Source organism: Spirillospora sp. NPDC048911 (genome assembly GCF_043198015.1).
GTDB lineage: Bacteria > Actinomycetota > Actinomycetes > Streptosporangiales > Streptosporangiaceae > Spirillospora.
Genome location: NZ_JBICUD010000004.1, coordinates 560,842 through 775,676, shown reverse-complemented (window position 1 = coordinate 775,676; position 214,835 = coordinate 560,842). Strand labels below are relative to the sequence as shown.

At 70.1% G+C, this 214,835-nt stretch carries 271 protein-coding genes, 2 tRNA genes, 2 pseudogenes and 3 riboswitches (1 of these 278 running past the window's edge); of the genes and pseudogenes, 179 read left to right on the top strand and 96 right to left on the bottom strand.

What is annotated here, in order from left to right; genetic code table 11:
• The 4 genes from ACGFNU_RS22260 to glpK form a co-directional block, all read left to right on the top strand.
• Positions 1-650 carry the 3' portion of a cyclase family protein gene (locus tag ACGFNU_RS22260; protein WP_392596305.1) on the top strand. 124 nt of this gene lie to the left of the window's left edge, so the window shows 650 of its 774 coding nt (coding positions 125-774); the start codon falls outside the window, past its left edge; the stop codon is at positions 648-650.
• Positions 647-2,326, top strand: coding sequence for a thiamine pyrophosphate-binding protein (locus ACGFNU_RS22255; RefSeq protein ID WP_392596303.1), 1,680 nt, complete (start codon positions 647-649; stop codon positions 2,324-2,326). The genes ACGFNU_RS22260 and ACGFNU_RS22255 overlap by 4 nt, the downstream gene beginning before the upstream one ends.
• A gap of 124 nt (positions 2,327-2,450) precedes the next feature.
• The gene (locus tag ACGFNU_RS22250; RefSeq protein WP_392596301.1) at positions 2,451-3,278 is read left to right on the top strand and encodes an MIP/aquaporin family protein; all 828 of its coding nucleotides are present in this window, start codon (positions 2,451-2,453) and stop codon (positions 3,276-3,278) included.
• 57 nt (positions 3,279-3,335) lie between these two features.
• Positions 3,336-4,853 (top strand): glycerol kinase GlpK, encoded by a 1,518-nt coding sequence (glpK, locus tag ACGFNU_RS22245; protein WP_392596300.1) that lies wholly within the window; start codon positions 3,336-3,338, stop codon positions 4,851-4,853.
• 72 nt (positions 4,854-4,925) lie between these two features.
• On the opposite strand, the gene ACGFNU_RS22240 is transcribed toward glpK, so the two are convergent.
• Genes ACGFNU_RS22240 through ACGFNU_RS22190 form a run of 11 tightly spaced genes read right to left on the bottom strand, consistent with a single transcriptional unit; the run spans position 4,926 to position 16,318 of the window.
• Entirely contained in the window at positions 4,926-5,339 is a 414-nt protein-coding gene (locus ACGFNU_RS22240; RefSeq protein WP_392596298.1) for a ChaB family protein, read from the bottom strand.
• A gap of 44 nt (positions 5,340-5,383) precedes the next feature.
• The gene (locus tag ACGFNU_RS22235; RefSeq protein WP_392596296.1) at positions 5,384-6,340 is read right to left on the bottom strand and encodes a UDP-glucuronic acid decarboxylase family protein; all 957 of its coding nucleotides are present in this window, start codon (positions 6,338-6,340) and stop codon (positions 5,384-5,386) included.
• Complete coding sequence (locus ACGFNU_RS22230; RefSeq protein ID WP_392596294.1) at positions 6,337-7,320, bottom strand: glycosyltransferase family 9 protein; 984 nt, start codon at positions 7,318-7,320, stop codon at positions 6,337-6,339. Before ACGFNU_RS22230 ends, ACGFNU_RS22235 begins: the two co-directional genes overlap by 4 nt.
• Positions 7,311-7,988: an SDR family oxidoreductase gene (locus ACGFNU_RS22225; RefSeq protein ID WP_392596292.1), complete on the bottom strand. Its 678-nt coding sequence runs from the start codon at positions 7,986-7,988 to the stop codon at positions 7,311-7,313. The genes ACGFNU_RS22230 and ACGFNU_RS22225 overlap by 10 nt, the downstream gene beginning before the upstream one ends.
• Positions 7,985-9,385 carry a D-glycero-beta-D-manno-heptose 1-phosphate adenylyltransferase gene (gene rfaE2 / locus ACGFNU_RS22220; RefSeq protein WP_392596290.1) on the bottom strand — a complete coding sequence of 467 codons (1,401 nt, stop codon included), beginning with the start codon at positions 9,383-9,385 and terminating at the stop codon, positions 7,985-7,987. The genes ACGFNU_RS22225 and rfaE2 overlap by 4 nt, the downstream gene beginning before the upstream one ends.
• A complete protein-coding gene (locus ACGFNU_RS22215) occupies positions 9,382-9,930 on the bottom strand; it encodes an SIS domain-containing protein (RefSeq protein ID WP_392596510.1) in 549 nt (182 codons plus the stop codon). Before ACGFNU_RS22215 ends, rfaE2 begins: the two co-directional genes overlap by 4 nt.
• 32 nt (positions 9,931-9,962) lie before the next feature.
• Positions 9,963-11,177 (bottom strand): glycosyltransferase, encoded by a 1,215-nt coding sequence (locus ACGFNU_RS22210; RefSeq protein WP_392596288.1) that lies wholly within the window; start codon positions 11,175-11,177, stop codon positions 9,963-9,965.
• Complete coding sequence (locus tag ACGFNU_RS22205) at positions 11,174-12,169, bottom strand: glycosyltransferase (protein WP_392596286.1); 996 nt, start codon at positions 12,167-12,169, stop codon at positions 11,174-11,176. The genes ACGFNU_RS22210 and ACGFNU_RS22205 overlap by 4 nt, the downstream gene beginning before the upstream one ends.
• Complete coding sequence (locus ACGFNU_RS22200) at positions 12,166-13,167, bottom strand: glycosyltransferase family 9 protein (RefSeq protein ID WP_392596284.1); 1,002 nt, start codon at positions 13,165-13,167, stop codon at positions 12,166-12,168. The genes ACGFNU_RS22205 and ACGFNU_RS22200 overlap by 4 nt, the downstream gene beginning before the upstream one ends.
• Entirely contained in the window at positions 13,155-14,660 is a 1,506-nt protein-coding gene (locus tag ACGFNU_RS22195) for an HAD-IIIA family hydrolase (RefSeq protein ID WP_392596282.1), read from the bottom strand. The genes ACGFNU_RS22200 and ACGFNU_RS22195 overlap by 13 nt, the downstream gene beginning before the upstream one ends.
• Positions 14,657-16,318, bottom strand: coding sequence for a carbamoyltransferase (locus ACGFNU_RS22190; protein ID WP_392596280.1), 1,662 nt, complete (start codon positions 16,316-16,318; stop codon positions 14,657-14,659). Before ACGFNU_RS22190 ends, ACGFNU_RS22195 begins: the two co-directional genes overlap by 4 nt.
• Positions 16,319-16,663: 345 nt before the next feature.
• On the opposite strand from ACGFNU_RS22190, the gene ACGFNU_RS22185 reads away from it, so the two are divergent.
• The 4 genes from ACGFNU_RS22185 to ACGFNU_RS22170 all read left to right on the top strand — a co-directional run bounded on the left by ACGFNU_RS22185 (position 16,664) and on the right by ACGFNU_RS22170 (position 20,354).
• Positions 16,664-17,551 carry a glycosyltransferase family 2 protein gene (locus tag ACGFNU_RS22185; RefSeq protein ID WP_392596278.1) on the top strand — a complete coding sequence of 296 codons (888 nt, stop codon included), beginning with the start codon at positions 16,664-16,666 and terminating at the stop codon, positions 17,549-17,551.
• A gap of 37 nt (positions 17,552-17,588) precedes the next feature.
• The gene (locus tag ACGFNU_RS22180; RefSeq protein ID WP_392596277.1) at positions 17,589-18,416 is read left to right on the top strand and encodes a glycosyltransferase family 2 protein; all 828 of its coding nucleotides are present in this window, start codon (positions 17,589-17,591) and stop codon (positions 18,414-18,416) included.
• A 116-nt stretch (positions 18,417-18,532) separates the two neighbouring features.
• A complete protein-coding gene (locus ACGFNU_RS22175; RefSeq protein ID WP_392596275.1) occupies positions 18,533-19,138 on the top strand; it encodes a flavodoxin family protein in 606 nt (201 codons plus the stop codon).
• 34 nt (positions 19,139-19,172) lie between these two features.
• Positions 19,173-20,354, top strand: coding sequence for a zinc-dependent alcohol dehydrogenase (locus ACGFNU_RS22170; RefSeq protein ID WP_392596273.1), 1,182 nt, complete (start codon positions 19,173-19,175; stop codon positions 20,352-20,354).
• Here ACGFNU_RS22170 and ACGFNU_RS22165 read toward each other — a convergent pair.
• A complete protein-coding gene (locus ACGFNU_RS22165) occupies positions 20,344-21,765 on the bottom strand; it encodes an MFS transporter (RefSeq protein ID WP_392596271.1) in 1,422 nt (473 codons plus the stop codon). The genes ACGFNU_RS22170 and ACGFNU_RS22165 overlap by 11 nt on opposite strands.
• 107 nt (positions 21,766-21,872) lie before the next feature.
• On the opposite strand from ACGFNU_RS22165, the gene ACGFNU_RS22160 reads away from it, so the two are divergent.
• Positions 21,873-22,754, top strand: a complete 882-nt coding sequence (locus ACGFNU_RS22160; protein WP_392596269.1) for a helix-turn-helix transcriptional regulator — start codon at positions 21,873-21,875, stop codon at positions 22,752-22,754.
• On the opposite strand, the gene ACGFNU_RS22155 is transcribed toward ACGFNU_RS22160, so the two are convergent.
• From ACGFNU_RS22155 to ACGFNU_RS22145, 3 genes are all read right to left on the bottom strand, one after another.
• Positions 22,748-23,557: an SAM-dependent methyltransferase gene (locus ACGFNU_RS22155; protein ID WP_392596508.1), complete on the bottom strand. Its 810-nt coding sequence runs from the start codon at positions 23,555-23,557 to the stop codon at positions 22,748-22,750. The two genes, ACGFNU_RS22160 and ACGFNU_RS22155, sit on opposite strands and share 7 nt — an antisense overlap.
• A gap of 5 nt (positions 23,558-23,562) precedes the next feature.
• Positions 23,563-24,825, bottom strand: a complete 1,263-nt coding sequence (locus ACGFNU_RS22150) for a cytochrome P450 (RefSeq protein ID WP_392596267.1) — start codon at positions 24,823-24,825, stop codon at positions 23,563-23,565.
• A 108-nt stretch (positions 24,826-24,933) separates the two neighbouring features.
• Entirely contained in the window at positions 24,934-25,419 is a 486-nt protein-coding gene (locus ACGFNU_RS22145; RefSeq protein ID WP_392596265.1) for a nuclear transport factor 2 family protein, read from the bottom strand.
• 221 nt (positions 25,420-25,640) lie between these two features.
• Here ACGFNU_RS22145 and ACGFNU_RS22140 point away from each other — a divergent pair, with 221 nt between their 5' ends.
• Both ACGFNU_RS22140 and ACGFNU_RS22135 read left to right on the top strand, forming a co-directional pair.
• Positions 25,641-25,967, top strand: coding sequence for a hypothetical protein (locus ACGFNU_RS22140; RefSeq protein WP_392596263.1), 327 nt, complete (start codon positions 25,641-25,643; stop codon positions 25,965-25,967).
• Positions 25,968-25,977: 10 nt separating this feature from the next.
• Positions 25,978-27,393 carry a HEAT repeat domain-containing protein gene (locus ACGFNU_RS22135; RefSeq protein ID WP_392596261.1) on the top strand — a complete coding sequence of 472 codons (1,416 nt, stop codon included), beginning with the start codon at positions 25,978-25,980 and terminating at the stop codon, positions 27,391-27,393.
• Positions 27,394-27,401: 8 nt separating this feature from the next.
• Here the strand turns inward: ACGFNU_RS22135 and ACGFNU_RS22130 are convergent, their stop codons facing one another.
• Entirely contained in the window at positions 27,402-27,821 is a 420-nt protein-coding gene (locus ACGFNU_RS22130) for a hypothetical protein (RefSeq protein ID WP_392596260.1), read from the bottom strand.
• A 166-nt stretch (positions 27,822-27,987) separates the two neighbouring features.
• On the opposite strand from ACGFNU_RS22130, the gene paaZ reads away from it, so the two are divergent.
• The 8 genes from paaZ (at position 27,988) to ACGFNU_RS22090 (ending at position 37,219) form a co-directional block, all read left to right on the top strand.
• Positions 27,988-30,021 carry a phenylacetic acid degradation bifunctional protein PaaZ gene (paaZ, locus tag ACGFNU_RS22125; protein WP_392596258.1) on the top strand — a complete coding sequence of 678 codons (2,034 nt, stop codon included), beginning with the start codon at positions 27,988-27,990 and terminating at the stop codon, positions 30,019-30,021.
• A 58-nt stretch (positions 30,022-30,079) separates the two neighbouring features.
• Positions 30,080-30,691: a helix-turn-helix domain-containing protein gene (locus ACGFNU_RS22120; RefSeq protein ID WP_392596257.1), complete on the top strand. Its 612-nt coding sequence runs from the start codon at positions 30,080-30,082 to the stop codon at positions 30,689-30,691.
• A gap of 82 nt (positions 30,692-30,773) precedes the next feature.
• Entirely contained in the window at positions 30,774-31,940 is a 1,167-nt protein-coding gene (locus tag ACGFNU_RS22115) for an NAD(P)/FAD-dependent oxidoreductase (RefSeq protein WP_392596255.1), read from the top strand.
• Positions 31,937-32,254 carry a (2Fe-2S)-binding protein gene (locus ACGFNU_RS22110; protein WP_392596253.1) on the top strand — a complete coding sequence of 106 codons (318 nt, stop codon included), beginning with the start codon at positions 31,937-31,939 and terminating at the stop codon, positions 32,252-32,254. Before ACGFNU_RS22115 ends, ACGFNU_RS22110 begins: the two co-directional genes overlap by 4 nt.
• A complete protein-coding gene (locus tag ACGFNU_RS22105) occupies positions 32,254-33,789 on the top strand; it encodes an NAD(P)/FAD-dependent oxidoreductase (RefSeq protein WP_392596252.1) in 1,536 nt (511 codons plus the stop codon). The genes ACGFNU_RS22110 and ACGFNU_RS22105 overlap by 1 nt, the downstream gene beginning before the upstream one ends.
• Positions 33,786-34,715 carry a dihydrodipicolinate synthase family protein gene (locus tag ACGFNU_RS22100; RefSeq protein ID WP_392596250.1) on the top strand — a complete coding sequence of 310 codons (930 nt, stop codon included), beginning with the start codon at positions 33,786-33,788 and terminating at the stop codon, positions 34,713-34,715. The genes ACGFNU_RS22105 and ACGFNU_RS22100 overlap by 4 nt, the downstream gene beginning before the upstream one ends.
• A complete protein-coding gene (locus tag ACGFNU_RS22095; protein ID WP_392596248.1) occupies positions 34,715-35,716 on the top strand; it encodes a proline racemase family protein in 1,002 nt (333 codons plus the stop codon). The genes ACGFNU_RS22100 and ACGFNU_RS22095 overlap by 1 nt, the downstream gene beginning before the upstream one ends.
• Before the next feature lie 105 nt (positions 35,717-35,821).
• Entirely contained in the window at positions 35,822-37,219 is a 1,398-nt protein-coding gene (locus ACGFNU_RS22090) for an aldehyde dehydrogenase (NADP(+)) (RefSeq protein ID WP_392596246.1), read from the top strand.
• 39 nt (positions 37,220-37,258) lie between these two features.
• Here the strand turns inward: ACGFNU_RS22090 and ACGFNU_RS22085 are convergent, their stop codons facing one another.
• Positions 37,259-37,708, bottom strand: a complete 450-nt coding sequence (locus tag ACGFNU_RS22085; RefSeq protein WP_392596245.1) for a hypothetical protein — start codon at positions 37,706-37,708, stop codon at positions 37,259-37,261.
• Positions 37,709-37,889: 181 nt separating this feature from the next.
• On the opposite strand from ACGFNU_RS22085, the gene ACGFNU_RS22080 reads away from it, so the two are divergent.
• Together ACGFNU_RS22080 and pgi are read left to right on the top strand one after the other, a co-directional pair.
• Positions 37,890-38,816 (top strand): CHRD domain-containing protein, encoded by a 927-nt coding sequence (locus ACGFNU_RS22080; RefSeq protein WP_392596243.1) that lies wholly within the window; start codon positions 37,890-37,892, stop codon positions 38,814-38,816.
• Between the two features lie 162 nt (positions 38,817-38,978).
• Complete coding sequence (gene pgi / locus ACGFNU_RS22075; RefSeq protein ID WP_392596241.1) at positions 38,979-40,622, top strand: glucose-6-phosphate isomerase; 1,644 nt, start codon at positions 38,979-38,981, stop codon at positions 40,620-40,622.
• 118 nt (positions 40,623-40,740) lie between these two features.
• Here the strand turns inward: pgi and ACGFNU_RS22070 are convergent, their stop codons facing one another.
• The 4 genes from ACGFNU_RS22070 to ACGFNU_RS22055 all read right to left on the bottom strand — a co-directional run bounded on the left by ACGFNU_RS22070 (position 40,741) and on the right by ACGFNU_RS22055 (position 43,544).
• Positions 40,741-40,986, bottom strand: a complete 246-nt coding sequence (locus ACGFNU_RS22070; protein WP_392596240.1) for an EF-hand domain-containing protein — start codon at positions 40,984-40,986, stop codon at positions 40,741-40,743.
• A 99-nt stretch (positions 40,987-41,085) separates the two neighbouring features.
• A complete protein-coding gene (locus ACGFNU_RS22065; protein ID WP_392596238.1) occupies positions 41,086-42,534 on the bottom strand; it encodes a PTS ascorbate transporter subunit IIC in 1,449 nt (482 codons plus the stop codon).
• A gap of 91 nt (positions 42,535-42,625) precedes the next feature.
• Complete coding sequence (locus tag ACGFNU_RS22060; protein WP_392596236.1) at positions 42,626-43,369, bottom strand: GntR family transcriptional regulator; 744 nt, start codon at positions 43,367-43,369, stop codon at positions 42,626-42,628.
• Positions 43,353-43,544: a hypothetical protein gene (locus ACGFNU_RS22055; RefSeq protein ID WP_392596234.1), complete on the bottom strand. Its 192-nt coding sequence runs from the start codon at positions 43,542-43,544 to the stop codon at positions 43,353-43,355. The genes ACGFNU_RS22060 and ACGFNU_RS22055 overlap by 17 nt, the downstream gene beginning before the upstream one ends.
• A gap of 15 nt (positions 43,545-43,559) precedes the next feature.
• Here ACGFNU_RS22055 and ACGFNU_RS22050 point away from each other — a divergent pair, with 15 nt between their 5' ends.
• Genes ACGFNU_RS22050 through ACGFNU_RS22030 form a run of 5 tightly spaced genes read left to right on the top strand, consistent with a single transcriptional unit; the run spans position 43,560 to position 50,321 of the window.
• Positions 43,560-44,888, top strand: a complete 1,329-nt coding sequence (locus tag ACGFNU_RS22050; protein ID WP_392596233.1) for a hypothetical protein — start codon at positions 43,560-43,562, stop codon at positions 44,886-44,888.
• 27 nt (positions 44,889-44,915) lie between these two features.
• Positions 44,916-46,292, top strand: a complete 1,377-nt coding sequence (locus ACGFNU_RS22045; RefSeq protein WP_392596232.1) for an extracellular solute-binding protein — start codon at positions 44,916-44,918, stop codon at positions 46,290-46,292.
• Positions 46,289-47,203 (top strand): carbohydrate ABC transporter permease, encoded by a 915-nt coding sequence (locus ACGFNU_RS22040; RefSeq protein WP_392596231.1) that lies wholly within the window; start codon positions 46,289-46,291, stop codon positions 47,201-47,203. The genes ACGFNU_RS22045 and ACGFNU_RS22040 overlap by 4 nt, the downstream gene beginning before the upstream one ends.
• Entirely contained in the window at positions 47,200-47,991 is a 792-nt protein-coding gene (locus tag ACGFNU_RS22035; protein WP_392596230.1) for a carbohydrate ABC transporter permease, read from the top strand. The genes ACGFNU_RS22040 and ACGFNU_RS22035 overlap by 4 nt, the downstream gene beginning before the upstream one ends.
• Positions 47,992-48,002: 11 nt before the next feature.
• On the top strand, positions 48,003-50,321 hold the full coding sequence (locus ACGFNU_RS22030) for a sugar-binding protein (RefSeq protein WP_392596229.1): 2,319 nt from the start codon (positions 48,003-48,005) through the stop codon (positions 50,319-50,321).
• Positions 50,322-50,328: 7 nt separating this feature from the next.
• On the opposite strand, the gene ACGFNU_RS22025 is transcribed toward ACGFNU_RS22030, so the two are convergent.
• The 4 genes from ACGFNU_RS22025 to ACGFNU_RS22010 form a co-directional block, all read right to left on the bottom strand.
• Complete coding sequence (locus ACGFNU_RS22025) at positions 50,329-51,267, bottom strand: cupin domain-containing protein (RefSeq protein ID WP_392596227.1); 939 nt, start codon at positions 51,265-51,267, stop codon at positions 50,329-50,331.
• A 56-nt stretch (positions 51,268-51,323) separates the two neighbouring features.
• Positions 51,324-52,292, bottom strand: coding sequence for a maleylpyruvate isomerase family mycothiol-dependent enzyme (locus tag ACGFNU_RS22020; protein WP_392596226.1), 969 nt, complete (start codon positions 52,290-52,292; stop codon positions 51,324-51,326).
• Positions 52,293-52,336: 44 nt separating this feature from the next.
• Positions 52,337-53,248: a hypothetical protein gene (locus ACGFNU_RS22015; RefSeq protein ID WP_392596225.1), complete on the bottom strand. Its 912-nt coding sequence runs from the start codon at positions 53,246-53,248 to the stop codon at positions 52,337-52,339.
• 67 nt (positions 53,249-53,315) lie between these two features.
• Entirely contained in the window at positions 53,316-53,921 is a 606-nt protein-coding gene (locus ACGFNU_RS22010) for a TetR/AcrR family transcriptional regulator (protein WP_392596223.1), read from the bottom strand.
• Between the two features lie 126 nt (positions 53,922-54,047).
• On the opposite strand from ACGFNU_RS22010, the gene ACGFNU_RS22005 reads away from it, so the two are divergent.
• The 8 genes from ACGFNU_RS22005 to ACGFNU_RS21970 all read left to right on the top strand — a co-directional run bounded on the left by ACGFNU_RS22005 (position 54,048) and on the right by ACGFNU_RS21970 (position 63,262).
• Positions 54,048-55,691 (top strand): long-chain fatty acid--CoA ligase, encoded by a 1,644-nt coding sequence (locus ACGFNU_RS22005; protein WP_392596221.1) that lies wholly within the window; start codon positions 54,048-54,050, stop codon positions 55,689-55,691.
• 31 nt (positions 55,692-55,722) lie between these two features.
• Complete coding sequence (locus tag ACGFNU_RS22000) at positions 55,723-57,078, top strand: hypothetical protein (RefSeq protein ID WP_392596219.1); 1,356 nt, start codon at positions 55,723-55,725, stop codon at positions 57,076-57,078.
• 163 nt (positions 57,079-57,241) lie between these two features.
• Positions 57,242-58,171 carry a DUF4397 domain-containing protein gene (locus ACGFNU_RS21995; RefSeq protein WP_392596217.1) on the top strand — a complete coding sequence of 310 codons (930 nt, stop codon included), beginning with the start codon at positions 57,242-57,244 and terminating at the stop codon, positions 58,169-58,171.
• The gene (locus tag ACGFNU_RS21990) at positions 58,164-58,787 is read left to right on the top strand and encodes a class F sortase (RefSeq protein WP_392596215.1); all 624 of its coding nucleotides are present in this window, start codon (positions 58,164-58,166) and stop codon (positions 58,785-58,787) included. The genes ACGFNU_RS21995 and ACGFNU_RS21990 overlap by 8 nt, the downstream gene beginning before the upstream one ends.
• Before the next feature lie 76 nt (positions 58,788-58,863).
• Positions 58,864-60,879 carry a WD40 repeat domain-containing serine/threonine protein kinase gene (locus ACGFNU_RS21985; RefSeq protein ID WP_392596213.1) on the top strand — a complete coding sequence of 672 codons (2,016 nt, stop codon included), beginning with the start codon at positions 58,864-58,866 and terminating at the stop codon, positions 60,877-60,879.
• Between the two features lie 14 nt (positions 60,880-60,893).
• Positions 60,894-61,907, top strand: coding sequence for an agmatinase (speB, locus tag ACGFNU_RS21980; protein ID WP_392596212.1), 1,014 nt, complete (start codon positions 60,894-60,896; stop codon positions 61,905-61,907).
• A 144-nt stretch (positions 61,908-62,051) separates the two neighbouring features.
• On the top strand, positions 62,052-62,579 hold the full coding sequence (locus tag ACGFNU_RS21975; protein ID WP_392596210.1) for a hypothetical protein: 528 nt from the start codon (positions 62,052-62,054) through the stop codon (positions 62,577-62,579).
• Positions 62,576-63,262, top strand: coding sequence for a class F sortase (locus tag ACGFNU_RS21970; RefSeq protein WP_392596208.1), 687 nt, complete (start codon positions 62,576-62,578; stop codon positions 63,260-63,262). The genes ACGFNU_RS21975 and ACGFNU_RS21970 overlap by 4 nt, the downstream gene beginning before the upstream one ends.
• Here ACGFNU_RS21970 and thiC read toward each other — a convergent pair.
• The gene (thiC, locus tag ACGFNU_RS21965) at positions 63,232-64,893 is read right to left on the bottom strand and encodes a phosphomethylpyrimidine synthase ThiC (RefSeq protein WP_392596207.1); all 1,662 of its coding nucleotides are present in this window, start codon (positions 64,891-64,893) and stop codon (positions 63,232-63,234) included. The genes ACGFNU_RS21970 and thiC overlap by 31 nt on opposite strands.
• Positions 64,889-65,002, bottom strand: a riboswitch (TPP riboswitch). Its footprint overlaps the gene before it by 5 nt.
• A gap of 111 nt (positions 65,003-65,113) precedes the next feature.
• Here thiC and ACGFNU_RS21960 point away from each other — a divergent pair.
• Positions 65,114-66,322 carry a sensor histidine kinase gene (locus ACGFNU_RS21960; RefSeq protein WP_392596206.1) on the top strand — a complete coding sequence of 403 codons (1,209 nt, stop codon included), beginning with the start codon at positions 65,114-65,116 and terminating at the stop codon, positions 66,320-66,322.
• Here ACGFNU_RS21960 and ACGFNU_RS21955 read toward each other — a convergent pair.
• Entirely contained in the window at positions 66,291-67,307 is a 1,017-nt protein-coding gene (locus ACGFNU_RS21955) for an adenosine deaminase (RefSeq protein WP_392596205.1), read from the bottom strand. The two genes, ACGFNU_RS21960 and ACGFNU_RS21955, sit on opposite strands and share 32 nt — an antisense overlap.
• Positions 67,304-67,831 (bottom strand): NUDIX hydrolase, encoded by a 528-nt coding sequence (locus ACGFNU_RS21950; protein WP_392596204.1) that lies wholly within the window; start codon positions 67,829-67,831, stop codon positions 67,304-67,306. Before ACGFNU_RS21950 ends, ACGFNU_RS21955 begins: the two co-directional genes overlap by 4 nt.
• 80 nt (positions 67,832-67,911) lie before the next feature.
• On the opposite strand from ACGFNU_RS21950, the gene ACGFNU_RS21945 reads away from it, so the two are divergent.
• Together ACGFNU_RS21945 and ACGFNU_RS21940 are read left to right on the top strand one after the other, a co-directional pair.
• Positions 67,912-68,577, top strand: a complete 666-nt coding sequence (locus ACGFNU_RS21945; RefSeq protein WP_392596203.1) for a CDP-alcohol phosphatidyltransferase family protein — start codon at positions 67,912-67,914, stop codon at positions 68,575-68,577.
• On the top strand, positions 68,574-71,072 hold the full coding sequence (locus ACGFNU_RS21940; RefSeq protein ID WP_392596201.1) for a sugar phosphate nucleotidyltransferase: 2,499 nt from the start codon (positions 68,574-68,576) through the stop codon (positions 71,070-71,072). The genes ACGFNU_RS21945 and ACGFNU_RS21940 overlap by 4 nt, the downstream gene beginning before the upstream one ends.
• A gap of 6 nt (positions 71,073-71,078) precedes the next feature.
• Here ACGFNU_RS21940 and ACGFNU_RS21935 read toward each other — a convergent pair whose 3' ends face one another.
• Positions 71,079-72,422: a PLP-dependent aminotransferase family protein gene (locus ACGFNU_RS21935; RefSeq protein WP_392596199.1), complete on the bottom strand. Its 1,344-nt coding sequence runs from the start codon at positions 72,420-72,422 to the stop codon at positions 71,079-71,081.
• A 98-nt stretch (positions 72,423-72,520) separates the two neighbouring features.
• On the opposite strand from ACGFNU_RS21935, the gene ACGFNU_RS21930 reads away from it, so the two are divergent.
• Positions 72,521-73,171: a LysE family translocator gene (locus ACGFNU_RS21930; RefSeq protein WP_392596197.1), complete on the top strand. Its 651-nt coding sequence runs from the start codon at positions 72,521-72,523 to the stop codon at positions 73,169-73,171.
• On the opposite strand, the gene ACGFNU_RS21925 is transcribed toward ACGFNU_RS21930, so the two are convergent.
• The gene (locus tag ACGFNU_RS21925) at positions 73,055-75,280 is read right to left on the bottom strand and encodes an MMPL family transporter (protein WP_392596196.1); all 2,226 of its coding nucleotides are present in this window, start codon (positions 75,278-75,280) and stop codon (positions 73,055-73,057) included. The genes ACGFNU_RS21930 and ACGFNU_RS21925 overlap by 117 nt on opposite strands.
• A gap of 134 nt (positions 75,281-75,414) precedes the next feature.
• Between ACGFNU_RS21925 and ACGFNU_RS21920 the strand changes: the two genes are divergently transcribed.
• From ACGFNU_RS21920 to ACGFNU_RS21895, 6 genes are all read left to right on the top strand, one after another.
• The gene (locus ACGFNU_RS21920) at positions 75,415-76,113 is read left to right on the top strand and encodes a response regulator transcription factor (RefSeq protein WP_392596194.1); all 699 of its coding nucleotides are present in this window, start codon (positions 75,415-75,417) and stop codon (positions 76,111-76,113) included.
• A complete protein-coding gene (locus ACGFNU_RS21915) occupies positions 76,113-77,642 on the top strand; it encodes a sensor histidine kinase (protein ID WP_392596192.1) in 1,530 nt (509 codons plus the stop codon). Before ACGFNU_RS21920 ends, ACGFNU_RS21915 begins: the two co-directional genes overlap by 1 nt.
• A gap of 284 nt (positions 77,643-77,926) precedes the next feature.
• On the top strand, positions 77,927-78,487 hold the full coding sequence (locus tag ACGFNU_RS21910) for an FHA domain-containing protein (protein WP_392596190.1): 561 nt from the start codon (positions 77,927-77,929) through the stop codon (positions 78,485-78,487).
• A 60-nt stretch (positions 78,488-78,547) separates the two neighbouring features.
• Entirely contained in the window at positions 78,548-79,273 is a 726-nt protein-coding gene (locus ACGFNU_RS21905; RefSeq protein WP_392596188.1) for a MerR family transcriptional regulator, read from the top strand.
• Between the two features lie 141 nt (positions 79,274-79,414).
• Positions 79,415-79,885: a bifunctional nuclease family protein gene (locus tag ACGFNU_RS21900; RefSeq protein ID WP_151570878.1), complete on the top strand. Its 471-nt coding sequence runs from the start codon at positions 79,415-79,417 to the stop codon at positions 79,883-79,885.
• 313 nt (positions 79,886-80,198) lie between these two features.
• Complete coding sequence (locus ACGFNU_RS21895; RefSeq protein WP_392596186.1) at positions 80,199-80,798, top strand: MerR family transcriptional regulator; 600 nt, start codon at positions 80,199-80,201, stop codon at positions 80,796-80,798.
• Between the two features lie 11 nt (positions 80,799-80,809).
• Here ACGFNU_RS21895 and ACGFNU_RS21890 read toward each other — a convergent pair whose 3' ends face one another.
• Positions 80,810-83,281 (bottom strand): flippase-like domain-containing protein, encoded by a 2,472-nt coding sequence (locus tag ACGFNU_RS21890; protein ID WP_392596184.1) that lies wholly within the window; start codon positions 83,279-83,281, stop codon positions 80,810-80,812.
• A 263-nt stretch (positions 83,282-83,544) separates the two neighbouring features.
• Positions 83,545-83,640, top strand: a riboswitch (glycine riboswitch).
• Positions 83,641-83,751: riboswitch (glycine riboswitch) on the top strand.
• A gap of 68 nt (positions 83,752-83,819) precedes the next feature.
• Here ACGFNU_RS21890 and gcvP point away from each other — a divergent pair.
• Complete coding sequence (gene gcvP, locus ACGFNU_RS21885; RefSeq protein WP_392596182.1) at positions 83,820-86,708, top strand: aminomethyl-transferring glycine dehydrogenase; 2,889 nt, start codon at positions 83,820-83,822, stop codon at positions 86,706-86,708.
• A 105-nt stretch (positions 86,709-86,813) separates the two neighbouring features.
• Positions 86,814-87,953, top strand: coding sequence for a tetratricopeptide repeat protein (locus ACGFNU_RS21880; RefSeq protein ID WP_392596181.1), 1,140 nt, complete (start codon positions 86,814-86,816; stop codon positions 87,951-87,953).
• Positions 87,954-87,957: 4 nt separating this feature from the next.
• Here ACGFNU_RS21880 and ACGFNU_RS21875 read toward each other — a convergent pair whose 3' ends face one another.
• The gene (locus tag ACGFNU_RS21875; protein ID WP_392596180.1) at positions 87,958-88,383 is read right to left on the bottom strand and encodes a PPOX class F420-dependent oxidoreductase; all 426 of its coding nucleotides are present in this window, start codon (positions 88,381-88,383) and stop codon (positions 87,958-87,960) included.
• A gap of 45 nt (positions 88,384-88,428) precedes the next feature.
• On the opposite strand from ACGFNU_RS21875, the gene ACGFNU_RS21870 reads away from it, so the two are divergent.
• A complete protein-coding gene (locus ACGFNU_RS21870; protein WP_392596178.1) occupies positions 88,429-89,028 on the top strand; it encodes an alpha/beta family hydrolase in 600 nt (199 codons plus the stop codon).
• 151 nt (positions 89,029-89,179) lie between these two features.
• Here ACGFNU_RS21870 and ACGFNU_RS21865 read toward each other — a convergent pair whose 3' ends face one another.
• Together ACGFNU_RS21865 and ACGFNU_RS21860 are read right to left on the bottom strand one after the other, a co-directional pair.
• The gene (locus tag ACGFNU_RS21865; protein WP_392596176.1) at positions 89,180-89,383 is read right to left on the bottom strand and encodes a DUF5999 family protein; all 204 of its coding nucleotides are present in this window, start codon (positions 89,381-89,383) and stop codon (positions 89,180-89,182) included.
• A gap of 288 nt (positions 89,384-89,671) precedes the next feature.
• On the bottom strand, positions 89,672-90,238 hold the full coding sequence (locus tag ACGFNU_RS21860; protein WP_392596175.1) for a TetR/AcrR family transcriptional regulator: 567 nt from the start codon (positions 90,236-90,238) through the stop codon (positions 89,672-89,674).
• A 120-nt stretch (positions 90,239-90,358) separates the two neighbouring features.
• On the opposite strand from ACGFNU_RS21860, the gene ACGFNU_RS21855 reads away from it, so the two are divergent.
• A complete protein-coding gene (locus tag ACGFNU_RS21855) occupies positions 90,359-90,775 on the top strand; it encodes a plectin (protein WP_392596173.1) in 417 nt (138 codons plus the stop codon).
• 256 nt (positions 90,776-91,031) lie between these two features.
• Positions 91,032-91,679, top strand: coding sequence for a maleylpyruvate isomerase N-terminal domain-containing protein (locus ACGFNU_RS21850; RefSeq protein WP_392596171.1), 648 nt, complete (start codon positions 91,032-91,034; stop codon positions 91,677-91,679).
• Between the two features lie 16 nt (positions 91,680-91,695).
• Here ACGFNU_RS21850 and ACGFNU_RS21845 read toward each other — a convergent pair whose 3' ends face one another.
• The 3 genes from ACGFNU_RS21845 to ACGFNU_RS21835 all read right to left on the bottom strand — a co-directional run bounded on the left by ACGFNU_RS21845 (position 91,696) and on the right by ACGFNU_RS21835 (position 94,087).
• Positions 91,696-93,078, bottom strand: coding sequence for an MFS transporter (locus tag ACGFNU_RS21845; protein ID WP_392596170.1), 1,383 nt, complete (start codon positions 93,076-93,078; stop codon positions 91,696-91,698).
• Between the two features lie 187 nt (positions 93,079-93,265).
• Complete coding sequence (locus ACGFNU_RS21840) at positions 93,266-93,508, bottom strand: hypothetical protein (protein ID WP_392596168.1); 243 nt, start codon at positions 93,506-93,508, stop codon at positions 93,266-93,268.
• Positions 93,509-93,586: 78 nt separating this feature from the next.
• A complete protein-coding gene (locus ACGFNU_RS21835; RefSeq protein WP_392596166.1) occupies positions 93,587-94,087 on the bottom strand; it encodes an NUDIX domain-containing protein in 501 nt (166 codons plus the stop codon).
• 285 nt (positions 94,088-94,372) lie between these two features.
• Between ACGFNU_RS21835 and ACGFNU_RS21830 the strand changes: the two genes are divergently transcribed.
• The 6 genes from ACGFNU_RS21830 to ACGFNU_RS21805 all read left to right on the top strand — a co-directional run bounded on the left by ACGFNU_RS21830 (position 94,373) and on the right by ACGFNU_RS21805 (position 102,993).
• Positions 94,373-96,460: a molybdopterin oxidoreductase family protein gene (locus tag ACGFNU_RS21830; RefSeq protein ID WP_392596164.1), complete on the top strand. Its 2,088-nt coding sequence runs from the start codon at positions 94,373-94,375 to the stop codon at positions 96,458-96,460.
• Positions 96,457-97,905 carry an FAD-dependent oxidoreductase gene (locus ACGFNU_RS21825; RefSeq protein WP_392596162.1) on the top strand — a complete coding sequence of 483 codons (1,449 nt, stop codon included), beginning with the start codon at positions 96,457-96,459 and terminating at the stop codon, positions 97,903-97,905. The genes ACGFNU_RS21830 and ACGFNU_RS21825 overlap by 4 nt, the downstream gene beginning before the upstream one ends.
• A gap of 200 nt (positions 97,906-98,105) precedes the next feature.
• Positions 98,106-100,661, top strand: a complete 2,556-nt coding sequence (gene nirB, locus ACGFNU_RS21820) for a nitrite reductase large subunit NirB (RefSeq protein ID WP_392596160.1) — start codon at positions 98,106-98,108, stop codon at positions 100,659-100,661.
• Complete coding sequence (gene nirD, locus ACGFNU_RS21815) at positions 100,658-101,092, top strand: nitrite reductase small subunit NirD (RefSeq protein ID WP_392596158.1); 435 nt, start codon at positions 100,658-100,660, stop codon at positions 101,090-101,092. Before nirB ends, nirD begins: the two co-directional genes overlap by 4 nt.
• Positions 101,076-102,266: a uroporphyrinogen-III synthase gene (locus ACGFNU_RS21810; RefSeq protein ID WP_392596156.1), complete on the top strand. Its 1,191-nt coding sequence runs from the start codon at positions 101,076-101,078 to the stop codon at positions 102,264-102,266. The genes nirD and ACGFNU_RS21810 overlap by 17 nt, the downstream gene beginning before the upstream one ends.
• Positions 102,259-102,993, top strand: coding sequence for a sirohydrochlorin chelatase (locus ACGFNU_RS21805; protein WP_392596155.1), 735 nt, complete (start codon positions 102,259-102,261; stop codon positions 102,991-102,993). Before ACGFNU_RS21810 ends, ACGFNU_RS21805 begins: the two co-directional genes overlap by 8 nt.
• A gap of 65 nt (positions 102,994-103,058) precedes the next feature.
• Here ACGFNU_RS21805 and ACGFNU_RS21800 read toward each other — a convergent pair whose 3' ends face one another.
• Positions 103,059-103,580 (bottom strand): MarR family winged helix-turn-helix transcriptional regulator, encoded by a 522-nt coding sequence (locus tag ACGFNU_RS21800; protein WP_392596153.1) that lies wholly within the window; start codon positions 103,578-103,580, stop codon positions 103,059-103,061.
• A gap of 91 nt (positions 103,581-103,671) precedes the next feature.
• Here ACGFNU_RS21800 and ACGFNU_RS21795 point away from each other — a divergent pair, with 91 nt between their 5' ends.
• Positions 103,672-104,652, top strand: a complete 981-nt coding sequence (locus ACGFNU_RS21795) for an ATP-binding cassette domain-containing protein (protein WP_392596152.1) — start codon at positions 103,672-103,674, stop codon at positions 104,650-104,652.
• A 2-nt stretch (positions 104,653-104,654) separates the two neighbouring features.
• Positions 104,655-105,542 carry an ABC transporter permease gene (locus ACGFNU_RS21790; RefSeq protein ID WP_392596150.1) on the top strand — a complete coding sequence of 296 codons (888 nt, stop codon included), beginning with the start codon at positions 104,655-104,657 and terminating at the stop codon, positions 105,540-105,542.
• Between the two features lie 61 nt (positions 105,543-105,603).
• On the opposite strand, the gene ACGFNU_RS21785 is transcribed toward ACGFNU_RS21790, so the two are convergent.
• The 4 genes from ACGFNU_RS21785 to ACGFNU_RS21770 form a co-directional block, all read right to left on the bottom strand.
• Entirely contained in the window at positions 105,604-106,650 is a 1,047-nt protein-coding gene (locus ACGFNU_RS21785) for a hypothetical protein (protein ID WP_392596148.1), read from the bottom strand.
• Positions 106,651-106,869: 219 nt separating this feature from the next.
• Positions 106,870-108,282, bottom strand: coding sequence for an RNA polymerase sigma factor (locus tag ACGFNU_RS21780; protein ID WP_392596146.1), 1,413 nt, complete (start codon positions 108,280-108,282; stop codon positions 106,870-106,872).
• Between the two features lie 221 nt (positions 108,283-108,503).
• Complete coding sequence (locus ACGFNU_RS21775) at positions 108,504-109,496, bottom strand: cation diffusion facilitator family transporter (RefSeq protein ID WP_392596145.1); 993 nt, start codon at positions 109,494-109,496, stop codon at positions 108,504-108,506.
• Between the two features lie 30 nt (positions 109,497-109,526).
• Entirely contained in the window at positions 109,527-110,681 is a 1,155-nt protein-coding gene (locus tag ACGFNU_RS21770; protein ID WP_392596143.1) for an AMP-binding protein, read from the bottom strand.
• Between the two features lie 92 nt (positions 110,682-110,773).
• Between ACGFNU_RS21770 and ACGFNU_RS21765 the strand changes: the two genes are divergently transcribed.
• Entirely contained in the window at positions 110,774-111,673 is a 900-nt protein-coding gene (locus ACGFNU_RS21765) for a 1,4-dihydroxy-2-naphthoyl-CoA synthase (RefSeq protein WP_392596142.1), read from the top strand.
• Between the two features lie 220 nt (positions 111,674-111,893).
• Here the strand turns inward: ACGFNU_RS21765 and ACGFNU_RS21760 are convergent.
• Positions 111,894-113,294: pseudogene (locus ACGFNU_RS21760) on the bottom strand (tyrosine-type recombinase/integrase); the annotation flags it as partial.
• Positions 113,291-113,854 (bottom strand): helix-turn-helix domain-containing protein, encoded by a 564-nt coding sequence (locus ACGFNU_RS21755; RefSeq protein ID WP_392596140.1) that lies wholly within the window; start codon positions 113,852-113,854, stop codon positions 113,291-113,293. The gene ACGFNU_RS21755 and the pseudogene ACGFNU_RS21760, both read right to left, overlap by 4 nt.
• 191 nt (positions 113,855-114,045) lie before the next feature.
• Between ACGFNU_RS21755 and ACGFNU_RS21750 the strand changes: the two genes are divergently transcribed.
• Positions 114,046-114,279 (top strand): hypothetical protein, encoded by a 234-nt coding sequence (locus ACGFNU_RS21750; protein WP_392596139.1) that lies wholly within the window; start codon positions 114,046-114,048, stop codon positions 114,277-114,279.
• On the opposite strand, the gene ACGFNU_RS21745 is transcribed toward ACGFNU_RS21750, so the two are convergent.
• Both ACGFNU_RS21745 and ACGFNU_RS21740 read right to left on the bottom strand, forming a co-directional pair.
• A complete protein-coding gene (locus ACGFNU_RS21745) occupies positions 114,276-115,433 on the bottom strand; it encodes a hypothetical protein (RefSeq protein ID WP_392596137.1) in 1,158 nt (385 codons plus the stop codon). The two genes, ACGFNU_RS21750 and ACGFNU_RS21745, sit on opposite strands and share 4 nt — an antisense overlap.
• A gap of 183 nt (positions 115,434-115,616) precedes the next feature.
• Positions 115,617-116,189 (bottom strand): hypothetical protein, encoded by a 573-nt coding sequence (locus ACGFNU_RS21740; RefSeq protein ID WP_392596136.1) that lies wholly within the window; start codon positions 116,187-116,189, stop codon positions 115,617-115,619.
• Positions 116,190-116,397: 208 nt separating this feature from the next.
• Here ACGFNU_RS21740 and ACGFNU_RS21735 point away from each other — a divergent pair, with 208 nt between their 5' ends.
• From ACGFNU_RS21735 to ACGFNU_RS21635, 21 genes are all read left to right on the top strand, one after another.
• Positions 116,398-116,697, top strand: a complete 300-nt coding sequence (locus ACGFNU_RS21735; RefSeq protein ID WP_392596135.1) for a helix-turn-helix domain-containing protein — start codon at positions 116,398-116,400, stop codon at positions 116,695-116,697.
• 55 nt (positions 116,698-116,752) lie between these two features.
• On the top strand, positions 116,753-117,448 hold the full coding sequence (locus ACGFNU_RS21730; RefSeq protein WP_392596133.1) for a phage antirepressor N-terminal domain-containing protein: 696 nt from the start codon (positions 116,753-116,755) through the stop codon (positions 117,446-117,448).
• Positions 117,445-117,654 carry a hypothetical protein gene (locus ACGFNU_RS21725; RefSeq protein WP_392596131.1) on the top strand — a complete coding sequence of 70 codons (210 nt, stop codon included), beginning with the start codon at positions 117,445-117,447 and terminating at the stop codon, positions 117,652-117,654. Before ACGFNU_RS21730 ends, ACGFNU_RS21725 begins: the two co-directional genes overlap by 4 nt.
• 209 nt (positions 117,655-117,863) lie before the next feature.
• Positions 117,864-118,145 carry a hypothetical protein gene (locus ACGFNU_RS21720; protein WP_392596129.1) on the top strand — a complete coding sequence of 94 codons (282 nt, stop codon included), beginning with the start codon at positions 117,864-117,866 and terminating at the stop codon, positions 118,143-118,145.
• The gene (locus ACGFNU_RS21715) at positions 118,142-118,495 is read left to right on the top strand and encodes a hypothetical protein (RefSeq protein ID WP_392596127.1); all 354 of its coding nucleotides are present in this window, start codon (positions 118,142-118,144) and stop codon (positions 118,493-118,495) included. Before ACGFNU_RS21720 ends, ACGFNU_RS21715 begins: the two co-directional genes overlap by 4 nt.
• Complete coding sequence (locus ACGFNU_RS21710; RefSeq protein ID WP_392596126.1) at positions 118,492-118,854, top strand: hypothetical protein; 363 nt, start codon at positions 118,492-118,494, stop codon at positions 118,852-118,854. Before ACGFNU_RS21715 ends, ACGFNU_RS21710 begins: the two co-directional genes overlap by 4 nt.
• Complete coding sequence (locus ACGFNU_RS21705) at positions 118,851-119,315, top strand: hypothetical protein (RefSeq protein WP_392596125.1); 465 nt, start codon at positions 118,851-118,853, stop codon at positions 119,313-119,315. Before ACGFNU_RS21710 ends, ACGFNU_RS21705 begins: the two co-directional genes overlap by 4 nt.
• A complete protein-coding gene (locus tag ACGFNU_RS21700; RefSeq protein WP_392596123.1) occupies positions 119,312-119,527 on the top strand; it encodes a hypothetical protein in 216 nt (71 codons plus the stop codon). The genes ACGFNU_RS21705 and ACGFNU_RS21700 overlap by 4 nt, the downstream gene beginning before the upstream one ends.
• Complete coding sequence (locus ACGFNU_RS21695; RefSeq protein ID WP_392596122.1) at positions 119,524-119,730, top strand: hypothetical protein; 207 nt, start codon at positions 119,524-119,526, stop codon at positions 119,728-119,730. The genes ACGFNU_RS21700 and ACGFNU_RS21695 overlap by 4 nt, the downstream gene beginning before the upstream one ends.
• Positions 119,727-119,933, top strand: a complete 207-nt coding sequence (locus tag ACGFNU_RS21690; protein WP_392596120.1) for a hypothetical protein — start codon at positions 119,727-119,729, stop codon at positions 119,931-119,933. The genes ACGFNU_RS21695 and ACGFNU_RS21690 overlap by 4 nt, the downstream gene beginning before the upstream one ends.
• Positions 119,926-120,369 (top strand): hypothetical protein, encoded by a 444-nt coding sequence (locus tag ACGFNU_RS21685; RefSeq protein WP_392596119.1) that lies wholly within the window; start codon positions 119,926-119,928, stop codon positions 120,367-120,369. The genes ACGFNU_RS21690 and ACGFNU_RS21685 overlap by 8 nt, the downstream gene beginning before the upstream one ends.
• The gene (locus tag ACGFNU_RS21680; RefSeq protein ID WP_392596118.1) at positions 120,362-120,679 is read left to right on the top strand and encodes a hypothetical protein; all 318 of its coding nucleotides are present in this window, start codon (positions 120,362-120,364) and stop codon (positions 120,677-120,679) included. Before ACGFNU_RS21685 ends, ACGFNU_RS21680 begins: the two co-directional genes overlap by 8 nt.
• Positions 120,669-120,884 (top strand): hypothetical protein, encoded by a 216-nt coding sequence (locus ACGFNU_RS21675; protein ID WP_392596116.1) that lies wholly within the window; start codon positions 120,669-120,671, stop codon positions 120,882-120,884. The genes ACGFNU_RS21680 and ACGFNU_RS21675 overlap by 11 nt, the downstream gene beginning before the upstream one ends.
• 116 nt (positions 120,885-121,000) lie before the next feature.
• On the top strand, positions 121,001-121,294 hold the full coding sequence (locus tag ACGFNU_RS21670; RefSeq protein WP_392596115.1) for a hypothetical protein: 294 nt from the start codon (positions 121,001-121,003) through the stop codon (positions 121,292-121,294).
• The gene (locus tag ACGFNU_RS21665) at positions 121,291-123,591 is read left to right on the top strand and encodes an LAGLIDADG family homing endonuclease (RefSeq protein ID WP_392596113.1); all 2,301 of its coding nucleotides are present in this window, start codon (positions 121,291-121,293) and stop codon (positions 123,589-123,591) included. Before ACGFNU_RS21670 ends, ACGFNU_RS21665 begins: the two co-directional genes overlap by 4 nt.
• A complete protein-coding gene (locus ACGFNU_RS21660) occupies positions 123,588-124,187 on the top strand; it encodes a hypothetical protein (RefSeq protein ID WP_392596112.1) in 600 nt (199 codons plus the stop codon). Before ACGFNU_RS21665 ends, ACGFNU_RS21660 begins: the two co-directional genes overlap by 4 nt.
• A complete protein-coding gene (locus ACGFNU_RS21655) occupies positions 124,184-124,597 on the top strand; it encodes a hypothetical protein (protein WP_392596110.1) in 414 nt (137 codons plus the stop codon). The genes ACGFNU_RS21660 and ACGFNU_RS21655 overlap by 4 nt, the downstream gene beginning before the upstream one ends.
• Positions 124,594-124,986 (top strand): hypothetical protein, encoded by a 393-nt coding sequence (locus ACGFNU_RS21650; RefSeq protein ID WP_392596108.1) that lies wholly within the window; start codon positions 124,594-124,596, stop codon positions 124,984-124,986. The genes ACGFNU_RS21655 and ACGFNU_RS21650 overlap by 4 nt, the downstream gene beginning before the upstream one ends.
• 83 nt (positions 124,987-125,069) lie before the next feature.
• Positions 125,070-125,312, top strand: a complete 243-nt coding sequence (locus ACGFNU_RS21645; RefSeq protein ID WP_392596107.1) for a hypothetical protein — start codon at positions 125,070-125,072, stop codon at positions 125,310-125,312.
• Complete coding sequence (locus ACGFNU_RS21640; protein WP_392596105.1) at positions 125,312-126,001, top strand: hypothetical protein; 690 nt, start codon at positions 125,312-125,314, stop codon at positions 125,999-126,001. The genes ACGFNU_RS21645 and ACGFNU_RS21640 overlap by 1 nt, the downstream gene beginning before the upstream one ends.
• Positions 125,998-126,330, top strand: coding sequence for a hypothetical protein (locus ACGFNU_RS21635; protein ID WP_392596104.1), 333 nt, complete (start codon positions 125,998-126,000; stop codon positions 126,328-126,330). The genes ACGFNU_RS21640 and ACGFNU_RS21635 overlap by 4 nt, the downstream gene beginning before the upstream one ends.
• Positions 126,331-126,517: 187 nt before the next feature.
• Here ACGFNU_RS21635 and ACGFNU_RS21630 read toward each other — a convergent pair whose 3' ends face one another.
• Entirely contained in the window at positions 126,518-126,775 is a 258-nt protein-coding gene (locus tag ACGFNU_RS21630; protein WP_392596102.1) for a hypothetical protein, read from the bottom strand.
• A gap of 86 nt (positions 126,776-126,861) precedes the next feature.
• Between ACGFNU_RS21630 and ACGFNU_RS21625 the strand changes: the two genes are divergently transcribed.
• From ACGFNU_RS21625 to ACGFNU_RS21575, 11 genes and pseudogenes are all read left to right on the top strand, one after another.
• Positions 126,862-127,221: a hypothetical protein gene (locus ACGFNU_RS21625; RefSeq protein ID WP_392596100.1), complete on the top strand. Its 360-nt coding sequence runs from the start codon at positions 126,862-126,864 to the stop codon at positions 127,219-127,221.
• 74 nt (positions 127,222-127,295) lie between these two features.
• Positions 127,296-127,721 (top strand): hypothetical protein, encoded by a 426-nt coding sequence (locus tag ACGFNU_RS21620; RefSeq protein WP_392596099.1) that lies wholly within the window; start codon positions 127,296-127,298, stop codon positions 127,719-127,721.
• A gap of 14 nt (positions 127,722-127,735) precedes the next feature.
• Positions 127,736-128,245, top strand: coding sequence for a hypothetical protein (locus ACGFNU_RS21615; protein WP_392596097.1), 510 nt, complete (start codon positions 127,736-127,738; stop codon positions 128,243-128,245).
• Complete coding sequence (locus ACGFNU_RS21610; RefSeq protein ID WP_392596096.1) at positions 128,242-128,706, top strand: hypothetical protein; 465 nt, start codon at positions 128,242-128,244, stop codon at positions 128,704-128,706. Before ACGFNU_RS21615 ends, ACGFNU_RS21610 begins: the two co-directional genes overlap by 4 nt.
• Entirely contained in the window at positions 128,703-129,041 is a 339-nt protein-coding gene (locus ACGFNU_RS21605; protein ID WP_392596094.1) for a hypothetical protein, read from the top strand. The genes ACGFNU_RS21610 and ACGFNU_RS21605 overlap by 4 nt, the downstream gene beginning before the upstream one ends.
• A pseudogene (locus ACGFNU_RS21600) lies at positions 129,038-129,595 on the top strand (DUF5131 family protein); the annotation flags it as partial. The gene ACGFNU_RS21605 and the pseudogene ACGFNU_RS21600, both read left to right, overlap by 4 nt.
• Before the next feature lie 34 nt (positions 129,596-129,629).
• The gene (locus tag ACGFNU_RS21595) at positions 129,630-130,190 is read left to right on the top strand and encodes an HNH endonuclease signature motif containing protein (protein WP_392596506.1); all 561 of its coding nucleotides are present in this window, start codon (positions 129,630-129,632) and stop codon (positions 130,188-130,190) included.
• Positions 130,191-130,225: 35 nt separating this feature from the next.
• Positions 130,226-130,558, top strand: coding sequence for a DUF5131 family protein (locus tag ACGFNU_RS21590; RefSeq protein ID WP_392596504.1), 333 nt, complete (start codon positions 130,226-130,228; stop codon positions 130,556-130,558).
• Positions 130,555-130,713, top strand: coding sequence for a hypothetical protein (locus ACGFNU_RS21585; protein WP_392596092.1), 159 nt, complete (start codon positions 130,555-130,557; stop codon positions 130,711-130,713). Before ACGFNU_RS21590 ends, ACGFNU_RS21585 begins: the two co-directional genes overlap by 4 nt.
• 2 nt (positions 130,714-130,715) lie before the next feature.
• The gene (locus ACGFNU_RS21580) at positions 130,716-131,300 is read left to right on the top strand and encodes a WhiB family transcriptional regulator (RefSeq protein WP_392596090.1); all 585 of its coding nucleotides are present in this window, start codon (positions 130,716-130,718) and stop codon (positions 131,298-131,300) included.
• Positions 131,297-131,725: a hypothetical protein gene (locus ACGFNU_RS21575; RefSeq protein ID WP_392596088.1), complete on the top strand. Its 429-nt coding sequence runs from the start codon at positions 131,297-131,299 to the stop codon at positions 131,723-131,725. The genes ACGFNU_RS21580 and ACGFNU_RS21575 overlap by 4 nt, the downstream gene beginning before the upstream one ends.
• Positions 131,726-131,727: 2 nt before the next feature.
• On the opposite strand, the gene ACGFNU_RS21570 is transcribed toward ACGFNU_RS21575, so the two are convergent.
• On the bottom strand, positions 131,728-131,922 hold the full coding sequence (locus ACGFNU_RS21570; RefSeq protein ID WP_392596086.1) for a hypothetical protein: 195 nt from the start codon (positions 131,920-131,922) through the stop codon (positions 131,728-131,730).
• A 171-nt stretch (positions 131,923-132,093) separates the two neighbouring features.
• Between ACGFNU_RS21570 and ACGFNU_RS21565 the strand changes: the two genes are divergently transcribed.
• The 34 genes from ACGFNU_RS21565 (at position 132,094) to ACGFNU_RS21400 (ending at position 149,350) form a co-directional block, all read left to right on the top strand.
• Positions 132,094-132,711: an endonuclease domain-containing protein gene (locus ACGFNU_RS21565; protein WP_392596084.1), complete on the top strand. Its 618-nt coding sequence runs from the start codon at positions 132,094-132,096 to the stop codon at positions 132,709-132,711.
• 48 nt (positions 132,712-132,759) lie between these two features.
• A complete protein-coding gene (locus tag ACGFNU_RS21560; protein WP_392596082.1) occupies positions 132,760-133,689 on the top strand; it encodes a hypothetical protein in 930 nt (309 codons plus the stop codon).
• Positions 133,689-134,513 (top strand): ATP-binding protein, encoded by an 825-nt coding sequence (locus tag ACGFNU_RS21555; protein ID WP_392596080.1) that lies wholly within the window; start codon positions 133,689-133,691, stop codon positions 134,511-134,513. Before ACGFNU_RS21560 ends, ACGFNU_RS21555 begins: the two co-directional genes overlap by 1 nt.
• Complete coding sequence (locus tag ACGFNU_RS21550) at positions 134,510-134,692, top strand: hypothetical protein (RefSeq protein ID WP_392596078.1); 183 nt, start codon at positions 134,510-134,512, stop codon at positions 134,690-134,692. Before ACGFNU_RS21555 ends, ACGFNU_RS21550 begins: the two co-directional genes overlap by 4 nt.
• The gene (locus tag ACGFNU_RS21545; protein WP_392596076.1) at positions 134,692-135,906 is read left to right on the top strand and encodes a hypothetical protein; all 1,215 of its coding nucleotides are present in this window, start codon (positions 134,692-134,694) and stop codon (positions 135,904-135,906) included. Before ACGFNU_RS21550 ends, ACGFNU_RS21545 begins: the two co-directional genes overlap by 1 nt.
• Entirely contained in the window at positions 135,903-136,169 is a 267-nt protein-coding gene (locus ACGFNU_RS21540) for a hypothetical protein (protein WP_392596074.1), read from the top strand. Before ACGFNU_RS21545 ends, ACGFNU_RS21540 begins: the two co-directional genes overlap by 4 nt.
• Entirely contained in the window at positions 136,159-136,563 is a 405-nt protein-coding gene (locus ACGFNU_RS21535; RefSeq protein WP_392596072.1) for a helix-turn-helix domain-containing protein, read from the top strand. The genes ACGFNU_RS21540 and ACGFNU_RS21535 overlap by 11 nt, the downstream gene beginning before the upstream one ends.
• Positions 136,560-136,949, top strand: coding sequence for a hypothetical protein (locus ACGFNU_RS21530; protein WP_392596070.1), 390 nt, complete (start codon positions 136,560-136,562; stop codon positions 136,947-136,949). Before ACGFNU_RS21535 ends, ACGFNU_RS21530 begins: the two co-directional genes overlap by 4 nt.
• Positions 136,946-137,260: a hypothetical protein gene (locus ACGFNU_RS21525; RefSeq protein WP_392596068.1), complete on the top strand. Its 315-nt coding sequence runs from the start codon at positions 136,946-136,948 to the stop codon at positions 137,258-137,260. The genes ACGFNU_RS21530 and ACGFNU_RS21525 overlap by 4 nt, the downstream gene beginning before the upstream one ends.
• A gap of 7 nt (positions 137,261-137,267) precedes the next feature.
• A complete protein-coding gene (locus ACGFNU_RS21520; protein ID WP_392596066.1) occupies positions 137,268-137,804 on the top strand; it encodes a hypothetical protein in 537 nt (178 codons plus the stop codon).
• On the top strand, positions 137,801-138,217 hold the full coding sequence (locus tag ACGFNU_RS21515; protein WP_392596065.1) for a hypothetical protein: 417 nt from the start codon (positions 137,801-137,803) through the stop codon (positions 138,215-138,217). The genes ACGFNU_RS21520 and ACGFNU_RS21515 overlap by 4 nt, the downstream gene beginning before the upstream one ends.
• Positions 138,214-138,591 (top strand): SLOG family protein, encoded by a 378-nt coding sequence (locus ACGFNU_RS21510; RefSeq protein ID WP_392596063.1) that lies wholly within the window; start codon positions 138,214-138,216, stop codon positions 138,589-138,591. The genes ACGFNU_RS21515 and ACGFNU_RS21510 overlap by 4 nt, the downstream gene beginning before the upstream one ends.
• 17 nt (positions 138,592-138,608) lie before the next feature.
• Positions 138,609-139,121, top strand: a complete 513-nt coding sequence (locus ACGFNU_RS21505; RefSeq protein WP_392596502.1) for a tRNA(His) guanylyltransferase Thg1 family protein — start codon at positions 138,609-138,611, stop codon at positions 139,119-139,121.
• A 374-nt stretch (positions 139,122-139,495) separates the two neighbouring features.
• Positions 139,496-139,690 carry a DUF397 domain-containing protein gene (locus ACGFNU_RS21500; RefSeq protein WP_392596061.1) on the top strand — a complete coding sequence of 65 codons (195 nt, stop codon included), beginning with the start codon at positions 139,496-139,498 and terminating at the stop codon, positions 139,688-139,690.
• A 17-nt stretch (positions 139,691-139,707) separates the two neighbouring features.
• Entirely contained in the window at positions 139,708-139,959 is a 252-nt protein-coding gene (locus ACGFNU_RS21495; RefSeq protein WP_392596059.1) for a hypothetical protein, read from the top strand.
• Positions 139,960-139,970: 11 nt separating this feature from the next.
• Entirely contained in the window at positions 139,971-140,309 is a 339-nt protein-coding gene (locus tag ACGFNU_RS21490) for a hypothetical protein (protein WP_392596057.1), read from the top strand.
• Positions 140,306-140,575 carry a hypothetical protein gene (locus ACGFNU_RS21485; protein WP_392596056.1) on the top strand — a complete coding sequence of 90 codons (270 nt, stop codon included), beginning with the start codon at positions 140,306-140,308 and terminating at the stop codon, positions 140,573-140,575. Before ACGFNU_RS21490 ends, ACGFNU_RS21485 begins: the two co-directional genes overlap by 4 nt.
• Positions 140,572-140,838, top strand: a complete 267-nt coding sequence (locus tag ACGFNU_RS21480; RefSeq protein ID WP_392596054.1) for a hypothetical protein — start codon at positions 140,572-140,574, stop codon at positions 140,836-140,838. Before ACGFNU_RS21485 ends, ACGFNU_RS21480 begins: the two co-directional genes overlap by 4 nt.
• 47 nt (positions 140,839-140,885) lie before the next feature.
• The gene (locus ACGFNU_RS21475) at positions 140,886-141,086 is read left to right on the top strand and encodes a hypothetical protein (protein WP_392596052.1); all 201 of its coding nucleotides are present in this window, start codon (positions 140,886-140,888) and stop codon (positions 141,084-141,086) included.
• Positions 141,083-141,385: a hypothetical protein gene (locus tag ACGFNU_RS21470; protein WP_392596050.1), complete on the top strand. Its 303-nt coding sequence runs from the start codon at positions 141,083-141,085 to the stop codon at positions 141,383-141,385. The genes ACGFNU_RS21475 and ACGFNU_RS21470 overlap by 4 nt, the downstream gene beginning before the upstream one ends.
• Positions 141,382-141,606, top strand: a complete 225-nt coding sequence (locus ACGFNU_RS21465) for a hypothetical protein (RefSeq protein WP_392596048.1) — start codon at positions 141,382-141,384, stop codon at positions 141,604-141,606. The genes ACGFNU_RS21470 and ACGFNU_RS21465 overlap by 4 nt, the downstream gene beginning before the upstream one ends.
• A gap of 43 nt (positions 141,607-141,649) precedes the next feature.
• Complete coding sequence (locus tag ACGFNU_RS21460; RefSeq protein WP_392596046.1) at positions 141,650-142,078, top strand: hypothetical protein; 429 nt, start codon at positions 141,650-141,652, stop codon at positions 142,076-142,078.
• Positions 142,075-142,521: a hypothetical protein gene (locus tag ACGFNU_RS21455; RefSeq protein WP_392596044.1), complete on the top strand. Its 447-nt coding sequence runs from the start codon at positions 142,075-142,077 to the stop codon at positions 142,519-142,521. The genes ACGFNU_RS21460 and ACGFNU_RS21455 overlap by 4 nt, the downstream gene beginning before the upstream one ends.
• Positions 142,518-142,694 carry a hypothetical protein gene (locus ACGFNU_RS21450; RefSeq protein ID WP_392596042.1) on the top strand — a complete coding sequence of 59 codons (177 nt, stop codon included), beginning with the start codon at positions 142,518-142,520 and terminating at the stop codon, positions 142,692-142,694. The genes ACGFNU_RS21455 and ACGFNU_RS21450 overlap by 4 nt, the downstream gene beginning before the upstream one ends.
• A gap of 23 nt (positions 142,695-142,717) precedes the next feature.
• Entirely contained in the window at positions 142,718-143,617 is a 900-nt protein-coding gene (locus tag ACGFNU_RS21445; protein ID WP_392596041.1) for a hypothetical protein, read from the top strand.
• Complete coding sequence (locus tag ACGFNU_RS21440) at positions 143,614-144,120, top strand: hypothetical protein (protein ID WP_392596039.1); 507 nt, start codon at positions 143,614-143,616, stop codon at positions 144,118-144,120. The genes ACGFNU_RS21445 and ACGFNU_RS21440 overlap by 4 nt, the downstream gene beginning before the upstream one ends.
• Positions 144,110-144,364 (top strand): hypothetical protein, encoded by a 255-nt coding sequence (locus ACGFNU_RS21435; protein WP_392596037.1) that lies wholly within the window; start codon positions 144,110-144,112, stop codon positions 144,362-144,364. The genes ACGFNU_RS21440 and ACGFNU_RS21435 overlap by 11 nt, the downstream gene beginning before the upstream one ends.
• Positions 144,365-145,019: 655 nt before the next feature.
• Positions 145,020-145,298, top strand: a complete 279-nt coding sequence (locus ACGFNU_RS21430) for a hypothetical protein (protein ID WP_392596035.1) — start codon at positions 145,020-145,022, stop codon at positions 145,296-145,298.
• Positions 145,295-146,287, top strand: coding sequence for a hypothetical protein (locus ACGFNU_RS21425; RefSeq protein ID WP_392596033.1), 993 nt, complete (start codon positions 145,295-145,297; stop codon positions 146,285-146,287). Before ACGFNU_RS21430 ends, ACGFNU_RS21425 begins: the two co-directional genes overlap by 4 nt.
• Before the next feature lie 9 nt (positions 146,288-146,296).
• Complete coding sequence (locus ACGFNU_RS21420; RefSeq protein WP_392596031.1) at positions 146,297-146,983, top strand: hypothetical protein; 687 nt, start codon at positions 146,297-146,299, stop codon at positions 146,981-146,983.
• Positions 146,980-147,657: a hypothetical protein gene (locus tag ACGFNU_RS21415; RefSeq protein ID WP_392596030.1), complete on the top strand. Its 678-nt coding sequence runs from the start codon at positions 146,980-146,982 to the stop codon at positions 147,655-147,657. The genes ACGFNU_RS21420 and ACGFNU_RS21415 overlap by 4 nt, the downstream gene beginning before the upstream one ends.
• Positions 147,658-147,671: 14 nt before the next feature.
• Positions 147,672-148,553, top strand: a complete 882-nt coding sequence (locus tag ACGFNU_RS21410) for an NAD-dependent epimerase/dehydratase family protein (RefSeq protein ID WP_392596028.1) — start codon at positions 147,672-147,674, stop codon at positions 148,551-148,553.
• 29 nt (positions 148,554-148,582) lie between these two features.
• On the top strand, positions 148,583-148,843 hold the full coding sequence (locus ACGFNU_RS21405) for a hypothetical protein (protein ID WP_392596026.1): 261 nt from the start codon (positions 148,583-148,585) through the stop codon (positions 148,841-148,843).
• A 234-nt stretch (positions 148,844-149,077) separates the two neighbouring features.
• Positions 149,078-149,350 carry a hypothetical protein gene (locus ACGFNU_RS21400; RefSeq protein ID WP_392596024.1) on the top strand — a complete coding sequence of 91 codons (273 nt, stop codon included), beginning with the start codon at positions 149,078-149,080 and terminating at the stop codon, positions 149,348-149,350.
• Positions 149,351-149,367: 17 nt separating this feature from the next.
• On the opposite strand, the gene ACGFNU_RS21395 is transcribed toward ACGFNU_RS21400, so the two are convergent.
• Entirely contained in the window at positions 149,368-149,808 is a 441-nt protein-coding gene (locus tag ACGFNU_RS21395) for a hypothetical protein (protein ID WP_392596022.1), read from the bottom strand.
• A gap of 68 nt (positions 149,809-149,876) precedes the next feature.
• On the opposite strand from ACGFNU_RS21395, the gene ACGFNU_RS21390 reads away from it, so the two are divergent.
• The 41 genes from ACGFNU_RS21390 (at position 149,877) to ACGFNU_RS21190 (ending at position 182,341) form a co-directional block, all read left to right on the top strand.
• Positions 149,877-150,560, top strand: a complete 684-nt coding sequence (locus tag ACGFNU_RS21390; RefSeq protein ID WP_392596021.1) for a hypothetical protein — start codon at positions 149,877-149,879, stop codon at positions 150,558-150,560.
• A gap of 271 nt (positions 150,561-150,831) precedes the next feature.
• Positions 150,832-151,902: a hypothetical protein gene (locus ACGFNU_RS21385; RefSeq protein ID WP_392596019.1), complete on the top strand. Its 1,071-nt coding sequence runs from the start codon at positions 150,832-150,834 to the stop codon at positions 151,900-151,902.
• Positions 151,895-152,221 (top strand): hypothetical protein, encoded by a 327-nt coding sequence (locus ACGFNU_RS21380; RefSeq protein ID WP_392596017.1) that lies wholly within the window; start codon positions 151,895-151,897, stop codon positions 152,219-152,221. Before ACGFNU_RS21385 ends, ACGFNU_RS21380 begins: the two co-directional genes overlap by 8 nt.
• Positions 152,221-152,451, top strand: coding sequence for a hypothetical protein (locus ACGFNU_RS21375; RefSeq protein WP_392596015.1), 231 nt, complete (start codon positions 152,221-152,223; stop codon positions 152,449-152,451). The genes ACGFNU_RS21380 and ACGFNU_RS21375 overlap by 1 nt, the downstream gene beginning before the upstream one ends.
• Complete coding sequence (locus ACGFNU_RS21370; RefSeq protein WP_392596013.1) at positions 152,451-153,155, top strand: glycosyltransferase family 2 protein; 705 nt, start codon at positions 152,451-152,453, stop codon at positions 153,153-153,155. The genes ACGFNU_RS21375 and ACGFNU_RS21370 overlap by 1 nt, the downstream gene beginning before the upstream one ends.
• Positions 153,156-153,274: 119 nt before the next feature.
• A complete protein-coding gene (locus ACGFNU_RS21365; RefSeq protein ID WP_392596011.1) occupies positions 153,275-153,547 on the top strand; it encodes a hypothetical protein in 273 nt (90 codons plus the stop codon).
• Between the two features lie 7 nt (positions 153,548-153,554).
• Positions 153,555-153,797: a hypothetical protein gene (locus tag ACGFNU_RS21360; RefSeq protein WP_392596010.1), complete on the top strand. Its 243-nt coding sequence runs from the start codon at positions 153,555-153,557 to the stop codon at positions 153,795-153,797.
• A gap of 3 nt (positions 153,798-153,800) precedes the next feature.
• Positions 153,801-154,055, top strand: a complete 255-nt coding sequence (locus ACGFNU_RS21355; protein ID WP_392596008.1) for a hypothetical protein — start codon at positions 153,801-153,803, stop codon at positions 154,053-154,055.
• Positions 154,056-155,039: 984 nt separating this feature from the next.
• Positions 155,040-155,279, top strand: coding sequence for an HNH endonuclease (locus ACGFNU_RS21350; protein WP_392596006.1), 240 nt, complete (start codon positions 155,040-155,042; stop codon positions 155,277-155,279).
• 201 nt (positions 155,280-155,480) lie between these two features.
• Positions 155,481-155,861, top strand: a complete 381-nt coding sequence (locus ACGFNU_RS21345) for a hypothetical protein (protein ID WP_392596004.1) — start codon at positions 155,481-155,483, stop codon at positions 155,859-155,861.
• A gap of 32 nt (positions 155,862-155,893) precedes the next feature.
• Complete coding sequence (locus ACGFNU_RS21340) at positions 155,894-157,534, top strand: terminase (RefSeq protein ID WP_392596002.1); 1,641 nt, start codon at positions 155,894-155,896, stop codon at positions 157,532-157,534.
• 21 nt (positions 157,535-157,555) lie between these two features.
• Positions 157,556-158,980, top strand: a complete 1,425-nt coding sequence (locus ACGFNU_RS21335) for a phage portal protein (RefSeq protein ID WP_392596000.1) — start codon at positions 157,556-157,558, stop codon at positions 158,978-158,980.
• The gene (locus ACGFNU_RS21330; protein WP_392595999.1) at positions 158,964-159,977 is read left to right on the top strand and encodes a hypothetical protein; all 1,014 of its coding nucleotides are present in this window, start codon (positions 158,964-158,966) and stop codon (positions 159,975-159,977) included. The genes ACGFNU_RS21335 and ACGFNU_RS21330 overlap by 17 nt, the downstream gene beginning before the upstream one ends.
• A gap of 108 nt (positions 159,978-160,085) precedes the next feature.
• Positions 160,086-160,718: a hypothetical protein gene (locus ACGFNU_RS21325; RefSeq protein WP_392595997.1), complete on the top strand. Its 633-nt coding sequence runs from the start codon at positions 160,086-160,088 to the stop codon at positions 160,716-160,718.
• Positions 160,719-160,789: 71 nt separating this feature from the next.
• Complete coding sequence (locus tag ACGFNU_RS21320; RefSeq protein ID WP_392595995.1) at positions 160,790-161,758, top strand: phage major capsid protein; 969 nt, start codon at positions 160,790-160,792, stop codon at positions 161,756-161,758.
• 137 nt (positions 161,759-161,895) lie between these two features.
• Complete coding sequence (locus tag ACGFNU_RS21315; RefSeq protein WP_392595993.1) at positions 161,896-162,834, top strand: glycosyltransferase family 4 protein; 939 nt, start codon at positions 161,896-161,898, stop codon at positions 162,832-162,834.
• Positions 162,809-163,432, top strand: coding sequence for a hypothetical protein (locus ACGFNU_RS21310; protein ID WP_392595992.1), 624 nt, complete (start codon positions 162,809-162,811; stop codon positions 163,430-163,432). The genes ACGFNU_RS21315 and ACGFNU_RS21310 overlap by 26 nt, the downstream gene beginning before the upstream one ends.
• Entirely contained in the window at positions 163,433-163,747 is a 315-nt protein-coding gene (locus ACGFNU_RS21305) for a head-tail adaptor protein (RefSeq protein WP_392595990.1), read from the top strand.
• A 6-nt stretch (positions 163,748-163,753) separates the two neighbouring features.
• Positions 163,754-164,068 carry a hypothetical protein gene (locus ACGFNU_RS21300; RefSeq protein ID WP_392595988.1) on the top strand — a complete coding sequence of 105 codons (315 nt, stop codon included), beginning with the start codon at positions 163,754-163,756 and terminating at the stop codon, positions 164,066-164,068.
• Positions 164,069-164,070: 2 nt separating this feature from the next.
• The gene (locus ACGFNU_RS21295) at positions 164,071-164,451 is read left to right on the top strand and encodes a hypothetical protein (protein WP_392595987.1); all 381 of its coding nucleotides are present in this window, start codon (positions 164,071-164,073) and stop codon (positions 164,449-164,451) included.
• A gap of 81 nt (positions 164,452-164,532) precedes the next feature.
• Entirely contained in the window at positions 164,533-165,204 is a 672-nt protein-coding gene (locus tag ACGFNU_RS21290; protein ID WP_392595985.1) for a hypothetical protein, read from the top strand.
• Between the two features lie 87 nt (positions 165,205-165,291).
• The gene (locus ACGFNU_RS21285) at positions 165,292-165,465 is read left to right on the top strand and encodes a hypothetical protein (RefSeq protein ID WP_392595983.1); all 174 of its coding nucleotides are present in this window, start codon (positions 165,292-165,294) and stop codon (positions 165,463-165,465) included.
• Positions 165,466-165,483: 18 nt separating this feature from the next.
• Positions 165,484-165,759 carry a hypothetical protein gene (locus tag ACGFNU_RS21280; RefSeq protein ID WP_392595981.1) on the top strand — a complete coding sequence of 92 codons (276 nt, stop codon included), beginning with the start codon at positions 165,484-165,486 and terminating at the stop codon, positions 165,757-165,759.
• Between the two features lie 98 nt (positions 165,760-165,857).
• Positions 165,858-166,214, top strand: a complete 357-nt coding sequence (locus tag ACGFNU_RS21275; RefSeq protein ID WP_392595979.1) for a hypothetical protein — start codon at positions 165,858-165,860, stop codon at positions 166,212-166,214.
• A 19-nt stretch (positions 166,215-166,233) separates the two neighbouring features.
• Positions 166,234-171,129 (top strand): hypothetical protein, encoded by a 4,896-nt coding sequence (locus tag ACGFNU_RS21270; protein ID WP_392595977.1) that lies wholly within the window; start codon positions 166,234-166,236, stop codon positions 171,127-171,129.
• Between the two features lie 21 nt (positions 171,130-171,150).
• Positions 171,151-172,107, top strand: a complete 957-nt coding sequence (locus ACGFNU_RS21265; RefSeq protein WP_392595975.1) for a hypothetical protein — start codon at positions 171,151-171,153, stop codon at positions 172,105-172,107.
• A gap of 3 nt (positions 172,108-172,110) precedes the next feature.
• On the top strand, positions 172,111-173,346 hold the full coding sequence (locus tag ACGFNU_RS21260; protein WP_392595973.1) for a hypothetical protein: 1,236 nt from the start codon (positions 172,111-172,113) through the stop codon (positions 173,344-173,346).
• A 45-nt stretch (positions 173,347-173,391) separates the two neighbouring features.
• Positions 173,392-174,327: a hypothetical protein gene (locus ACGFNU_RS21255; protein ID WP_392595971.1), complete on the top strand. Its 936-nt coding sequence runs from the start codon at positions 173,392-173,394 to the stop codon at positions 174,325-174,327.
• Between the two features lie 15 nt (positions 174,328-174,342).
• Entirely contained in the window at positions 174,343-174,876 is a 534-nt protein-coding gene (locus ACGFNU_RS21250) for a hypothetical protein (RefSeq protein WP_392595969.1), read from the top strand.
• On the top strand, positions 174,849-175,835 hold the full coding sequence (locus tag ACGFNU_RS21245) for a hypothetical protein (RefSeq protein WP_392595967.1): 987 nt from the start codon (positions 174,849-174,851) through the stop codon (positions 175,833-175,835). The genes ACGFNU_RS21250 and ACGFNU_RS21245 overlap by 28 nt, the downstream gene beginning before the upstream one ends.
• A 12-nt stretch (positions 175,836-175,847) precedes the next feature.
• Positions 175,848-176,900 (top strand): hypothetical protein, encoded by a 1,053-nt coding sequence (locus tag ACGFNU_RS21240; RefSeq protein ID WP_392595965.1) that lies wholly within the window; start codon positions 175,848-175,850, stop codon positions 176,898-176,900.
• A 15-nt stretch (positions 176,901-176,915) separates the two neighbouring features.
• The gene (locus tag ACGFNU_RS21235) at positions 176,916-177,815 is read left to right on the top strand and encodes a hypothetical protein (RefSeq protein ID WP_392595963.1); all 900 of its coding nucleotides are present in this window, start codon (positions 176,916-176,918) and stop codon (positions 177,813-177,815) included.
• A gap of 44 nt (positions 177,816-177,859) precedes the next feature.
• On the top strand, positions 177,860-178,654 hold the full coding sequence (locus tag ACGFNU_RS21230; RefSeq protein ID WP_392595961.1) for a PAS domain-containing protein: 795 nt from the start codon (positions 177,860-177,862) through the stop codon (positions 178,652-178,654).
• A gap of 60 nt (positions 178,655-178,714) precedes the next feature.
• The gene (locus ACGFNU_RS21225; RefSeq protein WP_392595959.1) at positions 178,715-179,095 is read left to right on the top strand and encodes a hypothetical protein; all 381 of its coding nucleotides are present in this window, start codon (positions 178,715-178,717) and stop codon (positions 179,093-179,095) included.
• On the top strand, positions 179,092-179,241 hold the full coding sequence (locus ACGFNU_RS21220) for a hypothetical protein (protein ID WP_392595957.1): 150 nt from the start codon (positions 179,092-179,094) through the stop codon (positions 179,239-179,241). Before ACGFNU_RS21225 ends, ACGFNU_RS21220 begins: the two co-directional genes overlap by 4 nt.
• The gene (locus ACGFNU_RS21215; RefSeq protein ID WP_392595955.1) at positions 179,241-180,281 is read left to right on the top strand and encodes a peptidoglycan-binding protein; all 1,041 of its coding nucleotides are present in this window, start codon (positions 179,241-179,243) and stop codon (positions 180,279-180,281) included. Before ACGFNU_RS21220 ends, ACGFNU_RS21215 begins: the two co-directional genes overlap by 1 nt.
• Positions 180,281-180,706, top strand: coding sequence for a hypothetical protein (locus ACGFNU_RS21210; protein WP_392595954.1), 426 nt, complete (start codon positions 180,281-180,283; stop codon positions 180,704-180,706). The genes ACGFNU_RS21215 and ACGFNU_RS21210 overlap by 1 nt, the downstream gene beginning before the upstream one ends.
• A 19-nt stretch (positions 180,707-180,725) precedes the next feature.
• The gene (locus ACGFNU_RS21205; RefSeq protein WP_392595952.1) at positions 180,726-181,040 is read left to right on the top strand and encodes a hypothetical protein; all 315 of its coding nucleotides are present in this window, start codon (positions 180,726-180,728) and stop codon (positions 181,038-181,040) included.
• 243 nt (positions 181,041-181,283) lie between these two features.
• On the top strand, positions 181,284-181,640 hold the full coding sequence (locus tag ACGFNU_RS21200; RefSeq protein WP_392595950.1) for a hypothetical protein: 357 nt from the start codon (positions 181,284-181,286) through the stop codon (positions 181,638-181,640).
• A gap of 153 nt (positions 181,641-181,793) precedes the next feature.
• Positions 181,794-181,900 (top strand) — tRNA-OTHER (locus tag ACGFNU_RS21195).
• A 231-nt stretch (positions 181,901-182,131) separates the two neighbouring features.
• Complete coding sequence (locus tag ACGFNU_RS21190) at positions 182,132-182,341, top strand: hypothetical protein (RefSeq protein ID WP_392595948.1); 210 nt, start codon at positions 182,132-182,134, stop codon at positions 182,339-182,341.
• Between the two features lie 276 nt (positions 182,342-182,617).
• On the opposite strand, the gene ACGFNU_RS21185 is transcribed toward ACGFNU_RS21190, so the two are convergent.
• Positions 182,618-183,142 carry an ATP-binding protein gene (locus ACGFNU_RS21185; RefSeq protein ID WP_392595947.1) on the bottom strand — a complete coding sequence of 175 codons (525 nt, stop codon included), beginning with the start codon at positions 183,140-183,142 and terminating at the stop codon, positions 182,618-182,620.
• Positions 183,143-183,348: 206 nt separating this feature from the next.
• Between ACGFNU_RS21185 and ACGFNU_RS21180 the strand changes: the two genes are divergently transcribed.
• From ACGFNU_RS21180 to ACGFNU_RS21170, 3 genes are all read left to right on the top strand, one after another.
• Positions 183,349-184,194 carry a helix-turn-helix domain-containing protein gene (locus tag ACGFNU_RS21180; protein WP_392595945.1) on the top strand — a complete coding sequence of 282 codons (846 nt, stop codon included), beginning with the start codon at positions 183,349-183,351 and terminating at the stop codon, positions 184,192-184,194.
• Between the two features lie 12 nt (positions 184,195-184,206).
• Complete coding sequence (locus ACGFNU_RS21175; protein ID WP_392595943.1) at positions 184,207-184,413, top strand: DUF397 domain-containing protein; 207 nt, start codon at positions 184,207-184,209, stop codon at positions 184,411-184,413.
• Positions 184,414-184,684: 271 nt separating this feature from the next.
• Positions 184,685-185,113, top strand: a complete 429-nt coding sequence (locus tag ACGFNU_RS21170; RefSeq protein ID WP_392595941.1) for a GntR family transcriptional regulator — start codon at positions 184,685-184,687, stop codon at positions 185,111-185,113.
• A 187-nt stretch (positions 185,114-185,300) separates the two neighbouring features.
• Here the strand turns inward: ACGFNU_RS21170 and ACGFNU_RS21165 are convergent, their stop codons facing one another.
• The 29 genes from ACGFNU_RS21165 to ACGFNU_RS21025 all read right to left on the bottom strand — a co-directional run bounded on the left by ACGFNU_RS21165 (position 185,301) and on the right by ACGFNU_RS21025 (position 202,685).
• Positions 185,301-185,477 carry a hypothetical protein gene (locus ACGFNU_RS21165; protein WP_392595939.1) on the bottom strand — a complete coding sequence of 59 codons (177 nt, stop codon included), beginning with the start codon at positions 185,475-185,477 and terminating at the stop codon, positions 185,301-185,303.
• 82 nt (positions 185,478-185,559) lie between these two features.
• The gene (locus tag ACGFNU_RS21160) at positions 185,560-187,035 is read right to left on the bottom strand and encodes a TROVE domain-containing protein (RefSeq protein WP_392595937.1); all 1,476 of its coding nucleotides are present in this window, start codon (positions 187,033-187,035) and stop codon (positions 185,560-185,562) included.
• Between the two features lie 257 nt (positions 187,036-187,292).
• A tRNA-Asn gene (locus ACGFNU_RS21155) sits at positions 187,293-187,363 on the bottom strand.
• 147 nt (positions 187,364-187,510) lie between these two features.
• Positions 187,511-187,993: a helix-turn-helix domain-containing protein gene (locus tag ACGFNU_RS21150; protein ID WP_392595936.1), complete on the bottom strand. Its 483-nt coding sequence runs from the start codon at positions 187,991-187,993 to the stop codon at positions 187,511-187,513.
• A gap of 82 nt (positions 187,994-188,075) precedes the next feature.
• Positions 188,076-188,366 (bottom strand): hypothetical protein, encoded by a 291-nt coding sequence (locus ACGFNU_RS21145; RefSeq protein WP_392595934.1) that lies wholly within the window; start codon positions 188,364-188,366, stop codon positions 188,076-188,078.
• Entirely contained in the window at positions 188,359-189,375 is a 1,017-nt protein-coding gene (locus ACGFNU_RS21140) for a tyrosine-type recombinase/integrase (protein ID WP_392595933.1), read from the bottom strand. Before ACGFNU_RS21140 ends, ACGFNU_RS21145 begins: the two co-directional genes overlap by 8 nt.
• The gene (locus ACGFNU_RS21135; protein WP_392595931.1) at positions 189,372-189,665 is read right to left on the bottom strand and encodes a hypothetical protein; all 294 of its coding nucleotides are present in this window, start codon (positions 189,663-189,665) and stop codon (positions 189,372-189,374) included. The genes ACGFNU_RS21140 and ACGFNU_RS21135 overlap by 4 nt, the downstream gene beginning before the upstream one ends.
• 606 nt (positions 189,666-190,271) lie before the next feature.
• Positions 190,272-190,442, bottom strand: a complete 171-nt coding sequence (locus ACGFNU_RS21130; RefSeq protein ID WP_392595929.1) for a hypothetical protein — start codon at positions 190,440-190,442, stop codon at positions 190,272-190,274.
• Positions 190,443-190,732: 290 nt separating this feature from the next.
• Positions 190,733-191,008 carry a hypothetical protein gene (locus ACGFNU_RS21125; protein ID WP_392595927.1) on the bottom strand — a complete coding sequence of 92 codons (276 nt, stop codon included), beginning with the start codon at positions 191,006-191,008 and terminating at the stop codon, positions 190,733-190,735.
• Positions 191,009-191,025: 17 nt separating this feature from the next.
• Positions 191,026-191,337: a hypothetical protein gene (locus tag ACGFNU_RS21120; RefSeq protein ID WP_392595925.1), complete on the bottom strand. Its 312-nt coding sequence runs from the start codon at positions 191,335-191,337 to the stop codon at positions 191,026-191,028.
• 8 nt (positions 191,338-191,345) lie between these two features.
• The gene (locus tag ACGFNU_RS21115; protein WP_392595923.1) at positions 191,346-193,469 is read right to left on the bottom strand and encodes a hypothetical protein; all 2,124 of its coding nucleotides are present in this window, start codon (positions 193,467-193,469) and stop codon (positions 191,346-191,348) included.
• A complete protein-coding gene (locus ACGFNU_RS21110) occupies positions 193,469-194,020 on the bottom strand; it encodes a hypothetical protein (protein WP_392595921.1) in 552 nt (183 codons plus the stop codon). Before ACGFNU_RS21110 ends, ACGFNU_RS21115 begins: the two co-directional genes overlap by 1 nt.
• 41 nt (positions 194,021-194,061) lie before the next feature.
• On the bottom strand, positions 194,062-194,403 hold the full coding sequence (locus tag ACGFNU_RS21105) for a hypothetical protein (protein ID WP_392595919.1): 342 nt from the start codon (positions 194,401-194,403) through the stop codon (positions 194,062-194,064).
• A gap of 22 nt (positions 194,404-194,425) precedes the next feature.
• Positions 194,426-194,794, bottom strand: coding sequence for a hypothetical protein (locus tag ACGFNU_RS21100; protein WP_392595918.1), 369 nt, complete (start codon positions 194,792-194,794; stop codon positions 194,426-194,428).
• An 883-nt stretch (positions 194,795-195,677) separates the two neighbouring features.
• Positions 195,678-196,070, bottom strand: coding sequence for a hypothetical protein (locus ACGFNU_RS21095; RefSeq protein WP_392595916.1), 393 nt, complete (start codon positions 196,068-196,070; stop codon positions 195,678-195,680).
• A gap of 13 nt (positions 196,071-196,083) precedes the next feature.
• A complete protein-coding gene (locus tag ACGFNU_RS21090) occupies positions 196,084-196,377 on the bottom strand; it encodes a hypothetical protein (RefSeq protein ID WP_392595914.1) in 294 nt (97 codons plus the stop codon).
• Between the two features lie 214 nt (positions 196,378-196,591).
• Positions 196,592-196,840 (bottom strand): hypothetical protein, encoded by a 249-nt coding sequence (locus ACGFNU_RS21085; protein WP_392595913.1) that lies wholly within the window; start codon positions 196,838-196,840, stop codon positions 196,592-196,594.
• A 66-nt stretch (positions 196,841-196,906) separates the two neighbouring features.
• Positions 196,907-197,149, bottom strand: a complete 243-nt coding sequence (locus ACGFNU_RS21080; protein WP_392595911.1) for a hypothetical protein — start codon at positions 197,147-197,149, stop codon at positions 196,907-196,909.
• Positions 197,150-197,205: 56 nt separating this feature from the next.
• A complete protein-coding gene (locus ACGFNU_RS21075) occupies positions 197,206-198,615 on the bottom strand; it encodes a hypothetical protein (RefSeq protein WP_392595910.1) in 1,410 nt (469 codons plus the stop codon).
• Positions 198,612-198,923: a WhiB family transcriptional regulator gene (locus tag ACGFNU_RS21070; RefSeq protein ID WP_392595908.1), complete on the bottom strand. Its 312-nt coding sequence runs from the start codon at positions 198,921-198,923 to the stop codon at positions 198,612-198,614. Before ACGFNU_RS21070 ends, ACGFNU_RS21075 begins: the two co-directional genes overlap by 4 nt.
• 15 nt (positions 198,924-198,938) lie before the next feature.
• Positions 198,939-199,157 carry a hypothetical protein gene (locus ACGFNU_RS21065; protein ID WP_392595907.1) on the bottom strand — a complete coding sequence of 73 codons (219 nt, stop codon included), beginning with the start codon at positions 199,155-199,157 and terminating at the stop codon, positions 198,939-198,941.
• Positions 199,154-199,294 (bottom strand): hypothetical protein, encoded by a 141-nt coding sequence (locus ACGFNU_RS21060; protein ID WP_392595905.1) that lies wholly within the window; start codon positions 199,292-199,294, stop codon positions 199,154-199,156. The genes ACGFNU_RS21065 and ACGFNU_RS21060 overlap by 4 nt, the downstream gene beginning before the upstream one ends.
• A gap of 2 nt (positions 199,295-199,296) precedes the next feature.
• Complete coding sequence (locus tag ACGFNU_RS21055) at positions 199,297-199,593, bottom strand: hypothetical protein (RefSeq protein ID WP_392595903.1); 297 nt, start codon at positions 199,591-199,593, stop codon at positions 199,297-199,299.
• Entirely contained in the window at positions 199,590-199,778 is a 189-nt protein-coding gene (locus ACGFNU_RS21050; RefSeq protein ID WP_392595902.1) for a hypothetical protein, read from the bottom strand. Before ACGFNU_RS21050 ends, ACGFNU_RS21055 begins: the two co-directional genes overlap by 4 nt.
• Entirely contained in the window at positions 199,778-200,149 is a 372-nt protein-coding gene (locus tag ACGFNU_RS21045; protein WP_392595901.1) for a hypothetical protein, read from the bottom strand. Before ACGFNU_RS21045 ends, ACGFNU_RS21050 begins: the two co-directional genes overlap by 1 nt.
• Positions 200,146-200,370 (bottom strand): hypothetical protein, encoded by a 225-nt coding sequence (locus ACGFNU_RS21040; RefSeq protein ID WP_392595899.1) that lies wholly within the window; start codon positions 200,368-200,370, stop codon positions 200,146-200,148. The genes ACGFNU_RS21045 and ACGFNU_RS21040 overlap by 4 nt, the downstream gene beginning before the upstream one ends.
• A gap of 224 nt (positions 200,371-200,594) precedes the next feature.
• Entirely contained in the window at positions 200,595-200,981 is a 387-nt protein-coding gene (locus tag ACGFNU_RS21035; protein WP_392595897.1) for a hypothetical protein, read from the bottom strand.
• Positions 200,982-201,419: 438 nt separating this feature from the next.
• Positions 201,420-201,731, bottom strand: coding sequence for a helix-turn-helix domain-containing protein (locus ACGFNU_RS21030; protein WP_392595895.1), 312 nt, complete (start codon positions 201,729-201,731; stop codon positions 201,420-201,422).
• A 108-nt stretch (positions 201,732-201,839) separates the two neighbouring features.
• Positions 201,840-202,685: a helix-turn-helix domain-containing protein gene (locus tag ACGFNU_RS21025; protein WP_392595894.1), complete on the bottom strand. Its 846-nt coding sequence runs from the start codon at positions 202,683-202,685 to the stop codon at positions 201,840-201,842.
• Positions 202,686-202,783: 98 nt separating this feature from the next.
• On the opposite strand from ACGFNU_RS21025, the gene ACGFNU_RS21020 reads away from it, so the two are divergent.
• Both ACGFNU_RS21020 and ACGFNU_RS21015 read left to right on the top strand, forming a co-directional pair.
• Entirely contained in the window at positions 202,784-203,419 is a 636-nt protein-coding gene (locus ACGFNU_RS21020) for a DUF6879 family protein (protein ID WP_392595892.1), read from the top strand.
• A complete protein-coding gene (locus ACGFNU_RS21015) occupies positions 203,391-203,600 on the top strand; it encodes a DUF397 domain-containing protein (protein WP_392595891.1) in 210 nt (69 codons plus the stop codon). Before ACGFNU_RS21020 ends, ACGFNU_RS21015 begins: the two co-directional genes overlap by 29 nt.
• A gap of 4 nt (positions 203,601-203,604) precedes the next feature.
• Here ACGFNU_RS21015 and ACGFNU_RS21010 read toward each other — a convergent pair whose 3' ends face one another.
• Positions 203,605-203,832: a hypothetical protein gene (locus ACGFNU_RS21010; RefSeq protein ID WP_392595889.1), complete on the bottom strand. Its 228-nt coding sequence runs from the start codon at positions 203,830-203,832 to the stop codon at positions 203,605-203,607.
• Between the two features lie 417 nt (positions 203,833-204,249).
• Between ACGFNU_RS21010 and ACGFNU_RS21005 the strand changes: the two genes are divergently transcribed.
• Together ACGFNU_RS21005 and ACGFNU_RS21000 are read left to right on the top strand one after the other, a co-directional pair.
• A complete protein-coding gene (locus ACGFNU_RS21005; protein ID WP_392595887.1) occupies positions 204,250-205,074 on the top strand; it encodes a helix-turn-helix domain-containing protein in 825 nt (274 codons plus the stop codon).
• Positions 205,071-205,661: a hypothetical protein gene (locus ACGFNU_RS21000; RefSeq protein WP_392595885.1), complete on the top strand. Its 591-nt coding sequence runs from the start codon at positions 205,071-205,073 to the stop codon at positions 205,659-205,661. The genes ACGFNU_RS21005 and ACGFNU_RS21000 overlap by 4 nt, the downstream gene beginning before the upstream one ends.
• A 581-nt stretch (positions 205,662-206,242) precedes the next feature.
• Here the strand turns inward: ACGFNU_RS21000 and ACGFNU_RS20995 are convergent.
• Positions 206,243-206,893: an SHOCT domain-containing protein gene (locus ACGFNU_RS20995; RefSeq protein ID WP_392595883.1), complete on the bottom strand. Its 651-nt coding sequence runs from the start codon at positions 206,891-206,893 to the stop codon at positions 206,243-206,245.
• Positions 206,894-207,038: 145 nt separating this feature from the next.
• Here ACGFNU_RS20995 and ACGFNU_RS20990 point away from each other — a divergent pair, with 145 nt between their 5' ends.
• From ACGFNU_RS20990 to ACGFNU_RS20970, 5 genes are all read left to right on the top strand, one after another.
• A complete protein-coding gene (locus ACGFNU_RS20990; RefSeq protein ID WP_392595881.1) occupies positions 207,039-207,305 on the top strand; it encodes a hypothetical protein in 267 nt (88 codons plus the stop codon).
• The gene (locus tag ACGFNU_RS20985; RefSeq protein WP_392595879.1) at positions 207,302-207,520 is read left to right on the top strand and encodes a hypothetical protein; all 219 of its coding nucleotides are present in this window, start codon (positions 207,302-207,304) and stop codon (positions 207,518-207,520) included. The genes ACGFNU_RS20990 and ACGFNU_RS20985 overlap by 4 nt, the downstream gene beginning before the upstream one ends.
• Positions 207,517-207,867, top strand: a complete 351-nt coding sequence (locus tag ACGFNU_RS20980) for a DUF6221 family protein (protein ID WP_392595877.1) — start codon at positions 207,517-207,519, stop codon at positions 207,865-207,867. Before ACGFNU_RS20985 ends, ACGFNU_RS20980 begins: the two co-directional genes overlap by 4 nt.
• Before the next feature lie 68 nt (positions 207,868-207,935).
• Entirely contained in the window at positions 207,936-208,451 is a 516-nt protein-coding gene (locus tag ACGFNU_RS20975; protein ID WP_392595875.1) for a hypothetical protein, read from the top strand.
• A 92-nt stretch (positions 208,452-208,543) separates the two neighbouring features.
• Positions 208,544-208,771: a hypothetical protein gene (locus ACGFNU_RS20970; RefSeq protein ID WP_392595873.1), complete on the top strand. Its 228-nt coding sequence runs from the start codon at positions 208,544-208,546 to the stop codon at positions 208,769-208,771.
• Between the two features lie 99 nt (positions 208,772-208,870).
• On the opposite strand, the gene ACGFNU_RS20965 is transcribed toward ACGFNU_RS20970, so the two are convergent.
• The 9 genes from ACGFNU_RS20965 to ACGFNU_RS20925 all read right to left on the bottom strand — a co-directional run bounded on the left by ACGFNU_RS20965 (position 208,871) and on the right by ACGFNU_RS20925 (position 212,485).
• Entirely contained in the window at positions 208,871-209,128 is a 258-nt protein-coding gene (locus ACGFNU_RS20965) for a hypothetical protein (RefSeq protein ID WP_392595871.1), read from the bottom strand.
• The gene (locus ACGFNU_RS20960; protein WP_392595869.1) at positions 209,125-209,412 is read right to left on the bottom strand and encodes a DUF6247 family protein; all 288 of its coding nucleotides are present in this window, start codon (positions 209,410-209,412) and stop codon (positions 209,125-209,127) included. Before ACGFNU_RS20960 ends, ACGFNU_RS20965 begins: the two co-directional genes overlap by 4 nt.
• A gap of 82 nt (positions 209,413-209,494) precedes the next feature.
• The gene (locus ACGFNU_RS20955) at positions 209,495-209,779 is read right to left on the bottom strand and encodes a hypothetical protein (RefSeq protein WP_392595868.1); all 285 of its coding nucleotides are present in this window, start codon (positions 209,777-209,779) and stop codon (positions 209,495-209,497) included.
• A 4-nt stretch (positions 209,780-209,783) separates the two neighbouring features.
• On the bottom strand, positions 209,784-210,395 hold the full coding sequence (locus ACGFNU_RS20950; RefSeq protein WP_392595866.1) for a hypothetical protein: 612 nt from the start codon (positions 210,393-210,395) through the stop codon (positions 209,784-209,786).
• 3 nt (positions 210,396-210,398) lie between these two features.
• A complete protein-coding gene (locus tag ACGFNU_RS20945) occupies positions 210,399-210,812 on the bottom strand; it encodes a hypothetical protein (RefSeq protein WP_392595865.1) in 414 nt (137 codons plus the stop codon).
• Positions 210,809-211,105, bottom strand: a complete 297-nt coding sequence (locus tag ACGFNU_RS20940; protein ID WP_392595863.1) for a hypothetical protein — start codon at positions 211,103-211,105, stop codon at positions 210,809-210,811. Before ACGFNU_RS20940 ends, ACGFNU_RS20945 begins: the two co-directional genes overlap by 4 nt.
• Positions 211,102-211,293 (bottom strand): hypothetical protein, encoded by a 192-nt coding sequence (locus tag ACGFNU_RS20935; protein ID WP_392595861.1) that lies wholly within the window; start codon positions 211,291-211,293, stop codon positions 211,102-211,104. The genes ACGFNU_RS20940 and ACGFNU_RS20935 overlap by 4 nt, the downstream gene beginning before the upstream one ends.
• A 75-nt stretch (positions 211,294-211,368) precedes the next feature.
• Complete coding sequence (locus tag ACGFNU_RS20930) at positions 211,369-211,842, bottom strand: hypothetical protein (protein WP_392595860.1); 474 nt, start codon at positions 211,840-211,842, stop codon at positions 211,369-211,371.
• A 70-nt stretch (positions 211,843-211,912) separates the two neighbouring features.
• On the bottom strand, positions 211,913-212,485 hold the full coding sequence (locus ACGFNU_RS20925; RefSeq protein WP_392595859.1) for a hypothetical protein: 573 nt from the start codon (positions 212,483-212,485) through the stop codon (positions 211,913-211,915).
• A gap of 84 nt (positions 212,486-212,569) precedes the next feature.
• Here ACGFNU_RS20925 and ACGFNU_RS20920 point away from each other — a divergent pair, with 84 nt between their 5' ends.
• Positions 212,570-212,764 (top strand): hypothetical protein, encoded by a 195-nt coding sequence (locus tag ACGFNU_RS20920; RefSeq protein WP_392595857.1) that lies wholly within the window; start codon positions 212,570-212,572, stop codon positions 212,762-212,764.
• Positions 212,765-212,916: 152 nt separating this feature from the next.
• Here the strand turns inward: ACGFNU_RS20920 and ACGFNU_RS20915 are convergent, their stop codons facing one another.
• From ACGFNU_RS20915 to ACGFNU_RS20890, 6 genes are read right to left on the bottom strand one after another with little or no spacing between them, the layout of a single operon-like run.
• A complete protein-coding gene (locus ACGFNU_RS20915) occupies positions 212,917-213,255 on the bottom strand; it encodes a hypothetical protein (RefSeq protein ID WP_392595856.1) in 339 nt (112 codons plus the stop codon).
• On the bottom strand, positions 213,246-213,524 hold the full coding sequence (locus ACGFNU_RS20910) for a hypothetical protein (protein WP_392595854.1): 279 nt from the start codon (positions 213,522-213,524) through the stop codon (positions 213,246-213,248). The genes ACGFNU_RS20915 and ACGFNU_RS20910 overlap by 10 nt, the downstream gene beginning before the upstream one ends.
• Before the next feature lie 5 nt (positions 213,525-213,529).
• Complete coding sequence (locus ACGFNU_RS20905; RefSeq protein ID WP_392595852.1) at positions 213,530-213,901, bottom strand: hypothetical protein; 372 nt, start codon at positions 213,899-213,901, stop codon at positions 213,530-213,532.
• A 5-nt stretch (positions 213,902-213,906) separates the two neighbouring features.
• Positions 213,907-214,176: a hypothetical protein gene (locus tag ACGFNU_RS20900; RefSeq protein ID WP_392595851.1), complete on the bottom strand. Its 270-nt coding sequence runs from the start codon at positions 214,174-214,176 to the stop codon at positions 213,907-213,909.
• Positions 214,173-214,529, bottom strand: coding sequence for a hypothetical protein (locus ACGFNU_RS20895; protein ID WP_392595849.1), 357 nt, complete (start codon positions 214,527-214,529; stop codon positions 214,173-214,175). Before ACGFNU_RS20895 ends, ACGFNU_RS20900 begins: the two co-directional genes overlap by 4 nt.
• Positions 214,526-214,735 carry a hypothetical protein gene (locus ACGFNU_RS20890; protein WP_392595848.1) on the bottom strand — a complete coding sequence of 70 codons (210 nt, stop codon included), beginning with the start codon at positions 214,733-214,735 and terminating at the stop codon, positions 214,526-214,528. Before ACGFNU_RS20890 ends, ACGFNU_RS20895 begins: the two co-directional genes overlap by 4 nt.
• Positions 214,736-214,835 lie beyond the last annotated feature (100 nt).

Genomic DNA, 214,835 nt, shown 5'->3' with positions numbered 1-214,835 from the left:
TGCCGTTCGCACTGCGCGAGATCAGCCGTTACGACGACCGGGGTCCCGCCTGGTACTGGAATGACATTCAGACGGGCGAGCACGTCGGCACCCACTTCGACGCCCCCGTCCACTGGGTCACCGGGCGGGAGGGGGAGGACGTCTCGCAGGTCGCGCCGCGCCGCCTGGTGGCGCCCGCCGTGGTCCTGGACGCCGCGGCGGAGGCCGCCGCCGATCCCGACTTCGTGCTGGAGATCGACCACGTGCGCGCATGGGAGAAGGCGAACGGCCCGCTGCCGGACGGCGGCTGGCTGTTCTACCGCACCGGGTGGGACGCCCGGTCCGCTGACAGCGCCGCGTTCCTGAACGCCGACGAGACGGGCCCGCACTCGCCGGGGATCTCCGCCGAGTGCGCGCGCTGGCTCGCCGAGGAGACGCCGATCATCGGGCTCGGGGTCGAGACCGTCGGCACCGACGCGGGGGCGGCCCACGGGTTCGAGCCGCCGTTCCCCTGCCACTCGTACTTCCTCGGCGCCGGCAAGTACGGCCTCACCCAGCTGCAGAACCTGGCCCGGCTCCCGGTGCGCGGCGCGGTCGTGCTGGCCGCGCCGCTGCCGATCGTGGGAGGGTCCGGCAGCCCCGCCCGGGTGCTCGCCCTGATCGAACGATGAACGTCGCGGAGGCCGTGGGGACCGCCCTGGCCCGGCTCGGCGTCGAGACCGTCTTCGGCGTCGTCGGCAGCGGCAACTTCCACGTCACCAACGCCCTGACCGCCGGCGGCGCCACGTTCGTCGCGGCACGGCACGAGGGCGGCGCCGCCACGATGGCGGACGCCTACGCGCGGGTCAGCGGCGGGCTGGGCGTGGTGTCGGTGCACCAGGGGCCCGGGCTGACCAACGCGATCACGGGCATCACCGAGGCGGCCAAGAGCCGCACGCCGCTGCTGGTGCTGGCGGGCGAGGTGGCCGCCTCGGCCGTGCGGTCCAACTTCCGCGTCGACCAGGCCGCGCTCGCGACGGCGGTGGGCGCGGTCGCCGAACGCGTCCACTCGCCGGAGACGGCGCTGGCCGACGTCGCCCGCGCCTGCCGGACCGCGGTGGCGCAGCGCCGGACCGTCCTGCTCGGCCTGCCGCTCGACGTCCAGGCCGCCCCGCACCCCGGCCCCGTCGTGATCTCCGAGCACGGGCCATTCTCCGCGCCGCCGCGGCAGGAGCCGGTGCCGCTGCTCCCGGTGCCACCGCCCGCCGCGATCGCCCGGCTGGCCGACGCTCTCGCGACGGCCGAGCGGCCGGTGTTCATCGCCGGGCGCGGCGCCCGGCTCGCGGGCGCGGGCGACGCGCTCCGCGACCTCGGCGAACGGTGCGGCGCCCTGCTGGCGACCTCCGCCGTCGCCCGCGGGCTCTTCGGCGGCGACCTGTACGACCTCGACGTGAGCGGCGGCTTCGCCACGCCCGCCGCCGCGGAGCTGATCCGCGGCGCCGACCTGCTCGTGGGCTGGGGCTGCTCCCTCAACATGTGGACCCTGCGGCACGGCGCGCTGGTCGGCGAGGGCGCCCGGGTCGTCCAGGTGGACCTCGACGCCGAGGCGCTGGGCGCCCACCGGCCGGTCGACCTCAGCCTCATCGGGGACGTGGCCGAGACGGCGCGGCTCGCCGAGGCCGAACTCGCCGCGCGGGGCCATGCTGCGGCCGGCTACCGGTCGGCCGAGGTCGCCAAGCGGCTCGCGCACGAGGGTCGCTGGCGCGACCAGCCGTACGAGGACGACTCGGACGGCGCGCGCATCGACCCGCGGACACTGTCGATCGCCCTGGACGACCTGCTGCCCGCGGAGCGCACGGTCGCCGTCGACTCCGGCAACTTCATGGGCTACCCGGCGATGTTCCTCGCCGTCCCCGACGCGGACGGGCTGGTGTTCACGCAGGCGTTCCAGTCCATCGGGCTCGGGCTCGCGACCGCGATCGGCGCGGCGGTCGCCCGTCCGGACCGGCTGACGGTCGCGGCCCTCGGCGACGGCGGCGCGCTGATGGCGATCGCCGAGCTGGAGACCGCGGCCCGGCTCGGGCTCGGCCTGCTCGTGGTGATCTACGACGACGAGGCGTACGGCGCGGAGGTGCACCACTTCGGCCCGGACGGGCATCCGCTGGACACGGTGACCTTCCCTCCTGCCGACCTGGCCGCGATCGCGCGCGGCTTCGGCTGCGCCGCCGTCACCGTCCGCGACCCGGCCGGCCTCGCGCCCGTGACGGAGTGGCTGGCGGGACCGCGCGACCGGCCGATGGTCGTCGACGCGAAGGTCACGCGGGACCGGGCGGCCTGGTGGCTGGAGGAGGCCTTTCGCGGCCACTGACACGGCCACTGACGGTCGCCGGTCATATTCGCGCGCTTTACCGGTTGACCGGTTCGTCCGGGTTACTTACCTTCACGGAAGTTGTGCCTCACGTCACACCCGCCCGTTCGTCCGAGGAGGAGACATGGCGGAACGACTGAGTTTCCCTCCACTGGCCCGCGAGATGGCCGCCGAGTTCGCCGGAACCATGATCCTGATCCTCTTCGGGGTGGGGGTGGTGGCGCAGGTCGTGGCCGGCGGGATCGGTGACCACGACAGCATCGCCTGGGCCTGGGGGATCGGAGTGATCCTCGGGGTCTACGTGTCCGCCGCGATCAGCGGCGGGCACATCAACCCGGCCGTCACGTTCGCGCTGGCGGTGTTCAACCGGTTCGCCTGGCGCAAGGTGCTCCCGTACTGGGGCGCCCAGGTCGCCGGGGCCTTCGTCGCCGCGCTGATCGTGCGGTGGAACTACACCGAGGTGCTGGCCAAGGCCGACCCCGGTCACACGATCAAGACCCAGGGCGTCTTCACCACCCTTCCGGGCAATGGAACGCTCCCGGTCAGCATGTGGGGCGGCTTCCGCGACCAGATCATCGGCACCGCGATCCTGCTGTTCGTCGTGATGGCGCTCACCGACCTGCGCAACCTGCCGCCGCTGTCGAACCTCACCCCGGTCGTCATCGGCCTGCTCGTCGTCGCGATCGGCATGGCGTGGGGGACCGACGCCGGCTACGCGATCAACCCGGCGCGCGACTTCGGCCCGCGGGTGGCGCAGTACATCACCGGCTACGGCGGCGCCTGGCGGGACCAGTACGGCGATCTGTACTTCTGGGTGCCCATCATCGGCCCGCTCATCGGCGCCGTGATCGGCGCGGGCCTCTATCTCTTCCTCATCGGCCGCAACCTCCCGCCGGAGCAGGCGCCCGAGGGGGCACCCGAGACCAAGCCCGAGTACGACGTCCAGTCCTGACCCGATCCCCTTCCCGCAGCACTCATCCCCAGCACCCCCGTCCAACAGGAGAGACCGATGGCCGACTTCGTCGGAGCGCTCGACCAGGGGACGACGAGCACGCGATTCATGATCTTCGATCACGGCGGCAACGAGATCGCCCGCCACCAGCTCGAGCACGAGCAGATCCTGCCGCGGGCCGGCTGGGTCGAGCACAACCCCACCGAGATCTGGGAGCGCACCCGCGCCGTCATCCAGACGACGCTGACCAGCGCCAACCTGGGTCACCAGGATCTCGCGGCGCTGGGCGTCACCAACCAGCGCGAGACGACCGTGGTCTGGAACCGGCGGACCGGGCGCCCGTACTACAACGCGATCGTCTGGCAGGACACCCGGACCGACCGGATCGCCTCGGCGCTGGAGCGCGACGGGCGCGGCGAGACGATCCGGCACCGGGCCGGGCTGCCGCCCGCCACCTACTTCAGCGGCGGCAAGATCCAGTGGATCCTGGAGAACGTCGACGGCGTGCGCGAGGCCGCCGAGAACGGCGAGGCCGTCTTCGGCAACATCGACACCTGGGTCCTGTGGAACCTCACCGGCGGCGCTGACGGCGGCGTCCACGTCACCGACCCGACCAACGCCAGCCGCACGATGCTGATGGACCTGGAGACGCTCGACTGGGACGACCAGCTGCTGTCGTTCTTCGGCATCCCCCGGGCCATGCTGCCGTCGATCAAGCCCTCCTCGGCGCCCGACCCGTACGGGATGACGCGCGCGGACGGGCCGCTCGGCGGCGAGGTGGCGCTCTGCGGCGACCTGGGCGACCAGCAGGCCGCGACGGTCGGCCAGGTGTGCTTCGCGCCCGGCGAGGCCAAGAACACCTACGGCACCGGCAACTTCCTGCTGCTCAACACGGGCGGCGAGCTCGTCCGCAGCAAGGCCGGCATGCTCACCACCGTCTGCTACCAGTTCGGGGAGAGCGCGCCCGTCTACGCGCTCGAAGGGTCGATCGCGGTGACGGGGTCGGCCGTGCAGTGGCTGCGCGACCAGCTCGGGATCATCTCCGGCGCGGCGCAGAGCGAGTCCCTCGCGGCGCAGGTGGAGGACAACGGCGGCGTCTACTTCGTGCCCGCGTTCTCCGGCCTCTTCGCCCCGTACTGGCGCAGCGACGCCCGCGGCGCCATCGTCGGGCTCTCCCGCTTCAACACCAACGCCCACCTGGCGCGCGCGACGCTGGAAGCGATCTGCTACCAGTCCCGCGACGTCGTGGAGGCGATGCGGGAGGACTCCGGGGTGTCGCTGGACGTGCTCAAAGTGGACGGCGGAGTGACGGCCAACGAGCTGTGCATGCAGCTCCAGGCCGACATCCTCGGCGTCCCGGTCTCCCGCCCGGTCGTGGCGGAGACGACCGCGCTCGGCGCCGCCTACGCCGCGGGGCTAGCGGTCGGGTTCTGGCGCAACACCGACGAGCTGCGGCAGAACTGGAACGAGGCCAAGCGCTGGCAGCCGGCGTGGGACGAGCCGAAGCGCGAGGCGGGCTACGCGGGCTGGCGCAAGGCGGTCGAACGCACCTTCGGGTGGGTCGACGTGGAGTGATCCCCGTACCCGAACGCGGGCGCCGCCGGCCCTCGTCCGGCGGCGCCCGCGCCCGTCGCGCGGTGGATCAGCTCACTTGCGCGCCGCCGCGGTCTTGCGGCGGTTGGCCTTCTTGATGGCGGACACGAGCTCGTCCTTGGACATCGAGGACCGGCCTTCGACGCCGAGTTCCTTGGCGATGTCGTAGAGATGCCGCTTGCTGGCGTTCGCGTCCACGCCCTCGGCGGTCTTGGCCGGGCTCCGCCGTGCGGCGGACGCCTTCTTCGCGGCCTGCCGGTCCGACGGGCCCTTCCTGCCGCCGGCCTTGCGCTGCCAGCGGTCGCCGACCTTCTCGAACGTGTGCTTGAGCGCGCTGAACGCGGTGCGGTGCGCGCGCTCGCCCTCCCCGTACTCGTCCACCGCCGAGTCGTGGGCCTTCACCCAGGTGTCCTGGGCCTCCTTCGGAGAACGCCGAAGGGTCGACGGCATGTCCTGACGGCCAGGCATGGGTCGCTCCTTTCACGATTCGTCTGTCATTCGGGTGGCGCGGATCACGCCGAGCAGGCGCGCGCGGGCTCTCGCGCGCACCATTCGATCGTCCTGCGCAGGCCCTCGTCCGCCGGCACCTCCGGCTTCCAGTCGAGGACCTCCTTGGCGAGGCTGATGTCGGGCCTGCGCACCGCCGGGTCGTCCACGGGCCGCTCGATGAACCGGAGCCCGGACCGCGACCCGGTGAGGCCGATGATCCGGCGGGCCAGGTCGGCCATGGACATCTCCTGCGGGCTGCCGATGTTCACCGGTCCGGGGTGGCCGGACAGCGCCAGCGCCAGGATGCCGCGCACCGTGTCGTCGACGTAGCAGATCGAGCGGGTCTGCGACCCGTCGCCGGTGACGGTGAGAGGCTCCCCGGCCAGCGCCTGCCGGATGAACGTCGGAATGGCGCGGCCGTCGTCCGGGCGCATCCGCGGGCCGTAGGTGTTGAAGATCCGGACGATCCCCGTGTCGGCCCCGCGGGACTCCCGGAACGCGGCGGTGAGCGCCTCCCCGAACCGCTTGGCCTCGTCGTACACGCTGCGCGGCCCGATCGGGTTGACGTTGCCCCAGTAGGACTCGGTCTGCGGATGCACCAGCGGATCGCCGTAGACCTCCGACGTGGAGGCCAGGATCAGCCGGGCGCCCTTGTCCTCCGCCAGTTCCAGCGCGTTGCGGGTGCCCTGGCTGCCGACGTCCAGCGTCTGGATCGGCCACCGGAGGTAGTCGGCGGGCGAGGCGGCGGAGGCGAAGTGGAAGACGTGGCTCACCGGCCCGGACACCCAGATCGGCTCGGTCAGGTCGCACTTGCGGAACTCGAAGTCCGCCCGGCCGGTCAGGTGCGTGACGTTGCGGGCGGCGCCCGTCAGCAGATTGTCGAGACAGACGACGGAGAACCCCTGGGCCAGCAGCGCCTGGCACAGGTGCGATCCGAGAAAACCCGCCCCGCCGGTCACGACGGCGCGCCGAGATGTCATGGTGAGCTCCTTCTGGTCGTCAGCACGCACGCGTCATCAGCGGGTGCACGGGTCGTCAGCATGTGCACGGCCGCGTCGAGCACCCGGCCGATGGAGATCTCCAGCAGGCCCGGATCGGGCTCGCCGCCGTGCGGGTCGCCCTGCCCGCCCATCCACAGGACCCGGTGCTCGGGCCGCTCCGGCGGGCCCCAGCGGTCCGGCGGCGTCGGGCCGAACAGCAGCACCGACGGGGTCCGGTAGGCGGTCGCGAGATGGCCGATCCCGGTGTCCCCGCAGATCACCAGGCGGGCCTCGGCGACCAGGGCGGCCAGTTCGAGCAGCGACGTGCCGCCGGACAGGTCACCGGCGGGGCCGAGCCCGGCCCGCTTGGCGATCTCCCGGGCGAGCCCGGTCTCGGCGGGCCCGCCGGTCACCACGACCCGTTCGCCGCGGGCCCGCAGCGCCGCGGCGACGGCCGTGAAGCGGTCCACCGGCCAGCGGCGGGCGGGCGCGCCCGCGCCGGGGTGCAGCACCACCGCGCCGGGCGCCGGTGACGTCCGGGGCGGCGGCGGAAGATCGAGATCATCCGGGTCGGGGTCGCAGCCGAGATCGGCGACGAGCCGGCACCAGCGCGCGACCTCGTGCTCGGCCGGATCCCAGGCCGGCCCGGTGGCCTCGGGCACCTCCGGATGGGCGAACGCGTGCAGCCTGCCCGGCCGCATCAGCTGTAGCGCGCGGTGGCTCTCGGGACCGCTGCCGTGCAGGTTCACCGCGAGGGCGACCGGCCCGTACGCGGGAACGCGGTCCAGCCCGGGGGTGGGCAGCACGTCGTCCACGGCGCCGGTGAGCATCGCGAGCGGGGCCAGCGGCCAGGGCGTCGCGAGCATCAGGTGGCGGCCGGGCAGCCCGCGCCGCAGCGCCCGCAGCGCCGGCACCGCGGTCAGCAGGTCGCCCAGCCCGAGCGCCCGCAGGACGAGGACGTCCGGTCCCCTCAGGGCCACGACGGCTCCCGCGCGGGGCACACCACCAGCTCGCGCACCTCGCAGCCCGGCGGCTGGGCCAGCGCGAACGCCACGGCGGCGGCGACGTTCTCGGGCCGGTTGAGCTGGGCGTCCGGGCCGGGCCTGTACTGCTCGTCGCGGCCGTCGAAGAAGGCGGTGTCCATGCCGCCCGGCACGAGCATCGTGACGCCCACCCGTCCCTTGAGCTCGGCGGTCAGGGCCCGGGTGAACCCGACGACGCCGAACTTGGACGCGCAGTAGGCGGTCGCGTCGCTGAGCGCCTTGATCCCGAGCGTCGACGCGCAGGTGACGACGCGGCCGTTCGGAGCCTCCAGGAGGTGGGGAAGGGCGGCGCGCACCACGGCGGCGGTGCCCAGCAGGTTGACCTGGACGACCCGCTCCCAGTCTTCGGCGGGGACGTCGGCCAGCGTGCCGCAGGCGTCGACGCCCGCCGCGGTGACCACCGCGTCCAGGCCGCCCGCCTGCCGGGCCAGGCCGTGCACGGCGTCCTCCGTGCTCCGCCGGTCGGTGAGGTCGGCCAGCACGTGCTCGACGTCGTCCTTGGGCGGATGGAGGTCGATGACCAGCGGGCGCCCGCCGTCGGCCGCGATCCGGCGGGCGACGGCCGCCCCGAGCCCGGAGGAGCCGCCGGTGATGAGCACGTTCATGAGGTGATTCCCTTCGTGGTGGCGAGGAGCCGGGTGGTGGAGCGTCCTTCGAGCAGCGGCAGCAGGACCACCTCGCCGCCGTGGCGGCGGACGGTCCCGGCCTCGGGCAGGGGGCCTCCGGCGTAGTCGGCGCCCTTCACCCAGATGTCGGGGCGCAGCTGTTCGAGGAGCGGGACGGGCGTGTCCTCCTCGAAGACCACCGCCGCGTCGACCGCCTTCAGGGCGCGCAGCACGCGCACCCGGTCGGCGGCCTGGTTGACGGGACGGCCGGGGCCCTTGCGGCGCCGCACCGAGTCGTCGGAGTTGACGCAGACGATGAGGCAGTCGCCCAGCCGGCGGGCCTGCTCCAGCAGGCGGACGTGGCCGGCGTGCAGGAGGTCGAAGCAGCCGCCGGTCGCGACGACCGTGCCGCCGGCCCGCCGGGTGCGGTCGATGATGTCCCAGGCGTCCTCGCCGCGGTCGGGCAGGATCCGGGGCGAGCCCGTCCGGGCCAGCCGTTCGGCGACGGCGCAGGCCGCGCCCGCCTTGACGAACGCCGAGGCCCAGCGCACCCCGGCGCTGACGGCCTCGGTGAGCGATCCGCCGTCGGCGAGCGCCTCGGTGGTGCGGGCGGCGAAGCTGTCCCCGGCGCCGCAGGGGTCGCCGGGCGCTGCCTCCGCCGGCGCGAGGAACGGCTCCGGCGCGCCGTTGCAGAGCAGGGCGCCGGCCGCGCCGAGCGTCACCGCCACGCCTTCGAGGCCCCACCGTTCGGCCAGATGGCGGCCCCGGCGGGTGGCGGCCGACAGTCCCGCGCCCTCGATCCCGGCGTCGTCGCGCGCCGCGAGCCGCGCGGCCTCGTCCTGGTTGGGGGTGAGCAGCCGGGTGCCGCGCACCGGCGCCTCGCCGCGGGGGTGCGGATCCCAGACGACCGGGACGCTGGGCGCCACCTCGGCCAGCAGGGCGCGCACCGCGGCGTGCCGGGTGACGCCGCGCCCGTAGTCGGAGACCAGGACGGCGGCCGCCCGGCCGAGCGCCTCGGCGACGCGCGGGCCGACGGGCCCGTCGCGGGCCTCGCCGTCGCCCGTGTCGAGGCGCGCCACCGACTGGCCGCCCGCCCGGACGCGGACCTTGCAGGGCGTGCTCCCGTGCAGCGGGAACGCGGCGACGTCGAGGTGCGGCTCCAGCAGCGCCCGCAGCCGCCGGCCGGGCTCGTCGTCGGCCAGGGCCGTGACCAGCACGACCTCGCGGCCCTCGGCCGCCGCCAGCAGCGCCGCCAGGCCCGCGCCGCCCGGCCGGGGCAGCTCGGTGGCCCGCTCGATGACCGGGACGGGGGCGTCGGGGCACAGCCGCCGGCTGGTGCCCGCGAGGTCGATGTCCAGCAGGGCGTCTCCCACGACGACCAGCGGCGCCGCGCTCATTCCACGCTCCCCAAGGTCTCGTCGACGACTCCGCAGAGCAGGTGGACTGCGGCGAGGTGGATCTCCTGGACCGTGGACGTCGCCGCCGCGTCCACCGTGATGGCCTCGTCGCAGGCCGCGGCCAGCGCGTTGGGGCCCGGCCCGGTGACCGCCCACGCCGTCACCCCGATCCGGCGGGCGACCTGCGCGGCGGCGATGACGTTGGGGCTGGTGCCGCTGGTGGACAGGCAGACGAGGACGTCTCCGGGACGCCCGTGGGCCTGCACCTGGCGGGCGAAGACGTTGAGCGGCCCGTAGTCGTTGCCGATGGCCGTGGTCGCCGAGGTGTCGCCGTGCAGCGGGATCGCGGCCAGGGCACGGCGCTCGGTCTCGAACCGTCCCACCAGCTCGGCCGTCAGATGCTGCGCCTCGGCCGCGCTGCCGCCGTTGCCGCAGGCGAGCAGCCTGCCGCCGCGGCCGAGCACGCCGGCCAGATGGCGTCCCCACGACGTGACGGTCGGGGTCCACTCCCGGAACCGCAGTGCCGCGTCGGCCAGCGCCTCCAGCTTCTGCTCCTGCGCGGTCAGGACGCGGGGGCTCACACCGCCACCTCGTAACGCGCCATGGCCCGTGCGTAGACCGAGATCGTCTCGTGGCCGATGCGTTCCCACGAGTAGCACGACCGGGCCCGGTCGGCCCCGGCCACCCCCATCCCCGCCCGGCGGGTGGGATCGGCGAGCAGATCCCGGATGCGGCTCGCGGCCTGGTCGGGACGGCGCGGCGGCACGTGGACCCCCGTCACCCGGTCGACGACGGTGTCGACGTGGCCGCCGACGCCGGTCGCCACCACGGGCACGCCGCACGCCATGGCCTCCAGCGGCACCATGCCGAACGGCTCGTACCAGGGCAGCGTGACGACGAGATCGGCCGACCGCAGCAGCGCGGGGACCTCGTCCCGGCCCATCCGGCCGAGGAACGACACTCGGCCGGTCACGCCGGCGCGCTCGGCGACCCCGAGCAGCCGCCGGGCCTCCGGGTCGCCGCCGAGCCGCGCGCGGGGCGGCCCGCCCGCGACGAGCAGTTCGGCGTCCGGCACGCGCGCGAGCGCCTCGATGCAGGTGTCGACCCCCTTGCGCTCGACGAGCCGGGACAGGGCGACCAGGCGGGGCCGGCCGTTCGCCGCGTGGGCGGGCCCTCCGGGACGGAACCGTGCCAGGTCGACCCCGCAGGGGACCACGGTGATCCGCTCCCTCGGCACGCCCATCGCGATGAGCTCGGCGGTCTCGTCGGAGCAGGTCGCGATGACGGCGTCCGCGGTGCGGCCGATCGCCCGTTCGAGCCGGACGCGCCCGTGCGGGCTGGTGTCCTTGCCGCCCTGGTGGCGGCGCTTGACGGTGCCGAGCGCGTGGTAGGTCTGCACCATCGGCACTCGCGGCGTCAGCGCGTCGGCGGCGCGGATCGCGGCCAGCCCGCTCATCCAGAAGTGGGCGTGGACGACGTCCGGCGGCGCGTTCGTCCACCGCTGCGCCAGATAGCGGCCGAACTCGGCCATGTAGGGGAGCAGCTCGTCCTTCGGCACCGGCTCGGGCGGCCCGGCGGGGACGTGCTCGACGGTCACGCCGGGCGCCAGCCGCACCCGGGACGGCAGATCGGCGGCGTCCCGCCGGGTGTAGACGGTCACGTGGTGCCCCTGCCGGCCGAGCTCCGCGGTGAGGTCGGCGACGAACACGTTCTGCCCGCCGGCGTCCGCGCCGCCCAGCCCGTCGATCGCGGCGAGCGGGCTCGCGTGCTCGGAGACCATGGCTATCTTCATCGGGTCACCTCCGTGAGAATGCGGTTCCAGTCGCGCAGGAAGCGCGGTAGTGCGTACCGTTCCAGGGCGGCCGCCCGCGCCTCCTTGCCCATCTGGCGGGCGCGGGGCGGGTCGGCGACGAGCGAGCGCGCCGCGGCCACGAGGGCGTCGACCCGGGTCGACACCACCCCCGCCTCGGGCGGGACGGCCTCGATCGCCTCGGTGGTGGCCAGGGCCACGACCGGCAGGCCGAGCATCATGGCCTCGATGAGCGCCAGCCCCAGCGACGTCCACCGGTAGGGATGGACGTAGACGCGGCGGCGCGCGAGCTCGGCGTGCATCCGGGCCTGCGGCAGGTCCTCGAAGGTCCACAGCGCCTCGGCCGGGACCCCCAGCCGCTCCGGGACGCCGGCGACGTTCATGCCGAACAGGTCGACCGGCACGCCGCGGGCGAACTCGGCGAGCAGGTCGGTCCCGGCCACCCGGCCGCGGCGCACGGGATCGTTGATGACCACGCCCGCGCGCGGCCAGTGCCCGTCGTACCGGTAGCCCGGATCGACGATGCCGTGCTCGACGACCATGGTCGGCGCGCGGCCGCAGTTCCAGAAGAGCTGGTTGAAGTGGGTGACGTGCACGACCGGGATGTCCGACCGGTCGTGCAGGAAGTGGCGGCTGTCCGGCACCACCTCGCCGGGCCGGCTGGCGTCGGCCGGGGTCCGGCGGGGCGTGTCGTGCTCGACGTAGACGGCAGGGACATCGCGTCCCGGCCGTCTGCCCAGCCACTCCTCGGCGAGTGCGAGCTCGTGCGGCCGCTGGAGCACGACGACGTCGACGTCCTCGTCCCGCAGCCGGTCATGGGGCACCTCGCGCGCGTGGTCCGGCCAGGTGAACGTCTCCGGGCGGCCCTTGCCGTCGGGGCCGCGGTCCGGCGTGGCCGGGACGAGCGTGGTGTGGTCGCCGTGGACGAACGATGTCGCCCAGGAGCCGTGAACGTGCCAGAGCAGTACTCTCATCGTCCGATCAGCTCCTCGACGGCGGCGGCGACCTGGCCGGCCGTCACGGACGCCAGGCAGGGATGCCCCGCGACGGGGCACTCCCGGGCCCGGCTGTCGCGGCACGGCGCCTCCTGGTCGCCCAGCAGCGCGACCGGCACGCCGTACGGCGCCCAGCGGGCGGCGGGCACGGTCGGCGCGAACAGCGAGACGACCGGTGTGCCGGCCGCCGCCGCCAGGTGGGCCGGGCCGGTGTTCCCCGCGACCACCGCGCCGGCCCCCGCCAGCACCGCCGCCAGCTCGGGAAGGGTGGTCCGGCCCCCGAGGTCCAGGCCGTCGGTGCCCGCGACGTACGCCGTCAGCTCCTTCTCGTCGCGGTGACCGGTCACGACGACCCGGCGGCCGGACGCGGCCAGCACGGCCACCGCCTCGGCGCAGCGTTCCGGCGGCCAGGCGCGCGCGGGCACCGACGTGCCGGGGTGGACGACGACGTAGCCGGGGCCGCCGGTGAGCGAGGTGATGTCGGGGAGCGGCCCGCCCAGGCGCGGCCGGGTGTCGGCCGGCGCGGGGAAGCCCGCCTCGGCGGCGAGGGCCAGCATGCGCAGCGTCTCCGGGACGTCGTCCTCGCACCGGTGCCGCAGGTCGAGCAGCGAGCCGGGGTAGTCGTCGCTGATGCCGCCGATCCAGGGAATCCCGGCGAGACGGAGCAGCAGCGCCAGCGGCAGCGGCGACTGGTGGAACGAGGTGAAGATGAGGGCGCGGTCGAATCCGCGGGCCGCGGCGACGAGCTCGTCCACCGCGGCGGCCTCGACCGGGCCGGGTTCGGGGTCGATCCACGGGGCGCACCATTCGATGACGCCGTCCAGGCCCGGCAGCAGCTCGGCGGCGGCCCGGCCGCGCGGGCCGCACAGCATCACGACCTCGTCCGCCCGCGCCGCGACGGCCCGCACGGCGGGCTCGGACAGCAGCACGTCCCCGAGATTGTCCAGGCGCACGACGAGGACCTTCACCGCGGCCACCTCTCGCCGAGCACGCGGTCGACGGCGGCGCGCAGGTCGGGCGCGACCTCGGCGGCCCGGGCGATCTCCTCAAGCCGGGTCCGGACGGTCGGCACGAGGATGCCGCGCGCCCCGGCGGCGTGCGCCGCGTCCATGTCCCGGCCGATGTCGCCGATGACCACGCACTCGGACGGGAGCGCGCCCAGCCGCCGGGCCGCCCGCTCGATCATGGCCGGCCGCGGTTTGCGGCACCGGCACCCGTCGGCGTCGTCGTGGGGGCAGAACTCCCACACGTCCACCTGGCCGAGGAGCGACTCCACCCGCTCGTTGACCTTGCGCACGTCGGTGAGGCTGATCATGCCCTTGGCGACGCCCGACTGGTTGGAGACGACGCCGATCCGCAGGCCGCGCCGGCGCAGCCGGTCCAGCGCCTGGCGCGCGCCGGGCATCGCCTCGACCCGCGCCGGGTCCCCGTTGTACGGGACGTCGCGGATCAGCGTGTCGTCCCGGTCGAAGAGCACCACCCGGGGGGTCAGCCGCCAGGGCGCCGCGTCCGCGTGCCGGACCAGGCCGTGCAGGCGGTACCAGACCGCGGCGGGCGGGATGGCCACGCTGGTGACCAGCATCCGGGCGACCTCGGCCGGGGTCCGGGGGCCGGGCAGGATGCGCGCGGCGGCGAACTCCGCCGTGAGCGCGGCCCACACGGCGCCCGCAGCCACGGCCACGGGTCTCGCACCGGCCCGCCAGGCGGCGAGCGCCGCCAGCCCGGAGCCGGTGGTGGCCAGGTGGCGGCGGAAGCGGCCCCGGCCCGCCCGGGCCCGGTCCCGCCAGTCGCGGCCGTGGACCCGCCGCATGAGCATGTCGTCGGCGTTGCCCGCCTGGGCGCGCACCGACGCCCAGAAGCCCGCCGGGCGGGCCGGATGCGTCACCTGCCGGCCGCCGCGCACCAGGCGGTGCCCGGTGTCCATCACGCGCAGGGCCAGGTCGGAGTCCTCCCGGTAGGCCCGGCGGAAACGTTCGTCGAAGCCGCCGATCCCGGCGAGCACCGTGCGGCGGTAGGCCATGTCGGCGGTGATCCAGGAGGCCCCGGCGAGCCCGGCGGTGTTCCGCTCCCAGTCGGTGGGGCGGCGCCCGGCGGGCGGCGGCACCGTCACGCTGCCCTGGACGCCGGCGACGTCGCCGGGAAGGCCGGTGAGATCGGCGGCCGTCCGGGCCGGCCAGTCGGGCGCGAGCACGACGTCGTCGTCCACGAACACGACCCACTCGGTCGTGGCCGCGCGCCACCCGGTGTTGCGGGCGGCGGCCGGACCGCGGCCACCGGAGCGGAGCACGCGGACGGTGTCGCCGATGCCGGCCGGCAGGTGCAGCGGCGTGCCGGGGCTCCGCCGGTCGTCCACGACGAGGACCTCGGCGGGCTGCGGCCCGGTCCCGGCCGCGAGTGAATCGATCAGCGTCCGCAGGCTCGGACGGCCGACCGTCGGGATGACGACGCAGTAGCTCGGCGGCCCGCTCATCCCGCGAACACCTCGCGCCGCCGCACCACGTACGGCCCGATGGCCAGCAGGTCGACCGGCGCGGAGCCGAAGCACTCCAGGGCGTCGCGCGGGTCGTCGACCATCGGCCGGCCCGCGGTGTTGAGGCTGGTGTTGACCAGGACCGGCAGCCCGGTGCGCACCCGGAAGGCCTCGATCAGATCGGCGACCAGCGGGTTCTCGTCGGGGGAGACGGTCTGGACCCGCGCCGTGCCGTCCACGTGGACGACGGCCGCGATCCGGTCGCGCCACTCCGGCCGGACGCGGTGCACGAACAGCATGTAGGGGCTCGGGATCGGGCCCTCGAAGATCTGCGCGGCGTGGTCGAGGGCGACCATCGGCGCGATCGGGCGGAACTGCTCGCGCCCCTTGACCGCGTTCAGCCGTTCCAGGTTGCCGGCGTGACCGGGGTGGGCGAGCAGCGACCGGTGGCCGAGGGCGCGCGGCCCCCATTCGCTCCGGCCCTGGAACCAGGCGACGATCTCGTTGCGGGCCAGCGCCTCGGCGACCACGGCGGTGAGGTCGTCCGGGCGCTCGTAGGGGATCCGCGCGGTGTCGAGGCGGGCGGCCAGCTCGCGGTCGTCCCAGTCCCGGCCGAGCGCGGCGCCGGGCATGGCCTCGATCGGCTCGCCGGCCTCCTGGGCGACGTGCAGCGCCGCGCCGAGCGCCGTGCCGGCGTCGCCGGCGGCCGGCTGCACCCAGATCTCGTCGTAGGGTCCCGCCTCGGCGAGCCGGGAGTTGGCGACGCAGTTGAGCGCCACGCCGCCGGCCATCGACAGCCGGCGCGAGCCGGTGCGGCCGTGCAGCCAGATGGCCAGGTCCAGGATGACCTCTTCGAGGCGGGTCTGGACGCTCGCCGCCAGGTCGGCGTGGTCGTCGGTCATCTCGGTGTTGCCTTCGGTCATCCCGAGTCCCGGCTTGCGGGCCTTGGCGAGCGCCCCCCAGTCGACCGGATCGACGGCGAACCCGCCGTCGTCGGTGGCGCGCACGCGCTTGCGCATCTCGTCGAGAAAGCGCGGCCGGCCGTACGAGGCGAGCGCCATCACCTTGTACTCGTCGCTCGAACGCAGGAAGCCCAAGTGCTCGGTGAGCTCCTCGTACATGAGCCCGAGCGAGTGCGGGAGCGCCTGCGCGCTCAAGGTCGTGAGGGCACCGTCGCGGTAGGTGCCGGAAAGGTGCGAGTGCGCCTCACCCCTGCCGTCCAGCACCAGCACGTCGCCGTCGCCGGGGCCGGGCGCGGCGAGCGCGGCCGACGCCGCGTGGGCGACGTGGTGCGGCACATAGCGGAACGCGCCGGCGTCGACGCCCGGCAGCGCCGTGGCGAGGAAGAAGGGAGCCCGCTCCGCGTAGAGCGTTCTCAGCTGCTCCCACTTCTTGTCGTGGCCCGGGGTCCCGCGCGTCGCCAGCTCGGGATCGTAGGAATAGGCGACGGCGTCGATGTCGCCCGGTTCGATCCCGGCCCGTTCGAGGCACCAGCGTGCCGCCATCTCGGGCAGCTCCCAGGCCGAGAACGGGACCGGGCGCTTGCCGTGCTTGCGGCGGCTGAAACGCTCCTCGTCCGCCGCGGCCACGACCTTCCCGTCCACCAGGAGCGCGGCGGCGGGGTCATGGAAGATCGAGTTGATACCGAGAATGCGCATGCGTGGTCTCCGTTCGGGACGAGGAAGGGCGCCATGGCATGGCGTCACCTGGCATGGCGGTGGCCATGGGCTTGGCGCTCAGCCATCGGCCGGGCGGAGGATGCCTGCGTCCTAGGCATCGGGCTGCCCGCGAGCCGGCTGCGGCTCCGCGGACCCACCGTGAATCACCTATAGGTGTTTCCGCAGTTGCTGGCCTTACCTGGTGAACCGTCCTCAAACCATGCGTTCCGGGAGCCTTGCCGTGGATGTACGCAATGGTGGGGCGACGTTGATCGCGTGTTTACCGTGGGGCGTAAGGCCTCTTCTGTGAAGGTTGTGCCTGCATGGGACGGGTAGAGCCGGTTCATGAGCGTCACCGTCGTCCTCATCACCCGCGACCGGCGCGAGAGCCTGCTCGCCACCCTGACGAAACTGCGGGACCTGCCCGAGCGGCCGCCGGTGATCGTCGTCGACAACGCCTCGCGGGACGGTTCGGCCGAAGCCGTCGCCGCCGGCTTCCCCGAGTACGTGCTGCTGCGGTCGCGGACCAACCTCGGCGCGGTCGCCCGCAACGTCGCCGTCGACCACGTGCGGACGCCGTACGTGGCGTTCTGCGACGACGACACCTGGTGGGAGCCCGGTGCCGTGACCCGCGCGGCGGCGCTGCTCGACGCCCATCCCCGGGTGGCCGTGATCACCGGCCGCATCCTCGTGGAGCCCGGCGGCCGGGAGGACCCGATCGTCGTCGAGCTGCGCGAGTCGCCCCTGCCCCGGCCGGCGGGGCTGCCCGGGCCGGTGCTGGGCTCGTTCCTCGCGGGCGCCTCGATGCTCCGCGCCGACGCGTTCCGCGCGGCGGGCGGGTTCTCGCCCCGCCTCTGGCTGGGCGGCGAGGAGGAACTGCTCAGCGCCGACCTGCTGACCCAGGGCTGGCATCTCTGCTACGCCGAGGACGTGGTCGTCCATCACCAGCCGTCCCGGCTCCGCGACCCCCACCTGCGCCGCCGCCACGGCATCCGCAACACGCTGTGGACCACCTGGCTCCGCCGGCCGCCCGGCACCGCGCTGCTGCGCACCGGGCGCCTGCTCGGCACGCTGCCGCGCGACCGGGTCACCGGCGCCGCGCTCGTCGAGGCGGCCGCCGGGATCCCCTGGGTGCTGAGGGAGCGCCGGCCCCTGCCGCGGCACGTCGAGGAGAACCTGCGCAGGCTCGACGGACCGCAGCGGCGTTCCCGGGCCCGCCGGTACGTCAGCTAGGGATGTCCCAGTAAGGGCACGTTGATCGGGGGGAACGATGTCCGACGTGACGATCGTCGTGGCGACCAAGGACCGCGAGGGGGACCTGCGGCGCAGCCTGCGCCACCACACCGTGCCGGTGGTCGTCGTGGACAACGCCTCGGCGGACGGCACGGCCCAGGTGGCGGCGGACGCGGGCGCGCGCCTCGTCCGCCTGCCGCGCAACCTCGGCGCCGCCGCCCGCAACGTCGGGGTCGAGCACGTCACCACCCGGTACGTGGCGTTCGCCGACGACGACTCCTGGTGGGGGCCCGGCGCGCTCGACCACGCGGCGAAGGTGCTGGACGCCCATCCCCGCACCGCGCTGCTGGCGGCGCGCGTCCTGGTCGGCAAGGAGGAGCGGATGGACCCCGTGTCCGGCGGCATGGCGCGCTCGCCCCTCGGCCGCCCCGAGGGACTGCCGGGCCGGGCGATCCTCGGTTTCCTGGCCTGCTCGATCGTCGTGCGCCGCGACGCCTTCCTCGGCGTCGGCGGCTTCTCCGAACTGCTGCACTTCGGCGGCGAGGAGGAACTGCTCGCCCTCGATCTCGCCGCCGCGGGCTGGGGCCAGGCGTACCTGCCCGAACTCGTCATCCATCACCACCCCGCCAAGGGCGGCCGCGACCATCAGTGGCGCCGCCGCAGGGAGGTCCGGAACCGCCTGCTCACCGCCTGGCTGCGGCGCCCGCTGTCCGCGCTCGCCCAGGAGGCCGCCGTCTCGCTGCGGACCCCGGACGGCCGGCGCGGGATGGCCGACGCCGTCCGCGTGCTGCCGTCCGTCCTGCGCGCCCGCCGCCCGGTGCCGCGCGCGGTCGCCCGGGACCGTGCGCGCCTGGACGGGTACTGAGCGGCCGCCCGCGATCAACCTGTCGGCAAGGGGGCGCAAAGAGGTGAAAGGCGCCGTTTGCCCGCTGCTGCCCGGGTAGGGGAGCGGGCGACCGTCGTCGACGAAGGGAAGTCCCCGTGCGGGCCGTCGTGATCAACTGCACGCTGAAGCGCTCGCCCGAGCGGTCCAACACCGAGGCGCTGGCCGCCGTGGTGATCGAGGAGCTGCGCGAGCGCAAGGTCGAGGTCGAGACGATCCGCGCCGTCGATCTCGACATCCCGCCCGGTGTGGAGACCGATCTCGGCCCGGGCGACCCGTGGCCTGAGGTCCACCGCCTGCTCCTCGACGCCGAGATCTTCGTGCTGGCGTCGCCGACCTGGGCGGGGCAGCCGTCCTCGATCGCCCAGCGGGTGATCGAGCGGATGGACGCGATGATGTCGGAGACCGACGACGACGACCGGCCCGTGCTCTACAACCGTGTCGCGGGCGTGGTCGTCACCGGCAACGAGGACGGCGCCCATCACGTCATCAACAATCTCAGCGGCGCGCTGAACGACTTCGGCTACACGATCCCCGGGCAGGCCTGGACGTACTGGAACAAGGGTCCCGGGCCCGGTCCCACCTTCCTGGAGAGCGACGAGGGCCGCGACTGGTCGATCAAGACCGGGCGCGCCATGGCGTCCAACCTGGTGGCCGTCGCCACCGCCCTGGCCGAGCGGCCCGTCCCGGCGCCGCCGTCATAGGAGCCGCCGCCATAGAGCCGAGGAGGAGAGTCCCATGAAGGCCGTCACCTGGCACGGCAAGCGCGACGTCCGCGTCGACGAGGTCCCCGATCCAGCGATCAAGGAGCCGACCGACGCGATCGTGCGGATCACCTCGACCGCGATCTGCGGTTCGGACCTGCACCTCTACGAGATCCTCGGCCCCTTCATCGGCGAGGGGGACATCCTCGGGCACGAGCCGATGGGCATCGTGGAGGAGGTCGGCGCCGACGTCTCGCACATCGGCGCCGGCGACAGGGTCGTGATCCCGTTCAACATCTCGTGCGGCCACTGCCACACGTGCGACATGAAGCTGTTCGCCCAGTGCGAGACCACGCAGGTGCGCGAGCAGGGCACGGGCGCGGCCCTCTTCGGCTACACCAAGCTCTACGGCGAGGTCCCCGGCGGGCAGGCCGAGTTCCTGCGCGTGCCGCAGGCGCAGTTCGGGCCGATCAAGGTGCCGGAGGGGCCGCCGGACGAGCGGTTCCTGTACCTGTCCGACGTGCTGCCCACCGCCTGGCAGGCCTTTGAGTTCGCCGACGTCCCCGAGGGGGGCAGCGTGGCCGTGCTCGGGCTGGGGCCGATCGGGCAGATGGCCGCCCGCGTCGCGCGGCACCGCGGCCGCCGGGCCATCGGCGTCGATCTCGTCCCCGAACGCCTCGACCTGGCGCGGCGGCACGGCATCGAGGTCGTCGACGGCGCGCGCACCGGCGACGTGCCAGGGGCGATCCGGGAGCTGACCAAGGGCCGCGGCACCGACGCGGTCATCGAGGCGGTCGGCATGGAGGCGCACGGCTCGCCGTTCGGAAAGCTCGCCCAGACCATCACCGGGTTCGTGCCGGACCGCGCCGCCGCCCCGCTGATGTCGCGGATGGGTGTGGACCGGCTCGCGGCGCTGCACGACGCGATCGAGATCGTGCGCCGCGGCGGCACGATCTCGATCGTCGGCGTGTACGGCGGGATGGCCGACCCGCTGCCGATGCTGCAGATGTTCGACAAGGGCGTCACGCTGCGGATGGGCCAGGCCCACGTCAAGCGGTGGATCGACGACCTGCTGCCGCTGGTGACCGGCGACGGCGATCCGCTCGGCGTGCAGGACCTGGCCACCCATAAGCTCCCGCTCGACCGGGCCCCGCACGGATACGAGATCTTCCAGAAGAAGAAGGACGGCGCCATCAAGGTCATCCTCAACCCGTGACGCGACGCCTGCGGGCGAGGAGCAGCCCGCAGGCGGCCGCGGCCAGGGCGGCGGCGGCGAGCGCCCACCCGGTGCCGTACTCGGCGTGCGCGGTGGAGCCGTCGCGCGCCGCCACGAGGAACAGCGTGCCGATGGTGGCGACGCCGATGACCTGGCCGAGCTGCATCATCGTGAGCAGCATGCCGCTCGCGTCCGGGGCGTCGCCGGCCGGGACGTGCTCCAGCGTCACCGTCATGGCGATGGTGGTCACGCCGAGCCCGAGCCCGATCAGCGCGGTGACGGCGATGTACGCGGCGCCGCCGCCCGACAGCGGGCCCAGGAAGAGGTAGCCGCCCGCGGCGAGCACGAAGCCCGCGGGGATGGCCGGCCGCTGCCGGCGTTCCGGCAGCCGCCGCCAGTAGAGACCGACCAGCGCGAAGGCCGTGACGCAGGGGACGAAGGCCAGGCCCGATTCCAGCGGGCCGAGCTTCAGGTCTCCTTGCAGGTGAAGGGTGGTGGTGAAAAGGAACCCCGCCCAGGTGCAGGGGCCGAACGTCAGGGTGAACAATCCCGGCAGGAGGCCCGGCACGCGCAGCACGCGGCCGGAGACGAGCGGCCGGCTCCCGCGTGCCGCCGCGCGGCGTTCGACGGCGACGAAGGCAGTGAGGAGGAGGACGCTGGCGGCGAGCGCCGCCCAGCCCCACGCGGGCCAGCCCAGTTCGTGGCCGAGGATCAGCGGGAGCACGAAGAGCAGCACGGCGGGCGCCAGCACGACGAGGCCGGGCAGGTCGAGCCCGCCGGACCGGTGCCCCTCGTCGGCGGGGAGCAGCCGCGGCGCGGCGGCGAGCAGCACCAGCCCGATCGGCACGTTCACCAGGAAGACGGCGCGCCAGCCGGAGCCGAGCAGGTCGGCGCTCACCAGCAGGCCGCCCGCCGCCTGGCCGGCGACGATGCCGCCCGACACCACGGCCGAGAACAGGCCCAGTGCCCGCGCCCGCGCCGATCCGGTGAACGTGAGCTGGATGAGGCTCATCACCTGGGGGGTCATCAGCGCCGCGCCGAGGCCCTGGGCAAACCGGAACACGATGAGCGAGCCGGTGGCCGGCGCCAGGCCGCACGCCAGCGAGGCGGCGGTGAAGGCGGCGAGCCCCGTCAGGAACATCCGGCGATGGCCCGCGAGGCCGCCCAGCCGCGCCCCGGTGATCAGCAGTACCGCGTAGGCGATGATGTATCCGGCGACCACCAGCTGGAGCCCCGCGCCCGAGGCGTGCAGGTCGGCGCGCATGGTCGGCAGCGCCACGTTGACGATGCTCACGTCCAGGATGGCCATGAACTGGCCCACCAGGAGCAGGGCCAGCACCAGGCCCGATGACGATCGCCGGGGTGGCCGGTCAGGAACAACATCCGGCATCGTCTTGGTTGTCGTTGGCATGTCCCCAGCCTGAGCCAGATCCAGTACCAGTAACGAGAGCCCCTTGATACTGGTACTGACACCACCTGGCACGGGCGGGCCACAGCGACCAGGGTGGAGCCGTGACGATGACCCAGCCGAGAGCCACTCTGAATGGAGCCCGTAAGGAACGCCGCACCGAACTGGCGGCGTTCCTGCGCAGCCGGCGCGGCCGGATCACGCCGGAGGACGTGGGCATGGCGCCCGGCCTGCGGCGCCGCACTCCCGGCCTGCGGCGCGAGGAGGTCGCCCAGCTCGCCGGGGTGGGGGTGACCTGGTACACCTGGCTGGAGCAGGGGCGCCCGATCAACGCGAGCCCGCAGGTCCTGGACGCGGTGGCCCGCACGCTGCGGCTCGACACCGCCGAACGCGAGTACCTCTACCTGCTCGCCGACGTGCCGGAGCCGGGCACCGCCGACCCCGGCGCCGGCCTGCCCGAGCAGGTGCGGGAGGTGCTCGACGCCCTGGACCCGACGCCCGCCTGCGTGGCCAACGGCGCCTGCGACGTGCTCGCCTGGAACCGCGCCTACGCGGCGATCTTCCCCGGTACGGTGAACGCGCCGGCCGCCGAGCGCAACACGATGTGGACGGCGTTCGCCTCGCCGCCGTGCTGCGGCCCGATCGCCGACCTGGAGGCCGAGGCGCCGCAGCACGTGGCCGTCTTCCGGCACCGCTACAGCCGCCATCTCGACGAGCCCCGGTGGAAGGACCTCGTGCGGCGCCTCAAGGAGGCCAGCCCGCTGTTCGCCCAGCTCTGGGACACCTGTGACGTGGCGCTCCCCGGCCCCCGGATCAAGGTCTTCCGGCATGTGGCGGTGGGGGAGATGGCGATGCACGGGACGAGCTTCGACGTGTCGGGCTCACCGGAGAACCGGCTGGTCGTCTACACGCCGAGCGACGACGAGAGCAGGGAGCGCCTCGGCTGGCTGCTGGCGAACCCGGAGGCGGCCGAGGCCGCCCGCTGTCACTGACGTAGACGGCCCACGCCCGCGAACAGGAACGACGCCTCCGGCGACCGGACGAAGGCCGCCTCGCCGTCCGCGTGCCACTCGGGGGCGTAGACGAGGCCGGGTTCTTCCAGCTCGAAGCCCTCGAAGAAGGAGAGGATCTCCGTGCGCGGCCGCAGCGCGATCGAGGCGGTCGAGCGGTCGTAGACGTTCTTGGCGGTGCTGGCCGCCTCGGCGCGGTTGCCCTCGCTCGTGACATGGCTGAGGATCAGCGCGCTGCCGGGCGCCAGCAGGTCCCGGATCCGGCGGACGATCGCGGCGGGGTCCTCGTCGTCGGTCACGAAGTGCAGGACCGCCAGCAGCAGGACCGCGACGGGCTCGTCCAGATCGATCACCGCCCGGAGCGCGGGCTCGCCGAAGATCTCCGCGGGCTGCCGCAGGTCGCCCTCCAGCACGGTGACCTGGGGCGAGCCCATGAGCAGCGCCCGGCCGTGCGCCACCACCACCGGATCGTTGTCGACGTACACGACCCGGGCGTCCGGTGTGATCTCCCGCGCGACCTCGTGGACGTTCGCCTGGGTGGGCAGGCCCGCGCCGATGTCGACGAACTGCCGGACGCCCGCGGCCGCGAGGCGCCGGACGGCCCGGCGCAGGAAGGCGCGGTTCTCCCGGACGGTGCCCGCCGTCTCGGGGGCCACGGCGAGGAGCTTCTCCGCCGCGTCGCGGTCGGCGGCGTAGTTGTCCTTGCCGCCGAGCAGGTAATCGTAGATCCGGGCGACGTTGGGCACCTGGACGTTGACCCCGTCGATCGGGTGCGAGGCGGACATCTCGTTCACCGGGGGCCTCCTGACGGCCGGCGGCCGACCGGCAGCGTGACCGGACGGTGGATGATCGCTTCCGCCGTCCACGGGACGTCGAGGGGATCGACGGCGAGACCCAGCTCCGGGAGCCCGGTCGCCAGGGCGCGGAAGGCCTCCTGCAGCTCCACCCGGGCCAGGTTGGCGCCCAGGCAGTAGTGCGGCCCGTGGCCGAAGCTCAGGTGGCTCTGCTGCGCTCCGCCGCCGTCGCCGAACCGCGTGATGTCGAACCGCTGCGGGTCTGCGAAGACGGCCGGATCCTGGTTGGCCGCGGGCAGCATCAGGAAGATCGCCTCCCCGGCCTCCACCCGCCCGGCGCTCAGTTCCACCGCCTCGGTCATCCGCCGCAGCACCCCGTACCCGCCCGGCCCGTCGTACCGCAGAATCTCCTCGACCGCCCGCGGGACCAGCGCCGGATCGGCCGTCAGCGCCGCCCACTGGTCCGGGTTGGTCAGCAGCCGGAAGACGCCGCGCGAGATCAGCGAGGCGGTCGTCTCGTGCCCGGCCAGGATGAGCCCGAAGACCAGGCCGGTGAGCTCGTCCTCGCTCAGCCGGTCGCCGGCGTCGCGGGCCTGGACCAGGACGTCGATCAGGTCGTCGCCGGGATTCTCGCGGTGCGCGGCGACGAGCTCGCCCGCGTACCCCATGAACTCGATCGCCGCCGTCATCCGGTCGTCGGCCGTGCCGTCCGAGGTCGACAGGAACATGCCCGTCCAGCGCCGGAACCGCGGCTGGTCCTGCGCGGGCACGCCCATCAGCTCGCAGATGACCTGGCTCGGCAGCGGGAACGCGAAGTCCTCGACCAGGTCGCCGGTGCCCGGGCCGTCCGCCAGCCCGGCCGCGAGCCCACCGGCGATCTCGGCGACCCGGGGCCGCCACGCCTCCACCTGGCGCGGCGTGAACGTGCCCGACAGGATCCGGCGCAGCCGGGTGTGCTCGGGCGCGTCCATGTTGAGGATCGCCGTCGGGTCGTCCTCCAGGCTGAGGCCCTTGGAGATCCGCGGCGCGCCCGGGTAGCGCAGGTCGCGGCTGGCGGCGGAGTGCGCCATGACCAGCCGCGTGTCCTCGTGCCCGGCCACGGCGCGGACGACGTCGCCGGTGGGCAGGGTGAGCGGCGCGAACGGGGCCTCGGCGTGCCGGGCGGCGAACGCCGGCGAGGGCGGGCCCAGCGGTCCCGGCGGAAGCTCGGGCCACGGGCAGGCGGAACGGGTCGGCTCGCTCGCCGGATCCAGGGGCATGCTGCTCCTCTGGCGGATCGGTGGAAACGCGAGGAGCTTATGACGATCTTTGACGGTGTGTCACCGTTATCGGTTGATCATCTCCCGTGTCGCGGACGCCGGGCGATCTCAGACCTGAACGGCGCTGGGGACGTGCCAGGTGGCGGGGTCGTCGGTGATCGGCGGCGCGGCCGCCTCCGCCACCCCGTCGGCGGCGAGACCCTCCAGCGCGCGCACGAGGTGCTGGGTGTCCTCCAGCGTGATGATCTTGGTGATGCGGAACCAGCGCATCTCCATGTACTGCGTCACGAGGTTGCGGTATCCGCCTCCGGCGGGGGAGCGGACCTCCCAGATCGCCATGATCCGGGTGCGCCACGGCCACCCGGCGGCGAGCACGTCACGGACGGTGACCTCGCCATCGGGGAACAGCCGGAACATGCGCTCGAACCACGCCTTCTGCGCGGCCAGGACGGTCCGGCGCCCGCCCAGCGCGTGGTCGCCGACGAACTCGTACTCGAACGTCGGCGCGAACCGCTTGAGCAGGTCGGTGTAGGTCCGCGGGTTCAGATCGCCGAACGCGCGGCGCAGGACCATGGTCACGATCTTCCGGTACATGAAAGCCCTCCCGAGTAGGTTCCTTCAAGGAACGTAGCATGGTCAGTTCCCTCAGGGAACTTGCCCCCTGGTTGCGGGAGCGGCGAGGGATCGGCCATCATCGTCGGCATGATCTCCAGGAAGGGCGGTCTCCGCCCGGGCCGTTGAGCCCCACGCGGCCGGTCAGGACACCGGCTGACGATCTGCTGGCACGTCTCGCATTCCTTCCCTACCCGCAGCGCATGCGTGAACTCGCGCTCCACGCGCGGCGGCACCGGGGAACCCCTGCGTTCCGCTCCCTGCTGGGCGAGCTCGCCGCACGAGAAACCTACGAACGCCGCACCGCGCTCCACCTGGCCATGGCGGCACGTGACCTCACCCACATCGAGGCCGTGCTCTCGGGCCCCGATCTAAGCCTGCGGCGGGCGGCCCTGCGGGCCGTCCGGACGCTCCCGGTCTCCGACGACGCCGCGGCGGCGGTGCTCGACGACGCGCCCTCGGATCTCCGCCGCGCGTTCTACCGGACGCCGGACCGACCTCCTCCCGCACGTGCTCGACGGCGGTGGTGAAGGTGAATGGGTGCCCGACGTCGGTACCGGGCAGGCGGACCGGTGGACACCCGCGCAGCGCGCCCGCGTCCAGGCGGTGCTCGGCCGTATCGCTCGCGACGAGACCAGGCCGGTCACGGCGAGGACGGCCGCCATCGCCTCGCTGGGCCGCCTGCCGGGGACACTCGGCGAGCTGGCGGCCCTGGCGGATCATGCCGACGGCGCCGTGACCGAGGCGGCGATCGAGGCGATGGCGTACACCGACGAGCCCGCCGAGGCCATGCCGATCCTTCTGACACATGGACGCGGGCCCGCGTCCAAGGTCGCCGTCGCCGCCATGGCCCGCTGCGGCGAGGCGGCGCGGCCGTCCGTCCTCGGACCCCTTCTGGCGGAGGTGCTCTCCGCGCCTGACAGCAAGGTGACCGTGCGCAAGCAGGCGGCCCGGCAGCTCGAACGGCACCGGACGGAGGGCGCCGCCGACGTCCTGCTGCGAGCCTGGGGCGACCCGGAACTGCATCCGGACGTTCGGGTCGCGGTGGCGGTCGCGCTGCGCCGGATGCCCGAGGATCCGCGCGCCTTCGAGGCTCTCGGCGACGCGGCCGGGCCCGATGCCGGGGAGCTGCTGCTGCGCACGCTCTACCAGGCACAACCGGCGGAGTACGGCCCCGCGCACCGGCCGCGCTACGCCTCGCTGGTCCGGAGCCCGCTGGGGGCGTCGGAGCTCGCGGGCGTCCGGTTCCGTGCCGTGCGGGCGTTCGCCACGTGGGCCCGCTGGTACGAGGGCGGCTATTCCGACATCCTCGACGCCGCCGGCGATCCCTCGGCACCTGCCGAGGCGGCCGAGCTGCCGGTGCTGCTCGCGCTGCTCGGCGCCGGTGAGATCGGCGACGAGGTGCTCCCGGTGCTCGACCGGCTGCTGGCCGCCGGGCTCGACGAGACCGCCCGCTCCCGGATCGATCGGATCACCTCGGCCCTCGCCGCGCGCGACGCCGCCGGCAGGCGGGGGCTCGCACGCCGCGCGGCCGAACGGCTGGCCGCCCATCCGCTCCACGTGCCGCAGGCCGCCAGGATCTCGCTGGCCCTGCTCGGCTTCCCCACCGGCGCGAGGGACGCCCCGTCCCCACAGGAGCTCGCCGGGGACCTGGCCGCCCTCGCCCGCCTGCTCCAGGACAGGCCCGCCCACGCGGGACGGCTCGCGGGCGGTGCGCTCCTGTCGCGGTTCGGATCGCACGGGATGGGCCGGGGCGCGCCGCCCGCCCTCCTGCCGGCGGCGCGGCGGCTGACGGACGAGGGTCATCTCGTGGCCGGCCTCTTGGCCGTCGCGCTCGTCGGACGGGCCGGCCCCGAGGCCGGCTGGGGGCCCGAATGGCGGGATCTGCTGGAGACCCTGCGCCGCTCCGAGCACCTTGAGGTCCGCCAGGAGGCGTGGGACGTCCGCGCCTCCTGACGGACCGTTCAGCGGCTCCGGCGCTGCGCCAGGTACTGGATTCCGGCGAAGCCCGCGACGGTCCCCGCCTGGAGGACCGCCCAGGCCGCGCCGATCGCGTTCAGCGACAGCCAGCCGGTGATGACCGTGGCGACGCTCAGCACAGCCCACAACAGGTTGGCCTCGATCACGGCGGTGACGGCGACGCGGTTGGCCCGCGCGGGGATCGAGATCGCCCAGACAGCGGCCGCGTAGGCCACGAGGAAGGCCCCGAGCGCGTAGGCGTGGGCGGTGCTCAGGCCGAGGAGGTCGTCGAGGGGCCTGGCCAGGGCCAGGTAGGCCAGCCCGTTGACCCCCGTGACCACCGCGTCCAGGCGCAGGGCGAGCTTCATGAGCCTGCGGCCGTCGGCGAAGATACCGGCGTCGGTGACGGAGCGCGTGGTGGTCATCGGAGGTCCCCTTTCCGGAGGATCAGAGTCGTTCGTTCTCGACGTCTCCGACGCTAGGGGCGGGCGGGTAGCGCGGGCGATTACCTCGGAGGTAGGCCCCTCCGGAAGGCGTGACAGAGCCGGATTCGTGGCAGGAAGATGCTGAGGTACGGACGAGGAGGTCCCTGTGGTCACGCTGCGCAGCTATGTGTCCGGTTCCTGGCACTCTCCGGCGAATGAGGGCGTGCCGCTGCCGGACGCGGTGACGGGCGAGGAGGTCGCCCGGATCTCCTCGGCGGGCGTGGACATGGGCGCCGCGCTGGCGTACGGCCGCCGGACGGGCGGACCGGCGCTGCGGGAGCTGACGTTCCACCAGCGCGCGGCCCTCCTGAAGGCGCTCGCCTCGCACCTGCGGGAGCACCGCGAGGAGCTGTACGCGCTGTCGGCCCGCACCGGCGCCACCCTGGGCGACTCCAAGTTCGACATCGACGGCGGCATCGGTGTGCTGTTCGGCTACTCGAGCAAGGGCCGCCGCGAACTCCCGAACGACACCCTCCTCGTCGAAGGAGACGTCGAACCGCTCGGCAAGGCGGGCACGTTCGTCGGCCAGCACCTCTGCACGCCGCTGCAAGGCGTGGCGGTGCAGATCAACGCGTTCAACTTCCCGGTGTGGGGGCCGCTGGAGAAGCTCGCGCCCGCCTTCCTCGCCGGGATGCCCAGCCTGATCAAACCGGCGAGCCAGACGGCCTACCTGTCGGCGCGCATGATCGAGCTCGTGGTGGAGTCCGGCATCCTGCCCGAGGGGTCGGTACAGCTCGTCTGCGGCGACGCCCGCGACCTGCTCGACCACCTCACCGAGCAGGACCTCGTGGCCTTCACCGGCTCGGCCTCCACCGCCCGGCGGCTGCGCACCCATCCGGTGGTGGTCGGCCGTTCCGTCCGCTTCAACGCCGAGGCCGACTCGCTGAACGTCTCGATCCTCGGCCCGGACGCGGCGCCCGGGACACAGGAGTTCGATCTCTTCGTCAAGCAGCTCGTCACCGAGATGACCGTCAAGGCGGGCCAGAAGTGCACCGCCATCCGCCGCGCCCTGGTTCCCGCGCCGCTGATGGACGAGGTCGCCGAGGCGGTCCGGGAACGGCTGGCCAAGGTGACCGTGGGCGACCCGGCCAACCCGGACGTGCGGATGGGCGCCCTCGCGAGCCTCGACCAGCGCGAGGAGGTGCGCCGCTCGCTCAAGGCGCTGCTGGACGCCGGGCGCGTGGCTTTCGGCGACCCGGATCATTTCAGCCCCGTCGACGCCGACGCCGAACGCGGCGCGTTCATGCCCCCGATCCTGCTGCGCGCCGACGACCCCGGCCGTCCCGAACCGCACGAGGTGGAGGCCTTCGGCCCCGTCAGCACGCTGCTGCCGTACGAGGGCGCCGGGCAGGCCGTCGAGCTGGCGGCACGCGGCCGGGGCAGCCTGGCCGGCTCGCTCGTCACCGCCGACACCGGCTTCGCCCGCGCGGTCGTGCTGGGCATCGCGCCCTGGCACGGCAGGCTGCTCGTCCTCAACAGCGAGGACGCCAAGGAGTCCACCGGCCACGGTTCGCCCCTGCCCGCACTGATCCACGGCGGGCCGGGGCGCGCGGGCGGCGGCGAGGAGATGGGCGGCGTCCGCGGCGTCCTGCATCACATGCAGCGCACCGCCGTGCAGGCGGGGCCTGCAATGCTCACCGCCCTCACCGGCCGCTGGGTCCCCGGCACCGACCGGACCGTCACCGACGAGCACCCCTTCCGCAAGCACCTGGAGGACCTGCGCGTCGGCGACACCGCCGTCGGCGGACCCCGCACGGTCACGCTGGAGGACGTCGAGCACTTCGCCGCGTTCACCGGCGACACCTTCTACGCCCACATGGACGAGGAGTCGGCCAAGGCCAACCCGTTCTTCAACGGCCGGGTCGCCCACGGCTACCTGATCGTCTCGTTCGCCGCCGGGCTCTTCGTCTCGCCCGGCCCCGGTCCCGTGCTGGCCAACTACGGCCTGGAGAACCTGCGGTTCCTCACACCGGTCTACCCGGGCGACGAGCTGACCGTGACCCTGACCGCCAAGCAGATCACGCCGCGCGAGGGCACCGGCTACGGCGAGGTCCGCTGGGACACCGACGTCACCAACCAGGACGGCGCCTCCGTCGCCAAGTACGACGTCCTCACCCTGGTGGCTTCCCGGCCCGGGTAAAGGGGGCGCCGTCCGTATACTTCGTTCGGCAAACCGAACGAGGTTGAGGAGGCGGCTCGTGGGGGCTTCGGAAGAGTCGGTGCGGGACCTGCTGGCCGCCAACCTCAGGCGCGCCCGCACCGAACGGGGCCTGTCGCTGTCCGAGCTGTCCCGCCGCTCCAAGATCGGCAAGGCGACGCTCTCGCAGCTCGAGGCGGGTTCGGGCAACCCCACCATCGAGACCGTCTTCAGCCTGTCGCGGGCGCTGGAGGTGCCGATCTCCGACCTGCTCGACCAGCCGCGCGGGAACGGCCTGACCGTGGTGCGGTCCGCCGACGTGCAGGTGCTGCGCGGCGCGGGCGTCGACCTGCGGCCGCTGCGGGGCATCGAGTCGGGCGACGCCATCTTCGATGTCTACGACCAGCAGGTACGGGCGGGCTCGCGGCAGGACTCGCTCGGCCACGTCGGCACCGAGCACACCATCGTGCAGGCCGGCCGGCTGGGCGTTCGGGTGGACGATCGCGAGGTGGAGCTCGGGCCGGGCGACTACGTCGGCTTCGACGCCCGCCTGCCGCACCGCTACACCGCCCTGGCCGGGCCGGTGCGGTCGGTGCTGCTCCTCCAGTACCGTGCTGACCAGCGACTTCACGCGAGTCCGGCGGAGTCGCCGTGCCTGGTCGAAACGCCGTGATCCAGGTCGTCCGCGATCGTTGACAGCGTCCGGGCCGCCGTCCTAGCCTCGGAATCGTTCGGTTTAACGAACGGAGGGATCGATGGCCGGAGCGCGGGTCGTGGTGCTGGGCGCCGGGATCATCGGCGCCGCGTGCGCCCGCGAGCTCGCGCGGGCCGGGCACGCGGTGACGGTCCTCGACCGGGGCGGCCCCGCGGCGGCGACCACGTCGCACGGCGAGGGCAACGTGCTCGTCTCCGACAAGGGCCCCGGCCCGGAGCTGGAGCTCGCCCAGCTCTCGCGGCGGCTCTGGCCCGAGATCATCGCGGGCCGTCCCGGCGCGCGGGCCGTCGAGTGGGAGCCCAAGGGCGGCATCGTCGTCGCCACGACCGAGGCCGGCGCCCGCGAGCTCGGCCGGTTCGCCGCGGGCCAGCGCGCGGCGGGCGTCGTCGCCGAGCCCATGGACGCCGCCGCGCTCGCCGCCGTCGAGCCCCACGTGACCCGCGACTTCGCGGCCGCCGTCCACTACCCCGAGGACGCGCAGGTCCAGCCCGCCGGAGCGGCGAGCGCCCTGCTGGCCGGAGCGTTCCGCGCCGGTGCCGAACTGCGCACCGGATGCGAGGTGCTGTCGGCCGTCGTGCGCGGTGGGCGCGTCACCGCCGTGCGCACCTCCTCGGGAACGTTCGAGGCCGACGTGTTCGTCAACGCCGCCGGGCCGTGGGCGGGGGAGCTGGCCCGCAGGCTCGGCGCCCCCATCGGCGTGCGTCCCCGGCGCGGCGAGGTGCTCGTGACGGCGCCCCTGCCGCCCACGGTCTTCCACAAGGTCTACGACGCCGACTACGTCGGGGCGGTCGGCAGCGGCGCGGAGGAGCTCCAGGCGTCGGCGGTCGTGGAGTCCACCCGGGCCGGGACGGTCCTGCTGGGCTCGTCGCGCCGCCGGGTGGGATTCGACGACCGGATCCGCCCCGAGGTGCTCTCGGTGATCGCGCGCAAGGCGCTGCGGCTCTTCCCGTGCCTGGCCGGCGTCCCGGTGATGCGCGCCTACGGGGGGTTCCGCCCGTACGTGCCCGATCATCTCCCGGTCATCGGCCCCGATCCGCGGCTGGCCGGGCTGTGGCACGCGACCGGGCACGAGGGCGCCGGGATCGGCCTCTCGGCCGGCACCGCCGCCCTCCTGCACGACCTGCTGCACGACCACAAGCCGGAGATCGACGCCGCGCCGTTCCGGGTGGACCGGCCCGCCGTCCTGGGCGAAGGGGAGGATCTGTGAGCGCGAGGCTGGTCCGCCGCGAGGACGACGCCGCCGGGCGCCGGCCGGACGTGCCGATCGAGATCACCGTGGACGGCGTCCCGGTCACGGGCGTGGCGGGACAGACGATCGCCGGGGTACTGCTCGCGGGCGGCCGTCGCGCCTGGCGGCAGGGCCCGTCCGGCGCGCCCCGCGGCGTCTTCTGCGGGATCGGCGTCTGCTTCGACTGCCTGGTCACCGTCAACGGCGACCGCGACGTGCGCGCCTGCCGCCGCCGCGCGGCGGACGGCGACGCGGTGACCACGCAGTCCCGCACCGGAGCGGGGGAGTCCTGATGGCCCGCCACGTCATCGTCGTCGGTGCCGGACCGGCCGGGCTCGCCGCCGCTGCCGCCGCGCTCCGCGCGGGCGCCCGGGTGACGCTGCTCGACTCCGCCGAGCAGCCCGGCGGCCAATATCACCGGATGCTGCCGGACGCCTTCGCCGCCGAGCGGCCCGGGCGCCTGCATCACGGCTGGCACGACTTCGACCGGACGCGCCGCCACGTGCTCGGCCACCCGCGCTGCGACTGGTGGGCGGAGAGCTCGGTCTGGTCGCTGGAACGACCCGAACCCGGTGACCCACGACCACCGCGTGTTCATGTGCTGCGCGGCCCGGCCGACGGGTCGCGGCGCGAGCGGCGCGTGCTCGACCCCGACGCGCTCGTGCTCGCTCCGGGCGCGCACGACCGGGTGCTCCCGTTCCCCGGCTGGGATCTGCCGGGCGTGTTCACCGCGGGCGCGGCGCAGGCTCTGGCCAAGGGCGAACGCCTCGTCGTCGGCGACCAGGTCATCGTGGCCGGCGCCGGGCCGTTCCTGCTTCCGGTGGCCGCCTCCCTCCTGGAGGCCGGGTCGTCCGTCCTGGAGGTGCTGGAGGCCAATCCGGCCGCCACGGTGCTGCGCGGCTGGGCCGGGCGGCCGTGGGAACTCGCCTCCCACGGAGGGAAAGCCACCGAGCTCGCCGGGTACACCGGCCTGCTCGCCCGCCACCGCGTCCCTTACCGCATGGGCCGCGCCGTCATCGAGGCGCGCGGCGACGGCCGGGTCGAGGAGGCCGTCACCGCGCGGCTCCGCGCCGACTGGTCGGTGGTCCCCGGCACCGAGCGCACGGTCCCGGTGGACGCGATCTGCGTCTCCCACGGCTTCAGCCCCCAGCTAGAACTGCCCGTCGCGGCAGGCTGCGAGCTGAGCCTCGCCGGGTGCGGTCCCGCTTGTGGGAGAACGACCTCCCACGCCCCCCGGAGCGGCTCCGCCGCGTGCGGTGTTGCTTGTGGGGGGACGACCCCCCACGCCCCCCGGAGCGGCTCCGCCGCGTTTGTGCGGGTGGACGACGACCAGCTCACCACGAGCCCCGGCGTGTACGCGGCGGGCGAGATCACCGGCATCGGCGGCGCCCCGGCGGCCCGGATCGAGGGGCTGCTCGCCGGGTGGTGCGCCGCCGGCGGCGCGCCCGGCGCCCCGGAGATCGAACGGCTGCGCCGCCGCCGTGACCAGGCCCGCGCCTTCGCACGGCGCCTCGCCACAGCGCATCCGATCGGCGCCGCCTGGACGAGCTGGCTGCGTCCGGAGACCGTCGTCTGCCGCTGCGAGGAGACCACCTACGGCGCGTTCTGCCGCGCCGCCGACGACCGGGCGAGCGGCTCGGCCCACGCCGTGAAGCTCGGCACCCGCGCGGGACTCGGGCCCTGCCAGGCACGCGTCTGCGGCCCCACGACCGCCGAGCTGCTCGCCCGCCGCGGCATCACCGCCGACCCCCACCACCGGCCCGTCGCACAGCCCATCCGGCTCGGCGAGCTGGCACGTCCCCCGCGAGAGGAAGAGAGCACCCCATGAGCAGCGACAAGCCCGAAACCCTCGGCGGAGTCATCGTCGCCACCGCGCTGCCGTATCGCGAGGACGCCTCGGCGCCCGCCGGGCTCGCGGTCGACTACGACCGGTTCGCCGAGCACTGCCGCTGGCTCGTCGACAACGGCTGCCGTGGCGTCGGCCCGAACGGCTCGCTCGGCGAGTACTCCTCGCTCACCGACGACGAGCGCCGCCGCGTCGCCCGCACCGCCGTCGAGACGGTCGGCGACTCCGGCGTCGTCGTGGTCGGCGTGCACGGCCCCGGCTCCCACCAGGCGAGGCACTGGGCGGAGGCGGCCGCCGAGGACGGCGCGGACGGTGTGCTGTGCCTGCCGCCGACGATGTACCGCGCCAACCGCGGCGAGGTCGTCGCGCACTTCGAGGCCGTCGCGTCCGTCGGGCTGCCGGTCATGGTCTACAACAACCCCATCGACACCAAGGTCGACCTCACCCCGGACCTGCTCGCCGAGATCGCGCAGATCGACAACGTCGTCGCGGTCAAGGAGTTCTCCGGCGACGTCCGCCGCGTTCTGGAGATCAAGGAGAGGGCCCCCGGGCTGGAGGTCGTCGCGGGCGCCGACGACGTCACGCTGGAAGCGCTGCTGATGGGCGCGACGGGGTGGTTCGCCGGATTCCCCAACGTCTTCCCGGCCGAGTCGGCGCTGCTGTACGAGCTCGCGACCACCGGCAAGCTGGCCGAGGCCCGCGCGCTGTACGAGCCGCTCGTCGCCGCGTTCCGCTGGGACTCGCGCACCGAGTTCGTGCAGGCCATCAAGCTCGGCATGGAACAGGTCGGCCGCTACGGCGGCCCCTGCCGCCCGCCGCGCGGCCCGCTCACCGCCGAGCACCGCGAGCAGGTCACCGCCGACATGGCGCGCGCGATCACCGCCCTCGAACAGCGGAAGGCCGCCTGATGCGCTCGATCCGGACGCTCAGCGCCGTCGACTCCCACACCGAGGGCATGCCGACCCGCGTCGTCACCGGCGGCGTCGCGCCCATTCCCGGCGCGACGATGGCCGAGCGCCGGCGGTACGCGATGGAGCACCTGGACGGGCTGCGCCGCTTCCTCATGGACGAGCCGCGGGGGCACCCGGCCATGAGCGGCGCGCTGCTCCAGCCGCCGATCCACCCCGACGCCGACTGGGGCGTGGTCTACATCGAGGTCAGCGGGTTCCTGCCGATGTGCGGGCACGGCACCATCGGCGTCGCGACCGTGCTCGTCGAGACCGGCATGGTCGAGGTCACCGAACCGGAGACCATCGTCCGGCTCGACGCCCCCGCCGGTCTCATCGAAGCGCGCGTCGCCGTCCGCGACGGCCGCGCCGAGCACGTCACCCTGCGCAACATCCCCTCGTTCAGCCTCCGGCAGGACGCGGTGGTGAAGGTGCCGGGGCTCGGCGAGGTGCGCTACGACATGGCCTACGGCGGCAACTTCTACGCGATCACCGAGCTGGCCGACCTCGGGCTGCCGTTCGACCGCGCCCGCAAGGACGACATCCTCAAGGCCGGGCTGGACATCATGGCCGCGATCAACGAGCAGGACCGGCCCGCCCATCCGGCCGACCCGCTGATCGGCGGCTGCAAGCACGTGCAGTTCCTCGCCCCCGGCTCGGACGCGCGGCACTCCCGCAACGCGATGGCCATCCATCCCGGCTGGTTCGACCGGTCGCCGTGCGGCACCGGCACGTCCGCCCGCATGGCCCAGCTGCACGCGCGCGGCGAGCTGCCTCTCGGCACCGAGTTCGTGAACGAGTCGTTCATCGGCACCCGGTTCGTCGGCCGCCTCGTCGGCACGGCCGAGGCCGGCGGCCTGCCCGCCGTCGTCCCGGAGTTCTCCGGGCGCGCCTGGATCACCGGCACGGCCAACTACCTGCTCGACCCGGCCGATCCGTTCCCCGAGGGCTTCGTGCTCTAGCCGATCGCCGGCCTGGACTGGATCATCTGGGTGCGGGTACCGCCACTCCGCGGCGAACCGCCGCGAGCCCATCGGCTCCGACCACCTCGACGAAGGGACCACATCATGACCACGCCGGACCAGGCGGTCTCGGCCGCGGCGGCCGCCGCCGGACCGTGGGCGGCCGCGCCGCCCGGCACCCGGGCCGCCACGCTGACGGCGGTGGCCGACGCGCTGGAGGCCGCCAGGGCCGAGCTCGTCGCGCTGGCCGACGAGGAGTCGCACCTGGGGGAGACCCGGCTGAACGGGGAGCTGACCCGCACCACGTTCCAGCTCAGGCTCTTCGCCGACGAGGTCCGCGCGGGCGGGTTCCACGACGTCCGCATCGACCGGCCCGACCCGGACTGGCCCAGCGGCCCGCGGCCCGACCTGCGCCGCTACCGCACGGCGGCCGGCCCCGTCCTGGTCTTCGCCGCGAGCAACTTCCCGTTCGCGTTCAGCGTCGCGGGCGGCGACACCGCCTCGGCCTGGGCGGCGGGCTGCCCCGTCGTGGTCAAGGCGCACCCCGGCCACCCGCGGCTCTCCCGCCGGACGGCCGAGCTCATCGCCGCGGTCGTGCCCGACGGCGTCTTCGGCCTGATCGAGGGCGAGCAGGAAGGTGTCGAGGCGCTGCGCCACCCGGCGATCGCCGCCGCCGCGTTCACCGGCTCGCAGCGCGGCGGCCTGGCGCTGGCCCGCATCGCCGCCGACCGTCCCGAGCCCATCCCGTTCTACGGCGAGCTGGGCAGCGTCAATCCGGCCGTCGTCACGGCCGGGGCCGCCAAGGCGCGCGCCGAGGAGATCGCCAAGGGCTACGCCGGGTCGCTCACGCTCGGCGCCGGCCAGTTCTGCACCAACCCCGGCCTGCTCTTCGTGCCCGCCGGCGACGGCATCGTGGACCGGATCGCCGAGCTCGTCGGCGCGGTGCCGGCGGCCCCGATGCTGAACGACCGCATCGAGTCGGGCTACCTCGAGACCGCCGGCACGCTCGCCGGACGACCGGGTGTGCGGCGGCTGGTCTGGGCGGACGGCCCGGGGCCGCGCCTGCTCACGATGGGCCTGGCCGACTTCGCCGCCGACAAGGACGTGGCGGGCGAGGAGTGCTTCGGCCCGCTCGGCCTGATCGTCACGTACGAGCGGCTCGCCGACGTCACCGTCCTGCTCTCGTCGCTGCCCGGCCAGCTCACCACCTCGCTGCACGGCGAAGAGGAGGAGGCGCCCGAGCTCGCCGACCTGACGGGGGTGCTCGCCGGCCGCAGCGGCCGTGTCCTGTGGAACCAGTGGCCCACCGGCGTCTCGGTCACGCACGCCATGCAGCACGGCGGCCCGTTCCCGGCGACGACCACTCCGGCCACCACCTCGGTCGGCACCGCCGCGATCGAGCGGTTCCTGCGGCCCGTCACCTACCAGGGGTGGCCGCAGGAATTCCTGCCGCCACCCCTCCGCGACGACAATCCATGGGGAGTTCCGCAACAGGTGAACTGAGCTCTGAATTGTCACTATCGGGCCGATCTGGATTACTTATCAACCCTGGTTCTTGATGAGTTTTCCGTCGGCGCCGACGACGAACCATTGGCCGTCGACACCCTGTCCTTCGGCGTCACCCGGACGCTGATCGCCCGCGTAGTAATAGAGCGGCCAGTTTCCGTACGAGGCCTGGAAAGTGCCTTCGCCGCGCTGGATCCGCTTGAGCAGTCCGGTCTGCACGCCGTCGCCCGCGCCTGGCTGGTCCTTGCTGGCCAGGGCCGGCCAGGTGGCGACGCACGCGTCGACGCAGGTGCTCTGTCCTTCCTTGTCAGGAGTGAATCCGTACAGCGTGCGGCCGGTTCCGTCGGTGAGGACGGCGCCCAGCGCCGTCTTGCCGACCTTGACCTCGGTGGCCGCCTTCGCGGTCTTCGCGTCGTCTCCGGAGCCGCCGCAGGCGGTGAGGCCGAGGGCGAGAGCGGCGCCGAGCAGGACGAAACGTGCGCGCATGGTAATTCTCCTACGAGTGAGAGTGAGACGTATCGGCCAGTAGCACGATGGCCCGGCTCTCACGGGTTCAATTATTTTTCTTTCGATCCGCTTTGAACCCGGCGCGTGAATCCCGCCGTGCTTCCGGGGTGTAACGAGCCGCCCCGATCCGGGGCGCATTCCTCACCACAAAGGGATCACCATGGGAAAGCGAAAGATCGCCTTGACCGCGCTGGCGCTCACCGCCGGGACGGCCGCCGTCGTCCAGGCACCGGCGGCCGCCGCGAGCACGGCGGCGCCCGCCGGCCTGGCCGCCGCGGACGCGGCCTCGCGGGCGCCGCAGTTCTTCGCGGCGCGGATGTCGGGTGCGAACGAGGTACCGGCTCCGGGCGGGCCGGCGGTCGGCGACCAGGACGGGTCGGCCACCGGTATCGTCCGCGTGCAGGGCGACCGTGTGACGTTCGCGCTGAGCCACCGGAACATCGGCGCGCCCACGCTCGCTCACATCCACCAGGGGCGGGCGGGCGCCAACGGCCCGGTCAAGGTCGGGCTCTTCGCGAGCGCGCTGCCGGCGACCGTGACGGCCGCCGCCGGGAGCACCACCGTCGAGGACCGCGCGGTCGCCGACGCGATCCGCGCGAACCCGTCGGGCTTCTACTTCAACGTGCACACGGCGGAGTTCCCCGGCGGCGCGGTGCGCGGCCAGCTCACCCCGCTCGGCGGCAGGCTGGACGTGCTCCAGTTGCTGAAGGGCGGTGGCCTGCGCGCGTTCATGTCCGGTGACCAGGAGGTCCCGGTGGAGGGCGGGCCCAAGGTCGGCGACCCCGACGGGCGCGCGGTCACGTTCATTCGCGCCCGGGGCACGACGGTGAGCTACTCGGCGGCCTGGGTCGGGTTCACGCCGACGCTCGGCCACATCCACAAGGGCCGGTTCGGGACGAACGGCCCGATCTCGGTGCCGCTGTTCGGCTCGGCGGTGCCGAGCACGGTCTTCGCCGTCGCCGGGACCGTGCCCGGTATCGACCCCGCCGTCATCCAGGAGATCCGCTCGAATCCGAGGGGCTTCTACGCCAACCTGCACAGCGCCGAGTTCCCCGGCGGCGCCGTGCGCGGTCAGCTCAACGGCTGACCGGCTCCCGGGCGGCACCGGGACGGCCCGAGACGGAAGGAGACGGCCGTTCCGGTGCCGTGCGACGTGCGACCTGCCATCATTTTATGATCGCGTGGGGGTAGGGACGACCGGGGAGCGCCGACGGCGCTCTCGCGGAATATGCGGGGAGATGAGTGGATTATGGCTGATATCACCGAATCATCCGAGTGGTCGGCGCTGGCCGAGCACCACACGGCCCTGGCCGGGACGCATCTGCGCGAGCTGTTCGCCGGTGACCCCGGGCGGGCCGAGCGGATGGCGGTGAGCGCGGGCGACCTCTACCTGGACTACTCCAAGCACCGGGCGACCGACGAGACGATCCGGCTGCTGGTGGCGCTGGCCGGGCGGGCCGGGTTGCGGGAGCGGATCGACGCGATGTTCGCCGGCGAGCACATCAACGTCAGCGAGGACCGCGCGGTCCTGCACACGGCGCTGCGCCTGCCCCGCGACGCCGAACTGACCGTCGACGGCCAGGACGTGGTGGCCGACGTGCACGAGGTGCTCGACAAGATGGCCGGCTTCTCCGGGCGGGTGCGCTCGGGAGAGTGGACGGGCTTCACCGGCAAGCCCATCCGCACCGTCGTCAACATCGGCATCGGCGGCTCCGACCTCGGGCCGGCGATGGCGTACGAGGCGCTCAGCGACTACGCCGACGCGGGGATCTCCGCCCGGTTCGTGTCCAACATCGACCCGGCCGACCTCTCCGGCAGGCTCCGCGGCCTCGACCCCGAGCAGACGCTGTTCATCGTCGCGTCCAAGACGTTCGGCACGCTGGAGACGCTCACCAACGCCAAGGTCGCGCGGGAGTGGCTGGTCAGCGCGCTGGGCGACGAGAAGGCGGTGTCGCGGCACTTCGTGGCCGTGTCGACGAACGCGCAGCGGGTCGCCGACTTCGGCATCGACACCGACAACATGTTCGGCTTCTGGGACTGGGTCGGCGGCCGCTACTCCTTCGACGGCGCGATCGGGCTGTCGGTGATGATCGCCATCGGCGCCGAGCGGTTCCGCGAGATGCTGGCGGGCTTCCACGCCGTCGACGAGCACTTCCGCACCGCGCCGTTCGAGCGGAACATGCCGGTCCTGATGGGCCTGCTCGGCATCTGGTACAACGACTTCTTCGGGTCCCAGACCCGCGCGGTCCTGCCCTACAGCCAGCGGCTCTCGCGCTTCCCCGCGTACCTGCAGCAGCTCACGATGGAGTCCAACGGCAAGTCCGTGCGGGCCGACGGCGCCCCCGTCGTCGCCCAGACCGGCGAGATCTTCTGGGGCGAGCCGGGCACCAACGGCCAGCACGCCTTCTACCAGCTGCTCCACCAGGGCACCCGGCTGGTGCCCGCCGACTTCATCGGCTTCGCCGAGCCGTTCGAGGACCACTCGGCCGGCGGGGACGGCATGCACGACCTGCTGACCGCCAACCTGCTCGCCCAGACCTCCGCCCTCGCCTTCGGCAAGACCGCCGAGGAGATCGCCGCCGAGGGCGCCCCGGCCGAGGTCGTCTCGCACAAGGTCATGCCGGGCAACCGGCCGACGAACACGATCCTGGCGCCGAAGCTGACGCCCGGCACCCTGGGCCAGCTGATCGCGCTCTACGAGCACATCGTGTTCGTGGAGGGCACGATCTGGGGCATCGACCCCTTCGACCAGTGGGGCGTGGAGCTGGGCAAGGTCATGGCGATGGACCTGGCGCCCGCGCTGACCTCCGCGGAGCCCCACGCGGACGCGCCCGACCCGTCCACGGCGGCTCTCGTCCGCCGCTATCGCGAGCTGCGCGGCCGTTCCGTCTGAGCGAGCCCGGTCCGGGCGCGTCCCGTCCCGGGAATTGCGCCTGGACGAACGCACTGACAAGGCCCACCGGATCTGGTAATGATCCGGTGGGCCTCGTCGTTTTCGCGGTCCGCGGGGACTAGGAGTCCTGGGCCCCGATCAGGCCCTGGGTGGTGAGCAGCTCCCGGAGTTCCGGATAGGAGATGAGGCCGTCCCGGTTGAGGTCGGCCTTCTCGAAGCGGTCCTGCACCTCGTGGCGCGCCCAGGACAACCCCAGGCTGTCCAGGACCATCGTGAACTCCATCAGATCGAGCTGATCATCGCCGCCGAGGTCCGCCCGCGTGAACACGGCGAAAAGGTCGTCCTCGGTCGGTTTGGTGGTCATCGCGCTCCTCAATTAGGTCCATTCTGTCCGCATCATGACATAAATGCGGATGTGGTCCGGGGAGAAACGCCCTGCCGCCCCCTCTCCGCCGGAGAACGCTCAGCCCTTGTCCGCGGCGGGTTCCGCCGCCGTTGCGGCGGTGTTCTCCTCGGCCTCCTCGGCGGCGGCCCTGGTCTTCTCGCGGCGGCCGAGGATGAGCAGGGTCGCGACGGTGGCGGCCAGCGCGACGGCGGGGACGGCCCAGACCGCGGCGCCGCCGACGACGGGGTCGAGGCCCTTGAGCAGCCAGGCGATGGCGTACCAGTCGGGGTCGGCCAGCGTCGCCAGCTCGGGTGCGGTCGACTCGTACATGCCCCAGGTGACGGCCTGGCCGATCGCCAGGATGAGGCCGGTCAGGACCCCGCCGAGCACCGCGCCGCGCCAGCCGGCCACGACGTTGCCGAAGAGGGCGGCCGCGCCGCCGACGAAGAACAGCATGATCATGGGCGGGGCGAGCGTGAACCAGCCCGCGGCGGCGAAGACGCCGAGGCAGGCGAGGAAGGTCACGGTCGAGGACACGAAGCCGAGCATCACCGCGGTAGGCGCGACCGGGAAGACGGTGGGCGCGTCGAGCGCCGGGCGCGTGCCCGGGATCACCCGGTCGCTGAAGCCCTTGAACGCGGGGACGATCTCGGCGAGGAACATCCGCACGCCGAAGAGCAGGATGGCGATGCCGCCCGCGAAGCGGAGGCCGACCAGCAGTCCCCAGACCCACGGCGAGAGCTTGGGGTCCATCTCGTGGGCCAGCTTGGTGACCATGGCCTTGTCGGCGAGCGCGACGGCGATGAGCATGATGGCCGAGATGATCAGCGCGGTGGAGACGTTGATGTCCTTGAAGAACGACAGCTGGCGCGGCAGCTTGAGCTTCTCGGTGTCGTGCTTCTCGCGGTCGCCCAGCGGGCGGGCGACGAGGCCGGTCACCACGCACGCGAGCGAGCTGGTGTGCGCGTAGCCGAACCGGTCATCGGGCATGATCTTGCGCATCAGCGGGCGCATCCAGAGCGGCTGGAGCGTCCAGTAGGCGGCGACGAAGCCCGCGCCGCACAGGACCAGGGTGAGCTGGTCGGCGCCGGGAGCGATCGTCACCAGCGAGGCGACGGTGACCGTGCTGATCCAGAACATCAGGTGCCCGGTCAGGTACAGGTAGCGGGCCGCCGGGAACAGCCGCACGATCAGGACGTGGACCAGGAACGCCACCGTGATGACGAGGGCGACGGTGCCGCCGTGGGTGGTCATGAAGTCGTTCAGGGTCTTCTCCGCCTTGGGCGGGTCGGTGCCCATCGCGTCGGCGAGCACGGCCTGGAAGCTGCTCAGCCCGCCGGTGAACACCTCGATGCCGATGAAGAGGATGACCACGCCGATGGTCGCGCGCAGCGCCCCGGCGAGCGTGTCCTCGAAGCGTTTGCGCTGCAGCAGCAGCCCGGCGAGCGTGATCAACCCGATGAGGATCGGTACCTGGCCGAACACGTTGTCCGCCAGGAACGTGAGGATGTCCTTGATGATGTCCACGGTGGCGTCACCTCGGTATTCAGGCGCGCGCTGCCGCCCCCGGTCAGCGCGGGTGGAACGGTGGAGTCAGGGTGCGTCGGCGTGACGGGGTTCAGTGCGGCGGCGGCCGCAGGTCGAGTTCGAGCCGGTAGCGGTCGCCGCGGTAGAGCGAGCGGACGTACTCCAGGGGCCGGCCGCGCTCGTCGCGGGTGACCCGCTCGAAGAGGAAGGCGGGCGTGTGCACCGGGACGCCGAGGTCGGCGGCCTCCTCCTCGGTGGTGACGGTCGGCTCGATGGTCTCGGTGCCGGCGGCGATCGTGATGCCCCGGCCGCGCAGCAGGTCGTAGAACGAGCCGCCCTCGAGGTCCTCCTTCCGCAGTCCGGGCAGCAGTTCGGCGGGGGTGCAGAGGGTCTCGATGGCCATCGAGGCACCGTCCGCCAGCCGTAGCCGGCGAATGGTAAATACCTCTTCGACGGGTGAGACGGACAGCCTGCGGCCGATCTTCGCGCCGGCCGACGAGGTCCGGAACGAGAGCACCCGGCCGCCCGGCTCCATGCCGCGCCGGAGCATGTCCTCGGTGAACGAGGTCATGGTCAGCGGCACGGCGATCCGCGGTTCGGCCACGTACGTGCCGCTGCCGTGCCGCCGGTCGAGCAGGCCGTCGGCGACCAGGTCGTCGATCGCCGCCCGGAGCGTCGGCCGGGAGACGCCCAGCCGCTCGGCCAGCCGCCGCTCCGGGGGCAGGGCGTCGCCGACGTCCAGCCCGTCCAGCATCGCGAGCAGTTCCCGGCGGACGGTCCGCCTCTTCGTTCTCGCATTGGTGTTCGCAGCGCCGTCGTCACCAGCGGATGTCATGCCGTTCACCTCCCACGATGCCGTTCTGTCGACGGCAACGGTAGGCCAGCGCGGCCGAGTGGTCAATACCACTTTTGCCGACCGCTATGGCTGGTGCGATGCGGTCGCCGTGGGTTACGGTCGCGGACGATTCGTCTTGATCTTCGCAGCGCCACGTGAGGAGATGACGGAACATGATGGAGACGGTGGCATGAAGGCGTTCACCCGAGGCGTCGCGGCCCTCGCCCTGCCCCTCGCCATGGCCGCGGCCCCGGCGGCCCAGGCCGCGCCCGCGGGCGGCGGCACCGGTCCGGACGGCTGGCGGCTGGTCGCGGCCGAGCCGTTCGACCGGCACGTCGACGACCGGCGCGCGGCGTGGTTCCGCGATGACGACGGCCCGGCCGGCCCCTACGACGTGGACGTCTACGACAACGACGGGGCCTTCTTCGACGCGGTCGGCGGCCCCGCCTTCCGCGAGCAGCTCGCGAAGGTGAACACCTACCGCAAGTCGTTCAGCTTCGGTGCCCGCGGCTGGCTCACCGCCGAGCTCGCGGCCCGCGACGAGGACGGCGACGGCACGCCCGACGCCCCGCCGACGCTGAAGACCGGCGGCGGCGTCGCGCGGATGGACGAGCCGAGCCACAAGGGCGGCGTGCTGGTCCGCTCGTCCAGGCCGCTGCCCGCCGAGTACCGCGTCGAGATGACGCTGCGCGGCCTCGACTTCGGCGGGCAGCGCGGTGGCTCGTGGGACTACCCGGACGGCCGGATCAACGGGTACTCGCCGGCGGGCTGCAAGACCAACCATCCGTGGGCGTCCGGCGGGGACTTCTCGCGGCCGGAGTGCTCGTGGTTCGACGTGCGCACCGACGCCAACGGGTTCTACTACCTCGGCATCATGGACTACGCGCGTCCCGCCCCCCACAACAACGTGTTCATCCACACCCACCGCAAGGTGGCGATGGACTCCTACAGCCGCTACAAGTACACCGGCACCGGCCTTCGCGTGTGCAACCCGGCGACCGGGCAGTTCGAGCCGTACGGTGCCAGCACCGGCAACGGTGTCAACGCCATCTTCATGACCGACGACCGGCGCTACGCCAACCAGCCGGGCACCGAGTACCTCATGGAGAGCGAGTGCGGCTTCGCCAAGGGCAAGGCGATCGTCTCCCAGGTCGACATGCGTCCGGAACTGCTCCCCGCCGAGCCGTACAAGTTCGCCATCGAACGCCGGAACGGCGCGTACACCATGGAGATGTCGGGCAACTTCGCTCACGTGGGCCAGGCGAAATTCCGCTACACCAGGTCGTTCGTCCAGGACGGCGAGCCGATCTGGCACTACAACCAGAAGGCCGAGGACTACGACGGACGTTTCAACGGCGACTGGACCTGGAGCGGTCCCGGCGGGACGCTCGTCGACAAGGACACCTGGCCCGCCGGATCGGCCTACCCCGACCACTTCATCATCGGCGACCCGCACATGAACTTCTACGAGGGCAACGCGCAGATCGACGACGTCCGTCTCTTCGTCCCGGCGAAGTAGACATCCCCCGCTGAAAAGGAGCCGCTCGTGGTGCTGGAACCGGTCGGTCGAAGAAGAGGCCCGCTCGTCGCGGCGGCGGTCGCCGCCGTGCTCGGCCTCGGCCTCGTCACGGCGTGCGCGCCGGGCTCGGACAACGACAAGCCCGCGAGCAAGGCGCCCGGTGCGGTGAGCACCGACGTCGCCAAGGCGGGCGACGTGACGCTCACCGTCTGGGACCAGGAGGTCCAGGGCGGGCAGCGCAAGCAGATCGAGGCACTGAACGCCCGGTTCCAGACCACGTATCCCAACGTCAAGATCAAGCGCGTGTCGCGGTCGTTCACCGACCTGCAGAAGACCCTGCGGCTCGCGCTCTCCGGCGACGACCCGCCCGACGTCGTCCAGGCCAACCAGGGCTACGCCGTGATGGGGCAGGCCGTGAAGGGCGGCCTGCTGCTCCCGCTCGACTCCTATGACCGGGTCTACGGCTGGAAGAAGCGCTACCCGAAGGGCCTGCTGGACCTCAACAGCGTCTCCGCCGACGGCAAGTCCATCGGCGGGGGCAACCTCTACGGCGTCTCCCTGAACGGCGAGATCGTCGGCATCTACTACAACAAGGACAAGCTGGCCAAGATCGGGATCCAGCCGCCGAAGACGTGGGCCGAGTTCGAGCAGGCGCTCGGCACGGCCAAGGGCAAGGGCGAGCTGCCGCTGGCGTTCGGCAACCTGGAGAAGCTCCCCGCGATGCAGCTGTACGGGATCGTCCAGGACCAGACGGCGGGCAAGCAGGCGGTGCGCGACCTCATCTTCGGCAAGAGCGGCGCCTGGACCGACCAGCCGAACGTCCAGGCCGCGCAGAAGCTGTCCGACTGGGCGAAGCAGGGCTACCTCACCAAGGACGCCAACGCCATCAAGTGGGACGACACCCCGGTCAACTTCGCCAAGGGCCAGGGCGTCTTCATGGTCGGCGGCACCTGGTGGGCCGCCGACCTCAAGGACAAGCTGGGCGACAAGGCCGGCTTCATGCTGCCGCCGCCGGCGCAGGCGGGCGGGCCGCCGGTCACGATGGGCGGGGAGAGCCTGCCGTTCGCGATCACGGCCAAGTCCGAGCATCCGGACGTGGCGGCCGCCTACATCAACTTCATCACCTCGCCGCAGGCGATGGACGTGTCCGTCGAGACCGGCAATCTGCCCGCCCTGGCACCGCCGTCCAAACAGCCGGACGGCGCGGTGATGAAGGAGATCGCCGCGGCCTGGGCGGAGCTGAGCAAGAGCGACGGGATCACTCCGTACATCGACTACGCGACACCGAACCTCGCCGACACCTTCGGCGGGCCGCTCCAGCGGCTCATCGCGGGGAAGGCGACGCCGCAGCAGGCACTCGGTGACGCACAGAAGGACTACGCCGAATTCCTGAAGAAGAAGTGACGCCCGCGCAAGACGACCGTCGTCCCGGCAGGCCTCCTGGTGAGCCGCGCAGCATCGGCTGGCTCTACGTGCTCCCCGCCCTGCTGGTGTACGCGGCGTTCCTGCTCTGGCCGCTCGTGCGCGGGTTCTGGTTCTCGCTGTACGAGTGGGACGGGATCAGCGCGGGCACCTGGGCGGGGCTGTCCAACTACACCAGGACGCTCACCGACCCGTCCCTGCGCGGAGCGTTCGGCCACGCCCTGATCCTCGTCGTGTTCTACGCGGTCGTCCCGTGCCTGATCGCGTTCGTCCTCGTCGGCGCGGTGTCGCGGACCCGGATCAGGGGGCTCACGTTCTTCCGGACGGTGCTGTTCCTGCCCCAGGTCGTGACCATGGTCGCCGTCGCGGTCGCCTGGCAGTGGGTCTACTCCCCGGACGGTCCCGTCAACACCGTGCTGCGCGGCCTGCACCGGCTCGGGCTGCCGGACTGGTCCCGGGGCTGGCTCGGCGACTTCACCTTCGCGCTCCCGGCGGTCGGCCTCGTCGGCGCCTGGGTCGAGATCGGCCTGGCGACGGTGCTGTTCCTGGCCGGGGTGCAGAAGATCCCGCGCGAGCTGTACGAGGCGGCCCGCATCGACGGGGCGGGCCCGGTGCGCGAGTTCCTCGCCGTCACGCTGCCGGGGCTGCGCCGGGAGCTGGCGGTCGCGCTGACGCTCACCATCGTCCAGGCGCTGCGCAACTTCGACCTGATCTTCGTGACCACCAAGGGCGGCCCGGGGGAGGAGACCAAGGTCCCGGCGTACGAGGTCTACAACCGGGCGTTCAACACCGGCGAGGTCGGGCTGGCGTGCGCGATCGGCATCACGCTGGCCGCGCTCATCTTCCTCCTCACCGCCGGCGTCAGCCGCCTCGCCGAGGGGAGAGGCGCGTGAAGGCCCGCCAGGAGGTCATCCTCAACCACGCGATCCTCGTGGTGTTCGCGGTCATCGCGGTGTTCCCGCTGGCGGCCGTCGTGGCGCAGGCCTTCCAGCTGCCGGGGTTCAGCCTGTCGACGTTCGGGGAGGCGTGGCGGGAGGGCCACTTCGCGACGTACCTGCGCAACAGCCTCATCGTCACCGCCGCCACGGTCGCCGTCGCGACCGTCCTGTCGATCCTGGCGGGATACGCCCTCGGCGTGCTGGCGCCGCGCGGCTCGGGGCTGCTGTTCCTGATGTTCCTCGCCGGGCTCACCATCCCGACCGAGGCCGTCGTGATCCCGCTCTACTTCGACCTCCGCTCGCTCGACCTGGACAACACCTACGCCGGCGTGATCCTGCCGCAGATCGCCCAGTCGGTGGCGTTCGGCACGTTCTGGATGCGGGCCTACTTCCGCGCGTGCCCGCGCTCGCTGATCGAGGCGGCCCGGATGGACGGGGCGTCGAGCTGGACGACGCTCTGGCGGGTTCTGGTCCCGATGGGCGGCCCCGCGATCCTCACGATGGTGCTGCTCACCTCGATGTGGACGTGGAACGAGTTCCTGCTGCCCCTGGTGATCCTCAACTCCGACGAGGGCCTGCGCACCGCCCCGCTCGGGCTGTCGTTCTTCCAGGGCGCGCACCAGACCAACTACGCGCGGCTGATGGCCGGGGCGCTGATCATCGCGGCGCCCATCGTGGCCGTCTACGTCGTCCTGCAGCGGCGGTTCATCGCCGGAATGCTCTCGGGGGCCATCAAGGAGTAGGAGGAGTGCCCATGAGGAGACTCGCTCTGCCCGCCGTCCTCGCCGTCGTGCTGGCGGGAACGGCCGTGCCGGCCGTTCCCGCGCAGGCGGCCCGGCCATCCGAGAAGGGCAGGCTGGACGTCCTGTTCGTCGGGGCGCATCCCGACGACGAGGCGGGCGGCCTGTCGACCTACGGCCAGTGGAACGAGTTCGGCGGCGCCCGCGTCGGCGTGCTCACCGTGACCCGCGGGGAGGGCGGCGGCAACGCCGCCGGCACCGAGGAGGGCCCGCCTCTGGGGCTGCTGCGCGAGGACGAGGAACGCCGCGCCGTCGGCAAGGCGGGCATCAAGGACGTCCACTACCTGGACAAGGTCGACTTCTACTACACGGTCAGCGCGCCGCTGGCCGCCTCGTCCTGGAACCACCGCGCCACGCTGGAGAAGGTCGTGCGGCTGATCCGCGAGACGCGGCCGAAGACGATCGTCACGATGGAGCCCGCGCCGCTGCCGGGGCAGCACGGCCACCACCAGGAGGCGGCGCGGCTGGCCGTCGAGGCCTACTTCGCCGCCGCCGACGCCAAGGCCGGCCCGAAGGACGTGGCGCGTCCCTGGGCCGCGCGGCGGCTCCTCATCACCGGCGGGGCGACCGGGCCCACCGGGCCGGCCTGCGCCACCGACTTCAAGCCCAGCGACCCCAGGGCCACCGTCATCGGCGTGTGGGGCGGCCGGGCGTCGCCGCGCAACGGCGGGAAGACCTGGGCGCAGGTCGAGCGCGAGGCCCAGCGGATGTACGTGAGCCAGGGCTGGGGCGGATTCGGCGACGCCCCCGCCGACCCGGCCGAGATCGGCTGTGACTACTTCACGGAAGTGCACAACCGGGAACGGCCCAGCCCGCCCAAGGCGGAGCCCGGGCCCGCCGTGACCGGCGAACAGGAGCCGCTGCCGCGCGTCGCCGACTTCGACTCCTGGGCGGCGAAGACCGGGGTGCCCGGGCTCATCGGCCGGATGAAGCGCGTGCTGACGCTGGGGTCGGGCCGGTCCCGGAAGGTGCGCGTCGACCTGACGAACACCTCGGCCTCGGCGCAGGCCGGCACCGTCACACTCGACCTGCCGAAGGGCTTCGCGGCCGACACCGTCACCAAGCCGTACGAGCTGGCCGCGGGGGCCAAAGGCGCGGTGACCTTCACGGTGGAGAACACCGACGCCTCCCTTCCGACCTCCAACCAGGGCGGCATGAACGGAGACCACGACTACACCATCACCACGACGAGCACATCTGGCCCGCCTGACGTGCGCAAGGCCGCGCTTGAACTCGTCCCGGTGGCGGTGCTCCCCAAGGCGGGAACGGCGCCCCAGACCGACGGGAAGGAGGGCCCCGGCGAGTACACCGGCCCCACGTTGGACCTCTCCCGGGTCTGGGAGGGCAGCGCGTGCGAGTCGGCCGCCGACTGCTCGGCCACCGGCAAGATGACCTGGACCGACGACGCCCTTCACCTGCTCGTGAACGTAAGGGACGACAAGCGGGGCACCGTGCTCGGCGCGGACGACTGCAAGCGGCACTGGCGCACCGACTCCGTGGAGATCGCCATCGATCCGCGCGGCACCTCGGAGAACACCTCCACCACGTTCAAGACCGGAATCTTCCCGGCGATGGCCGATGGCAAGCCGTGCTTCGAGCGCGACGCGGACCACCACCAGGGACCGGGCAAGGAGACGGCACCGGGCATGGAGGTCGCCGCCATCGTCGCCCAGCCGTACACCGGGTACACGGTGGAGGCGAAGATCCCGTTCACGGCGCTTCCCGCCGCGGTCGACCCCGCGCGGATGGCGCTGAACATCTTCGTCTACGACTCCGACACCCAGGACAAGACCGGGCAGACCCGTATCGGATGGTCCACCTGGGGCGGTGTCCAGGGCGACCCGTACCGGTGGGGCCTGACCACGCTCCCCGGCCACGTTCCGCCGTCCGGCATGCCGGACACGGCACCGCCGCCGGTGATGCCGACCGAGGCGGCGCTGTCGCAGAACTCGCCGCTGTCGATCGTTCAGGCGGCCGGGACCCGGATCCCGCTGGCCGGAGGCACCGCCGCGCCGTGGTGGGACACCGCCCGGATCGCCGGGAAGCCCGCCGTCTCGGGTGGCTCGACGACGTTCCGGCTGGGCGCGACCGGCCCGGGCACCGCCTACGCCTACGTGTGGGACGGGAAGATCCTCGGCAGCAAGAAGATCGTTGTCCGCCGCGCCGGGCTCACCACCGTGACCGTGCCAGGAGGGAAGGGAGTCCTCGCGGTGGCGTTCGAGTCCAAGGCGGGCGGCACCGCGAGCAGCGCCGCCCGGCTGGACGGGAGATGAGCGGACCTCAAGCGCTGACGCGGTCTCGGTACTCCTGGGGGCTGAGACCGCGGACGCGCTTGAACGCCGTGCTCAGCGCGAAGGCGTTGCTGTAGCCGACCCGCCTGGCGACGGCCTCCAGGGTGCTGTCGGTCTCGCGCAGCATGTCAGCTGCCTGCGCGAGCCGCAGCCCCGTGAGGTACGACATTGGCGGCTCGCCGACGAGCTTGCCGAACCGCTGCGAGAGCGCGGCCCGGGAGACGCCGGTCTTGGCGGCGAGCGAGGCCACCGTCCAAGGATGGGCCATGTCGTCGTGCAGCAACTGGAGCGCGGGGCCGACGACCGGGTCGCCGTGCGCCTTGAACCAGCCCGGCGCGTTCGCCCCGGGGCGGCTGAACCAGGCCCGCAGCGACGAGATCAGCAGCAGGTCGAGCAGCCGGTCCAGGACGGCCTCCTGCCCGGGGTCGTCCTTGACGATCTCGTGGCCGAGGAACGTGACGAGGGTGTTGTCCCAGGCGTCGCCCGGCAGCACCACGAGCGGCGGCAGGGCGGCCAGCAGCCGCTGGGTGATCTCGCCGCGCATGTGGTACGTGCCGATGAGCATGACCGACTCGCCGTCGGCGCTGTTCCCCCAGGTGCGGACGCCGAGCGCCATCGTCTCGGCGAGCGGCTCGCCATAGAGGGTCGTGCACCTGCCGCCCGGGTGGATCACCACCTGCGGCGGGGTGGCGCGGGAGTCGGCGACGACGTAGCGGCCGGGCCCGCTGGTGATCGCGATGTCGCCCGGGCCGAGCCGGACCGCGTCGCCGCCGTCCGGGATCACCCAGGCCGCGCCCCTGACCACGGCCATCACGCAGAGGGGCGCCTCGTCCTCGATGCGCAGGGACCAGGGCGGGTCGAGCATCGCCCGCAGCATGAAGGCCCCCCGGGCCCGGGGCCCGTCGAGAAGATCGGTCAGCGCGTCCATGGGCCCACATTAGGGGCAGACCGGACGCGACAGGCGGGCCGGACGCCCGCCGCGCCTCAGTCGCAGCCGAGCGTCGAGGCGGCGTGCAGCACGTCCGCGACGACGGCCGGAGCGCCGTCCGCCCGGTGCTGGAAGTCCCAGGGGCGGCGGCGGCCGGCGAGCAGGCGGCAGAAGTCTTCGGCGCCGGCCGTGATGGTGACGTCGGGCGAGTCCGGCTCGCCGCCCAGCGCCAGCGGCACCGCCCACTCGCCCGAGCCCGGGCCGGTGAGCACCAGGCGCGCGGTCGACCCCAGGTGCTCGCGGCCGAGGACGCGCAGCGCGCGGGGGAGCAGCCCGGTGCCGAGGTCGACGATGAGCCGCAGGTGCTCGGCGGGCGGCGGGACGTACGGGCGGCCGGCCACCGCGCGGATGTCGTCGGCGTGGGTCCAGGTCTCGAAGGTCCGCTGGACCAGCGCCGTGCGCGCGGAGGCCCGGACGGGCCGGGCGCCGGCGAGCGAGGCCTCGCGGTCGAGCAGGGCGACGTCGCCGGACACGCCCCGCAGGACGGCCCGCGCCTGGGCGTGCCAGGCGTCGTGGTGGCCGTGCCGGACCGGACGCGGCAGCCCGAGGTCGGCGGCGAACCGCGCGTCGTTGCCCGTCAGGTGCGCGACGAGCTCCCGCACCGAGCCGTACCGCTGGAGCGGCGTCCGCCACAGCTCCGGGCTCAGCGACATCAGCAGCTCGTCCAGCTGGGCGACCTGCGCCGCGTACGCGTCGGCGAGCCCGACGACCGAACCCACCGCGACGCCCGGCGCGCGGCGGTGGCGGGCGGCGGCCAGCATCCGCGGACGGAGCGCCGCGGGCGGCGGTGCCGCGGCGGCCATGGCGAGCAGTGCCGTGGTGCCGTGCAGGCGCGTGGCCTCCGTCCCGCAGCGCACGCAGTCGGCCACGTGCGCGGAAATGAGGGAAGCCTCGTCCGCGGGGCACGCGTCCAATGCCCAGGCGGCGAGCGACCCGTCCACGTCCGGATGTCCTTTCGCGCTCATCCCGGCCTCCTCCTCAGACGGTACGCCTTCGGCGGAAGGCGCCGCTACCTGTCGGCGGGGTAGTCCGGATAGGACTCCTTGAACACGCCCTGGTGAAGGAGGACTTCCGCCACCGGCGTCCCGCTCGTCTCAGCCGTGACCGTGGTGCGGATCCACGCGGACTCGGTGCGGCGGCTCTCGCCGAGGGCGACCACCTCGCGCTCGAGGACGTACGGCTCGTCGACGAAGACCGGCCCGGCGAGCATCCGGATCTCCAGGTCGAGGAAGAGCCCCACCGACGGCTCGGCCTTGGTCAGCCCGGACTCGCCGAACGTGGCCATGGCCAGCACGCTGACCATCTCGAAGGGCACGATCGGGCGGCCCCAGGGGGTGTCGGCCGACTCGTACCAGGGGCTGGGCTCGGTGATCGAGGCGAGCTTCTGGCGGAGCGTGAACGGATACAGGTCGCCCATGTGGGTGTCGGCCGCCATGCGCACGTGCTCCGGCGCCCTGCCCTTGCGGCCGGGCGCCCAGCCCGCGTGGATCACCGGCTCGGCGGCGGGCGGCCTGGTCTTGGCGAGCCGTTCGTCCAGCGCGGTGGGGCCCGCGCCGGGGCCGAGGGTGGCGGTGCCCGACAGGACGACGGTGCCGTCCGGCTTCTCGGTGCCGATGTGGACGCGGGACGGCGCCGCCCCGTCCATCGTCACCAGCGCGCGGGTCTCCTCGCCCTCGGTGCAGATGGCCTGGAAATGCGCGCTGAGGCAGCCGGCCTCGAACCAGCGCCGCCCCCACAGCGCGGCGAGCAGCGGGTCGAACTGGCTGAAGTGCGTCGGCCCCTCGATGGCCGCGCCCGCGACGCCGAGCCGCTGCGCGGTCGTCTCGTCGTGGATGCTCGCGTGGTCGCCGTAGGTCTGCTCGGCGAGCATGTTGCGCGGCGCGCGCAGCGGACCGGACAGCTCGATCGGCGTCCCGAACATTCCACCTCCGTGTGACGTGATGATGCCTGAACCGCGGTCCTGGGCGGTGATGCCTAAGCGGTGACGCCTAGGCGCCGGAGCCGCGCAGGCCGTCCAGGAACAGCTCGACGTAGTGCACGCCGATCGCCTCGGCCTTCAGCCTGCCGCCCGCGTGGTACCAGGTGGGGATCTGGTGCACGGCCCCGAAGAAGAAGTGCACCGCGAGATCGGCCGGCGGCCCGGCGCGGAAGGCGCCCGCGTACTGCCCCTCCTCGACCAGGCCCCGGAACCGTTCGTGGTAGCGCCGCCGCTCCGCCCGGACGGCCTGCTGCCGGGTCGCCGAGAGCATGTGCATGGACCGCCAGAAGACGGTGAAGTCGTCCAGGTGCAGGAAGCTCGTCTCGAGCACGTCGAGCGCCGCCGCCCGCAGCCGCTCCTCGGGCTCGCCGGGCCCGCCGGCGATGCGCTCCAGCCGGCTCATCTGCATCGCCAGGAGCCGGTGGTAGATCTCGTAGAGCAGATCGTCCTTGGCGCCGAAGTAGTGGTACATCGCGCCCTTGGTGACGCCCGCCGCCTCGACGATCTCCTGGACCGACGTGCTCGCGTAGCCCTTCTCGGCGAACATGCGGGTCGCGACGGCGAGCAGCCGGTCGGGGATCGGGAGCGCCGCGCGCCCCGCCTGTGTCTCCGTCACCAGATACCTCCCCAGCCCGATGGCCGGTCAGCCTACCGGGAACGTTCCGTCATTGACGCGGACCCTTCTCCGGCTTACGGTACCGACCAGTCGGTATGTGCTGAACAGCCCCCCGGAGAAACTGTCATGATTTCCAGCACCATGCAGGATTTCCCCTTGTCGATCACCGCGATCCTGCGGCACGGATCCCGCGTGCACGCGGGGAGCGAGTGCGTCACCTGGACCGGCGAGGGGACGCGGCGCGCCACCTACGCGCGGATCGCCGAGAACGCCGAACGGCTCGCCGCGGCGCTCGCCAGGCTGGGCGTGCGGGCGGGAGATCCGGTCGCGACCTTCTGCTGGAATCATCAGGAACATCTGGAGGCCTATTTCGCCGTGCCCGCAATGGGGGCGGTCCTCCATACCCTCAACATCCGGCTTTTCCCGCACCAGCTCGCGCACATCGTCAATCACGCCGAGGACGAGGTCGTCATCGTCGACGACAGCCTGGTGCCGCTCCTGGCGCGGGTGGTGGACGACCTGGTCACCGTCAACGCGTTCATCGTCGTCGGCGGCGGAGACGCGTCGGCGCTGGAGGGCAACCGCCGGGGCGTCCCCGTCCTGCGCTACGACGACCTGATCGCCGCCGAGGAGCCCGGCTACGCGTGGCCGGAGATCGACGAACGCTCCGCGGCCTCCATGTGCTACACCAGCGGGACCACCGGCGACCCCAAGGGCGTGGTGTACTCGCACCGCTCCACGTACCTGCACGCGCTGGCGGTCCAGTCGGCCTCGCTGGAGGGCATGACCGCGGCCGACCGGGCGCTGGCGATCGTGCCGATGTTCCACGTGAACGCGTGGGGCCTGCCGTATGCGGCGTTCCTCTCGGGCGCGACGCTCCACATGCCCGGCCGGTTCCTGCAGCCGGACCACCTCACCCGGTTCATCAGCTCCGAGCGGACCACGTTCGCCTCCGCCGTGCCCACCATCTGGAGCGCGATCCTGGAGTATGGAACGGCTCAGGAGATCGACCTGTCGTCGCTCCGGGTGGGCACCTCCGGCGGCGCGGCGGCGCCCCGCGCGCTGCTCGAACGCTTCGAGGAGCGGCACGGGCTGCGCATCGTCCAGGGCTGGGGCATGACCGAGACCAGCCCGCTCGGCGGCATGGCGATCCCGCCGCCCGAGGCCGAGCGCGGATCGGCCGAAGATCTGGAGTGGCGGCTGAGGTCCGGCCGCGTCGCGGCGGGCGTGGAGATGCGGATCGTCGACGACGCGGGCGCGGAACTGCCCTGGGACGGCACGTCCGTCGGCGAGATCGAGGTCCGCGGCCCGTGGATCACCGGGTCGTACCACCGCGATCCGGCCCCGGAGAAGTTCCACGACGGCTGGCTGCGCACCGGCGACGTCGGCACGATCGACGACCGCGGCTTCTTCCAGATCACCGACCGGGCCAAGGACGTCATCAAGTCCGGCGGCGAGTGGATCTCCTCCGTCGAGCTCGAGAACCACCTCATGGCCCATCCGGCCGTGCTGGAGGCCGCCGTCATCGGCGTCCCCGACCCCCGCTGGGACGAGCGCCCGCTCGCCTGCGTCGTCCTGCGCCCGGACAGCGACGCGACGGCCGCGGAACTGGCGGCCTTCCTCGACGGCAAGGTGGCGCGCTGGCAGGTCCCCGAGAACTGGGCCTTCCTCCCGGAGATCCCGAAGACCACGACCGGGAAGTTCGACAAGAAGCCGCTGCGGGCGGACCATCGCGATGCGGCCCTGAAGGTGGAACGCATAGACCGCTAGCCCCCGGACCCTCCCAGCAGAGGAGAGCGGCATGTACCGACGTCGTCCACGCAGGTTCCTCGTCCTCCTCACCGGGCTGGCGCTCGCCGCCGGCGGTCTGGCGCCGTCGGCGGCCGCCACCGGCGATCCGACGCCGGACGACCAGCCGCTGCCCGGCTACACCATCGTCAATCCGCCGCTGCCGCCCGCGATCGTGCGCGGCGAACCGTCCCGGGTTCTGCAAGGGGTCTACCGGCACGCGGCCTATGACATCGAGGTCCCGCCCAAGTGGAACGGCGAGCTCGTCATGTGGGCGCACGGGTACGCGGGGCAGGGCAAGGTGCTCACCGTCGGGCCGCCCCCGTTCGGCCTGCGCCAGCGGCTGCTCGACCAGGGGTACGCCTGGGCCGCGTCGTCGTACTACGCCAACGGCTACGACGTGCGGGCGGGAGTGCTGGGCACGCACGATCTTGCGGTGCGGTTCGGCGGCCTGGTGCGCAAGCCCAGGCGCACGTTCCTCGTCGGCGCCTCGATGGGCGGGCACATCACCGGGCGCTCGCTGGAGCAGTACCCGCGCTTCTACGCGGGCGGCCTGCCGATGTGCGGGGTGATGGGCGACAACGCGCTCTTCGACTTCTTCCTGGACTACCACCTCGCCGCCCAGGCGCTCTCGGGCGTCCGCGCCTATCCGCCGGGCCCGGACTACCTGACCGTGACCGTCCCGAAGATCCAGCGGGCCCTTGGCATCGACTCGCTGGCCCCTGGCGCCACCGACATCGCCAGCCCGCTGGGCAGGCAGTTCCGCGCCATCACCGTGAACCGCAGCGGCGGGCAGCGGCCCGCGGCCGACCGGGCCTTCTCGTACTGGAAGGACTTCCTGTTCTCCCAGGGAGCCGCCGCCGAGGGGACGGTCGCCGAGGCCCCCGGCCAGCTGGCGACGAACCTGCGCACCCGCTACGCGCCGAACGCTCCGGTCGACGTCGACCGGAGCGTGCAGCGGGTCCGGCCGCAGAACCCGCGCGCCCGCTACTCGCCGTTCCTCACCCAGTCGCCCCAGATCTTCGGCGTGCCCAACGTGCCCGTGGTGAGCCTGCACGACCTGGGCGATCTGTTCGTGCCGTTCTCCATGGAACGCGCCTACCTCGCGGACGTCACCCGGCACGGGCGGTCCAGGCTGCTGGTGCAGCGCGCCATCCGGGCCGCGCAGCACTGCGAGTTCACGGCGGCGGAGGCCGGAGCCGCGTGGGACGACCTCAGCCGGTGGGTGCACGGCGGGCCGCGACCCGCCGGGGACGACGTGGGAAACCCCCAGGTCATCGCCTCCGCCGACTATGGGTGCCGCTTCAGCGATCGCGACGCGTACACGGCGGGCAGCGGAACGCGACGGCTCTACACTCCGTGTCCGTAACCGAGTGGTGGCCGTATGTGGCCGGTCACGCTTTGGCTGTGCGCATTGCTCTCTACGGTGCTTTGGACTGAAATGTTGCACCGTCCGGAGCGTGACGTGGCGCTCCCGCTGAGCTCCCGCCGGTGCCGCGTCCCGCCGCCCTCAGGCCCCGCAGGGAGCGCCCATGCTGGCCCTCGTACCTTCGAACAGCCCAGGCAGCAGCAGTCACGGCCGACCCGGCCGTTCCTCCAAAGCGGTCCGCGTCGGCGCGGTCGCCGTCCTCACCTCCGGCGTGCTCGGCGCCGCCGCGGCCCCCGGCGCCGCCACGGCCCAGGGAGCGGCCCAGGGATACGTGCGGCTCGCGCACCTGTCGCCGGACACCCCGGCCGTCGACGTCTACCTCTACTCGGGCAAGGGCTCGCTGGACCGGCGCCACCAGCGGCTCGTCCTCAAGCACGTCGGCTACGGCGCCCTGTCGCCCTACCAGCGGCTGGCCGGCGGCACCTACACGGTCGCGATGCGGCCCGCGAACGCGGAGGCGACGAGCCCGCCGGTCCTGTCGGCGGTCGTGCGGGTGCGCGGCGGCGGGGCCTACACCGTCGCCGGGATGGGCCCCTACAAGGGCATCAAGCTGCAGGTCGTGAACGACTCGGTGGACCTGCCCGCGGGCCGCGCGGCGGTCCGCGTCATCGCCGCCTCGCTCAAGGTGCCGACGGTGGACGTCAGCCTCGGCGAGCGGAAGCTGGCCAGCGACCTGCGGTTCGCGTCGGTCGCCCCGTACGAGATCGTGCCGGCCAGGGCGGCGCGGGTGCGGGTGCGCGGCGAGGACGGCCAGCAGGCGGCCGCGAAGGTCGCGCTCGGCGCCGGCTCGGTGCACACCGTGGTCGTCCTCGACGGGAAGCCCGGACTGCGGGTGCTCTCGCTCGTGGACGTGGCGCAGGGTTCGCAGACGCCGACGGGCGGCGTGAACGCGGGCCTCGGCGGCCTGGCCGGGAGCGGCGCGGAGCCCGCGGCCGAGCCGGGCCGCGACGGGTGGGCCCTGCCCGCCCTCGCCGTCCTGGTCTCCGCCGGAGCGGGCACGGTGGTGCTCGTGAGATCGCGCCGCCGTGCCTGACCTGCGCCGCGCCCGCGCCCGGCTCGCGCTGGGCGGCCTCGCGATCGGCCTGGTGCCCGGCGCCGCCGGCTGCGGCGGGGCCGCGAGCCCGGCCGCCGGGCCGACGCCGGGCTGGTCGGCCGTGCCGGGAGGCCAGGCCGCGCGGGTGTCCAGCCATCCGGTCACCGGCGGCATCGGCGAGCCGGCGGAGCTCCGCATCCCGTCGATCGGCGTCCGCACGGCGCTCGAACGGCTCCACAGGGACGAGCGGGGGGAACTGGAGACGCCGGAGGACCCGGCGCGGGCGGGCTGGTTCGCCGACGGCGTCCGGCCCGGCCGGCCGGGCCCGGCGGTGGTCGTCGGGCACGTCGACTCCAAGACCGGGCCCGCGGTGTTCACCCGGCTGGGCACGCTGCGCCCCGGCGCGGCGGTGCGGATCGGCGACGCGCGCGGCAAGGGCGTCACGTTCCGGGTGGAGGAGGTGCGTTCGTACGCCAAGGCCGGCTTCCCGACCGGGGAGGTGTACGGCGCGACACCCGGCCCGGAGCTCCGCCTGATCACCTGCGGGGGTGGTTTCGACCGCGCCACGGGGCACTACAACACCAATGTCGTTATTTATGCCGCCTTGACCCATTGAGTGATCCCCCCGGAATGCCTGATCCTTGAAGCACTCGCACTCGATGGGTCGCGCGTCACCGGAAGGCGGGCTCCCCATGACCGAGAACCCCGGTCAGCTGGTCGCCGGTCAATACCGGCTCGTCGCGGAGATCGGCCGCGGCGGGTTCGGCGTCGTATGGCGGGCGCGGCACGAGCGCCTCGGCCGGGACGTGGCCGCCAAGAAGCTGTTCCTGGCCACGCACGCGGGCACGCTGGGCGCCGACCAGTGGCAGGAGCGCAGCCGCCGGACGTTCCGGGAGGCCAGGTCCGCGGCCCGGATCGTCCATCCCGCGGCCGTGCGGATCTACGACGTCGTCGAGCACGAGGGCGACCCGTGGATCATCATGGAGCTCGTTGACGGCCGGTCGCTGAACGCCGTCGTCCGCAGCCAGGGCCCGCTGCCGCCCCGGCGGGTCGCCGAGATCGGGCTGCGGATCGTGGGGGCGCTGAGCGCCGCCCACCAGGCGGGCGTCGTCCACCGGGACGTCAACCCCGCCAACGTGCTGATCAGCGGCCGGGGCGCGGTGCTGACCGACTTCGGCATCGCGGTCATCCAGGGCGATCCCTCGCTGACGCACACGGGCGTCGTGATGGGCGCGCCCGCCTATACCTCCCCGGAGCGCGCGCGGGGCGAGCAGGCGGTGCCCGCGTCCGACCTGTGGTCGCTCGGCGCCACGCTGTACTACGCGGTCGAGGGCGGCAGGCCCTTCCCGGGCCCCAACGCCAACGCCGTCCTCTACTCCATCCTGACCACCGACCCGCCCGTGCCGAGGCTCGCCGGCCCGCTGACCCCGGTGCTCAACGGGCTGCTCCACCGGGACACGGCGCAGCGGCTCACCGCGGCGGAGACGGCCGCGACGCTCGAAGGGCTCCTGCGCGACGAGGGCGTGTGGGCGGCCGCGGACGCCACGACGATCCGGACCGGCGCCGAGCAGAGCGCCGAGCGGACCGACCCGCTTCCCGGGGAGGCGCGCGCCCCACGGCGGTACGCCCTCCATCTCGGGAACGGCGCCGGCGGCGGCAGCGCACGCCGCCCGGCGCTCACGACGTCGGCGCGGCGCCGGACCCTCGCCCTGTCGATCGTGTCCGCGGTGGTCCTCGCGCTGCTCGTCGGCCTCTCCCAGCGCAACGGCGCGGCGCCGGACCCGCGGGACCGCCAGGGCGCGGCCTCCGCCGCCGCGAACGCCCCCCGGCTGATCGGCACGCTCACCGGCGACCGTGTCCGCTCCGTGGCGTTCAGCCATGACGGGAGCATGCTGGCCACCGGCGGCGACGGCACGGCCGTCCGGCTCTGGGACGTCGCCGGCCGGCGGCAGACCGGAGCGCTGCACGGCCAGCAGCACACGGTGTTCAGCACCGCGTTCAGTCCCGACGACCGCACCCTCGCCGCGGGCGGCTACGACGGCCGGGTCATCCTGTGGAACACCACGACCCGGCGGCGCAAGTCCGGCTTCGGCATGGTCGGCAACAGCGTCGGCTCGCTGGCGTTCAGCCCCGACGGGAAGATCCTCGCCTGCGCGGGCAGCGACGCGGTCCGCCTGTGGAGCACCGCCGACCGGTCCTGGGCCTCGACCCTGCGCAGCCCCGCAGCGTACGAGAGCGTCTTCACCACCGCCTTCAGCCGTCAAGGCCAGCTGGCCGTCGCGGGCAGCGCCACCATCCGGCTCTGGAACAGCGGCATGGGCGAGGGCCGCAAGGCCAAAAGCGTGACCCTCGCCAAGGTCGACGCGGTCGTCTCCAGCCTGGCCTTCAGCCGCGACGGCGGCACGCTGGCGGCAGGCGGGTTCGACGGGAAGGTGCGCCTGTACGACACGATCCGGCGGCGGCCGCGGGCCACGCTCACCGGGCACGACAAGAGCATCACGGCCGTCGCGTTCCATCCCCGCACCCGGGCGCTGGCGTCGGCGGGCGGCGAGACCGTGCGGCTCTGGGACACGACGACGGGCCGGTCCACGGCGGTCCTCAGGCAGGGCCGCGCGGTCGTCAACGCGCTCGCCTTCAGTCCCGACGGCCGCGTCCTGGCCACCGGCGACGACGACGGAGCCGTGCGCCTCTACGAGATCCGTCCCTAGCTAGTCTTGATCGCATGAGCCGCTACGGCACGCAGTTCGGCCCGGACATCACCTTCCTCGGCGTCGATCGGTGCGACTGGGCCGACCCGTCCACCTACCGCGACGCCGACGTCGTCATCCTCGGCGCCCCGTTCGACGGCGGCACGTCCCACCGGCCGGGGACCCGGTTCGGCCCGCAGTACATCCGCCAGACCTGCTACCTGCCGCAGGACGGCTCGCGGCCGTCGCTCGCGATGCGGGTGGACGCGCTCGGCGACCTGCGCGTGTACGACGCGGGCGACGTCGAGATGTACTCGGGCGACGCCGAACGTTCGGTCCGCGACCTGCAGGCGGCCGTGTACGCGGTCGCCGCGACCGGCGCGATCCCGCTCGTCCTCGGCGGCGACCACACCATCGCCTGGCCCGACCACGCCGGGGTGGCGCAGCACCTGGGCCAGGGCCGCGTCTCGATGATCCACTTCGACGCGCACGCCGACACCGGCGACATCGCCTTTGGCTCGCTCGTCGGGCACGGCCAGCCCATGCGCCGGCTGATCGAGTCCGGGGCGCTGCGCGGCGACCGGTTCCTGCAGATCGGGCTGCGCGGGTACTGGCCGGGACCGGAGATCCTCGGCTGGATGGCCGAGCGGGGCATCCGCTCCTACGAGATGACCGAGATCGTGGAGCGCGGGCTGACCGAATGCCTGACCGAGGCGTTCGCCACCGCCACCGACGACTGCGACGGGGTCTTTCTCTCCGTCGACATTGACGTCTGCGACCCTGGGCACGCGCCCGGCACCGGCACACCCGAGCCGGGCGGCCTGAGCGCCCGGCAGTTGCTCGACTCCGTGCGGCGCGTCGCCTACGAGCTGCCGGTCGTCGGCGTCGACGTCGTCGAGGTGTCGCCGCCCTACGACCACGCCGAGATCACGTCCCTGCTCGCGAACCGCGTCGTGCTGGAGGCCCTCTCCGGCATCGCCCGGCGCCGTCGCGACGCCGCCGACGGCACGACCTGGGACCCCCGGCGCCCGTTGCTCGACGGACGGTAGGGCGCCGGGCCCGTTGCCCTCGGCCGCGGAAACGGGTCCCCAACGGAAGGCAAGGCGCGGTGTGTCGGATGGCGGCCGCCGCCCGCGACCGGTTTCCTCTCGTCCTGGTCAGCGCCCCGCCTCGGGGCCCCACGGGAGGAAACAATGCATCGCAGGTCCCTGCTCGTCGCCGCGGTCGGCGTGGCTCTCGCCGGCCCCGCTCTCACTGGCACGGCCGGACCGGCCCACGCCGACGGCCCCGTCCTGCCCAAGAACGCGCGGTCGACCACCGTCACCGTGTCCCCGGAGAAGGTCAAGCCCGGCGAATCGGTACGGGTGCACGTGCGGTGCATGACCCACGTGGGGGGGTCGGCCGTGCTGAAGGTGTCATCGGCCGCCTTTCCGACGGTCAACGCCGCCCGGCAGAACCTGTCGTTCAGCCCCCGGCTCGACCCCGCGATCAAGCCGGGGACCTACACCGTGCGCGGCGCGTGCAGGGCTCCTGGCGCGTACGTGAAGAAGCGGCCGGCGACCGACACCGACACGTTCACCGTGGTCGCGCCTCCCGCGCCGCCCGCGCAGCGGAAGGGCCCGCCGTTGCGCAAGGCCCAGCCCCGCCACGGGACGCAGACGCGCAAGGTGCCGGCGGGCGCGGCGGCGACGGGCTTCGGCGAGGTGCTGGCCGGCCGATGAGACGGTCACGCCGCATCGGCGCCGGCGCGGCGGTCGTCATCGCGGCGGCGGGTTCGGGCATCGCCTGGCTGGCGGCCACCCGGCCGGACGGGGCGCCGCACCCCGCCGCCCCCGCCGCCTCCGCGACCGTTCCCGCCGCCCGCCCCGGCCCGGCGGGGACCTCCCCCTCTCCCCCTCCGTCCGAGGCGGCGCTGGGCGATGGGCGGCGGCCGGTCCGGATCGTCATCGACAGGCTCGGCGTGACCGCCCCGGTGGGGCCGGTGGGACTGCGCCGCGACGGCACGGTCCAGGTGCCGCCGCTCTCGCGGGTCCACGAGGTGGGCTGGTACCGGTACGGCCCCGCGCCTGGGGAGCGCGGGCCCGCCGTGCTCCTCGGCCACGTGGACTCCGGGCGCGGCGGGCCGGGCGTGTTCTACCGGCTCGGGACGCTGCGCCCCGGGGACGGCGTCCGCGTGATCCGCGCGGACGGCCGGGCCGTGCGGTTCCGGATCACCTCGGTGGAGGAGGTGCCCAAGGCACGCTTCCCGACCGCCCGCGTGTACGGCGACCTGGACCATGCCGGCCTGCGCCTGATCACCTGCGGCGGCCCGTTCGACCGGGCCCGCCGCAGCTACACCCGCAACGTGATCGCCTGGGCGCGGCCCACCGGGTCTCAGCCGTCGGCGGGTATGACCGGGAGATAGGCCCGCTCGCCTTCGGCCTGCCGGCGCACGTCCTGCGAGATCCGCATCGAGCAGAAGTGCGGGCCGCACATCGAGCAGAAATGCGCGGTCTTGGCCGGCTCGGCGGGCAGCGTCTCGTCGTGGAACGAGCGAGCCGTGTCCGGGTCCAGCGAGAGCTCGAACTGGTCCTCCCAGCGGAACTCGAACCGCGCGTCCGACAGCGCGTCGTCCCGCGCCTGCGCACCCGGATGCCCCTTGGCCAGGTCGGCCGCGTGCGCCGCGATCTTGTAGGCGATGACGCCGGCCTTGACGTCGTCGCGGTCCGGCAGGCCGAGATGCTCCTTGGGCGTGACGTAGCAGAGCATCGCGGTGCCGTACCAGCCGATCATCGCGGCGCCGATCGCCGAGGTGATGTGGTCGTGGCCGGGCGCGATGTCGGTGGTCAGCGGGCCGAGCGTGTAGAACGGCGCCCCGTCGCACCACTCCCGCTGCCGGTCGACGTTCTCCTTGATCTTGTGCATCGGGACGTGGCCGGGGCCCTCGTTCATCACCTGCGTGCCGTACTCCGCGGCGATCCTCGTGAGCTCGCCCTGCGTGCGCAGCTCGGCGAACTGCGCCTCGTCGTTGGCGTCGGCGATGGAGCCGGGACGCAGCCCGTCGCCGAGCGACCACGTGATGTCGTACGCGGCGAAGATCTCGCAGAGCTCGCGGAACCGCGTGTAGAGGAAGTTCTCCTCGCGGTGGGCCTGGCACCAGGCCGCCATGATCGACCCGCCCCGCGACACGATGCCGGTCTTGCGCCGCGCCGTGAGCGGCACGTACGAGCGCAGCACCCCGGCGTGGACGGTCATGTAGTCGACGCCCTGCTCCGCCTGCTCGATCACGGTGTCGCGGAAGACCTCGAAGCCGAGCGCCGCCGGATCGCCGCCCACCTTCTCCAGCGCCTGGTAGAGCGGCACCGTGCCGACCGGGACGGGGGAGTTGCGCAGGATCCACTCGCGCGTCGTGTGGATGTCGCGCCCCGTCGAGAGATCCATGATGGTGTCGGCGCCCCAGCGGGCGGCCCACGTCATCTTCGCCACCTCGTCCTCGATGGAGGACGACACCGCCGAGTTGCCGATGTTGGCGTTGACCTTCACGAGGAAGTTCCGGCCGATGATCATCGGTTCGAGCTCGGGATGGTTGACGTTGGCGGGCAGCACCGCCCGGCCCGCCGCGAGCTCGTCGCGGACGAACTCCGGGGCGGCGCCCTCCCGCAGCGCCACGTACTCCATCTCCGGGGTGATCTCCCCGCGCCGCGCGTACGCGCGCTGCGTCACCGGCCCGCCCGTCGCCTCGCGCGGCCTGCGCGCGGGGAAGGCGGCCTGGTCGCGCAACGGATCGGTGGACTTGCGGCCGTCGTCCTCGGGACGGAGCGCGCGGCCCTCGTACTCGGCGGTGTCGCCGCGCTCGGCGATCCACCCGGCGCGCGGCGCGGGCAGCCCCCGCCGCACGTCGGTCTCGTGCGCGGCGTCGGTGTACGGCCCGGACGTGTCGTACAGGACCACGGTGTCGCCGTTGGTCAGCGGCACCTCGCGCACGGGCACCCGCAGGTCCGGTCGCGATCCCAGGAGGTAGGCCTTGCGGGCATGTGAAACAGCGGTGTCGTTCATGACGACTCGATCTCTCCCTACGCCGGCATTACCCGGTCAGGTTCCAGCGGTCAGCGGCCGTCCCAGCCGCTATCTCAGCCCGGTTCGCCGGGCCCCCGCGATCTGTCGTGCCCGACGCTAACCCGGCGTCCCCCCGTTGCCGCAACCGCCGCCGGTGAGGTATGGCCGGTTCCGCGCACCCGGCCGAAGACCATGGCGGGATTCCGTTACGGTAGGGAACGTGGTGATCGTGGGCCGGCTGCGGCCGGAGGTGACGGACGGCCTGATCGCGGCCGTCCTGGCGGGGGGCGCGCTGGCGGCGACGCTGGCCTGGCCGGGGGACCGTCCCCTGGACGCCGGGGGGGTGCTGCTCCTGATCGCCCTGCACGTGCCGCTGGCCTGGCGGCGGCGATGGCCGGGGGCCGTGCTGCTGGCCTTCACCGCGCTGATCCTGCCGTTCCACGTGCTCTCGTACCAGCATCACACGGTCGTGCCCTCAGAGGTGCTCGCGCTGGTCACCTACGCCTTTCTGGGCCGCAGGGTCCGGGCGGTCCTCACGACGCTGTGCGTGATCTTGACGATCTGCGCGGTCACGTTCGCGATGCGCGCGGGCGGGAGCAGCGGCCTGGAGCAGATCGGCGCGCTGGAGGCGATCGTCGGCGTGATCGTCGGGGTCCAGGCCTGGCGGGTGCACCGGGCGCGGGTCGCGGCGATCCTCGAACGGGCCGAGACCGCCGAGCGCACCCGCGAGGAGGAGGCGCTGCGGCGGGTCGCCGAGGAGCGCCTGCGCATCGCCCGCGACCTGCACGACCTGCTCGCGCACACCATCACCGTGATCGGCGTCCAGGCCGGGGCGGCCGCGCACCGGGTGGCGGGCGACCGGCCGCTGGACCGGGCCGAGCTCGCCGGGACGCTCGAATCGATCGCCGCGACCTGCCGCGACGCGCGCGCGGAGGTCCGCGCCACGCTCCAGATCCTGCGGCGGACCGACGCGCCGGGTGTGCCGGGGGCGCCGAGCGAGCTGGCGGCCGGGCTGGACGGCCTCGGCGAGCTCGCGAACGCGGTGCGGGCCGCCGGGCTCGACGCCCGTCTCACGGATGTGGGGACGGGAGAGCCCGCCCCCGAGGTCGGGATCGTCGTCCACCGGATCGTGCAGGAGGCCCTGACCAACGTCATCAAGCACGCCGGGGCGAGCGCGGTCGAGATCCGCCTCGTCCGGGCGGACGGCGAGCTCCGGCTGACGGTGACCGACGACGGCCGCGGCCCGGGCGAGGGCGGCGGCGAGGGCTTCGGCATCCTCGGCATGACCGAGCGGGCCCGCAGCGTGGGCGGGACCGTGCGGACCGGCCGGGCGGCCGGCGGCGGCTTCGCCGTCACCGCCACCCTGCCGATGAACCCGCCGGACACCGAGGCGCCCGTCACGCGAAGCGGTAGTTCTTCACTTCCTTGAGGTAGGCCTGGCGCTCCTCGTCGGAGAGGAAGGCGGCCTTGAACGAGTTGGCCGCCAGCCGCCGGAGCTCGGTCAGGCCGACCCGGAGCTCGGGCTCGTTCCGCACCGCGTCGAAGACGTCGCCCACGTAACCGCCGAAAAAGGCCGGGTCATCGGAGTTGACCGTCACCAGGAGCCCCGCGTCCAGCAGTATCGGCAGAGGATGCTCGTAGAGCGAGTCCTCGTTCTGCAGGAGCACGTTCGACACCGGGCAGACGGTCAGCGGCACCTGCTCGTCGACCAGGCGGTCGACGAGCCGCAGATCGGAAAGGCAGCTGTTGCCGTGGTCGATCCGCTCCACGCCGAGCACGTCCAGCGCCTCCCAGATGTACTCGGGCGGCGCCTCCTCGCCCGCGTGCGCGACACGCCGCAGCCCCGCCTCCTGGGCGAGGCCGAAGACCTCCCGGAACTTGCCCGGCGGATTGCCGAGCTCCGCCGAGTCCAGCCCCACCCCGATGATCGGCTCCCCGAACCACGGCCGCGCGCTCTCGAACGTCTCCAGCGCCGACGCCGCGGACTCGTCCCGCAGGAAGCACATGATCAGCCGCGCGGTGACGCCGTGCCGGGCGGGCGCGGCGGCCAGCGCGCGGCCGAGACCGGCCATGACCGTCCCGATCGGCACGCCGCGCGCCGTGTGCGCCTGCGGGTCGAAGAAGATCTCGGCGTACCGGACGCCCTGCGCCGCGGCCCGCGCCAGGTAGGCGTCGGCGAGCTCCTCGAAGTCCTGTTCGGTGCGCAGGACCACCATCAGCTCGTAGTAGAGGTCGAGGAACGTCTGCAGATCGTCGAAGACGTAGGCCGCCCGCAGATCCTCCGGAGTCCGGAACCGCAGCAACCTGATCCCGTTGCGCGCGGCGAGGGCGAACGCGTGCTCGGGTTCGAGCGTTCCCTCGATGTGCACATGGAGTTCGGCCTTGGGAATGGGCGCGGGGATGGGCGTGGTCACGCGGGGCCTCCGGCGGCGAGGTACAGCAGTGCCGCCATCGTAGAAGCCTGCCCGATGTCACCGCGCGTGATCAGGTCGCGTGTCGACGACAGGGGCACCCATTCGATCCGCTCGGCCTCGACGTCGGTGGGCTCCCCGATCCGCACGGCCCCGTCCGCCCGGAAGATGTGATGAACACCATCGTGAATTCCCGGGGAGGGGCGGACGTCCAGCAGATGGCGGATCGGGCCCGCCCGCCAGCCCGTCTCCTCGATCAGCTCGCGCGCGGCGGTCTCGGCGGGGTCCTCGCCCTCCTCGACCCGGCCGCCCGGGATCTCCCAGCCCCACTGGTCGGTGATGAACCGGTGCCGCCAGATCAGCAGGACCCGGTCCCGCGCGTCGAGCGCGACCACCGCGGCGGCGGGCCGGATCCGCAGCAGATGGTGGTCGAACCGGCGCCCGTCGGGCAGCTCGACGTCGGCCAGCCGTACATCCATCCAGGGGCTCTCGTAAAGGGCCCGCTCGCCGTGCAGCGTCCATCTCATGCCGGGACGCTATCGGGGGGCTTTCAAACCCTTACCGATAGGGTCAGGATCATTGGCAGGAGCGGAGGTGTGACGCGTCGGTGAGCGCTGAGGTGGGCAGGGATCCGGGCGCCGGGACGGGCGAGGCGCCGGACCGGATCTGGACGGTGCCCAACATCCTGAGCTTCGCGCGGCTGCTCGGAGTGCCGCTCTTCCTGTGGCTGGTCCTGGCCGAGGCCGACTGGTGGGCGCTGGGCCTGCTGGTCTTCGCCGGCCTGTCGGACTGGCTGGACGGCAAGCTCGCGCGGGCCCTCGACCAGACGAGCAGGCTCGGCACCGTGCTCGATCCGGCGGCCGACCGGCTCTACATCCTCGCCACGCTCATCGGGCTGACGGTCCGCGAGATCATCCCGGTGTGGCTGATCGTGCTGCTGGTCGCCCGGGAGGTGGCGATCACGCCGATCGTGCCGATCGTGCGGCGCCTCGGCTATGGCGGGACGCTGCCGGTGCACTTCGTGGGCAAGGCGGGCACGATGTGCCTGCTCTACGCGTTTCCGCTGCTGCTTCTGGGGGACCACGACGGCGCCGTGGCCACCACGGCGAAGGTCGTCGGCTGGTCGTTCGCCATCTGGGGCACCGTCCTCTACTGGTGGGCGGCGGTCCTCTACTGGGTGCAGGCACGGCAGTTGGTGCTGGCCGGCCGTGCCTCGCCCCCCGATCCGGGTCCGTCGGCCGGCGCTCAGAAGGGAGCGGAGGCCCCCCGATGAAGGCCGTTGTGATGGCGGGCGGAGAGGGGACGCGGCTGCGTCCGATGACCGCCAACCAGCCCAAGCCCCTGCTCCCCGTCATCAACCGGCCGATCATGGAACACGTGCTGCGCCTGCTCAAGCGGCACGGGCTGACCGAGACCGTCGTCACCGTGCAGTTCCTCGCGGCGCTGATCCGCAACTACTTCGGCGACGGCGAGGAGCTCGGCATGTCGCTGAGCTACGCCACCGAGGAGATGCCGCTCGGCACGGCCGGCAGCGTCAAGAACGCCGAGGAGGCGCTGCGCGACGACCGGTTCCTGGTGATCTCCGGGGACGCGCTCACCGACATCGACCTGACCGACATGGTGCGCTTCCACGAGCGCAACGGCGCGCTGGTCACCATCGGGCTCAAGCGGGTGCCCAACCCGCTGGAGTTCGGGATCATCATCGTGGACGACGACTGCCGTATCCAGCGCTTCCTGGAGAAGCCGACGTGGGGCCAGGTCTTCTCCGACACCGTCAACACCGGCATCTACGTGATGGAGCCCGAGGTCCTCGACCATGTCGCCGCGGGCGAGTCGGTCGACTGGTCGGGAGACGTGTTCCCCAAGCTGCTCGCCGAGGGAGCCCCGCTCTACGGGTACATCGCCGACTGTTACTGGGAGGACGTCGGCACCCACGAGAGCTATCTCAAGGCCCAGGCCGACATGCTCTCGGGCAAGGTCGACGTCGACCTGGACGCGTTCGAGGTCATGCCGGGCGTGTGGATCGCCGAAGGGGCCGAGGTCGACCCGGAGGCGATCCTGAAGGGCCCGCTCTACATCGGCGACTACGCCAAGGTCGAGGCGGGCGTCGAGCTGCGCGAGTTCACCGTGCTGGGCAGCAACGTGGTCGTCAAGGAGGGCGCGTTCCTGCACCGCGCCGTCGTCCACGACAACGTCTTCATCGCCCCGTCCACCAACCTGCGCGGCTGCGTGATCGGCAAGAACACCGACATCATGGCGGGCGCCCGCGTCGAGGAGGGCGCGGTCGTCGGCGACGAGTGCGTGATCGAGGCCGAGGCGTACGTGTCGAGCGAGGTGAAGGTCTACCCGTTCAAGACGATCGAGGCCGGCGCCGTCGTCAACACCAGCGTGATCTGGGAGTCGCGCGGGCAGCGCAACCTGTTCGGCCCGCGCGGCGTGTCAGGGCTGGTCAACGTCGAGATCACGCCCGAGCTGGCGGTACGGCTGGCCAGCGCGTACGCCACCACGCTGAAGAAGGGCACCACGGTCGTCACCGGCCGGGACGCCTCCCGCGCCGCCCGCACCCTCAAGCGCGCGGTCATCAGCGCCCTCACGGCCAGCGCGATCAACGTCCAGGACCTGGAGGCCACCCCGCTGCCGACGGCCCGGTTCGAGACCGGCCGGGAGGACTGCGGCGGCGGCATCTACATCCGCACGACGCTCGGCGACCCGCAGGGCGTCGACATCCTCTTCCTCGACGCCGACGGCGCCGACCTGTCGCTGGGCGCCCAGCGCAAGCTGGAGCGCGTCTTCGGCCGCCAGGAGTACCGCCGCGCCTTCCCCGGCGAGATCGCCGAGCTGACCTATCCGGCGCGCACCGTCGAGACCTACACCCGCGACCTGCTGCGCTGCGTCGACATGACCGGGGTCCGCGAGGCCGAGTTGAAGATCGTGCTCGACTGCGCGGGCGGCACCGCGTCGCTCGTCCTGCCCACCCTGCTCGGCAAGGTCGGCGTGGACGTGCTCACCCGCAACAACCGGCTGGACGAGGCCAACCCGACCGAGACGCTCGCCGAGCGGATGCGCGACCTGCAGCGTCTCGGCGAGCTGGTCTCCTCCTCCCGCGCCGCCTTCGGCGTGCGGTTCGACCCGGTGGGCGAGCGGATCTCGCTGGTCGACGAGAACGGCGAGTCGATCAGCGACGACCGCGCGCTGCTGGTCATGCTCGACCTCGTCGCCGCCGAGCGGCGCGGCGGGCGGGTGGCACTGCCGGTCACCACGACCCGCGTCGGCGAGCAGGTGTGCCGGTTCCACGGCGTGCGGGTGGAATGGACGTCGACCTCGCAGGACGTGCTCACCAAGGCGGCCGCCGACCCCGACATCATCTTCGCCGGCGACGGCCGCGGCGGGTTCGTGATGCCCGAGTTCAGCACCACGGTGGACGGGATCGCGGCGTTCGTGCGGCTCGTCGGCCTGGTCGCCCGCACCCGGCTGACGCTCTCGCAGATCGACCGGCGCATCCCCGAGGCGCACCTGCTGCGGCGGTCGGTGCCGACGCCGTGGGCGGCCAAGGGCTCGGTGATGCGCCATGTCGTCGAGGCCGCCGGCGAGCGCACGATCGACACCACCGACGGCGTCCGCGTCGTCGAGGAGGACGGCCGCTGGGTCCTGGTCCTGCCCGACCCCGCCGAGGCGGTCACGCACCTGTGGGCCGAGGGCCCCGACGAGGACGCCGCCCAGGACCTCCTGGAGGAGTGGGCCGCCGTCGTCGAACGCGCCGGCTCCTGACGGGCCCTAGTCGACCGGCGCGTCGTCGGGCGTGCCGCGTGCGATGGAGCCCAGCACGCCGAGCGCGCGCGCCAGCGTCTCAGGCGGGGGAGAGGCCAGACCGAACCGCACCGCGCCGGGCGAGCCGCCGTTGCCGACGGCGAACGCGGCGGCGGGCGTGACGGCGATGCCCCGGCGCGCCGCTGCGGCGACGAACGTCTCGGCGCGCCATTGCGCGGGCAGATCCCACCAGCAGAAGTACGAGCGCGGATCCGTGCGGAGCCGGAAGCCCGTCAGGGTCTCGGTGAGGATGGCCTGGCGTGCCACCACGTCGGCGCGCTTGCGGGCGGTGATCTCGGCGACCGTGCCGTCGTTGATCCAGCCGGTCGCCGCGTCGAGCGCGAGTCCGGCGGGCAGCCACGCGCCCGATCGCACCGCCGAGGTGAAGGCGTCGATGACGTCCGGCGGCACGACGGCGAAACCGGTGGTGAGCCCTGGGGCGAGCCGTTTGGAGAGGCTGTCGACGAGGATCGTGCGGTCCGGGGCGAACGAGGCGAGCGGCGGCGGCGCCTCGTCCGGCAGGAACGCCCAGATCGTGTCCTCGACGGCGCGCACGCCGTGCCGCCGGAGCACGTCGGCCAGCGCGGCGCGGCGGGCCGCCGGCATCGTCGCGCTGGAGGGGTTGTGCAGGGTCGGCTGGACGTACACGGCGCGGACGGGGGCGGTGCGGTGGGCCGCCGCGAGGGCGTCCGGGTCCAGGCCGTGCTCGTCCACCTCGACGGGCACCGGGACGATGCCGAGCCGCGCCGCCAGGCTCTTGACCACCGGATAGGTGTGCGCCTCGACGGCCAGCCGCTCACCGGCGGGCACCAGGGCCGACAGCGCCGCCGCGATGGCCTGGCGCCCGCTGCCGGTGAACCGCAGCGCCGCGGGATCCGGGCGCCAGCCGCCGCCATGTGCGAGCAGACCGGCGGCGGCCTCGCGCGCGGCCGGCGTGCCGGTGGCCCCGGCCGGGCGCAGCGCCGCCCCCAGCACGTCGGGACGCTGGAACCGGCGCAGCCCGGCGGCGAGCAGCTCGGCCTGCCCCGGGACGATCGGCAGGTTCAGCTCCAGGTCGACGCCCGCCTGCGCTGGCTCGGCGAGCGCGGGCTCGGGCGCCCGGTCCGCGGACCGGACGAAGGTGCCGCGGCCGACCTCCCCGACGACCAGGCCGCGCCGGACCAGTTCCTTGTAGACCCGCGCGGCGGTCGAGTTGGCGATGCCGCGTGCGCGCGCGAAGTCGCGTTGCGGGGCGAGCCGGTCGCCGGGGCGCAGCCGCCCGGCGGCGATCTCGGCCGCCACCGCGTCGGCGACGAGCCGGTAGTCGTCCACGACTCGTTCCTCTCATTGCGCCGATCGCAATTTCCAGTGTTGCACCGAGATAGTACCGAGGTCTAGGCTCGGAGCAATAACTTCTGGAATGAGGCGTGATGATTTCGCTCGGTGCAATGGCGGGGATCGCCCTGGTCGCGTTCGGCATGGTGATGTCGCCCGGCCCCAACATGATCTATCTCGTCTCGCGCACGATCACCCAGGGGCGGCGGGCCGGGATGATCTCGCTGGGCGGGGTGGCCACCGGCTTCGTGGTGTACGTGCTCGCGGCCACCGCCGGGCTCACCACGGTCTTCACGCTGGTCCCGGCGCTCTATACGGCGATCAAGCTGGCCGGCGCGGGATATCTGCTCTGGATGGCGTGGCAGGCGGTGAAGCCGGGCGGCGGCTCCCCGTTCGCTCCGAAGGAGCTCCCGGTCGACCCGCCGCGCCGGCTCTTCACGATGGGCCTGGTGACCAACCTCCTCAACCCGAAGATCGCGATCCTGTACGTGTCGCTGCTGCCCCAGTTCGTCGACCCCGAACGGGGCCACGTCGCGCTGCAGAGCCTGCTGCTCGGCCTGACCCAGGTCGCCGTGGCCCTGACGGTCAACGCCATGTGGGTGCTGAGCGCGGGGGCGGTCGCGCTGTTCCTAGCGCGGCGGCCGCTCTGGCAGCGCGTCCAGCGGTACGCGATGGGCACCGTGCTCGGCGGGCTCGCCGTCCACATCGGGCTCGACAGGTCCAAGGCGGTCGTGGCGGCTCCCTGACGGCGGCACACGCAGGATCGCGGCCGCCCACGGGGGCAGCCACCAGTTCCACCGGCCGAACAGCGCGACCAGCGCCGGGACGAGGAGCGCGCGGACGATCGTCGCGTCCAGCAGGACGCCGAGGCCCAGCCCGGTCGCGAAGATCTTGACCTCGACGAGGGGCGCGGCGGCCAGCGAGGCGAACGCCAGGAACAGGATGAGCGCCGCGCTGGTCACCAGGCGCCCGGTGCGGCCGATGCCCTCGACGACCGCCGTCTCGGTGGATCCGGTGCGGTCGTACTCCTCCCGCATCCGGGCGAGGATGAAGACCTCGTAGTCCATCGACAGCCCGTACAGGAACGCGAACACCATCGCGGGGACGAAGACCGCGATCGACCCCGTGGCCGAGACGCCCCAGATCTGCTCGCTGCCGTGGCCCTGCTGCCACACGAGGACCGTCGAGCCGAGGACCGCCGCCAGCGACAGCAGATTGAGCAGCACGGCCTTCAGCGGCAGCAGGAGCGACCGGAACGCCCGGGCCAGCAACACGAACGTCAGCAGGCCGATGAGCGCCAGCATGAGCGGGAACGCGCCGTACACCTTGGCGGTGAAGTCGAGGTCGGCGGCCGTCCCGCCGCCCACCTGGGCGCCCGGCGGCACGGCGGCCCGGATCTCCCTCACGGTGTCCTTGCCCACGCGGGTGCCGCCCTCATCGGCGGGCAGGACGGTGACCAGCGCCGAGCCCTCACGCCGCCAGCCGGCCCCTTCGGGCGCCACCACGGAGTGCACCCCGGGCAGGCCGCGCAGCCCGGCCGCGACGCGGACCGGATCGGCACCGGCGGGCACGAGCACGTCGACGGGAGTGAGGACGCCGGACGGCACGCCGCCGCGCCGGAGAGCCGTCAGACCTTCATAGGCGGGGCCGGATTTGGCCATGGCGTCGCTGTGCGTCTCGCCGAGATTCATCCCGAGCGCGACGTAGGCCAGAGCGGCGAGCGACGCCGTCGACACCAGCACCGCCACCCACCGGAACCGGACCACCACCCGCGTCCAGGCCGTCCATGCCCGGCTCGCGCCCGCCTCCTTGCGCAGTTTCGGCCGGTCCAGCCAAGGGCCGATGGTGGCCAGGACGACCGGCAGCAGCGTGAGCGTGGCCAGTGCGCTCACGGTCGGGATGATCATCCCGCCGTACGCGACGCTGCGCAGGAACTCCACCGGCATGACCAGCATGGCGAGCAGGCCGATGGCGACCGCGCCGGCGCTGAAGAGGACCGCGTGCCCGGCCGTGGCCATGGCCCGCCGCACCGCCGCGTCGCCCTCGTGTCCCCGGGCCCGTTCCTCCCGCCAGCGGGTGACGAGCAGCAGCGAGTAGTCGATCGCCACGCCCAGCCCGATCAGCGCGACGACGAACTGCACCATGAAGTTGACGTCCGTCACGCCGGTGATCCCGTACACCGCCAGGAACGAGGTCAGGATCGACACGACGGCGATGGCGAGCGGCACCAGCGCCAAGAAGGAGCCGAAGACGAAGGCGAGCACGATCAGCGCACTCGCGCCGCCGACGACCGTCTCGACGAGCACGCTCGGCCCGTCGCTCCCCGCGCCCTCCTCCAGCCCCTCCATGCTGGTCACCGCGACCGTCGCACCGGACGGCAGATGCGACCGCAGCGCCTGGGCGAGCGGACCGCTCTGGTCGGGCCCGTCGTCGCCCATGCCGCCGTCCCCGCCGTCCGCCGGTCGGCGCGGGAAGACCAGGCCGAACGTGGTCCGGCCGTCCGCCCCGACGAGGCGCCGGTCCCCGGTGCCGGCGTACGAGACGACGCGCGCGTCCAAACGGGTCCGAACGGCGTCGAAGGCCTTGCCCAGGGCAGCCTTGGCCTGGGGTGAGTCCACGTTCTGCCCGGCGGGCAGGGCGACCACGGGAACCAGCGGCTTGTCCGCGCCGCCCGAGCCGTACACCCGCGTGATGGCGGCGTTGGCGTCGCGCGCGGCCGATCCCGGCGGCGCGAAGTTCTCCTTCAGCCGATCGGTGACCTGCATGGTGGCGACGGCACCGGCGCAGGTGGCGGCCAGCCACAGCAGCGTGACGAGAAGTTTGTGCCGCAGCACGTATCCAGAGAATCTCTCCATGCGGCCCAGTGCAGCGGCCACGTCTTCGGGGACCGTGCGGGCGCTCTTAGAGATCGCTGTGAATCGGCCCTTCACAGCGATCTCTAAGAGATCTCACACTGCGCCCGAAGCGGTCCTGGCACGACACTGGGCTTGTGACACAACCCCCCACACGCGTCCTCGTGGTCGACGACGAGTCCTATCTGGCCGATCTGGTCGCCACCGCCCTCCGCTACGAGGGGTTCGAGGCGGCCGTGGCGGGGTCGGGCGCGGCGGCCCTCACCCAGGTGGCGCGGTTCGCTCCCGACCTCATCGTGCTCGACGTGATGCTCCCGGACGGCTCCGGCCTGGAGACCTGCGCCAAGCTGCGGCGCGACGGCTGCGAGGCGCCGGTGGTGTTCCTGACGGCCCGCGACGCAACCGAGGACAAGATCAAGGGGCTGACGGTCGGCGGCGACGACTACGTGACCAAGCCGTTCAGCCTGGAGGAGCTGATCGCCCGGATCCGCGCCGTCCTGCGCCGCGCCCGGCCGCGCGCCGGTGAGCGCGGGCGGCTGGCGTTCGCCGACCTGGAGATCGACGAGGACACCTACGAGGTGCGGCGCGGCGGCGACCTGGTCGAGCTGACCCCGACCGAGTTCAAGCTGCTGCGCTACCTGGTGATGAACTCCGGGAGGGTCCTGTCCAAGCGGCAGATCCTCGACCACGTCTGGGAGTACGACTTCGGCGGCAGCGACGGCGTCGTCCAGACCTACGTCAGCTACCTGCGGCGCAAGGTCGACGACCGCGACCCCCGCCTGATCCACACGGTGCCGCGCGTCGGCTACATCCTCCGGCTGCCCAGGGAGGCCTGATGTCCCTCCGCCGGCGGCTCATGCTCATCGTGATGGTGCTCCTGACCCTGGGCCTCGTCACCGTGGGCGCCTCCACGATCGCGGCGGTCTTCGACTGGAAGACCTCCGCGAACGACCGGCTACTGACCTCGGTCGGCCGGGAGGCGGCGGCCATCGTCGTGGCCCGCGCGGAGCGCGGAGAGGGGCTGAGCCTGCCGCCCGCGACCGATGACATGCCGCGGCTGTGGCAGGCCGGGAGCCGGCACGGAGGGTTCCCCTCGTTCCTCCAGGTGCGCGGGCCGGACGGGCGGGTGCTGCAGACCGTGTCGTTCGCCGAGACGCCGCGGATCCCGGCGGACGTCCGGCCTGGGAAGGCGAGTGAGGAGAACCCCGACGGCGAGCGGTTCACCCGGATCGAGGCGCGCGTCGCGGACGACGAGGGCGAGTGGGAGGGGCCGTTCGGGGACTCGCAACCCGACTGGCGGATCCGTGCCGCCGAGCTGCCCGGCGGGCGGGGCACCCTCGTGATGGCGATGCGCACCACCGACCAGGACTCGCTGATCGGCCGGACGTTCGGGACGTTGTTCACGGTGACGCTGCTCGTCCTCGGCGGCGTCGCGTTCCTGGCCTGGCGCGCGATCCGGCGCGCGCTGCGGCCGCTCGACGAGATCGCCGAGACCGCGGGCGCCATCGGCGGCGGCGACCTGGCGCGCCGCGTCGACGCGCCCGGCCCCAAGACCGAGGTGGGCAGGCTGGGCGCCGCGCTGAACGCCATGCTCGCGCAGATCGAGTCGGCGTTCCGCGAGCGCGCGGCCTCCGAGGACCGGCTGCGGCGCTTCGTCGCGGACGCCTCGCACGAGCTGCGCACCCCCGTGGCGACCGTCCGCGGGTACGCGGAGCTGTTCCGGCGCGGCGCCGCCGACCGGCCGGAGGACCTGGCCAAGGCCATGCGCCGGATCGAGTCCGAGGCCGAGCGGATGGGCCGGCTGGTCGACGAGATGTTGCTGCTGGCCCGCCTCGACCAGGGCCGCCCGCTGGAACGCGAGCCGGTGGACCTGGCCGTTCTCGCCGCCGACGCCGTCGCGGACGCCGGGGCGGTCGAACCGGACCGGCCGCTCGCGCTGGAGGCGGACGGCCCCGTGGTCGTCCTGGGCGACGCCGAACGGCTCCGGCAGGTGCTCGGCAACCTTCTCGTCAACGTCCGGCGGCACACCCCCGCCGGAGCGCCCGCCACCGTGCGCGCGGTGGCCGAGGGCGATCGGGCCTTCATCGAGGTGGCCGACACCGGCCCCGGTCTGACCGCCGAGCAGTGCGCCAAGGTCTTCGAGCGCTTCTACCGGGCCGACGAGGCCCGGTCGCGCGACCAGGGCGGGGCCGGGCTGGGGCTCTCGATCGTCGCCGCCGTCGCCGAGGCGCACGGCGGCACCGCCACGGCGCGGTCCCGGCCCGGTGGAGGCGCCGCGCTCCGCGTCACATTTCCCGCCGCACCGCCCGGCGAGCGCGACCGTCACCCCGCGCACCAGGCTCGCCGTCAGCGCGGTACGGTCTGAGTGAGGGGGCTACGGGGAGGGTGATCGAGGCTCGTCCGCGCGGCGGCGTAGACCTGCGATCATTGTCGAAGGTAGCTTGAGGGACGTCGGCTCCCCGATCCAGTTGACCCCTCGGGCACTACCCGCGTAAGTTGCGGCAACCGTCGTGTTGGTGGACGGGGAGTCAAGGCCGTGGTCGGGGGCGGGTCCCCGGCGTGGGTTGGTACAGGATGCGCGTGCCGCGGGCCGCCCTCGCGAGAGCGAGGGCCGCGTGGCACGCCGATGGTAGGAGGCCGAGCCGATCGATGCCGAGCGTCTACTGCACGCAGTGCGGTCACGCCAACCCGGATGATGCCCGCTTCTGCTCCAACTGCGGCACTCCACTGACGCGGACCGCCACGCCTCCCTCTCCCGCGCCGCACCAGCCGCCGCCGCCCTACCGGGAGTCGCCGGGCGAGTCGACGTCGACGATCTCGATCGGCGGCTTCGAGGCCCTCGACACCGACCAGAGCGCCGAGGAGCCCGTCGGCCCCGACCAGGTGGCCGTCGAGGCCCTGCCGCCCGGCACCGCATTGCTGGTGGTCAAGCGCGGGCCCAACGCCGGCAGCCGCTTCCTGCTCGACAAGGAGCGCACGTCGGCGGGGCGCCACCCCGAGAGCGACATCTTCCTGGACGATGTGACCGTGTCCCGCCGGCACGCCGAGTTCGCCCGCGAGGGCGGCAGCTTCTCCGTCCGCGACGTGGGCAGCCTCAACGGCACCTACGTCAACCGGCAGCGGATCGACTCGGCCGGCCTGTCGGGCGGCGACGAGGTCCAGATCGGCAAGTTCCGGCTGGTGTTCCTGACCAATCCGCAGCACGGCTGACCGGCCGGCCGCCCGCCGGGACCGGGCGGCGCACCGCCACGGGGACGAGGGGAGGGGCCCATGAACGCGCAGCCGGCCCGTGCCCTGATGACCATCGGGGACGTTCTGGGCCTGCTGCGGGCCGACTTCCCGGACATCACCATCTCCAAGATCCGGTTCCTGGAGGCCGAGGGGCTGATCGAGCCGCAGCGCAGCCCCTCGGGCTACCGCAAGTTCGGCGAGGGCGACCTCGAGCGGCTGCGGTCCATCCTCACCGCCCAGCGTGACCACTATCTGCCACTGCGGGTGATCAAGCAGCGGCTGGAGGCGCAGGACCGCGGCGAGGCCGTGCCGCCCCTGGAGACTGCGGGACGCGTCCCGGCCCAGGACCGTCCTCCCCGCACGCTCGTCGCGGCCGACGCGGGCGCGCCGGAGCCCGCCGTGCGCCTCACCCGGCGCCAGCTCCTCGACGGCGCCGGGATCGACGAGGAGCTGCTGGCCGGCCTGGAGGAGTACGGCCTGGTGACCCGCACGGGCCGGCACTACGACGGCGAGGCCCTCACGATCGCCCGCGCCGCCGCCGCGCTCGGCGCGTTCGGCGTCGAGGTCCGCAACCTACGGGCCCTCAAGTCCGCCGCCGACCGCCAGGTCGGCCTCATCGAACAGGTGATCGCGCCGCTGCTGCGCCGCCGCGGCCCCGGCGCGCACGAGCAGGCGGCCGGGACGGCCCGCGAGATCGCCGAACTGTCGGTCCGGCTGCACGCGGCGCTGCTGGCCACGGGCCTGCGTGAAAGCCTTGACCCCTGATCATGGAGCCGCCGGAGGTTATTGCCGCGCCGTCCGCTCGCCCCCGTGTCGGGGGTCGGGTGTACGTTGGCTACAAGGTTCGGTCAGAAATCGATCTGGGCAATTGGTGATCGAGACAGCGAGGACCAGCAGGGAGCCGCAGTGAAGCAGATGGAGGTCGTCGGCGTCCGGGTCGAGATGCCCTCCAATCAGCCGATCGTCCTGTTGAAGGAGACGGACGGGGATCGCTACCTGCCCATCTGGATCGGGGCGGTCGAGGCCACGGCGATCGCCTTCGCCCAGCAGGGCGTGCTGCCGGCGCGCCCGCTCACCCATGACCTCTTCCGCGACGTCCTCGACGCGCTGAGCGTCCAGCTGCGCACCGTCAACATCATCGCGCTGCGCGAGGGCATCTTCTTCGCCGACCTGGTGTTCTCCAACGGCGTCGAGGTGAGCGCCCGCCCCTCCGACTCGATCGCCCTCGCCCTGCGCACCGGCGCCACCATCTTCGCCAGCGAGGACGTCCTCGAAGAGGCCGGGGTCGCCATCCCCGACGAGCAGGAGGACGAGGTCGAGAAGTTCCGCGAATTCCTCGACACCATCTCCCCGGAAGACTTCGGGCGCGCCGGCTGACCGAGCTAGCAGACGCTGCCCTTCGGGTTAGGTAAAGGTTTTTGGACGGCGCAAGGTCATCCTTCGGTCCGGGTGCGCGCGCATCGGGGGTGAGGGGCCTGTTTCCGCTGGGTAATCACCTGGGTAGGAGTGCATGGGGCGCGGCGTGCGCAGTTTGCCCACGTGAAGCCGGTTCATCCGGGCATGCGACGCGCCGACGGTGAACGTTGACCACACCCTGACCGGCACCTACCGTGCTGGTGGAACACCCGTGGTGTAATTCGTCAAACCCCCTTGACGGAGCGCGACGGGCTGATAGGAGCCGGAGGTCCGCGTGGCGGTGAGCAGCGGCGAGGGCAAGGCGACCCCCGACAGGCACATTGCCTCTCAGCGTGCCGGGGAGCAGGGACTGCTGTTCGACACGCAGGTGTCGTCGCCGCCCGAGGATGTCGGCTACCGCGGTCCCACCGCGTGCTCCGCGGCCGGGATCACCTACCGGCAGCTGGACTACTGGGCGCGCACGGGGCTCGTCGAGCCGAGCGTGCGGGCCGCGCACGGATCGGGCAGCCAGCGGCTCTACAGCTTCCGCGACATCCTCGTGCTGAAGGTCGTCAAGCGGCTCCTCGACACGGGCGTGTCATTGCAGCAGATCCGGACCGCGGTGACGCACCTGCGCGACCGGGGCGTCAACGACCTGGCCCAGATCACCCTCATGAGCGACGGCGTGAGCGTCTACGAGTGCACGTCGGCCGACGAGGTCGTCGATCTGCTGCAGGGCGGGCAGGGCGTCTTCGGCATCGCCCTCGGGCGGGTCTGGCAGGAGGTCGAGGGCAGCCTCGCCGAGCTGCCCGGCGAGAGAGCCGCGGCCGATGATGACGACGATCATCCGCATGACGAGCTCGCCCACCGGCGGCGGGTCCGCAAGACCGGCTAGCCCGCTTCCTTCTAGATCGCTTCCTTGCGCTGCAGGTAGGCGAACGCCCCCCAGCCCGGCAGCACCGGGAGCCACAGGGTCAGCAGCCGGTAGAGCAGGACGGCCGAGGCCGCCGTCTCGGCGGTGAGCCCGGCCAGCGTCAGCGCCAGGGTCAGCGCCCCCTCGACGGCGCCGAGGCCGCCCGGGGTGGGCGCGGCCGAGCCGACCGCGTTGGCGGTCAGGAAGACCACGATCACCGTGGTGAGGGGCAGCGTGCCGCCGAACGCGCGGATGGAGCTGTCGAGGCAGACCACGAAGGCGGCGCTCAGCAGGACGATGCCGCCCATGCCGGTGATCATCTTCTTGGGCGACTGGAGCACGTCCACCAGCCGCGGGACGACGCCGGAGAACATGCTCTTCAGCCGGGCCGTCACGAACCGCCGCACCTTGGGGATCGTGAGGGCGATCCCGGCGAGGACGGCGAGCGCCAGCAGGACGATGACGATCATCCGGGACGGCGCCAGGTCCTTGGTGGCGTTCGTCGTGGAGCCGGTGATGAAGCCGAAGAGGATCAGCAGCAGGATGTGCGTGGCCATGCCCATCAGCTGGGAGGCGCCCACGCTGGCCACCGCGGGCCCGGGACGCACCCCCGAGCGCTGGAGATAGCGGGTGTTGAGCGCCACGCCCGCGACGGCGGCGGGCGCCACGAGCTTGACGAACGACGCGGCCAGCTGGACCAGCACCGTGCGCCCGAGCGGGAGCCGCTCGGGCACGAAGCCGATGAGCATCCAGGCGGCCGCCACGTAGGTGACGCCGGCCGCCGCCAGCCCGGCCGCGGCCCACCACCAGTCGGCCTTCGCCAGCAGCTGGTCGAGATCGACGCTGCTGAGCTGGGGGATGATGATGTAGGCCGCGAACGTGAGGGCCACGATGCTGAGGATCGTGCGGGGGCGGAAGCGCTCCAGCCGGATCGGCGGCGCCTCGCCCTCGGGCTTGAGCCGCAGGATCTGCTCGCGGATGCGGGTCAGCAGGTCCTTGTGCTGCCGGAGCGCGGCCCGGGTGGCGCGGGTGAGGGCGACCCGCTGGAGCATCGGCACGACGCCGGCCAGTGTCCCGTCGCCCAGGACGGGCGAGGCCGTCGCGACGGCGCGTTCCGGCCCGACGCGCAGGGCGAGCGTGGTCAGGAGCTGGGCGAGGTCCAGGCGCAGCGCGAGGTCGCCCGCGGCGATCTCGCCGACCCGCAGATGGATCAGCTGGGCCCGGCCGTCGGTGATCAGGATGGCCTCGCCCTCCAGCCGGCGGTGGGCGAGGCGCCCGGCCTGGAGCCGCTGGAACTGGTGCCAGACGTCGGCCAGGAGCTCGTCGGTGATCTCGTCGTCGGCGAGGGTGCCGAGGGTGCGGCCCGAGACGTGCTCGTAGGCGAGCAGCGCGGCCTCGGTGCCCACCTCGGACGTGCCCAGCAGGCGGGGCGTCCGGGCGTTCGCGGCGCCGGCCGCGTACGCCATCAGCGACTCCTGCTCCAGCGACCGGCGCAGCGACCGCAGCGCCCGGCGGGGCGCCGCGGCGCGCAGCCGGGCCAGCCGCCACACCCGGTAGAACAGGCCGGCCGTCTGCTGATCACGGTCGAGGACGGTGACCCGCAGCTGCCAGTCGCCGGGAGGGAGCCGGCGTCCGGGCTCCGGCTCGACCGCCACGTCGTAGGCGCGGGGCTCGTCGGCGGGGGTGGGAACGGCGCGGGCGCGCAACGGCGTGAAGCCGAGTTTGGCCAGGGCGGCCATGACGGTGGTGCCGGGCGGACGCGGGTTGGGGGTGCCGACGGCGTACAGCGTGCCGTGCCCGATGGCCCGGCCGAGGAAGTAGGTGGCCGCCAGCGCGGCGACCGAGGCGTACGAGGCGGTCAGGCCGGTCAGCGCCGCGAGCCCGATCATCGTCCAGGTGGCGGCCTGCCAGCGGGTCCGGCCGGCCATGCCCACCGCCGTGACGAACGCGATGACCGGCGCGATGTCGGTGTGCACGGGCGCGGTCTCGGTGCCGCCCCAGATGAGGGAGTCGAGGACGCCGCCGGGAGCCGCGGGGACCACCCAGTCGTCCAGCACGATGGTGAGCCCGAACGCGATCACGGCGGCCAGCAGGGCGATGGCGACCCGCACCCCGTCCTTGTGGAACAGGCGCTCGATCGAGAACGCCACCGGCACGGCCAGCACGCCGAAGCTGGAGACCAGCGTGGCCATGGTCAGCAGGAACCGCGGGGCGTGCGCGGTGCCCTCGACGATGTCGCTCTGCAGGCCGTGCGTGGTGCCCTTGGCGATCGAGACCAGCAGCAGGATCGCGGCGAGCCCGGCCACCGCGGCGGCGAAGCGCAGGGCGTCGCCCGGGCGGCGGATGCGGTCGGGCCGGGCGGGCTCGTCCACCGGAACGACGGCGGCGCCGGGCCTGCCCTCGGGCGCCTCTCCCGGGGCCTCGGGGGCGCCCTGCCTCGTCCCGTGCGTCACGCCTTGGGTCACGCCGCACCACCGTCCGGAACTCTCACTGTGATCAGCGTCCCAGACACGGCGCCGCCTCGTCGAGCGGGGCATGCGCTCCCGCCCCGCGCGGCCACACAGCGCTCACCTGTTCCTCTCGCCCCCTGGCTCCCGGCCGGTCGATGGCTCCGTGAGCTGTGAATATCGTACTTGTCCCGCCCCGGACGGCCGATCATGGGCCGGGGGAGCGGGCCGCGTCGATCGTTTCGGCCGTCGTTGGATAGAGTTCCCTTTGGACATGCCGTCGACCCTGTGCGGGAGAGACTCCACGCCGCCAGCGCGGAGCGCCGAAGGGGCAACCCTCCCCGGAACCTCTCAGGCAAAAGGACCGCTGGGCGAGGCACCTCTGGAAAGCAGGCGTCCTTCTCCTCGGCAGAGGGGGCGGGGTCTCACCGAAGGGGAAACCCCGTTCCGCGGGTGAAGCTCTCAGGTGCCCATGACAGAGGGGGAGACCGGCCATCGGCCCAGCGCGGGCCGATGGTGGCCCTGAGCGACCGCAGCAGCCCAGGAGGCTTCCCCTATGACCGCCCAGTACTTCGCCCCGGTGGCGTCGCCGCAGCACCCACGGTCCACGTTCGCCGACCGGCACATCGGGCCGTCTCCCGACGAGCAGTCCCGGATGCTGGCGGCCATCGGCTATTCGAGCGCCGAGGCGCTGATGGACGACGCGGTGCCCGGCGCCATCAGGACCGGCCGGCCGCTGGACCTGCCGGCGGCGCTGAGCGAGCCGCGGGCCCTCGCGCGGCTGCGCGAGCTCGCCGCGAGGAACACCGTCGTCCGGTCCATGATCGGCCTCGGCTACCACGGCACGCACACGCCCGGCGTCATCCTGCGCAACGTCCTGGAGAACCCCGGCTGGTACACCGCCTACACGCCGTACCAGCCGGAGATCTCGCAGGGCCGCCTGGAGGCGCTGCTCAACTTCCAGACCGTGGTGAGCGACCTGACGGGGCTGCCGGTCGCCAACGCCTCGCTGCTGGACGAGGGGACCGCCGCGGCCGAGGCGATGGCGCTGGCCCACCGGGTGTCCAAGCGCAAGGAGCCGGGCGCCTTCCTCGTCGACGCCGACGCGCTGCCGCAGACGAAAGAGGTCATCCGCACCCGCGCCGTCCCGCTCGGCATCGAGGTGGTCGTCGCCGACGTGGCCGGCGGGCTGCCCGAGGGCGACTTCTTCGGCGTGCTCCTGCAGTACCCCGGCGCCTCCGGCGCGGTCCGCGACCTGGAGCCCGTCACCGCCGCCGCGCACGAGCGCGGCGCCCAGGTGGTCGTCGCGGCCGACCTGCTCGCGCTGACCCTGCTGCGGCCGCCGGGCGAGTCCGGCGCCGACATCGTCGTCGGCTCGTCGCAGCGGTTCGGCGTGCCGTACGGCTTCGGCGGCCCGCACGCCGGATACATGGCCGTCGGCGAGGGCATCCAGCGGCAGCTGCCGGGCCGCCTGGTCGGCGTCTCGGTCGACGCCGACGGCACCCCCGCGTACCGGCTGGCGCTGCAGACCCGCGAGCAGCACATCCGGCGCGAGAAGGCCACCAGCAACATCTGCACCGCGCAGGTGCTGCTCGCCGTCATGGCGAGCATGTACGCGGTCTACCACGGGCCGGAGGGCCTCGCGGCGATCGCCGGGCGGACGCACGGGCACGCCGCCGAGATCGCCGAGGGGCTCCGCGGGGCGGGCGTCGAGGTCGTCCACGGTTCCTTCTTCGACACGGTGCTCGCGCGGGTGCCGGGGCGCGCCCGGGAGATCCTCGCCAAGGCGCTGGAGAACGGCCGCAACCTGCGCCTGGTCGACGACGACCACCTCGCGATCGCGTGCGACGAGACCACCGACGCCTCCGACGTGGCCGCGGTGCTCGCCGCGTTCGGGGTGGAGCGGGCGCCCGAGCCGGGCACGGAATCGATCCCCGAGGCGATCCCCGAGGCGCTGCGGCGGGAGAGCCCCTACCTGACCCACCCCGTGTTCCACGCGCACCGCTCCGAGACCGCGATGCTGCGCTACCTGCGCAGGCTGCAGGACCGCGACATCGCGCTGGACCGGTCGATGATCCCGCTCGGCTCCTGCACGATGAAGCTGAACGCCACCACCGAGATGGAGCCGATCACCTGGCCCGAGTTCGCGGACATCCACCCGTTCGCGCCCGGCGAGCAGGTCCAGGGCTATCTGGAGCTGATCGGCGAGCTGGAGTCCTGGCTCGCCGAGATCACCGGGTACGCCAAGGTGTCGGTCCAGCCGAACGCCGGTTCCCAGGGCGAGCTCGCCGGGCTGCTGGCCATCCGCGGCTACCACGCCTCCCGCGGCGACCATGGCCGCACCATCTGCCTGATCCCGTCCTCGGCGCACGGCACCAACGCCGCCAGCGCCGTCATGGCCGGCATGAAGGTCGTCGTGGTCAAGTGCGACGACCGGGGCAACATCGACCTCGACGACCTGCACGCCAAGATCGACAAGTACCGTGACCAGCTCGCCGCGATCATGGTGACCTACCCGTCCACGCACGGCGTGTTCGAGGAGACCATCGCCGACACCTGCAAGACCGTGCACGACGCGGGCGGCCAGGTCTACGTCGACGGCGCCAACCTCAACGCGCTGGTGGGCCTGGCCCGGCCGGGCGAGTTCGGCTCGGACGTCTCCCACCTCAACCTGCACAAGACGTTCTGCATCCCGCACGGCGGCGGCGGCCCCGGCGTCGGCCCGGTCGGCGTGCGCGAGCACCTCGTGCCGTTCCTGCCCAACCACCCGCTGCGCGCGGAGGCCGGTCCGCAGGAGACCGGCGTCGGGCCGATCTCGGCCGCGCCATGGGGATCGGCCGGCATCCTGCCGATCTCCTGGGCGTACATCGCGATGATGGGCCCGGACGGCCTGCGCGAGGCCACCGAGAACGCCATCATCGGCGCCAACTACCTGGCCGCGCGACTCGCCCCGCACTACCCGGTGCTCTACACCGGGCGCAACGGGCTGGTCGCGCACGAGTGCATCGCCGACCTCCGCAAGATCACCAAGGAGACCGGCGTCACCGCCGAGGACGTCGCCAAGCGGCTGATCGACTACGGCTTCCACGCGCCGACCCTGTCGTTCCCGGTGGCGGGCACGCTGATGATCGAGCCGACCGAGAGCGAGGACCTCGCCGAGCTCGACCGGTTCGTCGACGCCATGATCGAGATCCGCCGGGAGATCGAGCGGGTCGCGGACGGCACCTACGACCGCGACGACAACCCGCTGAAGAACGCCCCGCACACCGCGGCGAGCCTCGTCACCGAGGACTGGAAGCACTCCTACACCCGCGAGGAGGCGGCCTACCCCGTCCCGGCGCTGCGCGAGGACAAGTACTGGTCGCCGGTGCGCCGCGTCGACCAGGCGTACGGCGACCGCAACCTCGTGTGCTCGTGCCCGCCGCCGGAGGCGTTCGAGGACTGATCGCGGAATCGGTGATCTTCTTGGCCGGATCCGGGTGTCGTCCCGGGCCGGAGGCGCCCGTCTCGGTAGGCTCGGGGGACCATTCGATCCCCAGAAGGCTGCCGCATGAGCAAGACGCCTGACGATCCGGCTCGGCTGTGCGAGGAGGCCCGGCGGCTCGCCGAGAACGGCGAGGCCGGCCGGGCCGCCCGGCTGTACGAAGAGGTGCTCGCGCTGGGCGACACGCCGGAGCGGGCGCAGGCCGCGCTCGGGCTGGCGGTCGTCCTCGACGACTCCGGGGACGTGGCCGGGGCCCGGGCGGCCGACCGGGCCGCCATCTCGACGGGCGACCCCGAGTACGGGGCGCGGGCCGCCTACCACCTGGCGCTCACCCACGAACGGGCCGGCGAGCACCAGGAGGCCGGCCCCGCGTGGCAGGCCGTGGTCGACTTCGGCACCCGCGCCTACCTGCCGCCGGCCTTCCTGGCGCTCGGACGGCTGGCCGACGACGCCGGTGACTTCGAGGCCGCGCGCGGTCACTGGGAGGCCGCGATCGGCACCGGCGACCCCGAGTACGGCCCGGTGGCCGCCCACGACCTCGCCCAGCGGCTGCTCGAACGCGGCGAGCCGGCGCGGGCCCAGCGCGTGCTGACCGCGGGCCTGAAACTCATCGACCGCGAGTCCGCCCCGTACGCCTACGCGCGGCTGGCGGTGGCCCTCGGCATCTCCTACCTCGACCAGGCCATCGGCGCGTTCGGCGCGGCGCTCGGCGACGACGGCACCGCCGCCGACGCCGAGGTCGGGCCGCTGGCCACCGAACTGCTCGCGCGCACGCTGCCGCTGCGCGGCCGCGGCGACGAGGCCCGCGAGGTCTGGCGCCGCGGCCTGTCCGACCCCGGCGTGTCCGGCCAGGTGCGGGCCCGGCTCCGCCGCGACTTCGGCGGCGACGACGAGGACGCGAACCCGGCCGACCTGTGGTGGGAGCCGGTGGTCGAGGCGGCGGTCTCGGACGGCTCGCTCCCCGCGGTTGCGGGCGAGGCCTTCGGGGCCCTCGACCACATGTACGCGCTGCTGGCCGTCCGCTACGCCGACGGCCCCGCCGCCGAACCCGGGCCCGCGCAGACCCACGACCTGCTGGGCCAGGCGGTCAGGGTGCCGAGCGACTACCTCTGGGGCCCGCTGCTGCACGAGAGCTTCGCCGAGCGCCTGCGCCTGGCGACCGGCACCCCCGCCCAGCAGTTGCCCCCCGGCTGGCCCGACGCCTGACCGCTCAGCCTGCGACGTTTCGTTCGGCGACGACCTTGCCGATTCGCACCCGTACGAGGTATTCGCCCGGCACGGCGTTGCGCTCGCCGAACTCCTTGCCCCGCGCCTCGCCCATGTAGCGGCTGCCGATGGCCGTCGCCCACTCGCGCATCTCGTCCAGGTCCTCCGACAGCGTCGCCTCGCCCTTGATGACCACGAACGAGAACGGCGGCTCCTGGTCGTCCACGCAGATCGCCACCCGGGGCTCGCGCCGCAGGATGCGCCCCTTGAGGCTGTCGACGCCGGTGTTGAACACCAGGTCCGGGCCGTCCAGCACGAACCAGATGGGCGTCACGTGCGGGGCGCCGTCCTTGCGGGTCAGCGCGATCTTCCCGGTCCGGGTGCCCTCGGACACGAAGGCCCGCCACTCACTGTCTGTCATCTGTTCCATGAGCCAAGTCTGCCGTACCGGGACGCGGCCGCTACGGTGGGTCACATGGAGATCGTCACGGCCCACGGCCCGGCCGGGATCACTCTGGACGAGGTGGACGACCCCGCGTTCCTGCTGGTGCTGACGCACGGATCGAACGGGGGAGTGGAGGCCCCGGACCTGCTGGCCGTCCGGGCGGTCGCGCTCGCCCTCGGCGGCGCGGTCGCCCGCGTCATGCAGCCGTTCCGGGTGGCGGGCCGCCGCGCCCCGGGCCCGGCGGCCAAGCAGGACGAGGCCTGGCTGGAGATCGTCAAGCTGCTGCGGGACCGGTGCGGCGCCGTGCCGCTCGTCCAGGGCGGGCGCAGCAACGGGGCCCGGGTGGCGTGCCGCACCGCCCGCGCGGCGGGGGCGGCCGGCGTCATCGCGCTGGCGTTCCCGCTGCGCCCGCCGCGCAATCCGGAGAAGTCGCGGGTGGACGAGCTGCGCTCGGCGGGCGTCGAGGTGCTCGTGGTGAACGGCGACCGGGACCCGTTCGGCGTCCCGGACCCGGCGGACGCCGCCGAGGTCGTCGTGCTGCCGGGGGAGCGGCACGAGCTCGCCAAGGACCCGGACGCGGTGGGCGCGGCGGCGGAGCCGTGGCTGCGCCGTTGGAGCGGCACCCGTTGAACGAAAGACGCCCGCACGAAGCGGGCGTCGAGGGGAGTGCTGTTGTGGTCGTGTTCCTCTGGGCCGCGAATCGGGCCCAGAGGTCCAGGGCGAGTGAGCCTGCCCCCGAGGATGATCACCCGTTTGGACTAGTCCCCCGTGTGGAGCTAGTTCAGGCGGCGGACGGAGCGATCAGGTCCGTCGGCCGGTGCGGTGCGATGACTTCCCCGTCGGGCAGCAGCTCACCGGTGTCCTCGAAGAGCACGACGCCGTTGCACAGCAGGCTCCACCCCTGCTCGGGGTGATGCACGACCGTGCGTGCGGCATCGCGGTTCTGTCCGTCAGGCGAGGGACAAGGCGGCTGGTGCGGGCACATCGGCGTGCCTCCGGTCTTCGACTTCGATGCGGTTTGTTTGTCGTCTTTATGACGTACCCCAGTGTGATGCGGTTCGCATTGCCGCGGCCATAGCCCGTTGGGACGGTTGTTCTTTGGTACCGGAGTACGGGACGGCTGTGACCCGCCTCACTCTGAAGTGCCACTCCCGGGGGGTCAGGATGTGGTTTTCCAGGAGCGTGGAACCAGCGTGCCCCGCGATCGACGACAGGTGACGAACGACACGCCGTCCGGCGGGCAAACGCCTCACCCGGTTCCGGGGCCGCGCCGTCAGGGGGCGACGGCGGCCAGGACGAGGTCGAGCCCGCCGTTGAACCGGGCCTCCCAGTCCACCGTCTCGCCGGACCCGGCCGGCGTCCCGCGCACCTCCAGCGCCGTGTGCCCGATGACGTACCCCAGCAGCGTGTGCGCGGCCACCTCGGCGGCGGCCTCGGGGACGCGGCCCAGCCGCAGCGTCTCCTGGAGCGAGGCGGTCGTGGTCGCGAGGGCCGCCGGGTTGCGGCTGGTGACCAGGAGGGGCAGCACCCCGGCGTGGTCGAGCAGCCGGGCCCGGTAATCGCGGGCCCAGTCGCGCAGGGCCTCGCGCCAGCCCGCCGCGCCGCTGATCCGTGCCGGGGCGATGGCCACGTGGGCGACGAGGCCGTCCAGCAGCTGTTCCTTGCCGCGGGGGAGGTGGTGGTAGATGGCCATCGCCTCCACCTCCAGCGCGTCGCCGAGGCGCCGCATCGTGAGGCGGCCGAGCCCCTGGCCGTCGACGATCTGCAGGGCGGCCTCGATGATGCGCTCGATGCTGAGGGGCGTGCGGTTCTGGGCGTTGATCGCCGGCTGTCGGACCATGGAGCAGACCTTACTGCGTAAAGGGCGCGACTTGGGCGTCCCGCGCCACGACACGCCGATGGCGGGGCGTACGCTTACCCGCAGTCAGATGTGAACGACGGGATTCAAGGGAGTCACCCGATGCCGCTGGGCCGCCGTGTCAGCAAGGAAGCCATGGAGATGTACGAGGCCGACCAGCGGCTGGCGGGCACCCACAAGGACCGGCTCGCGGAGGCCGCCGCCGCCGAGGACGCGTTGCGCGCCGCCCAGGCGCAGGGGAGCGCCGAGAGCGGGGCGGACGAGCTCGCCGTCGCCTTCGACAAGGCGCTGACCGCGGTGCTGCTCGCCGCCGAGGCCGCCGAGCGGGTCGCGTCCGGCCCGAAGACCTACGCGCCGGAGTCGGCGGACCCGAAGGCCCGGCGGGCCGCCGAGATCGCCCGCCGCAAGGCCAAGGCGCGCCCGGCCGTCACACCGTGGACCGGTGAGGTCGACCGGATCCGGACCGCCCGGGAGCAGCACCGGATGGCCTACCGCGTACGGCCTGCCGCCGCTGTCTGACCGGCCGCCCGCGTCCCGGGCCCGCGACACAGCGTCCGCGCCGGGTGGCACCGGCCGCCGAGTTCTGAGAATCTACCCTCTCGGGGAAGGCCGGGGGGCTTCCCGCACCGGGCGCCGGGGAGGAGCGCCCCGGCGTGGCGGGAGCACCCGGCGCCAGGGCCGCACGAACGTCATGGTGCTCTTACCGCGGGGGGAAGTCACGTTGGAGCGCACGCCGCCGGATCGGCATCGCGTACTCGAGTCCTATCAGGACGGAGTGCAGGCGATCCGCGCGCTGGCGGCCCGGGTCGGCGACTGGAACGTGCCGACGCCCTGCGCGGAGTGGCAGGCCCTCGACCTCGCCGGCCACCTGCGCTGCGTCGCGGAGAACTGCCTGGAGTACCTCCAGGACTCGCCCGACAGCCGACTGGCCAAGCTGTTCGCCCAGGACGCCGCCGCGGCGGTGCTGATCCGCCAGCAGGCCCGGCAGAACGCCACCGAGCTCGCGGTCCTGCCGCCCGAGCCCGGCCCGTCCCGGATCATGGCGTTCACCGTGTCGGCCGGTGCCTACGCCGACCTGATGCCGGAGATGTGGGACCGCACCCACCTGATCTACCGCGGCACCAAGTACACCGTGGGCGACCACGCGGGCGCCGCGTGCGTGGAGTGGCACCTGCACGCCTGGGACCTCGCCAAGGCGATCGGGGCCGACTACCGGCCGCTCGATCCCGAGCTGCTCGTGTCGGCCTGGCACTGGGGCGTCCCGCATCTGCCGCTGGCGCCGGGAGACGCGTGGGAGACGGTGCTGCGCTCCTCGGGCCGGTCGCCCGGCTGGCCGGAGGAGAAGGGCCCGGCGCCGCCGTCCGCGACGCGCGGCGCGCCGGCCGCCCCCGGCCGCCGCCGGGTGCGCGGCCGGCGCGCCTGATCCCGATCCGTTCCGGTCAGACTCCGACCAGCTTCCTGCTGTGCGTGCGGATGTAGACCAGGTAGGTCAGCGCGAAGCACAGGGCGTAGAAGGCGATGAAGGTGATGTAGGCGGCGTCCCCGGTCTTGTAGGTGAGGAACGACTGCCGGAAGGCGATGTTGACCAGCACGCCGCCGAACGCCCCGATCGCTCCCGCGATCCCGATCAGTGCGGCCGCGAGCCGGCGGGACTCGACCTCGGCCGCGGCCGGGTCGCCGCCGTTGGCGACGCCCAGCTCCGCCTTCGCCCGGAAGATCGCCGGGATCATCTTGTAGGTCGAGCCGTTGCCGACGCCGCTGAACACGAACAGCAGGATGAAGCCGGTGAGGAACAGGGCCAGCGACTTCTGCTGCGAGGCGACCAGCACCACCGACGCGGCGGCGGCCATCGCGACGAAGTTCCAGAACGTCACCCTCGCGCCGCCCAGCCTGTCGGCGAGCGCGCCGCCGACGGGCCGGATCAGCGACCCGAGCAGCGGGCCGAGGAACGTCAGGTAGGCGGCGTCGATCGGCGTCGGGAAGTCGGCCTTGAACTGCACCTGCAGCACCTGGCCGAACGCGAAGCCGAAGCCGATGAACGAGCCGAACGAGCCGATGTAGAGCACCGAGATGACCCAGGTGTGCGGGTCCCTGCTCACGTCCCGCATCCCGCGCTTGTCGTTGCGGGCGTGCGCCAGGTTGTCCATGAAGAGGGCCGAGCCGAGGGTGGCCAGCACGATGAGCGGGATGTAGATCCCGGCCACCAGGCCCGGGTGGTCCTTGCCCGCGGTCGCCAGCACGAGCAGGCCGACCAGCTGGACCGCGGCGACGCCGATGTTGCCTCCGCCGGCGTTGATGCCGAGCGCCCAGCCCTTGAGGCGCTGCGGGTAGAAGGCGTTGATGTTGGCCATCGACGAGGCGAAGTTGCCGCCGCCCACGCCCGCGACCGCCGCCAGGATCACCAGCGTGGAGTACGAGACGCCCGGCTCGATGAGGAACGCGGCCAGCACCGAGGGGATCAGCAGCAGCGACGCGCTGAAGATCGTCCAGTTGCGCCCGCCGAACTTGGCGACGGCGAACGTGTAGGGGATCCGCAGCACGGCGCCGAACAGCGCCGGGACGGCGGTGAGCATGAACTTGCCCGCCGGGTCGATGCCGTAGGCCGGGCCCAGGAACAGCACCAGCACCGACCACAGCGTCCACACCGAGAACCCGATGTGCTCGGAGAAGATCGAGAAGATCAGGTTGCGGCGGGCGACCTTCGCGCCGCCGTTCGCCCAGAACTCGGGCTCCTCGGGCCGCCAGTCGTCGATCCAGTGACCCTTGATCCGGGTCAGCGGCCGGCCGCGGCCTTTCCGTGCAACATCGGTCGTGACGGTCATCGGGACTCCTCGTCGGTCGCTGTGGCGTTGCCGACGCTAGGAGCCGCGGGTTTCGTCGTTGTGTTTCGCGTAATGCGGCAGTGATAACTCTGCTGCACCGCGCCCGGCGCGTGGTGTGAGGGCCCCGGCCGGAGCCGTCCAGGTCAGGGCCGGGTCAGAGCCCGGCGAGGGCCCGGTGAGAGCCGGGTCACACGTGCCCGGCGAGCGCCGCCGCCCGGCGCGGCTCCGCGGTGCGGGCGCAGTGCGGCGAGCAGTACCACTGCCGGTCGACCTCCACTCCGTGGCCGAGGATGCGGCACTCGCAGTGCTCGCAGATCGGCGCCATCCGGGTGATCGCGCACTCGAACGAGTCGAAGGTGTGCACCGCCCCCTGCGCGTGCACCTCGAAGCTCATCGCGTACTCGTTGCCGCAGACCTCGCAGGCCGCCATCGACGGTCCCCCCGTTTCTCCCACATGATCGTCTTTCGTAGGCGATCTACCCAGCCGGGAGCGGGTTCTATCCCGTTTCTATCCCGTCCTGTCACCCAGCGTGACGAAGGAGGGTTCGCGGCCGTCCTCCAGGTAGACGGCGCGCCGCTCGGCGAGACCGCGCAGGCTGGGCTCCATGCGGCGGGAGATGTGCGGCGGGGCGAGCTCGGGGATCTTCTCGACGGCCACCAGCACATGGTCGGAGAGCTCGTCGGGCGGCAGCCGGACGGCGGCGGCCTGCTCGGCCGTGACGGTGCCGGCGAAGACGAACACGTTCACCGCGTCCACGCCGCCGCGGGGCGATCCCCAGTCGACGCAGACCAGCCCGTCCAGGCGCGGCACGAAGCCGAGCTCCTCCTGGCATTCCCGCACGCACGCGGTCAGGGGCGACTCGCCCTCCTCGATGACCCCGCCGGGCAGGAACCAGCCCTCCTTGTAGGTGGGCTTCACCAGCAGGACCCGCCCGAGGTCGTCGAGCAGGAGGGCCGCGGCGGCGCCGCGGGTGCGCGGCAGGGAGGCATAGTAAGCAAGGTCGGGCATAGTCCGAGGTTAGGCGCCGCGGACGGCGCGCCGAGGGCGCCCGGGCGGGCCCGTGACCGCTTTCGCGCGGGAGATCGGAGGGGTACCGCGAATCCGTTCGGGATGCGGCCGGGCGGCGCCGAATGGGCCCTGCCGGCCGCCGACAACGCTCGACACGTGATCGTCGCGGGGCGGGCCCGGCTCATACCAGGCTGACCTTGGAGAACGGAACCGCGTGAGCGGCATTTAACATCCGGGTCACAAGCGGGACGCAACCGTGAAATGCCGTCCGAACACTCTCGGAACATGACCGAGACCCCGACGCACTGTCCCTACTGCGCCTTGCAGTGCGGCATGACCCTGGGCGGCAGCCCCGTCCGGGTCACCCCGCGCGAGGACGTGCCCGCGAACCGAGGGGGCCTCTGCCAGAAGGGCTGGACGTCGGCGGAGATGCTGACGGTCCCGGACCGGCTGACCACCCCGCTGATGCGCGCGCGGCGCGGCGCGCCGCTGGAGCCGTGCGGCTGGGACGAGGCCCTCGACCGGATCGCCGCCGAGACGGGACGGTTGCGGGCCGCGCACGGCAGGGACGCGATCGCGGTGTTCGGCGGGGGCGGCCTGACCAACGAGAAGGCCTACCAGCTCGGCAAGTTCGCCCGGATCGCGCTCGGCACCTCGCAGATCGACTACAACGGCCGGTTCTGCATGTCCTCGGCCGCCGCGGCGACCAACCGCGCGTTCGGGATGGACCGCGGCCTGCCCGGACCGATCACCGACCTGGGCCAAGCCGACACGATTCTCGTGGTGGGCGGCAACGTCGCCGAGACCATGCCGCCGTTCATGCGCCACCTGACCGAGATGCAGGACCGCGGCGGCGCGCTGATCGTGGTCGATCCGCGCCGTACCGCCACGGCCCGCCAGGCCGGCCTGCACCTCCAGCCGACGCCCGGCACGGACCTCGCGCTGGCCAACGGGCTGCTGCACCTGGCCCTCACCGAGAGACTGGTGGACGAGGAGTACATCGCCGCCCGGACCAACGGGTTCGAGGCCGTGCGGACCCTGGTCAACGGCTACTGGCCCGACCGCGTGGAACGCATCACCGGCGTGCCGGTGCCGCACATGCGGGAGACGGTCCGCCTGCTGGCCCGGGGCGGCCGGTCCCTCATCCTCACCGCCCGCGGGGCCGAGCAGCACGCCCGAGGCACCGACATGGTGACCGCGTTCATCAACCTGGCGCTGGCCCTGGGCCTCCCCGGCCGGGAGGGCTCGGGCTACGGATGCCTCACCGGGCAGGGCAACGGGCAGGGCGGCCGCGAGCACGGCCAGAAGGCCGACCAGCTGCCCGGCTACCGCAAGATCGACGACCCCGCGGCGCGCGCGCACGTCGCCGGAGTCTGGGGCGTGGACCCCGAGAGCCTTCCGGGCCCCGGCCGGTCGGCTTACGAGCTGCTGTCGGCGCTCGGCACTGAGGATGGGCCGAAGGCGATGCTGCTGTTCGGCTCCAACCCGGTGGTGTCGGCGCCGCGCGCAACCGCCGTGGAGGAGCGGCTGGACGCGCTGGACCTGCTGGTCGTCGCCGACTTTGTGCTGTCGGAGACGGCCCGGCGGGCAGACATCGTGCTGCCGACCGCGCAGTGGGCCGAGGAGTCGGGCACGATGACCAACCTGGAGGGGCGGGTGCTCCGCCGCCGGCAGGCCGTGCCGCCGCCGGCGGGAGTCCGGTCCGATCTGGAGATCATCGCCGCCCTCGCCGACCGGCTGGACGCGCCCGGCAAGTGGAGCTGCGAGCCCGCCGAGGTGTTCGACGAGCTGCGCGCCGCGAGCGCGGGCGGCCTGGCCGACTACTCCGGGATCACCTACGAGCGGATCGAGGCGGAGGGCGGCGTCTTCTGGCCGTGCCCGGGCGAGGACCACCCCGGGACGCCGCGTCCCTTCCTGGACCGGTTCGCCACCCCGGACGGGCGGGCCCGCTTCACCCCGGTCGACCACCACGGCCCCGTCGAGAACGTCGACGACGAGTACCCGGTCTACCTGACCACGGGCCGCGTCCTCGCGCAGTACCAGAGCGGCGCGCAGACCCGGCGGGTGCGGCCGCTCGTCGAGGCCGCCCCCGAGGCGTTCGTGGAGCTGCACCCCGACCTTGCCGAACGGCTGGGCATCGACGACGGGTCCGGCGTGCGCGTGGCCAGCAGGCGGGGCACGGCGACCGTCCGCGCCCGGCTCACCGACGCCATCAGGCCCGACACGGTCTTCATCCCGTTCCACTGGGCGGGGGACGAGCGGGCCAACCTGCTCACCAACCCCGCCCTCGACCCCCTGTCGCGCATGCCGGAGTTCAAGGTGTGCGCCGTACGGCTCGAACCAGCCGGACCATCGAACGGAGCGAAGCTGTGAGCATCGTCGTCATCGGCAACGGGATGGCCGGATCGCGGTTCGTCACCGAGCTGCGCGACCGGGACCGGGAGACGCCCCTGACGGTGTTCGGTGCCGAACGCCAGCAGCCCTACAACCGGGTGTTGCTGTCGAACGTGCTCGCCGGGGTGGCGGGGCCGGACCAGATCGGCCTGGTGGACCCCTCCTGGTACGAGCGCAACGACGTCGACGTGCGGTCCGGCGTCGAGATCGTCCGCATCGACCGCGACGCCAAGGAGGTGCACGCGGACGACGGAAGCGCGACCCCCTACGAGACGCTCGTCATCGCCACCGGGAGCACGTCGTTCGTGCCCCCGATCCCGGGGACCGAGGGGGGCCTGCCCGCCGGGGCGGTGGCCTTCCGCACCCTGGACGACTGCGGCGCGATCCTGGACGCCGCGTCGACCGCCCGGACCGCGGTGGTGGTCGGCGGTGGCCTGCTCGGCATCGAGGCCGCGCGGGGGCTCGCCGGGCGCGGGCTGGAGGTGACGGTCGTCCACCTGGCCGGTCACCTCATGGAACGCCAGCTCGATCCCGGGGCCGGACGGGTGCTGGCGCGGACCCTCGGCCGCCTGGGGATCCGTGCCCTCCTGGACGCCAACGTGACCGGCCTCTGCGTCGGCGACGAAGACACGCGGGTCACGGGGGTCGAGCTGGCCTCCGGCGACGTGGTGGCGGGCGACGTGGTGGTCATGGCGTGCGGGGTGAAGCCGGAGGTCACGCTGGCCCGCGCCGCCGGCCTGGAGATCGATCGCGGCGTCGTGGTGGACGAGACGCTCACCTCGGTCACCGACCCGTCCGTCCGGGCGATCGGGGAGTGCTCGCAGTACGGCGACGTGGTCTACGGCCTGGTCGCGCCCGCCTGGGAGCAGGCGGCCGTGCTGGCCGACGTGCTCACCGGCGCCGACACCGGCGCGCGGTTCACCGGCGCCCGGCAGATCACCCGTCTCAAGGCCGCCAGCGTGGAGCTGGCGGCGATGGGGGAGACCCACCACGGCGACGACGATCCCGACGTCGAGGTGATGCGGTTCGCCGACGCCAGCCGCGGCACGTACAAGAAGGTCGTCATCAAGGACGACCGGGTGATCGGCGCGATCCTGCTCGGCGAGACGAGCACCGCGGGCACGCTGACCCAGCTCTACGACCGGGCGGCGCCGCTGCCCGCCGACCGGCTCAGCCTGTTCTTCCCGGGGGTGGGCGGCGCGCAGACCGCCGATTCGCCGGTGCGCATGCCGGACGCCGCGACGGTCTGCCACTGCAACAACGTTTCGAAGGGGCAAATACGCGCGTGCTGGGAGAAAGGCGCGCGTTCGGCGGCGGCGGTCGCGGCCGAGACGAGGGCGAGCACCGGCTGCGGGGGATGCCGTGACGCCCTGGAGGGCATCGTGGGCTGGCTCGACGAGCAGGAGTCGGCGCCCGTCGGCTGAGACCTCCGTACACCGGACCCGGCCGTCCACCGAACCCCGCCGCGAGAGCGGCGGGGTTTTGTGCTTTGCGAAAGAACGCACGAATTTCCGGATCGGTCATTACGAGGGTGACCACGAATCGATTTCAGCGTGAGCGTCTTTTAACACGCCGGTGACAAAGGGGACGCAGCCGCGAAACGGCCTCTGCTGAGGATCGGCGCATGGGTGATGGAGGAGACGAGCGGATGAGGTTGGTCGTCGTCGGGCACGGCCCGACCGGGCACCGGCTGGTGGAGGCCCTGCGCGAGCGGGACACCGCGGGCGCCTGGCGGGTCACGGTGGTCGGCGAGGAGATCAGGCCCGCCTACGACCGGGTGGCGTTGACCTCCTACCTGACGGAGGACGCGGAGCTGGCCTACCCGGCGCACGACGCGGACGTGGAGATGGTCACCGGCGACCGGGTCGTCGAGATCGACCGGGACGCGCGCACCGTCACGACGGGCAGCGGCCGTGAGCTCGGCTACGACGCGCTGGTGCTGGCCACGGGCTCGGCCCCGTTCGTGCCGCCGGTGGCGGGCAAGGACCTGCCGGGCGTCTTCGTCTACCGCACCATCGACGACCTGGAGGCGCTCCGCGCCCACTGCTCGAACCTCACAACGTCAAGCCCCGGGGCCGGTGGCGTCGTCGTGGGCGGCGGACTCCTCGGCCTCGAAGCCGCACGCGCCCTCCAGGGTCTCGGCGTCGACACGCACGTGGTCGAGGTCGCGCCCTGGCTGATGCCGCGGCAGCTCGACGAGGGCGGCGGCGCGATGCTGCGCCGCCACATCGAGGGCCTGGACATGAAGGTGCACGCGGGCACGCCGATGGCGGGCCTGGAGGCCGGCGACACCGGCGCCGTGGCGCGGGTGGCGCTCGCCGACGGCTCGGCCATCGACGCCGGGGTGGTGGTCTTCTCCGCCGGCATCCGGCCGCGCGACGAGCTGGCCCGCGCCTGCGGCCTGCCGGTGGGCGAGCGCGGCGGGATCGTGGTCGACGAGAACTGCCGCACCGCCGACCCCGCCGTCTACGCGGTGGGCGAGTGCGCCCTGGCCGGCGGCCAGGTGTACGGGCTGGTCGCCCCCTGCTTCAGCATGGCCGAGGTGGTCGCCGACCAGCTCCTGGCCGCGGCCACGGGGGACGCGAGCACCGCGAGCTTCACCGGCGCCGACCTGTCGACGAAGCTGAAGCTGATGGGCGTGGACGTCGCCAGCTTCGGCGACCCGTTCGCCGGGCCGGAGCAGGGGGCACTGGACGTCACCTACACCGACCCGGTGGCGGGGATCTACAAGAAGCTCATCGTCAGCGACGACGCGCGGACCCTGCTCGGCGGCGTCCTGGTCGGCGACGCCGAGTCCTATCCGACGCTCCGCGCGTTCATCGGCGCGGAACTGCCCGGGACCCCCGAGCAGGCGCTGTTCGGCGGCACCGAGGCGGCCGGGGGCGAACTGCCCGGCGCCACCGTCATCTGCAGCTGCAACAACGTCAACGCCGAGCACATCCGCTGTGCCATCCGGGACGAGGGCCTCACCGACATGGGCGGGGTGAAGGGCTGCACCCGCGCCGGGACGAGCTGCGGCAGCTGCGTGCCCCTGGTGAAGAAGATCCTGGACGCCGAGCTGACGGCGGCCGGCATCGAGGTCAGCCGGGCGCTCTGCGAGCACTTCGAGTACAGCCGGGCCGAGCTGTTCGACATCGTGCGGGTGCGCGGGATCACCACGTTCACCCAGCTGATCGCCGAGCACGGCAAGGGCGGGCGGGGCTGCGACATCTGCAAGCCGGTGGTGGCCTCGATCCTGGCGAGCCTCGGCAACGGCCACATCCTCGAAGGCGAGCAGGCCGCGCTGCAGGACACCAACGACCACTTCCTCGCCAACATGCAGAAGAACGGCACCTACTCGGTGGTGCCGCGCATCCCCGGCGGGGAGATCACGCCGGACAAGCTGATCGTCATCGGTGAGGTCGCGCGCGACTTCGGTCTCTACACCAAGATCACGGGCGGCCAGCGGATCGACCTGTTCGGCGCCCGCGTCGAGCAGCTGCCGAGGATCTGGAAGCGGCTGGTGGACGCCGGGTTCGAGTCGGGCCACGCCTACGGCAAGGCCCTGCGCACGGTGAAGTCGTGCGTCGGTTCGACCTGGTGCCGCTACGGCGTCCAGGACTCGGTGGCGATGGCGATCCTGCTGGAGCTGCGCTACCGCGGCCTGCGCGCCCCGCACAAGCTCAAGTCCGCCGTTTCAGGCTGCGCACGCGAATGCGCCGAGGCGCAGAGCAAGGACTTCGGCATCATCGCCACCGAGAAGGGCTGGAACCTCTACGTGGCGGGGAACGGCGGCATGCGCCCCCGGCACGCCGACCTCTTCGCGACCGACCTCGACGACGAGACCCTCGTCCGCTACATCGACCGGTTCCTGATGTTCTACATCCGCACCGCCGACCGGCTGCAGCGCACCGCGAGCTGGCTGGAGGGCCTCGAAGGCGGCCTGGACTACCTGCGCGAGGTGATCGTCGAAGACCGGCTCGGCATCTGCGCGGAGCTGGACGCGGCGATGGACCGGCACGTCGGCTCCTACGCCGACGAGTGGCGCGACGCCATCGAGGACCCCGGCAAGCTGAGCCGCTTCGTCTCCTTCGTCAACGCCCCCGACACCCCCGACCCGAGCATCGTCTTCGAGCAGGAACGCGATCAGATCAAGCCGGTCCTGGTGACCGGTCCACGCCTGGAGGTGGCCGCCCGATGACCACGACACCCGACATGACGCTCACCCGAGACGCCGCCGTGCTCCCCGCCGCCGCGCCCGCCCGCGCGGGGGGCTGGGTGGACGTCTGCTCCTACACCGACCTGATCCCCGAACGCGGCGCCTGCGCGATGGTCGGCGGGCGGCAGGTCGCGATCTTCCGCACCTTCGAGGGCGAGCTGTTCGCGGTGTCGAACTTCGACCCGTTCAGCGGCGCGTACGTGATCTCCCGGGGCATCCTCGGGAGCCGCGGCGGCGCGCCGACCGTCGCGTCCCCGATGTTCAAGGACGTCTTCGATCTGCGGACCGGCGCCTGCCTGGCCGACCCCGAGGTGGCCCTGCCCACCTTCCCGATCCGCCGGAATCCGGTGGACGACCGTGTGGAGGTGGGGTCGTCCGATGAACACCGGGGGCTTGATGAGCACCGACAGTGAGCCACTCGCCGGGTTCGCGGTCGGCGTGACCGCCGATCGCCGGCACGAGGAGCTCGCCACGCTGCTGGAGCGGCGCGGGGCCCGGGTCGTGCTCGCGCCGGCGATCCGCCTCGTCCCGCTGTCGGACGACGCCGACCTGCTGCACGCCACCGGCGACTGCATCGAGCGGCCCCTCGACCATGTGGTCGTCACGACCGGGATCGGCTTCCGGGCCTGGCTGGAGACCGCCGACGGCTGGGGGCTGCGCGACGCGCTCATCGAGCGGCTGTCGCGGGTGGACCTGCTGGCGCGCGGGCCCAAGGCGCGCGGCGCGATCCGTTCGGCCGGGCTCCAGGAGGTGTGGTCGCCGGAGTCGGAGAGCTGCGCCGAGGTGCTCAAGCACCTGCTGGAGAAGGACCTGACCGGCTCGCGGATCGCCGTGCAGCTGTACGGCGAGCAGCTTCCCGAGTTCACCGGCGCGCTGCGGGCGGCCGGGGCCGAGGTGATCGAGATCCCGGTGTACCGGTGGTCGCGCACCGAGGACTCCACGCCGCTGCGGCGGCTGGTGGGGCAGGCGGTGGCGGGGACGGTGGACGCCATCACGTTCACCAGTTCCCCGGCGGTCGCGGCGACGCTCGCGGTCGCCGCCGAGGACGGCCTGGAGGAGCCGCTGCTGGAGGCGTTGCGGACGCACGTGGTGGCGGCCTGCGTCGGGCCGGTCACGGCGCAGCGGCTGACGGAGCGGGGCGTGCCGACGGTCCAGCCCGAGCGGGCGCGGATCGGGGCGCTGGTGCGGGCGCTGGTCTCCGACCTGCCGCAGCGGCGGGCCAGGCGGATCGAGGTCCGCGGGTTCTCGCTGGAGCTGCGCGGGCACGCCGTGGTGCTCGACGGGCAGCTGAGGCCGATCGCGCCTGCCCCGATGGCGATCCTGCGCGCCCTGGCGCGGCGGCCGGGACACGTGGTGTCGCGTGCCGAGCTGTGCGGGGTGCTGCCCAGCCGCCTGATGGTGGGCGGGGTGCCGTGGGGCCGGGACGGGCGGCCCCAGGCCGACGAGCACGCGGTGGAGATGGCGGTGGCGCGGCTCCGGCGCGGGCTGGGCCGGTCCGGGATCGTCGAGACCGTCGTGAAGCGCGGGTACCGGCTCGCCTGCGACCCGCGGCTGGCCGACCCCGTCCGAGCGGAGATGAGTGGCTGAGTTGAGGGACGTGCATCCGACGTTGCTGGCCGTGGCGCACGGCACGCGCGACCCGGCAGGCGCCGCCACGGTACGGGCGCTGCTCGACCGGGTGCGGGCGCTGCGGCCGGGGCTGCGCGTGGCCGAGGCGTACGCGGAGATCGCCGCGCCGTCGCTGGAGGACGCGCTGCGCGGCGTCGGCGGGCCGGTGGTCGCGGTGCCGCTGATGCTGGCGCGCGGGTACCACGCGCTGATCGACATCCCGGGCCGGGCCGAGCGGCTGCAACCGGGCCTGGTGACCTCCCGCCCGCTCGGGCCGCACGGCCTGCTCGCCACGGCGATGATCGACCGGTTGGCGGCGGGCCTGGGCGGCGGAGAGCCGCTGCGGCCCGCCGACGCGGTGGTGCTCGGCGCGGCCGGGTCGTCCGATCCGGCGGGTGTCGCGGACGTGCGCGCCGCCGCGCGGATGTTGTCGCGGCGGCTGCGCAGGCCGGTGCCGTTCGGCTTCGTCGCGGCCGACGGCCCGCCGCTGGCCGAGGTGGTGGAGCGACGGCGCCGCGAGGGAGCGGGCCGCGTGCTCGTGGCGTCGTATCTGCTCGCGCCCGGGCTGTTCCACCACCGGATCGAGGCGGCGGGCGCCGACGCCGCCAGCGCCCCGATCGGGGCGCACGACGCGGTGGCGCGGCTGGTGCTGCACCGGTTCGACGAGGCCGGGCTGCGGCTCGGCGGCGCGGTGCGCGTGGCCTAGGCGGGCAGCCGGCGGACGAGGGGGCGCTTCCGGAGACGACCGTGGACCCGCCCCGCCTCGGAATGTCATCGGTGCGGCATGGATCGGTCTGGTCTGGAGGGTATTTCGCCGGGGATCGGGGCGTCCGCGAAGCGCGGGTCGTGGTGGGCGAGGATCTTGAGCATGAGCGCCCGGAACTGCTCGCGTTCGACCGGGTTCAGCGGATCGAGCAGCAGGTCGTTCATCCGCTCGCCCCGGGCCCGGCGGTCGTGCAGCGCGAGGCGGCCCGCGTCGGTGAGGTGCAGCGAGTAGCGGCGCCGGTCGCGGGCGTCGCGGTGCCGCTCGACGTAGCCGTGCCGCTCCAGCAGGTCGATCACGGCGACCAGGTCGCCCGGATCGAAGCTGAGGCGCTCGCTGAGCTCGCGCTGCGACATCGGCCCGTGGCCGGCCAGCCAGGCCAGGGCGAGCGTGTGCGGCAGCCGCAGCGGCTCGTCCGGATAGAGCTCGGCCGAGCGGCGGCGGGCGAGCCTGATGAGCTCGAACATCAGGTAGGTGGGCACCCGGAGCAACGGATCCGGCGGCGGCTCGGCGCCTTCGGGATTCGTCACGTGCGCGACTCCCTCGCAGTCGTAAATCTCTTGACCTGAAACTTAGGATATTCCTATCGTTGGCGATGCCAAGGATGTGCCGGGGAGGGTCATGACGAACGGGGAACCCGCGGTCGCGGCGGACGGGCTGGTCAAGCGCTTCGGCGACGTGGAGGCCGTGCGGGGCATCGAGCTCGCGGTGGAGCCCGGGGAGATCTTCGGGTTCCTCGGGCCGAACGGCGCCGGCAAGTCGACGACCATCAACATGCTCTGCACCCTGCTGCGTCCCACGTCCGGTGGCGCGCGGGTCGCCGGCCACGACGTCGTCACCGAACGCGACCACGTGCGGCGCAACATCGGGCTGGTCTTCCAGGACCCGACGCTCGACGGGTACCTCACCGGCGAGCAGAACCTGCGCTTCCACGCCGAGCTGTACGGGGTGCCGCGCTCGCAGGTGGCCGACCGGATGCGGCAGATGCTGGACATGGTCGGGTTGTGGGACCGGCGCGGCGACCGCGTGGAGACCTACTCCGGCGGGATGAAGCGGCGGCTGGAGATCGCCCGGGGGCTGCTGCACTCGCCCCGGGTGCTGTTCCTGGACGAGCCGACGGTCGGCCTCGACCCGCAGACGCGCTCCTCGATCTGGGACTACATCCGCCGGCTCAAGGACGCCGAAGAGATCACGATCTTCATGACGACGCACTACATGGACGAGGCGGAGTACTGCGACCGGATCGCCATCATGGACCAGGGCGCCATCGTGGCGCTCGACACGCCCGAGGCGCTCAAGGCCGGGGTGGGCAAGGACCGCGTGCAGATCCACACCGACGACGACGCGGCGGCGATCGCGGCGCTGCGCGAGCGCTTCGATCTGGAGGCCAGGGTCGTCGAGGGCGCGGTGACGTTCGCGGTGCCGTCCGGCGAGGCCTTCGTGCCGCGGCTGTTCGCCGAGCTCGGGATGCCGATCAGGTCGGTGAGCGTCTCACGGCCGTCGCTGGACGATGTGTTCATGTCGTTCACCGGCAACACGATCCGCGACGCCGAGGGGTCGGCCAACGACTGGATGCGCATGGTGGCGCGGGGGAGGAGATGACCATGGGGACTCCGGCCACGGCGGAGGCGGGCGGCGGCGTCGCCCGCGTGCGGGTGCCCGAGAAGAGCCTCCGGCAGGACCTGCGCGTGGTGAAGATCGTCCTGCACCGGGAGCTGATCAGGTTCTGGCGCGACAAGATGCGCATGATCTCCAGCCTCGTCCAGCCGGTGCTGTGGCTGCTGGTGATGGGCACGGGCCTGTCCAACCTCATGGCGGGCGGCGGCGGCTCGTCCGGCGAGGTGGACCTCAAGACGTTCATCTTTCCGGGCGTCTGCGCGATGTCGGTGATGTTCACCGCGATGTTCTCGGGCGGATCGATCGTGTGGGACCGCGAGTTCGGCTTCCTGCGCGAGATGCTGGTCGCGCCGGTCAGCCGGACCGCCATCGTCGTCGGCAAGTGCCTCAGCGGCGCCACGGTGGCGACCCTGCAGGGCGCGGTGATCGTGATGCTGGCCGGGCTGGCGGGCGTGCCGTACGACCCGCTGCTGCTGCTCGAGCTGCTCGGGCTCATGTTCCTCGGGGCCTTCGCGATGACCTGCTTCGGCGTGATGATGGCCGCGCGGATCAAGACCATGCAGTCGTTCTTCGCCCTCCTGCAGATGGCGATGATGCCGATGATGTTCCTGTCGGGCGCCCTCTACCCGCTGAACGGCCTGCCCACCTGGCTGAGCGTGCTCACCCGGCTCAACCCGCTGACGTACGCGGTCGACCCGCTGCGCCAGGCCGTCTTCGCCCACCTCGACGTGTCGGAGGAGCTGCAGAAGACCTTCAACCCCGGCGTCACCTGGAACGGCTGGCTCGTCCCGGTCTGGCTCGAACTCGTCATCGTGGTCGGCATGGGGCTCGGGCTGATGGCCGTGGCCATCTGGGAGTTCCGCCGCGGCGAGTGAAGCCGGGTGACACCGGAGACCCCCGCCGCGGGGCAACGGGGGTCTCGGGCGACCGGAGGGGTCAGAAGACCGGCCGGACGGTGATGTTGTCGATGATCCAGGCCGCGTCGACACCGGCGGTGAGCCGCGTGTCGTTGAGCCGCGCCCCGTTGGCGAAGTTCATGATCGACGCGAACACCGCGACCTGCTGCCCGCCCGCATAGGTCTTCTGCGAGTTGACGCGGACCTTGCGCTTGGACCAGGCCGGGACGGCCTCGAAGTCCTGCCAGTTCTCCGTGGACGTGGTCCCGGTGCTCGCCAGCAGCCCGCTGACGGTCTCCTGCGGCACCGAGTCGGCCCAGTTGGAGTACACCTCGACCTGCACGGACTGGGAGAGCTCCACGCGGCAGCCCGAGCCTCCCGGCTCGTCGTCGGTGTCGATGAAGAACCGGCTGTGCTCGCACGTCACGTCCACGTCCACGACGAGCGGCCGGGCGGCCGGCAGCGTGAACAGGCGCATGTAGCCGTTGCGCCAGGACATCCAGGCCCAGCTGTTGTCGCCGGTCTCCCGCTGCCGGAACCGGATGTGGCTGCCCGCCCGGTTGATGGTCGGGGCCCAGAAGCTCTCCTGGTTCCAGACCGCGAAGTCGCCCGGCCGGGACGAGCCCCACGCGGGCCCCGGGTCCCAGTTGCCGTCGTAGGCGACCAGGGAGGCGTCGCCCTCCTCGAGCGCGCGGCCCTCGCCGGGCACGATGCTGACCTCCGCGTCGCCCATGCCGGGCAGCGCGGCGACGGCGCCGGCCTGCTCGGCGAAGTCGGCGCGCATCCGGTCGAGCGCGACGAGATCGACGCCGATCTCGGCCATGTACGCACGCTGCCGGGCGGAGCGGCGCAGCCGGGCTTCCAGGTCCGCGTCCTCGGCCAGGCGGTGCTCGGCCGCGTGGGCCCGCAGCCTCTTCTGGAGCTCGGCGGGAACGATCTTCAGCCGCTCGGCCTCGAACCGCTCCACGACGGCCTGTCCCGCGGCCACGATCCGCTCGGCCTGCGCCGCGTCGCGGGCCGCCATCGTCTCGCGCATGTGGTCGAGCGCCGTGGCCGGGATGGTGCCACTGTCGGTTGTGCTGGTCATCGGTGACCTCTCTCACTCGGTGTTGTCACGACCACCGACAGTCTTGGCTCCGGCGCGTCCGGAGACATCGGTGACGGCTACCGAGTTAGCGGCCCGCGGTCACCTACCCGGACACGGCGAGGCCCGCCGGACCAGGTGGTCCGGCGGGCCTGAGCCGCGCGTCGCGCTGTGCCGTGCTCTGTTTCTTGCTCTGTGCCGTTCGTGCCGCCCCGGGGCGGGTCAGACCGCGAAGTCGAGCAGCGGCTGGGCGTTGCTGGGGTGCCGCAGCTTGGACAGCGACTCCTTCTCCAGCTGGCGGATCCGCTCGCGGGTCAGCCCGAGGGCCTTGCCGATCTCGTCGAGCGTCCGGGGCGTCCCGTCGTACAGCCCGAACCGCATCGCCATGATCTTGGCCTCGCGCGGGTTGAGGATGTCGAGGGTGCGGCGCAGCTGCTCGGCCATGAGCTGGCGGTCGACCAGGTCGGAGGCCTCCGGGCTGTCGGTGTCCTCGATGAGGTCGCCGATGCGGGTCTCGCCGTCCTCGCCGATGGTGGAGTCCAGGCTGATCGGCTGCCGGCTCGTGCGCAGCAGCTCGCGCACCTGCTCGGGGCTCTTGTCGAGCTCGACCGCCAGCTCCTCGGGCGTGGGCTCGCGGCCCAGCCGCTGGTGCATGTCGCGCTCGATCCGGCTCAGCTTGCTGAGCATCTCCAGCACGTGGACGGGGAGGCGGATGGTGCGGGCCGAGTCGGCGAAGCCGCGCTGGATCGCCTGGCGGATCCACCACATGGCGTACGTCGAGAACTTGTAGCCCTTGGAGTAGTCGAACTTCTCCACCGCGCGGATCAGGCCCAGGTTGCCCTCTTGGACGACGTCCAGCAGCGACAGACCGCGGTCGGAGTACTTCTTGGCGACCGACACCACCAGCCGGAGGTTGGCCTCCAGCATGTGGGACTTGGCGCGGCGGCCGTCGGCGGCCACCCACTCCAGGTCGAGCCGGCGCTGCGGGCCGAGCTTCTGGGTTTCGAGCAGGTGCTCGGCGTACAGCCCGGCCTCGATGCGCTTGGCCAGGTCGACCTCCTGCTCGGCGGTGAGCAGCTGGCGCCGCCCGATCGCCTTGAGGTAGGTGTGCACCGAGTCGCCCATGGAGGTCGACTGGTCGTCGAGGTCGGCGGCCGGGGCGGCCTCGACCTCGGTCATCTCGAAGGTGCCGTCGTCGGGCCCGTCGTCGGCGCCGTCGAGCTCCGCGGCGGCGGGCTCGCGGTCGTCGACGGCCTGCACGGCCGACTTGACGGCGGACGTGGCGGTGGCCTTCTTGGCGGTGACCCGCTTCTTGGCCGGGGCCCTGGTGACCTTTGTCACGTCGGCCTCGCCCGTGGCCTCACCGGCCTCGGCCGCCTGGCCGGACTTGGCCTTGGCGCCCTTGGCGGGGGTCTTCTTCTTGGCGGACTCGGCTTCGCTGGCTAGGCTGATGCCGGCCTCGGAGAGCTCGCGCAGGATCGAACGACCCTGTGCCGGGCTGATACCGGCGGCCTCGAAGGCCTCGCGTACCTCGCCGAGCGAGAGGCGCCCTTGAGCACGGCCACGCTCGAGGAGGCCGGCGAGCGCCGGGCTCGTCAACTCCGTGAGCGGGGTCTCTACAGCGGTTCGCGGCATGGGGGCACCCCTCTCCCTTCACTGTGTGGGTGCGACGCAGAGGCGTGATTCGCTAGTGATGCGCGCACTTATCGGAACGCTGCACAGGCGCCTTCTTGTTCCCAGAGAGCGCGCCCGAAACCTGTGGCGTGGCCCTCCATCGGCTGAATCCCCTTGCGGGGCGCCGGTTTCACGTTTTGAAGGTTTCTCGGGTTCCGCATGACCCGGGGCGGAGACGGGCCTCAGGACGGGCCGGCTCCGGGGGCCTGCCGCTGACCATACCGGGCGATCACGCGGTCCCGCAGCTCGGGATCGTCACGGGGCACCGGCTCGAGGAAGACCTCGTCGATCTCCCCATGGGCGTCCCGCAGCTCGTGCGACATCCGCACGCACGCCCGTTCGACGTCACCGGCGGTCAGCGCGTCGTGGAAGTCCAGCCGGGCGCAGACGAGGACCCGGTCGGCGCCGACCGTCATGGTCACGATGTCGACCACCCATTCGATCTCCGGGGCGGCGGCGAGCAGCTCCCGGACGTCGTGGACGAGCCGGGGATCGGCCTGGTTGCCGATCAGCAGGTTGAGGTTGATGCGGCCGAGGATCAGCGCGACCGCCGTCAGCAGCAGGCCGATCATCATCGAGCCGACGCCGTCCCAGACGGCCGAGCCGGTGAGCTGGTGCAGGCCCAGCCCCGCGGCCGCGAAGATCAGCCCGAGCAGGGCGGCGGAGTCCTCCAGCAGCACGCTGATCGAGGTGGGCTCGTCGGTCCGCCGGATGTACCTGATCACCGGCAGGCCCTCGTCCCGGGCGTCCCGCCGGACCTGCCGCAGCGCCTGCTGCCAGGAGACGGCCTCCAGGGCGAACGCGACCGCCAGCACGACGTAGCCGACCAGCGGGTCGGACTCCGCGGCCGGATGCCCCAGGAACGTCTCGACGCCCTGGTAGAAGGCGAACAGCGCGCCCATCCCGAAGATCGCGACGGCGACGAGGAGCGTCCAGATGTAGCGCTCCTTGCCGTAGCCGAGCGGATGCCGCCGGTCGGCGGGGCGGCCGCTGCGGCGCAGCCCCACGATCAGCAGCACCTCGTTGAAGGTGTCGGCGATCGAGTGCGCCGCCTCCGCCGCCATGGACGCCGAACCGGTGATCACCGCGGCGACGATCTTGGCGATGGCAATGCCCAGGTTGGCACCGAACGCCAGCAGCACCGTCAGCGTGCTCTCCTGCTGCTCCTCGGCCATAGAGACCCAGCGTGCCACGCCGGGCCGGGATCACCGTGGACCGGGGCGCCGGAGAGTCTCCAGATCGGGTTTTCCCGACGGCAGCAGCGGTATCTCCCGCACCAGCTCCAGCTCGCGCGGCGCGGCGTAGGCGGGCAGGGTCTCGCGGACCCAGCCGCGCAGTTCGGCGAGCCCGGGCGCCCGCCCGGCGGGCACGACCACCGCGGTCACCCGCCGGCCCCACTCGGCGTCGGGCCGGCCCACGACCGCCACGTCCGCGACCTGGGGATGGCGGACCAGCGCCGCGGCGACCTCGCCCGCGACGACCTTCTCCCCGCCGGTGACGATCACGTCGTCGGCGCGGCCGCGGACGCGCAGCAGCCCGTCCTCGATCACGCCGAGGTCCTGGGTGACGAACCAGTCGCCGTCCCGTGCGGCCGCGGTGGCGTGTGGCCGCAGCCGGTATCCGCTGAACAGGACGGGCCCGGCGAGCCGGATGCGCCCGTCCGCCCCGATGGCCGTGCGCACGCCGTCCAGCGGCACGCCGTCGTACACGCAGCCGCCGCAGGTCTCGCTCATGCCGTACGTGGTGAAGACGCGCGCGCCGCGTTCGCGGGCCGCGTCGAGCAGGTCCGGGGGAGCGGCGGCGCCCCCGAGCAGGACGGAACGGAACTTCGACAGGTCGGTGCCCGCGTCCAGGAGCCGGCGGAGCTGCGTGGGGACCACGGAGAGATGCGCCACATCGGCGCCCGCCACCGCCGTCACGTCGAAGCGCGGCTGGATCACCGGCTCGGTGCCGGCGGCGAGCGACCGGACCAGCACCTGGACGCCGGCGATGTGGCTGGTGGGCAGGCAGCACAGCCAGCGGTCCTCTGGCTCGGCCCCGATCCGGGCGAACGTGGCGGCCGCCGAGGCGAGCAGCGCGGCCGCCGGCAGCTCGGCGATCTTGGGCGTGCCGGTGGACCCCGAGGTCGCGATCAGCACGGCGGTGTCATCCGCCACGGGGGTGCCCGTGACGGGACGCGTGCCGTCCTCGGTCTCGATCGCGTGCGGTGCCAGCGCGTTCAGCAGGTCGTGGAGCGCTGTCTCGGGCAGGTCGGGCGAGATCGGGCAGATCGCCGGGCCGGTGCCGTCCAGGGCCGCGGCCAGCGCCTCGAACAGGCGGGGCCCCGGCGGCAGGACGAGGGCGTGCAGGCGGCGGTCCATGATGCGATCAGCCTAATCGACCCCGCTGAACACGTTCATATCGGTGTGCCGTTGAATTGGGGGCGGAGCGGCGCGACACGGAAGAGGATCATATGGTTTCGGAGCTGTTCGACAGCGGCGCGTGGAAGGAAGTCGAGGGGTTCGGCTTCACCGACATCACCTATCACCGGGCGGTCGACCAGGGGACCGTCCGCATCGCGTTCAACCGGCCCGAGGTGCGCAACGCCTTCCGGCCGCACACGGTCGACGAGCTCTACCGGGCCATGGACCACGCCCGCATGTCCAGCGACGTCGGCTGCGTGCTCCTCACCGGCAACGGGCCGTCGCCGAGGGACGGCGGCTGGGCCTTCTGCTCGGGCGGCGACCAGCGGATCCGCGGCAAGGACGGCTACAAGTACGCCGAGGGGGAGACCGCCGACAGCATCGACCCGGCCCGCGCGGGGCGGCTGCACATCCTGGAGGTGCAGCGACTGATCCGGACCATGGGCAAGGTCGTCATCTGCGTCGTGCCGGGCTGGGCAGCCGGCGGGGGCCACAGCCTCCACGTCGTCTGCGACCTGACCCTGGCCAGCCGCGAGCACGCCCGCTTCAAGCAGACCGACGCCGACGTCGCCAGCTTCGACGGCGGGTTCGGCTCGGCCTACCTGGCCCGCCAGGTCGGACAGAAGTTCGCCCGCGAGATCTTCTTCCTGGGCGACACTTATGACGCCGAGGCCGCGCACCGGATGGGCATGGTCAACGCGGTCGTGCCGCACGCGGAGCTGGAGCGGACCGCGCTGGAGTGGGGCGCCAAGATCAACGGCAAGAGCCCGACGGCGCAGCGGATGCTCAAGTTCGCCTTCAACCTCGTCGACGACGGTCTGGTGGGGCAGCAGGTGTTCGCGGGCGAGGCGACCCGGCTCGCCTACGGGACCGATGAGGCCGCCGAGGGCCGTGATTCCTTCCTAGAGAAGCGTGACCCCGATTGGTCGCGTTTCCCGTGGTACTACTAATATCTTCGCCCTCCGATTCTGGCTCGTCAGCCGAATCGGATTCTTGGCCCTTGACCTGGTGCTGAGCTGATTTACGCGGGCTCCTCTTGGGTGCGCTCTCCCGTGGGGAGCCCAAGGGGAGCCCGAAAGTTCCGGCACCCCCGTTCGAGGCGGCCCGCGGCACCAGCGCCGCGGCCGCCTCTGCGGCCTCGCGCGCCAGATCGGGCAGCACACTGGTGTAGGTGTTGGACGTCAACTGCATGGAGGCGTGCCGCAGCTGAGCCTGGATCAGCTTCATGTCGACGCCGGCCGCGAGCATCAGCGTCGCGGTACCGTGCCGCAGGTCATGGAGCCGGATCGGCGGCAGCCCGGCCCGGAAGGTCAGCAGCAAGAACAGGTCGGAGACGTTGTCGGGGTGCAGCGGCTCGCCGTTCTCGCGGGTGAACACCCGCCCTGACGCGACCCAGGCCTCACGCCCCCAGGCCAGTTGGTCCTGCTTCTGCCTCGATCGGTGCGCCCGGAGCGCCTTGCCGGTGCCTGCGTCGATCGGGATGGCGTCGTCGCTGGAATCGCTTTTGGGGGCGGTCTCCTCGACCTCGTCGTAGGTGATGTTCACCCGCTGAATGCTGATCGCCAGTTCCAGTCCCTCAAGGTCGACCTCGGGCCAGCGCAGCCCGCACGCCTCCCCGCGGCGGATGCCGGTGAATGCCATGGTGTGGAACAGCGCGTACAGGCGGTGCTCGGCGATCGAGTCGAGGAACGCGCCGGTCTGGTCGGGAGTCCACACCATCGCCTTGGACGGCCTCGGCACGCTCTTCCAGATCTTGAACGCGCGCACTGATCGGCTGTCTGCCGGTTCGCCCGCCGCTCCCAGTGCCTTGATGTACTCGGCTTGCCAGGCTGTGGTGCGGACGTCAGTCCACACCAGCGCCTTGGGGGGCTTGTAGGCGGGGAGCTGGACGAGTTTCGCCCAGTTCACGGTGATGTAGCCCTGGGCTGCGGCATCGGAGAGTGCTTTCCGGAGGGTGGCGCGGATCTGCCCCATGGTTCCCGGTCCCACCTGACGGCGGAACGGGGGAAGCTCCGCGATCTTGTCCAGGATCTCCTGGTGGGCGGCGTTGTCGCGCTCCTGCTTGGCGTGCCGGGCGGCGTGGCGGAGTTCGCGGCGCAGGTCGGCCGCAGCGGCGATGACGGGGTTCTCCGCTGCGATCGCGTCGAACATGTCGTTGAGGTGTTTGACCCGCAGCCGGTCCAGCTCAAGATGCCCCAAATGGGGCCGGAGGTACTTGCGGATGTGGGTGGAATACCGGCGACGGGTGCTGGCGCGGATCGTGCGATGGTCCTTGAGCCACTGGTCAAGGTACTCACCAACAAGGATCTTGGTTTGTGCGTTGCCGCCGCGGGCTTCCTTGGCCTTGGCCTCGTCCATCCCGGCCTGCGCCTCGGTCTCCGAGGCGAATCCGCCGCGGCGCAGCGTGCGGCGTTTGCCGTTCGGGCCGGCCTCCAGTTCGAGCCGGTAGTACCAGGTGCCGTGCCGCGGGTTCCAAGAGCCGTCCTTGCGCCGCAGCTTGGGGCAGGCCTGGCCGAGTTCCTTGCCGTCGGCGTCGCGGCATTTGCAGCGCTTGTAGGTGGAGCCCTTCATGCCCGGTCGCCTCGATCGAGGCGCTCGCCGAAAGTGATGCGGCGGAGCCGGTCGAGGGCCTCCTCGTCGGTGACTCCCTCAAGGACGCCGGCGTTGACCTGGCTCATGAGGCGCTGCCCCCACCGGTGCATCTCGTCGAGGAACCGTCGTCGTTCGGCGGCGCTGGCCGCGTCCAGGTGCCGGTCAAAGTGCTGCTCGCCGGCGGCCTGCGCGAGTTTCACGACCTGGGTGACCAGCCCGGCCGCCTCCCGGTCGATCGCCTCACGCTGGTGGTGGAGGGCCGCGAGCCTGGTCAGCCCGTCGCGCAGCTGGGTGTCCCAGACTGCCTCGAGTGGAATCAGCAGTTCGTCGAGAGGGACCTCGAAGACCTTGGCGAATCCGAGGGCGTCGTCGACGCTGATGGATCGCCGCTTTCCGTCCTTCGGTTTGACGATCTTCGAGATGGAGGACTGGTGGAACGGGTGGCCGGCGTCGGTCATTTCCTTGGCGAGGCGTTCCTGGGACCAGCCGCGGACGTCCATCTCCCACGCGATGCGGCGGGCGAGGCTGTCCTCGCTCATGAAGCCAAGCTCGGTTCGACTCTGTCCGGCATCATCCGTCACGCAACCGCCTCCATCCAATCTGAATGGACTGTACCCCCATCTCGATTGCCTGCGCCACCGTCTTCGTGTCATTCTGATTCAGATCAACCCCCATCCATCCGGAATGACACGCCATGACACCATCCGACATCCCTGGAGAGGGCGCCCCCATGAGCAAGACCGGCCTCATAGTCGAACCGCTGACCGTCGAAGAAGTCCTTGAACTTCCCGTCATGGTGGACATCGTCACCGCTGGCAAGTGCTTCGGTATCGGCCGGACGAAAGCTCAGGAGCTCGCCCGCAATGGCGAGTTCCCGTGTGATGTTCTTCGGCTTGGTGTCCAGTACCGCGTGACCCGGGCCGCCTTGCTGCAGGCGCTCGGCCTCGCCCAGGAATCTGCCTAGTCCGTCGGCTGCGTCATGCGCTCGGCTGGCTGCTGACCGACCTTCACCTTCTTGCCCTTGGGAACCTTCGCCTTCTTGGTCTTCTTCGGCTTCTTGTCTTTGGGCTGTTTGCCTGGCGCTGTCTTGGGTGTGTCTTTGCCGCCGTTGCCCGGCTTGGGCGTAGAAGGCGGTGCCGGCGCAGGCGGGTCGGCAGAGGGCGGTGGCGGTGACCAGGGGCTCGGGGAGGGCGCCGGGGGTGGTGTCGCGGCGGGGCTTGGTTCCTGGCGTGGTGTGGCGTCCGGTGGCGTGCTGGTGGCGGCCTGCCGGGGTGTCGCCTCTGAGCGGGGGGCGCTGCGGCCGGTGGGGGATGCGGCGGGACCGGGGCGCGGTGGTATGTGCTGCGAGGTGAGCAGCGGGTCAGCGGCGGTTCGGGCCTGTGGAGCCGGCGTCGCTGCGGGTTCGGACGGCGGGTCGGTGAGGTGGCTGGGGGCGATGCTGGCGGTGGCGACGACACCGACGACGGCGACGGTCGACGCGGTCTGCGCGACCGGCCCGGACAGCAGCTCGGCGGCTCGTTGGGTGAGGGCGGCCAGGGACGGGATGTGGAGTAGCGCGGCGAGGCTGCCCCATCCGCCGATGCTGCGGCGGCTGGCGCGGAGGCCTTCACCGGCGCCGTCGCCGCACACGTAGTAGCGGTGGCCGTCGCGGTCCCAGCTCGCCACGATGATCTCGGCGGGCAGTTCGGGGTGGCGGGAGAACCCCCCACATGGCGCAGCCGGCGCACTCTGGATGTCGTCGATGACGCGCAGCAGCGCCTCCCAGATGCCGGTCTCCTGGGCGACGGTGAGCCGGTGTTCCCTGCTGGTTTTGGTGATGAGCTGGACGCGCTGGCCGCGGATGTACACGTCGTGGCGAGATTGGCCGTCACCGTGGCGCAGCGCGCGCAGCATCCGTGCGGGGACTTTGGCGCGGCGGGCTGCTTGGAGATGGAGGTCGCGGGCCTCGTTGTCGATGTCGCGTTCGCGTTCGGCCCACATGTCGGGGTGTTTGCGGGCGTGCCATCCCCAGAGGTTGAGCCAGTCGCGGCCTCGGATCGCCGGCAGGGGGAGGGGGCCGGGGTGGTCGAGGGCGGGGTTGTGGGGGATGGGGTGGGCGCCGGAGTCGTCGACGGACATGCAGGCACACCTCGCGTGCGTTGCTATGTGGTTGTGTGCCGAGGCTGAGGCTGCCTGTTATTAGAAGACGGTGCAACAGGGCGGGATGTTGACCGTTCACGCAAGCTGTTACCGATCTGTTACAGACGGATCGGGGGGAGGTTGCCTGCGCGTGGAAGGGAAACGTCGGTAGCCTCCGCCGCGCTATCCGGCCTGGCTGTGTCCGTTGTCCCGACGCGTGTGGAGTCGCTCCATCAGTTGGGGGAGCAGCTCGGGGATCCGGTCGGCCATCTTGAAGAGCATCAGGATGCCGAGGCTATCGATGGCGGGTTCGGCCTTGGGGTCACGGCTCCATCGCACGCAGGCGATCGCGAAGCCGCGTTCGTCGGCGGTGAGGCCGGGGATGAGCCAGATCGCGCGTTCCCACGGCTCTATGTCTTGCAGGCTGACACCGGGCGGAATGTCTGCGGCGGGCGGCTCGGGCGGGAAGTTGAGCAACCCTGTTCCTGCGTGGTGGGGGTACTCCGTCACCGTTGAGTCTTTGAGGATCTCTTCGATCGCGCCTTGGGGAAGTCGGTACGCGACCTCGATGGCGGCGATCATGTCATCGCTGAAGGTCTTCCGGTAGGCGTTCTCGATCTCCTGGACCGTCTTGTCGGTGAGGTGGTTGTCCTCGGCGAAGACGCGTCTGATGCGGTACCGCTGGTTCAGTTGGGGTCTGCGGAGTCTGAGGAGCTGGCCGAGACGCTCCCAGTCTTCGTCTGGGTATTTCTCCATCTAGCGCTCCTGGTCTCCTGTCATCGCCTGCATGTTCGCGGAAATATTTCGGGGCGTCAAGTGATCTAGGTCTCTGGGTATCGGTGCAGGTCAGCGTGAGGTGGCCGAAACGACACGCCGGACTGCACCTTTTCCACTAGCCCAACGCGCAAAGATCGTCTCCTCTGGACGCTTGTCGGCAAAGGGCTGTTTCCTCTAGTCTCCTCTCATGAACCGGCGACAGAGAGCGCGGCGCGGCGAAGGCAGGAATCCGCAGAAGCCTCAGAATGGCTTCGCGATTCGGGAGTTCCGGCAGATTCGCCGCTGGTCTGGCACCGCACTCGCCCGGGAGATCGGAATCTCCCACTCGACTCTGTCCAACATCGAAGCCGAGCGGCGACCCGCGAGCGATGAGGTCTTGAACGCCATCGCCTTCGCTCTCGATATCGACGTTCGTGCGATCAGACGCGACAAGGTCGGGGTGGCGTCCGAAACCCCTTTGGGTGTGAGTGGGGCGGTCGCATGCTGACCGTTATCGAACACCGGAGGGCTTCTTTCGAAGAGCCCGCTCCTCGGAGCCGGCCATGACCGAACTTCAGTCGTTCGACTTCCACGGCGATCGCATTCTGTTGCTCGACGTCCAAGGGCAACCCGAGATCGTTCTCAAGCCAGCGCTCGAAGCCTTGGGTGTCGACTACTGGAGGCAGATCGAAAAGCTGCGTCGCCGCTCGTGGGCTGCAACCCACTTGAGGGGGGTGCAGGTCCCTGACCAGGTACAACGCAGGGAGATGGTGACCTGCGATGTCCGGACCTTTCTCATGCTGCTGGCGACGATCGACGAAACCAAGGTCGCAGAGCGGATCAGACCAAAGCTGATCGCCTACCAATCCGAAGTCGCTGACGCCATCCATGACTACTGGACCAAGGGCCGAGCCACCAACCCGCGTGTTCTCCATGACCGCGAACCTCTGACCTTCACATGGGAAGAGCTCGCTGCGGTCCTGAGCCAACGTCATTTCATCAACCTGTCAGTGGTCTCACTTACCCGGACCCTGCGGTCAGCTGGGGTGCTGAAGCAGACCGGATCGCCCCGCAAGGAGTACGCCCACCTGTTCTGGTTCTCCGGCTCCGCATGGCTGATCAGTCCCACGGCTGTCGCGTTCCTGGCAGCCAAGGCTTACGACACGATCACCCGGCTGGAAGCCAGGGGATTCCTGCAGATCGGCCTCACCGAGGTCGACGTTGCCGCCGCCCAGCTCGAACTTGAGGGCACGTCATGAGCGGTGTGGAGTCTGCTGCCTGGTACCGGCCCGGCATGCCTGACCGGGAGGTCCAGGAGTGGCTGGCCGCTGAACGAGCCGCCGCACTCGCCCCGGAGATCGCACCCACCGACGACATCGCGCTGAGCCTGCGCGCGCTCTTCCCGGATTTTCCGTCCTGGCTGGCCGCGCACCGCGCAGAGCAGGTGCAGGACCCCGCAGCGTAAATCGGCCCCGGTCGGGATGTGCCTCCCGGACCGGGACCAGGCCGAACCGACAACACCAGATCAACAGGAAGGAGTCGGCCGACATGAGTGATGGTAATGCCGCCCTGGGTCGAGCACCGATGCCGCCAAAGGACGAACTGAAAACCGCAGCCCGTGAACTGCGGACCCGAGCGAGGTACGCCACCGACGGTCCGTGGACGTGCTCGCCCGTGTTCTCACCGGACGCGGCCGCCACCAGCGGCGTGTACTCGCTCGCCCACCCGACGGGGACCGTCGAGTCGGAGGTGGTAGCCGCAGGCCGGATCAGATCGGGCTATGGCGGCATCCGCAACGGCCACAACGCCATCTGGATCACGCTCATGCAGCCCGGCGTGGCTGAGCCTCTCGCCGATCTGCTGGACGCTTTCGCGGCCATAGAGCCTGTGCTGGACACGGGCAAGGCCGTCGCTGTCGCCCGCGCGATCAACCAGGCCGCTGGGGTCAAGCGGTGAACCCGGCCGAGGAACTGCGCGCCGCCGCGTCCCTGCTGCGCGACACGGCCGCCAAAGCCTTCAAGGACCGGGCGTGGGAGAACCACGAGGACGACCTGTGGATCGGCGGCCCGGTCTGGGGCTATCGCATCCAGAAGCTCGGCACCCTCACTGAGGCCGACTCCGCGTGGATCGCACTCGCCCAGCCTCGCATCGCCGAGCCGCTCGCCGCATGGCTGGAGAAGGTCGCCACCGACCACGAGATCAGCATGCAGGCCCACGCGGGCTCCGTCATCTCGCCACACAATCCCGCCCTTGCGGTTGCCCGCGCCATCTGCCCGCCCGCCGACGACGCCGAGGTGACCCGGTGAGCTTCGAGTCGCGCACCTATGACAACGACCACGGAGACCCGGTGGTGGTGCTCGTCGTCACCGGCACCCATGACGTCTCCCGGCTGATGAACCTGCTCGCTGGCAGCCGCATGGCGCTGTGCGAACACCAGGGTCTCGCCGAGCGCATGCTCCGTCAGGTCAAGCGGCACAACGGCGGCGCGGCGGCCCTGCGGCTCCTCCGTGAGCACGGCGGCCCCGACCTGCTCGATACGGCGCAGGCGCGGGCCGAGGAGCGTGTGCTCGCGGTTCACGAGGAGGAGCTCACGCGCTTCCGCGCCCAAGAGCGCGGTCGTGACCTGTCCCGCGCACAGAACCAGGCCCAGGAGGCCACCCGATGACCGAGCAGCAGACGACCGCGCCCTCCTGGGACGTCCGCCAACTGCGGTCCGGCCGCAACTGGTCCGGGTTCCTCACCCTCGACAACCTCGACGCCGTCGCTGATCGAATCCGAAACCTGATCGGTGACCAACAGTCGTACGTGTGGATGGCCAGCAACGAAGGCCTCGGTGACTACCTGCCCAGCGTCCGCACGGGACAGGTAGCCGACAAGATCACGGTTAAGCGCGATGACGCAGATGGAACGCTGATCGGCGACATCACGGTCCACGACTCGCACGGCCTCTGGTGGATCACGACCGAGGCAGCGGACCAGGCAGCGGCTCGAGGACACACGCCGGCCGATGCCGCGTATCTGGAGGTCAAACACGACCACATCGTGATCGACCACAAGGTGCCCGCTGGTCACCGGGTCTATTGGGTCGTCGCTGTTGAGCGCGGCGCTGAGGACGGTGCGGCATGACCGTCACGCTGACCAAGACTCACACCACATGGGGTGTCCGCCACGCCGCCGCGCATGACTCGATCACCCATGTGGACCAGCGCGCCAACGAAACCGACGCCCGCCGCTGGTTGAACGCGCTGCTGTTCTGCGGCAACTGCGACGCGGTGCTGGTGTGCCGTGGCCGCGACACCGACGAGTGGACCCCAGCCGGACCGGCGGTGGCGCCGTGACGCTCCTGGAGAAGATCCGCTTCCTGCACGACTCCATCGACGGCGGCCTGGTCTCGTTCGGCACCGCCGTTGACATCCTCATCGAAGCCTCCGGCGGCGTGGTCTCCGCAGACGCCGCGAAGACCCTTCTCCACCGCCCCAGCAGCGCCGCTGACGGCGACTGGCTCCCGTACCGCGACTGGGCGGGGCGGTGGAAGCGATGAGCATCCGTTACGAGAACCGCCGCCATGCCGTCGGCGATGTGGTCATGGCCGGCTACGAGCGGCTCCTCGCTGTGGCTGAGGCCGTCAAGCAGGCGCTGACCCCCAAGGAGGCGGCCCGGCGATCGAACTCGCTGCCGTCCCGCCTGCAAAGCGCGCCGACGCGTAGCTGCCTCATCGTCCGAGAGGAACGCGCCGATGCCTGAGCCGATGAGCGACGAGCGCCTCGCCGAGATCCGCGAGCGCATCGCTCGCATGGAGGAGTCGGACGACTACCTCTCCCTCGTCGAGGCGTATGCCCGGGACCTGCTGGCCGAGGTGGAGCGGCTCCGCGCCGAGCTGGCAGCGTTCTGCCCGCCTGGCCACATCGGGGCCGGTGAGATGCCCGCCCTGTGCCCGTCATGCACGCAGTACTGCGTGCCCGGCCTGCCCCGCTGCGCACGATGCTTCCGTGCCGAACTAGACGGGCTGCGCGAATACCGCGACCAGCGTGAGGCTGAGATCAGACAAGCGCTGACCAGCGTGGGTGAAGCGACCGGGCTTCCCCGCCCCACCACCCTTCGCGACGTGCCCGGCGCTATCCGCGCCAGGCTCCACGATGCCTTCCGCGCCCTCGACGGCGAGGAGGGGCCCGGTGAGTGAGAACTACCGACGCCTCATGTACGCCCTCGAGCAGGCGGAGAAGGGCATTCGCGGGGCCAAAGCAGAGCGGACTCGACTCATCCGCAACGCGATCGTCGTCCTCGAAGCGCTGGAGACGGTCGAGGGTGAACGGGACCGCCTCGCCGCGCAGGTGAAGCGCGTCGAGCAGCTGCGGGACCGGTGGGAGGCCGCCGTACGCGACCCGTCCACCTACCACGGCGGCGCCGAGCATGCGGCAGCCCTGGCCGCCAGCCACCTGCCCGACCTGCGCCGCGCCCTCAAAGGTGGGGAGGCGTCCGATGTGGACTGACCCGTTGCACGCCCTCGGGTCCTGCGCCATCGGCATCGGCATCGCCGTCTGGGCTGTTCATCGCAGTCAGCCCGATGATCGCCGCCCCTTCGGCCAGCGCTACCACGAAGACATTGGCCCGGACTTGCTCACTGCTCTTCGTGCTGAGCGCAAGGACTGGCCGTGCAGCGACTTGCGCGGCTACGGCTCCGAGGAGGACCGGTGAGCCCCGCCCAGTCCGCCCCACTCGCGGCGGCTCGGCCCGCAGCGAGCCGGGGGCCCCACCCAGTACGTGCCCTCTCTCGTAACCCCGAGGCGGGAGAGGGCACCCAGACCGTCGAGTTGAGCGACCACACACGCTCCTCGACGCCGGCCCTGCCCGCTGCGCACGTGCCCGCGGCGGGCAGGGCCACCCCCGAACCGCTACTGCAGGGCACTGACGCGCTCCTCGCCACGCCGGAGTCGCGGGCCGGGTTCGCGGCGTACCTGAACCGGCTCGAGGCCGACGGCTACGCCGCCTGCCGGCACATGGCGGCCTACATCACCCGGTCCCGCGAACTGCTCACCGCGAACCAGCCCTCCTCGCTCGACCTTCTTCCCCGGGTTGTCGAGGCATCCGAAGGAGGACCTGCATGACGCTCAAGACCCGGCGGCCCACCGGCGCCGTCCCGTGGCCCCTGATCCTCATCGAAGGCTCGGAGAAGAGCGGGAAGGCGCAGCCTCTGCACGCCAGACTCATGACGGAAACCGGCCATATCGCGATGGGCGATGTGGCGGTCGGCGACGAAATCCTCGGCTCAAACGGTGAGCCCACAACGGTCCAGGAAGTCCACGAACGTGGTCTCCAACCGATCTACCGTCTCACCTTCTCTGACGGGGCCACAGCAGAAGCCTGCGGCGAGCATCTGTGGGCGACCTGGACCTCGGGCGAGCGCCACCGCAAGTACATGAGGGGGCCGAAGAAGGGGCAGCCGCGGAACCTGCCCCCTCGTATCCGGACGACCGAGGAAATCCGCGATCTTGTTCTCGCGGGGACGCCGGTCTTCATCCCGATGACCAGCCCAGTCAGCTACGACCGCGCAGGTTCACACCTGCTGCTGGACCCGTACCTCCTGGGGCTTCTTCTGGGCGATGGCTGCCTGGCGAAGGATTCCTATCCTTTGTTCACCCCTGGGGATGAGTCACTCTTCGAGGAACTTGAGCGTCTGCTGCCGGATGGTGACGCGCTCACCCGGCTGCGGGACAGGTGCACGGGAGGCATCAAGGGCGGACACACGACCGCCGCGCTTCGCCAACTCGGGCTGATCAAGACCAAGTCCGCTGACAAGTTCGTCCCAGGTCCCTACCTGTTCTCGTCCGTTGAGCAACGCCTCGCGCTGCTGCAGGGACTCATGGACACCGACGGGGGGATGGAAGGCAAGCTTTCCACGTACTGCACGGTGTCACCTGCCTTGGCCGAGGGTGTCAGACACATCGTCGAATCCCTTGGCGGTACGGCGAAGACAAGGGTCAAGCCTTCTGGCTACCGACTGGGGGACGGGACCCGCAAGAGGTGTCAGGACGCCTACGTCTTGACTGTTCGCCTGCCCCAGACGATGGCGCCGTTTCGGCTGGATCGGAAGCTCCGAGCCTGGCAGGCAGTGCGCCCCGCCTTCAACTGCCCGCCGCGGAGGGCCATCAGGCAGATCGATTTCCTTGGGGAGCAGCCAGCCCGATGCATCACGGTCGCGGCCGAAGACAACCTTTACCTCACCGACCACTTCGTCGTGACCCACAACTCCTGGTCTGCAGCCCAGTTCTCGGCCAGTGACCGTATCGGCCAGATGTACTGGATCGACCTTGGTGAAGGCTCCGCCGACGAATACGGCGCTATCCCCGGCGCCGACTACCTGATCGTCGAGCACGACGGCACCTTCGGCCAGATCTACGAGGCGGTCGCTGCAATCCACGCCCTCGCCGCCGAGGCCCACGCCAAGGGCGCACCGCCCGTCGCGCTCACGTTCGACTCCATGACTGCCGAATGGGAGTTGCTGAAGGACTGGGCGACCGAACGCGCCAAGGATTCCAAAACCAACAAGCGGAAGCTGGCGCAGGACCCGAACGCCGAAATCACAGTCGCGACGAACTACTGGAACGACGCCAACAACCGACACCGCAAGCTGATGCGGCTGATGATGACGTTCCCCGGCATCGTCATCATGATCGCCCGCGGCAAGCCTGTCGCTTCGATCGGAGACGACGGCAAGCCGGTCGAGGGACGCAAGGAGTATCGCGTCGAAGGCCACAAGACCCTCGGCTTCGACGCCTCCTGCTGGGTCCGGTTGTCCCGCGAAGACCCACCGATCGTCGTCGGCGCCCGGTCGGTACACACCGGTATTCGACCCGGTCGGGATGACCCGATCGCGTTGGCCGAGGACTGGACCCTGGAGTGGCTGATCTTCGATGCGCTGCGCTGCGACCCAGCCGCTGCCCACGCCAGGAACCTGGTGGATGGCAAGCCAGAGATGATGCCCGAGCAGATCCGCGCCGAGGCCGTGCACGCCGACACTCCTTTCGGCCGCTGCCTGGAGCTGTACGCCGAGGTCGAGCGGCTCGGCTACGAGTCGGTGACCGTGCCGAACGAACGCGGCCAGGAGGAACTGCTTCTCGACCTGGTGAAGCGCCTCGGTACCGCCCGCATGGCGACCTCGCCTGCCACGCCGCAGCAACACGGCCGGCTGAAGGCGATGTGGAAGTCCGCGGGCGACTTCAACGACCTCGACGCCAAGGTCCGCTATCTCGCGGAAACCGTGAAGCGGCCGATCGAGTCGGTGGCCGACCTCACCGCAGCTGAGATCGAAGAGGTCATCACCCGCCTGCGCCGCTACGTCAACCAGAACACCCCGCCCGCCGCGCCCTCGAAGCAGCCTGAGCCTGCCGGAGCCGCCTCGTGAACCTCGCCGACCACACCCTGCGCGTCGCCGCCCTCGAAGCCCTGGTGGCGTTCTTCACCACCGAGTACAAGGCCGCACGCCGCGAAGCCGAAACCGCGTACCGCGACAACAAGGTCAAGAAGGTGACGATCGAAACACCGGACGGGGTGCAACTCGGCGACATCACGGTCAAGCAGCCCAGCGCGTCGGTCGTCATCGACGAGGACAAGCTGCTGGCGTGGGTGGCGGAACACACCCCGCACGAGGTGGAGGAGTACCTCGACACCGCGGTGCAGCTCGATGAGGAGGCGATCGAGTGGGCCCGCGTGAACCGCGATGATCTGCTGCGCCGCCGGATCCGGTCGGTGTGGCGCGCGGAGTTGGTGAAGCAGCTCACCGCGCACGGCGGTGAGGTCATCGACGAACGCACCGGCGCAGCGACCAAGGTCGCCGACGTGGTTCCGGTCAGGGCGACAGGGGAGTTCTCCCTGCCACCCAAGGGCGGGAGTGAGCGCCGCTCGAAGCTGATGGCTGCGCTGCTCCGCGGAGACCTCAAGGCCATTCCGGTCACCGCCTTGTCGATCGTCGCTCCCGCAGAGGGCGGTGAGGGCGCGTGAACGCCACCGTCACCTCGCTGCGGGAGGTCGACCCGGCTGAGGTAGCGCAGGTCGACATCTCTGATCTCACTCCGAACGAGATCGCCAAGCGGCTCATCGTCCTCGGCCGGCAGCTGTATGCGAAGGTCGCCGAGTTGCGGGACCTGGGTGAGGTCGTGTCGAACGCCCGCAAGGACGCCAAGGTCGCCTACGCCAAGGCGTTCCTTGAGGCGACGGGCCCGATGGATGTCCGCAGACAGGAGGCCGAACTGGCCGCTGCGGATGCCCGGCTTACCTTGGACATCGCCGAGCAGGAGTTGTCGGCGTGCAAGGAAGCGCTGAAGGCGATCCACGCGATGATCGATGTGGGCCGCAGCCTGTCCGCCACCACTCGCGACGAGATGCGGATGGCGGGGGTGGGCGGCGCATGAACCGCAAGCAGCCGCTGCGGCGCCACACCCCGCTGGTCGCCAAAACGCCGTTGAAAGTTCGCCAGGGTGCAGACGGGAGCAGCACCCTTCGCCGCCGGACGCCATTGAAGGCGCGCAGCGTCAAGACCGCCCGCAACTACGTCAAGCGCCGCGACCTGGTCGCCGAACTCTTCACTGAGCCGACCGTGTGCGAGGTGCCGTGGTGCACCGACACCGCCACCGACCCGCACGAACCCCTGACCCGTGCCCGCGGCGGATCGATCCTCGACCGCAGCAACATCCGGTTGATCTGCGGTGCTCACCACTCCGAGATCCACGACCACGAACCGGACTGGGCCTACGAACTCGCCTTCCTGATCCATTCGTGGGACGGCGGTGCCGCCGCATGAACGCTCTCACCCCGGCGCAACGCACCCTCCTTGCCGCCTCTGACGCGCGCCACACACAGACCACATCACCGAGGAGCCAAGCCATGCCTGATCCTCTGACCGTCGAGGTCGAACCGATGTTCCTCAAACCTGGGGACCTGGTCATCTCCGACCCCGACGACCCCGACCGCCCCGTGCACTGGGAGATCACCGCCGTAGGTGTGCGGCACGGCTTGTTCGTCGCTGACTACCGCACCAACGAGGACGTCGAGGGCTGTCACGGGTTCGAGGAGCCGCTGCGGCTAGTGACTGTGGTGGTGCCGGTCGAGTCTGCGGCGGTCGCGTGATGGGCGCCCACAGCGCTCCCAAGCGCCGCCGTGTGTGGCTATCAGAGCTCGGCGACAAGCTGCTGTGGCCGATCTTCAGCGCGGTAGAGGCGGCCGCGTTCTGGCTGCGGGAGAGGTTCCCGGCCGACGCTGACGTGCAGGACGATGACTTCTTCGCCGAGCTGACCGCAGGCAGCACAGCATCCTCTGCTCTCGCTCTGCCGGTGGTGCCCGAGACTGTCGATGACATCGCCCCGGCCGCTGCCGCCGCCGAACTCGCGCCGTCCACGCTGAGCGCGGTTCAGGCGGTCGCGCTCATGCACCACGAGCACACGCGTCTGCCGCAGGACCGCCTCGAATGGCAGTTCTTCGACGACGGCGCCCGCGGCACCGTCCACGTCCTGGACGGCCCCGAGCTGGAACACCGGGCCATCGTCGGGGCGTACGCGCAAGCTCTCGGCAGCCAGGTCGCCGAGAACATCCGCCAGCCCGAAGAAACGGGCTACGCGGTGGTCATGACGGTCGGCGAGTACGCCGGTGTCCGTATCGGTGTGGAAGCGACCATCTGCCCGGACGTGTCGGTGTCGATGCAGATCTTCACCGAGGCCAGTCAGGATCCGTCGCTGGACGAGCCGACCACCCAGACATTCCCCGCGATCATCCTCGCCGAGGCCGACGCCCCCGAGCCCGCGGGGGAGGCGGCAGCGTGACGATCCGCATTCCCGCGCGGGTGAACACCGCCTTGGACGTGCTGGCGCGGTACCGCTCCTTCACCGTCGTCGCGTTGTTCGCCGCGGTCGTCGCCGCAATGGCGTGGGCCGAGCTCTCGGCCGGCGTGTGGCTGGCCTACGGCGGTATCGCCATCACAGCGGGCTGTGCCGCCCGCAGCCCGCAGGTCGCGGCGCTACGGACCGAACGCGACGACCTGATCCGCACCAACGCCGGTCTCACCGAGCGGCTCCGGGACCTCGAACGCGGGGATGCCTCCGCCACCACCGCTCAGATCCACCAGATCCCGGAGGAGGGCACCGCAGCATGAGCGACCCGACGCGGGAGCAGACCGACATCATCCTGGCGCTGCGCAACCCCGGCGACACCAGCGAACTCCCCGCCGTGCTGCCAGCTGCGCCGGGCAGCCACCGCCGGCGCCGCACCGGCCAGCAGCGAACCGCTGCACTGTGTGTTGCTGGGGTGTGTGTCCTGGCCGGGGTCGCCTGCTTCACCAGCTACAGCATCGGCACTGCTTTGAAGGGCAACGGGCCGCAGACCTCGCCACGAGCCTCGTCGCCGACGCCTTCCATGCGGTCGACGACCGAAGCGGCACCGCCGCAGCGGTCCCGGACACCACGCGCGGACCGTCGCCGGCACCGTTCCACGCGCCCTGCCCCGATGCCGTCGACCTCGGCGCCGAAGCCGCGCCGCACCTCACCATCACCATCGCCGCGCAAGCCATCACGGACACCGAAGCCCTCTCCGTCGCCCACCCCGAGCGGCGGTTCGACGGCTTCCCCGACCCCTTCGCCCTCTCTGTCTCCGTCTCCGACGAGGACACCTCCGCGGGGAGACCACCATGGCCAGTGACGCCGAGCTGCGCAGCCTGCTGATGCGCGCCCGCGGGAGCGCCGCGCTGGCGCTGTCCATCATCGACAACGCCGGTTCCACACCGGCCGAGCCGCTCATCGCTCAGGTCCGTGCGTCGCTGATCACCTCGTTCGCTGGCGACCTGCCCCTCCAGGTCCAGGTATGCGAGAACGGCCAGCACACCGACTGGCTCGCCGAGGCCGCCGCTGACACACCGCCTCTGCCATGCCCGTGGTGCCGGATCCTCACGCTCGAGGCTGAGCTGGAGGTGGCGGGGGAGCGTCCGGTGTGGGACCTGTCCGGTGCCCCCAATCTGGCCCCTCCTGCCGCGGCTAGCGAGGCGTCATGAACGGCCGCGACGAGTCGTCTCGCCTGCCGAGTGTTGACGTCCCCTCGGCAGGCGAGGCTCCCATCTCTGGGCAGGTGGGTGAGCGAACCCCCGAGCGCTACCCGCCTGCCCGGGCCAGGTTCTGGCGGCTGGAGATGCCCGCGGGCCAGACCCTTCTGAACGCCAACCGGCAACTCCACTGGAGCCAGAAGGCCCGCATCGTCCGGCAGCTCCGATCCGACGCCTACTTCATCGCCAAGTACGTCAAGGTGCCGCCGTTGAAGCGGGCCCGGATCGACGCCTACTACTGCCCGCCTCCGGCTCGTCGCACTCGCGACGCGGCTAATTGGCAGCCCACCTTCAAAGCGCAAGTCGACGGGATCGTGGACGCTGGCGTGCTGCCCGATGACGATCACACCCATCTCGAGGGCCCGTTCCCGCACATCGGCGACCCGCACCCGGACGGCCGCGTCGTCCTCATTATCACTGAACTCGAACCCACTCCTGGAGTCTCATCGTGAGCGTCCACACCCTGATGGAGAAGGACGGCATGGTGCAGGTCGGCGCCGCCGTCACCCAGTACGAAGCACTCGCCGCTGGCCAGCAGATCCTGCGGTTCTGCTACAGCGCAGCTGGCCGCCTCGAGCCGATCGTCCTGGACCGCCCGGACGTCGAGAGTCCATGCCGCGTCACCTGCCCCGACGGGATGGTCGAGGTGATCGACGGCAAGACCGCTTTCGTCTCGACCTCAGGGAAAGTCACCGTCCTCAATGACCCGCCCGCCCTCGCCGCCGCGCTGGTCGCGGTCCACGACTACGCCAAGGACGGTCTGAACCCGGCTGAAGTAGAGCGGCTCACGGCGTTCCTCGACGAAGCCATGGACGCTTCGCCGGAAGATCTGGCCCGCCGTCTGCTCACCGAGTTCGACGTCAAGGCCAAGCAGGGCGACGACGGCTGGGAGCACGTCACCGGTCAGGCTGCCTCCGCCTTCTCCTCGGAGGCTGTGGAGGCTGCGGTCGACGCAGCTGCCGGGAGGGCGTCATGACCCTCAAGGCCCTGTCCGTAAAACAGCCCTGGGCGCTGGCCATCTGCCACGGCAAGGACGTCGAGAACCGCACCTGGGAAACCAAGTACCGCGGGTTCATCGCCATCCACGCGTCGAAGGCCTTCGACGACGTCAGCCTCGCGGTCCTGGACTGGATCGAGGCCACTGCCCGCCTGGCCCCCGGCCAGCTCCACAAGGAAGACCACCGCGGCGCTGTCGTCGCAGTCGCTGAGATCGTCGGCTGCCACCTGGCTTGCGCGGACGACCAGATCATCCCTGGAGCCCCTCCCATCCTGTGCTCACCGTGGGCCCTCGAAGGGCAGTGGCACTGGGAGTTGGACAACGTCTGCCCACTACCCGAGCCGGTGCCCTGCCGGGGCGCCCTGGGCCTATGGAGGCTGCCTGATGAGGTCGTCGCGGCGATCCCGGCTCAACTCGCTCGAAAGGCCGGTGCGCCGTGAACCCGTGGGACGAGATCGACACTGCCGCCGACAAGCTCGACAAGATGGCCGCCGCCGCGGACGACGACCTGAACACCAACCCGTACTGGGGTAGCCGCTGCCCGACGAGGTTCGCCGACGGCATCAACAACGCCTGCGGCGGCGCTGCCGGCGAGCTCGCCGCGATGTTCAACCCCGACCTCGCGCGCCTGTTCGCGCGCCGGCTCCGCGCGGTCGGGGAGGCGTGGCCGCGGCACGTGGCGGTGACCACGACCGCCTCGGCTGCCGCTGGCCGAGCGGAGGTCCTGGCGATGGCCCGCAACATCAACGGCACCACGAAGGCGACGACATCATGAGCGACGCAACCAAGATCGAATGGTCGGATGCCACCTGGAACGTGGTGACTGGCTGCACCAAGGTCAGCCCAGGGTGTGATCACTGCTACGCCGAGACGTTCGCCGAACGCTGGCGCGGCACACCTGGCCACCACTTCGAGAACGGCTTCGACCTCACACTCCGAGGCGAGCGACTCGACCATCCGCTCCGGTGGACCAAGCCCCGCCGGATCTTCGTGAACTCCATGTCGGATCTGTTCCACGACGGCGTGCCGAACCGCTTCATCGCGGACGTGTTCGCCGTCATGGCAGCCACTCCGCAGCACACGTACCAAGTGCTCACCAAGCGACACGGGCGCATGAGGTCCTTGCTGAACGACGGAACCTTCCGCGCGGCCGTCGAGATCTACCTCGCCCACCTTCTCCGGGTGGACGAGGCGGACATGCCGTGGCCGCTACCGAACGTCTGGCTGGGCGTCTCGGTCGAGAACCAGAAGTGGGCCGACCTCCGCATCCCCGCTCTCCTCGACACGCCATCTGCCGTCCGTTGGGTCTCGGCGGAGCCGCTACTGGGGCCCCTCGATCTTCTGCCGTACCTCGGAGGTAGCGATGGTTGCGCCCAAGTTCAGGGAAGAGGACGTCTACCCGGCGGTGCTGCTGGGGGATCTGGAGATCGACTCCCAGGGGAGAGTTTGGCGTGTCGCTGCCAGACGAGGGGATCGCTGGACGGGGGAGGTGCGGGTCATACCCTGCGCGCGCAGGAGAGCGGAGAACGTCACGGGGAAATACCTCCAGGTCCGGGTCATGTTCGACGGTATTCGCTACCACGCCCTAGCGCATCGCCTGGTCTGGAAGCACTTCGTTGGGCCGATTCCGGAAGGGCTAACGATCAATCACAAGAATGGTCGTCAGCAGGACAACCGGCCCTCGAACCTGGAATTGGCGACACCGAAGGAGCAGGCACGGCATGCCCGCGATGTGCTCCGGAGAGGACGCCTGGATCAGTACGGCGAGCGGAACGCCATGGCGAAGCTGTCGACGGAGCAGGTCAGAGAGATCTGTTCACGGCGAGCATCGGGCGAAGCTCTTCAGTCGATAGCGGACCACTTCGGCGTGCGGATGCAACACATCTCGAGGATCGCGAGGGGCGACAGACGCTCTCTTGGATAGTTGCCGGTGGTGAGTCCGGCCCTGGTGCCCGCCCCATGCACCCCGACTGGGTCCGCGCCCTGCGCGACCAGTGCACCGCCGCTGACGTGCCGTTCTTCTTCAAGCAGCATGGGGCGTGGGCGCCCGTCGGCCCGCTGTACGGCGACTCCGACGAGACCGATGACGCCCACATGGAAGCCGTCCACCTCCAAGTCCACGGCCGTAAGAAGGTCGTCCAACTCGAACGATCCGGCGACATCGCCGACGGCTACCAGCCGACCGACCCGCGCACCTGGTTGATGGCCCGCGTCGGCAAGAAGGCCGCTGGCCGCGAGCTCGACGGCCGCATCTGGGACGAGTTCCCGCACCACGTGGGGGTGGGGACGTGACCCGCAGACTTCACCGTGGCCGCCTGTCGCTGTATCTGGAGCCCCGTGACATCTGGGTGGGCGTGTACGTCGCTGAAACCGCCGTGTACGTGTGCCCGCTGCCGCTGCTGGTCCTGAAGTGGGACCGCAGCCCCAAGCCCGCGGAGGTGGCCTGACCATGCCCGCCAACCTTGACGCCCTGTGGGAGTTGGAACGCATGGCCCGCGTCCCCGCCCAGGAACGCAAGTTCAGCCTCGCCGACGAAACCCGCGCCCACCACGTCCTCGACGGCATCACCGTCAACGGCAACGACCCCCACCTAGACCAAACACTGCTACAGGCCGCCACCCAGCACATCCGCCGCCGCGTCACCAACCCCGACGACCAAGCCCGCATCCTCGAAGCCCTCGGCCTCGACGACGTACCCGACCGCCCGGTCACCCTGGCACCAGAACCAGACCGCAGCAAGATCCGGCGCGGGCCGCGGCCATCTGAGTCGCGACCCGACTTCACCTGGCAGGACTTCGCCGACTGCCACGGAGAAGATCTCGTTCTGTTCTTCGGCCCCGACGGTGAACGCGCCCCCGAACGTGAGCTCCGCGAACGCAAAGCAAAGCAGATCTGCGCGGGCTGCCCCGTCCGCACGGAATGCGCGGACTACGCGGTGTCCAGACCAGAGAAGTACGGCACGTGGGGCGAACTGAACGAAGAAGAACGCGCCTCTGAACGCCGCCGCCGGCAGCGGAGAGGGCAGGCAGCATGACCGCCGCACACCCTCTCGACGACCTCCTCGAGGAGATGCTGCCCACGGCGCTGGAGCTTTCGGTGGTGGTCCGTGACCGCGACACCGAAGCAGTCGCCGCCGTTCTCGCGCCACTCCTCCAGGAAGGCGACCAGAGCCGCCTCGCAGCCCTCATCATCGACCTCGCCGTCCTGGTACCCGACGACACCCCGATCCGCGACCTGACCGCCTGGACCTTCGGACCCCACGTCCCCGACGACGTGTACGCCCAGATCGTCGAACTCAACCCACGGCCCGGCATGAAGTGGTGCCTGGCGTGTGAGGACTGGCACCGGCTGGAGGAGTTCCACAAGGACTCCAGCCAACGCGACGGACGCAAACCACGCTGCCGGAAATCGATCGCTCAGGCACGACTCGAGCGGCTAGCGGCGGAGGGAGCAGCGTGAACTCAGGCGTCGTTTTCGGCCGAGCGCTCCGGCGTGGCAGGCCGCTTGGGAAGCGTTGCTCCGCGTCGGCGGACGTACCAGGCCATGAAGTCGCGCAGTACGGCGGCCCGGTTCCGTTCGCCGGCAACCTGGCCGAACTCTTCCCACAGGTCATTTTCAACCCTGATGGGCCGATGTGGCGTGTGGGTCTCCTTCACAAGGTTCATCGTAGCCCGTGCATATCCACGAGGAGGACGCCGAGGGTTGCCGTGTATATCCACGCTCGCTATGGTCGTGGATATACACGGGGAGTGCAAGTTGCCTCGTGGGACGACCTTTGGTGCCGATCAACACCACTCAGACTGGTGCGCGTGGATTCAGGGGGCGCAATGGCCGTGTCGAGGACTCTGCCCGACCATGAAACATGCGGCACGCACGAGGGCTACAGCCTCACCTGCTCCCAGTACGAGGGCCTGCTGGCGGAGAGCGACCGCAGCTGTCAGATCTGTCGCCTCCCTGCGGCAGAGACACCAGCACGCAAGCTGTTCATCGACCACGACTCGCTGCATGGCAGGTGGGCGGTTCGTGGGTTGCTGTGCAACTCCTGCAACACGCGCCTTGAGTACCAGAACCTCTTCCGCGACGAAGTCGAGGGATACCTGGCGAACGCCTGGTTCCTGAGGGCGCTGGCGGACGCGGACATGCCGTTCTCCAGGCCGGTAGAGCCGCCGATCGGTTCCATCGTTCGGGACGGCCTTGATGTCGAATGGCGGCGCGTCGACGCCTGGTGGCGTCCGTGTGGTGGTTCCTACCACGGCAACCTCCGGCCGAAGCTCTGGCATCGCCTGTGGGAGCGGGGCGGCGTCTACCGCCTGCAGGTCCTTCAGTGGGGCGAGCCGGAAGTTTCGGTTCGTCTTGACGACCCCGATGGCGCCGCCCGGCTGCTTCGAGCGCGCATGGCACCGGATCTTCGCAAGGAGTTGGCCCGGTTGCTTCTCACCGAATGACGCACCGTTTCCCTGCACGCGGCCGACTTGGAGAAGGACCAGCATCTGATGGGTGACACCTACATCAAGCTCAACGACGCACTTCCGGAGCACCGGAAGATCGTCGCCGCAGGCGGTGACGCCGGCTGGTTGCACGTGTGCGGACTGGCCTATGCCTCGCGGAACCTGAGCGATGGTCGAATCCCCATCGGCATGGTCCCGCGTCTCTCAGACCGCAAGCAGCCAGACAAACTTGCCAAGAAGCTCTGCGAGGTGCGTCTCTGGCACGCCGTCGGCCACGACTGTGACCGTTGTCCGCAACCGGCGGACGACGAGTACGTGATCCACGACTACCTCAACCACCAGAGGTCTGCTGAGGACGTCAGCGCCATCAAGGAGAAGCGCGCTGCAGCTGGCCGCCGTGGCGGAAGCAAGAAGGCGGCAAACACCAAGCAGCGTGCTACGGCAGGAGCGAAGCAAACTTCTAGCAATTTGCTAGACGGTAGCTACGTCAGTGCTGAAGCAAACGAGACCCCAGAGGCAGAAGAAGTACTTCGTACTTCTCAGACAGAAGAACCACTACGTGGTTCTCAGGCAGAGGCAAAGCAGCCGCAAGCGGCTGCAGGACTGCCGCAGCACCCTGCCAAGCCGACCCTGCGCGCAGTGACAGACCTCGATCCACGATTCATCGCGCACAAGCTCCTCGATGAACACATCGATGCATGCCGCCAGCGACCACCACGCGATGTCCTGCAGAAAACCGGAGAGAAGATCGATGCCCTCGTCGCCGAGGGCATCGAACCATCGGACATCCGCAAGGCGCTTGCTCTACTTCGAGCTCGCCCGCGCCTAGGACCCGGAACCCTCCCCAACCTGGTGCATGAAGCCCGGTCCGAACCGGCCGACGAAAGCTCCGCCGCTGCCAGGCCAGGCCGCTCGGGTCAGAACGTCCACCGTGAACGCGGCGCAGGTGCCGCCATCGCAGAGGCATTCAATTGATGAACGACGACATGACCCCCCTCTCAGAAACCGTCGATGGCTACCGGGCATCTGCCCCCGCTGCCTTGCAGCAGGCGCTCGAGCGCGTCGCCCATGAGACCCCTGAACAGGCTGCCGAGGCACTGGCCAAGGCGGATGCTGAAGCCCTCAGAGAGGCAGCCCAAGAACGCGCCACATACCGACGGCGTCGCTACGAAGACGCACGTCCGAAGGCTTACGCCTTCGCCTGCTATGACCACCTGCTACCCCAGCAGGACCCTGGCGGGCGCGGACGCGGATGGCTGGCTTCTGGCCACAAGAACGCGCTACTGGTCGGGCCATCCGGCCACGGCAAGACCCACCTCGCGTACACGATCGGCAACGACGCAGTGGCTCGAGGGCTGTGGGTGGAAGCATGGTCTGTCTCAGAACTTCTGCAGGCCCTGTCGCCGCTGCCAACCCATGCTCGGTTCGACGAAGCCCGCTCCCGGCGCCAGGAGTTGATTGGCGACGCGGTCAAAGAGTGCGAACTGCTGATTCTCGACGACCTGGGAGTGGAAGTCGGCAGCGGCTATGTGGCCGACCGGAACATCGAAACCCTCTCTGACGTTCTCACGGCCCGCGACAGCAACCCTGATTGTCGAACAGTGATCACCCTCAACGGGCCACCGACTGCCGACCTGCCTGCGGAGGAGGAGCGGCAGCGCGTCAAAGCTGAGGCTGCCAACAGCATCGCCAACCGTTATGGCGCTCGTCTGGCCACCCGCCTGCAAAACGACATGGTCGGGATCTGGATCGAGGGCGAATGCTTCCGCCGGCCCGCGACGTGGAACCCGTTCTCATGATCCGCGCCGACGAAGCAACCGAGGACGCGCGGACGCCGGGCGGCGACATCTACCTGGCAGCGCTGGCCCGCCGTGACGGCCGGCCGTTCACCGGCGGCGCGGTGTGCTGGAACCCCACAGAGGCCTGTGAAGGCATCTGCCGCGCCTGCCCGCGGCCACGCGAGACAGGTGATCGGTGATGGCGTTCAGCGTCTACCACGTCGGTCTCGACCTGGAACTCAACCTCACGCTGCCCGACCTCGGCCACCCAGACCTGCCGGGTTTGTGGGATGCCCTGCGCGCCGACGACCGGCCGGTGCCGGAGCGGCAACTGCAGTGCATCCAGTGCCGTCAGACGCGGCCGCATTGCCCCGAATGGATGTTCCTCACAGAGCGGGACGGCAAACGGTTCGCCTCCCACTTCACGCGCGGGATCGCCGACCATGCCGCTGAGAACGAGAGCGACGAGCATAAGGCGTACAAAGAGCGGATCCTCCGCGCCGCCGAACTCGGAGGCTTCCTGGCCGAGGCCGAGAGCCGGTCGACAGATGGCAAACGGCGAACGGACGTTCTGGTCAAGAGCGATGACCGCCAGATCGGCTGGGAAATCCAGCTCTCCTACACGACTTTGGACTCAGTCCGGAAACGCGCCAGTCTTGCGCGCCGCGATCAGATCACGCCCCTATGGGCGACCATCGATGCCAAGCGTGACTTCATCGATCGAGTGCCGTGGGCGCGGCTGGACGATATGTCCTGGCACGACGTTGCAGAGGGACGCTTGCCGCTACTGGTACGCGGTGGCGTGCAGTCCCTTGAGCTCTTTCGGTGCGAGCGAGGCTTCGTCATCGGTGGCGGGTTCTGTCCCGTTAGAGGCCGGGGATATTGCGGGGAACTCCACGGTCACTGGCAGGTAGCCCGCAGGGTCTACGTCGACGACCTTGTCCGAGCCTCGGCGGCCGGGGACTACGTGCCCGTTGTAGTCCCCAACAGTGGGCCACGCGGCTACAACCGGTGGTGGGTCAACGCCGCCGACCGGGATCGCTACCTCGACATGGGCTTCGAGTTGCTGCCCGAGGGCGACTACCAGCGCCGCAAGGCTCAAAGTGGCTCGGAGTTGGAGGCTAGTCCGCTAGACCCAAAGTGTCACTACGGCGAGGACAGCGGTATCCGTTCCGCGCCGACTGCGGCGCGAGATGACGGCACGCCCGTCGTAACGACTGCCGTGCCGCGCCAGAAGACGGCTGAGCCTGAGCAGCCGTTCCTCCTCGATTGGACCAGCCGAACCCACTGGGGTGGCGGCACCGCCCGCCCGTGCCGTAGCTGCGGCAAGCCCGCGCTCCTGGTGGACGACTTCGGCAAACCCCTGCATAAGACCTGCGCAGAGCGCCTGCACAGCGAGGACGGGCAGCGATGAGCGACGTGGAGATTGAGGCGGCGGAGAACCGGGCGGTCACCGAGTTGGAGCGCAGACTCCGTCCGATCGTGACGATCCAGGACCCCAGGGCATTCGCCCAGCGGTTCATCGCGGACATGCGCTCCGAGGGGTGGCGGCCGCCGTTGCGGCCTAGCCCGGGGTGGAAGCACGACGCGACCCAGGCCGGTGCCGCACCCAACCAGGACTGGAAGGCGGCCCGCGCGGCCCTCGGCATGGACGGAGGTGCTCCTGATGCCGCTTGAACCACACCGGTTGATCACCGAGTTGAAAGTGAAGCGGCTGGCCGCCGGGTTGAGCGCCCGGGAAGCCGCGCGCCGCGCTGGCCTCGGCGAGACCGCCGTCTGCGACTGGGAGTCGGGCCGCTGCCAGCCGACGGTGGTGGCGCTCGAGGCGTACATGGCGCTGTTCGGGCTGGGGCTGATCGGTTCCGATGTGGCGACTCGTCATGAGGAGGCGATGCGTCGCCTCGCCCTTGAAGCCATGCACGACAAGCCAACCGCGCCCGCCGACGATCTGGAGCCCATCACGCCGGAGCAGGCCGCGGAGAATCGCGCTGTCCTGGCCAAGGATCTCGGCTTCGTCGATGACTTGCCTGCGTCGGACCCCGAGAGTTTGCCTGTGCGGGAGGCGGCATGACGCATCTTCGCCTGGTCCCGCCAGGGGACGCTCCGGCTCCGGACTATGTCGAGCACCAGGGCCGGCCAGTTACGTGGCGGCCGTGGGAACGGCCCAAGCCAATGGCCCACGTCACGCTTGTCTGCGAGTCGTGTGGTTGTGGCGACTGGTTGTGGGTGGCCGCGGGCCTCGTTGGGCCGCTGCCGGATGACCGGTTCCAGTTCGTTGAGCGGGCCTTCGCTCGTGATGGTCGCGAGTACGGGGTTGAGCGGGACGTTCCGGCGTGGCCGGTGTTCGAGCTGTTCGCCTACCACTGCTCAGCGTGCGGCGAGACGACGGTCTACGACATGGGCCGGTCGGGCGCGGAGTGGGTCGAGATCGACATTGACAGGCCGGCGCTGTGGTGACCGCTGCGGAGGTCCGCTCGTTGATCTGCGACGACCAGGACCTGAACTTCTACCTCGGCACGCACCGTCCGCGGTGGCTGGTGACGGCACCGAGGGATGTGTCGCTGTTCATTTCGCATCGGGTTCTGGCGGGGATCAAGAAGCTGCCGCGGCCGGAGTACAGGCACTACGCCGTCGACTCCGGCGCGTTTACGGAGCTGTCGATGTTCGGGGAGTTCCGGACGTCGCCGGAGGAGTACGTGGAGGCGCTGGTCCGGTACGACACCGAGATCGGCGACATGGCGTGGGCGGCACCGCAGGACTGGATGTGAGGCGTTCATGCTCGCGAAGACAGGGCTAACGGTGCAGGACCACCAGCGTCGGACGGTCGACAACTTCGTTCGGGTGGCTGAGCTGTGGCAGGAACGCGGTGACCACCCGGAGTGCCCGGTGATGCCCGTGATCCAGGGCTGGTCTCTCGACGATTACGTCCGCTGTGTCAGTTACTACGAAGCCGCTGGCGTGCGGCTGGCTGAGGACTACCCGGTCGTCGGAGTCGGGAGTGTGTGCCGCCGGCAGGGGACGGCTGAGATCTCCGAGATCTTCCGGGTCCTCGCCCAGATGGACCTGCCGTTGCACGGCTTCGGGGTGAAGACCGCAGGCCTTGGCCTGTATGGGCGGTGGCTGACGACCGCGGACTCGATGGCGTGGAGTTACCAGGCGCGGCGTAACCCGCCGCTGCCTGGGTGCAGCGGCCACAAGAACTGCGCGAACTGCATGCGCTACGCGCTCGCTTGGCGGGACCGGGTCCTGGCGACGGTGGACGGCCCACAGCAACTCGATCTCACATTCGATGACTTGGAGGACGCAGCATGAGCACCAACCCCCTGGACGAGTTCGCGCGGTGCCCGCAGACCACAACCGATGTGACGGCCGAGTCCCTGACTCGGCACATGGCGGTGTCGGCGCAGCGCCGCGTCATCATCATCGACCGGCTGATGGAGGACACCAGCCCGGCAGGGCAGCTCCGGTACATGGACGCCATCGGGCTGCTGGTCGGCGAGTTCAGCGTCGTGAAGTTGCTTCGAGCGCTGTCCGAGCACGCCCCCGGGATGGCCGACGAGGTCGCCAAGGACCTGTGGGGTGACTGGGAAGACGGCGGCGCGATCGGCGAGTGGTTGTGGGAGTGGCTGGCTGAGTACGGCATCGACGCCGCCCAGGTGTCGAAGGTCGCCGGGGAGATGTGGGACCGCCATGTTGCTAAGCAGCGAACCGAGGCCGCGGCGTGAGGATTTTGGTGACAGGGTCACGTGGCTGGCCGGACGCCTGCGTCGTCGCCGACGCTCTTGACGACCTCATCGGCGCCACGAGCGATGCCGAGGTCGTGGTGGTGCACGGCGATTGCCCGTCTGGAGCTGACCGGTTCGCTGCGGAGTACTGCGAGTCCACTGCGGAGTTCTTCGAGCACGCCGGTAAGACGCTCGCGGTTGAGCCGCATCCAGCGGACTGGAAGCAGCACCGGAAGACGGCGGGGTTCCGCCGGAACGCCGAAATGGTGAGATTGGGCGCGGACGTCTGCTTGGCGTTCATCGGCCCATGCACGAAGCCAGGCTGTGCCGGGATCCCGGTGCAGCGGTTCACGCTGGCGGGTGATGCGGCGTGACCTCTCTCGGCGATCGCATGAAGTCATACGAGGCTGTGACGAGGTCGGTGTTGCCGCGCCGCACGTACACCCTCTGTCGCGTGGACGGAAGATCCTTTCACAGCTTCCTCCGGCACGCGGATAGGCCGTTTGACGACGCGGTGATGGCCGCAATGGACGCTGTCGCTGAGGCGCTGTGTTCGGAGATGTCGGGGGCGGTGTTCGCCTTCACCCAGTCCGATGAGTGCTCGGTGGCGGAGTGCTGCGAACGCAACAGCGACGTGCCTGCCATCTCGCGGAGGTTCGTCGCCCGGAAATCCGCGAGGCACTGGCCTCGCTCACCAACCCCTCGGAGGAGAACACAGGTGGCTGAGATCAAGTCGGAGGACGTCCGTATCCACACACTGACGGTGCCGGAGGACGAGCTTGCCGCGTGGCGCCGGGCCGCGGAGATAGCCCGTGGCCGTGACGTCGGGCCGCAGCCGGGTGACGAGGAGATCTGGGCGAAGCTCGCCCGACTCGGTCTAGGAAACCTGAGAGGCCGCGACTGATGTCGCGACCTGAGGACTTCAGTTTCAGACGCGAAATGCAGGATCCGTCGAGAGAACGGGATTCGGTGTGACTGCCCACGTGTACCTGTCGACCGCCTGCTGGCACGAACAGCGCGACGGCAACCCCGAGATGCATGCATCGTGCAGGAAAACGTGTAAGTGGTGCGGGACCTCATGCTCCTGTGACCGGCACCCGGAGGCCGACACGGCGGATGCGCCACCACACCGGGTGGACCAAGCCCGCGACATAGCGCGTGAGCTGTTCGAGCTCGTTCCGGCTGATGCGATGCCGACGCCGCTGGGAGAGCGGATCGCGTCGGACCCGGCGCTGTTCTGGCTGCGAGGCGAGGAGCGCCCGCCGGGGAAATGGCGCGGTGGCAGTGGCGGAGAGTGAACCGGCGCCGTGGCGCAAGAGCACCCGCTGTGGAGGTTCCGCGACCTGCGTCGAGGCAGGCCCGCGCCACGGGCTGGTGGTAATCCGCGACACCGCTGACCGCGACGGCCCGTTCCTCACGCTTACCCCCACCGGCTGGTTCCAGCTACTGATCAAGATCAAGGAGATTCCGTGACTGACAGCCTCACGACCGTGAGCATCACCGCGCCGGGTGTCGACCGGTTCGCCGAAGTCAACGTGATCCTCGTCCAGACTGCCCGGATGCCCGCGTTCCTGGCGGAGGTTGACGGCCTGATGGGGGGCGATGGCGTTGAGGTGATCGTCTCGTGGCCGGTCAGCGAAACCGACCTGGGCGGCATGAGCGGACGCATCCATCCAGCCGACTGGCCACTGCTGAGGGACGCCCTCAAGGAGTTCTCGGTGCAGATGGCGAAGAACCGATGAAGCCTGACGAAGTGCCTGATGAACTGCTCAACCTGGCGTGGCGCGCCGAACTCACTCGCCGCGTGCCCGAAGCCAGAGCCGAACTCATCGAGGAGTACTGCGACTTCGAGGCCCACCCAGGGATGAGATATCAGCGTGAGCAGCTCCGGCCTGTCCTCGCCGCCGTCCTGCCCGAGCACAAGCGGCAAGTGCGGGCCGAGGCCGCCCAGGAGATCCAGGCCGAGGCCGCCACGCTCGCGACCCGAGCACAGGGGATGTCCAACAAGCGCGGCAAGGACGCTCGCGACCTCCAGGTGCGCGCGGGCTACCTCATGGAGGCCGCCGTGATCGCCCGAGGTGAGTCGCCATGACCGCCCAAATCCCGGAGGACATGGTCCGCTACCTGGCCGCACGTGACCGCGAACACGCCCGCGAGATCGCGGAAGCACTGGACACGCTCACCCCCAGGGAACAGCGCCTGATCAAGGAGGCCGCTGTCATGGGGTATGTGCGTGGCAGCCTCGCGACTGGCGCCAGGGTTCAGATCCCGCCGGACTCGGTCGTGCTGAGCGACGTCGTCGGGGCCTGCATCGCCAATTCGGATCGGTTCCCACTCATCGGCGGAGGTGAGGCATGAGCAGTCACGAACCCTGCGCCAACCAGGCATGCAAGGGCCACAAGCGCTACGTCGGCGGCGGGTCCATGGATGGCCAGGTCAGATGCATGACTTTCGCGACACCGAGTGACTATCCGCAGACGCTCGGGACGGTCCTGCGTGGTGGCACGCGCTCCTGGTACGAGATCGATTACGAAGCCAGCGACGGCCCCGAGGCCGTCTACCGGTTCATCGGCTATGGCAAGGAGTTTCCGCAGCAGCCTGCCCGAGGTGAGGCGCCGTGATCATCTCCGCGCTGGCCCGCCGCTCCCGCAGACGCAGCGAACATGGCATGACCGATGAGCAGCTGCGCCAGGCGCGGGAGATCGCCCTAGACATGCTCGCCCGCGCCATCGAACCGTCGAGCACACCGTTCCGATCCTGTGACGAGTGGGCGAGCGAGACGTTCGTGCTCGCCGACCTGGCCACCGAGACCTGCCGCACCGATCCGCTCACCGCCGCCCGGCGGATCTTCGCCCCGGAGCTGACATGACCGACCTGCGGGGCCACATCATCACCATGACCACACCGGAACCGAGATGCCGCCGCCAGCACGTCGAGTTGAACATGACGTTGCCCGTGATCTCACCCAGGGACCGCGTGCTCATCCGCGATGCTCTCGGTCGGTGGCACCCGGCGATCGCCCACACCGCGGCCCGCTACGACTGCCGCCACTCCAGCGGACGTCTCTGCCATTCGACCATCGCGGTCGCCGGAACCACGCAGTCCTGGGAGCACCCGGTGAACTGGCCTGCCGAGGACGTCAGGCTCGCGGGAGGTGAGGCGCCGTGACCGTCCGTTCCGCCCTCAGGGCCGTTGGCGGCGGCCTTGCAGCGCTGGTCGCCGCCGGATCCCTGTTCGTCCTCGGGACGCTTCTGATCGCCTTCCCCGGCCATGACGTCGCCGTCCTGCTCGGGCTCCTCATTTGGCTCCTGCTTGGACTCGCCTGCCTCGTGGTGATGGCAACGCAGTTGCGGCGTGTGGTCCGCGCTATCTGGCGGAGGTGGCTGTGACCTCCAAACCCAAGCGCAAGCCGCGCAAGAAGCGGAGGGCCCGATGACCGACGACCTGCGCGACCGCATCGCCGAAGCCGCCAAGAACTGGTCGCTCGCCTACCCCATTGACGCCTGGCAACTGGGCCCGGAGGACCACCGAGAGAAACTCGCCTCCAACTGGGGCGAGGGGATCGCCCACGCCGTCGTTCCCCTCGTGCAACCAAGACTCGACCGGCTTGTTGAACTGGAGAACGCGCTCGACTGGCAAACGTCCTGCACGAACTGTGCGCGAATCCTGGACGGTGCGATCGCCGAGCGCGAGCGCGCCGAGAAGGCCGAGGCACTGCTGCGCGAACTCGTGGACGAAGGCCCCTGCTACTACGACCACCACGGCCAGTGCCAGGGACACAACCTCGGCTACTGGCCCTGCGAGCACGCCCGCGCCAAGGAGTTGCTCGCCGCCCTCGACCAACGCGAGGAGACCGCGTGAAGGAGATCCCGCTGCCCGAGGTCACCCGCGTCCAGGAAGGCCGCTCCAGCGTCGTAGAGCCGCCCCTGGACACCGACTGGGACGAGGCCACCAAGCTCGCCTGGCAGGCCGCTGTGGTCGCCTGCGACACCGGGCTACCGATCCGGCTCTACGACGGAGCATGGGTCGTCGGCGGCAAGCCCATGAGCGGCTACTACTCGATCAACGTCGGCCCGTCCAGCGCCTCATCGTTCACCTACAGCAAGGCGTGGACCTACCTCAACGGCGTCAGGGCCGGAGCGGAAGCGACCAAAGGGCTCGGCGCCAGCAGGGCCGAAGCGGCCATCGCGGAGGTGCGGCGACTCTGCAACCTGACCATCAACGTGTCCTACCGTGCTCAGGCCATCGACCAGGCAGTCGACACCCTCGCAGTCCTCGACCGGTTCGCGAAGGAGAGCTCGTGAGCACCGAGAAGACCACCACCGCTGAGGCCGCCGACCCCAAGCACGGCATGACCCTCGACGAGCTGGCGGCGTTCGTCGAGGAGGCCAGGGGAGCCGAGATTCCAGGGACCACGATCGTCAAGGCTACGGCGACGTGGCGGTCCAGCATCAAGAAGCTCGAAGTCAAAGGCTGACGCGCACCACCGCAGGGGGGACCATGACCGACCTGACCTACAGCAGGATCGAAGTCGACGACGACGGCCTGCACGACTGCGCTCGCGGCGACCACTGCGCCGCCCGCACCACCACCGTCGAGGCTGGCCAGCGCATCACCGTCCCAGCACAGACCTACCGGGCCCTGTGCGACGCAGACCGCACCCACGTCCTCAACTGCCTCGACGAACTCCCCGGCCTCTACAGCGAACTCAGAGCACGGATCGGCGACAAAAGCCGCTCGGACGGGCCCCGAGTGTCAGGCGGCGGCAAAACCGCACCCGTCATCCTCAACCTCGCCGTCGACGCGCTCCTCCGCCACATCAACACCGTGGTCCTGTCATGGGACGAACGCGTCCGCGTCGTCGCCGGCTTCTCCGACCTCGCCGCAGCCACCACCGACACCGCCACCACAACCGGCTGCGTCCTCCTAGCCCGCCACGTCGACACTCTCCTCGGCCTACCCGCCGAACCCATGTCCCGCCGCCGCGACCTCACCCAGGCCGAACACCTTCCACTCGACGCCACCGGCCTCGTCCACCCCGAAGCAGGCTGGGTCGAATACAACACCAACCTCACCGGCGCCGACGCCGGCCTCGAACTCCTGGCGCTGCACCACCGCTGCCTGCGCATGCTCGGCCACACACCCCAACACCACGACCTCATCACCCCCTGCTGGGAGTGCGACGAACGATCGTTGCGCCGCCACGACGGCACCGCCGGCCTCGCCGACCATGTCGAGTGCATGCGGTGCCGCGAACAGTATCTGGGGTCGAGGTTGAGCGCGTTGATGGTGGAGGAGGAGCAGGCTCAACTGCGCAAACGAGACCGCGAGGCGCAGCAGGAGGGCCAGCGACGGCAGGTGCTGCACAGCAGCGTCGCCGGATTTGGTGGCCGCCCGTGAACCAGCCGGATGAGACGATCGCCGCGATCGACGCAGCCATTGACGGCTACACCTCCCGCGACTGGGCGGTGAGCAAAGACGCGATGCGCTGGTCTGCCGAACCGCCCGCCCTGACGCCAGGCCGCGTCTTCACAGCGCCAGTCGGGACATCACTGGATTCTTCGGCGTGGACCGATATCGGCTCGTTGCTTGCCGACGATGGCATCGACTTCTCAGGCGAGGACATCAAGTGCACGATCACCGTCGACACGACGAGATTCATGGAGATGCTGCGAGGCTGGCCCCAGCACATTCAGATGACGGTCCGCGCTGTCGGCAAGCAGGCCTTCCAAGCGTCCCGAGCGATGCACGTAGCCACGGCGCCACAGACTTACGGTTCCGGCTACCGCAAACACCGTGCTCGCTGCCGGGCCTGCAACCCTGCCGCCAACCCCAAGCCCCTCAAGGTGAACGGCGCCGACTACACACGCCGCCGAAAGAACAGGATCCGACGTGGCCGATGACCTGCCCGACTGGGCGAAGCAACTCCAGGACGCGCTCGAGCAAGCTGGCCGCGAACTCGGCGACGCGTTCACCAAGGCCGGGCACATCCTCGGCGCGCAGGCCGCGATGGGCTGGGCATTCCAAGGAGAGTTCGACCACGCCCGCACCGAGATCGCGAAGTTGCCACGCCCGCAGATCGAGATCCTGTCGATGGCGGCGAGGGCACTGGCGACTCTCGCTGAGGAAGAAGCCGTCAGGCGATGACCTGGCAGATCTCGAAACGCTCGGGCTTTCGGACATGATTTGCGTTCTTTGCGCCTGCGGTCCAAACTAGTCCGCAGGAAGAACAACTATGCCCTCGGAGCCTCATTGGCCCGGGGGTTTTCGCATGTCCGGGGGTGTTCCATGGTCGGCCCGGATGGCGAAGAGTACTGGACCACTAAGCAGGCCGCTGCGGCGATGGACGTAGCCCCGTCAACGATCAGCACGTGGCGACGGAACGGATACCTGACCCCCATCGACGGCAGCCAACCGCGCAGACCAATCTACTTGCGGATGGACGTCATCGCCGCCGAGAAAATGGCCTACGACGCCGCGATCCGAACGTCAGGTTCAGCGAAGCGCACGTCCCGCCGCCACCTGCCTCCGTCCCGTCGGCCAGCCAAGGCCGCCTGACCTTCGCAAGTTCACACCGCCTTGAGCAGCCGGTCCCCATCTGCTGCGTTGACGGGTGGTGTGTTTCCGCGCGCGCCACTCCTAGCCGGTCGCGCGGAACCCCTGGTGCAGGCTTGCGCCCCCGTTCGCCTGCACCACGTTGGGAGCCCGGCCCGGTCCGGGGGGAACTGACCGGGCTCCCAACCAGGCATGGTGCACGCCACTTGAGACCACCCGGCCGCGTCCGATCAGTTGGAGGTGCAGGGTGGCTGACCCGCAGCACGTCACTCTTGTGGCCGATGAAGTCACCGAGGTCGTCCTCGGCGCCGACGCCAACAAGATCACTGTGTTGAACGTTGATGGTGTAGCGGCGGTCTACTTCAACATCAACACCGCTGCGGCTCCCGAGGTGGGCGGCGACGGCTGCTGGGCGCTGCCCGCCGCCATCAGCGCGGTCGACGTGCCAGTCGCAGGACCCGGTAACACCCGCGTGAAGCTCATCTCCGCTGGGACACCCACGGTCATGGTCGGGAGGCTGTCGTGAGCAGTTCCTACGCCTTCGCCGGTGGCGGTGCTGCCGGAGGCGACGTCCCTGACCCCGCCGACGAAGACGACTTCCCGACCTCGTCCGGCGAGTTCAACCAGGTCGGCGTGTCCAGCAAGTACGCCCGGTCCGACCACGGCCACCGCGGTGTACCACCCGAACGGCAGATCACCGCCGGGACAGGCCTTTCGGGCGGCGGCACCTTGGCCGCAGACCGAAGTCTGGCCGTCGCCTACGGCACCTCTGCGGGCACCGCAACCGAAGGCAACGACTCCCGGGTGACCGGCTCGGCCCAGAAGTCCGCGAACCTGTCGGACCTGGGATCGGCGGCCACCGCACGCACCAACCTCGGCGTACCCTCCACCGCCCGGCAGATCACCGCCGGAGCGTTGCTGACCGGGGGCGGTGACCTCACAGCCGATCGAACCCTCGCCGTCGCTGACCGCGGTCTGCTGCTCCGCGACGCCATGCAGCCCTCCGGCCGGTACGAAACCCGATCCCGCATGGACTCCGGTGTCGGCTCCTCCGGGATCACGTCCGGGACGCTGTACCTGGTGCCGATCTGGCTGCCGTCCGGCCTCACGATCTCCGCGATCACGTTCGTGACGGGAACGACCGCCGGAGCGACCCTCACCAACCAGTGGTTCGCGCTGTTCAACAACAGCCGCGTCATGCTGGCGGTGACCAGCAACGACACCACGACCGCATGGGGATCGAACTCGGCGAAGACCCTGTCGATCGCCACGACCGCGGCCGGCGCGGCCGCCAGCTACGCCACCACCTACGAGGGTGTGCACTACCTCGGGCTGGTCGTCACCGCCACCACCATGCCGACCATTCACAGCGGCGGATCCGCCAACGTCGCCCTCGCCGGCGCCACACCCGGCGTCGGAGGCAGCAACACCGGCCAGACCACTCCGCCCGCGTTCCCGTTCACCGCGAACGCTCCCACGCAGGGCGGCCCGCTCGCTTACGCCTACGTGACGTGAGGAGCGACCATGCCCGCCGAACTCCTGATCATCGTCCCGTCCCGTGGCCGCCCCCACAACATCGCCGCCCTACACGACGCATGGCTGCGAGCCGAGACCACCGACGCCGCCGCGCTCCTGGTCGCAGCGGACGACGATGACCCCACCCTCCCCGACTACCAGCAGGTGTGCGGAGACCGTGGCATCGAACTGGCGGTCGGGCCGCGGCTCCGCCTGGCAGGCACACTGAACCAGCACGCCATCTCCCGCGCACCGCACCACTTCGCGATCGGGTTCTTCGGCGACGACCACCGCGCCCGCTCAAGCCACTGGGACGCCCGCTACCTCGAAGCGCTGCACGACCTCGGCACCGGGATGGTGTACGGCGACGACGGCTACATGGGGGAGCGCCTCCCGACCGAGATCGCGATGACGTCCGACATCATCACCACCCTCGGATACATGGCCCCACCAGGCCCGATCCATTTGTGGATCGACAATTGCTGGTATGACCTGGGCCACGCGATCGAACGAATCCGGTATCTCCCGGACGTGCTGATCGAACACATGCACCCGATAGCGGGAAAAAGCCAAGACGACGCCGGCTATCTCGAGGTCAACCACCCCGACGCCGCAGAGCGGGACCGCCTGGCGTACGCACACTGGCTCGAAACCGGTTTCGACGCGGATGTGGCCAAGCTCAAGGCGCTGCTTTGAGGGCCATCGCCTTCAGCCTGTTCGGTCCAGGCGACCTCTATCAGACGGGCGCGGTCGCCAACGCTGAGATCGCCGCTGACCTGTACTCCGGCTGGACGTGCCGATTCTATGTCGGCGCTTCGATCCCGGTCACGACGCTCGACAAGCTCACCAGCATCGGCGACACCGAGGTCGAGTTGGTACGTGAACCCGAGAACTGGTGGTCGACCTTCTGGCGCTTCCGGGCGCTCCTCGACAGCGCCCTCGATGCGGTGATGTTCCGCGACTGCGACTCCCGCCCCTGCAACCGCGAGGCCGCAGCGGTTGCCGAGTGGGTCGACTCGGGCCGCGACGCGCACATCATGCGTGACCATCCCAAGCACGGCATGCCGATCCTCGCCGGCCTGTGGGGCGTCACCGCAGCAGGCGCCGCCCGGATCCGCCATCTGCTGCCTGCCGAGCCAGGCCCGGTCGAACATTACTTGGCGGACCAGTTCTGGCTCCGCGACCACGTCTACGAGCAGCTCATCGACCATGCAATGGTGCACGCCTCCCCGGATTCGCCACCGATGGCCGACGACGTCCGAGCCGACTTCCGTGACTGGCCGACACCGCGTACACCGGGCCGGTTCGTTGGTCAGGGCTTCAACGCCGACGGCACGCCGCGTATCCCCGACGACGCGCTGCTGGTGTAAGGAGAAACCTGCCTGTGAACGTGCTGGTAACCGGGTCCGCGGGGTTCCTTGGCCGGCGCCTCACCGACGCACTCGAAGCCCGCGGCGACACCGTCACCGCGATCGACATCGCCGAAGGCTGCGACGCTCTCGATCTTTTCCGCGACGGGCACCGCAGGTTCGACCTCGTGTTCCACTGCGCGGCGGTGGCGCCGCACAGGTCCGCGATCGACGGTCGCCCGCTGACGGTCGGCGCAGGCAACCTCGAACTTGACAGCGCCCTGTTCCAGTGGGCGGCCCGCACACAGCCGGGCAGAGTCGTCTACTTCTCGAGCTCGGCGGCTTATCCGGTCTGTCTCCAGGACGGGAGTCACAGGGATCCGCTTCGAGAACACGACACCCTTATCCATCCTGAGCAGCCCGACGCGATCTATGGCGCGGTGAAGGCCATGGGAGAGCGGCTCGCGCGGCTTTATCGTGACCAGGGCGGCGCTGTGACGGTCGTACGCCCCTTCTCTGGCTATGGCGAAGACCAAAGCGCCGACTTCCCGTTCGGTGCGTTCCGGATCCGGGCGCTGGCGCGTGAGGACCCGTTCACGGTCTGGGGCGACGGCACACAAGTCCGCGACTGGGTCCACATCGACGACGTGGTCGGCGCGGTCCTCGCATCTGTGGACAACGATGTGGACGGCCCCGTCAACATCTGCACTGGCATCGGTACGTCGATGGCGCAGCTGGCCCGGATGTTCGCTGTAGAGGCGGGCTACGCGCCGCGCTTCGAGTTCCTCGCTGACAGGCCGTCTGGAGTGACGTACCGCGTGGGCGACCCGACACGCCTCAACGAGATCTACACGCCCAAGGTAACGATCGAAGAGGGCGTGAAGCGAGCACTCGCCCAGCAGCCAGTCAACATGTGATCGAGCGTCCCATCTGGGACAATGATTCCGTGAGCTTCAGCATGTTCTGGCGCCCAGCACCCAAGGACATCCCACCTGGCCAATGGCTAGACGATGATCTGAAGTACAAGCTCGGGCAGCGCCTGTGGGAGAGCGGGACATCGAAGAACGGACCCGAACAGGTCGGAGCCGAACTCGTCCCGTACCTGGAGGGACTCGCTGACGGCGGGGTAGTGGGAGCAAAGGAACTGATCGAAGCGATCCGCGAACACGAGCGGGTGGAGATTTGGATCGGTGACCCCAGTGATTGATCCGATGGAGCGGTTCCTCGCTGAGACATCCTGGCTGGAAATGAGCAAGCCTCCTCAGCGACGGCGTCGAAGGCTGCTGGACTGGCTGCTCCGCATACGCGGCGGTCACCTTCCTGCCTTCACAGGTGACCCGGACCTGATCCCGGTGATGCTGTCTCCTGGCAGGTTCACTCGGAAGCGTCCAGGGGAGTCGTGGGCTAAGGCGACGAACCGACTCACCGAAGGACGCGACCTGTGACCAATTTCGACGCAGGCGGCATTCTTCCCGGCCAGTACGACTTCAGTGTCCGAACGCGCGGACGCTGCCCGCTGGACGGCTATCAACTCATCGAGACCGACCCGGTCACGGTCCAGATCGATGGCAAGCCGGTCGAGGTTGATGGCGGCTGGGAGCATGTGATCCCGGCTGCGGAGATCCCGACGATGACTGAGGCGCTTCGCAAGATTGCGGACACGCACGGCTTTGAGGCGTCGGCTGAGGCCGAACAGATCCTCGAGGCACCGTAGTTCTCGTTCGTCCGCTGTCACCCTCCGCCCATGCCCGAGGCGATGACGTTGACGAGGATGTCCCTGCCAGCGCTGCCGAACCAGCTCGCGGTCCGCCGTAGCCGCCCAGCCTGCTCTTCGTCCTCGGTAGCGTCCGCCTCCCGCAACAACCCTTCGACGATCCTGTCCGCGAGCTTCTCCGGAGTCGGCCACGCCCCGACCGCCCGGCGGGCATGACCGGTCGGACCATGCACGAACAGGATGTTGGTCCCATCCGCGCCAAGCTCGGCGACGTCTTCGAACTGGAAGAACGGCGGTTCCTCGCGAGCGAGCGCGTTCAACGCGCGGGCGACCGAGGTAGCGTCCATACCAGTTCGCTCAACTAGCTGACCAGGCATGATGTGCGGCGCGCCCTCGTCAGCCAGCTCGACGATCGCCCGAAGAATTGGTTCGTCCCGACTTCCCCATGTGTCCATCACGACAGCCAACGTAGGAGACACATCTGATCAGCGTCTGACGAACGCGGGTCTTCATGGAGGGGAGCAGCGTGCCGGCCCCACTCCTGGTCCTCACCAACGGCCGCCCCGAATGCATCGCCAAGACGATCTCGTCGCTGACTGAGCACCTGTCGGGCGTCGACTCCATGGTGATCGTCGATGACTCCGGCGACGACGTCTACGGCCAGTGGCTGGACGACGAGTACGCCGGCGGCCCGTTCGACGCCAAGATCCTGCACATCGAGGGCGAGCACGGCTACTGGCGCGCGATGCAGATGGTGTGGTCCCTGGCCCGCCACTGGGACGCCGAGGCCTTTGCTTTTTGGGAAGAGGATTTCGTCCTCCACGCCGATGTCGACCTGGATGTCCTCGCTCAGGTACTGGAACAGCAGCAGCATCTGACGCAGATCGCGTTGCTGCGGCAGGCGTGGTTCCACAACGAGCGCGAGCACGGCGGGCTGATCGAGGCGCTTGAGGTCCAAGGCCAGGTCTTCACCGAACACACCGACGGCGAACACCACTGGATCGAGCACCGTGCCTGCTTCACCGGCAACCCGTGTGTGATCCCGCAGCGCACCTTCGACCTGGACTGGCCAGAGGGGCAGTGGTCGGAGTCCCGGTTCGCTCAACTGCTGTGGCGGATGCCTGAAGCGCGTAGCGCGTACTGGGGGAGACGTTCAGACCCGCCGAGGGTGGAGCACGTCGGCCACCAACGCGTCGGCTCCGGATACTGATGGGGTCACCCAGACAGCGACCAGTACGGACGGCACTTCTCGTAACCGCCGGGATCTTGTTCGTACTCATCATCAATCGGTTGCCGCCCGAGCCGACGCTCGCAGTGTTGAACGTCGTACTGGTGGTGGCGCTGATTGCGACGGTGGCCTGGGCTGCATGGTCGTATCGGCGACGCTCCTGATCTCCCGGTCTGTGTCTGCCGCTCTTGGAGTGGGTGGTGCTGGACACAGGCCGGGACCAACCCACTCCATATCGCTTTGAGGTGCACGAATGCACAGGTTCAGCGTCAACTACCGCACGCAGGAAGGCCACCCGAGCAAGGGCCAGCTGGTCAATCGGGGCTTCTGGATTCGCGACCTGCCTCGTCCGCTGGTGTTGTGCCGCACTTTCGGCCATCAACCCACCGTGGACGGCTGTGGATCGCCGGGCGAGCGGGGACATGTGGCCCGCTGGGTGACCTGCAGCCGCTGCGGCGAACGCCCCGAACCGCAAGGCAACCTCGACCCAGCCCGATGGGACATCGGCGTCTCCTACACCGGTGGCTGGAAGCCGACACCACCCGGGACGCCCGAAACCCTGAAAAGCCTCTTCGACGGCGACGGCCTCTCGAACGAGCCGGCGTTCTCGCCGCCTGGCTCATGGCCCACGAACCCGACATGGGTGTTCGGCGGACAGATCATCATCGGCCCAAGCTTCGATGGCGCGTCCGTCGAGATGAAGGTCGGCAACGCTGGTAGCGAGCAACCTCTCGCTGGGCACGTGCGCCTCAACCCGCTTGGCGCGCTCTATCTCCACAGCGAAAAGCTCGGTAGAGGCATCCAGCGTCGCCTGAACTCGACCGGCTACGACTCCCGCGTCGTCGGCGTCGACGTGTCGCTCAGGCGGCTCACGTGGAAGCTGTGGGCCAAACGCGACAGTTGGTCGAAGGAGGATCCGTGCTGGCAGCAGGGCTCGGTGAGCCTTGACCCACTGGCGAAGGCGTTCGGACAGAGGCAGTACTGGTACACCGACGTCGACGGCCCCGTCGACGCGACGGTTCGTCTCCCGCATGGAGATGACTACACCGTCACCCTGAAACTTCAACGCTGCGAACTTGGCCGGCCCAAGCTCCGCCGACGGCACCACTCATGGACTGTGGACTGGACCTGCCGCGGCGGCATCGCCACCAAGCCCGGCGACCGCGGACGCATCAGCGGCGGAGCCGTTGAAGTGACCGCCTCATCAGTTCAGGAAGGAAGCTGGCCGCTGGAGGCAACGGCTGCACTCGCGCAGAACGTCACGCAGCAGCGCACTCGCTACGGCTTCTGCGTCGCGTCGGTGGAGGCGAGTGGCGATGCATAACACCACCACCAACAACGCTCGGGTGTTGGCAGGCCCATGGTGCCCGTACCCGGCCGACCTAGCAGTGGACTACCTCGGCTGGCCGGTCGAGCGGGTACGCCAGGAGTTCGGCGACACCGTCCTGATCCGCCGCACCCTCAACGGCTACGAGTTCCGCCGCCCCGACCCAGCACCGGACTCCGCTGAGGTGCGAGAGCAGGTCACAGCCACTATCGCCGCTGCCCGCAACCAACCTGGCGGACTTAATACTGCAGAACAGATCATCCGTACGGCCAAGTTCAAGCCGTACGGACGCCGAGCGATCGCGGGGAAGCGCTGATGTCTCGCCGCCTGCAGATCAGCGTCACGGTCGTTGAGGGCACTCCTCCATCAGACGCCGAAGGCCCAGCCCGCAAGACCGCTGCCCACCGCGGCTCTGTCCTGGACCTGCGGTACACCGGTGAACTCGACACGATCGAGACATCGGACGGCGCTGTCATCAAGTCGGGCAACGGCATGACGATCCACACTTTCGAAGCCGACATCGAGCCCGCAGAGACTCAGGCGTGATGCCTCGCGTCCTGGTCGGGATTCCGTGGCGGCCGCAGCCGCACCGCGTCTACGCCCACGACCTCACGGCGGCCCGCTACCGCGAACTCCTGCCGAACGCCACGGTCATCGACGTCGACACCATCCACGAACCCTTCTGCTTGGCCGGTTGCCGCAACCAAGCAGTCAGATTGGCGGAGGCCGCCGGATTCGACGTCGTGGTTCTCGGTGACGCCGACACGCTTCCCGAACCGGGACCGCTGCGCGCCGCGATCGAAGCGGCCGCCACCAGCGATGTCGTGCATCTGCCGTACACCGAGTACCGGTCGCTCCGCCAGGCCGGCACCAGCCAGTTCTTGGCCGGCATGCCACTCGAGGATTGCCGCCACCTGGTCGTGGACGGAGCCTGCTCAGGAATCTACGTCGTCAGGCCCGACACCTGGTGGCGGCATGGCGGCCAGGACGAACGGTTTCTCGGGTGGGGCGGCGAGGATGCAGCCTGGTACGCCGCCCATACCTGTCTCCTCGGCGCGGAGCCGGTCCGGCATGAGGGCCGCGTGTACGCCCTGCACCACGAGGGCGCGCAAAAGGAAGGCGACCAGTACACCGCGAACTTCGCGCTGGTGTACCGCTACCACCAGGCACAGCACGACCCCGACGCCATGCGGTCCCTGATCACGGGCTCTGTGACCTGCGCAAAGTCAACTCTCTCCACCGGCGGGTAACCATGATCCTCGGCTGGAGGTGGACCACGATGTGCCGCCACCGCAGACCCTCCACCCGCCGCCTCCTCGAAGACCTCACCCGATCCCTGAACCACCTGCACCGGAAGGCAGACAAGATCATGGCAAACCAGGCTGACCTCGACGCCATCGTCGCCCGCATCGACACCGCTCTCACCGGCATCCGCCAGGACATCCAGGACCTGAAGGACCAGGCGCCGCCCGAACTCGACTTCAGCGCCCTGGAGGCGAAGGTCGCCGCCCTTGAGGGGCTGGACGCCGAGAACCCCGCTGCCGAGCAGCCCGGTCCTGGTACGGGCGACGACACCGGCACCTCCACCGAGACGCCCGGCACCAACACCGGCGACACGGGCGGCACCACCTTCGGACGGTAACTCGCCGATGCCGATCGTCGCGCGCCCAGAGACACCACACGACGCCCTGCGCCGCACCGCGGAACTGCTCGCTGCGGCCTATACCAAGGCGCGCGACGACCTGGCACGCGAGATCAACGAGAACCTCTACCCGTTCGAGCCCGAACAGGCCCGTGACCACAACGGCCGCTACATCCTCCTCGACGCCCTCACCGCACTGGCACAAGCCCAAGCGACGCTCGCAGCCACCGAGCTCCACCAAGGAGGCTGACCCATGGCCGACACCAACCCCACCGGCGAAGCCCGCCCCGGCACTCAACGCCTCATGGAGTACTGGGCACACGGCGCCGGAGCCAAGGTCATCAACTGGGGCGTCGCCGGCGACTTCGACAGGTGCGTCATCGCCATCACCAAGGCAGTCGACGGCAAGCTGTCTGAGCGAGCGATCAAGGGGCTCTGTTCGAACTTGCACGTACGAGCCCTCGGCGTGCGGCCAGGTCAAGAGCGCGACGCCAAGGGCAACGGCTGATCCGCAGTGCCCTACGGCCGTCGATCTGGACGCACAACGCCGCTCCCCAAGGGCTGGGCCAAGATCCGTGCTGGCGTCCTCAAACGGGACGGCCACACCTGCACGGCGATCGTCAACGGGCAACGATGCACCACCCCGGCAACCGACGTCGATCACATCGGCGACCCGGACGACCACGACGAAGCCAATCTCAGAGCCCTGTGCGGCCCACACCACAGGGCACGTTCATCCAGCCAAGGCGGGAAGGCCGCCGCAGCTAGACGCATCCCACGCCGTCGGCCTCCCGAACAACATCCTGGCTTGATGACCTGAACCGCAAAGTTCAAGACACCCTGCGGATTGATCCCCGCAGGTAGGAAGCCCCGAGTCTCCCGGCTCGGGGCTTCCGCTTCCCGGGAGTTCCACATGAAGACGTGTACCAAGTGTGGAGAAGCCAAGCCGCTTGAAAGCTTCCACCGAGACAAGCGGAAACCGGATGGTCGTCGTTCAAGCTGCAGGGCATGCTTCAACGCAGACCAGAGGGCGTTCCAGCGGAAGCACAAGGCGGCGACCGGGCAGTACTACAGCCACACCTTCACCTACGAACGTACCTGCGAGGCGTGCGGCGAGACTTGGCGGACCAGGAACAAGAAGGCCCGCTTCTGCTCGGTGAGATGCACCAACAGGTCGCGGAGTTACGAACACGTCTGCCTAGAGTGCGGCGTCACGTGGACCAACGCCAGCGCCACCTCCCGCTACTGCTCCGCAAGGTGCATGAGGGCGGCGCGTTGCACCAAGGAGCTTGAGGTCTGGAGGCCACAACCGTGGTGGACCAGGCGGCGTGTATGGCTCGTGCCAGCCCCGCAACGCCGCTGGTATGCCGGCCAATGTAGGCGCTGCGACGATCCGTTCGTGAGTGACCAACCAGCGAACCGCTACTGCTCGCGCTCATGCGCACGTTCGGACTCCAAGGCCAGACGCCGTGCCCGCAAGAAGAACGCCTACGTGTCCGACGTCTACCGCGCCAGGATCTTCGAGCGGGACAAATGGATTTGCCAGCTATGCCACCGCAAGGTCAACCAGCGTGCGGTTGTGCCACACCCCAAGGCTCCTGTGCTCGATCACATCATCCCGCTCAACGACGACGGCACACATGAACCCGCCAACGTCCAGTGCGCACACTTCCTCTGCAACAGCATCAAGAGCGACCGCGGTGGTGGCGAGCAACTCCTCCTGATCGGTTGACCATCACGCTGTGTGACCCCTCCCGCATGACCCCCAAGATCATTTTCTGGGTAGACCGCAAGCGTACTGCTCCGGAGGCTGGCTACAGGTCTGGGGCCTTCGATCCCAGAGGGGTGGTGACGCTCTGTGGCTGGTCGTGGTCCTGCCCCGAAGCCGGCTGATCGGCGGGCGCGGACGAACAAGGATCAGGTCGGTCAGACGGTGTTGCGGTTCGAGCGCGCTGATCAGCCGGAGCTTCCCGACGACGTCGATTGGCATGAGCGGACCCGCGAGTGGTGGGCGATGTGGGGCCGGTCGGCGCAGGCGGACACGTTCACGGCAACGGACTGGTCTTTTCTGCTGGATACGGCGTTGATGCATCACGCGATGTGGTCGAAGGGGCAGTGGACGCTGGCTGCTGAGGTGCGGCTGCGGGTGGCGAAGTACGGGGCGACGCCGGAGGACCGCGCGAGGTTGCGGATGGTGTTCGCAGACGCTGATGAGAAGGATGAGAAGCGGGCTGCGAAGGCTGGCGCGTCGGCGCGTGAGCGGTACGGGAAGCTGCGAGTGCTGCCGGCGGGGAAGGCGTCCGGGGGCGAGTAGTGCCCTGGCGCGGCCCAGAGTATCCGGGAGAGTTGCCGACTCTCGGCTACTACGCGCTGGACTGGTTCGCCGAGATGTTGATCGTGCCGGATGGGCCGGCGGCGGGTCAGCCGCTGGTGTTCACCCCGGAGCAGGCGCAGTTCGTGCTGGATTTCTACACGGTCGACCCGCGGTTCGAGGGGCCGGCGGTCCGGGGCAGGGCACTGGTGAACGCTCGCCGGATCCGGCGAGCTGTGTTGTGTCGGCCGAAGGGGCACGGGAAGTCGCCGCTGCTGGGTGCGATGTGTCTGCTGGAGACGCTCGGCGATGTGGTCATGGACGGTTGGGACGCTGACGGGGAACCGGTGGCGCGGCCGTGGACGTCGCTGGGGTTCAAGGCGAAGGCGCAGGTTGTCGCGGTCAGCGAGGACCAGACGACGAACACGTGGGATCCGCTGCTGGAGATGGCCCGCAACGGGCCGGTGTACGACGAGTACGACATCGAGCCGATGGAGACGTTCGTCAACACTCCTCGCGGCCGGATCGAGTACACGACGTCGTCGGCAGTTTCCCGTGAGGGGTTTCGGCCAGTGTTCGCGGCGATGGATCAAACCGAGTCGTGGGTGAAGTCGAACGGCGGCCTGAACCTGGCGGCGTCGATTCGCCGGAACTTGGCGAAGGTGAACGGGTCGTCGGTGGAGACGCCCAACGCGTGGGTGCCGGGTCTGGACAGTGTTGCGGAGAAGTCGTATCAGGCGTGGCAGCAGCAGACCGAGGGGCGTTTGAAGGGCGACGACGGGATCTTGTTCGATCATCGTGAGGCGCCACCGGACACCAACCCTGCGGACCGTGAGTCGTTGATGGCTGGGCTGCGGGTCTCGTATGGCGACTCGGCTGACGTCAACGGCGGGCATGTGAATCTTGAGCGGATCCTGCAGGACTATTGGGATCCGGCGACCGACCCGGGGGAGGCGCGCCGCTTCTACCTGAACCAGGTTGCGGCGGCGACGGATGCGTGGGTGACGCCGCAGGAGTGGGCTGCCTGCGCAAACCCGAGCGTGGTGGTTGCGGATGGCGCCGAGATCGGGCTGTTCTTCGACGGGTCCAAGAGCCTGGACGCGACGGCGCTCATCGGTTGCGACATCGAAACGGGGCACGTGTTCGACGCCGGTGTGTGGGAGCCGGACCCGAACAACCCCGACGATGTGGTGCCGGTCCGTGAGGTCGATGCCGCGGTGGCGCGGGCGTTTGAGCGGTGGCGCCCGGTGGCGTTCTTCGCCGACGTCCGCGAGTGGGAATCGTTTGTCCACACGACGTGGCCGGACCTGTACGGTGACCGGCTGCTGGTGGCGGCCAACCCGCGGGGCCGCAATGCCGGCCCGGTCGCGTGGGATATGCGGGCCCGCACGCACGACTTCACGCTGGCTGCCGAGGCGTGCCATTCAGACATCACTGACCGGCAGTTCACTCATGATGGGTCGTCGGTGGTGGCGCGTCACGTCGCGAATGCGCGGCGCCGCCCGAACCGGTACGGAGTGTCGATCGGCAAGGAGTCGCCGCGGTCGCCGTTGAAGGTTGACGCGGCGGTGTGCGTGATCGGTGCCCGCATGGTCCGCCGGGTGGTGCTGGCGTCGCCGGAGTGGGCGAAGCGGACAACGAAGAAGACCCGAACCGGCCGCGTCTACGGGTTCTAGTGACCCAGCCGAGGGGGTGCCGTGGCGCTGTCGGAACGTGAAGCCCCTGACACGGCGAAGCGGCTGTTGGCGTTGCGTGCGGATGAGCAGCCACGGTTGAGGAAGGTCGCTGCGTACATGCGTGGCCGCCAGGACTCGGTGTATGTGCCGAAGGGCGCCAGGCAGGAGTACCGGTGGCTGATCAAACGGGCGAAGGTCAACATTTTGCCGCTCGTGGTCACGGTGGTCGCACAAAGCCTCTTCGTGGACGGGTACCGGCCCGAGCGCACTGAGAAGAACGCCAAGGCGTGGAAGTACTGGCAGGCCAATCGGATGGACGGCCGTCAGCACGGCTTGCACCGCGCCACCCTCAAGTACGGGCTCGCCTACACGCTGGTGCTTCCCGGCCAGCTCGCGGACCAGCCGATGCCGGTGATCACCCCGAAGTCGCCGCAGCGGATGACGGCGTTCTACAGCGACCCCGTCGAGGACGAGTGGCCGCTGTACGCGATCGAGGTCAAGACCGAGAACCTCCCGAACGGCAAGACGCAGCAGGTCGTGTACCTGTACGACGAGGAGTCCCGGTTCCGGCTGGTGGGCGACGGGAAGCCCGGTTCGCGTCTGCTCCTTGACGAGGGGGACGGCGCGGTTGCTGAACACGGTCTCGGGGTGTGCCCGGTCGTCCGGTACCTCAACGGCGATGACCTGGACGGCGACGAGTGTGTGACCGGTGAGGTCGAGCCGCTGTTCGACATGCAGGACCAGCTCAACTCGACGACGTTCGGCCGGATGATGGCCGAGCAGTTCGCGGCGTTCCGGCAGCGGTGGGTCAGCGGCATGGTCGTGGAGGACGAGGAAGGCCGGCCGAGGGCTCCATTTCAAGCGGCGGTGGATCGACTGTGGACGGCAGAGGACCCGGATACCAAGTTCGGTGAGTTCGGGCAGACGGATCTGTCGGGGTATCTCCAGAGCGCCGAGGAGACGATCCGGCATGTGGCGACGGTGTCGCAGACCCCGCCGCACAACCTGCTCGGTCAGATGGCGAACCTGTCCGCCGAAGCTTTGAACGCCGCCCGCGACGGCCTGAACTCCAAGGTCGCGGAACGCAAGTCGACGACGGGCGAGTCGCACGAGCAGACGCTTCGGCTGTCGTCGCTGGCCGCGGGCGACGAGGCTGGGTGGCGTGACACCTCGGCGCAGGTGGTGTGGCGTGACACCGAGTCGCGGTCGCTGGCGCAGACGGTCGATGCGCTCGGGAAGCTGGTGCAGATGCTGGGAGTGCCTCCTGAGGTGCTGTGGGAGCGGATCCCGAACGTCACTCAGCAGGATGTTGAGCGGTGGAAGGCCGCTGCGGAGAAGGGTGACGCGCTCGGGCAGTTGAACGCCCGTATCGACAAGCAGACTGCCGCGATTGCGGCGCTGGACGAGGCGCCTGTGGTGCCGGAGTTCGATGGCGTCGCAGGTTGACCAGGTCGCCGCTGCGGTGACTGCGGCGTACATCGCGCGGCAGCGGCGGCTGGCGATGACGTTGACCCGCGATCTGATTCTGCTGGTCCGTCAAGTGTTCACGCCCGGCGAGGCGGGCGCCTCGTGGGCGGCGACGAAGATGCAGTTGGAGTCGCTGATCCGGGCGAGGCGACAACTGTCTGCGGACTTGGCGGCGCGCTACTACGTGGACCTTCGGTGGGTGTCGCTGAACCCACAGCAGGCACCGCACCTGCGTCCCGAAGCCACAGCGAAACTCCCTGAGACACGGCGGCCACCGGCGCGGGAGGTGCTCAAGTCGGCGCCTCAGGCCAGTCGACGTTCTTCGACTCCGCTTGAGCCGGCGGCGGAGTTGGAGGATCTGGCGGACGCCCTGGGGTTGGACGATCTGAGCGAGACGCAGGCGTGGGCGGAGTTGGAGCGCATCGCCCCTGCCCAGCCCGAGGACCTGGACGCGGACAGGCTGGACGCGAACCTGAACGCGACAGGAATCGCATCGTACAAGCGCGCGTTGCGGGCCGGCCAAACCCCCGACCGCGCCGTCGACACCATGGCGGTCAACCTTGCCGGGTCGGCGACGACGCTGACGCTCGAGGGCGGCCGCGAGGTCATCCGGGACTCTGCTGACGCCGATGACGAAGCGATCGGGTGGCTGCGCGTCCCCGACGCGGACCCCTGCTCGTGGTGCGCGATGCTCGCCTCCCGCGGCGCGGTGTACCGGTCTGAACAGACTGCGGGACGGGCGAAGAACGATCAGTTCACCGGTGAAGGCCAGTTCAAGTGGCACGACCAGTGCGGCTGCACCGCCATCCCCGTCTTTGACCCCGATGACCCGCACCTGCGCGCCGCAGAGGATCTGTACGACCAGTGGCTCCGCGAAACCCAAGGCCACTCCGGCAACAACGCGGTGAACGCGTGGCGCCGCTACTGGGAGAACCGCGACCAGTTCCAGTCAGCCGCTGAATCCAACGCCGGCTGACCTTCACTCGAGCGCTCCACTCTCTTCGACTTCCCGGACCGCATCCCCGCGGCCCGGGACATCGGTGTGCCCACGCGACGTGGCCGCACCAACCGGAAGGAACAACCGATGAGCCAGGACGCGACGTCCCAGCCGTCTGAACCGACGACCGTCATCCCCTCGGCGACCGAGGACGATCAGGCACAACAGATGCTCGCCGTCGCGGCGACGCAGACCACCCCTGACGCTGCGGCCGGTAGCGACACCGCGGCGCAACCCGAGTCGGCCACCACTGACGAGGACAAGCTCGGCGACAACGGCCGCCGCGCCCTGACGAGCGAACGGCAGGCCCGCCGCGCGGCGGAGCGGGAACTCAAGACGCTGCGTGAGCGGCTTTCAGCGTTCGAGGATTCGCAGAAGACCGAACTGCAGAAGGCGCAGGAAGCGGCGCAGCGGTATGAGTCCGAACTCACCACTACCCGGGTGGCGAACGCCCGGTTGATGGCCGCGGTCGCCCATGACCTACCCCCTGACCTGATCGATCTTCTCGGCGATGGAACTGAGGAGGAGATCGACGCGAGAGCCAAGCTTCTCGCGCAGAAGCTCGCCGCGGCCGCGCCGTCCCCGTCTGCTGTCGAAACGAAGCCGGCCCCTGCCTCGGCGAGGCCGGTGGAGTCTCTGACCCCCGGCGGCAAACCCGCCTCGGCTGAGCCCGAGGACCCGAACGTGTGGATCCGCCGCCTAGCGGGCCGCGCACCCTAACCGACACGCAGCACCGGACACCTGTCGCACGGGGCCCGGGGCAGCTGCATGCCTGAAAGTGAGGTAGCCCCGTGCCGACCTACAACTCCTCGATCACCCGGGACTCGTCCGATGACCCGCTGATCCCGGTGCCGGTGTCGTCGCAGATCCTGCAGGAGATGCCGACGCAGTCGTTCATGCTGCAGCGGGCCGGCCGAGTGCAGATGTCGACCAAGTCGCAGCGGCAGCCGGTTCTGGACGTGCTGCCGATGGCGTACTGGGTGTCGGGTGACACCGGCATGAAGCAGACCAGCTCGGTGGACTGGAAGAACGTGTCGCTGGTGGCCGAGGAGCTCGCGGTGATCGTGCCGATCCCCGAGGCCTACCTCGACGACTCCCAGGTCCCGATCTGGGACGAGGTCCGCCCCCGCATCGTCGAAGCGATGGGCGCCAAGATCGACGCGGCGGCGCTGTTCGGTGTCGACAAGCCCTCCAGTTGGCCCGCCGCGATCTACCCGTCGGCGGTCGCGGCCGGCAACGCAGTCCAGGCCGGTACCGCGGTGGACTTCGGCGTGGACGTCGCGGAGCTTGGTGAGACGATCGCCAAGGACGGTTTCGCGGTCAACGGGTTCGCGTCGCGGCCCGGACTGACGTGGAAGCTGGTCGCGATGCGCTCCGAGCAGGGCGTGCCGCTGTACCAGCCGAACCTGCAGGAAGCCGGCGGGCCTGGCCGCCTGTACGGCTACCCGGTCTCGGAGGTCAACAACGGCGCGTGGGACGCCGACGAGGCCGAACTGATCGCTGGTGACTGGACCAAGGCGATCATCGGGATGCGTCAGGACATCACCTGGAAGATGTTCGATCAGGGTGTCATCTCCGACGGTGACGGCGCGGTCGTGCTGAACCTGATGCAGCAGGACTCGGTGGCGCTGCGCGTCACGATGCGAGTCGCCTACGCCACCTCCAACCCGGTGACGGTCCTGAACAGCAACGCCAACACCCGGTTCCCGTTCGGTGTGATCCAGGCGACCACCGCCGACAACGTCGCCGGTTCCGTCTGACCCTGGTGGCCTTGGTGTCCGCCGGGCGGCGGAGTGTTCTTCGCGGCGCTCCGCCGCCTGACGGCAACCGGGGGACGGGTGTGCGTGTTCTGGCGATGATTCCCGACTATCCGCCCCGCGGCGTCGGTTCGTGGATCATGACGCACGCTCTGCTGCGTGCCCTGGTCTCCCGCGGCCACGCCGCCGATGTGGTGTTGTCGGCGGCCGACGGGGACCCCTATGAGGTCGATGGGGTACGGGTGTGGCCCCGCACCGGTAAGGCCGACCCATTCCGGTTCGTCGACGACAGCGACGTGATCGTCGCGCATGTGGAGTCGGCCAGCAGGCCGCTGGCGCTCGGAGACATCCGCGGCATCCCGGTCGTGCAGATCGCCCACAACGCCGGTGCGTTCACTGAGTCCGCGTTGCGTAAACGCCCGGCGGCGCTGACGGTGTTCAACTCCGGGCATGTGGCCGACCGGCTCGGCGAGTTGTGTGTGCGGTCGATCGTGGTGCGGCCGCCGGTACAACTCAACGATTACCGAACCACCCCAGGCGATGCCGTCACCCTGGTCAACCTCAGTGAGGACAAGGGCGCGGAGGTGTTCTACGCCCTGGCCGAACGGTTCCCCGGCCGCCAGTTTCTGGGTGTGCGTGGCGGCTACGGCGTCCAGATCACGCCCCACGGCCCTGATGATCTCCCCAATGTCGACATCGTGGACCATGTGGCCCCGCATCTGATGCGTGACCAGGTGTACGCCCGAACGCGGGTGCTGCTGATGCCGTCGGCGCACGAATCGTGGGGCCGGGTCGGTGCGGAAGCGATGTGCAGCGGCATTCCGGTCATCGCGCACCCGACACCCGGTCTGCGGGAGTCCCTCGGCGCCGCCGGGACCTTCTGTGACCGCGAGGACGTGGACGCGTGGGCGGTGGCTCTCCGCAAACTGCTGGATGGCCGGTCGTGGCGTCCCGCGTCCCGCAAGGCGCTCGCCCGCGCCGCAGAACTCGATCCTGCCGCCGATCTCGACCGGTGGTGCAGTGAGGTGGAAGCCCTGGCGCGAAGGAGGCTGCGTGTCCGCGCTCGCGTCCCAAGCTGACCTGGAGGCCCGGCTGGGCCGCGCCCTCACCGCTGCAGAAGAAGCCCGCATTGACGCGTTGCTGGACGACGCTTCAGCGTTGGTGCGCGCCTACACCGGCCAGGCATTCTCCCTGACCGAGGACGAGGAGATCACGCTGCCCGCCATCAGCGGGAAGATCACGCTTCCGCAGCGGCCGGTCATCGACATCACCCACGTGATCGCGGTCGGCGGATCCGACGCGCTGCCCGATTTCGCCGTCGTCGACTGGATGTTCGACGGCATCGAAACGATCCGCGTTGGTTCCGGAGGCTTCGTCATCAACCTGCCCGAGGCGTGGTGGGACGACGAGGACGGTTACCCCGGCACCTACCGCGTCACCTACTCGCACGGCTACGCCACTGTGCCCGGCGATGTGCTGAGCGTGGTGTGCGGGATGGCGCTGCGGACGCTCACCTCACCCACCACGGCGGGGGGAGTGGTGTCGGAGACGATCGGGTCCTACAGCTACCGCCTTGACAGCGCCAGTGGCGGCCTGGGCGTGGTGATGTCCGCCGAGGACCGCAAGGTGCTGGACCGGTACCGCCGCACCGCCACCACGACCAGAGTCGGCCGGTAGATGCTCGGCCCGCACACCGTGACCGTGATCCACCCGGCTGGCCGTGACCGGTGGGGCGACACCGTCGCCGGCGGCACCGAAACGGCCGTGTCCGGGTGTTTTTGGCAACCGGTCTCCTCCTCCGAACAGCAGATCGCCGCCGACACCGTGGACGTTGTTGCCCGCCTGTTCATGCCTGCCGCCGTGGACGTACGGGCCACCGACCGCATCAGGTTCGAAGGCCGCACCTATGCCGTGGAAGGCCGCCCTGCCCTGCACCACACGCCGGCGGGGCCGCATCACTACGAACTCGAGCTCCGCGATGTGGAGGGGTGAGCGCCCATGGCCGGGCAGACGGTCCGCTACGAACCCAACATTCCGGGCCTCGGCCGGATCATGCGGTCCCGCGGCATGCAGGCGATGCTGTCCGGTGAGGCGCAGCGCGGCAGGCAGTACGCCGAGGTGATCGCACCACGCGACACCGGTGACTACGCCGCGTCGTTCCGGGTCACCTCCGCGAGTCGTGGTTCTGGGCGCTGGTCCGACCGGGCCGCCGGCTACCTGTACAACGACTCCGACCACGCCCTGGCGGTGGAGTTCCAGGACGACTACCGCACGCTCGGCATCGTCGCCGACATCATCGAGAACGGCGCGTAGCGGTGCCGGTGCTGGCCTCGTTCCCTAGTGCTGAGCGCATCATCGCTGCCGTTGTCGACGACCTCGGAGAGGTCGGCGCGGAAACCTCCACCACTCTGCAGGACGATTTGCCGTTCATCCGGGTGCGGCGCATCGGCGGCGCCGATGACCAGGTCACCGACATCGCCCGGGTCGACGTGCGTGTATACGCCGCGGATCTGTCGGGCGCCAAGGCGTTGGCCGAGACGATCCGGCAACGGTTGATCAGTGGCCCGTCTGCGACCGCGGACGGCGTGCTGGACCGCGCCGCCACCGAGGTCGGCCCGCAGGAGGTTCCCGGACCCGATCCCGACCACTACCGGGTGGTGTCCACCACCTACCGGGTCAGCGTGCGCCGCCGCTGACTTCCTCTCGTCCAGGCCCGCCAGCCTGTCCAGCCCCGCAAGCGGGGCGCATTTCGTGTCCCGCACAGAAAGGGATTGATCGTGGCTGGTGTTGCCTACGACGATCTTCAGCAGCGGAACGCCGCGCTGATCTTCAAGGCCCTGCAGGGGTCGGTGTTCATCGCGCCGTCCTCGGCGACGGCCATCACCACCCTCACCGACTCGTCCGACAAGCTGCTGGCTGCGCTGCCCGCCAACTACGAGGACGTCGGCTGGACTTCCGATGACGGCGCCCAGTTCGGCCGCGACGTCGACACCAGCGACATCACCGGGTGGGGGTCGGTGGAGCCGCTGCGCTCGGACGTCAACTCTGACGTCACCACGCTGCAGATCGCGTGCCTGGAGACCAAGAAGGCCACGATCGGGCTGTACACCGGCGCCGACATGACCACCAACGTGCCCGACACCACCTCCGGTGAGCTGTCGATCGAGAAGCCGGCGCGGCCGGCTTTCCGGTACTACCGGGTGTTGGCGCTGGCGGTGGATCTGACCGACGACGGTGAGTACTACGTCGCGCGGTTCCTGCCGCGGGCCCGCGTGACCGACTTCGACGAGCAGACCTACCAAAGCTCTGACGACGACCCGGTCACCTGGTCGGTGACGCTCACGTCCTACCAGGACCCGGTGCTGGGCTACAGCGAGAAGTACATCTTCGGCGGCCCCGGTTGGGCGTCGCGGCTGGACGCGATGGGCTTCGACGCGCTCGGTAGCTGATCGTCGCGGCGGCCGGCAAGCGCTGGCGGGCCCCGGCCGCCGCGGCATCCACGCCCGCCACCCCACGCCTGAAGGAGGACTTCGGCCATGGCGTCTGCCTACCCGGTGTATCGCAGCCCGGACGGCTCCACCGAACAGACCGCCTCCACGCCCGCCCGTGAGGTGCAGCTCAAGCATGCCGGGTGGACGAAGGTCACCCAGCCGCGCAAGAAGGCCACCCCCACCACCGACGTCCGCCAACCCAAGTCCAGTTCCCGCTAAGCAGAAGAGGCCCGCCGCATGCCTACCCGCAAGTACCTTCTCGAGAAGTACCGCAACGAAGCCGTCAAGCCCGACTTCGAGATCGTCGTCGACGAGGTCACCAGCATCGTCATCAAGATGCCGACGGTCGACGAGGTCATCGACCTCAACGACATCACCGACATCCGCCAGCAGCTGCAGATCCTGGCCAAGGACCAGTACCCGGGCCTGATGGAGGTCATCGGTCATGATCCCGGCGCGATGCTGCAGCCGCTGATGAACGACATGCTCAAGCACTTCGGCCTGGGAAAGTAGCGCAGGTCGCGGACCTGATCGACCGGTACGGCGACGCGATCCGCGCTGACCTGCAGTGGCGGTATGGCGTCGACCTGCTCGATTTCTTCCGCGGCTCATTGTCCGCCGACGCGGTCCTGGACTACCTCGAACACCTGCCGCGCACCTCGGCCTACCACTCGGCGGTCGCGCAGGACGAGGAGCTGGCGGCCGAGCTCGCCGACAAGCCGCAGCCAGAACTGGGCCCGCCGCCGCTGACCGAGTTCGGCCCGGAAGTGCAGGTGCTCGCCGAACTCCGCGACCTCATCGCGGCGCTGCTGGCCGTGACGGTCAAGGCGAACAACGGCAAGCCGCACAAACCCAAGCCGTACCCGCGGCCGGTGACCGCTTTGCAGCGGGTCCGCCGCAAGCAGCGCTACCTCAGCCATCAGGCGCTTGTGGACCGGGTGAAAGCCCGCCAGACACCCGACGGCTGACCACGGGCGGAGGTGGGCCGTGGCGGTCGAAGTCGGCGGCGCGTTCATCTCTGTACGGCCTGACCTGCGTGGTTTCCATAACACGGTCAAGCGTGAGCTGCGGTCCATGGCGCCGCAGATGGTCCGGATCGGCCAGGAGTGGGGCAGCGAACTCCAGAAGGGAATCAAGGAGAAGCTCAACCCGATCCAGGTGCGTCTGGACGCGGGGACGACGGCGACTCGCTTGGCGGCACTCAACCGCGCCGTCGAGGGACTCGATGGCCGCAAGGTCACTATCAAGGTCGACGCCGACACCGGACCGGCCGCTGTGCAACTGGCCGAACTGCATGCCAGAGCCCGTCAACTCGACCGGACCGTCATCAAGATCACCGTCGATGTTGATGTGCAAGGCGCCGTCACCCAGCTGACGTTCCTGGAACAGATCCTCGGGCGCCTGGACGGCCGCCGCGTCAACATCCAGTTCGACGCTGACATTGCTGCGGCGCTGGCCCGTATCGCCGCGATGAACGGCGCGGTCCGCAGCATCGACAACCGCCGCTCCATCAACATCGATGTCGACACCGGCAACTCGATGGCGTCGATCGGCGCACTGCGCCAGGCACTGATCACACTTGGGTTGCTGTCGGCTCCGGCACTCGCCGGCATCGGCGCGGGCATCATCGGGCTGGTCGGGCCGTTGTCGGCGGCCGCGGTGGGGTTCGGTGCGCTCGGCGCGGTGGCGATACCTGCGATCTCGCGGATCCGGCAGGCCACCCAGCAGCAGACCCAGGCCACTCAGGCGTCTGCTGGCGCGGCGGCGCAGGCGCAGGCTCGAGCGTTCGCGCTCGCGTCCGCGCAGCAGCAACTCGCCTCAGCTGTCCGCAACGCCGCGCACGCACACGCACAAGCTGTCGACCAGGTCCGTCAGGCCGAGCAGCAGCTCGCGTCAGCGCAGTTGTCTGCGGTGTCGGCGCAGCGTGCCCTCACTCAGGCCAGGCTGGATGCTCGCCGGGCGTTGCAGGACATGCGCAACCAGGTCATCTCGGCTGGGCTGGCGGTCCAAGAGCAGCAGCTGCAGATCGAACAGGCGCGTGCGGCGTGGGAGCAGATGGCCGCCGCAGTCGCGGCCGCCAACGCCCAGGTTGCCGCCGCGCAGGACGACCTGGCTAAGGCGCAGGCGGCCCAGCAGGCGGTCGCTGCCGACCCCGCCGCCACCGACCAGGCCAAGGCGCAGGCCGCCGCGAATGTCGCTGCGGCGCAAGCGGCGGTCAAGGCCGCCAAGGATCAGAAAAAGGCCGCAGATCTGCAGGCTCGCCAAGCCGAGATCAACTACAAGCAGGCGGTGCAGCGGCTCAAAGAGCAGCAGTTGCAGCTACGGCGCCTCAAGGAGGACGAGGCCAAGGCCGCCAAGGCCGGCGTGGAGGGCTCGGAGCAGGTTCGCGGCGCGCGGGAGCGGCTCGCTGAGGCCAACCGGCGCATCGCTGACGCCGAACGTTCTCTGGCCAACGCTCGAGCCAACGTCGCACGCGTTGACCAGCAGTCCGCCGACCAGATCGCCTCTGCTCGCCGCGCTCTGGCGCAGGCCAACGCCCAAGCCGCGTCCAGTGGCGCCGCCCTCACCGGCCAGATGATCAAGCTGACGGCGCTGGAGCAGCAACTCGCGACCGCGTGGAAGGGGCTCACTCAGGTCTTCAACGAGTGGTCGCGGTCGCTGCAGCCCGACGTCATCCCAGTTCTGATCAAGGGCATTTCTCTCCTCAAGCAGCTACTACCGGCGTTTACGCCGTTGGTGAAGGGGGCGGCCGCAGGCGTCGGGGAGCTCCTTGACCGCGCCAGTGCCGCCGCGCGGTCGCCGTTCTGGACACAGTTCTCGACGTTCATGGGGCAGTCGGTCGGCCCGGCGATTGTGGCGCTGGGCACCCTGGCAGGGAATCTCCTGAAGGCCTTCGCCGGGATCGCTCAGGGATTCATGCCGATCGGCATGGCGTTCCTGCAGGTGCTGAATACGGTGATGGAGCGGTTCGCCGCGTTCACCACCGGTCTCACCTCCAACGCCGCGTTCCAGCAGTTCGTCGGCCAGTTCACCGCCGCCATACCGATCATGGTGCAGGCGTTCTCGGCGCTCGGGTCACTGATCGGCTCCCTGTTCGCGGCGCTGGCGCCGGTGATGGCACCCGTGCTGGAGTTCGTCCGCTCTTTGGCCGCCAACATCGCCAACGTGCTGCGGACGGCGGCACCGGCCATCCAGTCGGTCTTCGCGGCGCTCGGCCCTGCCCTGTCGGCTGTGCTGACCGCGCTGGCGCCGGTCGTGACTCAGTTGGTGCAGGCACTAGCGCCGCTGCTGGTCCAACTGATCAATGGACTGAAGCCGATCCTGCTGGCGATCGTCCCGGTCCTCGGGCAGGTCATCGCAGGGCTAGCACCGGTCATCTCGGCGCTGCTGGCTGGTCTGCAACCCGCCATCGCCGCGCTGGTGCCGGTCGTAGGTCTGCTGGTCGGCGCGATCGCCAAGATCCTGCAGGCGCTCGCGCCGGTCCTGCCGGTGCTGGGGCAGTTCATCGCGTCCCTGGTGAACGGGCTGATGCCGATCCTCACTCCGATCATCAACGTGATCGCTCAAGTCGCTGCGTCCCTCGCCGGGGCGCTGGTCACCGCGCTGGCGCAGATCGCGTCGCCGCTGCAGCAGGTCGTCGTCGGGATCGCGTCACTGCTTCCGGAATTGCTGCCGCTGGTCCCGCTGCTCGGGCAGATCCTGATTGCGATCCTGCCGCTGGTTGTGGCGTTCGTGAAGCTCGCCGCGATGCTGATCGGCTACCTGATTCCGCCGCTACGGCTGATCATCCGAATCGTCGTCAAGATCGTCGCGGTTCTGCTTCAGCTGTTCCTGCCCGTCCTGCGCACCGTCGTCACGGTCGTGACATGGGCCGCGAGCCTCATTCAGCCGATCTTCACCGCCATCGGTGTTGCGATCCGCTGGCTCGGCACCGCCGCGATGTTCGTCTGGAACATCATCAAGATCGCGTTTGCGGGTATCGTGCTCGCCGGGAAGATCCTCTTCGCGGTCCTCTTCACCGCTGTCATCGCGCCGCTGCTGATCCAGTTCCACATCATCAAGACCGTCGTCATGGCGCTGTGGAACAGCGTGTTCGTCCCGGCATGGAACGGCATCCGTGGCGCGGTGCAGAAGGGCTGGCAGCTCATCCAGCCACTGCTGGCGCTGCTCCGCACGCGGCTCGCACAGCTCGGCGCGGTCATGACGTGGCTGTGGCGCAACGCCGTCGTGCCGGCGTGGAACGGCATCAAGTTCGCGATCAATACCGCGTGGACGATCATCAAGGCCATTTTCAATGCCGTCGTCGCCCACTTTAGGGTGACGTTGGGCCCGGCGTTCACGTTCTTCCGCGACAAGATCGTCAAGCCGGTGTGGTCGACCGTGTCGTCTGTCATCAAGACGGCATGGAATTCGCACATCCGACCCACGTTCGATGCGCTGAAGACCGGTGTCGGCAAGATCCGTGACGCGTTCAAGACCGCAGTGGACGCCATCGGCCGGGTCTGGGACGGGCTCAAGGACAAGACCAAGAAGCCGGTTCAGTTCGTCGTCGAATCGGTCTACAACAAGGGCATCCGCGCCGCCTGGAACACCGTCGCAGGGCTGGTCAAGCTCCCGACGCTGCCGGAACTGCACTTCGCCGCAGGCGGTGTCGTCCCAGCCGGCGCGTACGGGGTGCTGCCGGGGTATGCGCCCGGCCGCGACACCATGCTCGCCGCGGTGTCCCCAGGCGAGGCGTGGATCAGGCCCGACGCCACCCGCGCGCTCGGCCCTGCGTTCATCCACGGGCTCAACGCGGCCGCCTCCTCGGGCGGTACGAGCGCCGCCGCCCGGTTCCTGACCCAGAGCGGCGGCCCGCACTTCGCGCTCGGCGGCATCGTCGGCAGGATCAAGGACGCCGTCGGCGGCGCCAAGAACCTGGTGGTGCGCGGCGCATCGGACCTGCTGTCCAAGGGCGCCAGCTTCGCCGCCCGCAAAATCTTGGACCCGATCCTTGGGCAGCTCACCGAGCTCGCTGGCGACTCCAACTGGGTGAAGGCCATGACCCGGATGCCGCGGCGGATGATCGACGGGTTCATCGGGTGGCTGAAGAAGGCCATCGACCCCAAGCTCGGCGGTGACGCCACCGGCGTGGTCGCTGCGGCCAAGAAATACTTGGGAGTCGGTGACGACCGCGGCCGCGACAACGACAACCCGTTCACCAGGTATTACGGCTGGCCGGCAGGGACGCCCTGGTGCGCTCTGTTCGCGTCCAAGGCCATCGAGGACGCGCACGCCACCAAGAAGTACCCGGGGGCGCCGACCGCATCGGTCGCGGTGTTCAACTCCAAGATGCAGCACGTCCCGATCTCTGCTGGCCGTCCCGGGGACCTGGCGACCTATCGCGGTGACGGACACGTCAACATCATCGAGAGCAAGGCCGCTGGCGGCTACATGACCATCGGCGGTAACCAGGGCCCGAAGGTCAACCGGTATGTGCGTGGCGGGCAGACAGCAGTCTTGCGGCCCAAGTTCGCCACCGGCGGCGTCGTCTCCACCAGAGACCTGCACGTATTCCAGGAACGCAACCTTGATCCGGCGGACCGCCGTGACCCGTTCCTGCGCATGTACGCCCAACTGGCACGACCGACGCTGTTCGACTCGGGTGGCTGGCTGCAACCGGGACTGACCACGGTCCTCAACGCGACCCGCCGACCCGAGGCGGTGCTGACCGACGCGCAACTCCAGGCGATCGAGCAAGGCGGACCTGGTGCAGGCGGCGCGCACTACCACGCGCACCTGGACGGCCTGACCAAGGCGACACACGAGGCGCAGGTACGGGCGGCGTTCACCGCGATGCAGGTGCAGGCAGCGCACAAGGACCGGACCGGGCGCCGCCGGTGACAGCGGGAGTGGGGGTAGCCGATGCCGCTGGTCGCTAGACACCTCACCCAGCCGACGCAGGTTCCCGACCTGGCCGGGCTGCGCTCACCCCTCCAAGTCACCTACATCGACCCAGACGGCACACAGTGGGACTGGTCTAACCCACTGTCGGGATGTGTGGTGACCGCGGTGACGGGGATCGGGTCGCCGCCTGCGTCCTACACCGACAGTGCGCTGGCCGGTGGCGGGTCGCTGCCGCAAGCCTACGGCCCCGCGAAACGGCAGATCGTCATCGGCCTGCACGTGTTCGATGAGGACTCGCAGGCCGCCCTCCTAGACCGCATTGACCGGTTGGCGTTCGCGCTGTGGACCGAACGCGCTGGCGTCCCCGCACCGGGCCGACTGCTGCTGGCCCGGCCGGCGGGGAAGGTCCGGCAAATCGAGGTGTTCTGTACCTCTGGGCCGGAACAGGCCGAGACCGAAGGCTCACAAGACGCCTACCAATGGTCCACCAACTACGCGCTCACCTTCGAGTCCGGCCTTGACCCGCTGTTCAGTGACCTGGACGTGGTAGGTCCGCTGGTGTTCGCGGCGCCGCCGGTCAGCGGCGGGATCCCTCCGATGCCGCCGGTCCTGCTGTCGCCCGCGAGCACGCTGGGGGAGACCACGGTCGTCAACGACGGCAACGCCGACGCCTACCCGATCTGGACGATCCACGGACCCGGCACCCCCACGCTGACCAACGTCACGACCGGTCGAGAGTTCACCTTGGACACGGCGCTCGATGGCGACGAGACCATCACCGTCGATACTCGTCCGGCACAGCAGTCCGCGATCGACCAGGACGGCGTGTCCCGGTGGGGCGACCTGGTGAAGAACAACCCGCGGGATCTGTGGACGCTGATCCCTGGCAGCAACACACTCAGCCTCGAAATCTCCGGGACCGGACCGGGTTCAAAGATCGAGATGGTGTTCCGGCGTCGATGGCTGCGGGCCTAGCCGATGACGGTCTCGGTTGAGTCGCTCGACCTCACCACGTTCCAGCGGGGACGCCCGGTCGTGTTCGACAAGGTCGACGTCACCATCGCCCACAACCACGTCGGTTCGTTCACGCTCGAGATGCCCGCTGACGCACGCAACTGGGAACTGATCCAACTCGATGGGAACGGTGACCTGCTGCCGGTCGGGATCTTGGTGAACTGGAACGGCGTGTATGAGGTGCCGCTGGTCGCCGAGGACTGGGACCGCAAGGAAACCCTCACCGACGGCCGCGCTGTCGAGACGCTGACGCTGATCGGTGCGGACATGCTGTCGGTGCTGGCCAACCGCGTCGCCTATCCCAACCCGGCCGCTACGTGGGCGTCTCAGACCGTCACCACGACCACCTACACCGGCGCCGCGGAGACGGTCATCAAGACGATCGTGGCGGCGAATCTGGTGACCGCGGCGGACACCGACCGCCGAGTGCCGCTCACCATCGCCGCTGATCTGGCCCGTGGCGGGTCAGTGACCTACAAGGTCGTGCCGCCCGACCCGGCTGCGACGACCGGCACGCAGACCACGACGGTGCAGCAGTCGCTGATGGACATGGCCCGCGCCATCGACCTGCAATCGCCGATAGGGGTACAGATCGCGCTCGGGGCGAGCGGGCCGGTGTTCGACGTGTACCTCCCACGAGACCTCACCGAACAAGCTGTGTTTTCCAAGAGTCTGGGGAACTTGCCGGAGTCGAGCCTGTCGGTGACGGCCCCGACCGGCAACGCGGTCCTGCTGCAGTCCAAAGTCACCGGCACCACCTTCACCCAAGCCAACGGGAACGGCTACAACAACCCGTGGCGGCGCGTAGAGGTGTACTCCGACCAGTCCAGCGTCGACACCGCCGCCGACGTCACCACCGCGGGCAACGAAGCGCTCGCGTCCGGCGCCGGCCAGGTGAAAATCTCGGTGACTGTCGTCGACTTGCCCAACCTGCGGTTCGGCGATGATGACCTCGACGCCGGGATCCAGGGCTACCTGGTCGGCGACAAGGTCACCCTCGACGTCCGTGACGGCGTGACCTACTCCGATGTGGTCACCAAGGCCCAGCTCGTCGCGGACGCGACCGGCGACACCTACACCGAGACCGTCACGCCGACGATCGGTGTCGGCGATGACGCCACCGACCAGACCATCTCCGCGAAGTTGTCCGCCCGGCTGCGCGCCGTGGAACGCGCGCTGCGCGGCTCTGTCACGGCCTGACCGACCGGCCATCTGTTCGCCTGCAGTGAGAGGACGCGTGCGCCTATGGCCGATGAGACCTTCCCGATCGCGGGCACCAACCAGATCACCGACATTGTCGGCTGGGAGTCCTACTTCACCAGCGCGCAGCTGGACGGCATCTACTACGGCATCAACCCGTCCCTGAACTCAGGCGCGCGAACCGTGGGTTTCACCGAAGGCGCCGCGCTGGTTCGCGGGTTCTACAAGCCGGTGTTCGCGCCGCGTTCCACGGCGGTGCCGACTGCCAGCGCGCAGAACCGCATCGACCGGCTGGTGATGCGGCTGGACCGCTCACAAGCAAGCGACGCCGCTGCGTTCATCGTGCCCGCAGTTTTGCAGGGCACGCCCGGCGCTTCGACACCGCCAGCGTTGACCAAGGTGATCTCGCCGACCGGCATCTGGGACCTCTCAGTCTGCCGATGGACCTCCAACAGCAACGGGTCACTGTCGGGACTGGTCGACGAGCGGTACTGGCTCGGCGGCGGGTTCACCTCTGCTGCGCGGACTGGGTCGCTACTGGCGGCGTGGCCGCCGCGGGTCGGTGTCGAGATCGAAACCAACAGGGTGTTCCAAAGCAACGGCGCCACCTGGACGCAGGTCACCGACGACGACACCGGCTGGGTGAGCCTGCCGATCGACTGGACCACCCAGTGGACGTCCGCGGGTGGCATCACGGCCCGCAAGGTAGGCGCGACCGTTGCCGTGCGGATTGAGGTGACCCGGGCCGGGTCGAGCCTGGGCGTCGCCGACCCCGACGGATCTCAGATCGCGACACTCCCCACCGCTATGCGCGCAGCCAACTTCAACTACTTCTCTGCCCAGTTCGCCGGCGCCGGATCGGCGGGCGGGATCACGGCACGGCTGCAGGTCAAACCCGACGGGACGATCTGGTGCGGCGCTGTGGACAAAGACGTGCCCGTCGGCCGGCACTTGCGGCAGACCTTCACCTTCATCCCCTGATCCTGGAGTGGCCTCGTGGCGAGACAGTTGTTCGGCGGGATCGGCGACTACGTCGTCGTTCCGGGCGACGCGGTGACCGTCGGAGACGTGGATGGGTTCCAGACGGTGCTGGCGCCGGGCGTCGTCGTGTCGTTCTACAACGCTGCGGCGGCAGGCACTCAGTACACCGATCTGCTGGACCTGTCGAACACCCCGATCACCACGGTGACGACTACTGCGGATGGGGCGCTGCCGCAGTTCTGGGGTCCAGATGGCGTCACGCGAATGTATGCCGAGGCGGGGGGCGAGCGCCGCGCGGTCACCGCGATCGACGCGGGCGATGTGGTCACCGACCTGCGAGCCACAGTGCAGTCTTTGCAGGAGACGGTATCGCTGCTCAGTAACAGTGTCGGGACGGTCCGCTATGACGCGGGGACGTCGTCGTGGCCGGAACGCCCTGACGATTCGCGCACGTATTTGTGGATTGGGCCGACGGCGCCGTCGATCGGCGGCGGTACTGGGATGGTCGATGGCGTCGACCTGTGGATCAACCCGACGCCGGTCACCTGATGAGGTACGCGCAGGTTTTCGCGGCGTCGGGGTTGCGGCTGCTGCCGTTGCAGGGCGGTCCGGGTGTGCTGCCGGGCGGCGGCCCCGGGCCCGACCCGGGCGGCGGCGGGGGGCCGGTCGGGAACCGCAACGCCATTCTGTGGGGCGCCTGCCCCGTCAACCTGTCCGGTAGCGATTTCGAGGCGATGAACGCGCAGTTCGGGCCGTTGACGATCCGCCGGTCCTACCAGCCCGCCGCCGCCGGCATGCCGGCGTCGTGGGCCGCTTGCAACGCCGGTGTCGATGTCGGGGTGCGGGCGTCGGCGTGGTCAGGCAAACCCACCATGTCCAGTGTGGCCAACGGTTCTCTGGACGGGCAGATTCTGGCGTTTCTGCGGAGCATCCCGCCGACTCATCTGGCGTGGGTCACGATCTGGCACGAGCCGGACGGGAAGATCAAGGACGGCGTGTTCAGCCTCGCCACCTACAAGGCGGGCTTCGCTCGGTTCTGTCAGCTGACCCAGCAGGTCAAAACCGAGGGCTGGCCGCACCTGTACACCTTCCAATGCGTCACCACCTGGGCCGGCACCAACCCCAGCCCTGGGACGACGTACGCCGACATGTGGCCCGGTGACGGCCTGGTCGACTGCTACGGCCTGGACGGCTACTCCCACGTCGGCTCGGGCGAGTCGCTGTGGGGACCGGGGGTGGCGTTCGCCCGCTCCAAGGGCATCCCGTGGTGCGTCCCGGAGATCGGCTACGGCAACACCGGTTCCCAGGACGTGTCGTGGCTCAACGACCAGGTGACCTATCTGACGTCGACCGCGGCGGGTGGCCACTCCAAAGCTGCGTTCGCGTGCTGGTTCAACACCGCCGGGCCGATCTCCAACCCGACACCGGGCAGCAACACGGCGTGGATCACCGCCGCAAAGGCCGCGTCCGCCGCCTACTACACCGACTACACCCAGTTCGTCCTCTAGGAGGTTGGCTCTGTGGCGATCGCGTACCGTGCGGGCAGCGAGGCCCACGTCACCACGGGCAGCCTCAACATCAGCATCCCCTCCGGGGTGCAGGCCGGTGACGTCATGGTCCTGGTCGGCGGCCAGAACGACGCCGGGGTCGCCGCGAACGACTGGGCGACCCCGGCGGGCTGGAACTTGCTCGACTCCCGCAGAGTCGGCAGCAACCTGTTCGGCGCGTTGTGGGTGCGGGTCGCACAGTCCGGCGACGCCGGCGGCAGCGTCGCGTTGTCGACGCCGGGCACCGGTAAATCGTGTGCGCTGCTGGCGGCCTACTCCGGGTGTGACCCGGTCACCCCGGTCAACGTCTCGGCGGGTTTGTCGGAGTCGGTGAGCACCGCCTCCCACGTCACCCCGACCGTCGAAACCGCTCTGGACGAAACGCGGGTCGTGATCGCCTGCGCCCAGTCCAACAGTGTGGCCGAGGGGTGGGGGACCGCGACCGGCTACACCAAACGCCTCGACAGCGTCGGGTTCAACTCCGCGCCGTCCGGGCACGTCACAGCGACGCTGCAGGACAAGGGCGCCGCGACCGTCGGCACCTACGGCGGTGAAGCACTAGTCGCCACCGCGGCGTCCACCAAAGCGGCGATGTGGACTGTGGCGTTGTCTCCCGCGTCGTCGACGCAGGTGTCGCGGCCGGTGTCGGACCTGACCATCACCGACGCCGAAGGCGTCCCGGCGCCCGGCGGAGGCAGCGGCGTCTACGCGCGGCTCGCCGAGAACGTCGACACCTCCTACGCGCAGATCTCCGACGACGGTGTCGTCCAGGTCGGGGTGGCGGCGATGGTGGATCCGCTGTCGGCGACCGGGCACAAGGTCACTTACCGCAGCTGCTACGCCGCCGGCGCCTCATCCGGATCGATGGCAGTCACCCTCAAGCAGGGCAGTACCACGGTCGCGTCCTGGACAGACACGCTGACGGGCAGCTTCCAGACGTTCACACACACCCTGACCAGCGGCGAAGCCAACGCCATCAGCGACTACGCCGACCTGAACGTGACGTTCTCGCCGTCCCTCACCTGACCGGGAGCGTCCTGGATGCCTCACCTCGGCACTGTCGGCACCGCCACCCAGAACTCCTCGGCCACCGCTGTCGCGATCACCCTGACCGACGATGTTGCCGTTGGTGCGACGATTCTGATCGGTGCGTGCTGGGACGCGCCGGCGGGCACGATCCCGACGGTGTCGTCGGTGGTCGACTCGAGCGGCAACACCTACACCACCACCCCGGACGCGGTCGTGCTGGCTGGCACGACCCTGGTGGTCGGGGTGATCCGTGGCCGTGTCACCACGGCCCTGGACTCGGGTGACACGATCACTGTGACGTTGTCGGCGTCGCGGGCCCGCTGGTGCCTGCAGGCCGATGTGTTCGACGATGTGGACGCCTCGCCGCTGGATGAGACCGCGACGAACGCGCCGGGCTCGTCGACGAGCCTGTCGACCGGGACGACCGCCACCACCGGCCAAGCCCTGGAACTGCTGTACAGCGTGTTCGGGTTCGGCACCGGCCGGACCGTCACCATCCCGGGCGGGTGGACCGGCGGCGCGAAGGTGGAGACCACTGCGGGGTCCACGGACCGGGCGTTGCAGGTCGTCCACAAGTACGTCAACGCGGTAGGGGCGCAGCAGGGCACGTTGACGCTGTCGTCGGCGTCCACCTATGCGGGCGCGATCGCGACGTACACCTACACCTCGACCGAGGACCCGGTCGCGCGCGTCGCGCAGGTCAAGTTCGAGGCGCCGCTGGCCGGCGCAGCACTGATCGCCAAGGTCGCGCAGGTCAAGTTCGAGGCACCGACCGGGGTGACCGGTGAGGCACGCATCGCCCAAGTCAAGGTGATCGTGCCGTCCCGGGACGGCCAGCCCCCGTATTCGGGGATCAAGGCCCTGGTCGACGGGAGCCTGCAGGACGCCACCATCAGCAGCACCGCCACCTGATGGCCAGAACCGTCGAAACGACCGCCGGATAGAAGGGTGCCCGGGTGAAGGCGACACCACTGCTGCCCAGACTCATATCCGGTTGGTGCCGCTGCCACCTGTTCGAACCCATCAAGGCCCGGATCGGACGCCGCGGTGCCGCATTGCTGGTGTTCGCGTTCATCGACCTGGTCTACGGCCTGTCGATGATCTCCTCCAGCCCGGACATCCGCGGGGTGGCGATCTACAAGTTCGCGGCGACCATGATGCCGCTGGCCGCCTGGGGCATTCTGTGGACCGCGATCGGGATGTGCTGCCTGGTGTCGGCGTTCCTGCGGCGCGACTCGGCGGGATTCGCCGCAGCGATCGGCATCAAGGTCGGATGGGCGCTGCTGGCGCTGATCGGCTGGGGCACCGGCGAGGTACCCCGCGGCTATGTGAGCGTATCGATCTGGGCCGTGTTCGCCGGCCTCGTCGGCGTCATCGCCTCCTGGCCCGAACCGCTTCCCCAGCGGATACGGGACCGCGACATCACCTCCGAAGAAGCGGTGATCTCAGCGGACGCCGACGGCTGCATCGTGTCGTGGAACGCCGCAGCCGCCCACATGTTCGGGTGGAGCGCCACCGAGGCGGCCGGCCAGCCGTTGACCATCTTGATCCCGCCGGAACTGAGGGACCAGCACCGGGCCGGGTTTCGTCGTGCGGTGGCCACCGGTGCCAGTGACCTGTCGGGGCGGATGCTGCAGCTGACCGGGCTGCACCGCAACGGCCACACCTTCGGGGTCGACCTGACCTTGTCGATCTGGCGGAACGCCGCGGGCGAGGTGTCGTTCACGGGCCTCCTGCGCAACCGGGGGTGAGGGTTGAACCCGCAGCTATGGACTCAGCTCACTCTCGGCTTCGTTCCGATTCTGACCGCCGTGCTGCTGTACCGCCAGTCGGTGAAGGTGCAGCGGATCAACTCTGAGGCAACCGAGCGCGCCGCTGAGCAGACCGCAGAACTGGAACGCACAAAAGTCGATGCCGCGGCCTACGAACGAGCCAAGTCCGTCTACGAATCCGCGCTGGGCCAGTTGGAGAAGCAGCTTGAACGCCTGCAGGAGCAACTGGACCGGCTAAATGAGCAGCTGGCGCGGGAGCAGGACACCTCGAACACCCTCCGAAACCAGATACACGAACTCCGCCGCCAGGTGTCGGAGTTGGAACGCACGGTCGGTGAGCTGCGTCGGCAACTCGTTCTCGCTGGTGTCGACCCTGCGTTGATGGGCCGACGGAACACCGACGATCTGGAGGAGCAATGACCGATCTCGTTCCCGAGCACGACTTCCTGGACCGTGTCGACACTCATCCCGACAGTCAGCGGCCGACCGATCCCGACGAGGTGCAGGTGCTGCGCGAGCTCTACGGGGAGCCGGACGACGACGGAATCTTTCGAGGGGAGCGCTAATGCCTGGCGCCGCCGCGATGCTGGCCGAGGCCCGCAGATCCCTCGGGCTCGGTGAGCCGAACCACATCCAAGCCTGGTTCCGTGAACGCAACGGCGCCGCCTACTCGGGCAACTTTGCCTGGTGCGACGCAGCGGTCACGTACTGGTCGGTGAGGTCTGGCAACCATGCCGCGGTTTGCCCGGCAGGGGATCGCGCCTACACCGTCGCCCATGCCGAGGACTTCCGGAAGATCGGCCGCTGGTACGCCGGCACCGTCGAAAACCTGAACAACGCCAAGCCCGGCGATGTGGTGTTCTTCGACTGGGGCGAGACGAATTCGATCGGTGCGATCGACCACGTCGGTGTCATCGAGCAGGTCCTCGGCGGCGGTCGTGTGGTCTGCATCGAGGGCAACTCCGGTGACCGGTGTGTGCGGCGTGTCCGCAGCGCATCCAGCATCGCGGGGTTCGGCCGGCCGGCTTACGGGGCGGACAAGCCTTACAAGTGGTCGGGGAACGCGCCAGCGGCGACGCTGCGTGCGGGTGACTCCGGCGACCAAGTCCGTGACCTCCAGTACGCGCTGCTCAAGGCGGGGAGACGGCTCTCTCAATACGGCGCGGACGGCGACTACGGAGACGAAACCACCACTGCGGTCAAGACGTTCCAGCGCTCTGCGGGCGTGCCGACGAGCGGCGTGTACGACGAGGCGACCGCGAAAGCACTCCAGACAGCTCTGACGCCTGACACGGAAGACGAGGAAGAGATGCGGTACTTCGGGCAGCTCACCAACGGCGCCGCAGCGGTGACGGCGATCTCCCTGCATCCCGGAGACTGCAGGAACGGCATCGGTTTCTGGGGCGACAACGGCGTCCAGAAGCTACCGCCGGCGAAGCTGCGGGTGGCGGTGCACGACAAGGGGGGCTGGTATCTGGCGGAGGTCGTGGTCGACGCCACCAAGCCCAAGCCGTGGATCCGGTTCCGCGAGCCCAAGACGACCGACGGCGCGAGCGTGCAGCGCTTGGACGACGGCGCAGCCGCGGTGGCGTGGGACGCCAGCTGATGCAGCAGCACACCGCACAGCAGATCGAGCGAGGCCCGGCCACTGGCAGGTGGGTATACGCCTGCAGCGGGCGTCGCACCTGGTACGTAGAGTGCTGCCGCGACCCGTACTTCGAGATTCTGCAGCTTCCCGACGATGAGCGCGACACCTCGCCGCTGTGGGAACAGGTCGGACACGCCACCCGCGACGAGGCGTACGGGCATATGCGGGCCATCCTGCTGGCGCAGCTTGACCTCGACGGCGTTCTGACGGACTGGCGCGGTTGCAAGGCGCCCGTGGCCGAGGGGCGCTGCGACGTCCCGACTAAGCGGATCGCGACCCTGCCGTCCATCTATTTCCTGAAGCCGCTGTGCGACGAGCACAGGACTCGTGAGGTTGTTGAGTCCATGTGGGACGGACCGGGAGATAGTTTCACCAGCGGGTAGGCATGGCCGCAGACGGGCGGTGGCCATCGCCTGGGACTCCTCCTACCTGACTGTCAGGCCCGGACGGTACGGTAGAGGCCATTCCCCGCCGCTCCTCCCAGGTTCAGTCACGGCCGAAAGCACGCCTCCGATCATCTCCCTCGACGACATCCATGCTCGGTTCGGTGCGCTTTCGGAGCGGCCCGAGCCAGAGCGGACGCTGCGCGGATTGACGCTGGCGCTGGCGGAGTACTACCTGGTGAAGCTCCCGGATGAGCCTGCGAAGGCCAAGGCTATCGAGGCTCTTGAGGACGCCATGGACTTTGCGTGTGAGGCGCTCACCGGAGCCTGCTGACTATTCGACCTCGCGCCAGGGCCCGTAGATCTGCCAGTCGTTCACTTCGGAGGGACGCTCCTCGTCCCGGACGACGACGAAGCCATCTTTGATCTGAGCTGCGGCAGTCGCTAAGGCCTCCGCATCTGGTCCGGTGACGCTGAAGACGATCTCTCCGTCCGCACGGACTCCCCACTGGCTCGTGAAAAGTCAGTCTGCAACAACTCGGCGGCGCTGGCCGCCCAGTGACCTTAGGAGGTCGCTATGAGGTTCAGGGGCTTCGGGCTGGAGCCAGCCATCATCGCCTACGTAATCAACGGCGGGGTGGCACTGCTGGTCGCTTTCGGTCTGCCGGCGTCGCAGGGCCAGGTGGAAGCGGTCACGGTCATCACCACCGCCATCGCTGCCGCAGTCACGGCTGTGATGACTCGACCGCTGGTCGTGTCGACGCTGACAGGTTCGCTTGCCACGGTGATGGCTGCGCTGGCGGCGTTCCGGATCGACTTCAATGCTGAGCAGATCGGGCAGTCGGTCGCCTTCGTGAGCCTGGTGTTGGCGCTGCTGCTGCGGCAGAACGTGTCCCCGGCTCCGGCTGTTACGGCGAGGCCGCCACAGGCATAGCCTGGTGCTCCGGCAGGGCGCGCACGCCGGTCGCGGCTTCGGCCGCCAAGGTCCTTCGGGTTCCCGCGCACGAACGCCCGCTCTTCCGCTTCGGCGGAGGGGCGGGTGTTTCGTCGTATTCTGATTCGTGGTACCGAGTCTCCGGCACCGGAGGCGAGTCGTGTAGCTCAGGTAGGTAGAGCGCCGCTTGGCTGCTTGCAGGTGCGCTGCGGGCGGTTGCGTGAGGCGGAGGTCGCCGGTGCAAGTCCGGCCGCGACGCGTAGACGCCCCGTCCTCCTGATGAAGAGCCCCAGGGCTCAGGGAGGACGGGGCGTTTCGTTGCCCCTCGGCGGCGGCGTGAGGGCGCCACCTTCGATCACGCACCGATGGGAAGGGCTGACGGTCATGGACAACGACTAGCTCCCCGATCATACGAACAAGGGGCCCGCACCGTTCACGGTGCGGGCCTTCACCATGTGACCTCCAGCGACGTTCGGCCTATGCTGGCGCCAATGAGTACCATGGCCCAGATCTGCCCCAACGGCCACGAACTCGGCCCTGGCCGCGTCCTTGAAGGCTGGGCGCCGTGCGGATGCCCGCCCGCGCTCGGAGCTTTCAAGGGCCATCGAACTACGCAGTGCGAGATCTGCCGGGCCGAGGGCTTTACTACCGTGCGGTACGTGCCGGAGCACATCGGCGACACCCTCCACCCCAGCCGCTAGACAGGTAACTCTTGTGTGGCTAGACCAGGTTGACGTAACTCCTTGACGGAGTGGACGGGCTCTGTAGAAATTGGTCCCGTAGGAACCGCAGACCACGCGGCGACACCGTTGCCGCGGCCCCAGGGTGCGCGCCCTGGGACCGCGGCGCCAGCAGAACGGGAGACCCCCCGAACCGAGCCTCTCGCCATCCGCAGCCTCAGCGTCGGCAAGGACAGGCTCGGTCGGAAGCGCGCGGTGCTCCCGTCCCAGGCGCGTGCAAGGCACGCACCCGAGCCTCTATTGATCTTCTGGTGTTGAGCCCAGTGCCGGAGGCGTCGGGAACTTCCCGCCTCCGGCACTGGATTCTCCCCCCAATGGAAGCGCCGGCCACGGGGACGTCTGCGCTTCCATGTCTGTCGGACACCCATCGAGGTCGACCTCGAACCAGAGGCAGGTCCGTTTCCTCTCGGTGATGAGTGACCAGGCGGCCGCGTACGCCTCGATGATGGTGAGCCCGCGGCCGTAGTCGATCCGGTCGGTCGTGATCTGTCCGAGACAGCCGCCTTTGCGGGCCGGCCCCCGATCCTGCACCGACACCCGTAGCCGGGCATCGTCCGCGGTAACTGTGACGGTGATGGCGGGGGTCCCGTGCAACACGGCGTTCGCGATCCCTTCAGCGGTCATGGACTCGATGTCATCGAGCAGGTCGCTGCTGGCGATGACTTTGGCTGATAGGGCACGGACCTCGCGTCGCACCTGGCTGGCCTTTTCGGCTGAGGACAGTGCGAGAGGCGGGGCGAGGAGCTCCACGACAGCGGTCACGACCGATGCTTGCGGCGAGGCGGAGCCTGATCGGTGAAGTCCCGCGAGTCCGGCACCTGCATCTCGTCACCGCCTGTGTGTGAGTGAGCCTTGCCTGCATTCTTTGCTGTAATGATTACAGATCACAAGTAGTGGCTACGGGAAACTGTGTCCCATTACGGTCACGGCCCGTTCGGGGAGCATCGCGTTGCGCGACACTAGGTGTCATGCCACCAGCCAAGCCGCCGCTCTACATCGCGTCGGTCCGAGCGAAACGACTCGCTCGGAGCCTGCGTGAACATCGAGAGCAGGCAAGAATCACAGCCACGAAGGCGGCGGCCCACCTCGGCTGGAGCCAAGGCAAGGTGAGCCACATCGAACGCTGCCGGAACAAACCCACCCAGGACGACGTCGCCAGGATGCTGGAGCTCTACGGCGTGCCGACACCTGAACGGGACGCACTCATCGCTCTGGCTGGCGAAGCAGAACGCCACGGCTGGTGGACCGAGTACGTCGGGGTCTTCAACGGCCCCTATGTCGCTCTCGAGGACGAGGCATCAGAGATCTGCGACTGGGCACCCAAGGTCGTCCCCGGGCTGCTCCAGACCCAGGACTACGCGCGTGAGGTCATCTCCGCCGGCATGCTCAACGGCGACGACGACATCGAGCGCCGACTGCAAGCGAGGATGGCGCGCCAGACGATCCTGGGGCGGCCGAATCCGCCGCACCTGCATGTCGTCTTGGACGAGCACGTCCTGGAGAGACCGCTCGGCGGTGCCAACGTTCTACGCGACCAGCTGTACAAGCTCCGAGCGGAGGCGGCTCGCCCCAATGTCACCATCCAGGTGCTGCCGAAGTCGGTGGGTACGCACCCCGGCCTTGACGGCGCGTTTATCGTGCTCCGGTTCGCCGAAGATCCCGACGTCGGCTATGTGGAGGGGTTCCATGGCGCGGTGTACCTGGAGAGCCCACCGAAAGTGGCCAACTGTAATGTGGCGTGGGAGCGGCTCTGCAGAGCGGCGCTCGACCCACAGGAGTCGGCGGCGCTGATCGGCGCCGCCGCGAAACAGTAAGGTCCTGACCACATGTTTTACGAGCGTGATCTCGCATGCGCGAACTGGCGCAAAAGTTCCCACAGCGGGGACGCCAACACCTGTGTCGAGGTGGCCCGGAACCTGCCCGGCATCGTGGCGGTCCGTGACTCCAAGAACCCTGACCGGCCGGCGCTGGTCTTCAGCCCCGCCGAGTGGCTCTCATTCACCCGGGTCCTGAAGGAAAGCCCGGCCGCCTAGGTTCGGCGAACATCGAAGGCCCCTCACCGTCTCGGGGGATGGTGAGGGGCCTTTGCCATGCCCGGTCCTGACCAGGAAAGGCACAGCAACCTCCAATGTAGGACACACCTGCCGATTCGTCTCTACCTGTTAATGACAATCGGTCCAGCACCAAACTGCGAAGAAACCTGCCCGGCTTCGTGATCCACCAGGTCACAGGCCAACCGGATAGCAGCCTAGGAGGTTAGGAGCCTAGGCTGAGAGCTATCTCACCCTCCATACGGTGCTCCACATGCAACGGCGCATCGACCCAAACGCCGAGCGGCCCTGGTACCGGCAGCTCGCCGACATCCTCAGAGGCACCATCACCTCGGGGGAGTGGCAGCCCGGCCAGAACCTGCCCAGCGAGGCAGACCTCGTGCACCAGTACGAGGTCAGCTCCGCGACCGTCCGCAAAGCGCTGGCCATTCTCCGCGCCGAAGGCCTGGTCGAATCCGTTCGCGGGATGCCGTGGAGGGTCCGCGAACGGGGGGAGCCGTCCGTGATCCAACTGCAGCCGGGAGACCGAGTGCGTGCCCGGCTCGCCACTCGCGAGGACACCGAACGCTACGAGATCCCCGAAGGTGTCGTGGTCCTGGCGGTGTCCCGCGAGGGTGGACGCGACCATGTGTACCGGGCCGACGAAGTCGAAGGTGTCGTCAGCGACCCCGACGACGACTAATTCCACTGTGGACATGTCAAGAAGCACACGTCCCCGAGGTTCAGGGGGGATCGCCTTCTTCGCAACATAACATCACGCCCACGGCAAGTGGCCAAGGGTTAGCACTATGTGAAATGCACGTGCATTCCCCAGGTCATGGCCCTATCAGGATCAAGTCTGTCAGCTCTCTGGCAGGACCAAGCTCCTGTCAGCTTCTCGCCGCCGCCAGCAACTCCATCCGTGCCGCGAACCGCTCACCCTGCGGCACCGCCGCCCAGAACGTATGGCGGTGAATCTCGACCGCCAACTCCTGCTGCGCCTTGACTGCCTCGTCCCATGACGGCAGTCCCTGACCTGCCTCACCGCGGGCAATGCTCGCCCGCATCCTGCCAGGCGCCAGCGACACTCCTGCAGCCGGTGCAGCGTAAGGCCAGCCCGGAGTACATCATCGGGCTGGCCTCACAGCATCAGGCGGCCTTGTCGAGCATCCACGGCCAGCTTGCCGAGCGACCCGCTTCCAGCAGCGGAATCAGCCGGAAACCCGCGTCCGACAGCCCACCCATCGTCACCCGCAGACCATCACCGGATGCGGCATGGCCACGCTGGTACCCGGCGAGGTTGAAGGTGTACAGCGGCGTGGTCCGCGGCAGAGCCTGCCCGACGTCACCGCCGCTGGCCTGCTCGTCGGTCAGGATCACGACGCGGTCATGGCCCCGGAAATGCTGCCGGACCGCGCCAGCGGTGTCGGTGCCGCCACCGAGGAAATACCCGTCGTTCTTCCACCGGTCCAGCGACCTCAGCAGCGACTCACCCCGACGGAGCGGGAACGCCTTCGTCCGCGGGCCCTGCGGGTCACCCCAGTACCGCGCCGACGACGAGTACGACACCACAGCAGCGTCGTCGCATCGCTGCGCCAGCGCCACACCGAACAGCGCCGCGGCGTCCCACCGCATCAACGTCCCGTCCTTGGAGAACCCAGCGTCCATCGACGAACTGGTGTCGACCAGGATCAGTGTCCGGCCCGGCAGCGCGGGGATGTTGCTGATGGACGCGGTGAGCGCCTTATCGAGCGCGTGCCCCCACCGCAGCGATGGCGCTGCTCGGTATGCCGACAGGAACCGCATCGGAAGCTGCCGTGACCGCGCGACCTGCTCCGGGTCGGCGAGCCGCGCCGCCACCTGTGCGGCGACGTCATCGGAGACGCCGGCCTCATCCCAGTTGCGGAGATTCCGGAGCCTGGCCATGTAGCCCATCGACGGGATGATCGCCTCCCACGCCTTGGCATCCATCGGGCCCTGCAACCAGCCGGCCAGCGCCTCCCAGGTGATGCCGGCCGCTCGGAGCCGCTCCGGACCGTTCTCAGCGGTCAGGACGGCCCTCCGCTCAGCGGAAGGCAGCGCCATCAGCTCGGCGCGAGCCCGCAGCATGGCCAGGCTCTCAGGAATCGGCTTGTCTCGGCCGTGGCGCCGGTCCAGCGCGTGACCGAGCAGGTCATACCGCCATGTCCCACGAATCTCCGGCCGGTGGTACGCCGGCTGCGTCAGGTCGACCACGTCACCGAAACGCACTGCCCGGTCGGCCGAGTCGTACTTCAGCAGGGACCTCTCGTTGTACAAGCGTGCGACGGCATCCGCGACACCGCGCTTCAGCGCGATCGGAATCGGCTTGCCGTACCTGCTCAGCCAGTAAGCGAGGATCTCGCTCGGCTCGTCCGCGCGCTGCAGCACCGAGTCGACGACGGCACGGGTCCGCATCCCCTCAGGCTTGGCGCGCACGAGTTCGACAGCCGCGACGAGCGGCGCCGACCGCATGTTCCCCTCGGCACGCAGCCACGTCAGGAACCCGGCTGTCCAGTTCGGGTCCTCGCGGCCTGCGGAGATGACCAGGTTGGTGAAGCGCTCATCGCGGTCCCCGGCCTTCTCATAGAAGGTGTCCTCGCCCACGAGATTGCTGACAGCGAGAAGGAAGAGTTCGGACCTGGTGTCCCGTGCATGTCCGGGAGCGCCCTCGTAGGTGTGGCCCGACGCGTTTGTCTCAGTCTTGACCGGGCTCGACACGGCGGTGCGAGCAGACCGGGTGTTGAACTTCGCCATCCCTGCAACCCCTGGAGCGGGGGAGGGGTTCGACTTCAGCGGGGGTGCCCGACAACGAGGTCGGCGGATCCAAACGTAGTGCTCTGCCATTGAGCTACACCGGCCGAGGCCGATGACAGGACTCGAACCTGCAACCTCTCCATTAACAGTGGAAGCAGGACCTGCCTGCACTTCGGGCACCCGCGTCTGAAGTTATCGACCCTCCCGACAACAAATCGACGACGGGTCTGTTTTCTCTTTGCAAAAGAAGGAACCGTCATCAGCACTTCGGGAGAGGTGCTGAGGCTGACGCTAGCTGGCCCAGTCCAAGATCGCATCTTGATAACTAGGCTGCGTATCCCTTCCAATGGTCGCCTTTGATGAGACGACTGATCGTCGTGTGGTGCACACCCAGGCGGCGGGCGATGCTGCGACACGAAACGCCGAGCGCGTGCTCCCTGCGAGCCTCCCGGATGTCCTCGTCGCTCAAGCGCCGGACAGCCTCGCGAAGCCTCATGCCGTCGGCGGCGAATCCGCTACGTGCACGACCCTTCGCGATCATGTCTTCCACGTTGTCTCCAGCGGTGCCCAGAAACAGGTGGTTGGGGTTGCAGCAGGGCGGGTTGTCGCAGCGATGGAGAACCCACAGCATTCCAGCGTCCCCGTGGGTGAGCATCCAGGCGATGCGATGGGCTTTTCGTGGAGACTCGCCTGTGGACATTCGAAACTGCCCGTAGCCCTTGGGGAATCGGCTGCGCTGCCACTCCCAACAGGAGTCGGGGTCAGTGATCGCGACCTTGGACCAGAAACGTTCTTCGAGGGTACGCACGTGAGAAGGGCCTCTCTTGAGGTTGCGTGCCTTCTCACCCGAGATCATCGGTCAGCGCACCGGGTGTCAGCTTCCACCCAGTTTACGGGCGTTCGAGTGCCTCGAAGTCCTTCCACGCGTCGCCACCATGTTCACGGTCCATCGCGAGCGCCTCATCCCACGTCTTGGCGAACTGTGCGTAAGCCCGCCGGGTCTGACCCGCGGCGACGAGAGCGATCTTTTCGCGTGCACTCTGCCGCGCCCGCTCGGCGGCCCTCTTTGCGAACCACTCGACGAGCTCGTTCTCGGTCGCGTCCCACACGATGATCGTCTCGGTCTCCGTCGAGAACACCGCGTACTGCTCGTCGGGCTGGCGGAGGATCTGGCTACCCATCGAACGTCTCGCTCCTGTCGCCGTGGGGGAGTGGCAAGCTCATACGGTCGACGGCGTCTCGCAGCGCGCGTCCAGGTCGACGGTCGTACTGGGCGGTGGTCGTGGCCGATGCATGGCCAGCGATCCGCTGGGCCTGGACGAGGTCGCCGCCGTTGTCGATGAAGTCGCCGATGAAGGTTCGGCGGAAGTCGTGGGTGGCGAGCGGGGGCAGGCTGGCTTTCTTGCGGGTGCGGTCGACGATGTAACCGACAGCCCGCGGGCTCATCGCGCCACTGCGGATGTTTCCGTGCCGGTCGATGCGCCGGAACATGGGACCTCGGCGGGTGCCGAGCAGGTTCAGCCACTCGTCGAGGACGGGGATGGCGGCAAGACTTACGGGGACAGCGCGTTCCTTGTTGCCCTTCCCGATGATGCGGATCTGACGTTCGGCGTGGTCGAAGTCCTCGACGAGGAGGCTGGCGGCTTCGCTGCGGCGGAGGCCGGTGGCGTAGAGAAGCGCGACGAGGGCGCGATCTCGTGTGCCGGCGGGGCCTTCGTCGTCACCAGCGGCGCGGAGCAACGCGCCGAGTTCGTCACGGTGGATATTTCGTCCGGCGGGCAGCCGCTTGCCTTTGACATTCTTGATGTCGATGGCGCGGTGGTAGTCCTCGGCCGTGATGAGTTCAAGGCGCCAGGAGGTGCGGAGGATCTGGCGTAGGCCGATGAGGTGCTTGTTGATATGCGTGGGGGAGTACCCGTCGGGGTGCTTGGCGTCGCGGAAGTCGATGAGGGCGGCGCGGACAGCGGAGGTGTGTTCGTAGCGAAGCCCCCACCAGGGTTGTCCGGCGCCGGTCGCTGCGTCGTCCTCGGTGAGAATTTTGGCGATGCGGTCGAGGGCTCCGCGCATGGTGCGGCGGGACTCGGCGGATTCGAGGGAGTTGAGGTACACCTCGTACGGGTCCGCGGGCGGGATGACTGTGCTGGCCGCGATGACCGGCAGGGGAGAGGCCGCAGGCTCAATCGCCCTCATCGGGCGCAGTCGATCGGTCGGTACATCTGCCCGACTGGCGTGAAGCATCCAAGGCTGATTCGCATCGCTTTGCCTCGGCGGTCCCTTACGCCGCACTCTGGATCATCGAGGCAGTGGTCGTCCTGGCAACGATCGATGTGCCTTTGGTGGAAGTCGCGGTTCGTCAGGATTGTGCACTCGGCCCAGTTGTCGTCGATGCGATCGACTTGAACGCTAAGGCCCAACGTGGACTTGCCTGTTGCGGCCCAGATTTGATTGGCATGGACGGCGGTGTCGGTCATGGCAGCCATGTCTAATTCTCCCATCTCCAGACGTTCAATTTCCGGGATTTCTGTATCCCTACAAGATCGATTCAGGTTGGCGACCTTCCGGAATTGCGCTTCTGGGAGCCCAAGGTCTGGTCTTGGTGTGTGGTGTTCACCGGTATCCGCAGCTGTCCATTGTTGTCCGTGGGTGTCCGCGCGCGGTCGGGGTTTGTCCGCGACTGGCGGGCTTCTAGTTCGTTGGCCAGAGGAAGACGGCGGGTACGGCGTCGTCGGGGGCTTGTTCGTAGTCGTCTGGGTCTTCGGTTGCCAGCCGCTCGTCTTCGGGCATGTACCGCTCGCCCGACCAGGTGGAGTCGGCGGCGTACATTGCGGTTTCGGCTTCTGCGAGTGGTGAGTAGCCGTTGCCTTCGGCGTCCTTGGCGAGGATGACTGGGTTCGACGGCCGCGCCGAGTTCGAGCAGCAGGGTCTCGGGGGCGGCGCCAGCGTCCAGCGCTGAGCGGACGAGGCTGCTGGCTTGGTCGAGGTGGCCGGCGTGGATCGTTGCGACGATGATGGCGGCCGCAGGGGACGGCGTACGGATATCTTTGACGGTCGGCATCAGGCAGCGCTCCGCGAGTCTGTTGTGGGGTTCATCGCTGCTGCCTCCAGCGCCCGACCACCAACGGCCTTGCCGACGAGTGCCTCTTGCGGCGGTCGATGATGATGTCGCCGTTCGGAGCGAGGATGATCTCGTCTTCTTGGAGGTTGTCATCTGGGAACGCGGCGATGACTTTGGCCTTGATCGTCGTGGTGTCTGTCATCAGGTTGCCCCCCGCACGTCCAGACCACTGGTCATCCTCGCTGGCGAGTTCATGGGCGCCCCGGGTAGCAGGTGGGGCAGCGTGCTTGCCCCTCGTCCGGCTTGCCTTCGGAGATGTCCACCATGAACGTTCTGATGCTCTTCCCGCATCGGGTCGGATAGACGGGGCCATCTCCGCGGTCGTTGGCCGCACGGAGATGCCAGGTTGTGTCGCTGGTGTCGAAGACTTGCGGATACAGATCTACGTCTCGAGTCATCTCATGTCTCCTTCATTGCTTGAGTCGTGGGTTGTTATGCGGCGCGGCGGGTCTCGGTGCCTCGGTTGATGCGGCGCCTGCCGGCGTCGGTGAGCAGGTAGGTGACGGTGTCGCCGATCACCCGAAGCAGCAGACCCTCCGCGGCCGCCATGTCCAAGGCCTTGCGGATCAGATGCAGGGAGATCCCGGCGGGCAGAATGTTCTCGATGCCGGACAGGGTGTGGCGCTGCGAGACGGCCCACAGCACCATCGCGTCGAACGCGTCCCAGCCGCGACCGCGGACATCGGTGGAGTAAACAAGCTGGTTCATGGCGTTCTCCTCGAGAGTCATCGGCGGGTGGCGTAACGGTGGAGGTCCTTGGCCATGGTGAGGACCCGGTCGGCGGAGGCACCCTCAGACGCTTTGGTGCACACCAGCAGCAACAGCAGCCGACGCAGCCCGGAGTCTTGGCTGCTTTTCGCGTCGGCCAGCCAGTTCTCGAACTTGCCCGCGTACCTGGTGATGCGACTGGTGTCGTATGAACTGGTCGTTTCGGTGGTGGGTGTGAGCTTCAGGGCGCAGTCGACTGCGACGAGCCGGTCCGCTGTTTTCTGAAGCGCCGTGGGCGCCAACTGCATCGACAGGGGCCACGAGTCCATGACTGCTCCTAGTTGTGGGGGGTGTAGTTGCCGTCAGGGCTGCGGGTGGCGTGGCCGTGCGCAACCAACGCTTCGAGGCCCTGGTGCACTTCGTGGGCGGACAGGCCAGTCACGCCCATCAGGTCGAACACGTCACCTCCGGCGGTTTGGGTGAGCGCTTGCTGGATGGTGGCGGTGAACGGTGGCGCTGCCACCGCAGTGGCGGTTGCAGCCTGGGAGGTGGCCTCGTCGTGCTCGTGTGCGGCCGCGCCGGTTTCGTCGGCGGGCATGAGCGCGGAGATGTCCCAGCCGTCTTCGTCGTCGGACAGGACTTGGCCCGAGCCGCGGTAGCCGAGCGGGACGATGGCGCGGGTGAATGCCTCGTCGAACGTGATGGGTTCGGCTGCGATGCGGTCGGCGAGGGCGCGGACGTCCACGCCGGTCTGGCCGGGCTTCACGTACTCGGGTAGGTGCTTGGTGCGGTGCACGATGTCGCTGCGCCGGTCGATGCCTTTGAGGTAGCCGACGCTGTGCACACCGTGGGGCAGGTCTTCGGGGTTGCCGTCGATCCCGAGCATCTGCTTGGCGAGACGGTCGCTGCGGTGCACCACCCCGTTGACCGCGGCCAGGTTCTCGCGGACACCGCGGTCACCGAGCACGTCGACGTCGGCGTCTCGGGAGCCCAGCACCAGCCCGATCCCGACCTTCCGTCCTTCGCTGAGGATGTCCAACGCGAACTGGACCGCGAACGGGCCGAGCTCTGGGTCCCGCGACACGATCGGCCATTCGTCGATAACGCCCAAAAGCATCGGAAACCGGGAGGTGGGGTCGAACCAGCCTTTGCCGGTGTTGGTGCGGCCGAGGTGGTCGCTCCATTCCATCCGGCCGAAGAAGTCGGCGCGGTGCCGCATCCCGGCGTGCATCCACGACAGCATCCGCACGCACGACATCGGGCCCCAAGCGGTGAGGTCGGCGCGGCCACGCCACACGGCGAACGGCTGCTGCTGCGGGTCGCCCATCCACAGGCCGCAGATGCGGCGCATCGCACACACCTGGCACGCCTGCGCGGCGAGGCACTCTTCGCACAGTTTGGCCTGGCCGGCTTCGGCGGACACCACGTGCAGCGTCCCGGTCTTGCCTGAGCCGCGGACGCCGATCGCGACGCCGCAGTTCGCGCCGGAGGACGGAGTGTGCAGTTGCCACCGGGACGGGCTGGAGTCGGCGTACCGGCCAAGGTCGACGCAGCCGGTCTCCGGGTCGTAGGTGGAGGCGCCGTCCCACGGTTGATCGCGTTCGTGAGCTTTGGTTTCGGTGAGGATGGTGACGACCGCGCGGCGGGCGCTGCGGGACTCGGGCGGCGCAACGGACACGTGGTCCAGCGGCACGTCGAACAGCGCGGCGATCTCGTCCTCAAGCCGCTTGACGTCGCTGAAGGTGGAGCGGCGGGCTAGCGACAGTTCGATGTGGAACTGGAATCCGCCGGGCACGTCGGTGAAGTTGTGCAGGTGCGCGTCGATCAGTGTGCCTTGCACACAGAAGTGGTCACGGAACCTGGTGAGGCGCGGGTCCTCGGCCGGTGCTTCCAGCGCCGCGGCGGTTTCTGCGGGGGTGTCGCGGCGCCGGTTGCGGTACAGGTGCGGCGCCGCGACGACCAGACCGCCGCCCAGCAGCGTCAACTGCATGACGGCGTTGGGGCCGACGGGGGTCCACACCGACCCGATCAGCAGCCACATCGACCCGGCGACGACTGCGATCTTGGCGTTCCCGCGGATCTTGTGGCGGGTCCTGGCGGTCTTGACCCGCTTCACCAGGCGCGCTTCGCGGGTCCGCCACATCGCCCACCCGGCTGCGACAGCGGAGGCGCCCACGGCGGTGACGGCGGCCCACCACCCGTTGGAGGTGGCGTAGTGCGCCGTGATCGCGGTGGCGTCGGCGGTGGCCATCCACCGCCACGGGGACAGCGCTGGTGAGTTCGACACCAGCACCATCCATAGCGCCCCCCGTTTGCGGGGGGCGTCGCTGTCCTGGATGGGTTCCTGCTGAGGCTGCTGGGCTTGGTTGAGGGCGGTGGCGAAGGCCTCGCCGAGCACCGCCGTCAGGTCCGGTGGGGCGGCGGACCGGACCGGTGCGGTCGTAGTGTGGGTGCGGCGCATCACAGACTCCGGTCGTGGTAGCGCTTGTCCTTCGCGACGTCGGCGATACCGACCTTGCGGATGGCCTTGCCGACTGGCCGCATGACCGCGTCTTCGGTGGCGACCAGTAGGTCACCGACCCGGATGGCCCGGTTGGCCGCTGCGAACCAACGGTCGGCCAGCTCCCGCAGCCGCCTGGCCTTCTTGAACGCCCGTGCGTCGCCTGCACGCCACGCGATCTTCATGCGTTTGACGGCCTTGTCATAGATCTGCTCAGCGGTGTCGCGTTGCGTCCACAAGCGCCTGGAGATCGCAGAACACAGGCTGAGCCAGGCGGCGTGAGTGCGCTCACCGAACAGGAACCGCACCGGCAGCGGCCGCCGCCAGCCTCTGGTCGTCAACCGGGGTGTGTCGTCGATGACAAGCCCCGGTGCACCGGTGAACACGCTGGCCGCCTCCACGCACGCGGCGACTTCGACACGCCAATCCCAGACGCCACGCAGCTGGCGGGTGGGTGCGTCCGCCAAAGTCAGCGCGGTGTGCATGCGGTCCAGAGCTGCGAGTAGACGCATCAGCCAAGTCCCTTCCAAAGCTCGTTGGGTCGGGTGAGGGGTCAGTCGCGGTCGTGGTAGCGCTTGTCCTGCGCGACCTCGGTCGCGCCACCGGCCCGCTTGATCGCCTCATGCACGGGCAGGTACCGGTCGTCGGCGCTCTTGACGTACGTCACTCCGCGGACCATCAGGTCATGGCCACCGGTGATCGCTCCGGCGACTCGTGTGAGCTGGGTACGGCCCGCTTCCACGCGGCGCAGGGAGTAGTGCATCTCTTCCAGGTCGCGGTAAATGCCGGCGACGTGCAGCAGGATTTCGCCCATCTCGTCGCGCCAGGTGCGGTGGGTGTAGCCGCTTCCACCGGCGGGCGCGGCGGGCGGCTGGGCAGGTACGGGACTGGTCACAGCGAAAGTCCTTTCGAAACGGTCACACGTCGGACAGGTAACGGATGCCGGCGATCTCGTCGGGGCCGCCGGCGTCTTCGACCGCGGCCAGCACCGGCGCCTCACGCTGGTTGACGTCGCGGAGCATCTCGAGGATCAGCTGCATGTACTGGTCGACGTCGTCGCGGAACTTGATCACGTCGCGGACCTGGCTGCGGCCAGCGTCGGCGGTGGTGAGGCGGCGCAGCATCATCTCCAGCACCGCCGGCATCATGTCGAGCCGCTGGTAGATGTCGGCCACGACGCGGTTCCACGCGCCGTGGGTGTAGCTTTCGCCGCCGTTGCCACGCGCCGCCGTAGCGAGGGTGTGGGGGCGGGTGGGGACGATCTGGCCGGGGTGGCGCGGCGCCATGGGAGGACTTCCTTCGATCGCGGGGGCGGGTCCCGCAGGAGCGACCTGCGGGGCGGGCAGGGGCTGGGATGGCCCTGCTTGAGGGGCGGCGGATCCGGCTGGCAGCTCAGGCGTGGCAGGCTTGGCCGGTGCCGGTGCGGGCTGCGGCGGTTGAGTCGGCTGCTTGCTACGGGGTGCTGACGGCGCGGCACCCAGTTCAGGGCGCGGTGGCTTGATCTGCTGCGGTTTCTGGTCGATCACGTCGGTGTCGACCGCGTCATCGGAGGTGTGATCAGGTGTGGCGGCGCCATCACCGGCAGTAGTGTCAGCGTCTCCGGTCGTGTCTGCGGCCATCTCGTTACGGCAGGCGAGGCACGCCGGTTCACCCGTGCCCGGCGCTGGCTTCAACGCTGCAGCGGCCACTACCGCTCCGCACCGGCGACACACCGCCATACGGGTACGGCACGTGCTGGTATCAGCCCCGCCGCCGCTCGCCGAGCCCGCTTTGTCGTCACCGGTCCAGCCCGCCGCGGCTGCCCGACGCTGCTCCCTCCACGTGTGCCGTGCCGCCGCGGCCGCGGCGTCCCACACCCGGCGGAACGGCCCGGTCTCCCCGCGGATGGCCTTCGCGGGCTCCCGTTCCTTCGGAGCGCGGCGCAGTCCCCGACGCACCGCCTGAGCGGTGCGCAGAGCAGCCCATCCCCACCACAACGCAGTGGCGGGGCCGCCGCTACGGCCGCGGGCGAGCCGATCCGTCAATTGCTGAGCCCACGCCTCCTGACGGGAGCGCAGGTCAGCGCGGATCGCCTTCCCGGCCACGCGGGTCTCCTCACGGGCCTGGGCGGTGGCGTCCGCCCAGGCTGCGAGGAGCGCGAAGATCAGTGCGCTGACGGGCTCCACCGCTCTACTTCCCGTTGAGGTTCGATACGACGGCTTCGTCGACGTTCGCCCCGGTCTTCTGCGCGGCGTTCTCGATCATCTGGAAGAACGAGCCCCCCGCCAGGACGATGGAAGCTCCGCATGCCAACGCGACCAGCGGTGTCCGGACCCGGTGCAGGCCGTTGCACTTCACAGCCTCTTCCCAGAAGTAGATCAGTGTGCCGATCGCGGCGATGGTGGCAATGGTGACGCCGCCGATAGCCACGGCCGACAAGTCAGCACCCAGGAATCCGGTCACGGTCGAGGAGGCGCCGAACCCCACGAACAGCAGCAGCCATGCCACCACCCGCGGCACCCGATGCTTCAGATGCAGAGCACCGGCGATGACGGCCAAGATGACCGCCCCAGCAAGAGTCATGATCTTCCCCTTCTCATCCGAACAGCAGCCACAGCGCGACTGCCAGCGCGGCCACGGTGGCCGCGACGTTGATGCGGAACATCCGCGCGAACAGCCACGCGATCGCGTAGCCGACCGCCACCCCGGCCATGCCGGCCGTGTTGTAGTAGGCGACCGTCACCCAGCGCAGGACCCGGCCCTCGTACTCATCAGGCAGCCACAGCCGGGACCTGACGTAGGTCCGGTACTCGGCCAGTGACTCGGGTCGCGCATCCCAGACCCCGCCGGATGGCGCCTGGTCTGATGCCTGCCGGACCCAATGGGTCACCAGGTCTCGGACCTGGTCCAACCACGTGACCCGGCTCCCGTGCAGGTCGCTGTCTGGCAGTTTGACCACGGTGGTCTGAGCGGGTCCGGATGACGCGTCTGGGACCTGCGCCGCCGAGGCAACGTCAAGGCCGGTCTCTTCGATCGGCTGTAGCGGCACCGGCGCGGCGGATGACGCGCCACCCAGCGACACATCAGGCAGAGACGACATCAGCTCAGCCCTTCCGCGCCGGCTTGAAGAACGGAACCGCCTCAGCGAGCTGAACCAGCTTTTCGGTCAACTCCGCGTCGACCGCCGCAGACTCATTCGGGCGCCGCCGCCGCACCTTCACCAACTCGCCGCGCAGCCACGCCAACGCCAGGTCAGCGCCCCCCTTGAAGTCGCCGCCAGCCTGCGCCTTGGCGATCTCCTCGCGGTACTGCGACGCGCGGAATGCCGCTCTGTCACGGTGGCTTCCAGACATTTGGGTTACACTCCTCTCACGCGCGTGTGCGGGTGCGTGTGTGTGCGGGTGCGCCTGTGCGTGCACTCATACGTTGGGATCCGCTGCGGGGCTTGCCGCCGGTTCCGGCTCGCCGCTCCCCTTCACCCGCGACACCAGCGCCAGCCCGGCCAGGACCGCCACCAGGAGCACGCCGACGACCGCTGCCCGCGTTGGCGCGCCGAGCAGAACGGCGACGACTCCGAGGGCGTACGCGACGACGAAGCCGAACACGGTGTAGAGGGCGGCGAGCATCAAGCCCGTCCTGGACATCAGACGTTCCGTGATCACTGTTCGCTACCTTCCGGCTGGGCTGATTGGTGGGTTCTGGTCGCGGGCGGGGGCGGTCATTTCGCGATGTCGATGTGGCCGCCGCGGATCTGTTTGACCAGCTGCAATGCGGCGGGTTTGGCGATTCCGAGGGCTCTGGCGAGCTTCTCGGCGGGAATGTGCCGGCCGTGCTCGTCCAGGTACGCCTTGTCCACGGCGCGGGCCTCGTCGATGCGGTCCAGCGCCTTTGGCTTGGCCTTGGCGCGGGCCGACTTCTTCGGACCGGTCTTCGCAGTGCGCGGACCGGTCTGGGTCTTGCGGGTCTGCGGCTTGGTCGGGACCTGGTCCGGGACCTGGTCGTCAGACTGGTCCGGCTTGGGGTTCTCGGACCTGGTGTCGGACTGGTCTCGGGCCTGGTCATCGGACCCACTGCTGGACCCGGACCCAGACCCACTGGGGGACTGGTCTGCAGACCTGGTCTGGGACCCATCGGTCATCTCACGGCCGGGCTCTGCCGGGACCTGCCGAGGCGGGTACTGCACGGGAACGAACGACACGCCTAGTGACTCGAACACGGTCCGCGTCGGAGGCTGCGTGAGGTCGCTCCACGGTGCATCTGGGGTCAGTTCCGCGAGGGAGCCAGCGTTGTACATCGAACCGAGCTGAGCGATCAACGCGCGCTGCCGCTCGGAGTCAGCGGCGAGGCCGGCGTGGGCGACTGCGGACCGCATGGCACGGTCAAGGCGCCGCTGCGCGGAGTGGAGCCGTACGCCCTTCACATCCCAGGCGCTGCGGAGAGCTCTCACGCGAGCGGCGGCTTTCGCGACCTTGGTAAGCCGCCGGTGCGCGTCGACCTCGGACGCGGTCCGCCCGGACGGTTCGGCGATCCGCAGCCACACCAACACCCGCTCCGGCGTGACCCGCAGGTTGATCTTCGGCTCGTTGTTGTGCTTCTTGCGGATGCGCTGCCGTTCGATCGACATGCCGCGTTCCCACAGCCACGCGGCGAGCAGCGGCATGACCAGGCGGAACAGCATCTCCGGGATACTCTCGGCGTCCATCGCTGAGAACGTCCCAGACAGCGCAGTCACCACCCACACGGCGACGCCGTCGATGCCGGCCTTGGCGTCCTCAGGCTTCTCGGCCTCGCGGATGTTGCGGCGGGCCCGCAGCGCGCAGGTGAACGTGACGAGTTCGAGGACGGCGAATGCCACGATGCGCCACTGGGGCGCGAAGTCCAGGACGTCGCGGAAGAACCGCCACATGCCCTGTGCGGCGACTCCAGCCGCGATGACGGCGACGAGGAAGGTGAGCCGGTTCTCGACCTGCCCGGGCGCCTTGGCCTTGCTACGGCGAGGCTTGGTAACCCGGACGCCCGCGACGACGAACAGCACCACAAGGAGGGTGGCGGCGCAGCCGATCAGGTACGGCTGTGCGACAGCCAGGACACTGGCCGCAGAGCTGAACGAGGGGAGCGTAGGCATCATGCCGCCACCTCCGTGGAGGCCCGCCTGAGCTTGCGGCGCTGCCGCTCCGACAACCCTCCCCAGATACCGAATCGTTCGTCGTTGTCCAGGGCGTAGTCGAGGCATTGGGTGCGGACCTCGCATGCCATGCACACCTTCTTGGCCGGCCGGGTGTCGCCGCCCTGCTCCGGAAAAAAGGAGTCTGGATCGGTCTGCGCGCACAGCGCGAGCTCGGTCCAGTGCGGTTCGGGCGCCCACAGATCGCGCGGTAGCAGGACTAGTGGGGGCGGGGCAGCGGCCACGGGGTGGCGGCGCTGGCGGGCAGTCATGAAGGGTGTCTCCGTTCAGGAGCGGCGGCGGAGGTAGGGGGTAAGGAGCGTGGCGCCGGCCAGGCCGGCGCCGACAGCGCACGGCCAGCCGTAGATCGGTGCACCGGCGGTGCCCCAGATGACGCCGAGGATGAACACCGCGGACCAGAAGAGCGGCAGGCTGGTGGTGGGCGGGATGATGTGTGGGCCGGTCTGCCGAAGGTCGACCGCAGGCGGCCTCGTGGAGCGCTTCATCGCTGCTCACGTTCCTTCTTGCGCTTGTCCAGGGCGGCGATGCGGGCGAGTTCGGCGTGTCCGCGGTCGCGGGCTTCCTTGGTTGAGCCGTTGCGAGCGAGGTACTGGGCTTGGCGCCGGCCGATCGCGCTGGTCATGGCTACGCCTCCTTGGGGATGAAGAACATGCGGTCCAGGACGTCACGGCACCAGGTGGTATCTGCGGCTTCCGGCCACAGCTGCGCGTCGAGTTCAGCGAGGAAGTCTTCTTCACCCGGCTCGAGCGACCTGGTCAGTGACTCCGGGTTGGCAGGTGCCAGCGCGACGGCGATGTGCAGTTCGCAGGGGTCGCAGACGAGCGCGGCGGGGTAGGTGTGGCCGTGGTGCACGTAGCCGGGTACGAACCGGCGGGTGTGTCGACCGGTGATGCGGTGCCAGAGGCGGCGCAGGATGTTCACCGGGTCACCTCGTGGTCGATGTCGGCGGCGTTGATGGTGTGTCCGCACTGGCCGCACCAGCGGACCGCGGAGACACCCTGGATCGGCTGGCGGCAGCAGGGCGACAGATTCGCTGCGGCGCGTGCTGCCACCTGGGATGCGGTGGCGTTGCGCTCGACGAGCCGGGAAACCTCAGGAGAGATCATCACTTCGTGCCCTTCTCCCATGGCGCGCGCCCGTCCCATCGGATCTCGCGGGCCTTGTGGCGGCGGATGGCGTCATGCGCGGCTCGGTACGCCTGCTCTGCGGAGTTGAAGGTGCCGCGGGCAGCGGCGTAGGCCGAGTCCGACCATTCCTCGGTGTCGCCGGGGCGGCGGACGTCCCGGCACACGGTCATTTCCGTCTGCATCTCGACGCTGTATCGGCCAGGGCGGCGTTCAACGCCGTAGGCGTACACGGTGACGACAGCGGACCGGTCGGTGTGGACGTAGCGGACGCTGAACGAGTCGGTGGCCTGGTAGTCGCCGCCAACGTCACCGCCAGCGGTGATTCCTGTGTTGTCCTGCCGCCAGCTCATGACGCACCTCCGGGCAGCATCTGCAGCGGCGGAGGGAACAGCGACATGCCGGCCACGGTTACGCCGATGATCTGGTCGCCCTGCACGATGTGCCGGGCGGCGATGGATGAGTCGGTGATGCCGTAGGAGGTGAGCAGCTCGGACAGGTCGGTGTTGAAACCGGCCAGGTCCAGAGGCTGCTGCTCGGCGGTGTCGATGTGTTCGGGGGCGAGGGCCGTCATCGCTTGCCACCGCCCTGACGCGGGTCCTGCCCCTTGGGGAACGAGGACTTCCACATGCTGCTGGTGGTTGCGGTGGTCTGGCCTCCGCTGCTGGTACGGTCGGACATAGGAACCGGGTCCTTTCGAGAGGCGAGTGGTTCCGTAGAGCCCCGCCAGGCGCCGGAATCGCCCAGGCGGGGTTCGCTCGTCGTAGTGGTCGAACACCCGGAGCTGGTACATGCGGGTTACCGCCCGCCCTGCCAATTACCGTCAGCGGTCTGGCACTGCCACACCCACCTGTGCTTGTTCATCCACGTCTTGATCTGTTTGAGCAGCTTGTCGTGGCTGCGGCGAGTGCCGTTGGTCAGCCAAATCTCCACGTACCGGTAACCGTGGTCCTCCAGCGGTGGCAGCACACCACCGGGCTTGTGGAAGATCTTCAGCCACACCGGTAGGCCCTGGTTGGGTTCCATGGCGTACTCGGATGCGCCGGGCATGTAGTGGCGGGAGGGGCCTTCCGACCAGCGGTGGCCAGGACCGGCGCCGAGGTGTCTGCGGCATTGGTCGAACAGGGCCTTGACCTCACCGTTCTTGGGGCGGGTCTGGACGGTGATGATGGTCGTCTCTGCCATCAGGTCACTCCGTGGCGTATTCGGTGAGGTGTGGGGTTGGACCTCCGCCGCCCCGTACTGCGCCGGGGATACGCAGCGGCCGTAGACCGGGACGGCGGAGGGGGTCATCGCCGACCCCGCTTGTCTTCACGGATCAGGCGACGCAACGTCTTGATCCAGTAGTCGCGGGTCGGAGACTGCGGCCTGGACAACCACCAGGCGAGTCGCTGCTCTTTGGTCGTGTTCATCGGGAGCCGTCCCGCTTCTTGGAGGGGAAGACGGTGCGCCACGCGTCGACCAGGGCGCGACCCCAGAAGGACGCGATCGCGTCGACACGCTCCTCGGCCGTCTTCGGCCTGAGTGCTTCATCGGGGACGACGGGGTGATTGATCGACAGAGGGAGAGGCCCCTTTGGGATTCCGCGGAGCGTGTGCTCCTCCTCTGGCCCGTCGTGCTGCATCACGCCGCCCCCTTGCTGGCCCTCGCGAGCCACTCGGCGGCGAACTCTTCGAACACCACCCGACGGCCGGCGCGGACCTCGGAGAGCAGCGCCTCAACGAAGGGGCGTGAGACGCGGTAGCTCCGACCAATCTGGAGACCAGGGAATGCTCCGGTGTCGAATGCCCGGCGGATGGTGGCCTCGCTGACATTGAGGCGTGCCGCTGCGGCTTTGATCGGCATGAGGTCGTGTATCTGTCGGCCTCCTGCCGCCTCAACCGCCTGGCGGCTCTTCGGCGCCAGGGGCGTCACGCGGCTCTCAATGTGCTGCATGTTCTGAGACTAAGTCGCGACTAAGTCTTACGTCAAGGCCTTCAGAGATGGAAAACGGACACGAAGAAGCCCCACGCCGTCTCGGACGTGGGGCTCTGGAGATCGGGACTAGTCGCGCGGAACTTCGCTCATGATCCTTCTGATCACCGCGGTCGCGTCAACACCGGTGACTGCGGACTCCCTCAGCCGAGCGAAGGCCTCACGGTACTTGTTGAGCTTTTCCTCGTCTCGGAACCGGCGCTCACCGTGGTAGGTCTCGACAAGCACGAACGGGTCCTCGGGGTGATCAAAGATCGTGAATCCGTTGACGTACAGGGTGGTGGCCTCGCGATCAAAGGGAAGGACGCCGATCGTCACGTTAGGGAGCGTCGCCAGAGACAACAGTCGGTCCAACTGCGCCAACATCAGCGACGCAGGCCCCGGCCGCCAGCGCAACGCTCCCTCGGTGAGCAGGAACTCCAGATGCTTGCTGGTGTCGTAAAGGAGTGTCTGCCTGTCCATCCGTTTGGCGACAGCCGCTCCGACATCGTGCTGATCCCCGACGTCGAGCAAGGTCATCACGCGCCGGGCGTAGTCGGCCGTCTGGAGCAACCCAGAGATGGCGGATGGCTGGAAGTTGCGGAGGCCTGCGCTTTCGCGCTCCACCTCGCCGATGTAGGCGTTCCGTTCGGCTAGTTCGCCTTGCTCGGGGGACCAGGTGAGGTCTTCAGAACTGAGTTGAACGGCGAGTGAAACCAGGCCATCGAGGACTTCCTGGTCGGCGCCGGCCTTGCGTGCCCATGCTTCAACGTCCTCGGGGGAGAGGAGTGTGGCGCCACGCTCTGACTTGGACACCTTGGACTGGGACCAGCCACAGGCTGCGCCGAAGTCGGTGGTGTTCATGCCTGTGCTCTTGCGGAGCTTCCTGAGTTCGGCACCGAGTTCTTGGCGGCGTCTGCTGGGCTGTGTGCTCATGTGGTGCGGTGACCTTCCGTGGGGCTCCGCTCATGCTAGTGCGGCGAGTCCTGCGTTCCCAGACTCGCCCAGACTAGTCGCGTGAGGAGTCTTCCCAGGTGGCGCCAGACGGGCTAGCGTTGCAAAAGTTCCCGTTCTTTCTAGGGGCTCAGATCATGGCGCGTCTTTCTCCAGAGCAGTTCGCCACACAGTTCGACGGCCTGTTCACCGAGTCCACGTTCCGTCTGGAGGCGTTGGATCACTATGTCGCCAGCAACGAGGCCGAGCCCTTTCGTCTCTTTCAGGAGGGGAAGAGGCCAGACCAGGCATGGCGAGCTCCTTGGATGCGGTTCGTCCGCTCTGTCCTGGCCAGCGGGCGACACATGGCGCGCGTCCACGTCGTAACCGAGCCCCTGACCGATTACACGCGCTTCGAACTCACCTGCGTGTATCCCTCAAATGTCGAGGCTGGCGAAGACGTGCGGATCCTGCCGCGTCAGCAGGTCATCGACCTGGACCTACCCGCCTGGGACTTCTGGCTCCTCGACTCCGTGCGGGTGGCAGTTATGGACTATGACGTTGACGGCAACTGGCTTGGCGTCGAACTCACCGAGGCTACCGAGACTGTCCAGCGAAGTTGTAAAACTCGTGATGCGCTGCTGGCTCGTGCTGTCCCGCTGAATACCTATCTGGCCCGTATCAAGCAGACCCCGGAGGAGACTGGGAATGGACGGACGCACCATCGAGCGTCTTAGGGACGCGACCTTCCGCAAGTCCGACAAGAGCGGCGACCTCGGTTGTGTTGAGGTCGCTTTCCTTAAGGATGCCGCTGGCGTCCGCGACACCTACGACCGCAGCGGGCCCATCCTCGCCTTCACCCAGACGGAGTGGACCAGATTCATTGATGCGGTTCGCGGCGGCCGGTACGACCTCTGAGGGTTCAGGTAGTCCGTCCCATGTAAGTCAACAGGTGGCGGTTGTCGCGTTTGCGGTAGACCTCGATCTCATATTCGGACAGTTGACGCTTCCGTGAGTTGGGGTCGTGGGCTACCGCATCCTTGAACAGTCCCTCGACATCGCGTGCATCTTCAGCGTCGACTTGGCTGGTGTATTCGGCGATCTTGTTGTTGCGCCACCGGACTCGTACGGTCACCAACTCTCTGGCCATGGCAGATCCTCCGCTCGTTGGGGGAGCCTGCCCGGAGGTGAGTGTGTGGATGCATGACTTGCCGCATGTGGCAAGGTGCGACGTTTAGGGGTTGACCTCGCGCGGCTGAGCGCCGTGAAACATCGCCTTGTAATTTTCAAGATCGGCGTGAAAATTACAAGATCCACGTAATCATTACACGGCAGTTGAGCTGCAGATATGTCCGGTGTGTCGCCCCGGAATTCATGAGCGTTTCCGCTAGCTTGGAGACGACAAAACCCCGGCCTGCCAGCCGGGGCTTGTCTGAAGTGGAGACCGGTGTCGCAGCCAGTCCACCTCCACGCTGCTGACGACTGTAGCAACTGCCGCTGACGTCGCATAGGACCGCCACGCTGTGGCGCCGGTCTCCGTGACAACGAGAGATCGGATACCCCTCGGATGCGGATCCACCGGTCGTCCCCCGACGAACACTTCACGATCATCCCCAACGAGACGCTCCGCGATCAGCGCCTCAGCTACACCGCCCGGGGAGTGCTGATCGAGTTGCTCAGTCACGCAGACGGGTGGCAGACGACCGCCGACGACCTATCCGAGATGGCGCGCCGGCATCGGGGCGAGAAGCGCGGCGAAGGTCGGCGCGGCATCAGGAACGCCTTCAAGGAGCTCGTCGATCACGGATACATCGTGCGGCGCCGGCTCAAGGACGAGAGCGGCAAGTTCGTCACGGTCCTCGAAGTCTTCGACACCCCCGGCCACGGGGACGCGACCTCCGACAACCGAGGTACCGCTAGCGGCACGTCCGCTACAGGCACATCGGCTACCGGTATGTCCGTTACCGGTACGTCTTCAAGAAGTACCAACCTAAGAAGCACCAAAGAAGAAGAACCAACCCAAGAACACTCCACGTCACTCGCTGACGCTCGTGCCGCCGCTGACGCGGCGCGGCAAAGGATCAAGGGTGAGCGCGAGAAGTTCTACGAGGCCATCCGCCGCATGCCAGACGCCGATCTCCACGACTTCATGTGCACGCTGGAAGAGCGACGGCCACGCATCTACCGGCAGTGCCGGAGGAACGCGTCTGCTTGGCTCAAGGAGAACCATCCCGCGGTCCTCAAGGGTGCGGAGAAGGCTGTGATCAAAGACCAGGTGACTTACATGTATGCGCTGTTGCACTACCAGCCCGCTCCGCCAGCGAAGTACGAATGGGACGCTTGGGTGGTTCGGCCCCTGGCGGGTCTCGTCGGCGAGGGGAGGGCTGCGTGAGCCGGTCGGACTGGATCGCATCGGCTGCTGCCCTTGCGGCGTTCCTGAGTGTTGGTGTGGCGCTGTTCGCGATCAAGTACGCGCGTGACTCCGCGAAGCACTCCGGCCGGTCCGCCGATCACGCGGGCGAGTCCGCTGCAGAGGCGCGTCAGCTCCGGGAAATCGAGGCCGAGCGACGCAAGGAGGAGCGGGAGCGCCGACACGACGACCTCGGCCCTAATCTGCCAGCGGAGATCGAAGCGGAGCAGGAAGGTGAACTGCTGTACGGGGAGATCACTGTCCCGCGGGCGTACCGGGTCCGCGCGTACGCCCGGTCTGGAGACTCGCTGACGCAGCTGTCGGTGGACCCGGTGACGGTGCCGAACCGGCCGCTGCGGTTCGTAATCGAGCATCTACATCCCGAGCAGAGCGCGATCCACACGGAGGAGATCTTCTTCCACTTCTGGCCGCCAGAAGAGTCCGATCAAGTGCCGGTGTGGAGCTGTGGTTGCGGCCTGGACACGAGTCGTGAAGTGATGGGGGACAAGGGGCATTGGAAGGCGAAGGTTGAGGTCACCTTCCATGACGTGATGGAGAGCGTCTGGTAGTAGGCAGATCTCACACTCTCGACGGGCTGGGGCTTGCGGATACTGTCTTGCCGGTGAACACACCTGGGGGACTCTCGGTGAGTGGAACTTCGTGGGAACTTCCTGCTCGGCAAGTCGGGGCAGATCAGTTTTGGGACCGGCTCGGCGACGACTGGCAAGCCATCGACGGCGTCGCCCCGGAGATGCGTGTGTATGCCCGCTGGGATGCCAGCGGAGAGGGACGAGCGAAGATCACCGGACTCTGCTTCTCCCACCCGGCAATCACCTCAGAGTTGCTGCGCACGGTTCCCATCTCTCGGCTTGCAGGGCTTCCGGCCGAGGTTGGCCTTGCTGCAGCGGGTGGTGAATCCTTGGCTGCTCTGGTGCCGTTGCGTCGAGAGCCAGGGGAGGATCCCGGGGAGTTTGCGAGTCGGGTCGCCTCCTACTATCGGATCTCCACGCGGATGAGCAGCAGACCGGCGATGGAGATTGCGCGGCATTCTGGTGTGCCGGTCGCCACGGTGCGTGGCTGGATCCGTGAGGCTCGCCTCCGTGGCATGCTCCCGCCGGGGAAGCGCGGCAAGGCCGGATAGCTCGAGAGGTTAGAGCCGATCAAGCAGGTCCTTTTTCTTTGCCTGGAACTCTTCCTCGGTGATGACGCCGGCTTCCTTGAGCTTGCCGAGTCGTTCGAGCAGTGACATGACTTCGTCGGGGGTGGTGGGCTGCGCGGAGGGAGGCGGCCCGTCAGCGGGCGCGAGAGCCGCTGGTTGCGGCGCTGCGGGGATCACGCCAGGAACGGGTGGCGGGAACCCGCCAGGAGCGGTTTGAGGTCCCGTCTGGCCCTGGTACTGGATGCGGTGCGTGCCGAGGTCGCGGGCTTCGCCGACCTGCCGTCCGTGTGCCGACACGCGCACCGCATGGACGGCCTGGTTGATGGTGTCGCGGACCTGGTGGGGTTGCGGGATCCACTCCAGCGTCGCGGTCTCTGGGTATCCGCCTGGCCGCGGCACCTTCACCATCACGTTCCCGACGCCCTGCGTCTTCTGGATCAACGTCTGGGCCACGTCGACGTCGGCGATGTCCAGCAGCGGGATTTGCTGCTGGCGGGTGCCGGTGACGCCGCCGGTTTCGTAGTACAGGAAGTGGGTGGTGAGCCTGTAGTGCAGGACGACGCGGCCGCCGGTCGCTTTGGCGGTGAGGTTGCGGGATTGGCCTTCCCAGATGATTTGTTCTTGGCCGGAGTGGATGGTCACGTGGCGCCCCCGGTGCTGGTGCGGAGTGGGACCGTCACCGTAAGACAGGTTCCGGGCACTGTGCGGTGTTCGGGCCGGATGCGGCCGTGCGGTGAACCGCTCCTGCTTCCCGGCGTCGCTCGGTGAGCGATGGGATACTGGGGAAGTGAGCATCTGGAACAGCCTCGTCGACAGCGACCACATCGACGACCTGGTGACCGGCCTCGCCGTGGACGACCAAGGAAACGCGGCGCCCGCGTTCCAGGCGGACGTTGCGGTCGCCACTCCGCACCATGCTCTTATCCGCCTCGCATTGTGGGCCGACGATCGGTCTGTGGTAGCGGAACCCGAGCTCGATGCGGCCAATGCACGCAAGCTCGCGGCACGGCTGAACGCCGCCGCTGACATCGTGGAGCGGAGCGAGCTGCCATGAGCCTGAGCTTCGTGGCGTCGGCGGTGCTGAGGAACCTGCTGGATCGACGGCGGGGACGGTGCCGCGTCGCCAGCGGCGGGGCCCTGCCCAAGTCCGACAAGTCCGGCGATGACTCCATCCCGGTTATCTTGTCGCCGGGTCGTTCCACCACGCTTCGCCCCGGCGAGACTCACCTTGAAGCGATGGAGCGGCTCATGCGCGGCGAGGACCTATGAGTGATCTGGTGGAGTTCTTCAAGGCGCGGCGCGACGAGGACCAGTGGATCGCTGAGGGCGCAGCACAAGACGCTGGTTCGGCCTGGGAATCTGCCAAGACCTTCGGTCCGCACGGCTCCGATCCGATTGATGACCACATCGCCCGCCATGATCCGGCGCGTGTGCTGGCCGACGTGCAGGCCGACCGGAGGCTGATCGCCGAGTACGAGCGGGCCGTCGAGTTCTACAACCGTCCAGAGAACCAGCGTCACTCCGCCGGTGAGGTGACCGGCTTGTACACCGCGATCAAGATCCGGGCTGAGCGGTTCGCCGACCACCCCGACTACCGGGACGAGTGGCGGCCATGAAGGGCGCTCGATCAGGTCGAGGTGACATGACATCGAATCCCGGAGACCACACGCCCCGCTCAGCTGCGGTGCTGCTGACCGACGCGCTCGATCACCTCGCCCTGGTCGAGCCCAGGGCGCTGCGTGAGCCGGTCCGGATGATGCTGCGGGCTGGGATCGAGCAGTGCGCGATCTCAAGCAGTCTGCTCGGGAAGCCGGTGGGTCACGTGCTGATGCTGGCGCAGGCGCTTGTCGATGAGGGGCACAGCCGGGAGGACCAGCCGGTGAGTATGGGCTATGTGGGGCCGGCGACGCTGGTCACCAAGGACGCCGCAGAGGTGCCGGTGACTGCTGAGCTGGAGCGGCGCGCGGACCTGCCGATCGAGGTGTTCGGTGATGCGGGGCAGCGGATCCACGCCGCCACCCACGGCTGGCGAGGCTCCTTGAAGGCGGACGAGTCGGTCAGTGACTATGGCCCGCTGCCGCTGCTGCTGCGATTTCCCGGCGGTGGCGAAGCCGAACTGTGGAAGGTCTCGGTGCACACCAGCGACCCGCGGCGTCTGCAAGTCACCGGCTACGGCGATGCGCCCTGGAGGGACCGGTGACCGTGCCGTCGGCTCCGTGGGGGTGTGACTGGCCTCGTCCCGTCATCCACATCGACCCGGGCGTCAGGTTCGGTCGGCCGCAGATCCGAGGCGTGTCGTGTGAGGCCTACGCCGACCGTGTCTTCGCGGGCGAGTCCGTCGAGGAGGTCGCCGCCGACGACGAGGTGACGCGCGATGAGGTGCTGCTCGCGTGCTGGTGGGTCGGCTTGAACGACCCTCGCCGGGATTCGGCGCTGCGGCGGTGGGCTGAGGTGGCGCACGCCTCGCTGGCCCGTGCCTGGTTTGACGAGGTCCCCGACCCGCCGGCTCGAGACCAGTGAGCTGGGTGCCCGGGTGGGAGGTGGATCCACACCGAGCGGTGTTTGAGGCCGCTTCCTCTGCCGGCTGGGATTCCCAGGCCCATTGTCGGGGTCAGGTGCTCAGCCGAGCCACATGACGCCGTGCACGGTCACTGTGCGGGCCTGGTCGTCGAGGTGGAGGTGGACGATGCCGTCACCAAGGTCGAACAGCGCGAACCGGAACGCCTCATCGTCCTCTTCAGGGTCGGGCACGGTCTGACCCCAAGGATCCCGGAGAACGTCGACGAGAACGTCGAACAGCGCTTTGCCGGGACGTTCGGGGAGGCCGTACACCTCGGCGGAGGATTTGGCGTGCCAGACCGGCCGGTAGGCGCTCACGCCTTCAGGTGGGGGAAGACCTCATCCATGGGGACATCCTGGCCCCTACCGGCGCGTACGTCCTCGTACCGGTCGTGAAAGTCTGGCTTGCTGTAGGCGGCGGCTAGCAGCCGCCAGGTCTTCAGCATGTCTTGAAGGGCCCGGTAGCCGGCGAAGTCGTGCGCGGCGTCTACGGCCTGGTGGTACTCGGTGAGGAACTTGGCGCGGGCACGTGCCGGGAGCTGGTCGTGGATGGCCTGCGGGTCCCGCGGGTCAGGCTCCTGGTGGACGGGCTGCGCACTCATAGGCCGAGTGTATGTCCCCATACTTAGCGCCGTCATGAACTGGCGAATGTGGGTCCAGTTAGCGCCCGAAGCGGGGGAGCCTCTAGATGGCGGCCAGGACGGTGTTGATCCGCTTTTCACGCTCCTGATCGGCAAGTGAAACTCTCAGCCGACAGCAGGCGAGACGGACACGTCGCGGGTCCTGGCGGTCTGCCTTGAGGCGCCAGTTCGCCAAGATCGGATCATCGATTATGACCTCGAAGTGTTCGGATCCTTGGTCTGCCTGCCGTGCGACGGCATCGCTGATGATCTGTGTCGTCACGGGGCTTCCCATCTCGGTGGGGAACTCCTCAGCCAACACCCGGAGGACGGCTGCTGCGTAGCTCACGAGTTCACTCCTCGCTGGTCTCGGGCTTGGCCTGGAGCCGGCTGAGGAGTTTCTCGACCTCGTCGAGTGTCATCTTGAGGTTGGCCGGTTCGGTCCAGTCATCCTGCTTGGCGTCGATGCCGAACTTGCCCAGTGTGGCCATCAGCCGGTCAGCTCGCTGCTGGACTTCCTCACGCTGCTGACGCTCGATCTCGTAGCCTCGCCGTCGCTCGTCCTCATCGGCCTTCGTCTGCGCCACGACGTCCTCGTACGGGCCAAGGACGTGAGCCGGGTTGGTGATCACACCCCAACGAAGATCGAGTTCCTCATCGGACGCCTTCGTTGCGGCCGTGAACTGGCCCAGCGACGTGGTCGCCAACGCAGCGAGGTCGGTTCCCTCTGAGCGGCCAAAGGCAACGGGATAGCCGACGTCCGGGTCCGCAAAGCCCCGACCAGCTCGCGGCTTGCCAGCGTTCGGCCAGTGCTGGTGCACTGGCTTGCCTTCGCCAGCCCACCGATCGCGGGCGTAAAGGTGATCGGCACTGGGCGCCACAACGAACACGACCGGTTCGACGCTGCCGTACTTGCCGCGCCGGTATCCATAGACGACGCCGGGCTTGATGTCCTTCGTCTTCATGGCTCACTCCTTGAACGCGTTGTGCCGATCGTTGTACGGCCGGAGGTCTGCGATGATCTCGCTGTCGCAGCGGGCGATCGCGAGGCAGTATTTGCCAGGATCGGTGACCTCGACCCGGGTGCTCACCAGATCAGATTGCGGGCTGAGCCGTGCGGTGGCGAACGAGCTGCTTTCGCTGGTTTCGGTGTACCGGCGGACCGCGACTAGGTCGGCTGCGTCAGCCATTCGCAGGCCGCCAGGCGCCAGCACGTAGCGCACCTTGCTCTTGCCGACGATCAGCTCAAGGTTCTTGACCAGGGCGAACTTGCCGTTGTCGAGGATCAGGTCGCCCTCGTGGATCTGCAGGTCGCGGTCAGGACTGGTCCACTCGACGATCTGGTCGTCGACCTCACAGCGGGTCTTGGTTGCGGTGGTCATGGCTTCTCCTTGGTCGATTCGGCGATGGAGGGCTCGCCGGCGTCCTGCCGTGCTACCAGGCATTCCACGTCGTTCAGGGTTTCGAGTGCCGCCAGCCGCGACACCAGGTCCGCTACCTCGCGGGCGAGGTTCCTCGCCGAGCCGAGCGCGGTCGTGACGTTGCCGTGCTGGATGTCCTCGCCGAGTGACGCGATGCGGCGCTGGATGTTGGCGAACTCGCTGTTGGCGCCGGCTTGATGCCGCACGATCTGGTTTCGGAACATTCGTGCGGAGAGGGGGTCAGGGGAGGTCATCGTTGCTCCTTGGGGGCATACATGTCGATGGACGCCACGACAACGACGATGAACAGGCCCAGCACCACCAGGTTCGTGGCGGCGAGGATGAGCCGGCCGGTGGCGAACACCGCCATCGCGGCGGACAGCAGGCTGGTGAATCCTGCGCCGATGGCCCACGTCGGCACCGCGGGCTTGAACTTCGTCAATCTCGTCTCCTGATGTCGTGGCTCTGACGTCCTGTCCCGGGCCCGTACGAGACGAGACGGGCCCGAAACGGGGCGTCAGGGCTCGATCCCTGTGCAGCGCCTGCACAGCCGGTACTCGCCGTCGGCAAATAGTCGAGCGGGGATCGCTGTGCTTCCCAGGTCGGTGTGCCATCCGCAGCGGGCCCAGGTCGACGACAGGCCGTCCTCTTCGACGATCCCGAACCCTTCGGCGCGCAGGTGCAGCATCCCGGTCGAGGACCGCAGGTACAGGTCCGGGCGGTCGGTGTCCACACGTGCTTTCGTCGTCGCGCTGGCTTTCTTTGCCGGGGCAAGCCAAGCAAGTGCTTCCACGTCGCCGTCGTCGGCGCGAGCACCCAGCAGATCCACGACGTAGTTGATCCGCTTCTGGCGGGGCGAGGTGTTCGTGTACCGCCCGGTGTAAGAGCTAATCGCCAGCTCGTACTGCTCGATCAGCTCGGAGGTGTTGAGCTTCGCAAGCCTGTCGCGCCGGACTGCCCCCGGTGTCTTTTTGGTGGCCATGACCGTCATCTCGTCTCCCTGTTGTGGTGGGTCTGGCGTCCTGTCCCGAGCTCGTACGAGACGAGCCCGAGGCGGGGCGTCAGACCTTGGCCGGGTCGGCGGTCAGCTCGTCCAGCAGCTTGTCGATGCGTCCCATGGTCGCCTCCGACATCAGGAAGCTGGTCTTCGCCTCCCGGGACAACCGCACGAACAGTTGGAGCCGCCGCACCGGGTCGGTGACCGTGGACAGCTCCGCGACCCGCCGCGCCACGTTCTCGCCGCCGCCGCCGGCGAGCGCCAGCAGCGCGTCCCGGCGGAACTGAGTCGTCATTTCCATGGGGGTCCTCTCGTGAGCGGTCTGGACAATGTCGGCGAGGGCTGTGCGGGCGCCCTCGTAGCCGCTGGCGGCGGCACGGAAGGCGGCGGCGGCGCGAACCGCTCGCTGGTCCCCGCGGGCGGCCCTGTTCTCGGCCACGGTCAGGGCGTGCATGGCGGGCGCGGTGGCGGGCAGGTTGGCGGCTCGCTGCAGCGCGTCGGTGGCGTTGGTGAGGACGCTGCGGGCGCACCACAGGTCGACCATCGCGATGGCGAACTCGCTTTCCAGCCGCGCGATGTCCGCGGCGGTCAGGCCGCCGTGGAAGGCGTGTTCGGGGCTGAACAGCATGTCCGTCATCTCATCTCCCCAGCTCTGGGTGGCTAGCCACCATCATAGGCATGGTCATGGACAGGTGGCAAGCCACCGTGCGAAGATTTCCTCATGCCCAACAAGCACGCCTATCCAGCGATCACCCCAAGGCCCCATCCCGAACTAAAACGGCGCGCCCAAGAAGCAGTCGCTGAAGTCGGCTCGACACTCAACGCCCACGTGATCGCCTTCCTCGAGTGGCTAGTCGGCGACACGGACGAACTGCCTGCCCGGCCCGGACCGAAGAAGCCGAATCTGGGGGAGTAGATGCCGCCGAGCGCAGGCCCCTGGTTCCACCCAGGGTTTTGACGGGTCGCAGGGCCACAGCATGGGGACCCTCTCCGGCCTTGACCGCCCTCTCGAGCGCCTCCGAAGGTCAGTCCGAGGCGAGGGCGGCGTTGACGCCCGACGGCAAGCCTCTACTCTTCGGTGTCGATGTCGGCGAGGACCGCCACGTTCACCCGCCGGCGCTCCCAGTTCTCGGTGAACGCGTGCAGATGCACCCACCCTGCGCTGTGGGGGCTTTCGGGCCACCGGTCCAGCCCGAGCGCCTCCACCCACGCCTCGAACACGCCCCGCCGCTGCTCGTGCGACGTGTTCTGCACCTTGCCGACGACGGCGAACTCGCTGACCTCCCACGGGATGACCGGCAGCCCGCGGTCCCGGCAGATGTCCAGGATCGCGCCGAGAACCTTGTGGGCGCCGACCTGCCAGCGAAGTTTCTCGGACTCACTGACTCGTGTGCTGATCAAGGACATAACGTCTCCTCGTGGGGGAGTGGAAACAGAGGGAGGTGCTGGACGGTGTCGTCCAGCACGAAGTCGATGCCCGGCTCGTCGGCGCGAGCTCGCTCGAGCCACTCGGTGTGCAGCGCCCGGGTGTTGATGACCGCCTGCTCCAGGCCGACACCATGGTTGGCGCCGCAGCACCCGCGGCACACACATTCGGCTTGGGTGGCCTCATAACACACGGCGTCGCAGTGGCCGACGATGTCTCCACCCCGCCGCACGATGATGAGCGAAGCCATCGCGATCAATCCTCGGGATCCGGCAGCCGGTTACATTCGAAGATCAAATCGGCGCGGTCCCCGAATGCGGTGTGGCAGCGCCGACACAACAGATCATCGGCAAACCAGTCCGTGAGGCGTCCACCCTCTTCCGGTCCGCCACGGTTGCACCGCACACGCACACCGCAGACCGTGTACACAGCGCCCATCGTCAGATCGACGAGACCGTCGAAATCCATAGGACGTCCTGGCTCATTGTCTGCCCAGAGGGGCGTGCCTGGCCCGGCCACTACATGCACGGTGCTGCCGCCGGCGTTCTCGACGAACCGAAGTTCCTCGCCGAAGGTGTCCCAGCCAGCAATCAGCAGATTCGCGCGTTCGGCCGTTACCGCCGCCATCGTGATCACTCGATCCCAGCAGCGGACAGGAGACGGTTCAGCGCCTCCACCTCGCGTCGCGTGTCGCTGGTGCCACGGTTCAGGTAGGCGACCAGGTCGCCGCGGTCAACGACCACGTGGCCGGTGGCATCGAGTCCTGTGAGCGCCGCATCGGCGACTGTGAGGGCTGTGTCCTCGGTGAGGGGGATCGCGTCGCCGAGCAGGGTGGTGGCCAGGGAGACGGTGGCGCGGACCTGGCTCGCTATCGCCGCCCGCGCAGAGGTCTGCGCCGTCACGACACACCCCCACGCAGCCACTCAACGGCTGCTTGGGTCGCTGTCAACGGACCTAGGGCACGTCCTCCGGGGCAGTCGTGCGTCAAGGCGGTTACGGTCTCCCGCACCGATGCCGACGATGAGCGGCACAGCCAGACCCGGATCGGGCACCCGCAGCGATAGGCCTGCACCAGCAGCGAGTAGCCAGCCGCCGTGATGCGGTCGGCCTCATCGAGCGCGGTACGACGAGCCTCGTCGGTGATCAGATGTCCTGTCACGATGCCGGTAGCCGTGCTGGTGTTCACCCGGCTGTCAGTGCGAGGGATTCCCACCTCGGCGAGCGCGTCCTTGAGCCGTTTGGTCGCTGGCTTCACGAAAACCCTCCTCGAACCCAGCGGGCGAGGCGCGACCAGAAGCGTCGGCGCCGCCCACGCCGAATGTCCTGAACCATGGCGGCCACCAGGTCAGCTGCCGTCTGGTCCACGGCGGCGCAGAAGCCTTTAGGGTCTTGGGCGGCCCAGTCGCATATCTGTTCGAGCGTCAGGCCTCGTGTCGTACGGCGGTCATTGGTGGTGCTCATGGTCCCTTCCTGGCTGGAGGTGGCGAGAGTGGGTAGCCGGAGGTGTGGATGGTCAGGCTGGTAGCCGAGGATGGGAGCCCGTGGGGAGCCCGGCAGGACA

Excerpts from the sequence above, each read along its gene's own strand:
- ACGFNU_RS22255 (WP_392596303.1), top strand. The coding sequence starts at position 647 with ATGAACGTCGCGGAGGCCGTGGGGACCGCCCTGGCCCGGCTCGGCGTC.
- ACGFNU_RS22250 (WP_392596301.1), top strand. The coding sequence starts at position 2,451 with ATGGCGGAACGACTGAGTTTCCCTCCACTGGCCCGCGAGATGGCCGCC.
- glpK (WP_392596300.1), top strand. The coding sequence starts at position 3,336 with ATGGCCGACTTCGTCGGAGCGCTCGACCAGGGGACGACGAGCACGCGA.
- ACGFNU_RS22240 (WP_392596298.1), bottom strand. The coding sequence starts at position 5,339 with ATGCCTGGCCGTCAGGACATGCCGTCGACCCTTCGGCGTTCTCCGAAG.
- ACGFNU_RS22235 (WP_392596296.1), bottom strand. The coding sequence starts at position 6,340 with ATGACATCTCGGCGCGCCGTCGTGACCGGCGGGGCGGGTTTTCTCGGA.
- ACGFNU_RS22225 (WP_392596292.1), bottom strand. The coding sequence starts at position 7,988 with ATGAACGTGCTCATCACCGGCGGCTCCTCCGGGCTCGGGGCGGCCGTC.
- rfaE2 (WP_392596290.1), bottom strand. The coding sequence starts at position 9,385 with ATGAGCGCGGCGCCGCTGGTCGTCGTGGGAGACGCCCTGCTGGACATC.
- ACGFNU_RS22210 (WP_392596288.1), bottom strand. The coding sequence starts at position 11,177 with ATGAAGATAGCCATGGTCTCCGAGCACGCGAGCCCGCTCGCCGCGATC.
- ACGFNU_RS22205 (WP_392596286.1), bottom strand. The coding sequence starts at position 12,169 with ATGAGAGTACTGCTCTGGCACGTTCACGGCTCCTGGGCGACATCGTTC.
- ACGFNU_RS22195 (WP_392596282.1), bottom strand. The coding sequence starts at position 14,660 with ATGAGCGGGCCGCCGAGCTACTGCGTCGTCATCCCGACGGTCGGCCGT.
- ACGFNU_RS22190 (WP_392596280.1), bottom strand. The coding sequence starts at position 16,318 with ATGCGCATTCTCGGTATCAACTCGATCTTCCATGACCCCGCCGCCGCG.
- ACGFNU_RS22185 (WP_392596278.1), top strand. The coding sequence starts at position 16,664 with ATGAGCGTCACCGTCGTCCTCATCACCCGCGACCGGCGCGAGAGCCTG.
- ACGFNU_RS22180 (WP_392596277.1), top strand. The coding sequence starts at position 17,589 with ATGTCCGACGTGACGATCGTCGTGGCGACCAAGGACCGCGAGGGGGAC.
- ACGFNU_RS22170 (WP_392596273.1), top strand. The coding sequence starts at position 19,173 with ATGAAGGCCGTCACCTGGCACGGCAAGCGCGACGTCCGCGTCGACGAG.
- ACGFNU_RS22165 (WP_392596271.1), bottom strand. The coding sequence starts at position 21,765 with ATGCCAACGACAACCAAGACGATGCCGGATGTTGTTCCTGACCGGCCA.
- ACGFNU_RS22160 (WP_392596269.1), top strand. The coding sequence starts at position 21,873 with ATGACCCAGCCGAGAGCCACTCTGAATGGAGCCCGTAAGGAACGCCGC.
- ACGFNU_RS22155 (WP_392596508.1), bottom strand. The coding sequence starts at position 23,557 with ATGTCCGCCTCGCACCCGATCGACGGGGTCAACGTCCAGGTGCCCAAC.
- ACGFNU_RS22150 (WP_392596267.1), bottom strand. The coding sequence starts at position 24,825 with ATGCCCCTGGATCCGGCGAGCGAGCCGACCCGTTCCGCCTGCCCGTGG.
- ACGFNU_RS22145 (WP_392596265.1), bottom strand. The coding sequence starts at position 25,419 with ATGTACCGGAAGATCGTGACCATGGTCCTGCGCCGCGCGTTCGGCGAT.
- ACGFNU_RS22140 (WP_392596263.1), top strand. The coding sequence starts at position 25,641 with ATGCGTGAACTCGCGCTCCACGCGCGGCGGCACCGGGGAACCCCTGCG.
- ACGFNU_RS22130 (WP_392596260.1), bottom strand. The coding sequence starts at position 27,821 with ATGACCACCACGCGCTCCGTCACCGACGCCGGTATCTTCGCCGACGGC.
- ACGFNU_RS22115 (WP_392596255.1), top strand. The coding sequence starts at position 30,774 with ATGGCCGGAGCGCGGGTCGTGGTGCTGGGCGCCGGGATCATCGGCGCC.
- ACGFNU_RS22105 (WP_392596252.1), top strand. The coding sequence starts at position 32,254 with ATGGCCCGCCACGTCATCGTCGTCGGTGCCGGACCGGCCGGGCTCGCC.
- ACGFNU_RS22100 (WP_392596250.1), top strand. The coding sequence starts at position 33,786 with ATGAGCAGCGACAAGCCCGAAACCCTCGGCGGAGTCATCGTCGCCACC.
- ACGFNU_RS22095 (WP_392596248.1), top strand. The coding sequence starts at position 34,715 with ATGCGCTCGATCCGGACGCTCAGCGCCGTCGACTCCCACACCGAGGGC.
- ACGFNU_RS22090 (WP_392596246.1), top strand. The coding sequence starts at position 35,822 with ATGACCACGCCGGACCAGGCGGTCTCGGCCGCGGCGGCCGCCGCCGGA.
- ACGFNU_RS22085 (WP_392596245.1), bottom strand. The coding sequence starts at position 37,708 with ATGCGCGCACGTTTCGTCCTGCTCGGCGCCGCTCTCGCCCTCGGCCTC.
- ACGFNU_RS22080 (WP_392596243.1), top strand. The coding sequence starts at position 37,890 with ATGGGAAAGCGAAAGATCGCCTTGACCGCGCTGGCGCTCACCGCCGGG.
- pgi (WP_392596241.1), top strand. The coding sequence starts at position 38,979 with ATGGCTGATATCACCGAATCATCCGAGTGGTCGGCGCTGGCCGAGCAC.
- ACGFNU_RS22070 (WP_392596240.1), bottom strand. The coding sequence starts at position 40,986 with ATGACCACCAAACCGACCGAGGACGACCTTTTCGCCGTGTTCACGCGG.
- ACGFNU_RS22060 (WP_392596236.1), bottom strand. The coding sequence starts at position 43,369 with ATGACATCCGCTGGTGACGACGGCGCTGCGAACACCAATGCGAGAACG.
- ACGFNU_RS22055 (WP_392596234.1), bottom strand. The coding sequence starts at position 43,544 with ATGTTCCGTCATCTCCTCACGTGGCGCTGCGAAGATCAAGACGAATCG.
- ACGFNU_RS22050 (WP_392596233.1), top strand. The coding sequence starts at position 43,560 with ATGAAGGCGTTCACCCGAGGCGTCGCGGCCCTCGCCCTGCCCCTCGCC.
- ACGFNU_RS22030 (WP_392596229.1), top strand. The coding sequence starts at position 48,003 with ATGAGGAGACTCGCTCTGCCCGCCGTCCTCGCCGTCGTGCTGGCGGGA.
- ACGFNU_RS22025 (WP_392596227.1), bottom strand. The coding sequence starts at position 51,267 with ATGGACGCGCTGACCGATCTTCTCGACGGGCCCCGGGCCCGGGGGGCC.
- ACGFNU_RS22020 (WP_392596226.1), bottom strand. The coding sequence starts at position 52,292 with ATGAGCGCGAAAGGACATCCGGACGTGGACGGGTCGCTCGCCGCCTGG.
- ACGFNU_RS22015 (WP_392596225.1), bottom strand. The coding sequence starts at position 53,248 with ATGTTCGGGACGCCGATCGAGCTGTCCGGTCCGCTGCGCGCGCCGCGC.
- ACGFNU_RS22005 (WP_392596221.1), top strand. The coding sequence starts at position 54,048 with ATGATTTCCAGCACCATGCAGGATTTCCCCTTGTCGATCACCGCGATC.
- ACGFNU_RS22000 (WP_392596219.1), top strand. The coding sequence starts at position 55,723 with ATGTACCGACGTCGTCCACGCAGGTTCCTCGTCCTCCTCACCGGGCTG.
- ACGFNU_RS21995 (WP_392596217.1), top strand. The coding sequence starts at position 57,242 with ATGCTGGCCCTCGTACCTTCGAACAGCCCAGGCAGCAGCAGTCACGGC.
- ACGFNU_RS21985 (WP_392596213.1), top strand. The coding sequence starts at position 58,864 with ATGACCGAGAACCCCGGTCAGCTGGTCGCCGGTCAATACCGGCTCGTC.
- speB (WP_392596212.1), top strand. The coding sequence starts at position 60,894 with ATGAGCCGCTACGGCACGCAGTTCGGCCCGGACATCACCTTCCTCGGC.
- ACGFNU_RS21975 (WP_392596210.1), top strand. The coding sequence starts at position 62,052 with ATGCATCGCAGGTCCCTGCTCGTCGCCGCGGTCGGCGTGGCTCTCGCC.
- ACGFNU_RS21970 (WP_392596208.1), top strand. The coding sequence starts at position 62,576 with ATGAGACGGTCACGCCGCATCGGCGCCGGCGCGGCGGTCGTCATCGCG.
- thiC (WP_392596207.1), bottom strand. The coding sequence starts at position 64,893 with ATGAACGACACCGCTGTTTCACATGCCCGCAAGGCCTACCTCCTGGGA.
- ACGFNU_RS21950 (WP_392596204.1), bottom strand. The coding sequence starts at position 67,831 with ATGAGATGGACGCTGCACGGCGAGCGGGCCCTTTACGAGAGCCCCTGG.
- ACGFNU_RS21940 (WP_392596201.1), top strand. The coding sequence starts at position 68,574 with ATGAAGGCCGTTGTGATGGCGGGCGGAGAGGGGACGCGGCTGCGTCCG.
- ACGFNU_RS21930 (WP_392596197.1), top strand. The coding sequence starts at position 72,521 with ATGATTTCGCTCGGTGCAATGGCGGGGATCGCCCTGGTCGCGTTCGGC.
- ACGFNU_RS21925 (WP_392596196.1), bottom strand. The coding sequence starts at position 75,280 with ATGGAGAGATTCTCTGGATACGTGCTGCGGCACAAACTTCTCGTCACG.
- ACGFNU_RS21915 (WP_392596192.1), top strand. The coding sequence starts at position 76,113 with ATGTCCCTCCGCCGGCGGCTCATGCTCATCGTGATGGTGCTCCTGACC.
- ACGFNU_RS21910 (WP_392596190.1), top strand. The coding sequence starts at position 77,927 with ATGCCGAGCGTCTACTGCACGCAGTGCGGTCACGCCAACCCGGATGAT.
- ACGFNU_RS21905 (WP_392596188.1), top strand. The coding sequence starts at position 78,548 with ATGAACGCGCAGCCGGCCCGTGCCCTGATGACCATCGGGGACGTTCTG.
- gcvP (WP_392596182.1), top strand. The coding sequence starts at position 83,820 with ATGACCGCCCAGTACTTCGCCCCGGTGGCGTCGCCGCAGCACCCACGG.
- ACGFNU_RS21880 (WP_392596181.1), top strand. The coding sequence starts at position 86,814 with ATGAGCAAGACGCCTGACGATCCGGCTCGGCTGTGCGAGGAGGCCCGG.
- ACGFNU_RS21875 (WP_392596180.1), bottom strand. The coding sequence starts at position 88,383 with ATGGAACAGATGACAGACAGTGAGTGGCGGGCCTTCGTGTCCGAGGGC.
- ACGFNU_RS21870 (WP_392596178.1), top strand. The coding sequence starts at position 88,429 with ATGGAGATCGTCACGGCCCACGGCCCGGCCGGGATCACTCTGGACGAG.
- ACGFNU_RS21865 (WP_392596176.1), bottom strand. The coding sequence starts at position 89,383 with ATGTGCCCGCACCAGCCGCCTTGTCCCTCGCCTGACGGACAGAACCGC.
- ACGFNU_RS21860 (WP_392596175.1), bottom strand. The coding sequence starts at position 90,238 with ATGGTCCGACAGCCGGCGATCAACGCCCAGAACCGCACGCCCCTCAGC.
- ACGFNU_RS21855 (WP_392596173.1), top strand. The coding sequence starts at position 90,359 with ATGCCGCTGGGCCGCCGTGTCAGCAAGGAAGCCATGGAGATGTACGAG.
- ACGFNU_RS21845 (WP_392596170.1), bottom strand. The coding sequence starts at position 93,078 with ATGACCGTCACGACCGATGTTGCACGGAAAGGCCGCGGCCGGCCGCTG.
- ACGFNU_RS21840 (WP_392596168.1), bottom strand. The coding sequence starts at position 93,508 with ATGGCGGCCTGCGAGGTCTGCGGCAACGAGTACGCGATGAGCTTCGAG.
- ACGFNU_RS21835 (WP_392596166.1), bottom strand. The coding sequence starts at position 94,087 with ATGCCCGACCTTGCTTACTATGCCTCCCTGCCGCGCACCCGCGGCGCC.
- ACGFNU_RS21830 (WP_392596164.1), top strand. The coding sequence starts at position 94,373 with ATGACCGAGACCCCGACGCACTGTCCCTACTGCGCCTTGCAGTGCGGC.
- nirB (WP_392596160.1), top strand. The coding sequence starts at position 98,106 with ATGGGTGATGGAGGAGACGAGCGGATGAGGTTGGTCGTCGTCGGGCAC.
- nirD (WP_392596158.1), top strand. The coding sequence starts at position 100,658 with ATGACCACGACACCCGACATGACGCTCACCCGAGACGCCGCCGTGCTC.
- ACGFNU_RS21810 (WP_392596156.1), top strand. The coding sequence starts at position 101,076 with ATGAGCACCGACAGTGAGCCACTCGCCGGGTTCGCGGTCGGCGTGACC.
- ACGFNU_RS21795 (WP_392596152.1), top strand. The coding sequence starts at position 103,672 with ATGACGAACGGGGAACCCGCGGTCGCGGCGGACGGGCTGGTCAAGCGC.
- ACGFNU_RS21790 (WP_392596150.1), top strand. The coding sequence starts at position 104,655 with ATGGGGACTCCGGCCACGGCGGAGGCGGGCGGCGGCGTCGCCCGCGTG.
- ACGFNU_RS21785 (WP_392596148.1), bottom strand. The coding sequence starts at position 106,650 with ATGACCAGCACAACCGACAGTGGCACCATCCCGGCCACGGCGCTCGAC.
- ACGFNU_RS21780 (WP_392596146.1), bottom strand. The coding sequence starts at position 108,282 with ATGCCGCGAACCGCTGTAGAGACCCCGCTCACGGAGTTGACGAGCCCG.
- ACGFNU_RS21775 (WP_392596145.1), bottom strand. The coding sequence starts at position 109,496 with ATGGCCGAGGAGCAGCAGGAGAGCACGCTGACGGTGCTGCTGGCGTTC.
- ACGFNU_RS21770 (WP_392596143.1), bottom strand. The coding sequence starts at position 110,681 with ATGGACCGCCGCCTGCACGCCCTCGTCCTGCCGCCGGGGCCCCGCCTG.
- ACGFNU_RS21765 (WP_392596142.1), top strand. The coding sequence starts at position 110,774 with ATGGTTTCGGAGCTGTTCGACAGCGGCGCGTGGAAGGAAGTCGAGGGG.
- ACGFNU_RS21755 (WP_392596140.1), bottom strand. The coding sequence starts at position 113,854 with ATGAGCGAGGACAGCCTCGCCCGCCGCATCGCGTGGGAGATGGACGTC.
- ACGFNU_RS21750 (WP_392596139.1), top strand. The coding sequence starts at position 114,046 with ATGAGCAAGACCGGCCTCATAGTCGAACCGCTGACCGTCGAAGAAGTC.
- ACGFNU_RS21745 (WP_392596137.1), bottom strand. The coding sequence starts at position 115,433 with ATGTCCGTCGACGACTCCGGCGCCCACCCCATCCCCCACAACCCCGCC.
- ACGFNU_RS21740 (WP_392596136.1), bottom strand. The coding sequence starts at position 116,189 with ATGGAGAAATACCCAGACGAAGACTGGGAGCGTCTCGGCCAGCTCCTC.
- ACGFNU_RS21735 (WP_392596135.1), top strand. The coding sequence starts at position 116,398 with ATGAACCGGCGACAGAGAGCGCGGCGCGGCGAAGGCAGGAATCCGCAG.
- ACGFNU_RS21730 (WP_392596133.1), top strand. The coding sequence starts at position 116,753 with ATGACCGAACTTCAGTCGTTCGACTTCCACGGCGATCGCATTCTGTTG.
- ACGFNU_RS21725 (WP_392596131.1), top strand. The coding sequence starts at position 117,445 with ATGAGCGGTGTGGAGTCTGCTGCCTGGTACCGGCCCGGCATGCCTGAC.
- ACGFNU_RS21705 (WP_392596125.1), top strand. The coding sequence starts at position 118,851 with ATGACCGAGCAGCAGACGACCGCGCCCTCCTGGGACGTCCGCCAACTG.
- ACGFNU_RS21700 (WP_392596123.1), top strand. The coding sequence starts at position 119,312 with ATGACCGTCACGCTGACCAAGACTCACACCACATGGGGTGTCCGCCAC.
- ACGFNU_RS21690 (WP_392596120.1), top strand. The coding sequence starts at position 119,727 with ATGAGCATCCGTTACGAGAACCGCCGCCATGCCGTCGGCGATGTGGTC.
- ACGFNU_RS21685 (WP_392596119.1), top strand. The coding sequence starts at position 119,926 with ATGCCTGAGCCGATGAGCGACGAGCGCCTCGCCGAGATCCGCGAGCGC.
- ACGFNU_RS21675 (WP_392596116.1), top strand. The coding sequence starts at position 120,669 with ATGTGGACTGACCCGTTGCACGCCCTCGGGTCCTGCGCCATCGGCATC.
- ACGFNU_RS21665 (WP_392596113.1), top strand. The coding sequence starts at position 121,291 with ATGACGCTCAAGACCCGGCGGCCCACCGGCGCCGTCCCGTGGCCCCTG.
- ACGFNU_RS21650 (WP_392596108.1), top strand. The coding sequence starts at position 124,594 with ATGAACCGCAAGCAGCCGCTGCGGCGCCACACCCCGCTGGTCGCCAAA.
- ACGFNU_RS21645 (WP_392596107.1), top strand. The coding sequence starts at position 125,070 with ATGCCTGATCCTCTGACCGTCGAGGTCGAACCGATGTTCCTCAAACCT.
- ACGFNU_RS21640 (WP_392596105.1), top strand. The coding sequence starts at position 125,312 with ATGGGCGCCCACAGCGCTCCCAAGCGCCGCCGTGTGTGGCTATCAGAG.
- ACGFNU_RS21625 (WP_392596100.1), top strand. The coding sequence starts at position 126,862 with ATGGCCAGTGACGCCGAGCTGCGCAGCCTGCTGATGCGCGCCCGCGGG.
- ACGFNU_RS21615 (WP_392596097.1), top strand. The coding sequence starts at position 127,736 with ATGGAGAAGGACGGCATGGTGCAGGTCGGCGCCGCCGTCACCCAGTAC.
- ACGFNU_RS21610 (WP_392596096.1), top strand. The coding sequence starts at position 128,242 with ATGACCCTCAAGGCCCTGTCCGTAAAACAGCCCTGGGCGCTGGCCATC.
- ACGFNU_RS21595 (WP_392596506.1), top strand. The coding sequence starts at position 129,630 with ATGGTTGCGCCCAAGTTCAGGGAAGAGGACGTCTACCCGGCGGTGCTG.
- ACGFNU_RS21590 (WP_392596504.1), top strand. The coding sequence starts at position 130,226 with ATGCACCCCGACTGGGTCCGCGCCCTGCGCGACCAGTGCACCGCCGCT.
- ACGFNU_RS21580 (WP_392596090.1), top strand. The coding sequence starts at position 130,716 with ATGCCCGCCAACCTTGACGCCCTGTGGGAGTTGGAACGCATGGCCCGC.
- ACGFNU_RS21575 (WP_392596088.1), top strand. The coding sequence starts at position 131,297 with ATGACCGCCGCACACCCTCTCGACGACCTCCTCGAGGAGATGCTGCCC.
- ACGFNU_RS21565 (WP_392596084.1), top strand. The coding sequence starts at position 132,094 with ATGGCCGTGTCGAGGACTCTGCCCGACCATGAAACATGCGGCACGCAC.
- ACGFNU_RS21560 (WP_392596082.1), top strand. The coding sequence starts at position 132,760 with ATGGGTGACACCTACATCAAGCTCAACGACGCACTTCCGGAGCACCGG.
- ACGFNU_RS21555 (WP_392596080.1), top strand. The coding sequence starts at position 133,689 with ATGAACGACGACATGACCCCCCTCTCAGAAACCGTCGATGGCTACCGG.
- ACGFNU_RS21550 (WP_392596078.1), top strand. The coding sequence starts at position 134,510 with ATGATCCGCGCCGACGAAGCAACCGAGGACGCGCGGACGCCGGGCGGC.
- ACGFNU_RS21545 (WP_392596076.1), top strand. The coding sequence starts at position 134,692 with ATGGCGTTCAGCGTCTACCACGTCGGTCTCGACCTGGAACTCAACCTC.
- ACGFNU_RS21540 (WP_392596074.1), top strand. The coding sequence starts at position 135,903 with ATGAGCGACGTGGAGATTGAGGCGGCGGAGAACCGGGCGGTCACCGAG.
- ACGFNU_RS21535 (WP_392596072.1), top strand. The coding sequence starts at position 136,159 with ATGCCGCTTGAACCACACCGGTTGATCACCGAGTTGAAAGTGAAGCGG.
- ACGFNU_RS21530 (WP_392596070.1), top strand. The coding sequence starts at position 136,560 with ATGACGCATCTTCGCCTGGTCCCGCCAGGGGACGCTCCGGCTCCGGAC.
- ACGFNU_RS21520 (WP_392596066.1), top strand. The coding sequence starts at position 137,268 with ATGCTCGCGAAGACAGGGCTAACGGTGCAGGACCACCAGCGTCGGACG.
- ACGFNU_RS21515 (WP_392596065.1), top strand. The coding sequence starts at position 137,801 with ATGAGCACCAACCCCCTGGACGAGTTCGCGCGGTGCCCGCAGACCACA.
- ACGFNU_RS21505 (WP_392596502.1), top strand. The coding sequence starts at position 138,609 with ATGAAGTCATACGAGGCTGTGACGAGGTCGGTGTTGCCGCGCCGCACG.
- ACGFNU_RS21485 (WP_392596056.1), top strand. The coding sequence starts at position 140,306 with ATGACCGCCCAAATCCCGGAGGACATGGTCCGCTACCTGGCCGCACGT.
- ACGFNU_RS21480 (WP_392596054.1), top strand. The coding sequence starts at position 140,572 with ATGAGCAGTCACGAACCCTGCGCCAACCAGGCATGCAAGGGCCACAAG.
- ACGFNU_RS21475 (WP_392596052.1), top strand. The coding sequence starts at position 140,886 with ATGACCGATGAGCAGCTGCGCCAGGCGCGGGAGATCGCCCTAGACATG.
- ACGFNU_RS21470 (WP_392596050.1), top strand. The coding sequence starts at position 141,083 with ATGACCGACCTGCGGGGCCACATCATCACCATGACCACACCGGAACCG.
- ACGFNU_RS21460 (WP_392596046.1), top strand. The coding sequence starts at position 141,650 with ATGACCGACGACCTGCGCGACCGCATCGCCGAAGCCGCCAAGAACTGG.
- ACGFNU_RS21445 (WP_392596041.1), top strand. The coding sequence starts at position 142,718 with ATGACCGACCTGACCTACAGCAGGATCGAAGTCGACGACGACGGCCTG.
- ACGFNU_RS21420 (WP_392596031.1), top strand. The coding sequence starts at position 146,297 with ATGCCCGCCGAACTCCTGATCATCGTCCCGTCCCGTGGCCGCCCCCAC.
- ACGFNU_RS21385 (WP_392596019.1), top strand. The coding sequence starts at position 150,832 with ATGCACAGGTTCAGCGTCAACTACCGCACGCAGGAAGGCCACCCGAGC.
- ACGFNU_RS21380 (WP_392596017.1), top strand. The coding sequence starts at position 151,895 with ATGCATAACACCACCACCAACAACGCTCGGGTGTTGGCAGGCCCATGG.
- ACGFNU_RS21375 (WP_392596015.1), top strand. The coding sequence starts at position 152,221 with ATGTCTCGCCGCCTGCAGATCAGCGTCACGGTCGTTGAGGGCACTCCT.
- ACGFNU_RS21370 (WP_392596013.1), top strand. The coding sequence starts at position 152,451 with ATGCCTCGCGTCCTGGTCGGGATTCCGTGGCGGCCGCAGCCGCACCGC.
- ACGFNU_RS21365 (WP_392596011.1), top strand. The coding sequence starts at position 153,275 with ATGGCAAACCAGGCTGACCTCGACGCCATCGTCGCCCGCATCGACACC.
- ACGFNU_RS21360 (WP_392596010.1), top strand. The coding sequence starts at position 153,555 with ATGCCGATCGTCGCGCGCCCAGAGACACCACACGACGCCCTGCGCCGC.
- ACGFNU_RS21355 (WP_392596008.1), top strand. The coding sequence starts at position 153,801 with ATGGCCGACACCAACCCCACCGGCGAAGCCCGCCCCGGCACTCAACGC.
- ACGFNU_RS21330 (WP_392595999.1), top strand. The coding sequence starts at position 158,964 with ATGGCGTCGCAGGTTGACCAGGTCGCCGCTGCGGTGACTGCGGCGTAC.
- ACGFNU_RS21325 (WP_392595997.1), top strand. The coding sequence starts at position 160,086 with ATGAGCCAGGACGCGACGTCCCAGCCGTCTGAACCGACGACCGTCATC.
- ACGFNU_RS21315 (WP_392595993.1), top strand. The coding sequence starts at position 161,896 with ATGACGCACGCTCTGCTGCGTGCCCTGGTCTCCCGCGGCCACGCCGCC.
- ACGFNU_RS21305 (WP_392595990.1), top strand. The coding sequence starts at position 163,433 with ATGCTCGGCCCGCACACCGTGACCGTGATCCACCCGGCTGGCCGTGAC.
- ACGFNU_RS21300 (WP_392595988.1), top strand. The coding sequence starts at position 163,754 with ATGGCCGGGCAGACGGTCCGCTACGAACCCAACATTCCGGGCCTCGGC.
- ACGFNU_RS21285 (WP_392595983.1), top strand. The coding sequence starts at position 165,292 with ATGGCGTCTGCCTACCCGGTGTATCGCAGCCCGGACGGCTCCACCGAA.
- ACGFNU_RS21280 (WP_392595981.1), top strand. The coding sequence starts at position 165,484 with ATGCCTACCCGCAAGTACCTTCTCGAGAAGTACCGCAACGAAGCCGTC.
- ACGFNU_RS21265 (WP_392595975.1), top strand. The coding sequence starts at position 171,151 with ATGCCGCTGGTCGCTAGACACCTCACCCAGCCGACGCAGGTTCCCGAC.
- ACGFNU_RS21260 (WP_392595973.1), top strand. The coding sequence starts at position 172,111 with ATGACGGTCTCGGTTGAGTCGCTCGACCTCACCACGTTCCAGCGGGGA.
- ACGFNU_RS21255 (WP_392595971.1), top strand. The coding sequence starts at position 173,392 with ATGGCCGATGAGACCTTCCCGATCGCGGGCACCAACCAGATCACCGAC.
- ACGFNU_RS21235 (WP_392595963.1), top strand. The coding sequence starts at position 176,916 with ATGCCTCACCTCGGCACTGTCGGCACCGCCACCCAGAACTCCTCGGCC.
- ACGFNU_RS21220 (WP_392595957.1), top strand. The coding sequence starts at position 179,092 with ATGACCGATCTCGTTCCCGAGCACGACTTCCTGGACCGTGTCGACACT.
- ACGFNU_RS21215 (WP_392595955.1), top strand. The coding sequence starts at position 179,241 with ATGCCTGGCGCCGCCGCGATGCTGGCCGAGGCCCGCAGATCCCTCGGG.
- ACGFNU_RS21210 (WP_392595954.1), top strand. The coding sequence starts at position 180,281 with ATGCAGCAGCACACCGCACAGCAGATCGAGCGAGGCCCGGCCACTGGC.
- ACGFNU_RS21200 (WP_392595950.1), top strand. The coding sequence starts at position 181,284 with ATGAGGTTCAGGGGCTTCGGGCTGGAGCCAGCCATCATCGCCTACGTA.
- ACGFNU_RS21190 (WP_392595948.1), top strand. The coding sequence starts at position 182,132 with ATGAGTACCATGGCCCAGATCTGCCCCAACGGCCACGAACTCGGCCCT.
- ACGFNU_RS21180 (WP_392595945.1), top strand. The coding sequence starts at position 183,349 with ATGCCACCAGCCAAGCCGCCGCTCTACATCGCGTCGGTCCGAGCGAAA.
- ACGFNU_RS21175 (WP_392595943.1), top strand. The coding sequence starts at position 184,207 with ATGTTTTACGAGCGTGATCTCGCATGCGCGAACTGGCGCAAAAGTTCC.
- ACGFNU_RS21170 (WP_392595941.1), top strand. The coding sequence starts at position 184,685 with ATGCAACGGCGCATCGACCCAAACGCCGAGCGGCCCTGGTACCGGCAG.
- ACGFNU_RS21165 (WP_392595939.1), bottom strand. The coding sequence starts at position 185,477 with ATGCGGGCGAGCATTGCCCGCGGTGAGGCAGGTCAGGGACTGCCGTCA.
- ACGFNU_RS21145 (WP_392595934.1), bottom strand. The coding sequence starts at position 188,366 with ATGGGTAGCCAGATCCTCCGCCAGCCCGACGAGCAGTACGCGGTGTTC.
- ACGFNU_RS21140 (WP_392595933.1), bottom strand. The coding sequence starts at position 189,375 with ATGAGGGCGATTGAGCCTGCGGCCTCTCCCCTGCCGGTCATCGCGGCC.
- ACGFNU_RS21135 (WP_392595931.1), bottom strand. The coding sequence starts at position 189,665 with ATGGCTGCCATGACCGACACCGCCGTCCATGCCAATCAAATCTGGGCC.
- ACGFNU_RS21130 (WP_392595929.1), bottom strand. The coding sequence starts at position 190,442 with ATGACAGACACCACGACGATCAAGGCCAAAGTCATCGCCGCGTTCCCA.
- ACGFNU_RS21125 (WP_392595927.1), bottom strand. The coding sequence starts at position 191,008 with ATGAACCAGCTTGTTTACTCCACCGATGTCCGCGGTCGCGGCTGGGAC.
- ACGFNU_RS21120 (WP_392595925.1), bottom strand. The coding sequence starts at position 191,337 with ATGGACTCGTGGCCCCTGTCGATGCAGTTGGCGCCCACGGCGCTTCAG.
- ACGFNU_RS21115 (WP_392595923.1), bottom strand. The coding sequence starts at position 193,469 with ATGCGCCGCACCCACACTACGACCGCACCGGTCCGGTCCGCCGCCCCA.
- ACGFNU_RS21110 (WP_392595921.1), bottom strand. The coding sequence starts at position 194,020 with ATGCGTCTACTCGCAGCTCTGGACCGCATGCACACCGCGCTGACTTTG.
- ACGFNU_RS21100 (WP_392595918.1), bottom strand. The coding sequence starts at position 194,794 with ATGGCGCCGCGCCACCCCGGCCAGATCGTCCCCACCCGCCCCCACACC.
- ACGFNU_RS21095 (WP_392595916.1), bottom strand. The coding sequence starts at position 196,070 with ATGACTCTTGCTGGGGCGGTCATCTTGGCCGTCATCGCCGGTGCTCTG.
- ACGFNU_RS21085 (WP_392595913.1), bottom strand. The coding sequence starts at position 196,840 with ATGTCTGGAAGCCACCGTGACAGAGCGGCATTCCGCGCGTCGCAGTAC.
- ACGFNU_RS21075 (WP_392595910.1), bottom strand. The coding sequence starts at position 198,615 with ATGATGCCTACGCTCCCCTCGTTCAGCTCTGCGGCCAGTGTCCTGGCT.
- ACGFNU_RS21070 (WP_392595908.1), bottom strand. The coding sequence starts at position 198,923 with ATGACTGCCCGCCAGCGCCGCCACCCCGTGGCCGCTGCCCCGCCCCCA.
- ACGFNU_RS21065 (WP_392595907.1), bottom strand. The coding sequence starts at position 199,157 with ATGAAGCGCTCCACGAGGCCGCCTGCGGTCGACCTTCGGCAGACCGGC.
- ACGFNU_RS21060 (WP_392595905.1), bottom strand. The coding sequence starts at position 199,294 with ATGACCAGCGCGATCGGCCGGCGCCAAGCCCAGTACCTCGCTCGCAAC.
- ACGFNU_RS21050 (WP_392595902.1), bottom strand. The coding sequence starts at position 199,778 with ATGATCTCTCCTGAGGTTTCCCGGCTCGTCGAGCGCAACGCCACCGCA.
- ACGFNU_RS21045 (WP_392595901.1), bottom strand. The coding sequence starts at position 200,149 with ATGAGCTGGCGGCAGGACAACACAGGAATCACCGCTGGCGGTGACGTT.
- ACGFNU_RS21040 (WP_392595899.1), bottom strand. The coding sequence starts at position 200,370 with ATGACGGCCCTCGCCCCCGAACACATCGACACCGCCGAGCAGCAGCCT.
- ACGFNU_RS21035 (WP_392595897.1), bottom strand. The coding sequence starts at position 200,981 with ATGGCAGAGACGACCATCATCACCGTCCAGACCCGCCCCAAGAACGGT.
- ACGFNU_RS21030 (WP_392595895.1), bottom strand. The coding sequence starts at position 201,731 with ATGCAGCACATTGAGAGCCGCGTGACGCCCCTGGCGCCGAAGAGCCGC.
- ACGFNU_RS21025 (WP_392595894.1), bottom strand. The coding sequence starts at position 202,685 with ATGAGCACACAGCCCAGCAGACGCCGCCAAGAACTCGGTGCCGAACTC.
- ACGFNU_RS21015 (WP_392595891.1), top strand. The coding sequence starts at position 203,391 with ATGGACGGACGCACCATCGAGCGTCTTAGGGACGCGACCTTCCGCAAG.
- ACGFNU_RS21010 (WP_392595889.1), bottom strand. The coding sequence starts at position 203,832 with ATGGCCAGAGAGTTGGTGACCGTACGAGTCCGGTGGCGCAACAACAAG.
- ACGFNU_RS21005 (WP_392595887.1), top strand. The coding sequence starts at position 204,250 with ATGCGGATCCACCGGTCGTCCCCCGACGAACACTTCACGATCATCCCC.
- ACGFNU_RS20985 (WP_392595879.1), top strand. The coding sequence starts at position 207,302 with ATGAGCCTGAGCTTCGTGGCGTCGGCGGTGCTGAGGAACCTGCTGGAT.
- ACGFNU_RS20980 (WP_392595877.1), top strand. The coding sequence starts at position 207,517 with ATGAGTGATCTGGTGGAGTTCTTCAAGGCGCGGCGCGACGAGGACCAG.
- ACGFNU_RS20960 (WP_392595869.1), bottom strand. The coding sequence starts at position 209,412 with ATGAGTGCGCAGCCCGTCCACCAGGAGCCTGACCCGCGGGACCCGCAG.
- ACGFNU_RS20950 (WP_392595866.1), bottom strand. The coding sequence starts at position 210,395 with ATGAAGACGAAGGACATCAAGCCCGGCGTCGTCTATGGATACCGGCGC.
- ACGFNU_RS20945 (WP_392595865.1), bottom strand. The coding sequence starts at position 210,812 with ATGACCACCGCAACCAAGACCCGCTGTGAGGTCGACGACCAGATCGTC.
- ACGFNU_RS20940 (WP_392595863.1), bottom strand. The coding sequence starts at position 211,105 with ATGACCTCCCCTGACCCCCTCTCCGCACGAATGTTCCGAAACCAGATC.
- ACGFNU_RS20930 (WP_392595860.1), bottom strand. The coding sequence starts at position 211,842 with ATGACGGTCATGGCCACCAAAAAGACACCGGGGGCAGTCCGGCGCGAC.
- ACGFNU_RS20925 (WP_392595859.1), bottom strand. The coding sequence starts at position 212,485 with ATGACGGACATGCTGTTCAGCCCCGAACACGCCTTCCACGGCGGCCTG.
- ACGFNU_RS20920 (WP_392595857.1), top strand. The coding sequence starts at position 212,570 with ATGCCCAACAAGCACGCCTATCCAGCGATCACCCCAAGGCCCCATCCC.
- ACGFNU_RS20915 (WP_392595856.1), bottom strand. The coding sequence starts at position 213,255 with ATGTCCTTGATCAGCACACGAGTCAGTGAGTCCGAGAAACTTCGCTGG.
- ACGFNU_RS20910 (WP_392595854.1), bottom strand. The coding sequence starts at position 213,524 with ATGGCTTCGCTCATCATCGTGCGGCGGGGTGGAGACATCGTCGGCCAC.
- ACGFNU_RS20905 (WP_392595852.1), bottom strand. The coding sequence starts at position 213,901 with ATGGCGGCGGTAACGGCCGAACGCGCGAATCTGCTGATTGCTGGCTGG.
- ACGFNU_RS20890 (WP_392595848.1), bottom strand. The coding sequence starts at position 214,735 with ATGAGCACCACCAATGACCGCCGTACGACACGAGGCCTGACGCTCGAA.